This is a genomic window from Nocardia sp. NPDC019219 (genome assembly GCF_040632645.1).
Classification (GTDB): domain Bacteria; phylum Actinomycetota; class Actinomycetes; order Mycobacteriales; family Mycobacteriaceae; genus Nocardia; species Nocardia sputorum.
In genome coordinates this window covers 113,516-344,201 of the sequence record NZ_JBEYCG010000003.1, presented here as the reverse complement: position 1 = coordinate 344,201, position 230,686 = coordinate 113,516, and the positions used below count along the sequence as shown (strand labels likewise).

At 70.2% G+C, this 230,686-nt stretch carries 143 protein-coding genes (1 of these 143 only partly in view); 72 read left to right on the top strand and 71 right to left on the bottom strand.

All coding sequences use genetic code 11. The features are described from left to right. Positions 1 to 168: 168 nt before the first annotated feature. A complete protein-coding gene (locus tag ABZ552_RS08705; protein WP_281917245.1) occupies positions 169 to 363 on the top strand; it encodes a hypothetical protein in 195 nt (64 codons plus the stop codon). Positions 364 to 423: 60 nt separating this feature from the next. Here ABZ552_RS08705 and ABZ552_RS08700 read toward each other — a convergent pair whose 3' ends face one another. From ABZ552_RS08700 to pcrA, 4 genes are all read right to left on the bottom strand, one after another. After that, the gene (locus tag ABZ552_RS08700) at positions 424 to 1,650 is read right to left on the bottom strand and encodes a helix-turn-helix transcriptional regulator (RefSeq protein WP_357436249.1); all 1,227 of its coding nucleotides are present in this window, start codon (positions 1,648 to 1,650) and stop codon (positions 424 to 426) included. 570 nt (positions 1,651 to 2,220) lie between these two features. Beyond that, positions 2,221 to 2,592, bottom strand: coding sequence for a heme-binding protein (locus tag ABZ552_RS08695; RefSeq protein WP_357436361.1), 372 nt, complete (start codon positions 2,590 to 2,592; stop codon positions 2,221 to 2,223). A gap of 74 nt (positions 2,593 to 2,666) precedes the next feature. Beyond that, positions 2,667 to 3,092: a hypothetical protein gene (locus ABZ552_RS08690; protein WP_357436247.1), complete on the bottom strand. Its 426-nt coding sequence runs from the start codon at positions 3,090 to 3,092 to the stop codon at positions 2,667 to 2,669. Positions 3,093 to 3,149: 57 nt separating this feature from the next. Next, complete coding sequence (pcrA, locus tag ABZ552_RS08685) at positions 3,150 to 5,735, bottom strand: DNA helicase PcrA (protein WP_281877474.1); 2,586 nt, start codon at positions 5,733 to 5,735, stop codon at positions 3,150 to 3,152. A 383-nt stretch (positions 5,736 to 6,118) separates the two neighbouring features. Between pcrA and ABZ552_RS08680 the strand changes: the two genes are divergently transcribed. Further along, on the top strand, positions 6,119 to 6,412 hold the full coding sequence (locus ABZ552_RS08680) for a chorismate mutase (RefSeq protein ID WP_159843126.1): 294 nt from the start codon (positions 6,119 to 6,121) through the stop codon (positions 6,410 to 6,412). Between the two features lie 111 nt (positions 6,413 to 6,523). Here the strand turns inward: ABZ552_RS08680 and ABZ552_RS08675 are convergent, their stop codons facing one another. Then, positions 6,524 to 7,981, bottom strand: a complete 1,458-nt coding sequence (locus ABZ552_RS08675; RefSeq protein ID WP_281877473.1) for an NAD-dependent succinate-semialdehyde dehydrogenase — start codon at positions 7,979 to 7,981, stop codon at positions 6,524 to 6,526. 207 nt (positions 7,982 to 8,188) lie between these two features. Here ABZ552_RS08675 and pgi point away from each other — a divergent pair, with 207 nt between their 5' ends. Next, positions 8,189 to 9,826 (top strand): glucose-6-phosphate isomerase, encoded by a 1,638-nt coding sequence (pgi, locus tag ABZ552_RS08670; protein WP_281917240.1) that lies wholly within the window; start codon positions 8,189 to 8,191, stop codon positions 9,824 to 9,826. Positions 9,827 to 9,847: 21 nt separating this feature from the next. Here pgi and ABZ552_RS08665 read toward each other — a convergent pair whose 3' ends face one another. Next, positions 9,848 to 10,396, bottom strand: coding sequence for a potassium channel family protein (locus tag ABZ552_RS08665; protein ID WP_281877471.1), 549 nt, complete (start codon positions 10,394 to 10,396; stop codon positions 9,848 to 9,850). A gap of 172 nt (positions 10,397 to 10,568) precedes the next feature. Between ABZ552_RS08665 and ABZ552_RS08660 the strand changes: the two genes are divergently transcribed. Then, entirely contained in the window at positions 10,569 to 11,756 is a 1,188-nt protein-coding gene (locus ABZ552_RS08660; protein ID WP_357436244.1) for an FAD-dependent oxidoreductase, read from the top strand. 164 nt (positions 11,757 to 11,920) lie between these two features. Continuing rightward, positions 11,921 to 12,817 carry an RNA polymerase sigma-70 factor gene (locus ABZ552_RS08655; protein ID WP_281877467.1) on the top strand — a complete coding sequence of 299 codons (897 nt, stop codon included), beginning with the start codon at positions 11,921 to 11,923 and terminating at the stop codon, positions 12,815 to 12,817. Here ABZ552_RS08655 and ABZ552_RS08650 read toward each other — a convergent pair. Beyond that, positions 12,804 to 13,505: a nucleoside/nucleotide kinase family protein gene (locus tag ABZ552_RS08650; RefSeq protein WP_357436242.1), complete on the bottom strand. Its 702-nt coding sequence runs from the start codon at positions 13,503 to 13,505 to the stop codon at positions 12,804 to 12,806. The genes ABZ552_RS08655 and ABZ552_RS08650 overlap by 14 nt on opposite strands. A 92-nt stretch (positions 13,506 to 13,597) precedes the next feature. After that, on the bottom strand, positions 13,598 to 14,524 hold the full coding sequence (locus tag ABZ552_RS08645) for a LysR family transcriptional regulator (RefSeq protein WP_357436240.1): 927 nt from the start codon (positions 14,522 to 14,524) through the stop codon (positions 13,598 to 13,600). Positions 14,525 to 14,595: 71 nt separating this feature from the next. Here ABZ552_RS08645 and ABZ552_RS08640 point away from each other — a divergent pair, with 71 nt between their 5' ends. Further along, positions 14,596 to 14,997, top strand: coding sequence for a nuclear transport factor 2 family protein (locus tag ABZ552_RS08640; RefSeq protein ID WP_357436238.1), 402 nt, complete (start codon positions 14,596 to 14,598; stop codon positions 14,995 to 14,997). A gap of 94 nt (positions 14,998 to 15,091) precedes the next feature. Here ABZ552_RS08640 and ABZ552_RS08635 read toward each other — a convergent pair whose 3' ends face one another. After that, the gene (locus ABZ552_RS08635) at positions 15,092 to 16,711 is read right to left on the bottom strand and encodes an acyl-CoA dehydrogenase family protein (protein ID WP_281877461.1); all 1,620 of its coding nucleotides are present in this window, start codon (positions 16,709 to 16,711) and stop codon (positions 15,092 to 15,094) included. After that, positions 16,698 to 17,348 carry a TetR family transcriptional regulator gene (locus ABZ552_RS08630; RefSeq protein ID WP_281917235.1) on the bottom strand — a complete coding sequence of 217 codons (651 nt, stop codon included), beginning with the start codon at positions 17,346 to 17,348 and terminating at the stop codon, positions 16,698 to 16,700. Before ABZ552_RS08630 ends, ABZ552_RS08635 begins: the two co-directional genes overlap by 14 nt. 53 nt (positions 17,349 to 17,401) lie before the next feature. Here ABZ552_RS08630 and ABZ552_RS08625 point away from each other — a divergent pair, with 53 nt between their 5' ends. The 3 genes from ABZ552_RS08625 to ABZ552_RS08615 all read left to right on the top strand — a co-directional run bounded on the left by ABZ552_RS08625 (position 17,402) and on the right by ABZ552_RS08615 (position 20,582). Continuing rightward, entirely contained in the window at positions 17,402 to 18,175 is a 774-nt protein-coding gene (locus ABZ552_RS08625; RefSeq protein ID WP_281877458.1) for a crotonase/enoyl-CoA hydratase family protein, read from the top strand. A gap of 6 nt (positions 18,176 to 18,181) precedes the next feature. Next, positions 18,182 to 19,423: a hypothetical protein gene (locus ABZ552_RS08620; RefSeq protein WP_357436235.1), complete on the top strand. Its 1,242-nt coding sequence runs from the start codon at positions 18,182 to 18,184 to the stop codon at positions 19,421 to 19,423. 310 nt (positions 19,424 to 19,733) lie between these two features. Continuing rightward, complete coding sequence (locus ABZ552_RS08615; RefSeq protein ID WP_357436233.1) at positions 19,734 to 20,582, top strand: MspA family porin; 849 nt, start codon at positions 19,734 to 19,736, stop codon at positions 20,580 to 20,582. 231 nt (positions 20,583 to 20,813) lie between these two features. Here ABZ552_RS08615 and ABZ552_RS08610 read toward each other — a convergent pair whose 3' ends face one another. Then, complete coding sequence (locus tag ABZ552_RS08610; RefSeq protein ID WP_281877455.1) at positions 20,814 to 21,488, bottom strand: pyridoxamine 5'-phosphate oxidase family protein; 675 nt, start codon at positions 21,486 to 21,488, stop codon at positions 20,814 to 20,816. Positions 21,489 to 21,568: 80 nt separating this feature from the next. Here ABZ552_RS08610 and ABZ552_RS08605 point away from each other — a divergent pair, with 80 nt between their 5' ends. The 4 genes from ABZ552_RS08605 to ABZ552_RS08590 all read left to right on the top strand — a co-directional run bounded on the left by ABZ552_RS08605 (position 21,569) and on the right by ABZ552_RS08590 (position 26,235). Further along, positions 21,569 to 22,939 carry a PLP-dependent aminotransferase family protein gene (locus ABZ552_RS08605; protein ID WP_357436231.1) on the top strand — a complete coding sequence of 457 codons (1,371 nt, stop codon included), beginning with the start codon at positions 21,569 to 21,571 and terminating at the stop codon, positions 22,937 to 22,939. 83 nt (positions 22,940 to 23,022) lie between these two features. After that, a complete protein-coding gene (locus tag ABZ552_RS08600; protein ID WP_281877452.1) occupies positions 23,023 to 23,268 on the top strand; it encodes a DUF2630 family protein in 246 nt (81 codons plus the stop codon). A gap of 8 nt (positions 23,269 to 23,276) precedes the next feature. Continuing rightward, on the top strand, positions 23,277 to 24,713 hold the full coding sequence (locus tag ABZ552_RS08595) for an NAD(P)/FAD-dependent oxidoreductase (RefSeq protein WP_357436229.1): 1,437 nt from the start codon (positions 23,277 to 23,279) through the stop codon (positions 24,711 to 24,713). 13 nt (positions 24,714 to 24,726) lie between these two features. Continuing rightward, complete coding sequence (locus ABZ552_RS08590; protein ID WP_357436227.1) at positions 24,727 to 26,235, top strand: carboxylesterase/lipase family protein; 1,509 nt, start codon at positions 24,727 to 24,729, stop codon at positions 26,233 to 26,235. Between the two features lie 4 nt (positions 26,236 to 26,239). Here the strand turns inward: ABZ552_RS08590 and ABZ552_RS08585 are convergent, their stop codons facing one another. Together ABZ552_RS08585 and cobF are read right to left on the bottom strand one after the other, a co-directional pair. After that, complete coding sequence (locus tag ABZ552_RS08585) at positions 26,240 to 27,109, bottom strand: DNA-formamidopyrimidine glycosylase family protein (RefSeq protein WP_357436225.1); 870 nt, start codon at positions 27,107 to 27,109, stop codon at positions 26,240 to 26,242. A 57-nt stretch (positions 27,110 to 27,166) separates the two neighbouring features. Next, complete coding sequence (gene cobF / locus ABZ552_RS08580; protein ID WP_357436224.1) at positions 27,167 to 27,910, bottom strand: precorrin-6A synthase (deacetylating); 744 nt, start codon at positions 27,908 to 27,910, stop codon at positions 27,167 to 27,169. Between the two features lie 108 nt (positions 27,911 to 28,018). On the opposite strand from cobF, the gene ABZ552_RS08575 reads away from it, so the two are divergent. From ABZ552_RS08575 to ABZ552_RS08550, 6 genes are all read left to right on the top strand, one after another. Next, positions 28,019 to 28,846: a thymidylate synthase gene (locus ABZ552_RS08575; RefSeq protein ID WP_281877445.1), complete on the top strand. Its 828-nt coding sequence runs from the start codon at positions 28,019 to 28,021 to the stop codon at positions 28,844 to 28,846. Then, positions 28,843 to 29,349, top strand: coding sequence for a dihydrofolate reductase (locus ABZ552_RS08570; protein WP_281877444.1), 507 nt, complete (start codon positions 28,843 to 28,845; stop codon positions 29,347 to 29,349). The genes ABZ552_RS08575 and ABZ552_RS08570 overlap by 4 nt, the downstream gene beginning before the upstream one ends. Before the next feature lie 186 nt (positions 29,350 to 29,535). Next, on the top strand, positions 29,536 to 29,862 hold the full coding sequence (locus tag ABZ552_RS08565) for a cupin domain-containing protein (RefSeq protein ID WP_281877443.1): 327 nt from the start codon (positions 29,536 to 29,538) through the stop codon (positions 29,860 to 29,862). 57 nt (positions 29,863 to 29,919) lie between these two features. Continuing rightward, a complete protein-coding gene (locus tag ABZ552_RS08560; RefSeq protein ID WP_281877442.1) occupies positions 29,920 to 30,978 on the top strand; it encodes a Dyp-type peroxidase in 1,059 nt (352 codons plus the stop codon). Further along, on the top strand, positions 30,975 to 31,775 hold the full coding sequence (locus ABZ552_RS08555) for a family 1 encapsulin nanocompartment shell protein (protein WP_281877441.1): 801 nt from the start codon (positions 30,975 to 30,977) through the stop codon (positions 31,773 to 31,775). The genes ABZ552_RS08560 and ABZ552_RS08555 overlap by 4 nt, the downstream gene beginning before the upstream one ends. A 91-nt stretch (positions 31,776 to 31,866) precedes the next feature. Then, positions 31,867 to 32,397, top strand: a complete 531-nt coding sequence (locus ABZ552_RS08550) for a hypothetical protein (RefSeq protein WP_281877440.1) — start codon at positions 31,867 to 31,869, stop codon at positions 32,395 to 32,397. A 22-nt stretch (positions 32,398 to 32,419) separates the two neighbouring features. On the opposite strand, the gene ABZ552_RS08545 is transcribed toward ABZ552_RS08550, so the two are convergent. Then, entirely contained in the window at positions 32,420 to 32,992 is a 573-nt protein-coding gene (locus tag ABZ552_RS08545; protein ID WP_357436220.1) for a GNAT family N-acetyltransferase, read from the bottom strand. After that, the gene (locus ABZ552_RS08540) at positions 32,989 to 34,344 is read right to left on the bottom strand and encodes a hypothetical protein (RefSeq protein ID WP_281877438.1); all 1,356 of its coding nucleotides are present in this window, start codon (positions 34,342 to 34,344) and stop codon (positions 32,989 to 32,991) included. Before ABZ552_RS08540 ends, ABZ552_RS08545 begins: the two co-directional genes overlap by 4 nt. Before the next feature lie 956 nt (positions 34,345 to 35,300). Between ABZ552_RS08540 and ABZ552_RS08535 the strand changes: the two genes are divergently transcribed. Both ABZ552_RS08535 and ABZ552_RS08530 read left to right on the top strand, forming a co-directional pair. Then, entirely contained in the window at positions 35,301 to 35,840 is a 540-nt protein-coding gene (locus ABZ552_RS08535) for a hypothetical protein (protein WP_281877435.1), read from the top strand. 61 nt (positions 35,841 to 35,901) lie between these two features. Continuing rightward, positions 35,902 to 36,963 (top strand): hypothetical protein, encoded by a 1,062-nt coding sequence (locus ABZ552_RS08530; RefSeq protein WP_281917223.1) that lies wholly within the window; start codon positions 35,902 to 35,904, stop codon positions 36,961 to 36,963. A 16-nt stretch (positions 36,964 to 36,979) separates the two neighbouring features. On the opposite strand, the gene ABZ552_RS08525 is transcribed toward ABZ552_RS08530, so the two are convergent. Continuing rightward, the gene (locus ABZ552_RS08525) at positions 36,980 to 37,654 is read right to left on the bottom strand and encodes a TetR/AcrR family transcriptional regulator (RefSeq protein ID WP_281877433.1); all 675 of its coding nucleotides are present in this window, start codon (positions 37,652 to 37,654) and stop codon (positions 36,980 to 36,982) included. 220 nt (positions 37,655 to 37,874) lie between these two features. Between ABZ552_RS08525 and ABZ552_RS08520 the strand changes: the two genes are divergently transcribed. The 4 genes from ABZ552_RS08520 (at position 37,875) to ABZ552_RS08505 (ending at position 42,899) form a co-directional block, all read left to right on the top strand. Continuing rightward, a complete protein-coding gene (locus tag ABZ552_RS08520) occupies positions 37,875 to 39,410 on the top strand; it encodes an amino acid permease (RefSeq protein WP_357436217.1) in 1,536 nt (511 codons plus the stop codon). 71 nt (positions 39,411 to 39,481) lie between these two features. After that, positions 39,482 to 40,234 carry a DUF1989 domain-containing protein gene (locus tag ABZ552_RS08515; protein WP_357436215.1) on the top strand — a complete coding sequence of 251 codons (753 nt, stop codon included), beginning with the start codon at positions 39,482 to 39,484 and terminating at the stop codon, positions 40,232 to 40,234. Further along, entirely contained in the window at positions 40,231 to 40,845 is a 615-nt protein-coding gene (locus tag ABZ552_RS08510) for an urea amidolyase associated protein UAAP2 (protein ID WP_357436213.1), read from the top strand. The genes ABZ552_RS08515 and ABZ552_RS08510 overlap by 4 nt, the downstream gene beginning before the upstream one ends. After that, the gene (locus ABZ552_RS08505) at positions 40,842 to 42,899 is read left to right on the top strand and encodes a 5-oxoprolinase/urea amidolyase family protein (RefSeq protein ID WP_357436211.1); all 2,058 of its coding nucleotides are present in this window, start codon (positions 40,842 to 40,844) and stop codon (positions 42,897 to 42,899) included. The genes ABZ552_RS08510 and ABZ552_RS08505 overlap by 4 nt, the downstream gene beginning before the upstream one ends. Positions 42,900 to 43,092: 193 nt before the next feature. Here ABZ552_RS08505 and ABZ552_RS08500 read toward each other — a convergent pair whose 3' ends face one another. After that, positions 43,093 to 43,491: a RidA family protein gene (locus tag ABZ552_RS08500; RefSeq protein WP_281877428.1), complete on the bottom strand. Its 399-nt coding sequence runs from the start codon at positions 43,489 to 43,491 to the stop codon at positions 43,093 to 43,095. 30 nt (positions 43,492 to 43,521) lie between these two features. Here ABZ552_RS08500 and ABZ552_RS08495 point away from each other — a divergent pair, with 30 nt between their 5' ends. Together ABZ552_RS08495 and ABZ552_RS08490 are read left to right on the top strand one after the other, a co-directional pair. Beyond that, on the top strand, positions 43,522 to 44,085 hold the full coding sequence (locus ABZ552_RS08495; protein WP_281877427.1) for a CGNR zinc finger domain-containing protein: 564 nt from the start codon (positions 43,522 to 43,524) through the stop codon (positions 44,083 to 44,085). Between the two features lie 95 nt (positions 44,086 to 44,180). Next, positions 44,181 to 44,957 (top strand): NAD(P)H-binding protein, encoded by a 777-nt coding sequence (locus ABZ552_RS08490; protein WP_357436209.1) that lies wholly within the window; start codon positions 44,181 to 44,183, stop codon positions 44,955 to 44,957. A 43-nt stretch (positions 44,958 to 45,000) separates the two neighbouring features. On the opposite strand, the gene ABZ552_RS08485 is transcribed toward ABZ552_RS08490, so the two are convergent. After that, on the bottom strand, positions 45,001 to 45,474 hold the full coding sequence (locus tag ABZ552_RS08485; protein ID WP_281877425.1) for a MarR family transcriptional regulator: 474 nt from the start codon (positions 45,472 to 45,474) through the stop codon (positions 45,001 to 45,003). 108 nt (positions 45,475 to 45,582) lie between these two features. On the opposite strand from ABZ552_RS08485, the gene ABZ552_RS08480 reads away from it, so the two are divergent. Next, positions 45,583 to 46,755: a GDSL-type esterase/lipase family protein gene (locus tag ABZ552_RS08480; RefSeq protein WP_357436207.1), complete on the top strand. Its 1,173-nt coding sequence runs from the start codon at positions 45,583 to 45,585 to the stop codon at positions 46,753 to 46,755. On the opposite strand, the gene ABZ552_RS08475 is transcribed toward ABZ552_RS08480, so the two are convergent. Beyond that, complete coding sequence (locus ABZ552_RS08475; RefSeq protein WP_281877423.1) at positions 46,730 to 47,341, bottom strand: TetR/AcrR family transcriptional regulator C-terminal domain-containing protein; 612 nt, start codon at positions 47,339 to 47,341, stop codon at positions 46,730 to 46,732. The two genes, ABZ552_RS08480 and ABZ552_RS08475, sit on opposite strands and share 26 nt — an antisense overlap. 72 nt (positions 47,342 to 47,413) lie before the next feature. On the opposite strand from ABZ552_RS08475, the gene ABZ552_RS08470 reads away from it, so the two are divergent. The 3 genes from ABZ552_RS08470 to ABZ552_RS08460 are packed head-to-tail and all read left to right on the top strand — an operon-like array spanning position 47,414 to position 49,061. Next, complete coding sequence (locus tag ABZ552_RS08470) at positions 47,414 to 47,971, top strand: peroxiredoxin-like family protein (protein WP_357436204.1); 558 nt, start codon at positions 47,414 to 47,416, stop codon at positions 47,969 to 47,971. Beyond that, positions 47,968 to 48,450, top strand: coding sequence for a DUF1772 domain-containing protein (locus ABZ552_RS08465; RefSeq protein WP_357436202.1), 483 nt, complete (start codon positions 47,968 to 47,970; stop codon positions 48,448 to 48,450). Before ABZ552_RS08470 ends, ABZ552_RS08465 begins: the two co-directional genes overlap by 4 nt. Further along, positions 48,447 to 49,061 (top strand): ATPase, encoded by a 615-nt coding sequence (locus ABZ552_RS08460; protein WP_357436201.1) that lies wholly within the window; start codon positions 48,447 to 48,449, stop codon positions 49,059 to 49,061. Before ABZ552_RS08465 ends, ABZ552_RS08460 begins: the two co-directional genes overlap by 4 nt. Before the next feature lie 109 nt (positions 49,062 to 49,170). Here ABZ552_RS08460 and ABZ552_RS08455 read toward each other — a convergent pair whose 3' ends face one another. From ABZ552_RS08455 to ABZ552_RS08430, 6 genes are all read right to left on the bottom strand, one after another. Further along, the gene (locus ABZ552_RS08455) at positions 49,171 to 50,787 is read right to left on the bottom strand and encodes an MFS transporter (protein WP_357436199.1); all 1,617 of its coding nucleotides are present in this window, start codon (positions 50,785 to 50,787) and stop codon (positions 49,171 to 49,173) included. A 262-nt stretch (positions 50,788 to 51,049) separates the two neighbouring features. Beyond that, a complete protein-coding gene (locus tag ABZ552_RS08450) occupies positions 51,050 to 51,649 on the bottom strand; it encodes a Uma2 family endonuclease (protein WP_281877418.1) in 600 nt (199 codons plus the stop codon). Positions 51,650 to 51,670: 21 nt separating this feature from the next. Next, entirely contained in the window at positions 51,671 to 52,246 is a 576-nt protein-coding gene (locus ABZ552_RS08445; protein WP_281877416.1) for a Uma2 family endonuclease, read from the bottom strand. A 232-nt stretch (positions 52,247 to 52,478) separates the two neighbouring features. Further along, positions 52,479 to 96,146 carry a non-ribosomal peptide synthase/polyketide synthase gene (locus tag ABZ552_RS08440; protein ID WP_357436196.1) on the bottom strand — a complete coding sequence of 14,556 codons (43,668 nt, stop codon included), beginning with the start codon at positions 96,144 to 96,146 and terminating at the stop codon, positions 52,479 to 52,481. Between the two features lie 408 nt (positions 96,147 to 96,554). Next, positions 96,555 to 97,304, bottom strand: coding sequence for a precorrin-4 C(11)-methyltransferase (cobM, locus tag ABZ552_RS08435; protein WP_357436194.1), 750 nt, complete (start codon positions 97,302 to 97,304; stop codon positions 96,555 to 96,557). A gap of 211 nt (positions 97,305 to 97,515) precedes the next feature. Then, entirely contained in the window at positions 97,516 to 97,941 is a 426-nt protein-coding gene (locus ABZ552_RS08430) for a PPOX class F420-dependent oxidoreductase (protein ID WP_281877413.1), read from the bottom strand. Positions 97,942 to 98,075: 134 nt separating this feature from the next. Here ABZ552_RS08430 and ABZ552_RS08425 point away from each other — a divergent pair, with 134 nt between their 5' ends. Beyond that, a complete protein-coding gene (locus tag ABZ552_RS08425; protein WP_281877412.1) occupies positions 98,076 to 98,549 on the top strand; it encodes a hypothetical protein in 474 nt (157 codons plus the stop codon). Positions 98,550 to 98,557: 8 nt separating this feature from the next. Here ABZ552_RS08425 and ABZ552_RS08420 read toward each other — a convergent pair whose 3' ends face one another. From ABZ552_RS08420 to ABZ552_RS08405, 4 genes are all read right to left on the bottom strand, one after another. Then, positions 98,558 to 99,541 (bottom strand): hypothetical protein, encoded by a 984-nt coding sequence (locus ABZ552_RS08420; protein WP_281877410.1) that lies wholly within the window; start codon positions 99,539 to 99,541, stop codon positions 98,558 to 98,560. Beyond that, on the bottom strand, positions 99,538 to 99,804 hold the full coding sequence (locus ABZ552_RS08415; RefSeq protein WP_281917214.1) for a hypothetical protein: 267 nt from the start codon (positions 99,802 to 99,804) through the stop codon (positions 99,538 to 99,540). The genes ABZ552_RS08420 and ABZ552_RS08415 overlap by 4 nt, the downstream gene beginning before the upstream one ends. A gap of 295 nt (positions 99,805 to 100,099) precedes the next feature. Further along, complete coding sequence (locus ABZ552_RS08410) at positions 100,100 to 101,206, bottom strand: 4Fe-4S binding protein (RefSeq protein WP_357436191.1); 1,107 nt, start codon at positions 101,204 to 101,206, stop codon at positions 100,100 to 100,102. A 194-nt stretch (positions 101,207 to 101,400) separates the two neighbouring features. Then, entirely contained in the window at positions 101,401 to 101,769 is a 369-nt protein-coding gene (locus ABZ552_RS08405; protein WP_357436190.1) for a hypothetical protein, read from the bottom strand. Between the two features lie 261 nt (positions 101,770 to 102,030). Between ABZ552_RS08405 and ABZ552_RS08400 the strand changes: the two genes are divergently transcribed. The 3 genes from ABZ552_RS08400 to ABZ552_RS08390 all read left to right on the top strand — a co-directional run bounded on the left by ABZ552_RS08400 (position 102,031) and on the right by ABZ552_RS08390 (position 105,957). Further along, positions 102,031 to 103,347, top strand: a complete 1,317-nt coding sequence (locus ABZ552_RS08400; protein WP_357436188.1) for a helix-turn-helix transcriptional regulator — start codon at positions 102,031 to 102,033, stop codon at positions 103,345 to 103,347. 137 nt (positions 103,348 to 103,484) lie between these two features. After that, entirely contained in the window at positions 103,485 to 104,906 is a 1,422-nt protein-coding gene (locus ABZ552_RS08395) for a helix-turn-helix transcriptional regulator (RefSeq protein WP_357436186.1), read from the top strand. Positions 104,907 to 105,432: 526 nt separating this feature from the next. Further along, on the top strand, positions 105,433 to 105,957 hold the full coding sequence (locus tag ABZ552_RS08390; RefSeq protein ID WP_357436184.1) for a GNAT family N-acetyltransferase: 525 nt from the start codon (positions 105,433 to 105,435) through the stop codon (positions 105,955 to 105,957). Between the two features lie 12 nt (positions 105,958 to 105,969). Here the strand turns inward: ABZ552_RS08390 and ABZ552_RS08385 are convergent, their stop codons facing one another. The 5 genes from ABZ552_RS08385 to ABZ552_RS08365 all read right to left on the bottom strand — a co-directional run bounded on the left by ABZ552_RS08385 (position 105,970) and on the right by ABZ552_RS08365 (position 109,051). After that, a complete protein-coding gene (locus tag ABZ552_RS08385) occupies positions 105,970 to 106,866 on the bottom strand; it encodes a LysR family transcriptional regulator (RefSeq protein WP_357436182.1) in 897 nt (298 codons plus the stop codon). A gap of 48 nt (positions 106,867 to 106,914) precedes the next feature. After that, positions 106,915 to 107,049, bottom strand: coding sequence for a hypothetical protein (locus tag ABZ552_RS08380; protein WP_281917211.1), 135 nt, complete (start codon positions 107,047 to 107,049; stop codon positions 106,915 to 106,917). A gap of 102 nt (positions 107,050 to 107,151) precedes the next feature. Beyond that, positions 107,152 to 107,442, bottom strand: a complete 291-nt coding sequence (locus ABZ552_RS08375) for a hypothetical protein (RefSeq protein WP_281877399.1) — start codon at positions 107,440 to 107,442, stop codon at positions 107,152 to 107,154. Between the two features lie 104 nt (positions 107,443 to 107,546). Continuing rightward, positions 107,547 to 107,819, bottom strand: a complete 273-nt coding sequence (locus tag ABZ552_RS08370; protein ID WP_357436180.1) for a hypothetical protein — start codon at positions 107,817 to 107,819, stop codon at positions 107,547 to 107,549. Between the two features lie 314 nt (positions 107,820 to 108,133). Beyond that, positions 108,134 to 109,051: a LysR family transcriptional regulator gene (locus tag ABZ552_RS08365; RefSeq protein WP_357436178.1), complete on the bottom strand. Its 918-nt coding sequence runs from the start codon at positions 109,049 to 109,051 to the stop codon at positions 108,134 to 108,136. A gap of 140 nt (positions 109,052 to 109,191) precedes the next feature. Between ABZ552_RS08365 and ABZ552_RS08360 the strand changes: the two genes are divergently transcribed. Both ABZ552_RS08360 and ABZ552_RS08355 read left to right on the top strand, forming a co-directional pair. Continuing rightward, positions 109,192 to 110,577 (top strand): MFS transporter, encoded by a 1,386-nt coding sequence (locus ABZ552_RS08360; RefSeq protein ID WP_281877397.1) that lies wholly within the window; start codon positions 109,192 to 109,194, stop codon positions 110,575 to 110,577. Beyond that, positions 110,574 to 111,320 carry a 3-hydroxybutyrate dehydrogenase gene (locus tag ABZ552_RS08355; protein WP_281877395.1) on the top strand — a complete coding sequence of 249 codons (747 nt, stop codon included), beginning with the start codon at positions 110,574 to 110,576 and terminating at the stop codon, positions 111,318 to 111,320. Before ABZ552_RS08360 ends, ABZ552_RS08355 begins: the two co-directional genes overlap by 4 nt. Before the next feature lie 8 nt (positions 111,321 to 111,328). On the opposite strand, the gene ABZ552_RS08350 is transcribed toward ABZ552_RS08355, so the two are convergent. Continuing rightward, on the bottom strand, positions 111,329 to 111,922 hold the full coding sequence (locus tag ABZ552_RS08350; protein WP_159843465.1) for a TetR/AcrR family transcriptional regulator: 594 nt from the start codon (positions 111,920 to 111,922) through the stop codon (positions 111,329 to 111,331). A 93-nt stretch (positions 111,923 to 112,015) separates the two neighbouring features. Here ABZ552_RS08350 and ABZ552_RS08345 point away from each other — a divergent pair, with 93 nt between their 5' ends. The 6 genes from ABZ552_RS08345 to ABZ552_RS08320 all read left to right on the top strand — a co-directional run bounded on the left by ABZ552_RS08345 (position 112,016) and on the right by ABZ552_RS08320 (position 120,516). After that, positions 112,016 to 113,614, top strand: a complete 1,599-nt coding sequence (locus ABZ552_RS08345) for a carboxyl transferase domain-containing protein (RefSeq protein WP_281877393.1) — start codon at positions 112,016 to 112,018, stop codon at positions 113,612 to 113,614. A 5-nt stretch (positions 113,615 to 113,619) separates the two neighbouring features. Then, positions 113,620 to 115,665: a biotin carboxylase N-terminal domain-containing protein gene (locus ABZ552_RS08340; protein WP_281917209.1), complete on the top strand. Its 2,046-nt coding sequence runs from the start codon at positions 113,620 to 113,622 to the stop codon at positions 115,663 to 115,665. Continuing rightward, a complete protein-coding gene (locus tag ABZ552_RS08335; RefSeq protein WP_281877391.1) occupies positions 115,662 to 116,822 on the top strand; it encodes an acyl-CoA dehydrogenase family protein in 1,161 nt (386 codons plus the stop codon). Before ABZ552_RS08340 ends, ABZ552_RS08335 begins: the two co-directional genes overlap by 4 nt. Continuing rightward, positions 116,819 to 117,304 (top strand): MaoC family dehydratase, encoded by a 486-nt coding sequence (locus tag ABZ552_RS08330; protein WP_281877390.1) that lies wholly within the window; start codon positions 116,819 to 116,821, stop codon positions 117,302 to 117,304. The genes ABZ552_RS08335 and ABZ552_RS08330 overlap by 4 nt, the downstream gene beginning before the upstream one ends. 418 nt (positions 117,305 to 117,722) lie before the next feature. After that, on the top strand, positions 117,723 to 118,535 hold the full coding sequence (locus ABZ552_RS08325) for a CoA ester lyase (protein WP_281917208.1): 813 nt from the start codon (positions 117,723 to 117,725) through the stop codon (positions 118,533 to 118,535). Positions 118,536 to 118,566: 31 nt separating this feature from the next. Then, positions 118,567 to 120,516 carry an acetoacetate--CoA ligase gene (locus ABZ552_RS08320; protein WP_281877388.1) on the top strand — a complete coding sequence of 650 codons (1,950 nt, stop codon included), beginning with the start codon at positions 118,567 to 118,569 and terminating at the stop codon, positions 120,514 to 120,516. A gap of 133 nt (positions 120,517 to 120,649) precedes the next feature. On the opposite strand, the gene ABZ552_RS08315 is transcribed toward ABZ552_RS08320, so the two are convergent. After that, complete coding sequence (locus ABZ552_RS08315; RefSeq protein WP_281877386.1) at positions 120,650 to 120,832, bottom strand: hypothetical protein; 183 nt, start codon at positions 120,830 to 120,832, stop codon at positions 120,650 to 120,652. A gap of 337 nt (positions 120,833 to 121,169) precedes the next feature. Here ABZ552_RS08315 and ABZ552_RS08310 point away from each other — a divergent pair, with 337 nt between their 5' ends. From ABZ552_RS08310 to ABZ552_RS08295, 4 genes are all read left to right on the top strand, one after another. Further along, positions 121,170 to 121,397 carry a cytochrome P450 gene (locus tag ABZ552_RS08310; protein WP_281917207.1) on the top strand — a complete coding sequence of 76 codons (228 nt, stop codon included), beginning with the start codon at positions 121,170 to 121,172 and terminating at the stop codon, positions 121,395 to 121,397. A gap of 277 nt (positions 121,398 to 121,674) precedes the next feature. Beyond that, the gene (locus ABZ552_RS08305; protein WP_281877384.1) at positions 121,675 to 122,916 is read left to right on the top strand and encodes a TetR/AcrR family transcriptional regulator; all 1,242 of its coding nucleotides are present in this window, start codon (positions 121,675 to 121,677) and stop codon (positions 122,914 to 122,916) included. Between the two features lie 149 nt (positions 122,917 to 123,065). Further along, complete coding sequence (locus tag ABZ552_RS08300) at positions 123,066 to 124,310, top strand: TetR/AcrR family transcriptional regulator (protein ID WP_281917206.1); 1,245 nt, start codon at positions 123,066 to 123,068, stop codon at positions 124,308 to 124,310. A 288-nt stretch (positions 124,311 to 124,598) separates the two neighbouring features. Next, complete coding sequence (locus tag ABZ552_RS08295) at positions 124,599 to 125,486, top strand: aldo/keto reductase (RefSeq protein ID WP_281877381.1); 888 nt, start codon at positions 124,599 to 124,601, stop codon at positions 125,484 to 125,486. A gap of 119 nt (positions 125,487 to 125,605) precedes the next feature. Here ABZ552_RS08295 and ABZ552_RS08290 read toward each other — a convergent pair whose 3' ends face one another. Further along, positions 125,606 to 126,298 (bottom strand): hypothetical protein, encoded by a 693-nt coding sequence (locus tag ABZ552_RS08290; RefSeq protein WP_357436172.1) that lies wholly within the window; start codon positions 126,296 to 126,298, stop codon positions 125,606 to 125,608. A gap of 150 nt (positions 126,299 to 126,448) precedes the next feature. Then, positions 126,449 to 126,994 (bottom strand): hypothetical protein, encoded by a 546-nt coding sequence (locus ABZ552_RS08285; protein WP_281877379.1) that lies wholly within the window; start codon positions 126,992 to 126,994, stop codon positions 126,449 to 126,451. A gap of 583 nt (positions 126,995 to 127,577) precedes the next feature. On the opposite strand from ABZ552_RS08285, the gene ABZ552_RS08280 reads away from it, so the two are divergent. Further along, positions 127,578 to 128,906, top strand: a complete 1,329-nt coding sequence (locus ABZ552_RS08280; protein ID WP_281917203.1) for a cytochrome P450 — start codon at positions 127,578 to 127,580, stop codon at positions 128,904 to 128,906. A gap of 247 nt (positions 128,907 to 129,153) precedes the next feature. Here the strand turns inward: ABZ552_RS08280 and ABZ552_RS08275 are convergent, their stop codons facing one another. Both ABZ552_RS08275 and ABZ552_RS08270 read right to left on the bottom strand, forming a co-directional pair. Beyond that, positions 129,154 to 129,420 carry a hypothetical protein gene (locus ABZ552_RS08275; RefSeq protein WP_281877377.1) on the bottom strand — a complete coding sequence of 89 codons (267 nt, stop codon included), beginning with the start codon at positions 129,418 to 129,420 and terminating at the stop codon, positions 129,154 to 129,156. A gap of 6 nt (positions 129,421 to 129,426) precedes the next feature. Next, a complete protein-coding gene (locus tag ABZ552_RS08270) occupies positions 129,427 to 129,615 on the bottom strand; it encodes a hypothetical protein (RefSeq protein ID WP_281877376.1) in 189 nt (62 codons plus the stop codon). Positions 129,616 to 129,870: 255 nt separating this feature from the next. On the opposite strand from ABZ552_RS08270, the gene ABZ552_RS08265 reads away from it, so the two are divergent. Next, a complete protein-coding gene (locus ABZ552_RS08265) occupies positions 129,871 to 131,217 on the top strand; it encodes a helix-turn-helix transcriptional regulator (protein ID WP_281877375.1) in 1,347 nt (448 codons plus the stop codon). Positions 131,218 to 131,282: 65 nt separating this feature from the next. Here the strand turns inward: ABZ552_RS08265 and ABZ552_RS08260 are convergent, their stop codons facing one another. The 8 genes from ABZ552_RS08260 to mftA form a co-directional block, all read right to left on the bottom strand. Beyond that, positions 131,283 to 131,501: an MbtH family protein gene (locus tag ABZ552_RS08260; protein ID WP_281877373.1), complete on the bottom strand. Its 219-nt coding sequence runs from the start codon at positions 131,499 to 131,501 to the stop codon at positions 131,283 to 131,285. A 41-nt stretch (positions 131,502 to 131,542) separates the two neighbouring features. Further along, positions 131,543 to 156,814, bottom strand: a complete 25,272-nt coding sequence (locus ABZ552_RS08255; RefSeq protein ID WP_357436169.1) for a non-ribosomal peptide synthase/polyketide synthase — start codon at positions 156,812 to 156,814, stop codon at positions 131,543 to 131,545. Next, positions 156,814 to 174,612, bottom strand: a complete 17,799-nt coding sequence (locus tag ABZ552_RS08250) for a non-ribosomal peptide synthase/polyketide synthase (RefSeq protein WP_357436167.1) — start codon at positions 174,610 to 174,612, stop codon at positions 156,814 to 156,816. The genes ABZ552_RS08255 and ABZ552_RS08250 overlap by 1 nt, the downstream gene beginning before the upstream one ends. Positions 174,613 to 175,010: 398 nt before the next feature. Further along, a complete protein-coding gene (locus tag ABZ552_RS08245; protein WP_357436165.1) occupies positions 175,011 to 176,381 on the bottom strand; it encodes a GAF domain-containing protein in 1,371 nt (456 codons plus the stop codon). A 124-nt stretch (positions 176,382 to 176,505) separates the two neighbouring features. Continuing rightward, positions 176,506 to 177,957, bottom strand: coding sequence for a mycofactocin system GMC family oxidoreductase MftG (mftG, locus tag ABZ552_RS08240; RefSeq protein ID WP_357436163.1), 1,452 nt, complete (start codon positions 177,955 to 177,957; stop codon positions 176,506 to 176,508). Positions 177,958 to 178,057: 100 nt separating this feature from the next. After that, complete coding sequence (mftF, locus tag ABZ552_RS08235) at positions 178,058 to 179,458, bottom strand: mycofactocin biosynthesis glycosyltransferase MftF (protein ID WP_357436161.1); 1,401 nt, start codon at positions 179,456 to 179,458, stop codon at positions 178,058 to 178,060. Positions 179,459 to 179,689: 231 nt separating this feature from the next. Continuing rightward, on the bottom strand, positions 179,690 to 181,231 hold the full coding sequence (gene mftC, locus ABZ552_RS08230; protein WP_357436159.1) for a mycofactocin radical SAM maturase: 1,542 nt from the start codon (positions 181,229 to 181,231) through the stop codon (positions 179,690 to 179,692). Positions 181,232 to 181,244: 13 nt separating this feature from the next. Next, positions 181,245 to 181,343 carry a mycofactocin precursor MftA gene (gene mftA / locus ABZ552_RS08225; protein ID WP_357436359.1) on the bottom strand — a complete coding sequence of 33 codons (99 nt, stop codon included), beginning with the start codon at positions 181,341 to 181,343 and terminating at the stop codon, positions 181,245 to 181,247. Positions 181,344 to 181,818: 475 nt separating this feature from the next. On the opposite strand from mftA, the gene mftR2 reads away from it, so the two are divergent. Next, positions 181,819 to 182,457 (top strand): mycofactocin system transcriptional regulator MftR2, encoded by a 639-nt coding sequence (mftR2, locus tag ABZ552_RS08220; RefSeq protein ID WP_281877363.1) that lies wholly within the window; start codon positions 181,819 to 181,821, stop codon positions 182,455 to 182,457. Positions 182,458 to 182,518: 61 nt separating this feature from the next. After that, positions 182,519 to 183,574 (top strand): ferredoxin--NADP reductase, encoded by a 1,056-nt coding sequence (locus tag ABZ552_RS08215; RefSeq protein WP_357436157.1) that lies wholly within the window; start codon positions 182,519 to 182,521, stop codon positions 183,572 to 183,574. Positions 183,575 to 183,645: 71 nt separating this feature from the next. Here ABZ552_RS08215 and ABZ552_RS08210 read toward each other — a convergent pair whose 3' ends face one another. From ABZ552_RS08210 to ABZ552_RS08200, 3 genes are all read right to left on the bottom strand, one after another. Continuing rightward, the gene (locus ABZ552_RS08210; protein WP_281917196.1) at positions 183,646 to 184,383 is read right to left on the bottom strand and encodes a DNA alkylation repair protein; all 738 of its coding nucleotides are present in this window, start codon (positions 184,381 to 184,383) and stop codon (positions 183,646 to 183,648) included. A gap of 285 nt (positions 184,384 to 184,668) precedes the next feature. Continuing rightward, on the bottom strand, positions 184,669 to 185,430 hold the full coding sequence (locus tag ABZ552_RS08205) for an aspartate/glutamate racemase family protein (protein WP_357436155.1): 762 nt from the start codon (positions 185,428 to 185,430) through the stop codon (positions 184,669 to 184,671). Positions 185,431 to 185,767: 337 nt separating this feature from the next. Beyond that, positions 185,768 to 186,964 carry an FAD/NAD(P)-binding oxidoreductase gene (locus ABZ552_RS08200; RefSeq protein WP_281917194.1) on the bottom strand — a complete coding sequence of 399 codons (1,197 nt, stop codon included), beginning with the start codon at positions 186,962 to 186,964 and terminating at the stop codon, positions 185,768 to 185,770. 217 nt (positions 186,965 to 187,181) lie between these two features. On the opposite strand from ABZ552_RS08200, the gene ABZ552_RS08195 reads away from it, so the two are divergent. From ABZ552_RS08195 to ABZ552_RS08175, 5 genes are all read left to right on the top strand, one after another. Further along, positions 187,182 to 187,538, top strand: a complete 357-nt coding sequence (locus ABZ552_RS08195) for an SPW repeat protein (RefSeq protein ID WP_159843392.1) — start codon at positions 187,182 to 187,184, stop codon at positions 187,536 to 187,538. A gap of 5 nt (positions 187,539 to 187,543) precedes the next feature. Then, positions 187,544 to 188,167 carry a TetR/AcrR family transcriptional regulator gene (locus tag ABZ552_RS08190; protein WP_281877358.1) on the top strand — a complete coding sequence of 208 codons (624 nt, stop codon included), beginning with the start codon at positions 187,544 to 187,546 and terminating at the stop codon, positions 188,165 to 188,167. 87 nt (positions 188,168 to 188,254) lie between these two features. After that, the gene (locus ABZ552_RS08185; RefSeq protein WP_357436152.1) at positions 188,255 to 189,202 is read left to right on the top strand and encodes a type IV toxin-antitoxin system AbiEi family antitoxin domain-containing protein; all 948 of its coding nucleotides are present in this window, start codon (positions 188,255 to 188,257) and stop codon (positions 189,200 to 189,202) included. 196 nt (positions 189,203 to 189,398) lie between these two features. Further along, complete coding sequence (locus ABZ552_RS08180) at positions 189,399 to 190,409, top strand: adenylate/guanylate cyclase domain-containing protein (RefSeq protein WP_281877356.1); 1,011 nt, start codon at positions 189,399 to 189,401, stop codon at positions 190,407 to 190,409. A 38-nt stretch (positions 190,410 to 190,447) separates the two neighbouring features. After that, positions 190,448 to 191,215, top strand: coding sequence for an RNA pseudouridine synthase (locus tag ABZ552_RS08175; RefSeq protein WP_281877355.1), 768 nt, complete (start codon positions 190,448 to 190,450; stop codon positions 191,213 to 191,215). Between the two features lie 660 nt (positions 191,216 to 191,875). On the opposite strand, the gene ABZ552_RS08170 is transcribed toward ABZ552_RS08175, so the two are convergent. Then, positions 191,876 to 192,475: a TIGR03086 family metal-binding protein gene (locus tag ABZ552_RS08170; RefSeq protein ID WP_357436149.1), complete on the bottom strand. Its 600-nt coding sequence runs from the start codon at positions 192,473 to 192,475 to the stop codon at positions 191,876 to 191,878. 51 nt (positions 192,476 to 192,526) lie between these two features. On the opposite strand from ABZ552_RS08170, the gene ABZ552_RS08165 reads away from it, so the two are divergent. From ABZ552_RS08165 to ABZ552_RS08155, 3 genes are all read left to right on the top strand, one after another. Next, positions 192,527 to 192,964: a MarR family transcriptional regulator gene (locus tag ABZ552_RS08165; protein ID WP_281877353.1), complete on the top strand. Its 438-nt coding sequence runs from the start codon at positions 192,527 to 192,529 to the stop codon at positions 192,962 to 192,964. A gap of 169 nt (positions 192,965 to 193,133) precedes the next feature. Next, the gene (locus tag ABZ552_RS08160) at positions 193,134 to 193,919 is read left to right on the top strand and encodes a metallophosphoesterase (RefSeq protein ID WP_357436147.1); all 786 of its coding nucleotides are present in this window, start codon (positions 193,134 to 193,136) and stop codon (positions 193,917 to 193,919) included. A gap of 66 nt (positions 193,920 to 193,985) precedes the next feature. After that, positions 193,986 to 194,663, top strand: coding sequence for a phosphodiesterase (locus ABZ552_RS08155; RefSeq protein ID WP_281877349.1), 678 nt, complete (start codon positions 193,986 to 193,988; stop codon positions 194,661 to 194,663). Here the strand turns inward: ABZ552_RS08155 and ABZ552_RS08150 are convergent. Next, the gene (locus ABZ552_RS08150) at positions 194,660 to 195,721 is read right to left on the bottom strand and encodes an AraC family transcriptional regulator (protein ID WP_281877348.1); all 1,062 of its coding nucleotides are present in this window, start codon (positions 195,719 to 195,721) and stop codon (positions 194,660 to 194,662) included. The genes ABZ552_RS08155 and ABZ552_RS08150 overlap by 4 nt on opposite strands. Before the next feature lie 84 nt (positions 195,722 to 195,805). On the opposite strand from ABZ552_RS08150, the gene ABZ552_RS08145 reads away from it, so the two are divergent. The 4 genes from ABZ552_RS08145 (at position 195,806) to ABZ552_RS08130 (ending at position 201,528) form a co-directional block, all read left to right on the top strand. After that, positions 195,806 to 197,272, top strand: coding sequence for an NAD(P)/FAD-dependent oxidoreductase (locus ABZ552_RS08145; protein ID WP_357436144.1), 1,467 nt, complete (start codon positions 195,806 to 195,808; stop codon positions 197,270 to 197,272). A gap of 75 nt (positions 197,273 to 197,347) precedes the next feature. Then, complete coding sequence (locus tag ABZ552_RS08140) at positions 197,348 to 199,465, top strand: ATP-binding cassette domain-containing protein (RefSeq protein WP_357436142.1); 2,118 nt, start codon at positions 197,348 to 197,350, stop codon at positions 199,463 to 199,465. Next, positions 199,465 to 200,202, top strand: a complete 738-nt coding sequence (locus tag ABZ552_RS08135; protein ID WP_357436141.1) for an energy-coupling factor transporter transmembrane protein EcfT — start codon at positions 199,465 to 199,467, stop codon at positions 200,200 to 200,202. The genes ABZ552_RS08140 and ABZ552_RS08135 overlap by 1 nt, the downstream gene beginning before the upstream one ends. A 672-nt stretch (positions 200,203 to 200,874) precedes the next feature. Beyond that, entirely contained in the window at positions 200,875 to 201,528 is a 654-nt protein-coding gene (locus ABZ552_RS08130; protein WP_281877342.1) for an ammonium transporter, read from the top strand. Positions 201,529 to 201,884: 356 nt separating this feature from the next. Here ABZ552_RS08130 and ABZ552_RS08125 read toward each other — a convergent pair whose 3' ends face one another. Continuing rightward, positions 201,885 to 203,141: a lipase family protein gene (locus ABZ552_RS08125; RefSeq protein ID WP_281877341.1), complete on the bottom strand. Its 1,257-nt coding sequence runs from the start codon at positions 203,139 to 203,141 to the stop codon at positions 201,885 to 201,887. Positions 203,142 to 203,388: 247 nt separating this feature from the next. Here ABZ552_RS08125 and ABZ552_RS08120 point away from each other — a divergent pair, with 247 nt between their 5' ends. Next, positions 203,389 to 204,033, top strand: a complete 645-nt coding sequence (locus tag ABZ552_RS08120; protein ID WP_281877340.1) for an isochorismatase family cysteine hydrolase — start codon at positions 203,389 to 203,391, stop codon at positions 204,031 to 204,033. 39 nt (positions 204,034 to 204,072) lie between these two features. Here ABZ552_RS08120 and ABZ552_RS08115 read toward each other — a convergent pair whose 3' ends face one another. The 5 genes from ABZ552_RS08115 to ABZ552_RS08095 are packed head-to-tail and all read right to left on the bottom strand — an operon-like array spanning position 204,073 to position 208,753. Beyond that, the gene (locus ABZ552_RS08115; RefSeq protein WP_281917186.1) at positions 204,073 to 204,249 is read right to left on the bottom strand and encodes an antitoxin; all 177 of its coding nucleotides are present in this window, start codon (positions 204,247 to 204,249) and stop codon (positions 204,073 to 204,075) included. Positions 204,250 to 204,292: 43 nt separating this feature from the next. Next, positions 204,293 to 206,590 carry an ATP-dependent DNA ligase gene (locus tag ABZ552_RS08110; protein WP_281877338.1) on the bottom strand — a complete coding sequence of 766 codons (2,298 nt, stop codon included), beginning with the start codon at positions 206,588 to 206,590 and terminating at the stop codon, positions 204,293 to 204,295. 47 nt (positions 206,591 to 206,637) lie between these two features. Continuing rightward, entirely contained in the window at positions 206,638 to 206,844 is a 207-nt protein-coding gene (locus tag ABZ552_RS08105; RefSeq protein ID WP_063024726.1) for an antitoxin, read from the bottom strand. Between the two features lie 38 nt (positions 206,845 to 206,882). Continuing rightward, the gene (locus tag ABZ552_RS08100) at positions 206,883 to 208,028 is read right to left on the bottom strand and encodes an MBL fold metallo-hydrolase (RefSeq protein ID WP_281877337.1); all 1,146 of its coding nucleotides are present in this window, start codon (positions 208,026 to 208,028) and stop codon (positions 206,883 to 206,885) included. Continuing rightward, on the bottom strand, positions 208,025 to 208,753 hold the full coding sequence (locus tag ABZ552_RS08095) for an enoyl-CoA hydratase (RefSeq protein WP_281877336.1): 729 nt from the start codon (positions 208,751 to 208,753) through the stop codon (positions 208,025 to 208,027). The genes ABZ552_RS08100 and ABZ552_RS08095 overlap by 4 nt, the downstream gene beginning before the upstream one ends. A gap of 89 nt (positions 208,754 to 208,842) precedes the next feature. Here ABZ552_RS08095 and ABZ552_RS08090 point away from each other — a divergent pair, with 89 nt between their 5' ends. Next, the gene (locus tag ABZ552_RS08090; protein ID WP_281877334.1) at positions 208,843 to 209,946 is read left to right on the top strand and encodes an NAD(P)-binding domain-containing protein; all 1,104 of its coding nucleotides are present in this window, start codon (positions 208,843 to 208,845) and stop codon (positions 209,944 to 209,946) included. 20 nt (positions 209,947 to 209,966) lie between these two features. Here ABZ552_RS08090 and ABZ552_RS08085 read toward each other — a convergent pair whose 3' ends face one another. The 6 genes from ABZ552_RS08085 to ABZ552_RS08060 form a co-directional block, all read right to left on the bottom strand. Beyond that, positions 209,967 to 210,824: an aldo/keto reductase gene (locus ABZ552_RS08085; RefSeq protein ID WP_281877332.1), complete on the bottom strand. Its 858-nt coding sequence runs from the start codon at positions 210,822 to 210,824 to the stop codon at positions 209,967 to 209,969. A gap of 102 nt (positions 210,825 to 210,926) precedes the next feature. Continuing rightward, positions 210,927 to 212,510 carry a carboxyl transferase domain-containing protein gene (locus ABZ552_RS08080; RefSeq protein ID WP_357436135.1) on the bottom strand — a complete coding sequence of 528 codons (1,584 nt, stop codon included), beginning with the start codon at positions 212,508 to 212,510 and terminating at the stop codon, positions 210,927 to 210,929. Between the two features lie 51 nt (positions 212,511 to 212,561). Beyond that, a complete protein-coding gene (locus tag ABZ552_RS08075) occupies positions 212,562 to 213,164 on the bottom strand; it encodes an ATP/GTP-binding protein (protein WP_174186021.1) in 603 nt (200 codons plus the stop codon). Continuing rightward, positions 213,145 to 213,519: a DUF742 domain-containing protein gene (locus ABZ552_RS08070; RefSeq protein ID WP_014981573.1), complete on the bottom strand. Its 375-nt coding sequence runs from the start codon at positions 213,517 to 213,519 to the stop codon at positions 213,145 to 213,147. The genes ABZ552_RS08075 and ABZ552_RS08070 overlap by 20 nt, the downstream gene beginning before the upstream one ends. A 7-nt stretch (positions 213,520 to 213,526) precedes the next feature. Further along, positions 213,527 to 213,940: a roadblock/LC7 domain-containing protein gene (locus ABZ552_RS08065; protein ID WP_011207200.1), complete on the bottom strand. Its 414-nt coding sequence runs from the start codon at positions 213,938 to 213,940 to the stop codon at positions 213,527 to 213,529. Then, positions 213,937 to 217,839, bottom strand: a complete 3,903-nt coding sequence (locus ABZ552_RS08060; RefSeq protein ID WP_357436133.1) for an ATP-binding protein — start codon at positions 217,837 to 217,839, stop codon at positions 213,937 to 213,939. Before ABZ552_RS08060 ends, ABZ552_RS08065 begins: the two co-directional genes overlap by 4 nt. A gap of 320 nt (positions 217,840 to 218,159) precedes the next feature. Here ABZ552_RS08060 and ABZ552_RS08055 point away from each other — a divergent pair, with 320 nt between their 5' ends. From ABZ552_RS08055 to ABZ552_RS08035, 5 genes are all read left to right on the top strand, one after another. Further along, positions 218,160 to 220,223 (top strand): AMP-binding protein, encoded by a 2,064-nt coding sequence (locus tag ABZ552_RS08055; RefSeq protein WP_281877327.1) that lies wholly within the window; start codon positions 218,160 to 218,162, stop codon positions 220,221 to 220,223. Between the two features lie 121 nt (positions 220,224 to 220,344). Further along, a complete protein-coding gene (locus tag ABZ552_RS08050) occupies positions 220,345 to 220,731 on the top strand; it encodes a hemophore-related protein (protein WP_281917180.1) in 387 nt (128 codons plus the stop codon). Between the two features lie 127 nt (positions 220,732 to 220,858). Further along, the gene (locus tag ABZ552_RS08045; RefSeq protein ID WP_281877324.1) at positions 220,859 to 221,572 is read left to right on the top strand and encodes a response regulator transcription factor; all 714 of its coding nucleotides are present in this window, start codon (positions 220,859 to 220,861) and stop codon (positions 221,570 to 221,572) included. Beyond that, entirely contained in the window at positions 221,569 to 222,939 is a 1,371-nt protein-coding gene (locus ABZ552_RS08040; protein ID WP_281877323.1) for a HAMP domain-containing sensor histidine kinase, read from the top strand. Before ABZ552_RS08045 ends, ABZ552_RS08040 begins: the two co-directional genes overlap by 4 nt. A gap of 83 nt (positions 222,940 to 223,022) precedes the next feature. Further along, positions 223,023 to 224,192, top strand: a complete 1,170-nt coding sequence (locus ABZ552_RS08035; protein WP_281877322.1) for a hypothetical protein — start codon at positions 223,023 to 223,025, stop codon at positions 224,190 to 224,192. Positions 224,193 to 224,522: 330 nt separating this feature from the next. On the opposite strand, the gene ABZ552_RS08030 is transcribed toward ABZ552_RS08035, so the two are convergent. From ABZ552_RS08030 to pdxH, 4 genes are all read right to left on the bottom strand, one after another. Continuing rightward, complete coding sequence (locus ABZ552_RS08030) at positions 224,523 to 224,882, bottom strand: FKBP-type peptidyl-prolyl cis-trans isomerase (RefSeq protein WP_043719293.1); 360 nt, start codon at positions 224,880 to 224,882, stop codon at positions 224,523 to 224,525. Between the two features lie 37 nt (positions 224,883 to 224,919). Beyond that, entirely contained in the window at positions 224,920 to 226,233 is a 1,314-nt protein-coding gene (locus tag ABZ552_RS08025) for a citrate synthase (RefSeq protein WP_083880375.1), read from the bottom strand. Between the two features lie 191 nt (positions 226,234 to 226,424). Continuing rightward, positions 226,425 to 227,705 carry an MFS transporter gene (locus tag ABZ552_RS08020; protein ID WP_281877320.1) on the bottom strand — a complete coding sequence of 427 codons (1,281 nt, stop codon included), beginning with the start codon at positions 227,703 to 227,705 and terminating at the stop codon, positions 226,425 to 226,427. 68 nt (positions 227,706 to 227,773) lie between these two features. Next, a complete protein-coding gene (pdxH, locus tag ABZ552_RS08015) occupies positions 227,774 to 228,466 on the bottom strand; it encodes a pyridoxamine 5'-phosphate oxidase (RefSeq protein ID WP_281877319.1) in 693 nt (230 codons plus the stop codon). A gap of 121 nt (positions 228,467 to 228,587) precedes the next feature. Between pdxH and ABZ552_RS08010 the strand changes: the two genes are divergently transcribed. After that, positions 228,588 to 229,736, top strand: coding sequence for a citrate synthase 2 (locus ABZ552_RS08010; RefSeq protein ID WP_159843346.1), 1,149 nt, complete (start codon positions 228,588 to 228,590; stop codon positions 229,734 to 229,736). Positions 229,737 to 229,918: 182 nt separating this feature from the next. Here the strand turns inward: ABZ552_RS08010 and ABZ552_RS08005 are convergent, their stop codons facing one another. Next, the gene (locus ABZ552_RS08005; RefSeq protein WP_357436129.1) at positions 229,919 to 230,107 is read right to left on the bottom strand and encodes a hypothetical protein; all 189 of its coding nucleotides are present in this window, start codon (positions 230,105 to 230,107) and stop codon (positions 229,919 to 229,921) included. A 90-nt stretch (positions 230,108 to 230,197) separates the two neighbouring features. Between ABZ552_RS08005 and ABZ552_RS08000 the strand changes: the two genes are divergently transcribed. Beyond that, a complete protein-coding gene (locus ABZ552_RS08000) occupies positions 230,198 to 230,479 on the top strand; it encodes a hypothetical protein (protein ID WP_357436127.1) in 282 nt (93 codons plus the stop codon). On the opposite strand, the gene ABZ552_RS07995 is transcribed toward ABZ552_RS08000, so the two are convergent. Continuing rightward, positions 230,443 to 230,686: the 3' portion of a hypothetical protein gene (locus ABZ552_RS07995; protein ID WP_357436125.1), read on the bottom strand. Its footprint extends 197 nt past the window's final position; the window shows 244 of its 441 coding nt (coding positions 198-441); its start codon lies off the right edge, out of view — the gene reads right to left on this strand; it ends in the stop codon at positions 230,443 to 230,445. The two genes, ABZ552_RS08000 and ABZ552_RS07995, sit on opposite strands and share 37 nt — an antisense overlap.

The window sequence follows — 230,686 nt, the reverse complement described above, 5'->3', positions numbered from 1 at the left end:
ATACTCAGTTGGCCGTTCGCGTGGGGACTCGCGCTCGGTCTCAGTGCGGGCGTGCTCGTAACAGTCCTGGCGGCAGTCAGCCTATTCATGCATCACACTGACACGGTCCGCATATATCCGACATGGAGCGGCACGTATGCCGCCGCCGTAAAGCGGACACACAGCCGGATGGACATCGACGCGTACGAGGTATGGCTCGGACCGCTGTTCGAAAGCGGGGTGTCACGCGGTCACGTCATCACGATCCCGCTCGGCTGGAGTACCGAACCACGGATCGACTGGACCCCGGACATGGTTGTCCTGCGTTTCGACCCGGGTGGGGAGATCCGCGTTCCCATCGCGATGGTGCTGGACAACCGCTAGTTCGACGTATTCGTCAGTTGATGGGATCTGAACCCCACGGCAGCGTGGATGGCAGAACCGTCACGTGGCCGCGCCTGCGAACAGTTCCGGGGCGACCTTCCGCACCTTCCGCATAACCTTCGATGCGCGTTCCGAGGTCACGGTGGACAGAAGGGGCAGTGCGGGCCGCCACAGTTTTGCCGCGTCCTCATGCCGTCCCAGACGCCACCGGATCAGTCCCGTTTCCGCTGCGGAGAGCGCATGAATTCGAGTATGTGTTTCGGGATGCCACATCGAATGCGACAGGAAGAGATACCGCTCAGCTTCGACGTAATCACCCAAGGCGGCGAACGCTTTCGACGTCTGCCTGGCTACGCTCGCTTTGTTCGGACACCAGAGCGCTGCCCAGCGGGGTAACTCGGTGGTGATTTCCGTATCGATCCACGGCTCCGCCTCCCGCAGAGTATTCCGCGCTGCTCGATGCTGCCCCGTTTCGGCGTAGCAGCGCGCCAGACCAACCAGGAACAAGGACATGGTGTCCGGGCCTACTTTGTCGCGCGCCACTGCCACACCGCGTTCGGCAAGCTCGGCCGCGTGCTGCGGCTGTCGTACATCGGTGGCGTGTAACCCGAGCATGCGGAAGCAGAAGCCGTCCTGTCCCGGAACACCGGATTCCTCCGCCAGCCGCAACGCCGAAAGGAAGTACCGCTGGGCGATGCCGTCCTCCCCCGCGTCATGGGCTTTGAAACCCGCCAGGTAGGCCAGCTCTGCCGCAGAGCTGAACGCCGCGGAGCGGACCGTCGAATCGGCGAACCGCGACCGCAGCAGCGACGCGACATCCGTGCTCAGGAACTCGGCGACAGCGGTCCGCCCGATACCGCCACCCTTGACCTCGTCCAGGCCGAGGAACGCGTCCGTGATCCTCTGCACAGCACGCACTTCCGGCATGCCGACACGCGCGGATTCATCGACTCGGGCCAACCGGGCCATATCCGACTGCGGCACCAGCGCTGTCGCGGAAAGCGCCGCGCTGTAGACGGACGTGCGCAGGAACGAGCGGCGGTCGACATCGGCTCGGCCCAACATACTGACCAGTGTGACAGGATCGCAGGTCACTTCGCCGCATGCGCGCGCATAGGCCGCGACCACGTCGGGCGAGGCGGCGCGTGTCCCCGTCTCGACATGGCCCAAGTAGCTGCGTGAAAACGGGATGCGCGCCGCTAGCTCGGCGAGTGAGAGCCCCGCCGCCTGCCTGGCGGCTCGCAGACGTTCCCCGATGTCAGGAGGAAACCCCCCGTCCGTCCCCATGCGTGCATGGTAGGCGGATCAGTAGACGCGTTGTAGCCGTTTTCCCAGTCCAGAGCGGGGTTTTCCGCGCGACGCTTGCAGCCGCACCCACCCGGCGGGCGCGTCCCTGCCGACCGGAACGGACGCATCGCAAGCCGTGAGCGGCCTGCGGTGACTATCACCCCGCCGGGTGGCGTGCGCCGAAACGACAAGCGAGCACAGCAGGGGTGAAACGCGATGGGGTTCGACTGGTGGCGAGACGGCGAGCAAGACGACATGTCGGCGCAAGCGATCATCGATCGGGTGGCGGCCGAGTGGCGTGCCGCACGGGAACGCCAACGGCTTCGCGCCGAGCAACCCGACGCCGGAATGTGGCCTACCGGGTGGCCGCACGAAGCGCCCGACACTCCATTGAGCGTTACCGAAGCGCACCTGGCCATGCAACGACACAGGGCATGCCGAACCGATCAATGCCCACGCAAGGCGGCGGCCCGGCAGACGCTCATCGAAGCGGGGCGGATGAGGCCGGACACTTCGCGTGAGCCACGCTGAACAGCTGGGAGCGGTATCGGCAGGTGACCGGATGAGTACTCAGCCCGACCGGGCGGCCGCCGACGCGATCTTGTGATCGACGATCGGGGTTGTCGCGCCGGACACTCCGAGCGCACCGATCAGGACTCCGCCCGTTTCGATCAGGACACCGCCGCCGTGCGGCACGAACGGTTCGCCCGAGGACACCGCCCCGGGCAGCAGGTGACCCGGGTCGTTGAGCGGGGCCATCTGAATGGTGTCGAAGCCGAGTGCGATCGCGGCGGCAGCTTTGTGCTGGGCGGCGTCGATGGTGGGCAGCGACGCGCCGGGCATGCGTGCGAAGGCCATCAGATTGCCGTCGGCGTCGACCACCGCGATCGTGACCGTTTCCCCCGGTCGGTCGCGGCTCGGCGGGCGGCGGCGACCACGGATTCGGCTCGGTCGAGCGAGATCGTCATGGATCCAGAATGACGTACCACCGACGGAACCGGCCGCGGCGACCGCGCCTACGGCGCCGCGGCGATCGCGAGGCCGACCAACGCGACGACCTTGGCGACCTCCAGGCCGATGTACCAGTAGTGCGCGTGCGAGCGCGGCAGTTCCTCGCCCGCGAGTACGCGATCGGACCGGCGGGTCAGCGGCGGGCGAACCACCACGATCTGAACGGCCAGCACGACCGCGGCCACGCCCAACCACACCCAGGTCGCGGTGCCGGAGCCGACGATCAGTGCCGCGAGCACCAGTAGCGCGGCGAGCACGGCCTCGGCGATGTTCAGCGCGCGGAACACCAAGCGGCCGATGCCGAGCCCCAGCGCCAGCGTGACGCCGGGGGCCCGGAACTTCAGCGGCGCTTCCAGGAACGAGATGGCCAGCACCATGCCGAGCCAGAGCATGGGCAGGAACCACAGGATGTGCTGCGCGATCGTATCCACGTCGCGGACCCTACCGGCGCGAGCCGGACGCGGGCAGGGGCCGAAGGCCCGCGCGGGTCAAAGCTTGACCAAGGTCCGGCTGTACTGCGGAATCAACCGGATCTTGCCCGCGGTGCCGAAATCGATGGTCACCGTGGCCAGCGGCCCGAAGCCCTCCGCGGCGATCACACGGCCGAGACCGTACTTGTCGTCGCTGACCCGATCGCCCACCGCGAGCACCAGGTTCGTGTTGTTGCGGGTCGCGCCGCCGGGAGCGGGCCTGCGCGGCCCGCGATCCCGCAGGCCGGGCCGCGGCTCCGACCATCCGTCGCCGCGCGTCCAGTCCCGCTCCAACCCGTCGTCGTCCCCGCCACGCCGCCGGATGCCGCGCGTCCCGGGCGAGCCGGCGGGCTCCAGCCGCCGCCAATCGATGAGATGACCCGGAATTTCCTGCAAGAATCGCGATTCCGGGTTCGACACCGGCTGCCCCCAGCCGGACCGCACCACCGCACGCGTCAGATACAGGCGCCGCCGGGCCCTGGTGATGCCGACGTAGGCGAGGCGGCGTTCCTCGGCCAGCTCGGTCGGATCGCCGAGCGCCCGCATGTGCGGGAACTGCCCGTCCTCCCAGCCCGTCACGAACACCACGGGGAATTCCAGGCCCTTGGCGGTGTGCAGCGTCATCATCGTGACCACGCCGGAGCCCTCGTCCGGAATCTGATCGGTATCCGCCACCAGGGAGACCCGCTCGAGGAACGCGGCGAGCGAACCGGGATCCGGCTCCCCTTCGCCCACCTCGGGCAGCAGCCCCTCCTGGCGGGCCGCCTCCGCGTTGTTGTGCGCCTCGGAGCTGAACTCCCGCGCGACACTGACCAACTCGTTGAGGTTGTCCAGCCGGGCGCCGTCCTGCGGGTCGTCGGACGCTTCCAGTTCGGCGCGATAACCGGTCCGCTCGAGCACCGCCTCCACGACGTTACCCACGTCGGGGAAGTCCGAGTCGTCTCGCTCACCCGCCGCCCGGATGTCGTCGAGCAGATCGAGGAAGCCCGCGATGGCTCGCTGCGCACGCGTGTTCAGCAGCGCCACTTTGCCTTCGGCGGCGTCGCGCAGCGCGGCGGCGAAACCGATCCCGCGCTGCTCGGCATGGACCGCCACACAGGCTTCGGCCCGGTCGCCGATGCCGCGGCGCGGCGTGTTCAGGATGCGGCGCATGCTCACCGCGTCCTCCGGGTTCTCCAGCACCCGCAGGTAGGCGACGATGTCGCGCACCTCTTTGCGCTCGTAGAAGCGGACGCCGCCGACCACCTTGTAGGGCAGGCCCATCCGGATGAAGATCTCTTCCAGCGCGCGGGAGTTGTTGTTGGTGCGATAGAACACCGCGACGTCGCCGTAGTTGGCCTCGCCCTGGTCGACCAGCCGGTCGATCTCGCGGGCGACGAACGACGCCTCGTCGTGCTCGTTGTCGGCGACGTAACCGGTGATCAGATCGCCCTCGCCGGAATCGGTCCACAGCTTCTTGTCCCGCCGGTTCTCGTTGCGCGAGATCACCGCGTTGGCGGCGGAGAGGATGTGCTGGGTGGAGCGGTAGTTCTGCTCCAGCAGGATGGTTTCGGCGTCGGGGAAGTCGCGCTCGAACTCCTCGATATTGCGGATGGTCGCGCCGCGGAAGGCGTAGATGGACTGGTCGGCGTCGCCAACCACGCACAGTTCACTCGGCGGCACCCGGTCCTCGGCCCCGTCGTCCACGTGGTGGCCGACCAGTTCGCGGACCAGGACGTACTGCGCGTGGTTGGTGTCCTGGTACTCGTCCACGAGCACGTGCCGGAACCGGCGGCGGTAGTACTCGGCGACCTGCGGGTGGTTCTGCAGCAGCGCCACCGTCTCGCCGATGAGGTCGTCGAAGTCCAGCGCGTTCGCCGAGCGCAGCCTGCGCTGATACTCGGTGTAGACCTTGGCCACCAGGCCGGGCAGCTCCGTGTCGTCCGATTCCGCGTCCGCGGTGGCACGGGCGGGATCGATGAGTTCGTTCTTCAGATTCGAAATCGCGGTCGCGAGCAGGCGTGCCGAGTACTTCTTGGTGTCGATGTCCAGGTCGCGGCTGATCATGGTGAGCAGGCGCCGCGAATCGTCCGCGTCGTAGATCGAGAAGTTGGAGTTCAGCCCGGGCAGCAGCGCGGCCTGGGTGCGCAGGATACGCACGCAACTGGAGTGGAAGGTCGACACCCACATGCTGTTCGCGCGCGGACCGACCAGCCCGGTCACCCGCTCTCGCATCTCGGCGGCGGCTTTGTTGGTGAACGTGATGGCGAGCACCTGGCCCGGGGTGACGCCGCGGGCGGCCAGCAGATAGGCGATGCGGCGGGTGAGCACGGCCGTCTTGCCCGAGCCCGCGCCCGCCACGATGAGCAGCGGCGACCCGGTGTGCACGACCGCCGCGCGCTGCTGCGGATTCAGGCCGTCGAGCAGGCGTTCGGCCTCCTCGGCGCGACGCTGCTCGCGCTCGACGCGCTGCCGCTCGCGCTCGGCGTCCGTCGGCGGCGCCTCCGGAATGGCGGCAGGCTGCGACCCCTCCGCTGCGTTACCGCCGGCGAACTGCGGTTTCGATGTCGGATCCGGGTGCACGACCCGACCGGCCTGCGTCTTGGGAGCCACCGTGATGTCCATCGCCCATCCACGCTACCGGCGGCCACCGACAGAGATGAAGCCCCGGGTGACATCGGTATCGGTTCGGCGCCGGAGGACTGAACGGCGGATGAACTCCCCCTGGTGGGAAGCACCGGCGAAACGACCTGCGTTTCTCGCGCGATTCCCAAACGTATACGTTTTGCATACCCCCCAGCCCGTGGCACACTGGCGACATGCTCAGCGTTTTCGCAAGACATCCGATTCGGCTGCCAGCCGGACGCCGGGTTCGCGGAGCCTGTACCTGAGCGCACCTTCTGGGGGGACAATCAAGGCCCCACCAGGTCTGTTTCACGGTGAAAGAACTGGTCGGTAACGAGCCGCGAGCACGCGCCGATCGATGTTCTGACACGAGGAGATGAATGATGAGCACCCCTGCCACGACGACCGGATCCGAATCCGCGCTGCCGCAGACCGAGGCCGAGATCGACAAACTCCGCAAGGAGATCGACCGTCTCGACGCGGAGATCCTGGCCGCGATCAAGCGCCGGACGGAAGTCTCCCGGATCATCGGCCGGACGCGCATGGCGTCGGGCGGGCCGCGCCTGGTGCACAGCCGCGAGATGAAGGTGCTGGAGCGTTTCAGCGAGCTCGGCCAGGAAGGCCACACGCTCGCCATGCTGCTGCTTCGCCTCGGCCGCGGCCGGCTCGGCCACTGAACTGAGAGCCACGCGGCGCTCGCGAGACCGTCGCTTCCGAACAGGCCGCCCCGGGTGTGAAGGCCCCGGGGCGGTCGTTTCATGTCCACGGCCGGATGCGGCCGCCTTCGCTCACGTGAGCGCGATGTACTTGGTGGACAGGTACTCCTCGATCCCCTCCGTGCCGCCCTCGCGGCCGAAGCCGGACTCCTTGACGCCGCCGAAGGGGGCGGCGGGGTCGGAGATGACGCCGCGGTTGACGCCCACCATGCCGGATTCCAGGCCCTCGGCGATCCGCAGGGCGCGGTCGAGGTCGCGGGTGTAGACGTAGCTGACCAGTCCGAATTCCGTGTCGTTGGCGGCGGCGAGCCCCTGCTCCTCGGTGTCGAAGCCGACGATCGGGGCGACCGGGCCGAAGACCTCCTCGCGCAGGATCCTGGCCTGCGGCGGGACGTCGCTCAGGACCGTCGCCGGGTAGAACCAGCCGGGGCCGTCGGGCGCCTTGCCGCCGATCAGCACCCGCGCGCCCTTCGCCACGGCGTCGTCCACCAGCTCGCCGACCGTGCGCAGTTGCTCCTCGTTGATCAGCGGGCCCAGCGTGGTGTCCGGATCGGCGCCCGGCCCGAGCCGCACGCTGCTCTCCATCGCCTCGACCAGCTTGGTGGTGAACTCCTCGAGCACGCTGTTGTGCACGTGGAAACGGTTGGCGGCGGTGCACGCCTCCCCGCCGTTGCGCAGTTTGGCCAGCATCGCGCCCTGCACGGCGGCGTCGACGTCGGCGTCGCCGAACACGACGAACGGCGCGTTGCCGCCGAGTTCCATCGAGGTGCGCAGCAACCGGTTCGCGGATTTCTCCACCAGCTTCTTGCCCACCTCGGTGGAGCCGGTGAAGGTGAGCTTGCGCAGCCGGGAATCGTCGAGCAGCGGTTGGGTCACCGCGCCGGAGCGGCTGGAGGTGAGCACCGACAGCACGCCGTCGGGCAATCCCGCCTCGCTGCACAGCTGCGCCAGCAGCAGCATGGTCAGCGGCGTCGCCGAGGCGGGCTTGACGATCATCGTGCAGCCCGCGGCCAGAGCCGGGCCGATCTTGCGCGTGCCCATGGCGAGCGGGAAGTTCCACGGAGTGATGGCCAGGCAGGGGCCGACCGGCTGCTTGTGCACCATGATCCGGCCGGTGCCGGAAGGCGCGTGCAGGTAGCGCCCGTGCACCCGGGCGGCCTCCTCACTGAACCAGCGGAAGAATTCCGCGCCGTAACGCACCTCGTTGCGGCTCTCCGGCAGCGCTTTGCCCATCTCCAGGGTCATCAGCAGGGCGAACTCCTCCGCGCGGGCGGTGATCCGCTCGAACACCGCGCGCAGGATCTCCCCGCGCTCCCTGGCGGGCGTGGCCGCCCACGAGTCCTGCGCCGCGACGGCGGCGTCGAGTGCGCGCAGCGCGTCTTCCGGCGTCGCGTCCGCGACATTCGTCAGCACTTCGCCGGTCGCGGGATTGTGCACCGGGAAAGTACCCGCCCCGGTGGCGTCGACCGGCCGTCCACCGATCCACAACTGCGTCGGCACGGATTCGAGAAGTTCACGTTCGGACACCATGACGCCAGCCTATGCCTCCCCGGCGCCAGCGCAGCGGGAACGCGCGCCACCGCGACCCGGGGCAGACACGGCGTGTCGCGGGCGGCCGCCACCCGGCGAGTCCGGTGTGGCACAGAGGATTTTCACCTCGGCATCGGCGCAGGTCCGGCCGACTCTCCGCGTACGCGCCCGTGCGCGCGGCGATGCCTGCTTGTACTCTCGGCGAACGTGAGCAGCGACATCACCGCGACGGCGGCATGGCGGAAACTGCACGATCACCACGGCACCGTCGCGGGACGACACCTCAGGGAGTTCTTCGCCGACGATCCGGCCCGAGGCGGCGAGCTGACCGTCCAGGTGGCGGACCTGCACATCGACTACAGCAAGCACCGCGTGAACCGGGAAACCCTGCACCTGCTGGTCGAATTGGCCCGCGAGGCGGGCGTGGCCGAGCGGCGCGACGCGATGTTCCGGGGCGAGCACATCAACACCTCCGAGGACCGCGCGGTCGGCCACGTCGCGCTGCGACTGCCCGAAGGCTCGACCATGATCATCGACGGCGTCGACGCGGGCGCCGAGGTGCACCGGGTGCTGCGGCGGATGGGCGAGTTCACCGACGCGCTGCGCTCCGGGGCGTGGCGCGGGGCGACCGGCGAGCGCATCACGACGGTGGTCAACATCGGCATCGGCGGGTCGGACCTGGGTCCGGTCATGGTGCACCAGGCGCTGCGGCACTACGAGGACGCGGGCATCGGCGCGCGGTTCGTCTCCAACGTCGATCCCGCCGACCTGGTCGCGAAGCTGGACGGGCTGGATCCGGCCACCACGCTGTTCATCGTCGCGTCCAAGACCTTCTCCACCCTGGAGACGCTCACCAACGCGACCGCGGCCCGGCGCTGGCTGGTCGCCGCGCTCGGCGAGGACGCCGTGGCCAAGCACTTCGTCGCGGTGTCCACCAATGCCGAACGGGTCGCGAAGTTCGGGATCGACACCGACAACATGTTCGGGTTCTGGGATTGGGTCGGCGGCCGGTACTCGGTGGCCTCGGCGATCGGCCTGTCGGTGATGGCGACCATCGGCAAGGAGCGCTTCGCCGAGTTCCTCGCCGGCATGCACGCGGTGGACCGGCATTTCGCCGAGGCGCCGCTGGAGGCGAACGCCCCGGTGCTGCTCGGGCTGCTCGGCGTCTGGTATTCGAATTTCTTCGGCGCGGAATCGCACGCCGTGCTGCCGTATTCGAACGATCTCGCCCGTTTCCCCGCCTACCTGCAGCAGTTGACCATGGAGTCCAACGGGAAGTCGGTCCGGGCCGACGGCACTCCGGTCACCACCGCCACCGGCGAGATCTTCTGGGGCGAACCGGGCACCAACGGCCAGCACGCCTTCTACCAATTGCTGCACCAGGGCACCCGGCTCGTCCCGGCGGACTTCATCGGATTCGCGCAGCCCACCGACGATCTGGCGACCAGCGACGGCACCGGCAGCATGCACGACATCCTGATGAGCAACCTGTTCGCGCAGACCAAGGTGCTCGCGTTCGGCAAGACCGCCGAGGAGATCGCCGCGGAGGGCACCGATCCGGCGATCGTGCCGCACAAGGTGATGCCGGGCAACCGTCCCTCTACAACCATCCTCGCGCCGCGGCTCACCCCGTCCGTCGTGGGCCAGCTCATCGCGCTCTACGAGCACCAAGTCTTCGTGGAGGGCACCATCTGGGGCATCGACAGCTTCGACCAGTGGGGTGTCGAACTCGGCAAGCAGCAGGCGCTCGCCCTGGCCCCGCTGCTCACGGCGCCGGAAGACCCGCAGGCGCAGGACGATTCGTCGACCGACTCACTGATTCGCTGGTACCGCGCGCACCGCTGAGCCCGGCCCGCGTCCGCGGCGTCAGTCGGCGCCGCCGGCCGGGCGGTTGCGTTGAGCTTCGTCCAACTGCTGAATGATGTGCGAGGTCGAGATCGCGATCAGGATGCCGATGACGCCGAGGTCGAAAGCGACCTGCACCATGGTGGCCACTTTCGCGGCGGTACCGACCGCGTGCACGTCGCCGTAGCCGATCGTGCCCAGCGTGACCATCGTGTAGTAGAGCGCGTCGGTGCGCGTGTGCAGGCCCTCGAACTGACCGGGGGCGCGCAGTTCCAGCACGTAGTAGTAGAGGGCGAAGAACGTCACGACGACGCAGACCACCAGCAGCACGTCGTTGATCCGTCCGACGGTCGCGCGGGGATCCCTGACGTACCGCCGGATGCGCCACCGGGCCAGCCAGATCAGCCCGGCGACGCCGACGACGAACGCGAGCAACGCCGGCACGCCGGACAGTCGATCGAAAGACACCGCCTCCAGCGGCAAGAAGTAATAGAAGAGCAGAGCGCACACCACGGCCAGCAAATTGTGCAGGGCCCGCGAAAATCTGCCGACTGCGCGATTCTCCGTCATCCCCTCATCATCGGCCCAGGTAGAGCACCTGAGCCGGGGCACGCGCCGGAGGACGCGAGGTCGCCTTCGAATGTCGTGGATCCAACGCCCTCCAAGTGATCCCTATCACATGACGTCACGCCGATCGCGCACCCGGTGTCTTGTGCTCGAACCTCGAAGCGAAGGAGACACCATGACTGGCAACACCGAGGTGGTCGTGGTCGGCGGCGGATACGCCGGCGTCATGGCAGCCAATCGCCTGACGCGGCGGGACGACGTGACAGTCACCCTGGTCAACCCGCGGCCGCGTTTCGTCGAGCGGATTCGCCTGCACCAACTGGTGGGTGGGTCGCACGAGGCGATGGTCGACTACGGGGAGGTCTTGGCCGAACGCGTCCGGCTGGTGGTCGACACCGCGATCCGGATCGACGCGGCCGAGCGTCGCGTGTGGTTGGCGTCCGGCGGCCCGGTCGGCTACGACTTCCTGATCTACGCGGTGGGCAGTGGCAGCGCCGACCCGAGTGTGCCCGGAGCGGCCGAGTTCGCCTACCCGATCACCACCCTGGAGGAGGCCCAGCGGCTGCGGCCGGTGCTCGACGCCACGCCCGTGACCGCCTCGCTGACGGTCGTGGGAGCCGGTGCCACGGGCATGGAGACGGCCGCCGAGCTGGCGGAGCAAGGCCGCCGGGTGACGTTGCTGTGCGGCGGCGCGCTCGGTCCGTATCTGCATCCCAGGGGTCGGCGCTCGGTGTCCAAGCGGCTGGCGAAACTCGGTGTGACCGTGCTCGAAGGTCCCGAGTCGAGGGTGACGTCGGTGACCCGCGAGACCGTGCGGCTCAGCGGCGGCCACACACTGTCGAGCGCGGTGACCATCTGGACCGCCGGATTCGGCGTGCCGGATCTTGCCGCGCGCAGTGGACTGAGCACCGACGTCACGGGCCGCCTGCGCACCGACGAGACGTTGACGAGCGTGGACGACGAGCGCATCGTCGCCGCCGGGGATTCGGCGGCGCCGTCGGACCTGCCGTTGCGGATGAGCTGCCAGACCGCGCGCCCGCTCGGCGCACACGCTGCCGACACGGTGCTGGCCCGGATCGCGGGAGCCCGGCCCGCGGCCATCGACGTGGGTTACTTCGGCCAGTGCATCGGCCTGGGCCGGCGCGCCGCCACCGTACAGTTCGCCTCCCGGGACGACATCGCGAACCGGTTCTACCTCGGCGGCAGGCTCGCGGCGAAGATCAAGGAGTTCGCCTGCCGGAACGTCGTCAAGGAATTGGCGGACGAGGCGCGTGAACCGGGTTCTTTCACTTGGGGATTCGAGAACGACAAGCGCGGGCGGCTGCTGGAAGCCGAGCGCGGCGACGCGCTGGCCTCCACCTGAACGGGTCATGCACCACCGTCCTGCGCCGGGCGGTGTCCTACGCTCGACCGCGCCGATCCGGTGGATCGGATGGAATGACTCGCAACGAAAGGGACCTTGCCGGTGGATGCGACGCGTGCAGGCGGACGGCAACCGTGCCCGGCCGGCCCGGAGAGGGCCGGACGATGAGCGGCCATGCCACCGACCCGGCGACCGAGGCTTTCGTCGCGCACCGAAACCTGCTGTTCACCGTCGCCTACGAGATGCTGGGGTCCGCGGCCGACGCCGAGGACGTCCTGCAGGAGACCTGGCTGCGGTGGGTCGAGGTCGACTCCGACCAGGTGCGCGACGAGCGCGCGTATCTGGTCCGGATCACGACCAGGCAGTCGCTCAACCGGCTGCGCACGATGCGGCGGCGCAAGGAGGCGTACGTCGGCCCCTGGCTGCCCGAGCCGCTGCTCACCACGCCGGACGTGGCCGAGGATGTGGAACTGGCCGAGAGCATGTCGATGGCGCTGATGCTCGTGCTCGAGACGCTGTCGCCGACCGAGCGCGCCGTCTTCGTGCTGCGCGAGGCGTTCGGCATCGGCTACGAGGAGATCGCGGCCGCCGTGGACAAGACCCCGGCGGCCGTGCGCCAGATCGCCCACCGCGCCCGCAAACACGTGGACGCCCGTCGTCCGCGGTCGGTGGTCTCCGTGCAGGAGACCCGGGCGGTCCTGGAGTCGTTCCAGCGGGCGCTGGAGACCAGGGACCTGCAGGGCCTGCTGGACGTGCTCGCTCCCGATGTGGTCGTCGTCAGCGACGGCGGCGGAGTCAAGCAGGCGGCGCTGCGGCCGATCGTCGGCGCGAACCGGGTGGTTCGCTTCGTGACGGGCGGTCTGGGCAGGACCGCGGCTACGCTCACCATCGGTCCCAGCGTGGTCAACGGCAATCCCGCACTCCTGTTCAGCCTGGACGGTGAACTCGACGGCGTGATGGCGGCCCGTGTCGAGAACGGCCGCATCGCCGGTCTCTACTACGTCCGCAATCCGGAGAAGCTGACTCGCGTCGGATCCGAGACCGTTCTCACCCGGCGCTGAGTGGCGGCGGGGCAACCACCGTGTAGCTGCCCGCATGCTCGCGCAGCACGAGGTCGGCGCGCTCCTTGGTGGTGGCGACGAGATCGGCGTTCGGCAAGTCACTGCGGTACACCTTGTCGCGCGCCGCCGCGGGCGTACGCCCACCGCGAAGATGCCTGTCCAGCAGGCGATCCTCGATCGTCTCCCGCGCGGCGTCCAGGTACCAGCATTCGTCCAGGAGGGTGCGGACCACCGACCACCGCCGCGTTCCGAAGTCGTCGAGCAGCAGGTAGTTTCCCTCGGTGAGGACGATGGAATGCCGGTCGAAGACCACCCCGCCCGGCACCGGGGCATCGACGGACCGGTCGAACGTGGGCCACGGCACCGGCTCGCCCACCGGTGTGGTGCGCAGGCGGCGCAGCGCCGCGATGTAACCGTCGACGTCGAACGTGTCCGGCTCGCCCTTGCGCGCAAGGCTTTCCGTGGCCCGCAAGACCTCGTTGCTCAGGTGAAATCCGTCCATGGGAGCGATCTCGGCGATCACGTCGCCCGCCGCGGCGTTGATCGCGTCGCGTAACGCCACCGACAATGTCGACTTGCCCGCGCCCGGCGGCCCCGCGATGCCGAGCAGGAACCGTCCCCGCGCGGCCCCGTCCCGCAGCCGCCGGACCAGCCGGCTCAATGGTCTCTCGACGAACTCCCCTGCCACCGCCGCCACACTACCTGCGCCTTCCCGCCGGGCACCGACCCCGCGAAGATATCCACACTCGTCCACAGGGTGACCAGTCGGCGCGCGGGCTGTCACGTACCGGCCCGAAGGCGTTGGCGCACGTGGGCGGACAATTCTGCCGCCTGGTCGCGCAGCGCTTCGGCGAACTCGGCACGCGCTTCGGCGGTGCCGCGGTCGCCGCGATGGGCGATGACTGTTCGCCGGACCGCGGACGGGTGATCGATCCGTAGCAGTGCGATAGTGGGCGGCAGGACGGGGACGGCGATGCCGGGCACCACCGTGCTCCCCTGTCCGGCCGCGACCAGGCCGAGTTTGGCGAACCAGTCGCGTGCGACGAACGCGATGTCCGGCTCCCAGCCGGGGTCACGCCATGCGCCGAGCAGGGTCGCGGACGCGTCCTGGCTGCCCGCGATCCATCGTTCGTCGCGCAGTTGTCCGGGCGTCGCGCTGACCGCGCCCGCGAGCGGGTGTGTGGCGGCGACCGCGACGAGCAACGGGTCGTCGACCAGTGGCTCGAGTTCGACTCCGGCGGGCGGGGTGTCCGGGGCGGTCACTACGGCGAGGTCGAGGCGTCCCCGTGCGACGGCAGTGAGCAGCCTGGGGCTGAGTCCCTCCCGCAGCGAGACGCACACCTGCCGGTCGCGGGCGGCCGTCGCGGCGATGGCCCGGGGCACCAAGGCGGCCATGGCGGTGGAGAACGCGCCGACGCGCAAGCGGCCCGGCGGGCGCGCCGCGAGCTGATGGATGTCCTGCCGGGCCTGGTCCAGTTCGCCGAGGATCACCTCCGCATGGCGCAGCACGACGCGTCCCGCCTCGGTGGGCCGCACGCCGCGGGCGTGCCGCTCGAACAGAGCGCGACCCGCAGCCCGTTCCATGAGCGCGATCTGTCTGGACACCGCGGACTGGGTGTAGCCGAGGCGCTCCGCCGCGGTGGAGAACGAGCCGCAGGCGGCGGCCTCCCGTACCACGCGCAGACCGGCCACGGTGAATTCTTCCATGCGTATTGCTCATACCAGATATGCGAGATAGTCGCTTGTCGCATGCATTCGGTGACCCTAGCGTCGTCGTCATGACCGCGATGGAGAACAAGAAGCTGCTCACCGACATCTTCGAGCAGATGTCGCTCGGCAACACCCGCGCGCTGAGCGACGCCATGGCCGACGATTTCCGCTGGGTCTTCCCCGGCGACTGGTCCTGGAGCGGCACCTGGGAGCCGAAAGATGTTGTGCTGGAACAACTGTTGCAGCCGTTGATGCAGCAGTTCACCGAATACCGCAGCGCCGCGGACACGATCGTCGCCGCGGACGACCGCGTGATCGTGCAGGCCCGCGCGGAGGCCGTGACCACACGCGGGGAGACCTACGACCAGACCTACTGCTTCGTCTTCCGCGTCGCCGACGGGAAGTTGCGCGAAGTGGTCGAGTACTGCGATACGGCGTTGGTCGAACGCGTACTCACCCCGCCCGCCTGACACCGAATACGCGAGCGGGCGTTAGCCCCTGGACAGGAACGCCGGGAGTCTCGGCCCCTGTGCACCCGAACGGGTCCACAGGGGCGCAACGCACTCAGACGAACGCGCGCTCGATGATCGCTCCCGTGTCGACACCGGTGGGCAGCGTGCCGAACGCGATGCCCCAGTCGTCGCCGAGCCGTGTGGCGCAGAAGGCGTCGGCGACGGCGGGATGGCCGTGGCGAACCAGCTGCGCGCCTTGCAGCACGAGCGCCATCAGCTCGACGACCCGCCGTGCGCGGTATTCGATGTCGTTCAGATCGGACAATTCCTTGCCGACCCGTGCGATGGCGTCGTCCAGCCGCGGGTTCTCGCCCTTCGCGAGCGACACCTCGTTGAAGTACGCCTCGACCGTCTCCGGCTGACGACCCATGGCCCGCAACGCGTCCAGCGCGGCGACGTTGCCCGATCCCTCCCAGATCGACATCAGCGGCGCCTCCCGGTACAGCCGTGGCATCCCGGATTCCTCCGCGTATCCGTTGCCGCCCAGGCACTCCAGCGCCTCCGCCGCGTGCGCGGGCGCCCGCTTGCACACCCAGTACTTGGTGACCGCCAGGGCGATACGCCGCAGCGCGGCCTCGGCCGGATCCCGACCGGCCCGGTCGGTGGCCCCGGCCAGCCGCATCATCACGGTGGTCGCGGCGTCGGACTCGATCACCAGATCGGCGAGCACGTTGCGCATGGCGGGCTGGTCGACGAGCGTGGCGCCGAACGCTTTCCGGTGCCGCGCGTGGTGCACCGCGTAGACCGCACCCGCTCGGATGCCGGTGGCGGAGCCGATCACGCAGTCCAGCCTGGTCATGTTCACCATCTCGATGATGGTCTTGACGCCCGCGCCCTCCGCGCCGACCAGCCAGCCCGTCGCGTTCTCGTACTCGATCTCCGACGAGGCGTTGGACTTGTTGCCCAGCTTGTCCTTGAGCCGCTGGATGCGGATCGGGTTGCGGGCGCCGTCGGGCAGCACCCGGGGCAGCAGGAAGCAGGACAGGCCGCCGGGCGCCTGCGCCAGGGTGAGGAACATGTCCGACATCGGCGCGGAGGTGAACCACTTGTGCCCGACGATCCGGTACGACCCGTCCGGCTGCGGCGTAGCGGTGGTGGTGTTGGCGCGCACGTCCGAGCCGCCCTGCTTCTCGGTCATCGACATGCCCGCGATGAGCCCGGCCTTCGTGGACGGCTCCCGCAACCCGTAGTCGTAGACGCGGGAGCCGAGCAGCGGTTCGTATCTCGCCGCGAGTTCCTTGTTGTGCCGTAGCGCGGGGACCACCGCGTAGGTCATCGAGATGGGGCACATGTGGCCCGCGTCGGCGACGCCCCAGGTGTAGAACTTCGCCGCCCGCGCCACGTGCGCGCCGGGGCGGTCGTCCAGCCACGGCGCGCCGTGCAAGCCGTGCTCGACGGCGACGCGCATCAGATCGTGCCAGTGCGGGTGGAACTCGACCTCATCGATGCGGTGGCCGTAGCGGTCGTGCGTGCGCAGCACCGGCGGGTAGTCGTTGGCCAGCCGCCCCCACTCCTGCGCCTGCGCGCCGCCCGCGAGCGCGCCCAGCTCCCGCACCTCGGCTTCGGCCCAGCCCGCGCCCTCGCGATGCAGGCCGTCGAGCAGCGCCGGATTGCGCGAGACGTCGAAGGGCACGATATCGGGCACCTGGTTGAAGACTTCATGCGTCTGCATCTGACACTCCTGGTTCCAGCCGGGCGCCACCCGCGCCCGGGTCGCCGCGCACGCCCAGCGCGCGGATCGCGAAAGCGGTGATCTCGGGGACGACGGATTCGCCGTGTGGCGCGTCCGCGAGCGGGCCGACCAGCACCTCGCCGATCGCGCCGACCAGCGCGGCGGCGCTGATCCTCGGGTCCTGCGGCGGGAGTTCCCCCCGCGCGATGCCTTCGGCCACCGCCGATTCGAAGGTTTCGGCGAACGCCCGCCGGAAACGCAGGCGTTCGTTGTCCACGGCCGCGTCGACCGGTTCGGCGAGCAGCACGTAGGCCAGGTTCGGGTTCTTCAGCGCACGGCCCGCGAAGGTCTCCACCGCCGCGGTGACCCGTTCGACGGCCGTGCCGCGCGCGCCCGCCGCCGCCACGGCCGCGACCTCGCGGGCGACCACTTTCCGGAACACCGCGCGGACCAGAGCGGACTTGCCGTCGAAGCTCTTGTAGACGGTGCCGGTGGCCACGCCCGCCTCGGCCGCGACCGCCGCCATGGACAGCGCCGCGTACCCGCCACGGGACAGCACCTTGGTGGCGGCCTGCACGATCAGCCCCGCCTGGGCGTCCAGGCGGGCCTGCACGGCGGGGGTTCTGCGGTAGGCCACCCAAGAAGTGAAGCACGAATTCATTTCTTCACACAAGGGTGCTTTTACGGCGTATGGTCAAGCGCGTGACCGTACTGATCGAACGCAGCGGCCCCGTGACCACCGTGATCCTGCACCGGCCCGAAGCGCGCAACGCGGTGGACGGACCGACCGCCGCCGCGCTCGCCGACGCCTTCCGCGAGTTCGACGCCGACCCCGAGGCCGCGGTCGCGGTGCTGTGGGGCGACGGCGGCACGTTCTGCGCGGGCGCCGACCTCAAGGCGCTCGGCACCGAGCGCTCCAACCGAGCCGCCGAGGACGGCGACGGGCCGATGGGACCGACCCGGATGCGGCTGTCCAAGCCGGTGATCGCGGCGGTCTCCGGCTTCGCGGTGGCGGGCGGGCTCGAGCTCGCGCTGTGGTGCGATCTACGGGTCGCCGAGCAGGACAGCACCTTCGGCGTCTTCTGCCGCCGCTGGGGCGTGCCGCTGATCGACGGCGGCACCATCCGGCTGCCGCGGATCGTCGGCACCGGCCGCGCCATGGATCTGGTGCTCACCGGACGTGCGGTCGGCGCCGATGAGGCGTTGCAGATGGGTTTGGTCAATCGCGTGGTGCCCACCGGCGAAGCTCGCCGGGCCGCCGAGGCGCTGGCCGCGGAACTGGCCGCGCTGCCGCAGACCTGCCTGCGCTCGGACCGGATGTCGCTGCTGGAGCAGGAGGGGATGACCGAGGAGTCCGCGCTGCGCAACGAGTTCCGCCACGGGCTGACCGCGCTGGCCGACGGCGCGCTGGACGGCGCGCAGCGTTTCGCGGCGGGCGCGGGCCGGCACGGCGCGAACTCCTGAGCCCCGATGGGCCGCCTGAGCGTCGTCGACGAGATCTTTCTGCGCAGCCACCGCGGGCTCGGCACACCGATCGCGCTGCAAGGGCTGTGGCGCACGGCCGGTCAGGTGGACCACGCACTACTGGAACGGGTGCACGCCGCCTTACGCGCTGGACCATTGGGACGCAGGGTCGTTCGCGCGCGAGTGCCGGGGGCTCGCCGTGCCTGGCGGCCGAATGTCCGCGCGTATCCGATCGAGCGCACCGAGGACGTTCTTCCGGTCGCGGAGCTGCTCGACTGGGCCGACGCGCAAGGCGCCGGGCTCGATCCGGAATACGGCCCCGGGTGGCGGCTGTCGACCGCGACCCTGAACGACGGCGGTTCGGTCGTCTCGCTCACCTGCTCGCATGTGCTGGCCGACGGGCGGGCCCTCGTGCTCGCGGTGGACGACGCGCTGGGCGGCGCTCGGGTGTGCCCGCCGGATACGACGGCGCGCGACTCGGATTGGGCCGACGCCCGGCGCCAGTGGTCGATCGTCCTGCGCGGCACCGCGGCTGCGCTACGGCACGGGATACCGCGGCAACCCGCCGCGCCGCGCCGCGACGAGCAGCCGCGCGGGGCGGGCAACGCGACGCACAGCGCGATCCTGCAGTGCTCGGCCACCGAGTGGGACCGCGTGGCGGCGCGTGACGGCGGCACGGCGAACAGCTTGTTCATCCACCTCGTCGCGACCATGCTCTGGGACAGCGGATTTCCCGGCGACACGATCGAAGCCAGCCTGCCCGTCGACACCCGCGACGAACCCCGGGTCGACAACGACCTCGCCATGACGCGCATCGCGATCACCCGCGCCGACACCCCGGCGACGATCCGCGCACTGGCCCGTTCCGCCTACGAGCACCGCATGTCCGCACCGAGCGGCATGCCCGAAGAACTCCTCCAAGTGATTCCGGACCGCTGGGCCTACGCGCTGTCCGAGGGCGCGGGCGAACGGGACATCCTGTGCTCCAACATCGGAACGCTCCCCGCCTCGCTGCTCCGGCTCGGCCCACACCGCTGCACCGGCGTCGCGGCCCGCGCCATCCATCCCGGCCTGGCCACCGCGCGACTGCCCCGCACCCGTCTCTCGGGCTACCTCTGCCGCATCGGCGACGACTATGTGCTGAGCCTGGTCGGCCTGGACCCGGCGCGGATCGCGTCGGCCGGTGCGTTGCGCGAACTCGCGCTGCGCGCGGCGCACTGCGCGGGCTTGCACGCCGACGCGTGGTGATTCCCGCGGGCTGACGCGCGGAGCCGCGGTCGTCGGCACGGGCGCGCCCAACGAGCCGCGGGCATATCCACGGGCGCGCACCCTGGCTCACGGGTCTCCGCGCGGCGAATTCGACGACACGCGCAATATTTCGGCGAACCGCGGGGAGTTTCGGCGACCTGGTATGAAATCGGATGGTTTCGCTCGCCGGACACCGGCGTTCGCGCGAATGCCGACGACGACCGCGATCGGTCGGGTCGGCCGACTCGCCGTGTCGGCGTGATCACCGCCGTCGGCCGCACCGCCCGATAAAGTCTGCGGCGTAGGCCGAGTGGGGGCCGCGACGACCCATTTGCCGTGCCGCCCTTTCGCGCATGAAGTTCCGATTCCATCGATACTCGACTGGAGCATGATGAACCGAAAGCATTCGCGTACTCTCGCCGCGATCGTAGCGGTGGTTGTGGCCGCCACCGGCGCTTTCGCTGTTTCTGATTCCGTGGCGGGCGCCGCGCCAGGAGAGATCGACGCCGGCGGACTTCATCTGATCGCTTCGGTGAACGCCAACAATGTCGTGCCCGCCGGCGGTGACATCGCACCGGGAGTTCCATTCGTGCACGCGGTGAAGATGTCCGGCGACTTCTCGGTGAGTCTCGACGGCCCCACGGCGCTGCGCGGCGGAGAAATCGCCGTCGGATATCTGATCGGCTGCGCGGTCGACATCGCCAACGGCATCTCGATCGGTATCTCACCGAGTGTCGGTGCCGGCGTCGGGATCGCGCCCTCCTTCGGCCTGGAGGGCTCCCTCACCTTCGATGCGCCCTCCGTGGAGATGAACATGCCCGATCAGCACACGATGATGCCCTCTCTGCAACTGATGGCGCCGCCGAGCGTCAGCGTCGGCGCCGCCGTCGCCATCCAGCCCAGCTTCGAGGTCGAGGCGGGCCTCGCCGCCGAACTCGCGGTGAATCTGGCGCCCGGTTCGGTCACGGCGGCGGTGATCGGCGCGGCGGAAATCGACGGGGATTCCGAATTCCCTTACACCTTCGCGCACTCCAATACCCCGTTGAATATCAGCGGCTGCCTTTCACCGGCCTCCGCCATGCCGTTTGTCACCGTACGGGCCGATTCCAGAAGGGCCACAGCGCAAACGACGGGTTACGGCACAGCGTTCTGGTTCTGAGCCACCGCACCGCACCAATCCAGCAGCGCGCACAGACGCCGATCGAACTGTGCGTCCGAGATCCACCGCGCCGGCACGGCGGCACTCGCCCGGGCGCGGCCGACAGTCACCGTCGACGGTGTCGAACGCGCCCGCGCGCCCGGCGATCCGCTGGGGTCCCGGTGCCGGCGAGGGTTTCCCGCATCCGCTTATGCGAAAAGGCCGATGGCCGTGCGAGCTACGCGCGCCGGATCACCCGGCCGCGCGCTCCAGGACATCCGAGGGAACCCGAACGCCGGGGTCCAGGTCCGCGGAATCGATCGGGGCGTCCCAGGTCTGGCGCAGCGGGAGGACACCCGCCCACACGCCCCCGTTGTCGATGTCCGACGGGTCGTCCTTCGGGCCGCCGGTGCGGACCTTCACCGAGGCCTCGGTGAGGTCGAGGGCGAGCACTTTCGTGGCGGCGAGTTCCTTCTTGGTCGGGGGCCGCACGCGAGACCACGCGCCGGGCGCCGCGTGTTCGACGATCACGCGCAGCCCGTGCAGACGCTCGTCGTGATCGGTCACCTCGCGAGCCCGTCCGAGCACGACCGCGGAGCGGTAGTTCATCGAGAAATGCATGGCCGAACGCGCGTAGACCACGCCGTCGACCATGGTCACCGCCACGGAGATGTCGGCGGCGACGGCCGCGCGCATGTTCCCCGCGCCGGTGGAGCCGTGCAGGTAGAGCGTGTCGCCGTCGCGGCCGTAGGCGGTGGGCAGCACGACCGGCGTACCGCCGAGCAGCACCCCGAGGTGGCAGATCAGCCCGGCGTCGAGCACCGCGTCCAAGTCGGCGCGGTCGGTCCGGGCGCGGTCGGTCAGCCGGGTCGGCGTGCTGCGCGGCGTGGGCGAGAGCGGAGTGCGTGGGCGCGCGGTTTCGGTCATGCACCCAGCATCCGGCCGGGAGTGGCATTATCAAAGCGCCAATTCAGACTATTTCCAGCAGTCCACTTTGCGAGGAACCCATGCTCGAGGACCTTCCCCTCGACCTCGATCGCGAGCTGGCGCAACCGTTGTCGGTACAGATCGCCGACCAGCTGCGCCGCGCCGCGACCGGCGGGCCGCTGCGCGGCGGCGATCGGCTGCCGTCCACTCGCGCGCTGGCCGGGCGGCTCGGCGTGAGCCGCACCGTGGTCGCGGCCGCCTACGACCAGCTGCACGCGGAAGGCTGGATCAGCGGCAGACGCGGGTCCGGTACCTACTTGACGACCGCACCGGCCGCCACGCCCGAGCGCACCGACTCCGTGCCCGATACGGACGCCACACCGCGGCTGTTCGACCTGGCCCCGGGGGCGCCGTGCACCGACGCCATCGACCCGGCCGCGTGGCGCCGCGCCTGGCGCGCCGCGGCGGATCACTCCCCGCTCGTGCGCAAGGACCGCGCGGGCGAACCGGAGTTCCGCGCGGCGGTCACCGAACACCTGCTGCGCCACCGCGGGATCGGCGCGGGTAGCGACACCGTGCTGCTCGCCACCGCCGGAACCAGTTCCGCCGTGAGCGAGCTGGCCGCGGCGCTGCTGCGGCCGGGCGACGCCGTCGCTATGGAGGACCCGGGCTATCAGCGCGCCGCGGGCGCCTTCGCGGCGGCCGGCCTCGAGGTCGTTCCGGTGCCCGTGGACGCGCACGGCTTACGCGTCGATCTGCTGCCGTCCCGGATCAAAGCGGTGTATTGCACTCCGGCACACCAGTTCCCGCTCGGTGCGCGGATGCCCGCGGCGCGACGGGTCGAACTCGTCGAGCATGCGCGCCGGTCCGGGATCTTCGTCATCGAAGACGACTACGACGGTGAATTGCGCTACGACACCGCGCCGCTGCCGCTGCTGGCCACCATGGCTCCCGACGTGGTCGTCCACTTGGGCACGACGAGCAAGATCCTGTCCCCCAGCCTCGGCGTCGGCTGGCTGCTCGCCGCGCCGGAGATCGCCGCCGCGGTGCTCGCCCACCGGGAACGCACCGGCACCGGCCCGAGCCCGGCGGGTCAGCGCGTGCTGGTCGCCTTCGCCGCGCACGGTGATCTGGCCAGGCACCTGCGCAGGCTGCGCCGCGCGCTGCCGCCGCGCCGGGCGCTGGTGGTGACCGAATTGCGCCGCCGCGGACTCGGGGTGCTCGGCGACGACGCGGGTTCGCACGTCGTCGTGCCGGTGGCATCGGCCGAGGCCGAGCGGCGCGTGGTGGCGGCGGGAACCGCGCGGGGCGTGGCGCTCGACGGGCTGGCCAGGTACTACCTCGGAGCGCGCCGGGAGCACTTCGGCGTCGCGCTCGGCTACACGGCACTGCCCTGGCCGGAGCTCGCCGTGGCCGTACCGAGAGCCGCCGAGTGCCTCGCCCGGCCGTAGCATGGTCGATGTCAGAGGCCAGGCCGGGAAACGGCAGCGCAGCGTGACCATGCAAGGTCCGCTCACGCCGGAAAGGATGGAGCATGAGCGAACAGGACATCTTGGCGCGCATCAAGGAACTGGTCGACCAGGAGCACCAGCTGCGCTCGCAAGCCACCCACGGCGAGTTGGACCCGAAGACCGAGCGCCAGCGCCTCGCCGAACTCGAAGTCATGTTGGACCAGGCCTGGGACCTGCTCCGCCATCGGCGGGCGCGGATCGACCAGGGTGAGTCGCCGGACAACGTCCGGGCGAATACGGTTTCGCAGGTCGAGGGATACCTGCAGTAGGCGCGGCGATGTCGAGCACAGCAGCCGACTACGACGTCATCGTGATCGGTGGCGGCCCCGCGGGCGAGAACGCCGCCGCCTACGCCGTCGCGGGCAGCGACCGCACGGCCGCCATCGTCGAGCGTGAACTCGTCGGCGGCGAATGCTCCTATTGGGCGTGCATTCCGAGCAAAGCGCTGTTGCGGCCGGGCCACGTCCTGGCGGCCGCGCGGGCGATGCCGGGTATCGCGGCCACCGGTCTCGATGTCGAGGCGGTGCTGCGGCGGCGCGACGCCTTCGTGCACGACCACGACGATTCGTCGCAAGCCGACTGGGCGCGGAGCAACCGCATCGACGTGGTGCGCGGCAGCGGCCGCCTGACCGGTGTGCGCTCGGTCGAGGTCGGCGGGCGGCAGTTGCACGCCCGGCATGCCGTGGTGCTGGCCACCGGCACCACCGCGAACGTCCCGGACGTGCCCGGCCTGCGCGCCGCGCTGCCGTGGACCTCGCGCGACGCCACCAATCTGCACGAGGTGCCGCGCCGGGTCGCCGTCGTCGGCGGCGGCGTGGTGGCGAGCGAGGCCGCGACCTGGCTGGCCGCGCTCGGGGCCGAGGTCACCCTGCTGGTGCGCGGCTCGGCGCTGCTGGCCGCGGCCGAGCCGTTCGCGGGCGAGCGGGTGGCGGCGGCCTTGACCGAGGCGGGGGTGCGGGTGCGCTGCCGTACCGAGCCAACCGCCGTCGATCGTCCGGCCGCGAAGGACACCGGGGAAGGCTGGATCCACGGCGGTCCGGTGACGGTCCGGTTGCGCGGTCCCGAAGGCGAATCGGCGCTCGAGGTGGACGAGATCGTGGTGGCGGCCGGACGCGCACCCACCACCGACGGGCTCGGCCTCGACGCCGTCGGGTTGCCCGGCGGATACGTCGCGGTGGACGACCACCTCACCGCGCGCGATGTCGACGGCGAGTGGCTGTACGTGGTCGGCGACCTCAACCGGCGCGCCGCGCTCACGCACATGGGCAAGTACCAGGGCCGGGTGTGCGGCGACGTGATCGCCGCGCGGGCCGAGGGCAGGTCGCTGGACGACCCGCGTTTCGTCGCGAGCTCCGATCACGGCAAGGTGCCGCAGGTGGTGTTCACCGCGCCCGAGGTCGCCTCCGTGGGTCTGACCGAAGCCGCGGCCAGGGACGCGGGCCACACGGTGGAGACCGTCGAACTGGACATCGCGGTGGCCGGATCGGCGCTGTCACGCGACGACTACGCGGGTCACGCGAAATTGGTCGTCGACAGCGTCACCGACACGCTGCTCGGGGCCACGTTCGTCGGCCCGGAGGTGGGCGAGCAACTGCACGCGGCGACCATCGCGGTGGTCGGCCGGGTGCCGCTGTCCACCCTCTGGCACGCCGTGCCAGCCTTCCCTGCGGTCAGCGAGTTCTGGCTGCGCCTGTTGGAGGCGCGGCGCCCATAGCTACCATTTGAAAATGGTGGCAACAACGGATATCGCGACCGCAGACGGAGTCGTCCGCGGTCGCCGGGGCCGCCGCGTCCTGCGCTGGCGGTCCATTCCCTACGCGGCTCCTCCGATCGGGGACCTGCGATTTCGCGCTCCACAGCCGGTCCGGCCGTGGTCGGGCGTGCGGACCGCGACGGAATTCACCTCCGCGGCGATGCAGCACCGCTCCGGAGCGCGGATCGGACCGCGCGCCTATCAGCCGACCAGCGAGGACGCGCTGACACTGAATGTCACCACGCCCGCGACGGCGGCGGCGAACCCTCGTCCCGTGCTGGTCTTCATCCACGGCGGCGGTTACCTCATCGGCACCTCCGCACTCGGGTTGTATTCCGGCGCGCGGCTGGCGGTGCGCGGCGACGTGGTGGTGGTTTCGCTGAACTACCGGCTGGGCGCGTTCGGCTACGTCGACTTCAGCGAATTCGGCACCGCCGAGCACCCCTTCGACTCGAACCTCGGATTGCGGGATCAGCTCGCCGCGCTGGAATGGGTGCGCACCAATATCGCGGCCTTCGGCGGCGACCCGGACAACGTGACGATCTTCGGCGAGTCGGCAGGCGCACACGCCGTGCTCGGCCTGCTGGCCACCCCGGCGGCCAAAGGACTGTTCCACCGGGCCATTTCACAGAGCCCGCCAGCCGACTGGGCGATCAGCGCCGAGGAGGCCCGCGGTTTCGCGCGCCGCTGCGTCGCCGCGCTGGGCGCCACACCGGACACCGCGCACGACGCGCTGCGCACCGCGGGCGCCAACGACATCCGCCGCGCCGTCGATCGCACCATCGGGCAGGTGGTGCGCGAACAGCCGGGCGCCTTCCCGGTCTGTCCGGTCGTGGACGGCGATTTCCTGCCGCTCTCCCCGGTCGACGCGATCGCCCAGGGCTCCGCGCACCGGGTGCCGCTGATCATCGGCACGAACCGGGACGAGGGCACGCTGTTCGCCAGGTTCGCCGACGAACTGCCCACCACCGCCGACCGGCTGCGCTCGGCACTCGGGAACTCCACCGAGGCCGAGTCCCGGATCGCCGGGGCCTATCCCGGTTATCCCCAGCCGAAGGCCGCGGTGCGGGCGGGCGGCGACTACACGTTTTGGCGTCCTTCGGTCGCCGTCATGGAAGGGCACAGCAGGCACGCGCCGACCTACGCCTACCGCTACGACTTCGCCCCGCGCGCCCTGCAGCTGGCCGGGCTCGGCGCCACCCACGCGACCGACCTCATCCCGGTCTTCGGCATCGGCGACTCTCCGGTCGGGCGGGCCTTCACCGCGGCGGGCGGCAGGCGCGGACTGCGGGCGGTGACCGATCAGTTCCAGGACAACTGGCTGGCCTTCGCCCGCACCGGGGCTCCGCTGCCGTCCTGGCCCGCCTATACCGAGGCCCGCAGATCCACGCTGATCATCGACTACCCCACGCGCGTGGAACACGACCCGGACCGGGCGAAACGACTCGCGTGGCAGGGCGTGCGGGTGCCCACGCTGACCTGAGCCGCTATTTCAGCAAACGCGACATCCGCCGGTCCGCGAGGACCTTACCGCCGGTCTGACAGGTGGGGCAGTACTGGAAGGACCGCTCGGCGTAGGCCACCTCGCGGACCGTGTCGCCGCAGACCGGGCACGGTTGCCCGGTCCGGGCGTGCACCCGCATCCCGGAGCGCTTCTCGCCTTTGAGGCGGGCGGCGTCCTGGCCGACCGAGCGGCGCACCGCGTCGGTGAGCACCGTGCGCAGGGCGGTGTACAGCTCGGCCACCTTGTCGGCCGGCAGGGTCTTCGTGTTCGCGAACGGCGAGATCCGCGCGGTGTGCAGGATCTCGTCGGAGTAGGCGTTGCCGACGCCCGCCAGCAGCGCCTGGTCCACGAGCGCGGTCTTGATCCGCTGCGAGGTCCCCCGCAAGATGTCGGCGAACTGCGACTCGGTCAGCTCCAGCGCGTCGGGGCCGAGCCGGGCGATGCCGGGCACCGCCTTGGGGTCGGCCACGACGTACACCGCGAGCCGTTTCTTCGTGCCGGCCTCGGTCAGGTCGAACGCGGGCGTCGCCCCCTCGGGGGTGAAGAAATGCACGCGCAGCGCGAGCGGGCTCTTGCCGCCCGGTTTGGGCGGCGTCGGGCTCGGCTCGTCGATCCAGCGCAGCCATCCGCCGCGGGACAGATGCGTGACCAGCCACAAGCCGTCACATTCCATACCGAGGAATTTGCCCCAGCGCCCCGCGCCGGTGACGTCTCGACCAGACAGCGCGGTGACCGGCGGTTCGAACGTCTTGACGGCGCTCAGCGCGGCCACGTCGACGCGACCGACCACGGCGCCGACCGCATGCTCCCGGAGGAACTGAGCCAACGCCTCCACTTCCGGTAGCTCTGGCACGCGGTCCAGACTACCCAGCGCCCCCGACAACCGGCCGGTTCGCGCGCGGCGAACGGCTCACGCGCCGCGGCGCAGCAGGTAGATGTCCATGATCCAGCCCTTGCGGTCGCGCAGCTCGGCGCGGCGGCGGACGATCTCCTCCCGCACCGCGGGCAGCGGTCCCTCGATCAGCGTCTCGTCCGGCATGCCGAGGTAGGCGCCCCACCAGATGTGCACGTCCTCCTCCGGGATCGCGGTGAACGAGCAGTCGCCGTCCAGCATCACCAGCGTGCTCTCCGCGCCGAGGCCCTCCTCGCGCAGGCGGCGGCCGGTGGTGATGCGCACCGGCTCGCCGATGCCGTGCAATACCACGCGATGCCGCGCGGCCAGGGCCTGCGCGCTGGTGATACCGGGGACGACCTCGTACTCGAAACTCACCACGCCGCGCCCGAGCACCCGCTCGATCATCCGCAGCGTGCTGTCGTACAGCGCGGGATCACCCCAGACCAGGATGCCGCCGACGCCGTCGGCCGCGGCGAACGCCGATTCCAGCAGCGCCGAGCGGCGATCGTGCCAGTCGTCGACCACGTCCAGGTAGTCGGCGGGCGTCCGGTCCCGGGGCGGATCGGCGATCGGGACGATCCGGTACGGCCGGTCCAGATGCGCCTCCAGGATCGCCGTGCGCACGTCCACCAGCTCCCGTTTCGCCTCGCCCTTGCCGATGACGAAGAACGTCTCGACCTGACGCATGGCCTTCACCGCCTGCACGGTGACCTGGTCGGGATCACCGGCGCCGATGCCGATCACATAGAGCTTGCGCATGGGCTCGAGCTTGCCAGGCCCGCGCACGACCACAGCGGCCAGGCGGCGACCGGGACGCGCCCGATCGGCTCACCGAGCGCGGGTGAACGACGACTAGAGTTGCCAGACGTGGCTCATGACGCGCTCGATCCGGCATCGGCTCCCGATACGCAGTACGAGGACTTGCTCCGGCTGGTGCTGGCATCCGGCACGAAGAAAGCCGATCGCACCGGCACCGGGACGCGCAGCATCTTCGGCCACCAGTTGCGCTACGACCTGTCGGCCGGGTTTCCGCTGATCACCACGAAGAAAGTGCATCTGAAGTCGATCGTCTACGAGCTGCTGTGGTTCCTGCGCGGCGACTCCAACATCGGCTGGCTGCGCGAGCACGGCGTCTCCATCTGGGACGAGTGGGCCGACGCCGACGGCGAGCTCGGCCCGGTCTACGGCGTGCAGTGGCGGTCGTGGCCCACACCGGACGGCACCCACATCGATCAGATCTCCCAGGTGCTGCAAACCCTGCGCACCGACCCGGATTCCCGGCGCATCATCGTCTCCGCGTGGAACGTCGCCGAGCTGGACAAGATGGCACTGGCGCCCTGCCACGCGTTCTTCCAGTTCTACGTGGCCGACGGCAAACTGTCCTGCCAGCTCTACCAGCGCAGCGCGGACCTGTTCCTGGGCGTGCCGTTCAACATCGCCAGCTACGCCCTGCTGACGCACCTGGTCGCCCAGCAGACCGAGCTGCTGCCGGGTGACTTCATCTGGACCGGCGGCGACTGCCACATCTACGACAACCATCTCGATCAGGTCACCGAGCAACTCCGGCGCGATCCCTACCCGTTCCCCACGCTGCGGCTGCATCCCGCGCCGACGCTGTTCGACTACCGCTACGAGGACGTGGAAATAGTCGGCTACCGGCACCATCCGGCCATCAAGGCCCCGGTGGCGGTGTGAACGAAGGCCGCACGATCGGGCTGATCTGGGCGCAGACCCTCGACGGGGTGATCGGGTACCGCAACACCATCCCCTGGCGGCTGCCCGAGGACATGGCGCAGTTCAAGGATGTCACCTGGGGACATCCCGTGATCATGGGACGACGGACCTGGGATTCGCTGCCGCCGCGGTTCCGGCCGCTGGCCGGGCGGCGCAACATCGTGGTGACCAGGCAGCCCGACTGGTCGGCCGATGGCGCCGAGCGCGCGTCCTCGGTGCCGGAGGCGCTGGCCCGTTGCGCTCCGGACGCGGTCTGGGTCGCCGGGGGCGGCGAGATCTATCGCGCCGCGCTGGAGTTCGCGACCGACCTGCGCGTCACCGAGATCGATACCACGGTCGAGGGCGACGCCTTCGCGCCGTCGATCGGACCGGAGTGGCGGCCCGACGACCCGGAGCCCTGGCGCACCTCGGCCACCGGTCTGCGCTTCCGCGTCCGGCACTACACCCGGCAGCCGACTGCCTAGCGGAACGCCACGCCGCGCAGACGGCGGAACGCCGCCCCGACGCGCGGGCCGGTGAAACCCCGCCCGGACCGCAGCCGACTCGGGCATACTCCTCGATATGCGGCGGTCGGGCCCGCGTCCGGCCGAACGCCTCGAGCCGTTGCTACCAGCCCGGCATCGGCTGTGGTGATCTGCGAAAGGCGGTCCATGGAAAAGAAATCGCTGACTGCGGTAGCGCGCCAGCAACTGAAGCTGGCGACCCTCGCCACGAGCGGACGCAGTTCCCAGACAATCTATGGCGGCCACACGCATACGCTGCGGCAGACGGTGGTCGGCCTGCGGGCCGGGCACAGCCTCGCCGAGCACGACAACACCGGTGAGGCCACCTTGCAGGTGCTCAGCGGCACACTGGTCCTGCTCAGCGGCGCCAACGAATGGAAAGGCTCGGAAGGCGACCTGATCGTGGTACCCAAGGCGCGCCACAGCGTCAAGGCCATCGACGACGTCGCGTTCCTGCTGACCGTGGCGATGTAGCCGCCGCCGTGCGGGTCCGCGCCGCGGCCGGAGCGGCCGGGCATTAGGGTGTCGATCATGGGTGAGCCGCAGCCGATCCTCGAACCGCTCACGCCGTCGGCGATCTTCTTGGTCGCCACGATCGACGAGGGCGGCGAAGCGACGGTCCGCGACCTGCTCGCCGACATCACCGGCTTGCGCCGATCGGTGGGCTTCCGGCTGCCCGGCGCGAACCTGACCTGCGTCGCCTCGATCGGCTCCGACGCCTGGGACCGTCTCTTCGCGGGGCCGAAACCCGCTGAGCTGCATCCGTTCCCCGGGTACGTCGGCGCCCGCCACACCGCGCCCGCGACACCGGGCGACCTGCTGTTCCACATCAAGTCCGAAGTCCAGGACGCCTGCTTCGAACTGGCCATGGCCATCGCCGACCGGCTGGCGGGCGCGGGGACGATCGTGGACGAGACCGTCGGCTTCCGCTATTTCGAGCAGCGCGACCTGCTCGGTTTCGTGGACGGCACCGAGAACCCGGAGGGCCGCGCGGCCGCGGCGGCCGCGCTGGTGGGCGACGAGGATCCGGAGTTCACCGGCGGCAGCTACGTGATCGTGCAGAAGTACACCCATCCGCTGGCGGACTGGCGGGCGCTGTCGGTCGAGGAGCAGGAGCGCGTGATCGGCCGCACCAAACTGGACGACTTCGAGCTCCCCGACGAGGTCAAGCCCGCCGACTCGCACGTCGAGGTGAACACGCTGATCGATCCGGACGGCACCGAACGCCAGATCCTGCGCGGCAACATGCCCTTCGGCAGCGTGCGCGACGGCGTGTTCGGCACCTACTACATCGCCTACGCGGCCACGCCGACCGTCACCGAACGCATGCTCACCCGCATGTTCCTCGGCACCGGAGAGGCCGCCTACGACCGCATTCTGGACTTCTCCGTCGCACACACCGGCACGTCGTTCTTCGCACCCACCGTCGATTTCCTCGATGACCTGCCGCCCGCACCGTGGGAGACGGCGGACGTCGCGGTGTCCGTGGACACCGACGGCGCCGGTCCCGCAAGTCCGCCCGGCACCGCCGCGCCCTCCGGCGACGGCGCCCTCGGTATCGGCTCGTTGAAAAGGAGCATCCGGTCATGAACAACCTCCATCGCGAACTCGCGCCGATCACCGCCGAGGCGTGGGCGGCCATCGAGGAGGAGGCGACGCGCACGTTCAAGCGGCACATCGCGGGCCGTCGCGTCGTCGACCTGTCCGGGCCGCACGGCATCGACTACTCCGCCGTGGGCACGGGGCGCACCACACCGATCGACTCGCCCGACGCCGGAGTGTTCGCTCGTCAGCGGGTGGTCGCGCCGCTGGTCGAACTGCGTGTGCCGTTCACGCTCTCCCGCGAGGAACTCGACAACGTGGAGCGCGGCGCGCAGGACACCGACCTGGACCCGGTGAAGGACGCCGCGAAGAAGATCGCGTTCGCCGAGGACCGGGCGATCTTCGAGGGGTACCCGGCCGCGCACATCACCGGCATCCGGGCCGCCTCGTCCAACGAGCCGATCACGCTGCCCAGCGACACCCGGCTGGTGCCCGAGGCGATCGCGCAGGCGTTGAGCGCCCTGCGGCTGGCCGGCGTCGACGGACCGTACTCGGTGCTGCTCAGCGCCGACCTGTACACGGCGGTCAGCGAGACCTCCGACCACGGGCACATGATCCGCACGCACATCGAGCGCCTGATCCCGGAAGGGGAGATCATCTGGGCGCCCGCCATCGACGGCGCGATCGTGCTCACCACCCGCGGCGGGGATTTCGATCTGCGCATCGGCCAGGACCTGTCCATCGGCTACCTGTCGCACGACAGCACGTCGGTGCAGCTGTACTTCCAGCAGAGTCTGACATTCCTGGTGTACACCGCCGAGGCGGCGGTCCCGCTCACCCTGTGATCGCCGATCACATCTGGGAAACGGCCAGGTGCGCGGTGGTGCGTGGAGGCGGTAGCGTGAGCCGGAAATGCGGCACGGACAGGCAGGTGAGATGACAACGGTGCGGGCAGGTGTCGTCCCGACGCAGCGCGCAGCCCTCTACAGCGTGCTCGGCATCGTGGCGACCGTCGCCATCTGCGGCTCGTTCGTCGCCGCGTTCGGCGTGAATCGGGTGGTCACCGGCCTGCTGGCCGGCGCCGTCGTCGGCATCGCGGTGCTGGCCGCGCTGTTCACCAGGGACGCCGTCGTACTCACCGATCACGCCATCTACCGGCGCAAGCCGTGGACGGTGTCCAGCATTCCGTGGGACCGGGTGGTGGCCGGGCGGTTCACCCTCGACGAGCGCGCCCGCTGGTCGCTGGCGCTGGACCTGTCCGGCGGCGACGAACCGCACGGCGAGCTGGTCCTGTTGTCCATCCCGCCGGTGGTCCGTCCGGTCGCGGGCGCTTACGACCTGCGTAAACGCGATCAGGTGACGGAGATCCGGGCGATCTTGCGGCGCAAGCGGATTCCCGTGACCGTGCTGCCGCAGATCGCGGGGGCGTTGCAGGAGCACTGGCAGATCGCGCCGCCGACGCACTGAGCCGGATCTTTCGTCGTTGTGCTCAGCGCAACTCGCGGATCAGCACATCAAAACGCGGGGCGTCAGGCCAGGACGGGCGCAGCCATCCGACCCTTTCCCAGCCCCAACGCCGGTAACGCTGGTAGGCGCGCTCGTTATCCGCTTCGACGAGGAGCGTCGCGCGCTGTTCGGCTCTGGTACCGAGCAGTTCGTCATGCATTGCACGGGCTATACCGTGCCCGGCATATTCCGTGCACACCATGATCTCGCTGAGACCGAACGTGCGCCTACCGTCTTCGGCAGTGAACTCTTCGACGTCACCACTGTCGAGATGCAATCCCGTCCACCATCGCGCGTTCGGCGGTAACGGCCATCCCCAGATCTGCCCCGCCGGTTCACCGTCGACTCGGGCAAGCACATACGCGAATCCGCTGCCACGAGGACCGGTGTAGGAATCGAACCGGCGCATGAATTCCGAAGGCGAGTCGAACGGGTCTCCCGAGGCGATGGCATCGACGTATGAACGCCGGTAGACATTCTCGACAATCTCTCTTCGCGCACGTGCTTCGTCAGCGGTGTAGTGCTCGAATTTCAGGCCATCCGGCAAGCCGGTCATGCGGTCACCGCCTTCTGTGCCAGGGAGTCGTACAGGTCGCGGAACTCCGCCCCGGCGGGCACTCGATCGACTGCTGTTCGAACCGGCTCGAGGCGACGCAATGTGCGTGTCGATGCAATGGCAGACAGCTCTGACAACGCCGGGAACCCGTGCTCGAGCGCACCGGTGATATCGCCGAGACGAGCCCTGGTCGCGGCCGACCATGCGCGGACGATTGTGGCGTTACGCATTGCCGCGGGGTGATCGACCGCAGCCGAGTACAGTTCGACAGATCGGCGCAGGTCGCCGATGTCCGCATAGCCGCGAGCCTCGTGGTCGGCGACCTCCGAGTAGGTCACGAATCGCAGCCATTGCGGAACTTCTTCCAGCGGCTCGGACTGCATGGCCTGATCCAACTCTCGCCATGCGGTCGCGATAGCACGCCCGAAAGCAATTCTGTCACCGAGTATTCCGCACGCCTGCGCCTCACGAACAGCTATCAGAGCATGTATCCGGCCTGGTGGCCGACCGCGCATCAAGGTGCGGGCACGATCAGCGAGTTGCAGTGCCTTGTGGGGGCTTCCTCCTCGATTGGCGCGAGCAAGGGAGCTGGATTGATTCGCCGCAATCAGGCAAGTGTGTGCGATGAGGTTATCGTCGTTCGCCTCGGTGCCGAGAGCCATGGCATCAGCAAAGCACCGGCGCGCAAGCGGGTGCCGGTCCGCGTCATAGGCCAACCACCCGGCGAGTACGGCGAGTTCTCCGGTCGCCTTGGTGAAGGCGCTGCCAGTAGCGGAATCGAATACACCGGTTTGAAGCCGGTCCAGGGCGTGCGCCAGCTTGTCAACAGCGAAACCGACCAGTTGCGCACCGCCTGTGCGCTGGTCCTCCTGACCGAGCGCATCGACATCGGCCAACAGCCGTTCGGCATCACTCATGCCGATTCGGCCCGCGCTGTCCGGGATAAGCACCGCGACAGCGCCTACCGCGGCTAGCTTGTTGAACTCACGCCGCTTCACATCGTCCTCGACTTCCCGCACGTGCATACCGACCGCACCGTCACCAGCATTGGCCGGTTCGGGCTGGATGGTTTCTGCCCCGCCAAGAACAGGATGCCCTCCGGCTTGCGGTGATGCACCTGCCAACTGATGCCAGAACCGCTCCCGGTGCGCCGGTTCGAGGCCGTTGTAGATCGTGTCGAGCGCTTCGGCCGACCGCCCTCTGACCGGACGCTCGGCTGTGGTCCTCTGTTCCCACTTCTGCACAGTCGCAGTCTGAAATCCGACCTTCTCGGCGAACTCCTCTTGTGTCATGCGCAAAGCAACTTCGCGCAGCGCTCGGACTTCTTTTCGTGTCCATGTGCTGACGATCAATACCCACCCCTCGCCCGTGCCTCCAACGGTCCGTACGAGAAGCGTACGACGTCGAGGCGAGTTGTGTGCCTGGGGTCACATGCTCAGCGCGGACAAGCTGGAAGAGCCCCGCCGCCGGGTTGATGCGATGCCTTGATCGGCTCCCCGGCGGCGGGCGCACACCAAGGCCGAGCAACCTGACCAAGAGGTCTGACACCGATGGGACACATATCTTTCGGGGACACGCCCCGGTCTCGCTGCCACTTCTACCGGCGCGTGTGTGATCTGCCCGCTGTAATCGACCCGCCAGAGCTGGGGCGCATCATCATGCGCGCGTCGTACGTTGGAGCGTTGACCATGCCCGCTCCGTTAGGGCGAGCCGTCAGGCAAGTCATGCAGCGCCGCCGGGATGCGGTAGGGCCGATTGTGGCGCATCCTCGCTCGAACAGGTGGACCTATATTGTGCGGCCCGATCTTCCGGACGACACAAAGCTTTTCGCGGAGATGTTCCGGCTCGACGTGTCGATTGTCCGGGAGGGCGGCACGGTGGCACTGCCATCGCCCACAGCTGAGACCGGCGCTGTCAGGCATTGGATAGAGACACCTCGGGATAGGTACCGCCCGTCCGGAATGGTTGTGGTCGAGGCCATTCGGGCGTGTGCCGGGCCATGTAGTCGATGACCGGGGGCGAGACGCGATGACTTCTCCGCTGCCGAACGATCCGGATGTGCATCTGTCGGTGTTCCTGCACGGCATCCGGCTCAACTTCCCGCCTGCCTCACTTCCGCGTTGACGTTCATCGAAGAACACCGGAAACGCCACTACGTCGACGCGGTGCACATACTTCCCGACAATGCCGAGGGCTGGCCCAGGTTGCCGAACGAGAGGTTGTACTTGGAACGATGATGGTTCCTTGCCCGGTGACCGGTGCACGCGCGACACTGACCTGTTCGGACCATGACGAGAAGGAGCTGAGCGTGGGGAATGACGAGCAGTTGGCCATGGATCTCGGCATACCCGTCGAGCAGACCGAATGGGGTAAGTGGGTCGACCCTGCCCGCCGTAAGGCGCAGGCGCAGAAGTTCATGGACCATGCCGGTATAAGCCGCATCCCTTCGAAGCCGTGGCCGGAAGGATCGGCGGAGGTGAAGCGGCTGGACCCTATCGTCGCGGAGTTGTTCCCGGACATGGCTACCGCGATGGCTCCGGAGAATGCCGACATGGCCGACGCTTTCATCTGCTTTATCGGCGAGTGCTTCATCAGATTCGCGGGCGCGCGATGGTTCGATTGTGAATGGTTCGGGCGAGAGCATTCCTTTTACCCGGGCGTGAATCCCGCAGTGGAATGCGACACCTACGACGAAGACGAAATCGTGATGTGGCGACTGATGGACAGCATGATCGGCTACGACCCTGAAGATCATGACGGCATGTTCTCCTACATTGCTGCAGCGGTACGCGAATACGCGTCTTACCACGAAGAGAAACGCCAAGAGGAGTCCGCGAACCGCACGTGAGGGCCCACTTCTCTAACCCTTCTCACCAGGACATTACGCGCACCGGGGGGTGTGTCCAGCTATGTCGGATGGATACGATCGAGACCGCGACAAAGTCAGGAATCATGAGCGCGGCAGAATATTCGAAAACGGCACCGATCGGTTCTTTCGCGACCACGAGAACGGATACGTTCAGCAGTCGCGTTTATACCGCGTCGAAGGCGTGGGTAAAACCCGATTCGACAAAATCAAGGATGATCGGGGAAAAATCAGTTCCATTGAAGAGAAGTCCGGCAGAATCGAGGGAGATAAAGACGAAACGCAGCTCAAGGTCATACGCGCGCTGCTCGACAACCGCGAGGTGCATCAACATATATTGCGGTCCGTCGAGGGCGAGTTCATCTCGAGTAAGGCCCAAGAACTGATCAGAGGATTGATCCGGGATTTCGGGGATCGGTTCACGCATCAGGTCATCTCGCGAGCCGATGCACGCGAGATCTGGGCACGAGGGCTGGCATTGGAGCGAGGCCAGCAGCTGGAATTGCCCGGTGTCGGCGAGAAGGCACGGCAGCAGAAGGCGCAACAGCGCGAGCAAAGGTCGAAATTGGCTGAGCTGGCGAGCAAGGCGCGCGAGCGAGCCGAAAAGTTTCGGAATATGCTCCGGTTCCGGGAAGGCGCCGCTCGTGGGCGGGCGGAAGCCCCGCAGCTAGCCGAACACGCCAGACAAGGCCACGAGCAAGCCGAACGAGCCAAACAAGCACCCCAAACGCCGGAAACCGAGCACGCACGGGTTGAGCGTGAGGCCGCCGAACGGGTCGCGCGGGAATTCCCGGCGCCCGACCAGCACCAGGAACGAGCAGCCGCCGACACTGCGGAACGGGCGGCCCGAGAGGCGGCCGAGGCACGTGCGGCAGAACGCGACGCAGCGGAGAAGCAACGCGAGGCAGCGGAACTAGAGCGCGCCGAACATCTCGCGCGGCTGCAAGCGCGGGGAATGCCGCTGGAGGTGGCGAAGCTTCTCGAGGTCGGGCAGGCGCAACCACCGTCGGCGGCGGTGCGGGAGCCGCCGGGTCATGCTCCGCCGGTCGTGCGGGGCTATTCGCACAGCCAGGATCGGAGCCGGGGGACCGAGCGCAACCGGTAGTCGCACATGCTCCTGGTCATGGGGTGGGCAATGCCAGGCGGTCGAGCAGCACGACCGCTTCGGCCCGGATCGGGTCGAGATCTCCGGACCAGCCGAGCGCGCGCAGCACCGCCCCTGGGATCGTGCGCTCCGCGTACTTGGGCGCGGTCCCCTCGTCGGAGCGGATGCTGATCACCGTCTCCACCAACCGGAACGGCAGTAACTCGGTGCCGGGCACGCTCGCCGCGCTGCCCTCGGCCAGCACCTGAGCGGCCAAAGTCTCGTAGTGGCCGCGCAATTCGTCGCGGCGCAGGCGGAACGCGGCGAAGCGCTCGGTGCGCAGTTCCGGAAGCAGGTACAGCGCACCCAGATTCCAGCGCGACGCGCACAACTGCCGCACGTCGAACAGCGCCAGCGCGTACAGCCGGACCGTCGGCGGTTCGGACGCCGCACGCAGCCGCTGCGCCAATTCGATCGGGGCGGCGACGGTTTCGGCGAGCAGCGCGTCGAGGATGTCGTCCTTGGCCGCGAAGTGGTGATACAGCGAGGCCTGGCGGATGCCGACCGCGTCGGCGATCGCACGGGTGGAGGTGTTGGCGTAACCGTTGGTGGTGAACAGTTCGCCTGCGGCGTCGAGGATCTCCGCGCGCGGCGTCGATCCGCGCCTGCGTCGTTGTTCCACGCGCGGCCGTCCTGGCCCGAGGTTCGCCACGCGTACATTCTGGCAGGTCGGCACGGGCACGCTCCGGCGCGGTGGCCGTGCCCACAGTGCGGCGGCGACCAGCGGTGCGTTTTCTGTCACTTGATAGAAATCGCCGCAACACAGAAGTTACCGAAGGTCTCGAAAGCGATACACGCAGGTCACCGAAAGCGCGATCGCGACCGCAAAACTGTCGTCTGATAGTTATTGGTCGTACGCCGAAGGACCGCCCATGGCCACCACGCTCGCCCCGACACCGCCGCCCGATCTCACCGGCGACGGCGCCGACCTCGCCCGGTTCGGCTACCAGCCCGTTCTGCACCGCAAACTCGGCCGCTACGCCTCCTTCGCGGCCGGCTTCTCCTTCGTCTCCATCCTGACCACGATCTTCCAGTTCTTCGGCTTCGGCTATTCGTTCGGCGGAGCCGCCTTCTTCTGGACCTGGCCGATCGTGTTCGCCGGACAGTTCCTCGTCGCGCTCAACTTCGCCGAACTGGCCGCGCGTTACCCGATCTCGGGGTGCATCTACCAGTGGTCGCGACGGCTGGGCGGTGAACTCGTCGGCTGGTTCGCGGGCTGGATGATGATCATCGCGCAGATCGTGACGGCCGCCGCGGCGGCGATCGCGCTCCAGGTGGTGCTGCCCTCGATCTGGAGCGGATTCCAGCTCGTCGGCACGGACACCGCGCTCACCTCGCCGTCCGGCGCGACCAACGCCGTGCTGCTGGGCAGCATCCTGCTCGTGATCACCACGCTGATCAACGTCCTCGGCATCGACCTGATGGCGCGGATCAATTCGATCGGCGTCACCGTCGAGATCGTCGGCGTGCTCGCCATCATCGCGCTGTTCTTCACCACCGCCGAGCGCGGGCCCGGCGTGGTGCTGCGGACCGACCAGGCCGCGCCGGGTCCCTACTGGGCCGCGTTCCTGGTGTCCGGGCTCATGGCGGCTTACGTCATGGTCGGATTCGATTCCGCGGGCGAGCTTTCCGAGGAGACCAAGAACCCGCGCCGGGTCGCCCCGCGCACCATCCTCACCGCGCTGTCGGTCTCGGCGCTGGGCGGCGGGCTGATGCTGCTGGGCGCGCTGATGGCCGCGCCGAGCCTGTCCGACGGCGCGCTGGCCTCCGACGGCCTGGCCTACGTGCTCACCGCGAAGCTGGACAGCCCGGCGGGCAAGGTGCTGCTCGGCTGCGTGGCGGTCGCGATCACCGTGTGCACCCTGGCGATCCAGACCGCGGGCTCGCGGCTGATGTTCTCCATGGCGCGCGACGGGAAGCTGCCGTTCGCGGCCCGGCTCGCCGCGGTGCACCCGCGTTACGGCACGCCGGTGCTGCCCGCCGTCGTGATCGGCGCGCTCGGCATCGGCCTGCTGGTGCTCAACCTCGGCAACGCCGCGATCTTCGCGACGCTGGCGAGCGTCTGCATCGTAACGCTGTATCTGGCCTACCTGCTGGTGACGGTGCCGCTGCTGGTCCGCCGGATCACCGGTCTGCCCGACCCGGGCGCCGACGCGCGGCTGTTCGGCCTGGGGCGGTTCGGCATTCCGGTCAACGCGCTCGCCGTGGTCTGGGGCGTCGCGATGGTGGTGAACCTGGCGTGGCCACGGGCCGAGGTCTACGCCCCGGACGGTGGCGGCTGGTGGATGCTCTGGGCCGCACCGCTTTTCGTGTTGCTGGTGCTCGCCATCGGCGTCCTCGTGCACCGCTTCGTGGTCGGCTGGTCGCGCACCGTCGCGAGCGCCGAGCCCGCGCCGCAACCGGCCTGAACACCCGATGCGGCGGTGCGCTGCCCGCGCCGCCGCAGACGCCGACGAACCAGCATCCGAAAGGAAACACCGTGACAAGCACTGCGGACACCTCCGGCGCGCGAGCGCACGCACGGGCGCAGGCCGCGGCGGCGGCGATCGCGACGCCCGCGCTGCCCGCCGAGATCGACGCCGCGCGAATCACCTTCGCGCAGCGGATCCCAGCGGGCGGATACGCGAACATCGCGCTCGGGCGCGGCACCCGCGTCCGCCTGTCCGATCCCGACGGCGCGGCCTGCGCGCACCTGCTGCTGGTGCGCACCGACGCGCCCTGGGAGCGCCTGAACGTCGCCGATACGGTCAAGGTGCCGTGGCAGGCGTACCTGAGCGGCGGTCACCCGTTGCTGTCGGACCAGGGCCGTGTGCTGGCCACCGTGCTCGCCGACACCTCCGGCCACCACGACGCGCTCTGCGGGCCGACCGACCAGGCCCGTCACTCGCTGCGCCTCGCGGGCGCCAAGCACGGCCTGGAACCCCGGGACATCGGGCCGACGGTCTCGTTCTTCCGCGGTGTGCGCGTGGAGCGGGACGGCGCTCTCGTCTCGACCGGCAGCGCCGCCGCGGGCTCCTCCGTCGATCTGCTCGTGCACCTGCCGGTCACCGTGCTGGTCGCCAACTCCGCGCACCCGCTAGACGACCGGCCCGCGACGGACCTCGACTTCGTCGCATGGTCCGCGCCGGAAGACCTCGCCGCAGCCGGCAACGACGACCCGGAATACCAGCGGGCCATGCAGAACACCGAACAAGCCTGGGCGGCCGCCCTGACCCTGGAGGCAATCGCATGACCACGGCCCGCGCCATCGTGCTCGACGAGACCGTCCCCGCCCGCTCGCCGTGGTCGGCGGTGGTCCGGGCGGGCGAGTACCTGGAGATCATCGATCTGCACGGCAACCAGGCGGTCGACTGCCTGCTGTACTCGGCGGCCGACCACTCCGACCGCTACAGCGCGCAGGCCACGATCGTCGCGCAGCGCAACATCTTCCTCACCACCGGCAGCGTGCTGCGGACCGACGCGGGAACGGCGCTGATGACCGTGGTGGCCGACGAGGTGGGCAACCACGACACCATCGCGGGCGCCTGCTCGCAGGAGTCCAACACGCTGCGCTACGGCCACCACACCCGCCACCAGCACGCCTGCGTGGAGAACTTCCTCACCGAAGCCCTGCGGTGGGGGCTGGGTAAACGCGACCTGGTGTCGAACATCAACTGGTTCATGAACGTTCCGGTCGAGGCCGACGGCACGCTCGGCATCGTGGACGGATTGTCCGCGCCGGGCAAGCGGGTCACGCTGCGGGCCGAGATCGACACGCTGGTGCTGGTCTCGAACTGCCCGCAGATCAACAACCCGTGCAACGGCTTCGACCCGACGCCGGTGCGCATGGTGGTGTCGCGATGACCGTCGCCGCGCTACCGGTCGCCGGGACGGCGCAGGCCGAACCGTTGCGACCGGGCAGAGTCGAGGTCGTTCGCCCCGGCATGCTCACCACCGTGCAGGACTGGCCGGGCCGGGTCGGGTACTGGCACGTCGGTGTGCCGCCGTCGGGACCGATGGACGATCTGTCCTTCCGACTGGGCAACCGCGCACTCGGCAACGAGGAGGGCGCCGCCGGACTGGAATGCACCCTCGGCGGCCCCGCGCTGCGGTTCACCGCGCCCGCCTGGGTCTGCGTCACCGGAGCACCGGCGGAGGTGACCGTCGACGGTGTCGCGGTGGCGCAGTGGCGGACGGTGCGCGTGCCCGCGGGTGGGATGCTGGACGTCGGCGCGGTGCGCGGGCCGGGCATGCGTTGCTATGTGCTGATCGCGGGCGGCATCGACGTGCCCGAATACCTCGGCAGCGCCGCCGCTTTCACGCTCGGCCGTTTCGGCGGCGGCACCGGCGGCGCGCTGCGCACCGGTGCGTCGCTGGCGCTGGGCGCGCACCACGGCCGGGTCGCCACCGCCGTGCCGATGGACGAACAGCCCGTGCTCACCCGCCGCTGGGAACTCGCGGTCACCGAGGGTCCGCACGGCGCGCCGGAGTTCTTCACCCGCGCCGACTTCGAGACCGTCCTCGGCACCGACTACGAGGTGCACTTCAATTCCGACCGCACCGGCGTCCGGCTGATCGGGCCGAAGCCGGAATGGGCCCGCACCGACGGCGGCGAGGCGGGACTGCACCCGTCCAACATCCACGACACCCCGTATTCGGTCGGCGCGCTGGACTTCACCGGCGACACGCCCATCCTGCTGGGTCCGGACGGGCCGAGTCTCGGCGGCTTCGTCTGCCCGGTCACCGTCGTAGCGGCCGACCGCTGGAAGCTCGGTCAGCTGTCCCCGGGTGATCGCGTGCGGTTCGTGCCGGTGCGCGGTGACCGCGCCGCCTCGATCCGGGAGCTCGGCCCCGCGCGCCGCGCCGCGTGGCCGACGGTGCTTTCCACGGGCGGCGACGGCGACGACGGGGTGCTGCGCCGCTCGGAGGTCGACGACGAGACCGCGGTGACCTACCGGCGCGCGGGTGACGACGGCGTGCTCGTCGAGTACGGCGCCATGACTCTGGATCTCGGCCTGCGCGCCCGCGTGCACGCCCTGCACCAGCACCTGCTCGCCGCGGGGGTGCGCGGCGTGACCGAGCTGACCCCCGGCATCCGCTCGTTGCAGATCCGGGTCGACCCGCACGTGCTGTCCGTGCCCGTACTGCTCGACCTGCTCGCCGAGTCGGAGACGCAGCTGCCCGCCTCCGACCGGCTCGTGGTGCCCAGCCGGGTGGTCCATCTGCCGCTGTCCTGGGACGACCCCTCCACCCGCGAGGCGATCACCCGCTACATGCACGGCGTGCGCGCCGACGCGCCCTGGTGCCCATGGAACATCGAGTTCATCCGCCGCATGAACGGCTTGGCTTCGGTCTCCGACGTCTACGACACCGTGTTCGGGGCCGAGTACCTGGTTCTCGGCCTCGGCGACGTCTACCTCGGCGCGCCGGTCGCCACCCCCACCGATCCGCGGCACCGGTTGGTGACCACGAAGTACAACCCCGCCCGCACCTGGACGCCGGAGAACGCGGTCGGCATCGGCGGCGCGTACCTGTGTATCTACGGGATGGAGGGGCCGGGCGGTTATCAATTCGTCGGGCGCACCACCCAGGTGTGGAATCACCGGGCCGGCGCGGCGCCGGGGGTCTCCCCTGGGGCCGACCGCACCGCGTCAGGAGCCGAAACGCCATGGCTGTTGCGTTATTTCGACCGTATTCGCTGGTATCCCGTCGAGGCGGAGGAACTCCTCGACCTGCGCGCCGATTTCGCGGCGGGCGACGTACGGGTGCGGGCCGAGGACGGCGAATTCCGCCTGGCGGACTACCGGGCCTTTCTGGCCGAGAACGCCGCGTCCATCGAGGCATTCCGCGCGAAGCAGGCCGAAGCCTTCACCGCCGAACGCAATTCCTGGCGCTCGGCGGGCGAGTTGTCGGGATGATCTCCCAGCCCCGTCCTGACCCGGGCGCAGGCTCCCTCGGCCGACCGCTGGGTCATGACGGGCGTGGTTCCATCGCGGTGATCGCTCGGCACAGGTTTCGGAGGTGCGCCGCCGAGCACCAGGCGCGGCCCGGTTGGAAGTTCTCACCCACATCCGTGCACTCGGCACGCGCCCCGGCGGTCGTTCACCTGGTTCAGGCCGGAACGGCGGCGACGGCTTCGATCTCGCACACCGCGCCCGGCACCGCGAACCCCGCCACCTGCACGACGGTGATCGCCGGCGGGTTCGGACGGCCGCCCCACACCTCGCTGAACGCGGCGAATCCCTCCTGCATCGATTCGCCTTCGCGGACCAGAATGGTCCACTTCACCACGTGCTCGATCGACGCGCCCGCGGCGGCCAGGCAGGTCTGCAGATTGGCCAGGGCTTGGCGGGTCTGTTCGGCCACGCCGGGACCGACCACGCGACCGGTGGCGTCGACGCCGTTCTGTCCGCCCACGTAGATGGTGTCCGCCGCGGCCGACACCCGGACGACCTGGGTGAAAGCCGGGCTGCTGTGCAGGGTTTCGGGATTGATGTGCGTGATCGTCATGTGAGCACTGTAACCAGTTAAACTGGTGTCATGCAATCCCGCGCCAGCCTGCCACCCGATCTGCGCCGCCGCTTCCGGACCGGACGCGCCGCCCTCGACCTCGTGCACACCGGTGGTGAGGGCGAGTTCGCGGCGTGGGAGATCGTGCACACCGTCGCGGACCTGCGCCGCTTCCTGGCGGTGATCCTCGAACTGGACGAGCTGGACGCCGCCGAATCGGATCTGCCGACGATGCGGACCCTGCGGGCCGCGATCACCGGCGCGGCATACGGCCTCGCAGCCGGAACAGCGTTGCGCCCGGCGGACGTCGCGGCGATCAACGCCGTCGCCGCACAGCCCCCGCTGATCCCGGAACTGCGGCTCGACGGCAGCGTGGGGTATGCCCGACCGACGGCGGCCGCGGCCTTGTCCACGCTCGCCCGGGATGCCGTCGACCTGTTCACCGGCCCGCTGTCCGGCCGCATCCGCGTCTGCGCCGCCGACGATTGCGGCCTGCTGTTCGTCGACGCGTCGCGTCCCGGCCGCCGCCGCTGGTGCTCGATGGACCGCTGCGGCAACCTCAGCAAGGTCCGCCGCTACCGCGGCCAGGAGTGACCCGCGGCACGGGTGTCACAGTCCGTGCCCGCACGTCGTCGTCTCTGTGCAGCGATGGGAACGCCCCATCGGCACCGACGAGATCGGAGACAGTCATGACCGCGAAGGTTCTGGTCACCGGCGGCACCGGCACCCTGGGCCGCGAGGTGCTGCCCCTGCTGCGCGAAGCGGGCGCCGACGTGCGCGTGCTGAGCCGCGCCGAACGCCCCGCGCACGACGGCGTCGAGTTCGTCGCGGGAGACCTACTGCGCGACAAGGGCATCGATGCGGCGGTGGCGGGCGTCGGCACCATCGTGCACCTGGCGGGCGACGCGAAGGGCGACGACGTGGCCACCGCGAATCTGCTGCGGGCGGCATCGGCCGCCGGCGTCGGGCACATCGTCTACATCTCGGTGACCGCCGCCGAGCTGCTTCCGCTGACCTACTTCCGCGCGAAGTTCGCCGCCGAGCAGGCCGTGGCCGCGTCGGGCATTCCCTACACCACGCTGCGCGCGGCGCAGTTCCACGACTTCGTGCCGAAGCTGGTGGACACGATGCTGAAATCGCCGGTGCTGCCGATTCTGGGCGGGGTGCGCCTACAGCCGGTGCACGTGCGCGAGGTAGCCGCGCGACTGGCGGAGCTGACCGTGGGCGCGCCCGCCGGACGGGTGCCGGATCTGGTCGGACCCGAGATCCTCGGCATGCGCGAGCTGGTCCGGGACTACCTGGCGACGCTGGGCAAGAAGCGCGCGCTGCTCACCATGCCGCTGCCGGGCAAGGCGGGCCGGGTATACCGCGCGGGCGAGAACCTGATCACCGACGGAGCCGACATCGGCAAGCTGACCTGGGCCCACTACTTGACCGAACGCCGCGGAGCGGTCCTGGCCGGATGACCGGGCTGGCATGCCCCCTCGGCCACATGGCGGCCGAGGCGGCTCAGTCCATGCGGAAGGTGGCCTCCGGGTTGGACGTGTCCCGGATGATGCGCAGCGCTTCGGACAACGCCGCGAGCTGCTCGGGCGTGAGCAACCGGACGAACCAGCGGTCGACGGCGGCGAGATAGTCCGGCAGCACCTGCGCGAGCCGCACCCCACCCGCCTCGGTAAGCACCGCGTAGGCACCCCGCCGATCCCCCGGATCCAGCTCGCGCACCACCAGCTCGCCGCGCGCCAGGCGATCGACCAGCCGGGTGACGCCGCTGGTGGACAGCGCGGTCTGCACCGCCAGCTCCGACATGCGCAGCCGCCGCCCCGGCGAACGGCTCAGCCGCAGCAGCGCATTCACATCCAGTCCGGACAGACCGTGCGCCTTCCACACCGGCTCCAGCTTGGCGACCACGCCGGCGTACGCCTCGAAGAACAGGCCCATCGTCGTCAGGCGCGGATCGTCGAACAGCTCGTTGTCGTCCATGAGGCAAACCTACCGGGATTGTTGCCGTGCGGATAGTTGACACGAGGAAGATGTTGGCGTAGGAATATGCATACGCATTATTCCTCGCAGCAACTAATGGAGGCTCCCATGTCGTCGACCGCCTGGATCGCCGGATTCCGCACCGCCGTGATCCGCCCGGACGAGCAGATCAAGTTCGCCGAGTCGCGCGCCTTCCGCGATCAGACAGTGCGCCAGGTCCTGCACCTGGCGGGCGGCGGTTCGCACGTGCGAATCGGGCTGACCAACCGCTATGGCACGGCGCCGTTGACGGTCGGCGCGGCACGAGTCGCCTTGCGCAAAACGGGCAGTGAGATCGTCGCCGAGACCGACACCGCGCTCCGGTTCGGCGGCGCCGAGCAGGTCGTCGTCCCGGCAGGCGGTGAAGTGTTCAGCGACCCGGTGCAGCTGGCCGTCTCCGCCGGAACGGATCTGGCGTTGAGCCTGTACCTGCCCGGGCCCACCGAGGTGGCGACCTTCTCGCACCAGCCCGCCGAAACCGCGTACATAGCGGACGGCGACGTCACCTCCGAGGCCGCGCTCGCCACGGTCGAGGAGGTCCCCGTGCGGTTCTACGTGGCCGGCGTCGACGTGCTCGCGCCCGCGGGAACCCCGGTGGCCGTGGCGTTCGGTGACTCCTGGTTCGAAGGCGTCGGCACCACACTCGGCGCCAACCGGCGGTCGGTGGACGTCCTCAACGCGCGGCTGGACCGCGGCTGGGTGGTCAACCAGGGCATCGCGGGCAACCGGCTGCTGACCGACCAGGTGGGCGAGTCCGGCCTGGCGCGCTTCGACCGCGATGTGCTGGACGTTCCCGGCGTGACCAGCGTGCTGATCAACTTCGGCATCAACGATCTGAGCCTGGGCGGCATGCTCGGGCAGCCACCGGCGACCGCAGAGGAACTGATCGCGGGCTTCACGGCCCTCGCGCGGCGGGCCCACGCGGCAGGGCTCACCGTCCACGCAGCGACGATCGGCCCCTACGCCGGCGTCATCTACGACGGCCTGCACGTCGATGCCGCGCAGCCCGCCCGTCTGCGGGTGAACGAGTGGCTGCGCGGAACCGATGTCTTCGACTCGGTGTTCGACGTGGCGCGGGCGGTGGAGGACCCGCAGCGTCCCGGCTTCATCCGTCCCGAGTTCGACAGCGGCGACGGCATGCACCTCAACGACGCCGGGGCTCGGGCGATGGCCGAAACCATCGACGTGACAGCGCTTTCGGTGGACGACCGCGCCGCTAGGGCTGGAGCCCGCGCAGCATGATCTCGACGCCACCGCGGAATTCGTCGTCGGCCGACATGTTCTTGGCCTGACCCGCGGTCTGCGTCAGATGCGGGTACCGCTCCGGGGGCAAGTCGGCCAGCACGATCGTCCCCTGCCCGCGCAGCGGCGCGTAGTGCTTGTTCTGGAGGTAGCCGATCAGGAAGGCGACCAGCGTGCGCTGGGCGATGACGCGGGCGCGACCGGTGAAACCCCCCTCGGTGAGCACCGCGAGCATCGCTTCCATCACGCGCAGCGATTCGACCGACGACTGCCGGCGCCGCAGCACGATCGGCACGGCGGCCGGGTGGGCCGAGAACCCGTCCCGGATGTTCGTCATCAGTGCCGTCGCGCGCTCACGCCAGTCGCTTCCCTCCGGCAGCGCCGTGTCGATCGCGGCGAACACCTGGTCCGCCACCAGCACCTCCAGTTCGTCGCGGTCGCGGACGTAGCGGTACAGGGCCATGGTGGCCATGCCCAGTTCCTTGGCCACCGCGCGCATGGTCAGCGCGGGCAACCCTTCGCGATCGAGTACCGCGAGGGCCGCCGTGGCGAGATCGGCGGTGGTCAGCGAACGGGGGCGAGGCACGGATTGACAGCGTACGCGTTACGCGCATACTGATCGTAGGCGTACAAGGTACACCTACGAAAGGAACCCCTGATGTCGCTGCCGACCGCTGTCCCGGACCGGACGCTGGCCACCGTCTCCGGTGCGCGGATCCCGGTGCCGGACCCGGATCGCCTGATCCACCTGCAATTCCGGCGGTTCGCCGGATGCCCGGTGTGCAACCTGCACCTACGCTCGATCGTCACGCGTCACGCGGAGATCACCGCCGCGGGCGTCCGCGAAGTCGTCGTGTTCCACTCCAGCGCGGCGGAATTGCGCAAGTACACCGCAGAACTGCCGCTGGACGTGATCGCCGATCCGGAGCGGAACCTCTACCGCGAATTCGGCGTCGAGACCTCGCCCCGCGCGTTGCTCGACCCGCGCGGCTGGCCCGCCATCCTGCGCGGCGTGGCCCACGATGCCTACGCGACGCTGCGCCGCAGGCAGACCGCCCCGCCCACCGCACCCGAGGGCGGCAGTCTCGGATTGCCCGCCGATTTCCTGATCTCCCCCGACGGACGCGTGCTCGCCGCGAAGTACGGCACGCATGTGTACGACCAGTGGTCGGTCGACGAACTCCTCGCGCTCGTTCCGGCGGAGCGTCACGCATGAGGATTGCCGAAAGAACGCTTCTCGCACGGACATTCGCGCTGCTTCCCGCTGGATTGCTCGCCGGAGCGTTCGGCTATGGGGCAGTCAACGTGCTCTACGCGTTCCGCAGAGTCCCACTGGACGTGCGCTTCACCTTCCACACCGCGCTGATGAGCGTGAACGGTGTGGTCATGCAATCCCTGATGGGCCTGACCATTCTCAGCACGCTGGTGCTCGCCATCCGCTCCACCGGACGATCGCGCATGCTCGCCGCCACAGCGAGCGGGCTCGCCGTAGCGGCCTTCCTCATCACCCGCCTCGGCAACGTCCCGATCAACCAGAAGATCAAGGTATGGGCGATCAGCGGCCCCCCGTCCGACTACGCCGAAATCCTCGGCCGCTGGGAGGCATTCCACTTCGCGCGCACCGCGTGCGCGCTGGTCGCCTTCCTCCTCGTCGTGGCGACGACGCTGCTCCCCGGGAAAGAAGCCCGCCCATGATGACCGTGGAACTGTTCGTCTCCGACGACACTTCGACCGCCGACCGCAAACGCGCCCTCGCCGCACGCGTCCTGCGCGACTTGACCACCGAACCGGCCGCACCGGACTCGGTGCTGTCCAAAGCCCGCGAACTGACCCATGTGCTGGTGCGCGACGCCGAGGTGTGGGCGACCGGCGGCCCCGCCCTTGACGACGCGCCACGCTACCTGGTGCGCATCACGGTTCCCGGATCCTGGGCCAACAACAGCGAGTTCGGCGGCCACGTCATCCCGCTCGTGACCCACGCCATCGCCGAATGCGAGGCGGACCCCGGCCGCTTGACCCGCGCGCCGCACTGTGTGGTCCAGATCATCGGCCTGCGCGAGAACAACCTCGGTGCTCTCGGCCGCCCGCTCACCACGACCGAGATCACCAAACTGATGACGGAGGACTTCCGCGCCTCCGGCGACCGGCCCGAAGCCCCGGAAGGTTATGCCATCGACCCGGTCTGCGGCATGACCGTCGACCTCGCCACCGCCCGCTTCACTCTCACCCACGACGGCACCGACTACGCCTTCTGTGCCCCGGCCTGCCGCAAAGTCTTCGCCGAAGACCACGCCATCCCGCGCTGAGCAGGACAACCGCGAGTGGCACATGGTGGAGAGTTCTCTCGCACTCTGCCTCGACCATGTGCCATTCGCGTGTCCCGTTACGTCGGCGAAGCGGTGTGAGGCTGACAGGTCAGGCCCCTTCCGTGCGCCGCGCGGGCTCGGCCGGAGTTCTCCTGCCGCGCAGGTGGTCCACGGTGAAGGCGAGCGCGGAAGCGAGGACCGCGACGCCGCCGATCGCGGCTGCCAGGCCGATCATCGAGTTGAGCCCGTCGATCGACGCGGAGACCGCGAGGTGCGACAGGTCCGGCGCGATCGGCTGGAACTGCGCGGGCAGCCCGTCGGCCACCGAGCGACCGGCGCCGGAGCCCGCCGCCTCCAGGAACTGCTCACGCGGTCCCGGCGGGACGGCGCCGGGCAGAGCATCGAGCCCGTCGGCCGCGGAACCGCGGGCGGCGTGGTTGAACATCGCGCCCAGGCCGGCCACCCCGACCGCGAGACCGACCTGCCGGAGGGTGCCGAAGGTCGCGCTGGCCATGCCCGCGTTCTCGTCGGAGGCGAAGGTGAGCGAGGCCGCCTGGTTGACGGCCGTGATCGCGCCGAGGCCCAGACCGCCGATCACCAGTCCCGGCAGGAAATGCGTCCAGGAATCGCCGGAATCGAAATCGCCGATCAGCCATGTGCCCAGCGCCACGAAGGCCATCGTGACCGGCAGCGAAACCGCGAACGGAACCCGCTTCGCGAACACCATCGCCAGCGGCGCGCTGATCAGCGCGGCACCGCTCACCGGCAGCAACCGCAGGCCCATCTGCAACGGCGTGTACCCGAGCGTGTTGATCAGGAACACCGCCAGGTAGTTGCTCGCGGCCATCAGCGTCGCCATGTGGCCGATCGAGACGATGGCCGTGCCGGTGAAACCGCGCTTGCGCACCATGGCCACGTCGAGCAGCGGATGCTCAGCCTTGAACTGCCAGGCCACGAACCCGGCCAGCAGCACCGCCGCGGCGGCGCCGAGCCCGAGCACCGTGGCCGAGGTCCAGCCCAGCGAGTTGCCACGGGTCAGCGCGAATACGCCCGTCACCAGGCCGGCGGTGAGCAGCAGCGACCCCGGCCAGTCGGCTTTGCGCCCTTGCATCCGCGCCGACTCCGGCATCCGCAGCACGGCGAGCACGCCGATGAAGATGCCGATCGGGACGTTGATGATGAAGATCGAGCGCCACCCGAACTGGGTGACCAGCGCGCCGCCGAGCACCGGCCCCGCGACGGTCGCGCTCGCCATCACTGCGCCGTAGACGCCGATCGCCTTCGCGCGCTTGCCCGCCTCGGGGTAGGCCACCGCCAGCAGCGGCAACGCCGTCGCGAAGATCATCGCCGCGCCGACGCTCTGCACCGCGCGCAGGATGTTCAACTGAAGTATGGTGCCCGCCAGCGCCAATGCCAGCGACGATGCCGTGAAAACCGTCATGCCGGCGAGGAAAAGCCGCTTCCGGCCGAACCGGTCGCCGAGCGTGGCGAAGGTCAGCAGCAGTCCCGCCATCGGAATGGCATAGGCGTCGATGACCCATTGCAGTCCGTCGATGGACGTGTCCAGGTCGGTGCGGATATCGGCCAGCGCGGCGGACACCACGGTCAGGTCGAGCATCATCATGAAGATGGCCCCGCTGACCAGGAACAACACCAGCCGCGCGCGCAGCGGACGTGCGGAAGATCCGTCCGGCTTGCCGCCGGACGAGGTTGCGATCGTGGACATGTCTTCCTTGTGAAGTTCGCGCACCGCCCGCGAGATGCCCTGCGAGCGAGTCCATTGCGGGCGGAGAGAAACCGCGACCGAAGCCGCGTCCCTGACCCTATCGATGCCCACGACCGGCGTAAATGACATATCAAGCCAGACAATCGCGCGCAGCGGACAACTCGAGCGCGCTCGCTACCGTGGTAGCGCCCACCGGACGGAGGTTGCTTCCCGGTTCACCGGGTGAGGCGTGCTACGCCGACTATTCCGCGAGTGGCAATCGTCAGGGCTGTTCCAGTACATCGAATGGGATGGTCGCCTCGACCGGGTCGTCGAGCAGCAAGACACGTCGATGAACCGTATGGGCGCGGTAGCGTCGACCGGACCAGTCGAGACGGTACTCCTCGATCTCTTCGATGCGCTCTTCCTTCTGGTCCAGCCGGACGATCAGGTATCGAGGAATGCCCGCGGCCGCGTACTGGATTCGCTTGTCGGTGATGTCGGCATCGATGGTCGATTCGGAAGTGACCTCCACCACCAGCAGGATGTGCTCGCGCACAGTGTTGACGTCGTAGGGTTCGCAGTCCCGGATCCAGATATCGGGGTAACGGATGTTCAACCGTCGATCCGCCGCTGTGGATTCCGTATCGGCGAATCGCGCGGCGACATCGGAGTCCACGACCATACACGGCCCTCCATCGCGCCGAGCCGACTCCAGCATCCCGGCCAGCCGCCGGACCACCCGGCTGTGCACGGGGCTCTGGGCCAGCAGTCGCACCACGCGCCCGTCGACGATCTCGATGTCACCGAGTCCGGCAGTCGCCCCATCGGCGAACTGCTCGGCGGTCACACGCAGCACCTGTTGCTTTTCGGGAGCGCTCATATCGGACATCCTCGCGCGAGGTCAGGGGAGGAGAGTTGCCGGGTCGATCGTGAATTCGAAGGGACTGCGCAGGGTGACCGTGTTGCCAGCGGACACCCGGTGCGTCAGTTCGTAGGTGTGGTCGGCACCGAGTTCGTGGGCGAACAGGACGGGGAGAGACTCTCCCGGCAACTGCCCCTTGAAAGCGTTGGGCTCGAAACGCCAGTAGTTCGCTATGCCGGCTTCCGCATAGACCACCGGTTTGACCATGCGGTCTTGCAGCGTCGTGGATTTCGACACGACTTCTACAACCAGTTCTACCTGGTGCGCAGGAACACCTCTCGCGTCTACGTCGATCGAGTCGGTCACCACGACGAGGTCCGGGATCGGCTCGTCATCGCCTATCAGTACGCCGACGCCTTCCAGCACCAAACGGCCAGGAGGCAACACCGCGTCGAGGGCCCGCCCCAGCCACCTGATCAACAACTGGTGGCGAGGCTTGGGCGCGGCATTCACGACGAGCTGACCATTCAACACCTCGTAACGCAATCCGTCTTCGGGCATGTGGTCGAGGTCGGCAGCCGTCCAGCCGTCGCCATGCGGAACTGGCATCGCCATGAAACCACCTCCGGCCTCGTATGACAGTGGCGATGGTCGCCGCCGATCGACCTCGAGTGTAGTCAAACGAACCGAATCCGGACCGCTACTCGTCCGGCAACCGACTTCGAATACCCTCGGGCTTCAGTGGACCACGGACCCAGCTGAGGATCACCCGTGGCAGCGTCCGGACCGGGGTGCCATCACCCAGGAGAGCCCCCTCCCATGTCGGGAGGGGGCTCGTCCGGTGCGATCAGCTGACGATCGTGATGTCCTCGCCCGCCGCGTCGGTCGCTTCGCCCGGCGCCGCGAACCAGTGGGTGACCTCGCCCTCGGTGAGGTCGGTCTCGAGGTCGCCGGTCGGGAGGACGGACAGGGCTCCGGCGGTGGCGGAGACCAGGAACTCCAGGACGGCGGGGCGGCCCGAGGCCGCGGTGGCGTACGTGGCCGACTCGTAGTCGATCTCGTATTCCTCGCGCACCCGTTCGGCCTCGTCGAGCGCCTCGGACTGGGTCATCGAGACGACCCCGTCCGCCGTGACGACGACGAACGCCGGATGTTCCTCGCCGAGCGGGCGGACCCGGTCGGCGTAGGAGACCGGATGCGCGGCGGCCGCGGCGATGTCCTGCTGCACCTGGACGTCGTCGAGCGCCACCCAGCGCAGGTCGCTGTCGGCCACCGGTTGCCGGCTGATGCCGTATCCGGCGCCCGCCGCGGACAGCTCCTCGGCGGTGAGGTCGCCCGCGAACAGGCATGCCGCACCGGCCTTCTGCACCGCCCAGGCGGCGACCACCGCGTCCACCGAACGCGGCAGCGTCACCGCGACCACGTCGCCCGGTCCGGCGCCGCGGTCGATGAGCACGCGGGCCAGCTGCGAGGAACGCCGATCCAGCAGGTGGAAGGCGACCTCGTCCGCGCCGGCCAGCAGCGCGGACGCTTCCGGGTCCTCTTCGACGACCTCGGCGAGCACCTTGGCCACCGTGCGCGCCCCGACCCGGCCGACCGGCTCCGGCGCGGAAGCGGTTGCGGTGATACCGGATTCGGCCAGCAGCCGGGCCCGTTCGCCTTCATCGAGGATGTCGATGTCGCCGACCAGGCCGTCCGGATCGCCGAGCAGCGCCTCGAGCACCCGCACCAGCCGCTCGGCGAGGGTCTCGACCTCTTCGGCGGTGAACCGGCTGCCCAGGTACTTCAGGGTCAGCTCGATGGTGGCCTCCGACATGACCAGCAGCGTCATCGGGTAGTGCGTGGCGTCGTTGACGCCGACGCCGGTCACCGACATGCCGTCGATCGAGCTGGCGGCCGAGATCGCCTCCTTGTCCATCGGATAGGACTCGAACACCAGCAGCGTGTCGAACAGCGAGCCGGTGCCCGCCACCCGCTGGATGTCGGTGAGCCCCACGTAGTGGTGCTCGAGCAAGCCGGCCTGATCGCCCTGCAACCTGCCCAGCAGCTCGCCGATGGTCTGGCGGTCGTCGATGCGCAGCCGCACCGGCAGCGTGTTGATGAACAGACCCACCATCGACTCGACGCCGGGCAGCTCGGCCGGGCGGCCGGACACCGTCGCGCCGAACACCACGTCGCCGCGCCCGGTCAGACGCCCGAGCAGGATGCCCCACGCCGCCTGCACCAGCGTGTTCACCGTGACGCCGAGTTCGGCGGCGTGCTTGCTGATCCGGCGGGTGCGGTCGGCGTCGAGTTCGGTGACCACCTTGCCGATCTCGTAGTTCTCCGCGGCGCGCGGCTGGCCTGCGAGCTGGGTGGGTTCGTTGACGCCCTCCAGCGCCGCCGCCCAGGCGCGCAGCGAGGCGTCCCGGTCGCGACCGGCCAGCCAGCCGAGGAAGTTGCGGTAGGAGGCCACCCGCGGCAGCGCGGTCTGATCGCCGCGCACCGCGTACAGCACCAGCAGGTCCCGCATGAGCAGCGGCATCGACCAGCCGTCCAGCAGGATGTGGTGGGTGGTGATGGCCAGGTGCCATTGCGCCTCGTCACTGCGGAACAGCGTGAACCGGATCAGCGGCGGGGTGGCCATGTCGAAGTGCGTCGCCTGATCGGCCGCGACCTGCCTGCGCAGTTCCGCGGTCCGCTGGTCGGCGGGCAGCTCGGTGAGATCCACCTCGCGCCACGGCGCCTCGACCCGATCCAGCACCACCTGCACCGCCTGCCCGTCGGCGTCGGTGACGAACGCGGTGCGCAGGTTCGGGTACCGGTCGACGATGCCCTGGGCCGCCGCCCGCAGCCGCGCCACGTCCAGCGTGCCGCCCAGGTCCACCACGGCCTGCATGGTGTACACGTCCACGGTGGACTGGGTCATCATCGCGTGGAACAGCAGACCCGACTGCAGCGGCGACAGCGGCCACACCTCCGACAGCGCCGGGTAGGCCCGTTCCCACTGCTCGATGTCCTGCTGCCCCACCCGCACCAGCGGCATGTCCGACGGCGTGAAACCGCCCGCGTCCGGCCGCCGCGCGTGCGTGGCCAGCGCGGCGAGCGCCTCGACCCACAGCTCGGCGAACTCCTGCACCCGTTCCCGGGTCAGCAGGCCGGTCGGGAAGGCGAAGGACGCGCCGAGGCGCGGACCCTCGTCGGAGTCGGTGACGATCGCGTTGATGTCGATCGTCGCGTTCGCGGGCATGTCGAGGTCCATGTCGACATCCAGCTGACCGAGGTCGGCCACCGGCACCCAGCCGATCTCGGCGAGCTGCTCGGGGATCTCCCCGGCCGACATCCGGCCCAGGTAGTTGAAGCTGATCTGCGCTGCGTCAGATCCCGCCCTGCTCCCACCCGCGCCGCCGAGGGTCGGCGCGGTCTCCGGATTCAGCTGCCGCAGCAGGCCGTAGCCGAGACCCTTGTCGGGCACCGCGAGCAACTGCTCCTTGATCGACTTCACGATCTCGCCCAGCGCGGCGCCACCGGCGAACGCGTCGGTGAGGTCGGCGCCTGCCAGGTCCAGCCGGACCGGGTAGGCCGCGGTGAACCAGCCGACCGTGCGCGAGAGGTCCGCGCCCGGTACGACGTCCTCTTCACGACCGTGGCCTTCCAGCTTGATCAGTGCGGCGTCCGAGCCGTCGCCGCGCCAGCGGGCGACCGCCATGGCCAGCGCCGAGAGCAGGCCGTCGTTCACACCGCCCCGGTACAGGCCCGGGATCGCGGTGAGCACCGCGTCGGTGACCTCGGCGGGCACGGTGACCTCCACCCGCTCGACGGTGGCGAACGTGTCCACCGCCGGATCGAACGCGCGCTCGCCGAGCAGCGGGTCCGGCGTGGCCGAAACCTGCTGCCAGAACGGCAGTTCCGCGACGCGGTCCGGCGAGCTCGCCGCCTCGACCAGGCTGTGCGCCCAGCGCCGCATGGAGGTGCCGTTGGCGGGCAGCGCCACCGGCTGACCGGCGACCAGCTGCGACCAGGCGACCGCCAGATCCGGGATCAGGATGCGCCAGGACACGCCGTCGACCACGAAGTGGTGCGCGACGATCAAAAGCACGTCCCGCCGCTCGCCTTCGAACGCGAACCAGACGAACTGCGCCATCACCGCATTCGCCGGATCGAGCCCGCCCATCGCCCCGTCGAGCGCTTCGGTGGCGACCCGGGCCAGCTCCGCCTCGTCGGTGTCGGCGGCCAGGTCCACCCGCCGCACCAGGGCGTCGACGTCCACCGCGCCGTGCGGCAGCGCCTCGAAGGTCCAGTCCGTGCCGGTGCGGCGCAACCGCGACCGCAGCACGTCGTGGTGGTCGAACACCGCCGCGATGGTGGCGACCAGGGTCTCCCGGTCGATGCCGTCGGGCAGCCGCAGCGCCATCGTCTGCGAGAACCGCTGATAGGACGAGCCGCTCCCGAGGATCTGCCGCATGATCGGGGTCAGCGGGATCTCGCCGACACCGCCGCCCGGCAGTTCCTCCAACCGCGCCTGCTCGGCGCCGGTGCCGAGCGCGGCGATCTCGGCCAGCGAGGCCACGCTGCGCCGCTCGAACACGTCACGCGGAGTGAACAGCACGCCGCGCGCCTTGGCCCGCGAGACCAGCTGGATGGACAGGATGCTGTCGCCGCCGAGCGCGAAGAACGAGTCGTCCAAACCGATCTGCTCGACGCCGAGCACCTCGGCGAACACCTCGGCGATGACGGCCTCGACCTCGCTGGCCGGCGCGCGGAACTCGCGCGGGGCCAGCTCGGGCTCGGGCAGCGCCTTGCGGTCCAGCTTGCCGACCGGGGTCAGCGGGATCTCGTCGATCACCACGATCGCCGTCGGCACCATGTGCGGCGGCAGGCTGCGCGAGGCGTACTCGGTCAGCCGCGCGGTGTCGATCTCCCGGCCCGGCGCGGCCAGCACGTAGGACACCAGGATCGTCGCGCCCGCCTCGGTCTTGCGGCCGATCGTGATCGCGTACTCGACGTCCTCGTGGCTCGCCAGCACGGTGTCGATCTCGCCCAGCTCGATGCGGAAGCCGCGGATCTTCACCTGGAAGTCCGAGCGGCCCACGTAGTCCAGTTGCCAGGGCACCGACGGCAACGCGGCGTTGCCCGCGCGCTCGCCGGGTTCGGCGAACCAGCGCACCACGTCGCCGGTGCGGTACATCCGCGCGCCCTCGTCGCTCCACGGGTTGGCGATGAACCGTTCCGCCGTGAGGTCGGGGCGGTTGTGGTAGCCGCGCGCCAGCGCGCCACCGGCCAGGTACAGCTCGCCCGCGACGCCCGGCGGCACCGGGTTGAGCCGGTTGTCCAGCACCAGCGCGGACATGCCGCGCACCGGACGGCCGATGGTGATGTGCCTGCCCGGGGTGAGCTGGGCGTAGGAGGAGATGATCGTCGTCTCGGTCGGGCCGTAGGCGTTGAAGTACTTCCGGCCCGGCCACCACTTGGCCAGCAGCTCCGGCGTGGTGACGTCACCACCGACGGAGGCCACCTCGAGCGCCTCCATGCCTTCCGGATCGACCGTGCCCAGCACCGCGGGGGTGATGATCGTGTGGCTGACCCGCTCGGTGCGCAGCAGCTCCGCGAGGTCCGGTCCGCCGATGATGGTCGACGGCACGACCACCAGCGTCGCGCCGGTGTAGGCGGCGCACAGCCACTCCAGCACCGACGGGTCGAAGCTGGGCGAGCAGATGTGCAGGAACCGATGGTGCGATTCCAGCTGGTACAGATCCGCCGCGACGCCGACCAGGCCGCCCATGCCCGCGTGGGTCACGGTGACGCCCTTGGGCATACCGGTCGAGCCGGAGGTGTAGATGACGTACGCCGGGTGGCGCATCGCCAGCGTGGAGATCCGGTCGGCGTCGGTGACCTGCTCGGCGGACTGGCTCTCGACCAGTTCACCCAACTCCGGATCATCGATCCGCAGCCACTCCACGTCGCGCGGCAGCCGGTCGACGTACTCGCTCGCGGTGATGCCGATGACCGCGCCGGAGTCGTTGACCATGTGCCGCATGCGGTCTTCGGGGTAGGTCGGGTCGACCGGCACGTGCGCGCCGCCGGCCTTGGCCACCGCCCAGAACGCGGCGACCATCTCGTAGGACCGCGGGAACGACAGCGCCACGATGCGCTCCGGGCCCACGCCGCGCGAGATGAGCACCCGCGCCAGGCGCGAGGAGTACTCGTCCAGTTCGCGGTAGGTGATCGAGCGGCCCTGGTAGCGCACCGCGATCTGCTCGGGGTCCAGCCGCGCGCCGTGCTGCAGCAGGTCCGGCAGCAGGCCGGTGGCCATGACGTCCTCGCCCGCCACGTGCGTGAGCAGGTGGTACTCGGCCGCGTCCAGCAGCGGCAGGTCGCCGATCGGGGTTTCCCGGTCGGTGGCGATCGCGGTGAGCAGCCTGGTGAAGCGCTCGGCGAACACCCGCACCGTCTCGTCGTCGAACAGGTCGCGCGCGAAGGAGAACTCCGCGTACATGCCCGCGTCGTCGGGGTTCTCCCCGGCCTCGCGGATGGTCAGCGACAGGTCGAACTTGGCGGTGTCGACGTCGAAATCGACCGCGCCCACGTGCAAGCCGGGCAGTTCGAAGCTGCTCTCGGGCAGATTCTCGAACGACAGCGCCACCTGGAACAGCGGGTGCCGCGCGGTGGAGCGCTCCGGATTGAGCAGTTCCACCAGCCGCTCGAACGGCAGGTCCGCGTGTGCGAACGCCTGCAGGTCGGCGTCCTTGGTGCGGGCCAGGAACTGGCCGAAGGTCAAGTCGCCGTCGACGTGCGAGCGCAGCACCAGGGTGTTGACGAACATGCCGATCACGTCGTCGAGTTCCGCTTCGCCGCGGCCCGCGATGGGCGTGCCGACGGCGATGTCGTCGGTGCCGGACATGCGCGCCAGGAACAGCGCGAGCGCGGCGTGCACGACCATGAACAGCGTCGCGTTCTGCTCCCTGGCGATCTCGGTGAGCCTGCCGTGCAGCTCGCCGGAGATCGGGAACACCACGCGTCCACCGGCGAACGACTGCGTCGTCGGACGCGGCCGGTCGGCAGGCAGGTTGAGTTCGTCCGGCAGCCCGGCCAGCGCGGTGCGCCAGTACTGGGCCTGCTGCGAGATCAGACTCTCCGGGTCGTCCTCGGAGCCGAGCACGTCGCGCTGCCACAGGCTGAAGTCGGCGTACTGCACCGGCAGCGGCGCCCAGCCCGGTTCCACCCCGGCCGAACGGGCCGCGTAGGCGAGCATCACGTCACGCGTCAGCGGGCCCATCGACCAGCCGTCCGCGCTGATGTGGTGCGCGACGAACACGAGCACGTACGACGTGTCGGCTGCCCCGTCCGTCACCCGGAACAGCTTCGCCCGCAACGGAACCTCGGTGGTCACGTCGAATCCGGCCGAGATCACCTCGATGATCCGGTGGCGGATGTCCTCGGGCGCGACCGCTTCCGGCCGCAAGTCCGGCAGTGCCCGCTCGACGGGCACGATGACCTGGTGCGCCGCGCCACCCTGCTCCGGGTAGACGGTGCGCAGGGTCTCGTGCCTGGCTATGACGTCGCCGACCGCCGCTTGCAGCGCTTCGACATCCAGTTCGCCGGTGAGCCGCACGGCCACCGGGATGTTGTTCACGGCCGAGGCGGTGTCGAACTGGTTGAGGAACCACATGCGCTGCTGCGCCAGCGACAGCGGAATGTGGTCCGGACGCGGTCCGGCGACCAGCTCGCGACGGCCACCGGCGCCCGCGTGCTGCTCGACCTTCGCGGCCAATCCGGCCACGGTGGAGGCCTCGAACAGCACACGCACCGGCACACGGGCATCCAGCGCCGCGCCGATACGCGCGGCGACCTGCGTCGCCAGCAACGAGTTACCGCCCAGCGCGAAGAAGTCGTCGTCCGCGCCGACGCGTTCGACACCGAGCACCTCGGCGAACACGTTCGCCACGATCTCCTCGATCGGAGTCGAGGGAGCGCGGAACGCTTGAACCTCGAACTCGGGCTCGGGCAACGCCTTGCGGTCGAGCTTGCCGTTGACGTTCAACGGCAACGCATCCAGCACCACGAACGCCGCGGGCACCATGTACGACGGCAACCCAGCGGTGAGTTCCGACTTCACCTGCGCCACATCGACACCGGCATCGGCATCGCTCGGGACCAAGTAGGCCACCAACCGGTCACCGGTCTTCGGGTCGGACTTCGCGATCACCGCGGTCTGCGCGATCTCGGGCAGCGCCAGCAGCGCGGCCTCGATCTCACCCAACTCGATGCGGAAACCACGGATCTTCACCTGGAAGTCCGTACGACCCCGGTATTCGAGTTCACCGGCGCTGTTCCACGCGACCAAGTCACCCGTGCGATACATCCGCTCGCCGGGCTGGAACGGATTCGCCACGAACCGATCTGCCGTGAGGTCGGCACGACCGAAGTAACCACGCGCCAATTGCGCGCCGGCGAGGTACAACTCGCCGGAGACGCCGTCCGGCACCGGCCGCAGCCGGGAGTCGAGGACGTAGACCTGGCTGTTCCATTCCGGCGCGCCGATCGACACGGAGGTCTCGTCGGCGAGAGTGACCCGGTGGCTGGTGATCGACACCGCCGCCTCGGTCGGACCGTAGAGGTTGAACAGTTCCGTGCGCGGGTGTTCCCGCAGGAACCGCTGGGCGACCGAACCCGGCAGAGCCTCACCAATCGCCAACACCCGCCACAGCGAGTTCGGCATACCAGCCGTCAGCAACGCGTCCAGCATCGACGGCACCACATGCAGCGTGGTGACCCACTCGCGAGCCATCAACTCGTTGAGGTACGCCGGGTCGCGGTGACCGTCCGGCGAAGCGATGACCAGGCGACCGCCGCAGACAGCGGCCGACCAGAACTCCCATACCGACAAGTCGAACGTCGCCGCCGTCTTCAACAGGATCGCATCCGCCGCATCCAAGCCGAATTCGACGTTCTTCCACTGCAACTGGTTCGCGATCGCCCCATGCGGAACCGCCACACCCTTCGGACGACCCGTCGAACCAGACGTGAAGATCACATACGCCGTGTTCTCCGGACGCAGGGGTGCGACCCGATCGGCATCAGTAACCGGCTTGCCGTCCACACCCGACAAATCCAGCTCATCAATACGCACAACATCGGCGACATCGGTCTCGAACTCGGCATCGGCGTTGGTCAGCACACACACCGGTGCCGCCGTCTCGAGAATGTAGCTCGTCCGCTCGGCAGCCTGATCCGGATCCACCGGCACATACGCACCACCGGACTTCGCCACCGCATACATCGCCACGATCAGATCCACCGACCGGCGCAACGCCAGCGCCACCCGCGACTCCGGCCCCACACCCAACGAAATCAAATGCCGGGCAAGACGATTCACCCGCGCGTCGAGCGCACCATAGGTGATCGACTCGCCGTCCTCGGTGACGAGCGCGACTTCCTTCGGCCCGGCCGCGACCGTGGCGTCCAGCAGCGACACCAGCGTGGCGGAGGTGTCCACCGGCCGCGCGGTCGCGTTGCGCGCGGTGAGCAGCTGGGTCCGCTCGGCGGCCTCGAGCAGTTCGAGGTCGCCGACCGGGGTACGCGGCGCGGCGACGATCTCGCCGAGCAGGCGCGCGAACCGGTCCACGAAGCCCTGCACCGTGGCGCGATCGAACATGTCGGTCGCGTAGGTGAAGAACCCGGTGATGCCCTCGGGCACGCCGGCGTCGTCGTAGCGGTCGGTCGCGATCAGGTGCAGGTCGAACTGGGACAGCTCGGTGTCGATGTCCAGGCCGGACACGCTCAGGCCGGGCAGCTCCAGCGCGGACTGCGCCAGATTCTGGAACGACAGACCCACCTGGAACAGCGGGTGCCGCGCGGTCGAACGCACCGGGTTGAGCACCTCCACCAGGCGCTCGAACGGCACGTCGGCGTTGGCGAACGCCTGGATGTCGGTCTCGCGCTGGCGGGCGAGCAGATCGGTGAACGCCTCGCCCGCCTCCACCCGGGTGCGGAACACCAGGGTGTTGACGAACATGCCGATCAGGTCGTCGAGCGCGGCCTCGCCACGGCCCGCCATCGGCGTGCCGATCGCGATGTCGTCGGTGCCGGACAATCTGGACAACAGGACGGCGAGCGCGGTGTGCACGACCATGAACAGCGTCGCGCCCTCCGCGCGCGCCAGTTCGATCAGCGCCTGATGGGTCTGCGCGTCCACCCGCAGCTCGACCTTGCCGCCCGCGAACGACTGCACCGCCGGGCGCGGCCGGTCCGAGGGCAGGTCCAGCTGGTCGGGCAGTTCTGCCAGTGCCTGCTTCCAGTAGGCGACCTGCTTGGCGGCCAGCGATTCCGGATCGTTCTCGTCGCCGAGCAGTTCCCGCTGCCAGATGCTGTAGTCCGCGTACTGGACCTGCAGCGGCGCCCAGTTCGGCGCCTCGCCCGCCGACCGCGCGGCGTAGGCGATCATCAGGTCCCTGGTCAGCGGGCCGACCGAGGAGCCGTCACCGGAGATGTGGTGCACGACCATGGCCAGCACGTAGTCCACCGGCCCGTCGGCTCCGGTCTGCGCGCCCTCTCCGGCGAGCTGGAACAGCGCGACCTTCACCGGCACCTCGGTGGTGACGTCGAAGATCGTCGAGGTCAGCGCCACCACGGCGGACTCGATCTGCGACGGCGCGACCACCCGCACCTCCAGGCGCGGCACGGCCTGGGCGGGCGGCAGGATGACCTGCACCGGGCCCGCCTCGGTCTGCGGGTAGACCGTGCGCAGGATCTCGTGCCTGCTCACCAGGTCCGCGATGGCGGCGCGCAGCGCGGCCACGTCCAGCGCGCCCGACAGCCGCACCGCGATCGGCACGTTGTAGGCCGCCGACTGGGTGTCGAACCGGTTGAGGAACCACATGCGCTGCTGCGCCAGCGACAGCGGAATGTGCTCCGGCCGCGGACCCGCCGTCAGCGCGCGGCGGCCGCCCATGTCGGCGTGCTGCTCCACGCGCACCGCCAGCGCGGCCACGGTGGACGCCTCGAACAGCAGGCGCACCGGCACCCGGGTGTTGAGCGCCTCGCCCAGGCGGGCGGCGACCTGCGTCGCCAGCAGCGAGTTGCCGCCCCACGCGAAGAAGTCGTCGTCCAGGCCGAGTCGCTTGGCCTCGCCCCCTTCGCGATCGGAGAGCCGCAGCACCTCCGCGAACGTGTTCGCCACGATCTGCTCGATCGGCGTCACCGGCGCCCGGAAGACCGCCTTCTCGAAGGTGGGCTCCGGCAGCGCCTTGCGGTCCAGTTTGCCGTTGGCGTTGAGCGGCAACGTCTCCAGCTGGATCAGCATCGACGGCACCATGTACGACGGCAGCTCGGCCGACAGCGCGGACTGCAGCGCGCGCTTGTCCAGCGTGCCCGTGCGGGTCACCACGTAGGCGACCAGCCGGTCGCCGATGCTGGGATCGGTGTGCGCGACGACGGCCGCCGCGCTCACCATGTCCTGCCGCAACAGCGCCGCCTCGATCTCGCCGAGTTCGATGCGGAAGCCGCGGATCTTCACCTGGAAGTCGGTGCGGCCGCGGTAGTCCAGCTCGCCGGTGGCGCTCCAGGCCACCAGGTCGCCGGTGCGGTACATCCGGTCGCCCGGCGCACCGAACGGATCGGCGACGAACCGGTCGGCCGTCAGATCGGAACGCCCGAAGTAACCGCGCGCCAGCTGCGCACCGGCGAGGTACAGCTCGCCCGAGACGCCGACCGGCACCGGCCGCAGGCGGGAGTCGAGCACGTACACCCGGCTGTTCCACTCCGGCGCGCCGATCGACACCGACGCCTCGTCGGCATCGGTGACCAGGTGGCTGGTGATCGACACCGCCGCCTCGGTCGGACCGTACAGGTTGTGCAGTTCGGCGGCGTTGTGGCGGCGCAACCGCTGGGCGGTCGCCGCGGGCAGCGCCTCACCGATGGCCAGCACCCGGCGCAGCGAGTCCGACAGGCGGCCACCGGATTCGGTGAGCAGCGCGTCCAGCATGGACGGCACCACGTGCAGCGTGGTGACGCCGGTGGCGCGCATCAGCTCGTTCAGGTACGCCGGGTCGCGGTGCCCGTCGGCGGACGAGATCACCAGGCGGCCACCGGACACCGCGGCCGACCAGAACTCCCAGACCGAGAGGTCGAACGTCGCCGCCGTCTTCAGCAGCACCGCGTCGTCCGCGCCCAGCTCGAAGACGGTCGTCTCCCACTGCAACTGGTTGACGATCGCGCCGTGCGGGACGGCGACGCCCTTGGGCTGACCCGTCGAACCGGAGGTGAAGATCACGTAGGCGGTGTTCGCCGGGGTCAGCGCACCGGTGCGCTCGCCCGCGGTCACCGGAGCGGCCGCGTACTCGGCGAGGTCGAGCGCGTCGATCTGCACCACGTCGGCCGCCGCGGTGTGGAAACCGTCCCGGCCGGTGGTCAGCACGCACACCGGAGCGGCGGTGCCGAGGATGTAATCGGTCCGCTCGGCGGGCTGATCGGGATCGATCGGCACGTAGGCCGCACCGGCCTTGGCGACCGCGTACATCGCGACCACGAGATCGGTGGAGCGGCGAATCGCCAGCGCGACCCGGTCCTCCGGTCCGACGCCGCGGCCGATCAGGTACCGGGCCAGGCGGTTGACCCGCGCGTCCAGCGCGGCGTAGGTCAGCTCCCGGCGGCCGGTCGGCTCGTCGGCGACCAGCGCCACCGCGTCCGGGGTGGCGGCCACCGTGGCATCCAGCAGCGACACCAGCGTCGCGGTGTGCGTGGAGCCCGCGGAACGCGCCGCGAGCAGAGCATCGAGATCGTATGCGGTGTCGTTCCACGCGGTGAGGATGCGCTCGCTCTCCTCGGGCGCGAGCAGATCGATCTCACCCACCCGCACCGTGGCGTCGGTCAGCACGGCGTCGAGCACCCGCAGGAACCGGTCGGCGAAGCCCTGCACCGTGCTCTCGTCGAACAGATCGGTGGCGTAACCGAATTCGGTGATGATCTCGGCGGGCGTGCCGTCCTCGGCGTACCGGTCGTACAGCGTGACGTGCAGGTCGGTCTTGGCCAGCTGCGAGTCGAAGTTGACCGCGCTCACCGTCAGGCCGGGCAGCTCGAAGGTGGTCTCGGCCAGGTTCTGGAACGACAGGCCCACCTGGAACAGCGGGTTGCGCGCGGTCGAGCGCACCGGGTTGAGCACCTCGACCAGGCGCTCGAACGGCACGTCGGCGTTGGCGAACGCCTCCAGGTCGCGTTCCTTCACGTCGCCGAGCAGGTCGGCGAACGAGGCACCGGCGTTCACCGCGGTTCGGAACACCAGGGTGTTGACGAACATGCCGATCAGGTCGTCGAGTTCGCGTTCACCACGACCGGCGATCGGCGTGCCGACCGCGATGTCGTCGGTGCCGGACAGCCGCGACAGCAACACCGCCAGCGCCGCGTGCACCACCATGAACAGCGACGCGTTGTGCGCGCGCGCCAATTCGTGCAGGCGGGCGTGCCGCTGCGGGTCGATCTCGAAGCGGATCGCCTTGCCCTGGAACGACTGCGCGGGCGGGCGCGGCCGGTCGGCGGGCAGTTCCAGCTGATCGGGCAGGCCGGCCAGCGTGGCCGTCCAGTACGCCACCTGCTGCGCGGCCAGCGATTCCGGATCGTCCTCCGAACCGAGCACCGCGCGCTGCCACAGCGCGTAGTCGGCGTACTGCACCGGCAGCGGCTGCCACTGCGGCGCCTCGCCCTGCACTCGCGCCACGTAGGCGGCCATCACGTCGCGAGCCAGCGGGCCCATCGACGAGCCGTCGGCGGCCACATGGTGCACGGTGAACGCGAGCACGTGGTCGTTGTCGGCGATCCGGAACAGCGCCACGGCCAACGGCACCTCGACGGTGACGTCGAAGGTGGTCAACGCGAAACCGATGACGGCGCCGAGCAGATCCTCCTCGGTGACGTCGATCGGGCTGAGCGCCGCCGCCGACCGGTCCGCCGGACGGATCACCTGATGCGGGCCCTCCGCCGAACGCGGGTAGGTGGTGCGCAGCACCTCGTGGCGGGCGAACACGTCGCCGATGGCCTGTTCCAGCGCGGCCACGTCGAGCGTGCCGGACAGCCGGACGGCCAGCGGGATGTTGTCCACCGCCGAAGTGGCCGTGTCGAACTGGTTGAGGAACCAGTACCGCTGCTGCGCGGGCGAGAGCGGGATGCGCGCCGGGCGCTCCCCCGCCTCCAGGCGCGGCCGGTCCCGGCCGGAGCCGGCGTTGTGCTCCACCCGGGCGGCCAGCGCCACCACGGTGGACGCCTCGAACAGGTCGCGCACCGCGAGCCGGGTGTCCAGGGCGGCGCCCAGCCGCGCGGTCACCTGGGTGGCCAGCAGCGAGTTGCCGCCGAGTTCGAAGAAGTCGTCGTCCAGGCCCACGCGGGCGACGCCGAGCACGTCGGCGAAGGTGCCCGCCACGATCTCCTCGATCGGGGTGGACGGGGCGCGGAACACCTTGGCCTCGAACACCGGCGCGGGCAGCGCCTTGCGATCCAGCTTGCCGGACGCGTTCAGCGGGAACGCCTCCAGCACGACGAACGCCGACGGCACCATGTACGCGGGCAGCTCGCCGCCGAGTTCGGCGCGTACGCCCTCGATGTCCACCGCACGTCCGGCGGTCGCGATGACGTACGCGACCAGCTGGTCGCCCAATCGATCGTCCGAGCGCACCACGACCACCGCCTGGGCGATCGAGTCCAGCGCCGTGAGCGCCGACTCGATCTCGCCCAGCTCGATGCGCAGACCGCGCAGCTTCACCTGGAAGTCGGTGCGGCCCAGGTACTCCAGCTCGCCCTTGTCGGTCCAGGTGACCAGGTCGCCGGTGCGGTACATCCGCTCGCCCGGGGCGCCGTAGGGGTTGGCCACGAACCGGTCGGAGGTCAGATCCGGACGCGCGACGTAGCCGCGGGCCAGTTGCACGCCCGCGAGATACAGCTCACCCGCGACACCCACCGGCACCGGGTGCAGCCGCGAATCCAGCACGTACACCTGGGTGTTGAACACCGGGGCGCCGATCGGCACCGACACCGCGTCGGCCTCGGTCACCTCGTGGAAGGTGACGTCGACCGCGGCCTCGGTCGGGCCGTACAGGTTGTGCAAGCGAGCGCCGGTCAGCTCGACGAGCTTCTGCGCCGTCTGCGCGGGCAGCGCCTCACCCGAGGCGAAGACGTTGCGCAGGCTGGTGCACTCGTCGGCGCGTTCCTCGGCGACGAACACCGACAGCATCGACGGCACGAAGTGCGCCGTGGTGACCCGCTCGCCGGTGATGACCTGCACGAGGTAGGCCGGATCGCGATGACCGTCCGGCTTCGCCACCACCAGGCGCGCGCCGACCTGCAACGGCCAGAAGAACTCCCACACCGACACGTCGAACGTGGCCGGGGTCTTCTGCAACACCACGTCGGTGTGGTCCAAGCCGTACTCGTCCTGCATCCACACCAGGCGGTTGACGATCGCGGCGTGCGAGACCGCCACACCCTTCGGGCGGCCGGTCGAACCGGACGTGAAGATCACGTACGCGGTGTTCGACGCACGCAGCGGCGCACGGCGATCGGCGTCGGTGACCGGCTCGTCGGAGTAACCGGCCAGGGACACCACGTCGATCTCGATCGCCCGGGTCGCCCCCGCGTCGAACCCGTCGCGGGAGGTGGTGAGCACGCACACCGGCTGCGCGGTGTCGAGCACATACCGAGTGCGGTCGGCCGGGTGATCCGGGTCCAGCGGCACGTACGCGCCACCGGCGACGCTCACCGCGTACATGCCGACCACCAGGTCGATCGAGCGGCGCATACCCAGCGCGACCATCGAATCGGGGCCGACGCCCAGCGAGATCAGATGCCGGGCAAGGCGGTTCACCCTGGAAGCGAACTCGGCGTAGGACAGACTCGTCCCCTCGAACGTCACCGCGGGCGCGTCCGGGGTCCGCGCCAGCTGGGCGGCGAACATCGACACCAGGGTGGCGGCCGGGTCCACCGGGTGCGCGGTGTCGTTCCACCGTTCGAGCACCTCGGTGCGCTCGACGCTGTCGAGCAGTTCCACATCGCCGATCGCCACGGACGCGTCCGCGGCGATCGCGCTCAGCATCCGCACCAGCCGCGACGCGACGCCCGCGATGGTGTCGGGGTCGAACATGTCGGTGGCGTAGGCGAATTCGGCGGTCATGCCGTCGGCCGCGCCCGAGGCGTCGAACCGGTCGGCGAGGTTGAGATGCAGGTCGAACTTGGCGGTCACCACGTCCAGCGGCACCCCGGCCACTTCCAGGCCGGGCAGCTCGAAGGTGGCCTCACCGGTGTTCTGGAACGACAGCATCACCTGGAACAGCGGGTGCCGCGCCTGCGAACGCGCCGGGTTCAGGATTTCCACCAACCGCTCGAACGGCAGGTCCGCGTGCGCGAACGCCGCGAGATCGGTGTCCTTGGTGCGGGCGAGCAGTTCGGTGAACGGCATCGCGGGATCGACCGCGCTGCGCAGCACCAGCGTGTTGACGAACATGCCGATGGCGTCGTCGAGCACCGCCTCGCCGCGGCCCGCGACCGCGGTGCCGACGGCGATGTCGTCGCTGCCGGACAACCGCGCCAGCAGCGCGGCGAACGCCGCGTGCACCACCATGAACAAGCTGGCGCCGTTCGCGCGGGCCAGCGCGTTCAGCTCGCGCAGCAACCGCGCGTCGAGCGAGAACTCGTACACCCCACCGCGGTTGGACGCCACCGCCGGACGCGAGCGGTCCGAGGGCAGATCCAGCTGATCCGGCAGCCCGGCCAAGGTGTCGGACCAGAACGCGACCTGCTGGGCGATCAGCGAGGCGGGATCGGCCTCGGAGCCCAGCGTCTCGCGCTGCCACAGCGCGTAGTCGGCGTACTGCACCGGCAGCGGAGCCCAGGCGGGCGCCTCGCCGCGCGAACGCGCCGAGTAGGCCACCATCACGTCGCGCGCCAGCGGGCGCACCGACCAGCCGTCGCCGGAGATGTGGTGCACCACGAACACCAGCACGTGGGTGTCGGGCTGCGAGCCGTCCATCGAGCCCGCGATGCGGAACAGCTGCGCGCGCACCGGGACCTCGGCGGTGACGTCGAAACCGGTCAGCACCAGTTCGCTGATCCGCTCGGAGATCTCGGCCTCGGACACCTCGATCGGGGTGAGATCGACGGCGCTGTGCCCGGCGGGCAGCACGACCTGCACGCCCTGGCCGTCGGCGGTCTCCGGGTAGACGGTGCGCAGCACCTCGTGCCGGTCGACCACGTCGGCGACGGCCTGCCGCAGCGCCTCGGTGTCCAGGGTGCCGGTGAGCCGGACCGCGAGCGGGATGTTGTTCACCGCGGTCTGGTTGTCGAACCGGTTCAGGAACCACATCCGCTGCTGCGCCAGCGACAGCGGGATCTTCGGCGGACGCGGGCCCGCCACCAGCTCGCGGCGGCGTCCGGTGCCCTGGTGCGACTCGACTCGCGCAGCGAGCGCGGCCACGGTCGGCGCCTCGAACAGCGTGCGGACCGGGATCCGGGTGTCCAGCGCGGCGCCGAGACGCGCCACCACCTGGGTGGCGATCAGTGAGTTGCCGCCCAGCTCGAAGAAGTCGTCGTCGAGGCCGACCGCGCGTTCGGCCTGCGCCAGGCCGAGCACCTCGGCGAAGACGTCGGCGACGATCTCCTCCACCGGCGTCGACGGCGCGCGGAATTCCCGCGCCTCGAAGACGGGTTCGGGCAGCGCGCGCCGATCCAGCTTGCCGTTCGGGTTCAACGGCATCGCGTCGAGCACCACGATCGCGGCGGGCACCATGTACGACGGCAGCTGCGCGGCCAGGTGCGCGCGCAACGCCTCGACGTCCACCGTCGCGCCGCCGGCTGGCACGACGTAACCCACCAGCTGGTCGCCGGTGTGCGCGTCGGAACGCACCAGCGCGACCGACTGCGCGACCGATTCGTGCGCGGTCAGCGCGGTCTCGATCTCGCCGAGTTCGATGCGCAGACCGCGCAGCTTCACCTGGAAGTCGGTGCGGCCCAGGTACTCGATCGCGCCGGTGGCGTCCCGGCGCACCAAGTCACCGGTGCGGTACATCCGCGCGCCGGGCGCGCCGTAAGGGTTGGCCACGAACCGGTCGGCGGTCAGATCCGCACGGCCGAAGTAGCCGCGCGCCAGTTGTTCCCCCGCGAGGTACAGCTCACCCGCGACGTTCGCCGGCACCGGGTGCAGGCGCGAATCCAGGACGTACGCCTGCGCGTTCCACACCGGCAGACCGATCGGCACCGCCCCGTCCACCTGGTCGGCGACCGGGCCGTGCGTGGCGTGCACGGTGAACTCGGTGGGGCCGTACAGGTTGTACAGCGCGGCGTCGCTCACCCGGCGGATGGCCACGACCGCGTCGGCGGTGAACGCCTCACCGGCGACGAACAGCGTGCGCAGCGAGGCGAGCGCGTCCGCGCCGGCCGGGTCGATGGCGCCGGCGAAGACGGTCAGCATGGACGGCACGAACGAGGTCATGGTGACCCGCTCGGCCGCGATCACCTCGGCCAGGTACTGCGGGTCGCGGTGCCCGTCCGGGCTCGCCACCACGATCCGGCCGCCGGTGCTCAGCGGGCCGAACAGCTCCCACACCGACACGTCGAACGTGGCGGGGGTCTTGAACAGCACCACGTCGTCCGCGCCGATGCCGTATTCGCCCGTGATCCAGCGGATCTGGTTCACCACCGCCGAGTGCGGCACGGCGACGCCCTTGGGGCGTCCGGTCGAACCCGAGGTGAAGATCACGTACGCCGGGTGCTGCGGGCGCAGCGGCGCGATGCGTTCGGCGTCGGTGACGGGAGCGTCCGAGTAGCCGGACAGGTCCAGCTCGTCGATGCGCAACGTCGCGCGGCCCGCGCCGTCGAACGCGTCGCGCGCGGTGGTCAGCACGCAGACCGGATCGGCCGAGTCGAGCACGTAGTGCACGCGTTCGGCGGGCTGGTCCAGATCCAGCGGCACATAACCGCCGCCCGCCGCCTGCACCGCGTAGGCGGCCACGACCAGGTCCACCGACCGGCGCAGGCCCAGGGCGACCAGCGTCTCCGGACCGACGCCCGCCTCGACGAGGCGGCGCGCCAGCCGCCGCACGCGGGCGGCGAATTCGGCGTAGGTGAGGGACGTCCCGGTGGCCGGGTCGACCACGGCGACCGCGTCCGGGGTGGCCGCGGCCTGCGCGGCGAACTCCTCGACCAGCGTGGTCGCCGGGCCGAGATCGCGGGCGGTGTCGTTCCAGCCGCGCAGCGCCCGTGCGGTCTCCTGCTCGTCCAGCAGCGCGAGGTCGCCGATCGGCCGGTCCGGCTCGGCGGCGACGGCCCGCAGCAACCGGCCGAAGCGCCGCCCGAACTCGGCCATGGTGGCCGGGTCGAACAGGTCGGTGGCGTAGATCAGCTCGGCGGCGATGCCCGCGCCGGTCTCGGCGTCGCGTTCGGACAGCACCAATTGCAGGTCGAACTTGGCGACGTCGATGGGCAGCTCGACGCCGCTCACCGTCAGGCCGGGCAGCTCCAGGCTGTTCTGGCCGGTGTTCTGGAACGACAGCATCACCTGGAACAGCGGGTGCCGCGCCTGCGAACGCGCCGGGTTCAGGATCTCCACCAGCCGCTCGAACGGCAGGTCGGCGTGCCCGAACGCGGCGATGTCGGTGGCGCGCACCGCGCGCAGCAGCTCGGTGAACGTCGCGCCGCTCTCGATCGGGGTCCGCAGCACCAGGGTGTTGACGAACATGCCGATCAGGTCGTCGAGCGCGCGCTCGCCACGGCCGGCGACCGGCGTGCCGATCGCGATGTCGTCCTCGCCGGACAGCCGCGCCAGCAGCACGGCCAGCGCGGTGTGCGCGACCATGAACAGCGTCGCGCCCCGCGTGCGGGCCAGTTCGGTGAGCTGGGCGTGGGTCTCCGCGTCGATCTCGAAGACGTGCGTGGCGCCGCGCCCGGAGGCGACCGCGGGCCGCGGCCGATCCGAGGGCAGGTCCAGCTGCTCGGGCAGTCCGCGCAGCGTGTCCGACCAGAACGAGATCTGCTCGGAGATCACCGAGGCCGGGTCGTCCTCGGCGCCGAGCACCTGGCGCTGCCACAGCGCGAAGTCGGCGTACTGGACCTCCAGCGGACGCCAGGCGGGCTCGCCGCCGTCGACGCGGGCGCCGTAGGCGGTCATCACATCGCGGGTCAGCGGGCCCATGGAGAAGCCGTCGGCCGAGATGTGGTGCACCACCAGCGCGAGCACGTGCTCGGTGGGGCTGATCTCGAACAGCCGGGCGCGGAAGGGCACCTCGGCGGTGACGTCGAAGGCGGTGCCGATCAGCCGCGCGAGCTGTCCGGGCAGTTCGGCTTCGGTGACGTCGATCGGCGTGAGGTCGGGGATGACCTTGGCCGTGGCCACGATCCGCTGGTGCGCGGCGCCGTCCACCTCGGGGTAGTAGGTGCGCAGCGACTCGTGGCGGGCCAGCACGTCGGCGACGGCGATCTGCAGCGCCTGCCGGTCCAGCAGGCCGGACAGCCGCACCGCGGCCGGGATGTTGTCCACCGCCGAGTCGGGGTCGAAGCGGTTGAGGAACCACATGCGCTGCTGAGCCAGCGAGAGCGGCACCAGTTCCGGGCGCTGTTGCGGCGCCAGCGGGGCGCGACCGCCCGCGCCCGCCTTGGTCTCCGCGCGCGCGGCCAGCGCGACCACGGTGGACGCCTCGAACAGCTCGCGCACGCCGAGGTCGGTGTCCAGCGCGGCCGACAACCGGGCCGCCACCTGGGTGGCCGACAGCGAGTTGCCGCCGAGAGCGAAGAAGTCGTCGTCCAGGCCCACCCGCTCGAGGCCGAGCACGTCGGCGAAGGTGGCGGCGACGATCTCCTCGACCGGCGTGGTCGGGGCGCGGAACACCGCGGCCTCGAACACCGGCGCGGGCAGCGCCTTGCGGTCCAGCTTGCCGGAGGCGTTGAGCGGGAACTCCTCCAGCACCATCACGATCGACGGCACCATGTACGCGGGCAGCTGCCGTCCCAGGTCCTCGCGGACCAGGTCGGTGTCCAGCGCGGCGTCCGGCGCGGGGATGACGTACGCGACGAGCTGGTCGCCGGAGTGCGCATCGGAGCGCACCACCACGACCGCCTGCGCGACTTCGTCCAGCCCGGTCAGCGCCTGCTCGATCTCACCGAGTTCGATCCGCAGACCACGCAGCTTCACCTGGAAGTCGGTGCGGCCCAAGTACTCCAGCTCACCGTGCTCGGTCCACGCCACCAGGTCACCCGTGCGGTACATCCGCGAACCTGGCTCGCCGTACGGGTTGGCGACGAAACGGTCACTCGTCAGATCCGGGCGCGCGACGTAGCCCCGCGCGAGCTGGACGCCCGCCAGGTACAGCTCACCCGCGACACCAACCGGAACCGGGCGCAGGCGCGCATCCAGCACGAACACCTGCGTGTTGAACACCGGCGCACCGATCGGCACCGACTCGGTGTCGGCGTCGACGACCTCGTGGAACGTGACGTCGACCGCGGCTTCGGTCGGACCGTAGAGGTTGTGCAACGCGGCACCGGTCAGCTCGCGCAGGCGATGCGCGGGCTTGGGCGGCAACGCCTCACCCGAGGCGAACACCAATCGCAGCGAATCACACTGCGCCGCTGCCGTATCCGCCACGAACACCGCCAACATCGACGGCACGAAGTGGGTGACGGTCACCTTTTCGGTGCTGATGATCTCGGCCAGGTAGGCGGGGTCGCGATGCCCGTCCGGCTTGGCGACCACGAGGCGCGCGCCGATCTGCAACGGCCAGAAGAACTCCCACACCGACACATCGAAGGTGGCCGGGGTCTTCTGCAACACCACATCGGCGCCGGTCAGCTGGTAGGCAGTCTGCATCCAGACGAGCCGGTTGACGATCGCGGCGTGCGAGACCGCCACACCCTTCGGACGACCCGTCGATCCCGACGTGAAGATCACGTAGGCGGTGTTCGACGGACGCAGCGGCGCACGACGATCCGCGTCGGTAACCGGCGCCTCCGACAGGCCCTTCAGGTCGAGCAAGTCGATGCGCACCTGCGCGGTGTCGATGTCCAGATCACTGCCGGAGGTCAGCACGCACACCGGATCGGCGGTGCCGAGGATGTATTCGGTGCGCTCGGCCGGGTGATCCGGATCCAGCGGCACGTACGATCCACCGGCCACGGCGACGGCGTACATGCCGACCACCAGATCGATCGAGCGCCGCATGCCCAGCGCCACATACGATTCCGCGCCCACGCCGCGCGCGATCAGCCAGCGCGCCAGCTGGTTCACCCGCCAGGAGAACTCGGCGTAGGACAGACTTGTCCCCTCGAACGTGATCGCGGTCGCGTCCGGAGTGCGTTCGACCTGGTCGTAGAACATCGACACCAAAGTCGCGCCGGTGTCCACCGGATGCGCGGTGTCGTTCCAGCGGGACACCACGAGCTCGCGCTCGGCGGCATCCAGCAGCGCGATGTCACCGACCACCGCGTCGGGCTCCGCGGTGATCGCGGTGAGCACCCGGACCAAGCGGTCGGCGATGCGGCGCACCGTCTGCTCGTCGAACAGGTCGCGCAGGTAGCCCGCGCGCACCCGCAGCCGCGAATCCAGCTGCGCGATCAGGGTCAGCGGGTAGTGCGTGGCGTCGGCCGCGTCCAGGCCGACCACCGCCATGCCGTCGATGTCCGCGGCCTGCGCCTGCAAGCCCGCGGCGTCGACCGGGTAGGACTCGAACACCACCAGGGTGTCGAACAGACCGCCGATGCCCGCGACCGACTGGATGTCGGCCAGGCCCACGTAGTGGTGGTCGAGCAGATCGGCCTGCTCGCCCTGGGTGCGGACCAGCAGATCGCGCACCGGCTCGGACGGATCGAAACGCACCCGCACCGGCACGGTGTTGATGAACAGGCCGACCATCGCCTCCACGCCGGACAACTGCGCGGGACGCCCGGAGACGGTGGTGCCGAACAGCACGTCGTCGCGGCTGGTCATCCGGCCGACGAGGATGCCCCAGGCCGTCTGCAACACGGTGTTCGGGGTGACGCCGAGCGAGCCGGCCAGCGCGGTCAACCGCGCGGTGGTCGCCTCGTCCAGATCGAAGAAGTACTCGCCGGACAGCGAGGTGATCTCGCGACCGGCGTCCGGTCGCGCCAGCAGGGTCGGCTCGCCGACGCCGCGCAGCGCGTGCGCCCACGCCGCCAGCGACGCCGCGTGGTCCTGCTGCCGGGTCCAGTCCAGGAAGTGCCGGTAGGAGCGCACCGCGGGCAGCGCGGACGCATCCGCGTGGGCGGCGTAGAGCACCAGCAGATCCCGCATGAGCAGCGGCATGGACCAGCCGTCGAGCAGGATGTGGTGGTTGGCCACCACGAACTGCCAGCGGTCGGGCGCGATCTGGATCAGCGTGAAGCGGATCAGCGGCGGCGCGGCCAGGTCGAACCGGCGCATGCGGTCGGCCTCGATCAGGTCCTCGGCCGAACCGGATTCGATCCGGTCGTGCTCGGCCCACGCCACCCGGACGCTGTCCAGCACGATCTGCACCGGGTTGCCGTCGTGGTCGCTGACGAACGCGGTGCGCAGGTTCTCGTAGCGGTCCACCAGAGCCTGTGCCGCCGCGCGCAACCGGGCGGCGTCCACCCGGCCGGTGAGCGTGAGCACCGCCTGCGCGGTGTACACGTCCACCGAGGTCGCCGCGAGGCGGGCGTGGAACAGCAGACCGGCCTGCAGCGCCGACAGCGGCCAGACGTCGGCCAGCGCCGGGTAGCGCCGCTCCCAGGCGTCGATGTCGCGTTGCGTGCTGCGCACCAGCGCGAAGTCCGACGGGGTGTGCCCGCCCGCGCCGGCCGAATTGGCATGGCGCGCCACCGCTTCCAGCGCGGCGGTCCACAGCTCGCCGAACTCGCGCACGTCGGCGGCCGACAGCAGGGTCGACGGGTAGCCGATGTTCGCGGTCAGCTTGTCGCCGACCACGATCGCGTTCACGTCCAGCGGGGCCATCGCGGGCATGTCCGCGTCGTAGGCGCCGCCCAGCGCGCCGAGTTCCGGCGCGGGGATCCAGCCGAAGCCGCGCAGCGATTCCGGCACGTCGCCCTCGGAGACGCGCCCGAGGTAGTTGAAGCTCACCTGGCCGGGCAGTTCGCGCGGCAGCTCGGCGGCGGTCTCGGTGTTCAGGTAGCGCAGCAGGCCGTAGCCGATGCCCTTGTCCGGCACCGAGAGCAACTGCTCCTTGACCGCCTTGACGGCCGCGCCGAGCGCGGGCCCGCCGGTGAACGCGGCGTCGACGTCGACGCCGGACAGATCGAAGCGGACCGGGTAGATCGCGGTGAACCAGCCGACGGTGCGCGACAGATCCGCACCCGGCACCACGTCTTCCTCGCGGCCGTGACCCTCCAGGCGGATCAGCAGCGAATCGTCGCCGCGGGCGGCCACCCGCCGCGCCCGCCACTTCGCGGTGGCCAGCGCCAGCGCGGTGAGCAGGCCGTCGTTCACACCGCCGTGGAACAGCGCCGGAACCGTGGTGAGCAGGGCCTTGGTGACCTCGGCGGACACCTCGACCTGATGCTTCTCGATGACGCCCGAGGTGTCGACCTCGGGATCCATCGGACGCTCGGTCAGCAGCGGATCGGCCGCGCCGACCACCGAACGCCAGTAGTCCAGTTCGGCCACCCGCTCGGGGCTCGCCGCCTCGCGCTCCAGCGCGTGCGCCCAGGCCCGCATGGACGTGGCCGGGGCGACCAGCTCGGGCGTCTGCCCGGCGGTGCGCTGCCCCCACGCCGTCACGAAGTCCGGCACCAGGATGCGCCACGAGACGCCGTCCACCACCAGGTGGTGGGCGACGACGATCAGGCGTCCGGCGCGCTCGGCGGAATCGGGCTCGAGCCAGACGAACCGGATGACCACGCCCGCGGCCGGATCGAGCCGGTCCAGCGACTCGTCCAGTGCGGCCGAGGCGATCTCGACCAACTCCGCGTCGGTGGCGTCCGCGTCGAATCCGGTGCGGTCGATCAGCGCGTCCACCTCGACCGTGCCCGGCGCGGCGGTCTCGACGACCCAGTCGTCGCCGTCGCGGCGCAGGCTCGCGCGCAGCATGTCGTGGCGATCGATGACAGCGCTCACCGTCGCCACGATTCCTGATCGGTCGATGCCGACCGGCAGTTCCAGCGCCAGCGTCTGGTTGAACCGGCCGAACGAACCGCGCCGCTCGGCCATGAACCGCACCACCGGCGTCAGCGGCATCACGCCGACGCCGCCGCCCGGCGGCTCGGCCAGCGTCGTGGCCGACGCCTCGGCGGCTTCGGTGGTCTCGGCGACCGACGCCAGACCGGCCACCGTGCGCTGCTCGAAGACGTGCCTCGGGGTGAACACCACGCCGCGCGCCTTGGCCCGCGACACCAGCTGGATGGAGACGATGCTGTCGCCGCCGAGCGCGAAGAAGGAGTCGTCCACGCCGACCCGCTCCACGCCCAGCACCTCGGCGAACACCTCGGCGATGGTCTGCTCGACCGGGGTACGCGCCGCGCGGAACACGACCTCGGTCGCGAACACCGGCTCCGGCAGCGCCTTGCGGTCCAGCTTGCCCACCGGGGTGAGCGGCACGTGGTCGATCACCATGATCGACGAGGGCACCATGTAGGCGGGCAGGCGGTCCTCGACGTGCGCGGTCAGCGTCGCCACGTCGATCGAATGACCCTGGGCGGCAACGACATACGACACCAGCGACACCGCGCCGGCGGCGCTCTTGTGCCCGACGGTGACGGCGAAATCGACGGTCTCGTGCGAGGCCAGCGCGGCGTCGATCTCGCCGAGCTCGATGCGGAAGCCGCGGACCTTCACCTGGAAGTCGGAGCGGCCGACATACTCGACCTCGCCGGTGCGGGTCCAGCGGACCACGTCACCGGTGCGGTACATCCGCGCACCCGGCACATACGGGTTGGCGACGAAACGCTCCGCCGACAGCCCCGGGCGCGCGTGATAACCGCGCGCCAGCTGGACGCCCGACAGATACAGCTCACCTGCGACACCCACCGGAACGGGCCTGAGCTGGGCATCCAGGATCAGCGACTGCATGCCGCGGGTCGGGCCACCGATGGTGACCCGGTCGCCGGGCGCGAGCGCGTCGCTGATGTTGGTCATGATCGTGGTCTCGGTCGGGCCGTAACCGTTGTGGAAGCGGCGGCCGGAACCGTCCGGCGCGCCACCCCACTTGGTGACCAGATCGGCGGGCACGGCTTCACCGCCGGCCACGATCACCCGCATGCCCGCCAGCGCGGACGAATCCAGCGAGGCGAGCACCGACGGGGTGATGAACGCGTGCGTGACCCGCTCGGCGCGGATCAGCTCGGACAGTTCCTCGCCGCCGTACACGCCGGGCGGGCAGACCACCAGGGCGCCGCCGCGGCCGATCGCCAGCAGGAATTCCAGGATCGAGGCGTCGAAGCTGGGCGACGCGAAATGCAGTGCGCGCGTGTCGGAGTCGACGTCGTAGCGGGCGTTCTGCTCGTCCCGGAAGTTGGCCAGACCGGCGTGGGTGACCACGACGCCCTTGGGCACGCCGGTGGAACCGGAGGTGTAGATGACGTACGCGGGGTGCTCCGGCCGCACCGGGCGTACCCGGTCGGCGTCGGTGACCGCGGCGTCGTCGAACCCGTCGAGATCCAGCTCGTCGAGCACCAGCCACTCGACCGAATCGGGCAGCTCGGCGCGCACCGACGCCACGGTCAGACCGATCGGGGAGCCCGAGTCGGTGACCATGTGCGCGATGCGGTCGGCGGGGTAGGTCGGGTCGATCGGCACGAACGCGCCGCCGGACTTGGACACCGCCCACTCGGCGAAGTACGACTCGTCCGACCGCGGCACGGCGACCGCCACCAGGTCCTCGGCGCCGATGCCGCGCTGGATCAGCAGGCGGGCCAGGCGGTTCGACCGCGCGTCCAGCTCGCCGTAGGACACACTTCTGCCCTGGAACACCACGGCGGGCGCCTCGGGGTCGATGGCGGCGGCCTCGGCGATCAGGTCCGGCAGCGTCCGCGCGGGTGTGGCGGGCGCGCCGGTGCGCGCGATCAGGTCGGCCCGCTCGGCGGGGTCGAGCACGTCGATCGCGCCGACGGTGACCGACGCGTCGGCCGCCACGGCCGCGAGCACGCGTTCCCAGCGGTCCACGATGGCCGCCGCGGTCGCCTCGTCGAACAGCTCGGTGGCGTAGGTCAGCGCCAAAGCCATGGCCCCGGAAGCGGTTTCACCGCGCTCGGCGAGGGTGAACTGCAGGTCGAAGCGCGCGACGTTCTCTTCCAGGTCCAGCGCGGACACCGAAAGGCCCGGCAGTTCCAGGGTGGTGCGCTCCAGGTTCTGGAATGCCAGCATCACCTGGAACAGCGGGTTGCGGGCCTGCGAGCGCTCCGGCGCGAGCAGTTCCACCAGCCGCTCGAACGGCACGTCGGCGTTGCCGTAGGCGTCCAGGTCGGTGCGGCGCACCCGGTCGAGCAGGCCGGCGAACGACTCGCCCGGCTCGATTCCGGTTCGCAGCACCAGCGTGTTGACGAACATGCCGACCAGGTCGTCGAGCGCGGCCTCGCCGCGGCCCGCGACCGGGGTGCCGACCGCGACGTCGTCGCTACCGGACAGCCGCGCCAGCAGCACCGCCAGCGCGCCGTGCATGACCATGAACAGCGACGCGCCGCGCTGCCGCGCGACTTCCTCCAGCGCGGCGACCAGGTCACCGGACAGTTCGCGGTGCAGCGTCGCGCCGCGATGCGAGGCGACGGCCGGACGCGGGCGGTCGGTGGGCAGAGCGAGTTCGTCGGGGATGTCGTCGAGCGCGCGCCGCCAGTAGGCGACCTGCTTCGCCAGCAGCGAGTCGGGATCGTCCTCGGAGCCGAGGATCTCCCGCTGCCAGACCGCGAAGTCGGCGTACTGCACCGCCAGCGGGGCCCAGCCGGGAGCGCTGCCGGTGCTGCGCGCGGTGTAGGCGGCCATCACGTCGCGGGTCAACGGGCCCATCGAGAAGCCGTCGGCCGCGATGTGGTGCACCACCACGACGAGCACGTGCTCGTCCGGCCCGGCCGTGTACAGCCGGGTGCGCAGCGGAACCTGTTCGGCCACATCGAATCCGGTGGTGACGAACTCGGTCACCGTCTCGACCAGCCGCGCCGGGGCGACCGCAACGGGGTGCAGGTCCAGGGCGATGTCCTCGGCGGGCACGATCACCTGCACCGGGGTGCCGCCGTGCTCGGGGTAGCGGGTGCGCAGCGATTCGTGCCTGCGCACCACGTCGGCCACCGCCAAGCGGAGCGCCTCGACGTCCAGCGCGCCGGTGAGCCTGATGGCGATCGGCAGGTTGTAGGCCGCCGAGGCGGTGTCGTACTTGTTCAGGAACCACATGCGCTGCTGCGCGAACGACAGCGGCACCAGTTCGCCTGCCGCGCGCTCGCGCGCGACCAGCCGGGCGCGGGCCGCGCCGTCGGCGTGCGATTCCACGCGCGCGGCGAGCGCTTCCACCGTGGACGCCTCGAACAGGGTGCGCACCGCGACGGTCGTGCCCAGCGCGGCGCCGATGCGGGCGACCACCCTGGTCGCGATCAGCGAGTTGCCGCCGAGGTCGAAGAAGTCGTCGTCCACGCCGACCCGTTCCAGGCCCAGCACGTCGGCGAACACCGCCGCGACGGTCTCCTGCACCGGGGTGACCGGCGCGCGGAACGCGCGCGAGGTCGCCGTCGGCGCGGGCAGCGCGCGGCGGTCCAGCTTCCCGTTGACGGTCAGCGGGATCCACTCCAGCCGCACCACGGCCGAGGGCACCATGTAGGCGGGCAGCTGCGCGGCCGCGCCGTCGCGCACCGCGTCGAGCACCGGCTCCGCGCCCGGCTCGGACACGACGTACGCGACGATCCGCTGATCGCCGGGCTGGTCCTCGCGCACGATGACCGCGGCCTGCGCGATGCCGGGCTGGGCCAGGATCGCGGATTCGATCTCGCCGAGCTCGATGCGGAAGCCGCGCACCTTCACCTGATCGTCGGCGCGGCCCAGGTATTCCAGCTCGCCGAACCGGTTCCAGCGCGCCAGGTCGCCGGAGCGGTACAGCCGCCCGCCCGGCGCGTCGCCCAGCGGGTCGGCGACGAAGCGGGTCGCGGACAGGTCGGGGCGGCCGAGGTAGCCGCGCGCCAATTGCGGTCCGGCCACGTACATCTCGCCCGCGACGCCGACCGGCACCGGCCGCAGCCTGCTGTCGAGCACGTACACCCGCAGCCCGGCGATGGCGCGGCCGACCACGCTGCCGGAGGCGGCGGCGATGGTCGCGGCGTCCAGCGCGCGGTAGGACACGTGCACCGTGGTCTCGGTGATGCCGTACATGTTGACCAGCAGCGGCCCGGCGGACGCGCCGGTGCCGTCGCCGTGGCGCGCCACCCACTCCGAGAGCCTGCGCAGTTCCAGCGCCTCGCCGCCGAACACCACGTAGCGCAGCGCCAGCGGCGCGGCGTCGGGCGCGGCGTTCCGGTCGGCCTCGGCCAGCTGGTAGAACGCCGACGGCGTCTGGTTGAGCACCGTGACGCGTTCGGCGCGCAGCAGTTCCAGGAACTGCTCGGGCGAGCGCGAGGTGTAGTAGTCGACCACCACGAGGGTGCCGCCGAACAGCAGCGGACCCCACAGCTCCCACACCGAGAAGTCGAAGGCGTAGCTGTGGAACAAGGTCCACACGTCCTCGGGCCCGAAACCGAAGTCGCGGTCGGTGTTCGCGAACAGCCGCACCACGTTCCGGTGCGCGACCGCGACACCCTTCGGGCGTCCGGTCGAGCCGGAGGTGTAGATCACGTACGCGACGTTGTCCGGGGTGAGCGCGGCGTTGCGGTCGGCGTCGGTGATCGGCGCGTCGTCGGCGTCCTCCACGTTGCCGGTCTCCACCGCGAACCCGTCGAGCACGACCGACGGCAGCCCGGCGGGCACCTCGACCTGCACCGTGGAGTCGAGCACCACGCTGGTCGGGCGAGAGTCGGCGAGCACGTAGGCGATGCGCTCGGCCGGGTAGGTCGGGTCGACCGGCACGTATCCCGCGCCGGTCTTCACCACGGCCAGCAGCGCGACCACGAGGTCCAGCGACCGCGGCAGGATCACCGCGACCAGCGTCTCCGGTCCCGCGCCGTCGCTGATCAGCCTGCGCGCCAGCACGTTCGCGCGCCGGTCGAGTTCGGCGTAGGTCAGCGTCTCCACGCCGAAGCGGGCCGCGACGCGGTTCGGGTGCGCGGCCACGGCCGCGTCGAACAGTCCGACCAGGGTGATGTCCGGATCGGCGAACAGGCCCGCGACGCTCTCGGCGCCGGAGGACACCCAGCGCTGCGAGACGTCCAGCCGCTCGCCCTCGCCGAGCAGATCGATGTCGCCGATGGCGACCCGCGGATCCTCGGCGACACCGCGCAGGATGCGCACGAACCGATCGGCGAACGCGGCCACCGTCTCCGGGTCGAACAGTTCGGTGGCGTAGTTCCACGACAGCGTCAGCCCGCCGTCGGCGGCCTCGCCCACGGTCAGCTGCACGTCGAATTTCGCGGTGCCAGGGTCGAAGTCGACGGCGGCGACCTCCAAGCCGCCGGGCAGCGCGACGGCGCCGAGCGCGGCCGCCGAGGCGGCCTCGAAGGTCAGCGCGACCTGGAACAGCGGGTGGTGTGCCTGCGAGCGCACCGGGCTGAGCACGTCCACCAGACGCTCGAACGGCACGTCGGCGTTGGCGAACGCGGCCAGATCGGTGCGGCGCACCTGCTCGAGCAGCTCGGCGAACCCGGCGCCCGGATCGACCTCGCTGCGCAGCACCAGCGTGTTGACGAACATGCCGACGACGTCGTCGAGCGCGCGTTCACCGCGGCCCGCGATCGGCGTGCCGATCGCGACGTCGGTGCTGCCGGACAACCGGCCCGCCCACACCGCCAGCGCGGCGTGCACGACCATGAACAGCGTCACGCCGCGGGCGCGCGCCAGCTCGGCGAGCGCCTCGTGTACCTGCGCGTCGACCGAGAAGTCGTGCGTGCCACCGGCGTTGGAGGCGATCTCCGGCCGGGGCCGGTCGGCCGGCAGCTCGATCTGATCGGGCAGATCACGCAGTTGCTCGGTCCAGTAGGCGATCTGCCGGGCCGCCACGGAGTCCGGATCGGTTTCACTGCCGAGCACCGCGCGCTGCCACAGCGCGTAGTCGGCGTACTGCACCTCGAGCGGGGCCCAGGACGGCGCCTCGCCGCGGGCGCGCTCGGTGTAGGCGAGCACGACGTCGCGCAGCAGCGGCCGCAGCGAGAAACCGTCCGCGCTGATGTGGTGCATGACCAGCACCGCGACGTGGTCGGTCGCCGACAGCGCCAGCAGGCTCGCGCGGAACCCGATCTCGGCGGTCACGTCGAAACCGGCGCTCGCCAGCTCCACGATCCGCGCGGGCAGCTCCTCCGCCGCCACGGGTTCGGCGACCAGGTCGAAGGCGACCTCGCCCACCGGAAGGACTCGCTGGTAGCCGGTGCCCTCCACCTCCGGGTAGACGGTGCGCAGCGCCTCGTGCCGGGCGAGCACGTCGTTGACGGCCGCACCCAGCGCGGCGACGTCGAGCGCACCGGTCAGCCGCAGCGCCACCGGGATGTTGTTCACCGCGGTGCGGTTGTCGAACCGGTTGAGGAACCACATCCGCTGCTGGGCGAGCGACAGCGGCACCAGCTCTGGGCGCTCCTGCGCGACCAGCGGTGTCCGGCCGCCTTGCCCGGCGGCCGATTCCACCTTCGCCGCCAGCGCAACGACGGTGGACGCCTCGAACAGCACCCGCACCGGGACCTGGGTGTTCAGCGCCTCGCCCAGCCGCGCCGCCACCTGGGTGGCGACCAGCGAGTTGCCGCCCAGCTCGAAGAAGTCGTCGTCCAGACCGACCCGATCCACGCCGAGCACCTCGGCGAAGGTCTCGGCCACGATCTCCTGCACCGGCGTGGCGGGCGCGCGGAACACCTTGGCCTCGAACACCGGGGCCGGCAACGCCTTGCGATCCAGCTTGCCGGAAGCGTTCAGCGGGAACTCGTCGAGCACCACGTAGGCCGTGGGCACCATGTACCCCGGCAGTCGCGCCCCGAGTTCGGCCTTGACCGAGTCGACGTCCACCACCCGGTCCGGGTCCGTCACCAGGTACGCGACCAGCTGGTCACCGGTGCGCTCATCGGTGCGCACCACGACCACCGCCTGCGCCACCGAGTCCAGCGCCGTGAGCGCCGACTCGATCTCGCCCAGCTCGATGCGCAGACCACGCACCTTCACCTGGAAGTCGGTGCGGCCCAGGTACTCCAGCTCGCCGTCTTCGGTCCAGGCCACCAGGTCGCCGGTGCGGTACATGCGCTCGGCGTGGCCGAACGGGTTGGCCACGAAGCGCTCGGTGGTCAGGTCAGGGCGGCCCACGTAACCGTGCGCCAGCTGCGCGCCCGCGAGGTACAACTCGCCCGGCACGCCGACCGGAACCGGACGCAGCCGCGAGTCCAGCACGTACACCTGCGTGTTGAACACCGGAGCGCCGATCGGCACCGACACCGCGTCGGCCTCGGTCACCTCGTGGAAGGTGACGTCGACCGCGGCCTCGGTCGGACCGTACAGGTTGTGCAGCCGCGCGCCGGTCAGCTCGCGCAGCTTCTGCGCGGTCACCGCGGGCAGCGCCTCACCGGACGCGAAAACGTTACGCAGGCTGGTGCATTCGGCCGCACGCTCCTCGGCGACGAACACCGACAGCATCGACGGCACGAAGTGCACCGTGGTGACCTGCTCGTCGACGATCAGGCGCGCCAGGTACGCGGGATCGCGATGACCGTCCGGCTTCGCGACCACCAGGCGCGCGCCGACCTGCAACGGCCAGAAGAACTCCCACACCGACACGTCGAACGTCGCGGGCGTCTTCTGGAGCACCACGTCGTAAGCGGCCAGACCGTACTCGGCGTGCATCCACACCAGGCGGTTGACGATCGCGGCGTGCGAGACCGCCACACCCTTCGGGCGGCCGGTCGAACCGGACGTGAAGATCACGTACGCGGTGTTGGCCGGACGCAGCGGCTTGTGCCGGTCGGCGTCGGTCAGCGGCTCGCCGGAGAACTCCGACAGGTCGAGCTGATCGATGCGCACCTGCCGAGAGACCGTGGTCTCCAGGTCGGAGCCGGAGGTCAGCACGCACACCGGGCGCGCGGTCTCCAGGATGTAGTCGATGCGCTCGGCCGGGTGGTCCGGATCCAGCGGCACGTACGCACCGCCCGCGGCGTTCACCGCGTACATGCCGACCACCAAGTCGATGGAGCGGCGCATGCCGAGGGCCACATAGGATTCCGGCCCGACGCCGTTGACCTTCAGCCAGCGCGCCAACCGGTGCACCCGGTGAGCGAACTCGGCGTAGGACAGACTTGTCCCCTCGAACGTCACTGCCGGACTGTCCGGGGTGCGCGCGACCTGCGCTTCGAACAGCGAGACCAGCGTCGCCGCGGCGTCGCCGACCGGCGAGGTGAGCGCGGCGTCGACCGCGAACTCGGTGGCGTTCCACCGCTCGATCACCAAGGACCGCTCGGCGTCGTCCAGCAGCTCGATATCACCGACGGTGACCGACGGCTCGGCGGCGACACCGCGCAGCACGCGCACGAAGCGCTCGGCGAACGTCCCGGCGAACACGCCGTCGAACAGATCGGTGGCGTAGACGAGCTCGGCGTCCATCGCCGCCTCGCCGCCGGGGACCTCGCTGAGCGTGAGCTGCAGGTCGAACTTCGCCGTCGGCTGGTCGATGCCCAGCTCGGAGACGGTGAGGCCGGGCAGCTCCAGCGCGGTGCGGCCGAGGTTCTGGAACGACAGCATCACCTGGAACAGCGGGTGGCGCGCCTGCGAGCGGGCCGGGTTGAGCACCTCGACCAGCCGCTCGAACGGCACGTCGGCGTGCGCGAACGCCTGCAGGTCGCGCTCGCGGACCCGGGCGAGCAGATCGGCGAACGAGTCACCGGGGTCCACTTCGGCGCGCAGCACCAGGGTGTTGACGAACATGCCGACCAGGTCGTCGAGCGCCTGCTCGCCGCGTCCGGCCACCGGGATGCCGATGGCGATGTCGTCGGAGCCGCTCAACCGCGCCAGCAGGGCGGCGAACGCGCTGTGCACCACCATGAACAGCGTGCTGCCGTGCGTCTGCGCGACCCGGTTCAGGTCCTCGATCAGTTCGCCCGGCACGCGGAACCGGTAGGTGCCCGCGCCGTAGGAGGCGACGGCGGGCCGCGGGCGACCGGGCAGGCGCAGCTCGTCGGGCAGCCCGGCCAGCGTCTCGCGCCAGTAGTCCAGCTGCTCGGAGATCAGCGAGGTCGGGTCGTCCTCGGAGCCGAGCGTGTCGCGCTGCCACAGCGCGAAGTCCACGTACTGCACGGCCAGCGGCGGCCAGCCCGGCTGGGCCGCGGAGGTCCGCGCCACGTAGGCGGTCATCAGGTCGCGCACCAGCGGCCGCATGGAGAAGCCGTCGGCGGCGATGTGGTGCACCACGACGACCAGCACGTAGTCGTCGTGGCCGAGCCGGTAGGCGCGCAGGCGCACCGGCGGCCGGGTGGTCACGTCGAAGCCGCGCTCGACGAACTCGTAGAGGACGCCGAGCAGTTGCCCCTCGGCCACCTCGACCACGTCCAGATCCGGAATAGCCCTGGTCGCGTTCAGCACCCGCTGGTAGGCGACCCCGTCGCGGGACGGGTAGATGGTGCGCAGCGATTCGTGCCGCGCGACCACGTCGGCGATCGCGCCGCGCAGCGCGTCCAGATCCAGCGCGCCCTCCAGCCGCACCGCGGCCGGGATGTTGTTCGCGGCGGAATCGGCGTCGAAACGGTTGAGGAACCACATGCGCTGCTGTGCCAGCGACAGGGGCGGATGCTCGGGACGCACCTGTGCCGTGAGCGCCTGGCGCGCACCGCTGCCCGCGTGCGACTCGACCCGCGCGGCCAGCGCGGCCACGGTCGGAGCCTCGAACAGCACGCGCACGCCGACCTCGGTGTTCAGCGCCGCGCTGAGACGGGCGACCACCTGGGTGGCCACCAGCGAGTTGCCGCCGAGTTCGAAGAAGTCGTCGTCCACGCCGACGCGCGGCACGCCGAGCAGGTCGGCGAAGATCTCCGCGACGATTTCCTCGATCGGCGTCGAGGGAGCGCGGAAGACCCTGGCCTCGAACACCGGGGCGGGCAGGGCTTTACGATCCAGCTTGCCGGAGGCGTTCACCGGGAACGCGTCCAGCACGACCAGCGCGGCCGGGACCATGTAGCCCGGCAGCGCCGCCGAAAGCGCGGTCTTCACCTCGTCGATGTCGACGGCCACATACGGTTCGCAGACCAGGTAGCCCACCAGCTGATCGCCGGCGTGCGCGTCGGCGCGCAGCACGACCACCGCCTGCGCGATCCCAGGCTGCGCCAGCAGCGCCGACTCGATCTCGCCCAGCTCGATGCGCAGACCGCGCAACTTCACCTGGAAGTCGGTGCGGCCCAGGTACTCCAGTTCGCCAGCGGGGGTCCAGGCCACCAAGTCACCGGTGCGGTACATCCGGTCGCCCGGCGCGCCGTAGGGGTTGGCCACGAACCGGTCGGCGGTCAGATCCGAACGGCCCAGGTAACCGAGCGCCAGCTGCTCGCCCGCGAGATACAGCTCACCCGCGACACCAGGCGCGACCGGGTGCAGGCGGCTGTCGAGCACGAAGACGCGGGTGTTCCACACCGGACGTCCGATCGGCACCGACACCGTGTCGGCGTCGGTCGCCTCGTGATACGTCACGTCGACGGCGGCCTCGGTCGGGCCGTACAGGTTGTGCAGGCGCGCGCCGGTCAGCTCGCGCAAACGCTGCGCGGTCTGCGCGGGCAGCGCCTCACCGGAGGCGAAGACCTGCCGCAGCCGCGGCGCGGGCAGGCCGTCGCCGTTCTCGTTGCCCAGTGTGGAGACGAACACCGAGAGCATGGACGGCACGAAGTGCGCCGTGGTGATTTCCTTCTCGGCGATGATCCGGGACAGATACACCGGGTCGCGGTGCCCGTCCGGCTTCGCGACGACCAGCCTGGCGCCGGTCTGCAACGGCCAGAAGAACTCCCACACCGACACGTCGAACGTGGCGGGCGTCTTCTGCAGCACCGCGTCCTGCGCGCCGATCGGGTACGCGTGCTGCATCCACAGCAGCCGGTTGACGATCGCGGCATGGCTGACCGCCACGCCCTTCGGGCGACCGGTGGAACCGGAGGTGAAGATCACGTAGGCGGTGTTCTCCGGCCGCAGCGGGCGCGTGCGCTCGGCGTCGGTGATCGGCGCGCCGCTGGTCGCGGCGAAACCGGGCACGCCCTCGATGCCCTCCACCGACAGCGCGGTCACTTCCGGCTGCGGGTCGAGGCCGAAGCCGTCGGCCGACCGGTACAGGATCATCCGCGGCCGCGCGGTCTCGATGATGTAGTTGATCCGCTCGGCGGGCTGGTCCGGGTCCAGCGGCACGTAGGCCGCGCCGGTCTGCACCACCGCGTACATCGCGACGACCAATTCGGTGGAACGCCGCAGCGCCAGTGCCACCAGCGATTCCGGGCCGACGCCCGCGCCGATGAGCTGGCGGGCGATGCGGTTGGCCCGCTCCTGCAACTGGCGGTAGGTCAGCCGCTCGTCGTCGAAGTCGAGCGCGATCGCGTCGGGCGTGGCCGCCGCCTGCGCGTCGAACAGCGACACCAGCGTCGCGACCTGGTCCACCGGGTGCGTGGTGTCGTTCCAGTCGATCAGCACCCGCGCGCGTTCCTCGGACGCGAGCAACTCGATGTCGCCGATCGGGACGTCCGGGTCGGCGGTCACGGCCGCGAGGATGCGGTCGAGGCGGCGGGCGAACGCCGCGACGGTCGGCTCGTCGAAAAGATCCAGCGCGTAGGAGAACTCGGCCGACATGCCCGCCGAGTCGCCCTGCTCGTCCTGGGTCTCCGACAGGGTCAGCTGGAGGTCGAACTTGGCCAGCCGCGCGTCGTAGTCGATGCCGTTGACCGACAGACCGGGCAGCTCCAGGCTCGCCTGCCGGGTGTTCTGGAAGGTCAGCATCACTTGGAACAGCGGGTGGCGCGCCTGCGAACGCGCCGGGTTCAGCACCTCGACCAGCCGCTCGAACGGCACGTCGGCGTGCGCGAACGCGTGCAGGTCGGTCTCGCGGGCGCGGGCGAGCAGGTCGGCGAAGGTCATCGCGCCGTCCACCTCGGTGCGCAGCACCAGGGTGTTGACGAACATGCCGATCAGGTCGTCCAGCGCGGCCTCACCGCGGCCTGCGACCGGGGTGCCGATGGCGATGTCGCTGGTGCCGCTGGCGCGGGCCAGCAGCACGGCCAGCGCGCTGTGCAGCACCATGAACAGCGAGGCGTTGTGCCTGCGGCCCAGCTCGATCAGGGCGCGCTGGGTCTCGCCGGAGATCACGAACGGATAGGTGCCGCCGCGGTAGGACGCCACGGCGGGGCGCGGCCGATCCGACGGCAGCGTCAATTCGTCGGGCAGATCGGCCAGTTCGCGCGTCCAGTACCGGATCTGGTTGGAGATCAGCGAACTCGGGTCGTCCTCGGAACCGAGCACCTCGCGCTGCCACAGCGCGTAGTCCGCGTACTGCACCGGCAGCGCCGACCACGCCGGCGCCTCCCACGACGTGCGCGCGGCGTAGGCCACCATGACGTCGCGGGCCAGCGGTCCCATCGACCAGCCGTCGGCGGAGATGTGGTGCACCACCATGCCGAGCACGTACTCGGTCTCGCTGATCTCGAACAGCCGCGCGTGCAGCGGTACTTCGCTGGTCACGTCGAACGCCATCGAGGCCAGCTCGACCAGGTGATCGATGAGGTTGTGCTCGGTCACCGGCACCGGGGTCAGGTCCGGCACGATCTGCGCGGCGTCCAGCACCACCTGCACCGGGCCGGTCTTGGTCTCCGGGAACACCGTGCGCAGCGACTCGTGCCGGTCGATCACGTCGATGACCGCGACCTGCAACGCGGCGATGTCCAGGTCGCCGGACAGCCGGATCGCGACCGGGATGTTGTTCACCGCCGAGGAGGTGTCGAACCGGTTGAGGAACCACATGCGCTGCTGTGCCAGCGACAGCGGCACCTGCTCCGGACGATGGCGGGCGACCAGCGCCTTGCGCGCGCCGTCACCGGCGTGCGACTCCACCCGCGCGGCCAGCGCCGCCACCGTGGACGCCTCGAACAGCATGCGCACCGGCACCCTGGTGTCCAGCGCGATGCCGAGGCGGGAGGCCACCTGGGTGGCGATCAGCGAGTTGCCGCCCAGCTCGAAGAAGTCGTCGTCCACGCCGACGCGGGAGATGCCCAGCACCTCGCCGAAGATCTGCGCGACGATCTCCTCGATCGGTGTGGTCGGGGCGCGGAATTCGCGCACCTCGAACACCGGCGCGGGCAGCGCCTTGCGGTCCAGCTTGCCGGAGGCGTTCAGCGGGAACGCTTCCAGCACCACGATCGCCGAGGGCACCATGTACGCGGGCAGCGTGCGGTGCAGCGCGTTCTTGATGTTGTCGATGTCGACCGGGCCACCGGTGCTGACCACGTAGGCGACCAGCTGATCGCCGGCGACGGTGTCCATCACCAGCACGACGGCCTGGCTGACGGCCGGGTGGTCGAGCAGGGCGGTCTCGATCTCGCCGAGCTCGATGCGCTGACCGCGGAACTTCACCTGGAAGTCGGTGCGGCCGATGTACTCCAGCACGCCCGCGCTGCCCACTTCGGGATCGCGCGGCTGTAGCCAGCGCACCAGGTCGCCGGTGCGGTACAGGCGGGAGCCGGGCGGGCCGAACGGGTCGGCGACGAAGCGCTCGGCGGACAGGTCGGGGCGGCCGTGGTAGCCGCGGGCGGTCTGCACGCCGCCGAGGTACAGCTCGCCGGGGACACCGACCGGAACGGGCGCGAGGCCCTCGTCCAGCACGTAGGTCTGCGCGTTCCACACCGGGCGGCCGATCGGCACCGACGTGGGGGCGACCCCGTTGACGTGCCAGGCCGTGGCGTGCACGGTGAACTCGGTCGGGCCGTACAGGTTGTGCACCGCGGCCGTGGAGAACTGCCGGAACGCGGTGACGGTCGCGGGCGGCAGCGCCTCACCGGCGACGAGAACCACACGCAGCGAGGCGCATTCGGCGGTGTCCGCGGACCCGGCGAACACCGACAGCATGGACGGCACGAACGAGGTCATGGTGACCCGGTGCCGCCCGATGATCTCCGACAGGTAGATCGGATCGCGGTGGCCGTCGGGCGCGGCGATCAGCATGCGGGCGCCGACGGCCAGCGTGCCGAACAGCTCCCACACCGACACGTCGAAGGTGACCGGCGTCTTCTGCAGGATCACATCGGCCGGGCCGATCCGATATTCGGCGGTGATCCAGGCGATCTGGTTGACCACCGACGCGTGGCTGACCGCGACGCCCTTGGGGCGGCCGGTCGAGCCGGAGGTGTAGAGCACGTAGGCGGTGTTGGCGGCGCGCAGCGGAGCGCGACGCTCGGCGTCGGTGACCGGCTCGTCACCGAATTCGCTCAGGTCGAGGGTGTCCAGCGTCAGCACCGGGATGTCCGCGGCGGCGACGTTGTCGGCCGTGGTGGTGAGCAGGCACACCGGCGCGGAGCTGTCGAGCACGTACTCGGTGCGCTCGGCGGGATGGTCGGGGTCGATCGGCACGTAGCCGCCGCCCGCGGTGAGCGTGGCGTAGATCGCCACCAGCATGTCCACCGACCGGCGGATGCCGACCGCGACCAGCGTCTCCGGGCCGACGCCCGTCTCGATCAGCTTGCGCGCCAAGCGGTTCACCCGCGCGCCGAACTCGGCGTAGGTCAGCTCGACCGGCGCGCCGAACTCCTGCGCGCCGCGCGAGCCGCCGTCGAACACGACCGCGGGGTCGTCCGGCCTGCCCCGCACCTGTTCCTCGAACAGCTCCAGCACGGTGGCGGCGGGCACGTCGTGACCGGTGTGGTTCCACTCGGTGAGCACCCGGTCGCGCTCGGCCTCGTCGAGGATCTCGATATCGCGCACGGCCGCGTGCGGCGCGGCGACGGCGGCTTCCAGCACGCGCAGGTAGCGGCGGCCGAACTCGGCGACGGTCGGCGCGTCGAACAGGTCCGTTGCGAAGGAGACGACCGCGCCCATGCCCGCGGGCTCGCCGTTCGCGCCGCGCTCCTCGGTGACCGTCCACTGCAGGTCGAACTTGGCGATGTCGACCTCGAGCTCGTCGGCGGTGACCGAGAGCCCGGGCAGTTCCAGGGTCGCGTGCGACATCTCCTGGAACGACAGCATCACCTGGAACAGCGGGTGCCGCGCCTGCGAGCGGGTCGGGTTGAGCACCTCGACCAGCCGCTCGAACGGCACGTCGGCGAACGCGAACGCCGCGAGGTCGGTTTCCCTGGTGCGGCCGAGGAATTCGGCGAACGGCTCGCTGCCGTCCACCTCCGACCGCAGCACGAGCGTGTTGACGAACATGCCGATCAGGTCGTCGAGCGCCTGCTCACCGCGCCCGGCGACCGGGGTGCCGATCGCGATGTCGCTGGTGCCGGACAACCGGGCCAGCAGCACGGCCAGTGAGGCGTGCATGACCATGAACAGGCTCACGCCCTGCGCGCGGGCCAGCGCGACGAGCCCGCGGTGCAGCTCGGCGTCGATGTCGAAGCTCACCCGGCTGCCGTGGAAGCTCTGCACCGGCGGACGCGGACGGTCCGCGGGCAGGTCCAGCTGGTCGGGCAGGCCCGCCAGCGCCCTACGCCAGTAGGCGATCTCGCGCGCCGCCATCGAGGCGGGATCGGATTCCGCGCCCAGCAGCTCGCGCTGCCAGACGCTGAAGTCCTGGTACTGCACCGGCAGCGGCGCCCAGCTCGGCGCCTCGCCCGCGGTGCGGGACAGGTAGGCGGCGGCCACGTCGCGCGCCAGCGGGCCGAAGGAGAAGCCGTCGGCCGCGATGTGGTGCACGACGAACGCCACCGCGTAGTCGGCGACGCCGTTGCCGCGGCCGCCGGTGACCGCGAAGACCCGCACCCGGATCGGCAGTTCCCGCGAGACGTCGAAGCCGCGCGCGGCGAATTCGGCCAGCGCGCCGTGCAATTCGGCCTCGTCGATCGGCTGCACCTCGATGCCGAGTTCGACCTGGTCGACCGGGAGCACCTGCTGGTATCCGCCGTCGCCGGACTCGGGGAAGATCGTGCGCAGCGACTGCTGCCGCTCGACCACGTCCAGCAGCGCCGACTGCAACGCGTCCAGGTCCACCTGGCCGCGCAACCGCACCACGAACGGCAGGTTGTAGGTCGGCACGGTGGGGTCGAACTGGTTGATGAACCACATGCGCTGCTGCGCCAGCGACAGCGGCACCCGCTCCGGCAGCTGCTGGGCCACCAGCGGCGGACGCGATTCACCCACCGGCGCGGCGTTCTCCGCGCGCGCCGCGATACCGGCGACGGTCGGGGTCTCGAACAGCGCGCGCACCCCGATCTGGGTGCCGAACGCGGCGCCGATGCGCGCCACCACCTGGGTCGCGACCAGCGAGTTGCCGCCCAGGTCGAAGAAGTTGTCGTCGATGCCGATGCGCTCCTGGCTGAGCACGTCGGCGAAGATGCCCGCCACGATCTGCTCGGCCTGGGTGCGCGGCGCGCGGAAATCACCGGCGTCGGCGCTGAACACCGGCTCCGGCAGCGCCTTGCGGTCCAGCTTGCCGCTGGTGTTCAGCGGGAAGGCGTCCAGCACCATGATCGACGCGGGGACCATGTAGCTGGGCAGCTGCTCGGCGGCGAACCTGGTCAGCTCCACCGGCTCAACGGTGTGACCGGGAGCCGGGACGACGTAGGCCACCAGCTGCTGGCCGGTCGCGGTGTCCACCACCAGCACCACGGCCTGGCTGATCGCGGGATGCGCGAGCAGATCGGTCTCGATCTCCCCCAGCTCGATGCGCTGACCGCGGAACTTCACCTGGAAGTCGGTGCGGCCGATGTATTCCAGCGTGCCCGCTTCGTTCCAGCGCACCAGGTCGCCGGTGCGGTACATCCGCTCGCCCGTGCTCGACAGCGGGTTCGCGACGAAGCGATCGGAGGTGAGGTCGGGACGGCCACGGTAGCCGCGCGCGAGCTGACGCCCGCCGAGATACAGCTCGCCCGGCGCGCCGATCGCGGCCGGACGCAGCCGCGAATCCAGCACGTAGACCTGGACGTTCCACTCCGGGATGCCGATCGGCACGGTCACCGTGTCGGCGGCGGTCGCTTCCCAATAGGTCACCGACACCGCGGCCTCGGTCGGGCCGTACAGGTTGTGCAGCCCCGCGTCGGTGATCGCGCGGAAGCCGGCGGCGGTCTCCGGCGGCAACGCCTCGCCGATCACGAAAACCGCGCGCAGCGTGGCGCATTGGGCTCGCGTGGCGTGCGCGACGAACACCGTGAGCATGGACGGGACGAAGTCGGTCACGGTGACGCCGTGCCGCTCGATCATCTCCGCCACGTACAGCGGGTCGCGGTGCCCGTCCGGCGACGCGATGACCAACTTCGCGCCCACGAGCAGCGGCAGGAAGTAACCCCACAGCGACACGTCGAACGTGGTCGCGGTCTTCTGCAGATACACGTCCGCCGCGGTCAGCCGGTACTCGTCGAGCATCCACAGCTGCTGGTTGACGATCGCGTGGTGGGTGACCGCCACGCCCTTGGGGCGGCCGGTCGAACCCGAGGTGTAGATGACGTAGGCGGTGTTGTCCGGCCGCAGCGGCGCGAGGCGGTCGGCGTCGGTGACCGGATCGGCCGAGTATGCCGAGGTGTCCAGGGTGTCGATCTCCACCCGGCGCACCGATTCCGGCAGCTCCAGCTCGTCGGCCGACAGCGTCAGCACGCACACCGGCGCGGCGCTGTCGAGGATGTAGGCGGTGCGCTCGGCCGGATGATCCGGATCGATCGGCACGTACGCGCCACCGGCCTTCAGCACGGCGTGCATGCCGATCACCAGTTCCAGCGAGCGGCGCATGCCCAGCGCGACCAGCGATTCCGGGCCCACGCCGTCGGCGATCAGGAAACGGGCCAGCCGGTTGACCCGCGCGTCGAACTCCGCGTAGGTCAGCGTCGCGCCCTCGAAGTCGAGCGCGATGTTGTCCGGGGTCGACGACATCTGCGCGTCCAGCAGCGCGGCGAGTGTGGTCTCGGGAACCTCCTGCTCGGAGTCGTTCCACTCCAGCAGCGTCCGCTCGCGCTCGTCGTCGGTGGTGACCGGAAGTCCCCACACCGTGGCGTCCACCTCGGCGGCGAGGAAACGATCGAAGAACTCCAGGAAGCGGCCGTGGTGGCGGCGCGCCTCGTCCTCGGTGTAGAGGTTCGGGTTGGTCTCGAAGTCGATGTGCGAGCGGGTGCCCGCGACCGACTGGTAGAAGTTGACGCCCAAATCCTCGATGCTGCCGGTGGACAGCACGCTGAGCTGGCCGACCATCGGGCCCATCACCAGTTCGTCGTGGAACAGCATGATGTTGACCCACGGCCCGAAGAACTCCGTGGTCACCACGCCGTCACCGGCCGCGTCGCGGCGGATGTCCTCGTGCCGGTAGCGCTGGTGACGCAGCGCGCCGGAGACCTCGACCTGCACCTGCTTGAGCAGCTCCGACACCGTCGTGTCGTGGCCGACGTGCAGCCGCAGCGGCACGATGTTCGACGACACACCGCCCGAGCGGCGCATCGCGGCGGTGGTGCGCGCGGTCACCGGCAGGCTGAGGATGACGTCCTCGACGCCGTTCCACTGCGCCAGATACGCGGCGAAACCGGCCAGCAGCAGCCCGGCGGGCGAGGAATCGTGCCGCGCGACCGCGGCCTCCAGCAGGCTGTTCTGCTCGTCCGACAGCGCCGCGCTCACGATGCCGTTGATCGCGGCGGGCGGCGCGGAACGGCCGGTCAGGCTGGTGCCCTCTTCCAGCCCGTCCACCCGCTGCGCCCAGTACTCCTTGTCGGAGACGAAGCGGGAGCTCTCCCGATAGGCGATCTCCTGCTCGTACAGCGTGTGCAGATCGGTGGCCTTGGACGCGGCGGGTTCGGTGCCGGTGACGTAGGCGGTGTAGAGCTCGGCGATGCGGTTGAGGTTGGTCATCGCGCCGAAGCCGTCGAGCGCGATGTGGTGGGCGCGGGAGTACCAGTACCAGTGATCGTCGGCCAGTTGCAGCGCCGCGACCAGGATCAACCGGTCGTTCAGCAGGTCGAACGGGCGGCTGTACTCGGCGCGCATCCACGCCATCGCAGCGGCGGCCGGATCGGCCTCGCCGCGCAGATCGACGTAGACGACCTTGTCGTAATCGGCGATGGAGTGGTCGACGTACTGCAACGGCTCGCCGTCGCGTTCGATGATCCGGAGGAAACCGGAACCGAGTTCGTGCGAGGCGTCGATGCTGGCGCGCTCGAGCACATCGACATCCAGCTCACCGTGCAGGTCGACGTATTGCGCGATGGTGACCGGCACCTGCGGGTCGACGTGCTGCGCGTACCAGATGCCCAGCTGAGCGGGAGACAGCGGGAACGCGCCGGACAGCCCGGGTTCTGCCCCAGCACCAGCGTGTGCCCGTTCGCCACCAGTTTCGCCGTTTCCGCCGAAATCCAGCCGGTCCAACCGTAACCTCGCTTCCGGAACACCACGCAAGCGCTCCCCGACCACACCCGGAGGGGGCGCACACCTGTCCGAGCGTGGCGCCTGCGTCTCCGGGTTGAGTTCTCACATCAAATCAGGCAAAAAATGTTCAATTGAACTATCTGTCCAACGTGCCGGGCTTGTTACATGAGCTCGACCGTGCCCAGAACCCACCGACCGGCTCCGCCGGGACCTTCTTTGCGAATCACCGGATCAATCTACCGTCGCCCCCGGCGGGCAACCAACCATCGGTCATAGCGAGAGAACATCACCCCTGGCAGCGGCTTTGCAAATGTTTGCCAGCCGGATGTTGCGGTTCTCACATGAGTCACCGGCGCACCAATCCGGGCACTTTCGCGCCGAGCCGGCGGGCATCTCAGGCACCCGCCGTCAGGACCCGCGCACGCGCGCCGGGTCGTAGAGGTGCGATTCCGCGCACGACACCGCAGGCGTGAGCGCACGGCCAACCAGGATCACCGCGGCCTGCCGCAGTCCGGCGGCCTCCACTTGGTCGGCGATGTCGGCCAGCGTGCCGCGCAGGACGAGTTGCTCCGGCTGGCTGGCGCGGTAGACGACGGCGACCGGGCAGTCCGGGCCGTAGTCGACGGACAGTTCGGCGGCCAACGCGCGGACGCGGGTGATGGCCAGGTGCAGCGCGAGGGTGGCGCCGGTGGCGGCGAAGTTCGCCAGCGCTTCGGACTCGGGCATCGCGGTGGAGCGGGCCTGCGTGCGCGTCAGCACGACCGATTGCACCAGTTCGGGCACCGTGAGCTCCGCACCGAGCACCGCGGCAGCGGCGGCATAGGCGGGCACGCCCGGCGTGACATCCCACGCCACGCCCTGCGCGTCGAGCCTGCGGGTCTGCTCGGTCAACGCCGAATACAGCGACGGGTCGCCCGAGCACAGGCGAGCCACGTCCCGGCCCGCCCGATCCGCGCGCACCAGACGCTCGGTGATCTGGTCGAGGTCCAGATGCTGGGTATCGACCAGCTCGGCGTCCGGTGCGCAGTACGCCAGCACCCCCGGGTCCAGATAGGTCCCCGCGTACAGGCACACCGGCGACGCGCGCAGCAGCTCGACCGCGCGCACCGTCAGCAGATCGGCCGCCCCCGGCCCGGCCCCGATGAAATGCACGGTCATGCGCGCGAGTGTATTGACCGCCGGTCACCACGCTCGCGGCGACCGAGCGCCGGAGCCGACCGGTTCCTCGGCTCGCTGGTGTCGAACTCGCGCCGCTCCCCGATCGGGTCGCTTCGCAACCGAACACCGGCTTTCGCGGCCTCGCCCCGCCGGCAGTTGTGCCCGGCGGTCCGGGTGGCGACGCCACCGGGCACGCGCGAGGCGCGCCGGCTCAGGCGGTGGCGTCGAAGTGGGCGATCACCTTGTCGGGCCGGAGGCGGACGACGAGTTCGCCGGGGACGCCATTGCGCTTGCCGAACTCTTCGGCGCGGTCCGCGCCCATATAACGGCCGCCGATCTCGGTGGCGGTGCGCAACAATTCATCGGGGTCTTCCGAGAGCGTGACGGTGCCCCGCAACTGCACCGACGCGTAAGGCGGCTCCTCCAGGTCGACGCACACCGAGACGCGCCCGTCCCTGGCGAACGCCTTGCCCTTCGCGCTGGACTTGCCGGTGTTGAAGACCAGTGCGTCCCCCTCGAGGACGAACCACACCGGCGTCACCATCGGACTGCCGTCGGCGGCCACGAACGCCACCTTGCCGGTACGGGTGCCGTGGGAGAGGAACTCGCGCACTTCTGGATCGGAGAGAGAGGCCATCCGACCACCCTAGGTCGCGGCCCGCTCCGGAGCGCGCGACGAATCGCCGGGAGCGAAGCCGCGGCACACGGCGGCGCGCCGGTGCGCTCCCGCGAACCTTGGCAAAACGGTAAACATATGCATATCATCTGCGCATGCTTATCAATTCCTCGGAGCAGAGTTCCGACCGGCCCGATACCGCGGGCGAACAGCCGTTTTCCGAAGGCACCATGCTCCTGCCCTGGCAAGCCGGACCGCGACACGACACCCGCGGGCCGGTGTTCGTCAGCGTGACCGACTTCCTGGCCGCCTCCGACGAGGACGTTCAGGCGATCTACAAGACGGGAATGCGACTGGGCCGGAATTGGCCGGTGATGCACGGCGCGGTCGGCCTGTGGTTGTGGGCGCGGCCGTCGGAGGCGCGCGGCGGTTCGATCTCGGTGTGGGAGACCGAGCAGGACATGCGGCGGTTCGTGCGCTGGCCGGTGCACGCCGACATCATGCGGAAGTGGCGCGGCAGAGTCGGTCTCGCCACCGACTCGTGGCAGGCCGCCGGGTTCGAAGTCCAGGATGTGTTGACACGGGCGCGGAACACCATCGAACGGCGCCCGCATCCCCAGGCCGGGTGACCAGCGGATCAGGGTGGCAGAACCCTGGCGTCGGCCGGGATCATGCCGAGTTCCCGGATCTTCTCCAGCCGCGCCACCGCGCCGTCGATCGCGTTGTCGTGCAGACCGGCGTCGCCGAGCGCCGCGCGAAAGCGGCCGATGTCGACGCCTTCGACCGCGCGGAAGACCTCCGCTTCGAGGCGCTCGCCCTTCTGCGCCATTGCGAAATCGGAATCGATATCGATCTCGAGCGGCCGAGTCGACAGCGGGAATGATCGGCCGTGATCGATGGCGACGACTTCGAGCTGTCCGTCCCGTTCCACGGTGCGATAGTTGCGGGGATGGCGATCCATGGAGCCGATGATGTAATCGAGTACCGCGACTTGTTGCTGCTGGATTCTCGGATACTCCTCCACCGGCCTCGACGGCTTGGACTCGACGAACTGCTGGATCATGCCGGGCCCGGACGCTCTGCCATCCGGCCCGATGACGCCGTCCGTCCTGGCCGTCGGCGGCACCCTGCCGAAACCGAGTAGTTCATCGACCCGATAGGCCGCGATCTCCCGGCTCGTCAGCGCGCCGGGAGCGTGCACGAATGGCAGCCCCGCGTCGTATTGCTCACCGTGGATAGGTTTATAGATATTCAATTCCCCATCGTCGGAACGCATCTTCCGTACTGTGGTGGAACTTTTCGCCACCGCTATTCGCATGTCGCCTTCGAACTCGACATCGGTGGTCAGCCTGCGCGCACTCATGGCGGATTCGGCCGCACTGGGCTGGTAATCCCACACTCGCTGCCGAGCCGCCTGCTCCGGATGCGGCTGCACTCGGGTGCGCGCTTCTTCCAACAAATGCGAGGACCGCTCGTCCGCGTCCCGGAACGTGCGAGCACCGAGGTCCAGCGTGCCGCTGGTGCGCCGATAAGTGCCCGCGGCGGTCCGAGTCCCCAGATCGAGGGTTCTGGTCAGGCGCCGGGTGATGTTGCGAAGTAGCGGGGTGACAGCGTCCCTCACCGAGCGGGCGGCGTCGACGCGCCATTCGAACCCGATGCCGGATTCGCGGACCAAGGCGTGCGACCGCTCGGCCGTTGCCGCTCATCCGGGCTTTCATCGACAACGCGGTAGTAGCTCATCGCTTGCGAATCGAGCAACGCACGCAGGAAAGGCGGGCCCTCGTCCGGCAATATCCGCCTGGGCGGATCGAAAACTTTGATACCGCGCTCGTACAACCGTTCGGCGACGAGGCATCCGTCGGGATCGATCACCGTGAGCGTCACGCCACCGTCCGGATTCGACCCGAATTCGGCCACTCGGCGCGGTTGCGCGTGACCGACGTCGTAGATTGCGACCAGAGTCGGCGCGTACTCGGCCATGATCCCTCACCTTCACCTGCGACAACCGCCCGGCAGCGGTTCGATGTCCGGCCGGGGCGGAGGCCCCGGATGGACTGTCGACGTCTCAGGGAGGGAATTTACTACCGATCGGTCGGTTTCTCTGGACGAGGGCAGGCTCCGGACAACCGCACCGCGCTCCTGCCCGGGCCCCTTCAGCTGCGGAGAATTCGCTCCCCGATCAGTCCGAGGCGCCGCGCGGGCGGGGCCGGGGGCCGATCTGATCGAGCAGCGTGTTCACCTCGTCCGGGAAGCCGTTGGTGACCGGCTTCGGGGTCTTGGCTGGAAAACGGCGTGTGACGTGCTCCTCCGCGGCGGAGCCCGGCAGCACGTAGACAGGTTCCGGCTTGTTCTGCAACGGCCGCACCACCTCCGCCAAGTGCCCCTTCCGGTCGTCGAGGAAAGCTCCGATCACATCCTCACCGGCCGGGCACACGGCCATGCAGTAGCCGGCCTTGTAGTTCGGCTTGAACGACAGGCTCTGCCACATCGAGAACGACTCACCCGTGGTCACCCGTTCGCGATACTCGGCACGGTCGGCGCTGTCTGCGATGGTTTCGGCCCAATCGGTGAAGCCGCCCATGAACTCCCGGTAGTTGTGCGTGTAGCACGCCTGGAAATCGAACCCGCCGTCGTCGGTGATCGCGCCGACCGGGCAGGCGGACACGCACAACTTGCACTCGAGACACGGGTTGAAATCCAGCGCGGCACTCGGCTCGTCGACCACGGCATCGGTCACCACGGTGCCGAGCAGGATGAAGTTGCCGAACTTCGGATGAATGACGTTGCGGTGGATGCCCATCACGCCCAAGCCCGCCGCCTGCGCCACCACCTTGTGCGCGATCACCCAGACGCGCCCGGGAAACTGATCGACCTCCATCGGATATCCCGGCGCCGGATACACGGCGCGATAGCCGGCGTCCTGGAGCGCCCGCGTGATCCGGCGGGAGACCTCATTCGTTTCGTCGTCGGCGTGGTTGAACTCGGCGTTGGCCAGGCTGCGCTGGGGGCTGCGGAGATTATCGCGATTCATCCGCACACAGAAGGCGATGAATGTTCGTGCGCTGGGCAATATTCCGCGGGCGTGCTCGAGTTCTTCGGCCACGCGCGGGTCGTCGACCGGAACGAAGCCCACGTCGTCCGCGCCTGCGGCAAGACAGATCTCGCGCAGTTGAGCGGTGGACAGCACCGGGTCAGGCGTGGTCCGCGGCCGCTGCGCCATCCGCTGGACGGTCGGATGCTGCGCCAGCCGTCGCGGCCCGAATGATTCCTGGTTCGTTTCCGACATCGAGCCCTCCTATCCCTGCGAGACCGACACGGCCTCAAAGAGTTGGACGTGCCGGGACACCGAAACTCATCGCGGGACCACCGCAGGATTCTCCTGTCGGCTCCAGCCCTCCAGCGCTGCTGAGGTCCTGCGGCAGTCAGATTCGTGACGACATCAATGCGGTCGGCCGAGAAGCTCGGCGATCATGGCACGGGTCACGGTGACCGTTGCTTCCATCCGATTGCCGATGCGGGGCCCGAGGGGCCAGGAGGCGGCGGGGCGGGCGCCATCCCCCGCGGCGGACAGTGGCGGGATTCGAGCGTGATCAACGCGCACACCGCCATGATCTCGTCCGCCCGGAATTCCACGTGTTCCAGGGTGGGAGTCAGCACCGCGACCGCGCCGACGCGAACCACCACGGTGAGCAGCGCCGCGAGCGACGCGGGCGCGGTCGGCCCGGCGACCAGGGTGCGCGCCAGATCGAACCCCGACGCCTTCGCCAGCGCGCGGATTTCCATTTCGTGTCTGCGCGTGCGGCGTCCGGAGATGTCGCGGCGCAGATATCCGACAACTTTCGGCTTCATGATCACCTCTCGTTCGATGGGAGCGCCCGCCGCCGGGGGCTTTCGCCACCCTTCGCGGCTCACCGCGTCCGGAGTGCCGTGCCGGGCACGGCATCACCCCGGCGGCGCGCACTTCGAGCCTCGAGGAACGCAAGCCGTATCTCCACGCTGTCAAGCGCACGAGAGCAGGTGTGCGATATCTGCGGTTGCGCGCCACAACCCGGGCGAACTTGCTTAAGGTTCGCTCGACACAGTGGAATTCGGGGCAGGGGGCGAAGAATCATGGATCAGGGGATCGGCGGCGCGTGGAAGTCGCCACAATTCCGCACATTGCTCGCCGAGGGACAGCCCGGTCGAGCCCTCGCCCTCGTCCGTAGAGAAATGGGACTCTCGCAGGCCGACTTCGGCGCACTCCTGCACTGGGACCGCACCCACGCGGGACGCGTCGAACGCGGAGAAGTGGGGACCATATTCGATGTGCGGGAACTCGTCCGCGCCGCCGATGCCCTCGGCATCCCCCGCTCCGCGCTGCTCCCTCTCTTGCTCGCGACACCTGAGACGGGGACCATCGACAACGGGGCTGGCGAAGGAGTCGATGACGTGGACCGCAGACAATTCGGCCTGGCAGCGACGATGACGGCAGTGGCGGGTGTCGCCATACCGCCGAGCAGGGCGGCGGAACCGATACGAGTCGGCACCGGTCATGTCACGTACATCCGTGCGCTCTCACAACGGCTTTGGGAGCACGACAACCATCACGGAGGCGGCGGAGTATTCCACTACGCGGCACGGCAATACGCCTCCGTGCGACGGCTACTGGACTCGAGGTCGTACGGCCGGCGCATAGGCGACGAGTTGGTCAGCGCCACGGGATGGTTGTCGAATACCGTCGCGTGGCTGGCCCGCGACAATAATCACCCTGGCACGGCTCGACGCCGACTGACGGAATCGGTTCTGCTCGCCGAACAGTGCGGCGACAATACTTTATTGGCCGCCGCCCTCGGAGACCTCGCGAACCTCGCCGCGTCGTCACCGGCCTCGTTCGCCGAGCCCGTGCGCTTGGCTCGGCGGTCGACCGAACTGGTCAGGGGCATTCCTTCGGCCCGCATGAACGCATTGAAGGCCGCCGAAGAGGCGACGGCGTATGCGGCCGTCGGCGACGAGCGGGAATTCGATCGCGCGATGACGCGAGTCTGGCGCGAAGCCGATCGCGGTCTCGACAGCCCGGACGATCCGGCCTGGTTGGATCACGTCACCGAGGCCGAGTTGCGCGCCCATGAGGCACGAGGACTCCGCATGCTCGGCCACCACAGCCGTGCGGTGGATCTGTGGCGCGAGAGCATCGCCCACGCCGACTTCTTCCCCCGGGACGAAGCCTCCTACCGCGCCTACTACTCCGCCGCCCTGGCGGGCCTCGGCGACACCACCTCGGCCATCACCGAAGCCCACGCCACCCTGAACCTGCTGGAAACCCAGGTGAACTCCCCGCGCCTCCTCGCCGAACTACGCCCGGTCCGCGTCGCCGCCACCCGCACACGAGGCGACGACGCCGAACACTTCCGCCACCGCTTCGACACCCGCACCGCCCGCACGGCATGACTCGGGGCTGCCGCGCATCCCGCCGCCAGGCGGTTGGCTCCATACGTCGCAGGTAGCAACCGTCATATTCGTGTAAAACACAGTCAGCCATCGCCCAGTCGTTCAGCCGACCCAATTCGGCGAGTATTGCGCCCTCGATGCTGTCAAGCGCGCGAGACGAGATGTGCGATATCTGCGGTAGCCACCGCGCAGCTTTCGAACAGTACTTAAAGTGCGCAGTTCACAATAGATTTCGGGACGGGGGGCCGATGGTGATCGATAACGAGATGGAAGAGGAGTGGAAGTCGCCACAATTCCGGAAGTTGCTCGCTGAAGGGCGGCCCGGTCAGGCTCTCGCCCTCGTCCGCAGAAAGATGGGACTCTCGCAGGCCGACTTCGGCGCACTCCTGCACTGGGACCGCACCCACGCGGGACGCGTCGAACGCGGAGAAGTGGGGACCATATTCGATGTGCGGGAACTGGTCCGCGCCGCCGATGCGTTAGGGGTGCCGCGCACGGCGTTGCTTCCAATCTTGCTGGGAGCGGGGGATCCGAGGACCATCGGAGATGGGGGGAGAGGAGCCGACGACATGGACCGCAGACAATTCGGCCTGGCAGCGACGATCACCACGTTGGCCGCGAGCACTACGGCATCCACCGTGCCAACGCGGGTCGGGTCCAGTCACGTCGACTACTTGCAGACACTCACGCAGCGCATATGGCAGCACGACAACCACTTCGGCGGCGGGGATATCGCCGAATTCGCACTCCGGCAATACGCGTTGGCTCGCCGACTGCTCGACCACGGCGTCTATGGCAGTCACACCGGTGTGCGGCTGTTGACCGAGACCAGCCGCCTCGCTCGCTGCGCAGGTTGGCTCTCTCTGGATGCCGGGCGCTCCGGTGTCGCGCGGCGCTGCTACGTAGAAGCGGTGCTGCTGGCCGAGCAGGCCGACAATGACGAATTGCTCGCCAATGCACTCGCCAGCTTGACGTTCTTGACCACCGACCGACCGGCCAGCCGCGAACCGGTGCGGCTGGCACAGCGCGCCAGCCATCTCGCTCGCCGGATCCCATCGGCCCGGCTGAATGCGGTTCGCTCCGCGCGGGAGGCCGTGGCGCACGCGGCGATCGGGGAACGACAGGACTTCGAACAAGCGATGACGCGCGCCTGGCGTGAAGTCGATCGAGGGCTCGACGACGCCGACGAGCCGGTGTGGCTGCACCATGTCACGCCGTTCGAGATTCGGTCCATCGAGGCGCGCGGCCGCGTCTACCTGGGCCAGCACGACCGCGCGGTCGGCATCTACCGGGAAACGATCGGCGACCGCGGCACCCAGAGTCCGCGGGACGAAGCCTCCTACCGCGCCTACTACTCCGCCGCCCTGGCGGGCCTCGGCGACACCACCTCGGCCATCACCGAAGCCCACGCCACCCTGAACCTGCTGGAAACCCAGGTGAACTCCCCGCGCCTCCTCGCCGAACTACGCCCGGTCCGCGTCGCCGCCACCCGCACACGAGGCGACGACGCCGAACACTTCCGCCACCGCTTCGACACCCGCACCGCCCGCACGGCATGACAAAAGGGTCTCGGCCAGACCTGTGACTTCGCAGCGGCTGGGCCGGTGCTGCACGGCGCGGTCGGCCTGTGATTGTGGGCGGGTGCGTCGCGACCGATAAGTATGAGTGATCGTCTACGCCCGGATTCGGCGTTGTTCCGCGCTGGTGGTCATCGCACGCTTGGGATACACATCCGATCTTGTCTCCTGGAGCGTTGTTGTCCGAGATCCGGCCCATGCGGCAGATTCGCCGGCCCTTCCGAGTCGTGGGGGGAGAACTTTCGGACGATCTGTGGTGGTTGCGCTGAAAGACTTACCTTCCTTGTTGGCCCGGATCGCAGCCCGCTTGACGAAGACAACGAAGGCAGCCGGTGCCGGAGCGGGGACCGGATACCGCACGATCGCTCACGGACTTCGGAAACACAGTGAAGTGCCGGGGGCGACCGATGCCTCGGCAACGCGACAGGTCCTGTCGTCATCGCACAAATCAAGTCATGCAGATGGGAGGCGACGCGAGATCCCGCGATCGGCCATCCAACACGCGACTGTGGCGGATGTGCCGGGTCTCGTCAACGCACTACTGCGCGGATGCGAGAAGGCCTATGAGAATCTGCCCGGAGCCGAAACCGGCGGAGTACAGCGGCTCATCGCCGACATGGCATCGCGAAAACATCGAGAGCTCACGACATCGCTTACCGAGTACGGACGAACCTTCTTCGTGCATCGCGCCCCCGACGGGCAGATCACCGGGTTCGTCGAGGCCGCACGGCGCCCGAACGGCGATGGGCAGCTCTACGCGTGGCACATTCTGCCGGAGTATCACGCCATGGGCATAGGGCGCGCCTTGATGCGCGAAGCGCTGCAATTCTTCGGTGATGTCGATGTCCACTGCAACACGACGATCCGCACCGAAGCCTATGCCGCGCATCTGAAGCTGGGGTTCTCGCCCGTCGGTCCCCCGACCGCGACGCCACCTCCGATGCAAGCGGCTGGACTCGTGGCGGAACAACAGCAACTGGTGCTGCCTCGCAGCGCTCGCGCAGAACTGCTGAAGCGCTGGGATCGAGCGTGACAGGCAGCTTCGTCACCCTCGTTCGAGTGCACCCAGGTCGCGGACTACTCGCGCGAGAGCGCGAATCTGCTGGGTCTCCGACTCCGTGCGCCAGACCAACGCCCAGCGAACCAGCCGGGAATCGCTGATCGGCGTATAGGTGATGCCCGGGCGCGGATAGTACCGAGCGATATGACTCATGCAGCTGGTGAAGACTTCGCTTGTGCTGGCGCTGACCAGGATGTCTTCCAACGTCGAGATGGGCGCGACGCGGTGGATCGGACGTCCGGAAGGAGTGTGGAAAGGACTGACCGCATCCTCCCAGTACTCGGGCATGGGGTCGGCCGGCGCGAGTACGCCGCGATCGCCGAATGTTTCCAGTGAAATCCATTTTTCGCCCGCCAGTTCATGATTGTCCGGCATCAACGCCACCATGCGCTCGGTGAAGATGGTTGGCCCTACGGTCAGGCCCGGTTCTTCGACGGGGAGCCAGGCGATGACGATGTCGGCTTCGTCGCGGCGCAGCGGGCCGAACTGGTCGCCGAATTCGCTACTGCGGATACGCAGTTCCCACCCGGGATGGTTACGACGAAATGCATCCCAGAACGGCTGATAGTCGTACGGGTTGTAGCCGATCATGGCGACCCGCAACACATCGGAGATCCCACGCGCGCTCTGGCGGGCGTGTTCGATGGCTCGGACCACGCCGCGATAGTTCGGCAGCAGTTCGGCGAACAGGCGGTTCCCGATCGGAGTCAGCTGAATATCGCGTGGATTGGAGCGATCGACGAGACGGGCGCCGATGCGGCGTTCCTGATTCTTGATGGACTGGCTGATCCGCGCCTGGGACAAGTGCAGCCGCATTGCGGTGCGACCGAAGTGCAGTTCCTCGGCCAATGTCAAGAAGATCTCGATGTCCCTGAGCTCCACCGGGGGCCCTCCTGGTCGATTTCGTTTCCTTCGCCGCTTTCGGATCGCTCAGGTCCGCCCCAAGCGCAGGAGCGCTCCGCACCCGCGGACCCGCGCCGGGTCGTAGAGGTGGGATTGCGCGCACGACACCGCGGGCGTGAGCGCGCGACCCACCCGCCCGGCCCCGATGAAATGCACGGTCATGCGCGCGAGTGTATTGACCGCCGGACGCCGCTCTCCGGGCCTCCGCTCGAGCGGTGGCGTCGAAGTGGGCGATCGGCGGCCCGGAGACGGCCGGCCGATTCATCAGGGGCGGCGCATGAACGCCATCACGCAGCACTCCCTGCGGTCCGAGCTGTCGACGCTCCGTTCGATCACGCTGACCAGCTCCCAACCCTGGGATTCGAGCAGTTCGATGCCATTGAGCAGGTGGACAACCGGCTCGAAGATCGTTGTTCTGTTGTCCCCCAGGGCGCGGAACTCTATCCGCGGCGGCGAGCTCAGGACCAGGTTCCGGCGCGGATAGGAGTGCAGGTCCACCACGCCGTTCAGCACGGCGATCACGTCGAAGACAGGTCCGGGTGCAGGAGTACTCACGTCCCCATAGTCCTGCACTCTCGACCCACCGGCGAAACAACGAAAGCCATGCCCCCACCGCTGGTGTGCGGATCAGGGTGCATGCCGTCGAACTCCGCTATGGATCAGCGCTGCCAGGGCAGGCAGCCCGCGGCGCGCAGGCGGGTGGCCAGCCCGGAACCGATGGTGGTGCTGGAACCGTTGCCCGCGGTGAGCGCCAGCAGGAGGTCGAGGCCGAGTCCGGCGCCGAGGGAGCAGCCCAGCAGATCGACGTCCACCGTGATGATCTCGTCCTTCGGCGCGCCGGGCAGGGTCTCATCGGCATGCGCCGAACTCGTCCCCGCCACGGTGGCGGCAACGAGCGTCACGGCGATGAGACCGGCTCGGATGGATCGCACTTGTCCTCCTTCTGCGCCCTGGCCGGGCGCGATCCTCGTGCCGGGCAATGGATTCGATCGTCATCGGCGTCCGCGCCCCCGACCGGCGGTCCGCCGCATGGTTTGTTGACCGATCGAGAGCGCGGGAAACCCCATTTCTGCCCGGAGCCGGTGACGGGTCACACACCGTTTATGGCAGTCGATCTCGCCCCGGGCTCGTCTGGGGCGGCGGGGTTGTGCGCGAGCAGTTTCCGGCCGAGGATGTTCGTGGTTGCGACAGCGTCCTGGATGGCCGGATTGCGAATTCGCAGAGGGCGACCGATGCGCTTGCGGTCTCAGCGACGGCGGCCCAGGAGGGTGTCACGCTGATCGGCGACCATGGCGCGGATCGCGGTGACGACGGCGGCCACTTCCGGGCGGCGGAGGGTTTCGGTGCGGGCGACGAGCCAGTAGCCGAGGGTTACCGTCACCGAATCGGCCAGGATACGAACGAGATCTGTGTGGCGGTCGGCCATGAAGCAGGGCAGCAGGCCCAGACCGGCCGAGGCGCGCGTGGCTTCCACGTGCACGAAAACATTGGTCGAAGTGACAGATTCGCGCATCGTGGGTACGAAGCTGGAAGCCAGGTCGAGATCATCGACTTGCAGCATGGAATCGATGAAGTAGACGAGCGGATATCGGGCCAGGTCATCGATCGTCGCGGGCGCGCCGTGTTCGCGCAGGTACCCGCGGGAGCCGTAGAGGCCGAGGCAGTAGTCGGCCAGGTGCGTGGCGGTGGCGCGGTGCACCTGCGGCTCCCCCACGACTATCTCGAGGTCCAGGCCGGACCGCTGTTGCGAAGCGCGGCGTGTGGTCGCCACGATCTCGACCGAGATCTTCGGATGCCGCCGCTGCACCTCGGCGGCGGCGGGCGCGGCGATGTAGGCGCTGAAACCGTCGGTCGCCGAGATTCGGACCACGCCCTCCAGCACCCGGTTCCCGCTTTCGTCCGCGGCCAGTGATTTCACCGCCGACTCCACCGCCTCCGCGGCGGCCAGCGCCTCCCGGCCGAGATCGGTCAGTTCCCACCCACCGGCCACCCGGGTGAGCACCCGGCCGCCGAGGGTCTGCTCCAGCGCGGCGATACGCCGGGAGATGGTGGTGTGGTTGATGCCGAGTTCCTCGGCCGCGGTGACGAATCGGCCCGAGCGCCCGACGGCCAGGAGGACGAGAAGGTCGTCCGCGCTGGGACGACCAGCAGAGGCCGGGCGCATATCTGCATCTTTGCAGAGAAGAACTGCATTAATGGTCATTGCGGCGCAAATCGTCTGCACTAATACTCGGTGCAGCCGAGCAATGTGGGGGCGGTCACATCGGGATCGAAGTGTGGCCCCCGGCACGAAGGAGAAGTGCGATGAGGGAGCACAGCGCCGCGACGACAGCGGCGGCGGATTCCGGCGGGACGACCAGCGGCCTGCGCCGCGTGGTGGCCGCGTCGATGGCGGGCACCGTCGTGGAGTGGTACGAGTTCTTCCTCTACGGCACCGCAGCCACGCTGGTGTTCAGCAAGGTGTTCTTCGCCAAGGGCACCAGTGACCTGGACGCCATCCTCGCCGCGTTCATCACCTACGCGGTCGGGTTCGCGGCGCGCCCGCTCGGCGGCGTGGTCTTCGGGCACTTCGGTGACAAGTACGGCCGCAAGAAACTGCTGCAGTTCAGCCTGGTGCTGGTGGGTAGCGCGACCTTCCTGATGGGCTGCCTGCCCACCTTCGGACAGATCGGCTACTGGGCGCCCGCACTGCTGGTGGCGCTGCGCTTCATCCAGGGTTTCGCGGTCGGCGGGGAGTGGGGCGGCGCGGTGCTGCTGGTCGCCGAGCACAGCCCGAGCCGCAGCCGCGGCTTCTGGGCGAGCTGGCCGCAGGCGGGCGTGCCCGCGGGCAACCTGCTGGCGACGGTAGTGCTGCTGGTGCTCACCTCCACGCTGTCGGACGAGGCGTTCCTCGGCTGGGGCTGGCGGGTCGCGTTCTGGCTGTCGGCGGTCGTGGTGCTGATCGGCTACTACATCCGCACCAAGATCACCGACGCGCCCATCTTCGTCGCGGCGCAGCGGGAAGCCGAGCAGATCAAGGCGACCTCGCTGAGCGTGGTCGAGGTGCTGCGCCGCTACCCCCGCGGGGTGCTGACCGCGATGGGGCTGCGTTTCGGCGAGAACGTCATGTACTACCTGGTGGTCACGTTCACCATCACCTACCTGAAGACGCAGGTGCACGCCGACACCGCGGTGATCCTGTGGTGGCTGCTCGCCGCGCACGCGGTGCACTTCGTGACCATCCCGCTGGTGGGCAGCCTGTCCGACCGCTTCGGCAGGCGGCCGGTCTACCTGGTCGGCGCGCTCACCGCGGGCACCTGGGGCTTCTTCGCCTTCCCGATGATGGACAGCGGGCACAACGTGGTCATCATGTCCGCCATCGTCATCGGCTTGATCTTCCACGCCTTCATGTACGCCGGACAGCCCGCGATCATGGCCGAGATGTTCCCCACCCGGATGCGCTACTCCGGTGTGTCGCTGGGCTATCAGGTGACCTCGATCGTGGCCGGTTCGCTCGCGCCGATCATCGCCGTCCGGCTGCTGAACACCTACCACTCCGCGGTGCCGATCGCCTGGTACCTGGCGGGCGCCGCGGCGGTGAGCGCGATCGCCGTGCTCGTCGCACGAGAGACGAAGGGGCTGACCTTGGAAAGCATCGATCACGCCGACGCCGCGACGCTCGGCGCGCGGGCCGAAGTGACCGTGCGATGAGTGCTCTGGCGGGGCGCAGCGCCCTGGTCACCGGCGGCGCGAGCGGCATCGGCGCGGCGTGCGCCCGTGCCCTCGCGGCGCGCGGCGCCACGGTCACGGTCGCGGACGTCGACGAGGCCGGCGCGAAGACCGTGGCCGGGGAACTGGGCGGCAAGGCGTGGGCGGTGGACCTGCTCGACGTCGCGGCGCTGGAGGACCTGGCGCTCGACGTCGACATCCTGGTGAACAACGCCGGGGTGCAACACGTCAGCCCGATCCAGGAGTTCGCGCCGCAGCGCTTCCGCGACCTGCTCACGCTGATGGTCGAGGCGCCGTTCCTGCTGGTGCGCGCGGCGCTGCCGCACATGTACCGGCAGGGCTGGGGACGGATCGTCAACATCTCGTCGGTGCACGGCCTGCGCGCCTCCGAATACAAGGTCGCCTACGTGACGGCCAAACACGGGTTGGAAGGGCTGTCGAAGGTCACCGCCTTGGAGGGCGGCCCGCACGGGGTGACGAGCAATTGCGTCAACCCGGGCTATGTGCGGACAGCGCTGGTGGACAAGCAGATCGCCGACCAGGCCAAGGCGCACGGCGTGCCCGAACAGGAAGTGGTGGAGAAGATCCTGCTCACCGAGAGCGCGATCAAGCGCCTCGTGGAGCCGGAGGAGGTCGCGTCGCTGGTGAGCTGGCTCGTGTCGCCGGAGGCGGGCATGGTCACCGGCGCGGCCTACACGATGGACGGCGGGTGGAGCGCTCGATGAGGGGGCGCTCAACCCAGCGCGGTCAGCGCCATCCCGCGCAGCACCGGCCGGGCCCGTGCGGCGGTCGCCTCGCTCGCGCTGTGCGGGGTGGAGTTGATCAGCCCGAAGACGGCGTGGGCCTGCACCCGCGCCGTCTCCTCGGGTAGCTCCGGATGCAACTCGCGCAGCACGCCCACCCAGATCTCCACGTACCGGCGCTGGGTGCGGCGGATCTCCCGGCGGGCGGCGGCGGGCACGTTGTCCAGGTCGCGGTCCTGGATGCGGATCAGCTCCGGTTCGCCCAGCGCGAAGTCCAAGTGGTGATCGACCAGCCCGGCGAGCGCCTGTTCGGCGGAGTTCGCGCCCGCGACCACCGCCTTGCCGCCGTCGAGCAGGCGCTGGCTCACGCCGACCAGCAGCTCGACCAGCAACGCCTCTTTGTTCGGGAAGTGCCGGTAGACCGCGGGGCCGCTGATCCCGACGGCGGCGCCCAGGTCGTCCAGGCGCATGCCGAGGAAGCCGCGGTCGGCGATCAACCGCGCTCCGGCCTCCAGCAGTTGTGTCCTGCGCTGCGCCTTCAGTTGCTCACGACGAGTGGGCGCGACGGATTCGGCACTGGTCACACGCGTTCCTTTCCGCCGACCTGGACAGTTCGGTTAATCAAGACTAACCTGAATTCCAGTTATCGTCGACTAACTGGACGACAGGATGGCGTGATGACCGTTACCGAAGAGGCCGTCGGAAACCGCGCCGCGCACGCGGCGCTGGTCGACGACCTGCGCGCCCGGCTGGCTGCCGCGGCGCTGGGCGGCCCGGCGAAGGCGCGCGACCGCCACGTCGCGCGCGGCAAGCTGCTCCCCCGGCAGCGCGTGGACCAACTGCTGGACCCGGGAAGCCCGTTCCTCGAGCTCTCCCCGCTGGCCGCGACCGGGATGTACGGCGACGAGTCTCCCGGCGCCGGGATCATCACCGGGATCGGCCGGGTGTCCGGCCGGGAGTGCGTGATCGTGGCCAACGACGCGACGGTCAAGGGCGGCACCTACTACCCCATGACGGTGAAGAAGCATCTGCGCGCGCAGGAGATCGCGTTGCAGAACCAGCTGCCGTGCGTGTACCTGGTCGACTCGGGCGGCGCGTACCTGCCGCGCCAGGACGAGGTGTTCCCCGACCGGGAGCACTTCGGGCGCATCTTCTACAACCAGGCCACCATGAGCGCCAAGGGGATCCCGCAGATCGCCGCGGTGCTCGGCTCGTGCACCGCCGGTGGCGCCTACGTGCCCGCGATGAGCGACGAGGCAGTGATCGTGCGCAACCAGGGCACCATCTTCCTCGGCGGCCCGCCGCTGGTGAAGGCCGCGACCGGTGAGGTGGTCACGGCCGAGGAACTCGGCGGCGGCGAGTTGCATTCGCGCACCTCCGGTGTCACCGACCACTTGGCCGAGGACGACCAGGACGCGCTGCGCATCGTGCGCCGCATCGTGGCCACCCTCGGACCGCGCACGCCGGTCCCGTGGGACGTCCGTCCGGTCATCGCGCCCGCCGCGCCGGAATCCGAGCTCTACGACGTGGTGCCGGTGGATCTGCGCACCCCCTACGACGTGCGCGAAGTGATTCACCGGCTGGTCGACGGCACACCCGAGGGCGAGAGCGGCTTCCACGAGTTCAAGGCCGAATACGGCAAGACCTTGGTCACCGGATTCGCGCACATCCATGGACATCCGGTGGGCATCGTCGCCAACAACGGCGTGCTGTTCAGCGAATCCGCCATGAAAGGCGCGCATTTCATCGAGCTGTGCGACAAGCGCAGCATCCCGTTGTTGTTCCTGCAGAACATCACCGGCTTCATGGTCGGCCGCGATTACGAGGCGGGCGGCATCGCCAAGCACGGCGCGAAGATGGTGACCGCGGTGGCCTGCGCGCGCGTGCCGAAGCTCACCGTCGTCATCGGCGGCTCCTACGGCGCGGGCAACTACTCGATGTGCGGGCGCGCGTATTCGCCGCGCTTCCTGTGGATGTGGCCGAACGCACGCATCTCGGTGATGGGCGGCGAGCAGGCGGCGTCGGTGCTGGCGACGGTGCGCGGCGACCAGCTCGACAGCAACGGGCAGCCCTGGTCGGCCGAGGACGAAGAGGCGTTCAAGGCCCCGATCCGGGAACAGTACGAGAGCCAGGGCAACCCCTACTACTCGACGGCCAGGTTGTGGGACGACGGCGTGATCGATCCCGCCGACACCAGAACCGTGCTCGGGCTGGCTCTCTCGGTGTGCGCGCAAGCCCCGCTCGAACCCGTTTCCTACGGCGTATTCCGGATGTGATGACGATGCTGAACAGATCCGTTCCCGTCGGATTCGACACCGTGCTCGTCGCCAACCGCGGCGAGATCGCGGTGCGGGTGATCCGTACGCTGCGCGCCTTGGGAATTCGCTCGGTGGCCGTCTACAGCGACGCCGACGCGGACGCCCGCCACGTCCACGAATCCGACACGGCGGTGCGCCTCGGCCCGGCTCCGGCCCGGGAGAGCTATCTCGCCATCGACCGGGTGGTGGCCGCCGCCGTGCGCGCAGGCGCGCAAGCGGTGCACCCCGGCTACGGGTTCCTTTCGGAGAACGCCGCGTTCGCCGCCGCGCTGGCCGAGGCGGGCATCGTCTTCCTGGGCCCGCCGGCCCGCGCCATCGAGGTGATGGGCGACAAGATCACCGCGAAGAACACCGTGGCCGCGTTCGGCGTCCCGGTGGTGCCCGGCATCGCCACGCCCGGCCTGACCGATGACGATCTGATCGCCGCGGCAGCGGAAGTCGGCTATCCGGTGCTGGTCAAGCCGTCCGCGGGCGGCGGAGGCAAGGGCATGCGCCGGGTGGACGATCCGGCCCGGCTGCCGGAGGCGCTGCGCAGCGCCCGGCGCGAGGCCGCCGCCGCGTTCGGTGACGACACGCTGTTCCTGGAACGCTTCGTCACCCGGCCGCGGCACATCGAGGTGCAGGTGCTTGCCGACCAGTTCGGCAACGTGCTGCACCTGGGCGAACGCGAATGCAGCTTGCAGCGCCGCCATCAGAAGGTGATCGAGGAGGCGCCCTCGCCGCTGCTGGACGCGGCCACCAGGGCCAGGATCGGCGCCGCCGCCTGCAACACCGCGCGCAGCGTGGACTACGTGGGCGCGGGGACCGTGGAGTTCATCGTCTCCGCCGACCGCCCCGACGAGTTCTTCTTCATGGAGATGAACACCCGGCTGCAGGTGGAGCATCCGGTCACCGAGCTGGTCACCGGCGTCGACCTGGTGGAATGCCAGGTCCGGGTGGCGGCCGGGCAGAAGCTGGCGGTGGCGCAGGACGACATCCGCATGGTCGGGCACGCGATCGAGGCCAGGGTGTACGCGGAGGATCCCGGGCGCGGGTTCCTGCCCACCGGCGGCACCGTGCTCGACCTCGACGAGCCGGAGGGTCCCGGCGTGCGGGTCGATTCGGGCCTGCGGATCGGCACGCGCGTCGGCAGCGACTACGACCCGATGCTGTCGAAGGTCATCGCCCATGCCGCCGACCGCACGGCCGCGCTGGCGAAACTGGATCGCGCGCTGGCCGACACCGTCCTGCTCGGCGTCACCAGCAATATCGAATTCCTGCGTTTCCTGCTCGACGACCCGGACGTGGCCGAAGGGCGGCTGGACACGGACCTGCTGGACCGGCGAGTCGCCGATTTCCGGCCCGCTTCCGTCGGCGACGACGAGTTCGTCGCGGCGGCGGCCTGGCACTGGTTGCGCCGCTGGCCCGCCGCGCCGCGTGATCCCTGGGAGGTGCCGTCCGGCTGGCGGATCGGGACCGACGCGCCCACTCCCATCCGGCTCGCGGGCGGCGAGCGCGTCGAACACGTCTATCTCTCCGGCACGCCCGCCAACGGGACCGTATGGGTCGACGAGGGCGAAAGCCGTTCACTGAGGGCGTCTTTCACCGCGTCCACGCCATCCGCGGGCGTGCTCACGCTCACCCTGGACGGCTTGCGCCGCACCTACCGGGTCGCCGAACAGGACGGCCTGCTGTGGGTGGCGGGACCCTCCGGCATCGCGGCGCTGCGCGAAGTGGCCGAGGCCAACGTGCGCGGCGGCGACGAGCACGTGGGCGACGCCGAGATCCGCTCCCCCATGCCGGGTTCGGTGATCGCGGCGCCGGTCGCTTCCGGCGCCCTCGTCGCCGCCGGAGATCCGGTGGTCGTCGTGGAGGCGATGAAGATGGAGCACGCGCTCACCGCGCCGGTCGCCGGAACCGTCGAACTACTGGTCGAGCCGGGCGCCCAGGTGCGCCTGGACCAGGTGCTGGCGCGCGTCGTCGCGCACGCCGAAACGAATCACGCCGAACGAGAAGGAATCCCCGCATGACCGACTTCCTGTCCACCGGCACGCTGCCGGAGGAGTACCGCGACCTCGCGCTGACCGTGCGCGACTTCGCGCGGTCGGTGGTCGCTCCGGTGGCGGCCGAGCACGACGCGAACCACACCTTCCCCTACGAGGTGGTGGCGGGGATGGCCGAGATGGGCCTGTTCGGCCTGCCGTTCCCCGAGGAGTACGGCGGCATGGGCGGCGACTATTTCGCGCTCTGCCTGGCGCTCGAGGAACTGGGCAAGGTCGACCAGAGCGTGGCGATCACGCTGGAGGCCGGGGTGTCGCTGGGCGCGATGCCGATCTACCGCTTCGGCAACGACAAGCAGAAGCAGGAATGGCTGCCGCAGCTGACCAGCGGCCGCAACCTCGCCGCGTTCGGGCTCACCGAGCCGGGCGCGGGCAGCGACGCGGGCGGCACCAGGACCACCGCGGTCGCCGACGGCGGCGAATGGATCATCAACGGCAGCAAGCAGTTCATCACCAACTCCGGCACCGACATCACCAAGCTCGTCACGGTGACCGCGGTGACCGGGACCACCGGCGGCAAGAAGGAGATCTCCACCATCCTGGTGCCGACCGACACGCCCGGTTTCGTCGCCGAGCCCGCGTACAACAAGGTCGGCTGGAACGCCTCCGACACCCATCCGCTCAGCTTCACCGACGTGCGGGTGCCCGAGGAGAACCTGCTCGGCGAGCGCGGGCGCGGCTACGCGAACTTCCTGCGCATCCTCGACGAGGGGCGCATCGCCATCGCCGCGCTCGCGGTCGGGGCCGCGCAGGGCTGTGTGGAGGAGAGCGTGCGCTACGCGACGGAGCGTGAAGCGTTCGGCCAGGTCATCGGCCGCAATCAAGCCATCGCCTTCAAGATCGCCCGGATGGAGGCGCGGGCGCACGCCGCGCGCACCGCCTACTACGACGCGGCGGCGCTGATGCTGGCGGGCAAGCCGTTCAAGAAGCAGGCGTCCATCGCGAAGCTGGTGGCCAGCGAGGCCGCCATGGACAACGCCCGCGACGCGACACAGATCTTCGGCGGCTACGGGTTCATGAACGAATACGCCGTCGCGCGGCACTATCGCGACAGCAAGATCCTGGAGATAGGCGAAGGGACGACGGAGGTGCAGCTGATGCTGATCGGACGGGAGCTGGGCCTGTGACCCGTCGAACGGTCGTGCAGCGCGGCCTGTGGTTCGAGGAGTTCGACACCGAGGTGGTCTACGAGCACCGGCCCGGGCGCACCATCACCGAGGCGGACAACGTCCTGTTCACCACGCTGACCATGAACACGCAGGCGCTGCACCTGGACGCGGCGTTCAGCGAGCAGCTGCCGCCGTTCAACCAGCGGCTGGTGAACTCGATGTTCACCCTGTCCACCTTGATCGGGCTGTCGGTGGCGCAGCTGACCCAGGGCACCATCGTGGCGAACCTCGGCTTCTCGGAGGTCGCGTTCCCCAAGCCGGTGTTCCACGGCGACACCTTGTACGCCGAGACCGTGGTCACCGACAAGCGGGAGTCGAAGAGCCGTCCGGGCGAGGGCATCGTCACCTTCGCGCACACCGGGCGCAACCAGCACGGCGACGTCATCGCGACCGCTGTGCGCAAGACGCTGGTGCGCAAAGCTCCGGAGGACGCGGCATGAACGGTCCGTTCCGGAGCGGACAGCGCAGCGCCGACACGAATAGCGCCGCGGATGTCCACAACCGACACACCACGAGCAGCGCCGCGCGGAGTCTGCAGCGCAGCACCACCACACACACGCCCGCGAATACCGGCATCCGACACAGCATGAACGGCCCGGCCCGAAGTCGGCAGCGCAGCGGCACCACGCGCACGCCCGCGCGTACCGGCAACCGACACACCACCAGCGGCCCGGCCCGAAGTCGGCAGCGCAGCGGCACCACGTGCACGCCCGCGCGTACCGGCAACCGACACACCACCAGCGGCCCGGCCCGAAGTCGGCAGCGCAGCGACATCATGCGGGACGCCGCACATGTCCACAACATGCGCGGTCAGGTCTGGAGATGGCGGGTCCGCGCTCATGCCGGAGGTGCTGCCGCGTGAGCTGGCAGATGGCGGGCCCGGCCTGGTTGTTCTGCCCGGCCGATCGCCCGGAACGTTTCGCTAAAGCGGCGGCCGCGGCCGATGTGGTGATCCTCGACCTCGAGGACGGCGTCGCCGCGCCTGACAAGGCGGCGGCGCGCGAGGCGCTGCTCGCTACCCCGCTGGACCCCGAGACCACGGTGGTGCGGGTCAACGCGGCGGGCACGCAAAATCACGCGCTCGATCTGACGGCGCTCGCCGACACCACCTACCGGCGGCTCATGCTGCCGAAATGCGAGTCCGCCGAACAGGTGACGGCGCTGGCCGAGTACGAGGTGATCGCGCTGATCGAGTCGCCGCTCGGCGCGCTCAGGGTCGGTGAGGCGATGACGGCGAATAACGCGATCGGCGTCATGTGGGGCGCGGAGGATCTGATCGCCGGGCTCGGCGGCACCGCGAGCAGGCGCGCCGACGGCAGCTACCGCGACGTGGCCCGGCACGTGCGCTCCACCACGCTGCTGTCCGCCAAGGCGTACGGCAAGTTCGCGCTCGATTCGGTGTATCTGAACATTTGCGATCTGGACGGATTGCGCGCGGAGGCGGAGGACGCGGTCGCGATCGGCTTCGACGCCAAGGTCGCGATCCACCCCAGCCAGGTGCCGGTGCTGCGGGCCGCCTACGCGCCTTCGGAGGAGGAGCTCACCTGGGCCAGGCGGGTGCTGGAAGAAGCGCCGAAGCACCGCGGCGTCTTCGCCTTCGAGGGCAGGATGGTCGATGGCCCCGTGTTCCGGCACGCCGAGCAGATCGTGCGGCGCGCCGACCGCGCCTGAGCACCGAGTTTCCACAGTCAGGAGGACCGCGATGCAACCGCAATGGGTGCCGACCGAACAAGACGTCGCCGAGGCGAGGATCACCGACTTCGCACGTTTCGTCGCCGACCGCACCGGCGTGCGCGCGGCCGACTATCACGAGCTGTGGCAGTGGTCGGTGCGGGATCTCGCCGGGTTCTGGCACGCGCTGTGGGACTACTTCCAGCTCGGCGAGATCGCGGGCGAGGTGCTGGCGAACGCCGAGATGCCGGGGGCGCAGTGGTTCCCCGGTACCCGGCTGAACTACGTGGACCAGGTGATCCGGCAGCTGCGCACGGACCGGCCCGCGATCAAGGCGGTCAGCGAGGACGCGCCGGTTCGCGAGGTCTCCTGGGCCGAATTGATCGACCACACCGCCGCTTTCGCGCAAACGCTGCGTTCGCTGGGTGTGCGGCCCGGTGACCGGGTGGCCGGATACCTGCCCAACATCCCGGAGGCGGTGGTCGCGTTCCTGGCCACCGCGAGCATCGGCGCGGTCTGGAGCGCCTGCGGGCAGGACTACTCGCCGAAGGCGGCGCTGGACCGGCTCGGGCAGCTCGAACCCACCGTGCTGGTCACCGCGGACGGCTACCGCTTCGGTGGCAAGGCGCACGACAAGCGCGACGACATCGCCGCCCTGCGCGCTGGTCTGGACACGCTGAAGGGCACGGTCGTGGTCTCCCGGCTCGGGCTGGAGACGCCGGACGCGACCTCGTGGGAGGACGCGGTGACCAGCACCGAGTCGCTGCCGCCCGTGATCACCACCGAATCGGTGAGTTTCGACCACCCGCTGTGGATCGTGTTCTCCTCCGGCACCACCGGCCTGCCGAAGGGCATCGTGCACGGCCACGGCGGCGTGCTGCTCGAACACCTCAAAGCCGTTGCCCTGCAATCTGATATCGGTCCCGAGGATACGTTCTTCTGGTACACCAGCCCGAGCTGGATGATGTGGAATTTCCAGGTCGCGGGCCTGCTGGCCGGAGCGACCATCGTCACCTACGACGGCAGCCCGACCGCGCCGGCTCCCGACGCGCTGTGGCGGATCGCCGCCGACGTGGGCGCCACCGTGCTGGGCGCCAGCCCCGGCTACGTGCTGGCGTGCAGCAAAGCGGGCGCGGTGCCGCGCACCGATCACGATCTGTCGGCGCTGCGCACCGTCGGCATCACCGGCTCCTCGCTGCCCACCTCCTCGGCGCTGTGGCTGGGCGAGAACGTCGGCGAGCACGTCCAGGTGTCCTCGATCAGCGGGGGTACCGACGTGGTGTCCGCGTTCATCGGCGGCGTGCGCACCGTGCCGGTGTGGCCGGGCGAGCTGTCGGCGCCCTACCTCGGGGTCGCGCTGGACGCCTACGACCCGGCGGGGCAGCCGGTGCGCGGTGAGGTGGGCGAACTCGTCGTCACTGCGCCGATGCCGTCCATGCCGGTCGCCTTCTGGCGCGACGAGGACGGAAAGCGTTATCACGACGCCTATTTCGACGTGTACCCCGGCGTGTGGCGGCACGGCGACTGGATCACCATCACCGATCACCACAGCGTGATCGTGCACGGCCGCTCGGACTCCACGCTCAACCGGCACGGCATCCGGATGGGCAGCGCCGACATCTACCAGTCCGTCGAACGACTCCCGGAGATCGCCGAGGCGCTGGTGATCGGCGCCGAACAGCCCGACGGCGGCTACTGGATGCCGCTGTTCGTGACGCTGGCCCCCGGCGCGGAACTCACCGACGAGCTGAAGACCCGCATCAACAGCACCATCCGCACCGAGGTCTCCCCCCGCCACGTCCCCGACGAGATCATCCTCGCCCCCGGCATCCCACACACCCGCACCGGCAAGAAACTCGAGGTCCCGATCAAGAAGCTGTTCCAAGGGGCAGACCCGAGCCGCGTCGTCGAACGCAGCGCGGTCGACAACCCGGACCTGCTCGACTGGTACGGCACGATCCGGCCCGGCGGGCAGGGCTGAGCACGCTCCCGAGCGCGCCGGGACGCGGGAGTTCGCACTCCTTCCCGCGCCACCATGCGTCGACGCGCTCACGAGGCCGAGGGGATCTCGTGGCCGACCTAGGCCGTCACCAGTTCGACTGTCACGCAGTCGGTCATCTCCGATAGGCGCGTCCGCCGATGGACGCGGTGAAGACCGCCGCCCGCGCGCCACGGGCGGCGTCCAAGTTGCGCTTCTCCTGCGGGGTGAGCCGATAGCGCGCCGTGATCCGCCGTATCGCGGCGATCACGGCGCCCAGCACCGGAATGGGGTCTACCGGCCGCAAAGCCAATGCCATGACGAACTCCTTACCAGGAATACGCACTGGTACAGGCGGATTCGATCGCAAAGGTCCACGAAGGTCGGCGATGCCGGCCAACGCGCGGACCGCCGGTTGCGCAGCGAGGTCAGTCGCAATCGACGCCCGGACATGTCCGGGATTCGGCGGCGAGTGCGCAGTGCTGCACCAACGCCCGCACTACCCGATGCATGCCGGGCGCGGTGATTCCGTTGCGGGTCACGCACCTGCCTGCGGCCATCGGGCATGGAACGGTGCCAGCGTTTCTCCTCGCGTTGCGGCGACATGCCTATCCCGACGTCGCCATGTTCCGCCCCGCCGCTTTCTGGACGGCGAGGTGGCCCCGGACACCTGGCTGCCGTTCGGCGGCGGCGTGCGACGGTGCATCGGCGCGGGATTCTCGCTGCTGGAGGGCGCCGTCGTGCTGCGGGGAATCCTCGTCCGGCACACCCTTTCGCTCCCGGCCGGCGGCAAGCCCGAGCGCGGCAAGATCCGCAACATCGCCACGGTGCCGCGCGGCCGGGCCCGGGTGGTGGCCGCCCGGCGCGGCAGAGCTTGTATGTGAACAACGATTCTTTCTCCAGTCTGCTGTTGTACTGGACATACATTCGTGTAAGTTTGTCTCTGTTCGACAATCATTCTCGGCCTGGCGTTCCTGGTGCCCCCCGCTCGGCCGAGTTCGGTTGTCGACTTCCGGACGCGGCGGCACGCACGTACCGCCTTCTGGCCTGCCGGCGCGCACCGGAGAACAGGTACAGCTCCCGGGGGCCGCTCATCCCCGGGAGCCGTATCCCGTGACGCGGCGAGCCCGGCCATACGGCCAGGTCGTTACGATGTTCGTCATGAGTGTCGACAATCGCCGTACGGCGCGGAAGGCGAGCAGCGGCGACTCGGCACCTCGCGAGATCCGGCGCAGGCCGAAGAACCGCCGTGCCCAGATCGCCGCGGCGTCGGCGGCCGCGTTCGGCGCGCTCGGCTACCACGGCGTGAGCATGGACGACATCGCTTCGGGCCTCGGCATCAGCTCCGCGGCGCTGTACCGCCACTATCCGAGCAAATACGCGCTGTTCCGGGAGGAACTGCTGCGCGTCGGTCAGGCGATGACCGAATCGGTCGAGCTGCCCGAGGAAGCGGCCGACTGGTCCGCCGAGCAGCGACTCCGGCACGTGCTCGACGCGCTGATCGCGGTCACCATCGACAACCGCCCTACCGTCACGCTCGTGCGCTGGGAGGTCAGGTACCTCGAGCCCGACGACCAGATCACGCTCAACGAGCAGCAGGCCACAGTGCTCGGCGCGCTGGGCGGCCAGCTGACCGCACTGCGCCCCGAACTCGCCGAGGACGACGTGCGCATCCTGCGCGCCGCCCTGCTCAGCACGATCACCAGCATCGCCGACCATCACGCCGCACTGCCTGCCAAACCCCTTGCCCTCCTGCTGCATTCGGCCTGCTGGGCGATCGCCTACGCGAAACTGCCCGCCACCCGCGCGGTCGAGCCGGTCGCGGTGGTGGAGATCCCGGACTCGTTCAAACACGAACTGCTGCTGCGCAAAGCGGTCGAACTGTTCCACGAGCGGGGCTATCCGAACGTCAGCGTGGAGGACATCGCCACCGCCGCAGGGCTTTCGGCCGCCTCGGCGGTGTACCGGTTCTACCGCGGCAAGAGCGACATCCTGGCCGCCGCGTTCCGCCGGGCCGCCGAACGGGTTTCCGGCGCGATCGGCCCGGCCGTGGCGGCGGCCACCGATTCCGAGGACGCGCTCACCGCGTTGATCACGCAGTACGTGGCGGGATCGTTCGCCGAACGCGCCCTCACCTTCGTGTATTACACGGAATTCCAGCACGTTCCCGCCGATGAGCGCACGGTGCTGCGCAACATCCAGCGGCTCAGTGTCGAGGAGTGGGCCCGGCTGCTGCGCGAGGTGCGCCCGGAACTGGCTCCGGCGGAGGCGCGCATGCTCGTCCACGCGGCCTTCGCGGTGGTCGTCGACCTGGGCCGCGCGTTCGGCAACGAGCCGCTGGCCGCCCAGGACCGGGTGCGCCTGCTGATGCAGCTGGTGCTCTTCAACCGGCCCGCGCGATAGCCGCATATGTTATCGAACATTCTCAACCCGGCCGATTCATAATGCGACATCGAAGCATGATCGCGAGTTATTTGTGATCTAGCATTCAGTTATTCCCCAGACAGGGCCGCCTGGGTGTACCAAACGTTAGGTTGGGCTACCATCGCGGCATGGGTGCCCAGGATCGCCACGCTGCGGAGAAGGCGGCCGACGGGACACCGGCACGGGTGATCCGGCGCCGACCGCGCGACCGGCGCGCCCAGATCGCCGCCGCGTCGGCCGAGGCGTTCGGCGCGCTGGGCTACCACGGCGTCAGCATGGACGACATCGCCTCCCGGCTCGACATCAGCTCCGCGGCGCTGTACCGCCACTACCCGAGCAAATACGCGCTGTTCCGTGAAGAAGTGCTGCGGTTGGGCACGGTCAGTCAGGAAGCGGCCCGGCTCCCCGAGGCCGGCAGCCTGCCCGCCGAGCAACGACTCGCGCGCGTGCTCGGCGCCCTGATCGAGGCCGCGATCGCCAACCGGCGCAGCGCGGCGCTGCTGCGCTGGCAGCGGCGCTACCTGGAGGACGAGGACGCGGCCACCCTGGCCGACCAGCTCGCGGGCGTGAACGCGACGCTCACCTCGCTGCTCGGCGCGACCCGGCCCGCGCTGTCCAAGGCCGACCGCGCCGTGCTCGCCGCGGCGGAGCTGAGCGTGCTCAGCAGCATCGGCGACCACCACGTGTCGATTCCGGTGCGGGCGCTCACCGCGCGGCTGACCGCGGCCTGCCACGCGCTCGCCGCGTGTGAGCTGCCACCGCCGGGCAGCGCCGAGACCGAGAGCTTCGCCGCGACCGAGATCCCGCTGACCTTCAAGCACGAATTGCTGCTGATGCGCGCGGTCGAGCTGTTCCACCAGCACGGATACCCGAACGTCAGCGTGGAGGACATCGCCACCGCCGCCGGCCTGCCCGCCTCCTCGGCGGTGTACCGGTTCTACCGCGGCAAGGGCGACATCCTGACGGCCGCGTTCCGCCGGGCCGCAGACCGGGTGTCGGCCGCCATCGGGCCCGCCGTCACCGCCGCCGAGACGCCCGAACAAGCTCTCGACACCCTGATCGAGCTGTACGTGGCGGGTTCGTTCGCCGAGCGCGAGCTGACCTTCGTCTACTACGCCGAGATCAGCAACGTGCCGCCGGAGGAGCGCACCGTGCTGCGCAACATCCAGCGCCTCAACGTCGAGGAATGGGCCAAACTGCTGATCGGCGTGCGACCCGAGCTGTCCGCCGCCGAGGCGCGCCTGCTCGTGCACGCCGCGTTCGCGCTGGTCGTCGACCTGGGCGAGCGTTTCGGCTCCACCGACCCGGCGTGCTCGCCCCGGCGCGTGATCCGCCTGATGCAAACAATCCTGTTCGACCGGCCTGCGGGGTAGCGCCGACAGGTCGTCGCATTCGAGTGCCGGTTCGCTCGCGATGGCACAGGTCCGGATCCGGGTACCGTGGGGTCCGTGCCGTCTGCCGAGGCGCACCGATGCGCCGGAGGTCAGGCGCGGTCTCGGCTCGGTCGCCAGATCTCGCGGGCGGGTTTACGCCATCGGCGAACACCGCGGCGGGAATCGACCTCGCGACAGCGCTGTTGCGGCAGAGAAGAGCGCGTGCCCGGACGGGTGCGGCCCTCAGGGAGTATTCGCGCAGTTTCCGGCTTCGGAAGGACGATCCTCATGAGCACAGATCTCGACGCGCAGCCCGCGGCGGCGTCCGGAACCTTCGCCCTCGGCGGCGATCTTCCGGTGCATCGGCTCGGGTACGGCGCGATGCAGCTGACCGGCCCCGGCGTGTGGGGCGACCCCAAGGACCCGGATGAGGCGGTGCGGGTGCTGCGCCGCGCCGTCGAACTCGGCGTGAACTTCATCGACACCGCCGACTCCTACGGTCCGTTCGTCAGCGAGCAGCTGATCCGCAAGGCCCTGCATCCCTACCCCGAAGGCCTGGTGATCGCCACGAAGGCCGGGCTGACCCGGCAGGGCCCCAACGAGTGGCGTCCGGTCGCCCGGCCCGAATACCTGCGCCAGCAAGCCGAACTCAGCTTGCGCCACCTCGGCGTCGACCGGATCGACCTGTACCAGCTGCACCGCATCGACCCCCAGGTGCCGCTGGCCGACCAGCTCGGCGAACTCGTGGCGCTCCAGCAGGAAGGCAAGATCCGGCACATCGGCGTGTCGCAGGTGACCGTCGAGCAGCTGCGCGAGGCGCGCGAGCTCGCCACCATCGTCTCGGTACAGAACCTGTACAACTTGGCCAACCGTGCCGACGAGGACGTGCTGAACTACGCCGAGCAGGAGAACATCGGCTTCATCCCGTGGTTCCCGATCGCCACGGGCGAACTCGCCGCCCCCGGTGGCCCCCTGGCGGCCATCTCCGCCGAACACGGCGCGACCCCCGCCCAGCTCGCCTTGGCCTGGCTGCTGCGCCGCTCCCCCGTGCTGCTGCCGATCCCTGGCACCTCCAGCGTCGCGCACGTCGAGGAGAACATCGCCGCCGCGCGAATCGAGCTGAGCGACAACGAGTTCGAGGCACTGTCGGCCGCTACGGGGTCTGCCGGGAACTGACCCGGTCCGGCTGTCGGACATCATTTGCGTGGGTAGTGGCGAAGATGGCGAATGTCGGTAGTCACCGGCATTCGCCGACTCGCCATTCGTCGCAGCCATGCGCCACTCACGGCACGTGTCTAGTCGCGAGGAGGCAACGTTTCGTTGCTCATCCATTCCCATGGGGTGGATGGTTCCGGGGATTCTTCCTCAGCTGTTCCGGGGTCCCGGGGGACAGTCCCTGCCGGGCCCAGCCACGTGCCCAAGTCGACCACGGCGGTGCAATAGTCATCGGTGTCATCGAGAACTCGCCGTGTGGCGAGGTCACCATTGCGCACCAGCGGCGCGAGTTCTTGCGGAAGGTTGGAAAATCCCGGCATGGGGCGGCCATCGGTGCCGACTAGCGGCAGATCGACACCGTAGGTGAGGCCCGTGGCGGTCATCCGTAGATAGATTCGGCACACCCGGGGGTCGGTGAACATGAATCCGGCGAAGGTGTACAGGTCCTCGAACCACGGAATCCCGCCGCCGTGGACGAGCAGGCTGAACAGACTGAACAGCCGCTGGTCGGAACTGATCGGGACGGCTGAACTGCCGAAACCGGTCTCGGATGCCGCGACCACGACGTTACCGTGGCTGTCTCGTGGAGAGTGTTCATGAACGAGCCTGAGATCGGCAACAGCCGGAGCGACGGTGAAACGCAGGTGATCCACGGCTGCGCCGACATCCAAGCCACCTCCCTCAGCGACGAGATCGAAATCCAACGCGACCGCGGTGGAGATGTCCTCGGCGACCGACAGCGCTATGCGAGCGTGCGGGCTGTCGGGGCGCACGACACCACGCAGTCGCGCTCCAGTAGGAGGCCACGGGCCAAGCGGAGCGAGCACCAAGGGAACTGTGCTGCACAGCAGGAAATCGAACGTCGCGTCGGCGGTGCCGGTCGTCATCGGCTTCTTTCCATGTCTTCGGCTCGATACGCAGGGTCAGGCCTTGTTAACCCAGTCCGGACACCGATCGTAACCCTCGCAGTACGCGGTGATGACGCCGATGTTCTTGCCGTCGCTGGTAGCGTACCGGCGGTCGTCGGTGCGCGTCGCGGCCTGCACGATGACGCGGATGGTGATGTGGATCCGCCCTTTCGGATCCACCGCGTAGGAGATGTACTCCTGGCGGGCACCCAAGTCTTTGTCGGGCTTGTGGGTCTGAAATGCAGCATGGATCGGCGTACGAGACGTCAGGTTGTGTCGGCCGGCGTAGTGCTCCCATCCGAGGTCAGCCTCGTTGCCGATGCGCACCGGAGTGCTCACACCGCGCAGGTCACTCTCATCCCAGAGAATCGCCGACCAGTCGCTCTGCTTCTCTCGCACCGGCCATGCAACCTCAACCGTTCCGGCGGAGCGCGGCGCGATGCCGACCCCTGCAGGTGTGCCCCACCTCGTCAGATACTCTGCTCGCGACAGGAAAACCAGGCCCATGCCGGGCACCTCGGCGATGGCGACACCCGCCGAGATCGGAACCGTCAGAGCCATGATCACGAAAAGACTTCGCAAAAGATTGCGCGTCGCCGAGGTCAGGTGCTCGTACCGACTACTCCACCGTTGTGGAGGCACCGGCAGTGGGGTCGGCTTTGATTCTCGACGAATCACTCTTGTAGTAAGTGACATACCGATGCAGTGCATCGTCATTCCCCCCTCATGGGTTGTGACTTGCTGCCGATCGTCTGATCATCAGCTCCGTGCCGCTGAACGTGCCTATCCAGCGATGGCCTTGCCGGGACAGGGCCGAGCGGCGCGCTTAGTTCTGTCCCGTCATGGATTCAGACGTCGGCCGACCCAGATCGGTTCCACCTGATTCGAAGATCAGGCCGAGGGCGACTCCGCGAACGCCGTAGGCACTGGTCTCGACCTTCTCCGCCGAGGTGTCCGCGGGGCAGAGGTAGGCAGACGGACCGAGCACGCTTCCCGCCGAATGTGATAGGTGGCAATGGCACGGATGACGGTTGCCGAGGATTGTTGAGGGCCAGTGGCGTTCGTTGGTCATGCGCGGCGGGTTCGACCGCCGGGCGTGACGGCGCGGCCGAGACGAGTCCGGTAGATCCACAGGAGCGGCAGTATGGCGTCGAGTTCGGTGAACACCCCGATTTCCCTGCGTGAGCTGCCGCGGCTGCGCACTCGGCACATCGCGCGGATCGGGGGTCTGCTGCGGCCGGGCACGCAGCGTTCGCCGTTGCTGTCGCTCGGCGAGCGGTTCGTCATGTCGCCGCCCGGATTTCCGACCATGCTGGTCACGCACAACATGGACGACGTGCGAGAACTGCTCTCGCACGACGACTTTTCACTGGGGCAGCTGCTGCGCCGGTACTCCACGCACGACGCGCTGTTCGGCACGCAGACGCTGATCTTCCTCGACGGCGAGGACCATCGCCGGGAACGCAAGGTGCTGGCCCCGCCCTTCCAGAGCAAGGCCTTGCAGACATACGAAGATCTCATGGCGGACGTGGTCCGGCGGGAGATCCCGACCTGGCCGGTCGGCGAGCCGTTTCCCTTCGTGGACGTGGGATACCGGCTCGCTCTGGGTGTGCTGCTGGGAGTCGTGTTCGGTGACATGCCGCCGGAGCGGATGACGCGGCTGAAGGAGGCGCTGGGCCGGTGGTTCGGGGCGATCGAGAGTCCCGGATTCCTCGCCGTCACGGCGATCACCCTGCTCGCGGGCGGCTACACGCCGCCCTATCGGCCGCTCCTGCGAGGACAGGCCGAAGTCGACGCGATCATCGCCGAAGAGATCGCCGAACGCCGGGCGGAGCCGGGCGACCGGCGCGACGTCCTGTCCCGGTACGTCGGCACCGAACTGGACCCGCACGACGACGCCACGCTCGTCCGGAATATGCGCGGCATGCTGCTGGCCGGGTACGAGACCACCGCGATCACCCTCGGCTGGATCGCCGCCATGCTGACCACCCATCCTCGGGCGATGGCGGAACTGGACGCCGCCGTCGACGCGGGCGACGACGCGCGGCTCGACGCCTACCTCGACGCCGTGGTCGCCGAAACGATGCGGATGCGGCCCGTCAGCCCGTTCACCGGGCGGCGGGCGATGCGCGACACCCTGCTCAACGGCGTCCACATCCCCAAAGGCGCCGTGGTGATGGTCCCGATCCTGCTCATCCACGAGTCCCCCGAGCACTATCCGGATCCGGAACGATTCCGCCCCGAACGCTTCCTCGGCGAACGCGTCGACGGACGCACCTGGCTCACCTTCGGCGGCGGCAGGCACCGCTGCCTGGGAGCGCATTTCGCCCTCCTCGAAGCACGCATCCTCTTCCGCACAGTCCTGCACCACTACCGCTTCGACCACAGCCCCGGCCCCGTCGAACCGCCCCGCCGCTACCACCCCGGCATCAGCCCCGCCCACAACGCGCTGGTCACCCTGCGCCCACGGTGACGCGAGTGGCACACCAGCGAAAGGTCTACTCGCGATTCGCCGCAGCCGTGTGCCACTCGCGTGTTCGGGTAGATGTTCCCCTCCGACATCGACCGGCGGGAGGGAGGGGGCCTCGTATCTCCGGGGGTGGGGAGATACGAGGGCCTGGTCTGTCGGGGCTCCCTCGCCGTAGTCCCGAGCAGGGGGTGAACTTCGCTGTCGTGCGGATCGCGCGTAATGACAGCGAGTTCGGCGCGCTGACGCTCGGTCAGCGCGAGTATCCGTCGGCCCGGCTGTCGGGAACGACCCGGCCGGAGGCGACGAGAGTGCGGAAGGCCGCCTGCTTGCGGGGGCAGGCATCGGCGCGGCAGGGGCGGTGACCCTGCATCACCCGATGCGCCTGCTCGATGGTGAACGGCTGCTCGGGTGGCCGGTGGGCGTCCTCGGCGCCCCCGTGCGGCAGGCAGGACCCGACGCCGACGATCGCGGCCACCAGCAGCGTGCACGCGCCGAGCATGCCCAGCAGCGGTTCCACGGCGGATCACCGATCGGCGGCCTGCCGGAAACAGAACGCCGAGGCGGCTAGGTACTGACGGCACTGCGCGCCGTGCCCGCCGTGCACGGCGCAGAGGAACCGTGCGCGCTCGTAGGTCAGTCCGAACGGCTCCTGGGTGCAGTCGCGGCTCTGGATCAGCCACAATTCCCGGACATCCGCGGGCAACACATCCATCTTCCACCTCCATCAGCGCAGTGCACCCGGCACCGAGAAGGCGCCGCCGGACCGCGCTCGACACGGATGGATCGGGCCGTGTCGGGACCGTGCGCCGGGTTCCGGGCAATGGGCGCCCTCGACAGGGTTTGGGCGGACCCCCGGTGCCGGGTGCGATTCAACAGTGCGCGTTGCGATTCGGTAGATAACAGACCCGAATGCGGTAATTGCGAGTACTTTCCGTTTGTAGCGGCCTGGAGCGAGGAAGAGAGACCTATGGTGGAGGTCGACTGGACGGGTGAAGCTGTACTTGCGCTTCGCACGGCGATGAAGCGAAGCCGTTACGAATTCGCGCGTCTGGTGGGCGTCACACCGCGCACCGTGGTCCTGTGGGAGAACGGCCGGACAACCCGGATGCACGCCGCTAGCCAGCGTCTCCTCGACAGGGTCCTGTCGGAGGTCGATTCCGTCGTCGCCGAACGATTCGAGCGTGCGATCGTCACGGGCCGGGAGACCGCCCCCGACTACGAAAGCGCCGATTCGGCGCCCGAAAGGCACACCAAGCTCGGTAGGGAAATCGGGCTCGACAAGGAAGTCGAGGAAGACGACGTGAGAAGGCGAGAACTGCTGGCCTGCATCGGCGCCGGCCTGGCAGGCCAGGCGGCGGACCTGGTGGCGAGCGAACCGGAACGGATGCTGGCAACTCTCGACGCGGGGTCGATCAGCGAACGCAGACTGGCGTTCCTGGAGCAGTCGGCCGAGGTCCTCGGCACGCGGGTGGTCCAAGTGCCGCCGCACGAGCTGCTGCAGACCGGGCTCGAGCAATTCCGGATGGTCCGTGGCTGCCTCGGCGAACGGCAGCCGACCCACCATCAGGTCCGGCTGGTGCGCACGGCGGGCCGGTTGGCGAACGTGGTGGGCGAGATCCTGTTCAACGAGGGGCATTTCGGTCAGGCGCGCATGTGGTACGCCACCGCGATCCATGCGGCGCAGGACATCGGCGACCGCTATTCGGAGGACATCGCGCTGGCCGGGCTCGCGTATTTGCCGACCTATAGCGATAAGCCGAAGGAAGTTTTGCAGTTACTCGACGGCCGTTTGCAAGAAAATCCGTCGTACGGCGCGGCCGCCGCGTGGTTGTGGGGAATGGCGGCGCGTGCCCACGCCAGTCTCGGGCACGCCGACGAATTCGCGCGCTGCATCGCGCGATCGGCATCGGCTTTGGAAGACGTCGGACCAGAAGACCTTTCGGTCGGTATTTTTTCTTTCCGGCCGGAGAAACTCGCTTTTTATCAGGCGATCGGATATTCCCGTCTCGGCCGCGCCGACGAGACCGCCGTGGCGGCCGCCCGCGCGATGGCGCTGTACGACCCGTCCGAGACCATGGAACCGGCCTTGGTGCGCTTCGAGCACGCCACGGCGCTATTGGCCTCGGGCGAGATCGACGAAGCCTGCGCGGTGGCGACCAGCGCGATCACGAACGCGCACACCTACGTCGGTCTCACGGTCACCAAGCGCGCCAAACAGTTCGACTCGGCGCTCGGCGGCCTGCGCACCAAGGCGGTCAGCGAATGGCGGCAGCACGCGCACGCGGTGATCGACTCCGCGCACACGAAGGCCTGAGACGGGGCGGGGCGCGCCGGTCGGCAGGGGGGATGTGGACCGGCGCGCCCCGCGCATTCAGGTGGTCACTTCGTTTCGCCGGACATGGCTTCGATGAGCGACTTGGGGCGCATGTCCACCCAGTGGGTCTCCACGTACTCCAGGCAGGACTTGCGGTTGGCGGCCCCGTAGGCGATGGTCCAGCCGCCGGGGACGGCGGCGAAGACCGGCCATAAGGAGTGCTCGCCCTCCTGGTTGATCAAGACGTAGAACTTGGCGTCGTCGTTGTCGAACGGGTTGGTCATCTCGGTTTCCTTCTTCCTGGTCGGGTCAGGTGTTGGGGGATCTAGGGGCGGTCGGTGTCGGCCAGTGCCGCGGTGAGGACATGGCCGATTCGTGCCAGCGCGGATTCGGAGGTCATCCGCCAGTGCGTGGCGTGCACCGCGTGGTTGTGCACGGTGCCGTCCACGGCGTCCGCCCAACTCGCGGCACCCGTGGCGCCGGTCGGATCGTCCAGCGCGGCGGTGAAGTACACGAGATTGCCCTTGTACGGGCGGGGGCGGTAGCGCCGGATCAGCTCCAGCGACCCGGCGCCCGCGCCGAGCGCGCGCTCGAGGCGGTCGGCGCCGAAGGAGGCGAACGGTTCGGGCAACTCCGCGATCCGGCGCGCGAGTCCGGGCAGGTCCAGTCCGGCGTCGTCGGCGTCGGCCGCTTCACCGAGCAACCCGCCGAGCAGATCGGCGACCGGGAGCGTCGCGGTGACGTCCGCGGCGACCCGCCGCGAGCTGTCCATCATGGCCAGGACCGCGACCCGCTGGCCCTGTTCCTGCAGTTGCACCGCGACCGCGTGCGCGAGTACGCCGCCGAGCGACCAGCCGAGCAGGTGATACGGGCCCTCGGGCTGCACGGCGCGGATCTCGCGCACGTAGCGGCTCGCCCAGTCGTCGATGGATTCCGGCGGCGCCGCCGTGGAGTTCAGCACCGGCGACTGGATGCCGTACACGTCCCGCTCCGGATCCAGATGCGCCGCGAGTCCCGCGAACGACCATGCGACGCCCCCGGCCGGATGGAGGCAGAACAGCGGCTCCCTCGCGCCACCGGTGCGCAGCGGTAGGACGACGTCGAACGCGGCGGCCGCGTCGACCCGGCCGCGACCGGAACGGTGCTGCTCGAGCCGGTCGATCAGACGGGCGGGCGTCGGCGCGGCGAACAGCCACAGCACCGGGATCTGCTCGCCGAGCGCCGCGCTCAGGCGGGCGGCCAAGCGGGTGGCCAGCAGCGAGTTGCCGCCGCGTTCGAAGAAGTTGTCGTCCAGGCCGACCCGCTCGGCGGCGAGCACTGCGGCGAAGTCCGCGCACACGGAACGTTCCAAGTCGGTGCCGGGGGCGCGGAATTCCCGGGCGCGCGGCTCCGGCCGCGGCAGCGCCGCGCGATCGACCTTGCCGTTCGCGGTGAGCGGCACCGTCTCCAATTGCCGCAGCACCGCGGGCACCATGTAGCTCGGCAGCACGTCGGCCAGCGCGGCGCGCAACGCTCCCGGGTCGACCGGCTCGGTGGCGGTGAAGTACCCGGCCAGCACGGCGTTCGCGCCGTCGGTGTCATAGGCGAGGACGACCGCGTCGCCGACCTCCGGCCGCGAGCGCAAGGCGTGCTCGATCTCGGCGAGTTCGATGCGGTAACCGCGGATCTTCACCTGGAAGTCGCGCCGCTCGACGTATTCCAAGTGACCTTCGGCGGCCCAGCGCACCATGTCGCCGGTGCGGTACAGGCGGGCCCCCGCGGGGCCGAACGGGTCGGCCACGAAGCGCTCGGCGGTGAGGTCGGCCCGGCCGTGGTAGCCGCGGGCGAGTTGCGCGCCGCCGATGTACAGCTCACCGGTCACCCCGGCGGGCACGGGGTGCAGCCGGTCGTCGAGCACGTAGACCCGGTTGCCGGATTCGGGTGTGCCGATGGGCGCCAGCGCCTGCCTGGCGCCAGCGGCGGTGCGGAACCGGGTGACCGACACCGCGGTCTCGGTGGGCCCGTACAGGTTGTCGATCCTGGCCGTGGTGAGCGTCTCGACGCGCCGCACCGTCGCGGCGGGCAACGCCTCGCCGATGACCAGCAACCGGCGCAGCGAACGCGGCAGGCGGTGTTCGCCGGACGCTTCGGCCAGCATCGCCAGCAGCGAGGGCACCAGCGCCAGCGTCGTCACCGACGCGCGCCGCACCAGGTCGAGCAGGCCGTACGGATCGCGGTGCGCGTCGCGCGGCGCGAGCACCAGCCGGGCTCCGGTGCGCGGCGCCCACCAGTACTCCCACACCGACAGGTCGAAGGCGGCCGAGGTCAGCACCAGCGCGGCGTCGTCCGGGCCGAGCGCGTACTCCGACTGCATCCAGTCCAGCTGGTGCGCGACCGCCGCGTGCGGCACCGCGACACCTTTCGGCACGCCGGTGGACCCGGAAGTGAAGATGACGTACGCGGTGTTCGCCGGCGACAGCGCGGCGATCCGCTCGTCGTCGCGCACCGGTTCGTCGGCCACGGTGTCGGCGACGGTCGAGATATCCAGCACCACACTGTGTTCCGACGCCGCCGCGGGCAGCATCGGCTCCCGCGCCGAGGTGAGCACCAGATGCGGTTCGGCGGCGGCGAGCACGCTCGCGGTGCGTTCCAGCGGATGCGCCGGATCCAGCGGCACGTACGCGCCACCGGCGGTCACCACCGCGTACATCGCGACGAGAAGGTCGACGCTGCGCGGAATGGCCAGCGCCGCCAGCTTTTCCGGGCCGATGCCGCGGGCGATGAGCACCCGGGCCAGGCGGTTGACCCGCGCGCCGAACTCCTGGTAGGTGACCGTCGCGGCGTCGTCGACGATCGCGATCGCCTGCGGCGTCCGGTCCACCTGCGCCTCGAACGCGGCCACGAGTGTGTCCGGGGCGAAGGCGTGCTCGGATCGGTTCCAGGCGACCAGCACACGCTCGGTCTCGGCCGGGTCCAGCAGGACCAGATCGCCGACCGGCGACCGCGGGTCCGCGCACACCGCGGTCAGCAGCCGTTGCAGGCGGGTGGCGAACCCGGCCACCGTGGACTCGTCGAACAAGGCGGTGGCGTAGGTGATCGAGGCAGCCATGCCCGCGGGAGTCCCGTCGGCGCCGTAGCGGTCGGTGACGATCAAGTGCAGGTCGAACTGGGCGACCTCGGAGTCGAAATCCGCGGCGGTGGCGGTCAATCCGTCCAGCGAGAAGTCGGCTTCGGCCTGGTTGTGGAAGGAGAAGCCGACCTGGAACAGCGGGTGGCGGGCAGTGGAGCGCTCCGGGTTGAGGACCTCGACCAGACGCTCGAACGGCACGTCGGCGTGCGCGAAGGCCGCGACATCGGCGGCGCGGACGCGGGCGAGCAGGTCGGCGAAACCCTCGCCCGCATCGACCTGGGCGCGCAACACCAGCGTGTTGACGAACATGCCGACGACCTCGTCGAGCTCGGCGGCTCCGCGCCCGGCCACCGGGGTGCCCACCGCGATGTCCGACGTCCCCGACAGGCGGGCGAGCAGCACCGCGAACGCCGCGTGCAGCACCATGAACAGCGTCGCTCCGGATGCCCGGCCGAGTTCGGCCAGCCGCGCGTGCACGTCCGGGGCGATCGCGAAATCGACATGCCTGCCCCGGGTGGCGACGACGGCGGGACGCGGGCGATCGGCGGGCAGGCTCAGCTGCGCGGGCAGCTCGGCCAGCGTGTCGGTCCAGAACCGGATCTGGCGCGCCAGCAGCGACGCGGGGTCGTCCTCGGAGCCCAGCAGCTCCCGCTGCCACACGCTGAAATCGGTGTACTGCACCGGAAGCGGCGGCCAGTCCGGCGCGATGCCGTGTTTGCGGGCGGCGTAGGCGGCCATGACGTCACGCGCCAGCGGCGCCAGCGACGAACCGTCCGCCGCGATGTGGTGCACGACCACCACGAGCACGTGTTCGATCCCCGGCGCCGCCGCGTCGCCGTCGACGGGAGCGAACAGCCGGGCGCGCACCGGGACGGTCTCGGAGACGTCGAAACCGCCGCCGACGAAGTCGGCCACCGCCGCGCCGAGATCGTCGGCCGGGACGGCGACGGGCGCGAGCACGGGGGTGCTGTCCGCGACCGGCAACACCACCTGCACCGGCCCGGACTCGTGCAGCGGATAGACGGTGCGCAGCACGTCGTGGCGGGCGACGACGTCCGCGATCGCCGCGTTCAGCGCCGTCACGTCCAGTTCGCCCGTCAGCCGCACGGCCAGCGGGATGTTGTAGGCGGTGGACTGCCGATCGAGGCGATTGAGGAACCACATGCGCTGCTGCGCGAGCGAGAGCGGAACGGGACCTGTCGGTGTACGCCGGGTGAGCGCGGGACGCGGCGCGGCACCAGAGGCCTCGCCCAGTGCGCGGGCCAGCGCGGCGACCGTCGAATGCTCGAACACCGCCCGGACGCCGACCGCGATCGACAGCCGGTCGGCGAGCCGCGCGGCCAGCTGGGTCGCGGTCAGCGAGTTGCCACCGCGCGCGAAGAAGTCGTCGTCCGAGCCGACGTCGCCGTCGAGTCCGAGCACGTCCCCGATCGTCTGTGCCACCGCCCGCTCGAGCTCGGTGCGGGGCGCGCGGAACGGGGCGGCGCGAAGCTCGGGCCGGGGCATGGCATTACGGTCCAGCTTGCCGACCGGAGTCAACGGCAGCTCATCGAGCACCAGCACGCTACTCGGCACCATGTACGCGGGAAGGGAGCGTGCGGCGTGCGCCCGTAGGGCTGCGGTGTCGATCGTGTGGCCGGGCGCCGCGACCACGTAGGCGACCAGCGACACCGCGCCCGAGGCGTCGGTGTGACCGAGGGTGACGGCCGTGCGCACCGTCTCGTGGGCGGCGAGCACGGCGTCGATCTCGCCGAGTTCGATGCGCAGGCCACGGACCTTGACCTGATGGTCGGAGCGCCCCACATAGCGCAGCGCTCCGGATCTCGTCCACCGCACCAGGTCACCGGTCCGGTACAGCCGTCCGACTGCGGGGCCGTAGGGGTCGGCGACGAACCGGGACGCCGAAAGACCCGGCCGCGCGTGATATCCCCGGGCCAGACCGGGGCCGCGCAGATACAGTTCGCCGGTGACGCCGACCGGCACCGGCCGCAGCCTGCCGTCCAGCACCACCGCGGACATGCCGTGGATCGGCGTGCCCAGGTCGAGCGGATCACCGGGCCGCAGCGCCGCGCTGATGGTCGCGATGACGGTGGTCTCGGTCGGGCCGTAGGTGTTGTGGAACGACCGGCCGGACGCCCAGCGCCGCACCGTGTCCTGTCCATAGGACTCGCCGCCGACGGTGAGCTGCCGCAGACAGCTCAACTCGGCCGGGTCGAGCGTGGGCAGGACGGCGGGGGTGAGGAACGCGTGCGTCACCCGCTGGTCGCGGATGAGGGCGGTGAGCTCCGCGCCGCCGTAGACGCCAGGGGGCGCGATCACCAGCGCCGCTCCGGCGGACAGGGCCAGCAGCAGTTCGAGCATGGACGCGTCGAAGCTGGGCGAGGCCACGTGCAGGATCCGCGCGTCGGCGGTGACCTCGTACCGGTCCCGCTGCGCCAGCGCCACGCCGGCCAGACCACCGTGCGTGGCGACCACGCCCTTGGGTGTGCCGGTGGAGCCGGAGGTGTAGATCATCCAGGCCGGGTTCTCCACCCGCACCGGGCGGATCAGCTCGGCCGCGTCGATCGGGGCTCCGCTGTTGCGTCGCATCCGCGCGGCCGTGGACGGCGCGTCCAGCACCAGCCAGTCGACGTCGCCGGGCAGCGCGGCACGGCATGTGGCGATCGTCAAGCCCAGCGCCGCACCGGAATCGGTCAGCATGTGCGCGATCCGCTCGGCGGGATAGGTCGGGTCGACCGGGACGAACGCGGCGCCGGTCTTGGTCACCGCCCACACCGCTAGCACGGAGCTGACCGAGCGCGGCACCGCCACGGCCACCACGTCCTCGGCGCCGAGACCGTGCCCGATGAGCATGCGCGCCAGCCGCGACGACTGCTCGTCCAGCATCCGGTAGGTCAGCCGCCGTTCGCTCGCGACCAGCGCGACCGCGTCGGGATCGGACGCGACCGCGGCGGCGGCCAGTTCGGTCAGCGTGCGCGGCGGCACCGGAGCGTCACCGTGGCGGCCGAGCAGGTCGGCGCGTTCGGCAGGCGAGAGGAGATCGACCGTGGCGATCGGCGCGTCCGGTCGCGCGGTGAGCGCGCCGAGCAGCATGCCGAAGCGGCGCAGCAGGGCTCGTGCGGTGGCACTGTCGAACAGGTCCGTGGCGTAGTCCAGTTCGACCGCGAGATGACCGGCGGCGTCCGGCTCGGCGGACACGGTGAACTGCAGGTCGAATCGGGCCACCGGCTCGTCGAACTCGACGGCGGTGAGCTCGAGGCCCGGCACGGCGAAGGCGTCGGCGGCGGCGTCGAGGTAGCTCAGCGCCACGGTGAACAGCGGATGCCGAGCCTGGGAACGCGGGACGCCGACTTCGTCGACCACCCGGTCGAACGGCACGCTGGAATGCCCGAACGCCGCGAGATCGACAGCCTTGGTCTGCGCGAGCAGGTCGGCGAAGGAACCGTCCTGATCCGGGCGGGTGCGCAGTACCACGGTGTTGACGAACATGCCCACCAGGTCGTCCAGGGCGGCCGCGCCGCGTCCGGCCACCGGCGTGCCGATCGGGATGTCATCGGAGCCCGACAGCCGGGCCAGCAGGACCGCGAGGGCGGCGTGCACCACCATGAACGGCGTCACGTCGTGCCGCAGCGCCACCGCCCGGATCCGCGCCGCTACCTCGCCGCCGATCCTGGCCCGCACGTGCGCGCCGCGCTCGCTCGCGACGGCGGGACGCAGGCGGTCGGTAGGCAGCTCGAGTTCGCCGGGCAGTTCGCGCAGCGTCTCGGACCAGTACGAGAGCTGTTGCGCGGCAGTCGTCTCCAGCTCGGCGTCTTGCCAGAGGGCGTAGTCGGCGTACTGGGCGGCGAGGGCAGGCCACACCGGCTCCGTGCCTAGGACGCGGGAGAGGTAGGCCGTCAGCAGGTCGCGCAGCAGCGGGCCCATCGAGTACCCGTCGGCCGCGATGTGGTGCACGACCACGACCAGCACGTGGCTGGTGGCGTGCTCGCGCAGCAGCGCCGCGCGCACGGGGACCTCCGCGGTGACATCGAAACCGGCGCCGAGGAGTTCGGCGATCCGGTCGTCGGCGGCGCGGCCGTCGAGCGCTTCGACCGTCAGGGCCACGGCACGGTCCGCGGGCAGGATCACCTGGTGGCCCGCGCCGGTCTCGTCGGCCGGATACACCGTGCGCAAGCTCTCGTGCCGCGCGACGACATCGGCGAACGCGGCGGCCAAGGCGTCGGCGTCCAGCCTGCCCTCGACGCGTAGGGCGACCGGGATGTTGTGGGCGGGCGACGCCGGATCGAGCCGGTTGAGGAACCACATGCCCCGCTGGACCGGCGCGAGCGGAATTCGGTCCGGGCGTGGTCCGGCCACCAGCGGCACCGCCTGCTCGGTCGCGGCGGCGTCCGCGGCGAGCAGCTCGGCGAGGCCCCGCACCGTCGGCGCCTCGAACAGCAGCCGCACCGGCACCCGGCGGCCGAGCCGCTCGCCGATCCGGGCCAGTACCCGGGTGGCGCTGAGCGAGTCGCCGCCCAGCGCGAAGAAGTGGTCGTCGAGGCCGATCGGCGCGGCGCCCAGCACCGCAGCGACGGCGTCGGCCACCAGACGTTCGGCGGGCGTGACCGGTGCGCGGTAGGCGACGCGGTCGAAAACCGGTTCCGGCAACGCTTCGCGGTCCAGCTTTCCGGAGACGTTGAGCGGGAAGACGTCCAGTGTGACCAGCGCCGAAGGAAGCATGTACGACGGCAGCGCGGCCGCGGCGGCGCGCAGCACCTCGGTGTCCGAGAGCACCGCGCCAGGCTCCGCGGTGACGTAGCCGACCAGGTGGTCGTCGCCGGTGACGGTGGTGACCACCTGGGCCGCCGCCTGGGCCACCCCGGGCGCGGCCGCGAGCGCGGCCTCGATCTCGCCGAGTTCGACGCGCTGGCCGCGGAACTTGACCTGGAAGTCGGTGCGGCCCAGGTAGACCAGCTCGGCCGCGCCGCCGCCGGTGTCCCAGCGCACCAGGTCGCCCGTGCGGTACATCCGCTGCCCCGGCGCGCCGAACGGGTTGGCCACGAAGCGATCCGCGGTGCGGTCGGGCCTGCCGTGGTAGCCGCGCGCGAGCTGCGCACCCGCGAGATACAGTTCGCCCGCGACGCCCGGCAGGGTCGGGCGCAACCGCGAATCCAGCACGTAGACCCGGCTGTTCCAGGCCGGGTTGCCGATCGGCAGGACGGCGCGGTCGCGCTCGCCGGTGACATCGCGGTGGGTGATGCTCACCGCCGCTTCGGTAGGTCCGTACAGGTTGTGCACCCGTGCGGCGCTCACCGCGCCGAATGCCCGCACGGTCTCCGGAGGCAGCGCCTCCCCGATGACGAACACCGTGTGCAGCGAGTCGAGCGCCGCGCCGCGCCCCGCGGCCGCGACGTCCCCGGCGAAGACCCTCAACATCGACGGCACGAAATCGGTGACCGTGACCCGCCGTTCGGCGATCACCTGGCTGAGGTAGCCCGGATCGCGGTGCCCATCCGGCGCGGCCAGCACGAGCGTGGCGCCGACGCGCAGCGGCAGGAAGTAGCCCCACAGCGACACGTCGAACGTGGTGGCGGTCTTCTGCAGGTACACGTCCTCGGCGGCGAGGCCGTAGCGCGACTGCATCCAGGTCATCTGGTTGACGATCGCGGCGTGCGACACGCTGACGCCCTTGGGTTTTCCGGTGGATCCGCTGGTGAAGATCACGTAGGCCGGGCTGCCCGGGTGGATCGGCGCGCGACGCTCGTCGACCGCGATCGGGTCGTCGGAGTAGGCGTCCAGCGCGACGGCGTCCACCAGGACGGCGGGCACGGAATCGCCCGTGCCGATCCGATCGGCGGAGGTGGTGAGCACAGCCACGGGCCGCGCGGTGCCGAGGATGTGCGCGATACGCTGTGCGGGGTGGTCCGGGTCGATCGGCACGTACGCGCCGCCCGCCTTCAGCACCGCGTACATCGCGATCACCAGCTCCGGCGAGCGCCGGATCGCCAGCGCCACCAGTGCTTCCGGACCCACGCCCGCCGCGATCAGGTGGCGGGCCAGCCGGTTGGCGCGCCGGTCCAGATCGCCGTAGGTCACGGTGACCGGGGGCGTCGCGTCGTCGGGCACGAACACCAGCGCCGGCTCGTCGGGCGTCGCGGCGGCCTGCGCCTCGAATTCGTCCAGCAGCAGTTCGTCGGCCAGTGCGGTGTGCGCGGAATCGTTCCACTCGGTGACCACGCGATGCAGTTCACCCGCACCGAACAGATCGATGTCGCCGACCACCTGTTCCGGATCGGCGGTGACCGCGGCGAGCAGGCGGGCGAAGCGGTCGCCGAAAGTTTCGACGGTGGCGGCGTCGAACAGGTCGGTGGCGTAGGTCCAGCGCAGCCCGTCGCCGGTGACGGTGAGCTGCAGGTCGAACGGCGTGGTCTCGTAGTCGAGCTCGTGCTCCGCCACGGTGACACCGGCCATGTCCAGGGTGACCGGCGCGAGATTCTGGAGGAACAGCGCGATCTGGAACAGCGGGTGGCGGGCCTGGGAGCGCGGCGGGTCCAGCGCCTCGACGAGGCGCTCGAACGGCACGTCGGCGTGGGCGAAGGCGTCCAGGTCGTGCTCGCGCACCCGGCGCAGCACGGCGGCGAAGGTGTCCGAACCGGGGACCCGCGCACGCAGCACCAGGGTGTTGACGAACATGCCGACCAGGTCGTCCAGCGCCGCGTCGCCGCGGCCCGCGACGGGCGCGCCGATCGCGATGTCGGCCGTGCCGGACAGCCTGGCCAGCAGGGTGGCCAGCGCGGCGTGCACCACCATGAACGGTGTGGCCTCGTAACGCGCGGCCACGGCGGCGATGCCGTCGCCGATCCCTTCCGGCAGCGTCATGGTGGTGCTCGCCGCGGCGTGCGAGGCGATCGCGGGGCGCGGCCGGTCGGTGGGCAGGTCGAGCTGGGCGGGCAGCGCGCGCAGCGTCTCCCGCCAGTACGCCAGCTGGCGCGCGGCGACCGACTCCGGGTCGTCCTCGGCGCCGAGCACCTCGCGCTGCCAGAGCGTGTAGTCGGCGTACTGCACGTCGAGCTCGGTCCAGACCGGGGCGGTGCGTGTCGCGCGGGCCGCGTAGGCGGCGGCGAGGTCGCGGGCCAGCGGACCCATGGAGAAGCCGTCGGCCGCGATGTGGTGCACCACCAAGGCCAGCAGGTGATCGCGATCGGACCGGGTCACCAGGCCGATGCGCAGCGGCACCTCTGCGGTCAGGTCGAACGGGGCCGCGACGAATTCCCGCAGCGCGCCCGCGGGTTCCAGCACCTCGACCTCCGGAATCAGCCCGATGTCGAGCACGTGCTGGTAGCCGATGCCCTCGTGGTCGGGGTACACGGTGCGCAGGGTCTCGTGCCTGCCGACTACATCGCCGATGGCGACGGCGAGGGTGTCCGGGTCCAAGTAGCCGGTGAGGCGGACCACGACCGCGATGTTGTGCACGGTCGCGGTGGGATCGAAGCGGTGCAGGAACCACATGCGCTGCTGGGCGGGCGAGAGCGGGATGCGCTCCGGGCGCGGCCGCGGCGCGAGCGCGGGTTTGCCGCCGGTGCCCGCGAGCCGCTCGGCCCGGGCGGCCAGCGCGGTCACGGTCGGCGCCTCGAACAGCAGCCGCACCGGGATCTCGGCGTCCAGTTCGGCGCCGAGCCGGGCCGCGACCTGGGTCGCGAGCAGCGAGTTGCCGCCGAGGGCGAAGAAGTCGTCGTCCGCCCCGACGCGCTCGACGCCGAGCAGCGCCGCGACGATCCGCGCGACCCTCGCCTCGGTGCGGGTGGCGGGAGCCCGGTAGCCGACGGCCGCGAATTCCGGCGCGGGCAGCGCGGCGCGATCCAGTTTCCCCGAGGCGTTGACCGGGAACCGCTCGAGCGGGACGAACGCGGTCGGCACCATATAGGCGGGCAATTCGGCGCTCAGCGCGGCGCGCACGTCCTCGAGGGCGATGTCGTGGCGGCTCGCCGGGATCAGGTAGGCGACGAGCTGATCGCCCAACCGCTCGTCCGAGCGGACCAGCACCACCGCCTGCGCGACCGCGTCCAGCGCCAGCAGCGCCGACTCGATCTCGGCGGGCTCGATGCGCAGACCGCGCAGCTTCACCTGGAAGTCCGTGCGACCCAGATACCGCAACTCACCATCGGGCCGCCAGGCCACGAGGTCGCCCGTGCGGTACATGCGCGCCCCGGCGGGCCCGAACGGGCTGGCGACGAACCGGTCCGCGGTCAGCTCCGGGCGCGCGACATACCCCTGGGCCAGCTGCGCGCCGGCCAGGTACAGCTCGCCCGGCACTCCGACGGGCACCGGCCGCATCCGCGCGTCCAGCACCAGCAGGCGGGTGTTGGCCACCGGCCTTCCGATCGGCACGGACACCAGGTCCGCCTCGGTCACCTCGTGATAGGTGACGTCGACGGCGGCCTCGGTAGGGCCGTACAGGTTGTGCACCCGCGCTCCGATCACCTCTCGCGCCCGCTGCGCGGTAACCGCGGGCAATGCCTCGCCCGATGCGAAGACGTTGCGCAGCGTAATGCACTCGCCTCGGTGCGCCTCGGCCAAGAAAACGCCCAGCATGGCGGGCACGAAGTGCACCGTCGTGACGCGTTGCCCCGCGATCAGCCGGGCCAGGTAGCGCGGGTCGCGATGTCCATCTGGACGTGCGACCACCAGGCGCGCGCCGAATGCCAACGGCCAGAAAAACTCCCAGACGGAAACGTCGAACGTGGCCGGGGTCTTCTGCAGCACCACGTCGTCCGTGGCCAGCGGATACGCCGACTGCATCCAGGTGAGCCGATTCACAATCGCCGCGTGGGTGACGGCGACTCCCTTCGGACGGCCGGTCGATCCCGAGGTGAAGATCACATACGCGGTGTGGCCGGGGGCGGGCGAACCGAGCCGGTCCAGGGCAGTCAGCGGAGTGGCGGCGTAGCCGGCCAGGTCGAGCCGGTCGACGCGGACCTGCCGCGCCGCGCCCGCGTCCAGATCCGCACCCGAGGTGAGCACGCACACCGGCCGGGCCGTCGACAAGACGTACTCCAGCCGCTCGGCCGGATGGTCGGGGTCGAGTGGGACGTACGCGCCACCCGCGAGGGTGATCGCGTAGATGCCGACCACCAGGTCCAGCGACCGCCGCATGCCGAGCGCGACCGGCGCGTCCGGGCCGACGCCCTGCCCGCACAGCCAGCGTGCCAGCCGCCGCGCCCGCCCGGCGAACTCGGCATAGGACAAAGTGCGTCCCTCGACGGTGATCGCGGGCGCGTCCGGGGTCCTGGCCACCTGCGCCTCGAACAGCGAGATCAGCGTGGCCGCCGGGTCGATGGGGACGGCGGTGTCGTTCCACCGGTCGAGCACCAGCGCTCGCTCCGCGTCGTCCAGGAGCTCGAGGTCGCCGACCCGCGCCGACGGATCGGCCACCACGGCCCGCAGCACGCGCACGAACCGAGCGCCGAACGTCTCGACGGTGGCCCGGTCGAACAGGTCGGTGGCGTAGCGCAGCACGCCGCGCAGCGCGTAATCGGACTCCGCGCGATACTCGGTCAGCTCCACGGCCAGGTCGAACTGGGCGACGCGGTTGTCCAGCGGGTAGGCCGACACGGTGAGGCCGGGGAGGCTCAGCACCGTGTCGTCGTGCTGCTCGAAGGTGAGCAGCGTCTGCACGATCGGCGAATGCGCCTGCGAGCGGACGGGATTCAGCTCCTCGACCAAACGCTCGAACGGCAGGTCGGCGTGGGAGAAGGCGCGCACGTCGACCTCGCGCACGCGGTCGAGCAGTTCGGCGAAGGACGCTTCGGGCGCGATCGGCGTGCGCAGCACGAGGGTGTTGACGAACATGCCGACCACGTCGTCCAGCGCTTGCTCGCCGCGGCCAGCCACCGGGGTGCCGATGGCGACATCGTCCACTCCGGTGAGCCGGGCCAGCAGCGCGGCGTAGGCGGCGTGCAACACCATGAACGTCGAGACGCCGCGCCGCCGAGCGAGATCCGCGATGGCGCCGGTGAGGTCGGCGGGAACCGCGAACTCGACGGTCGCTCCGCGTCCGGAGGCCACCGCGGGGCGGGGACGGTCGGCGGGCAGCTCCAGCACCGGCGCGAGTCCGTCGAGTTCGGCCCGCCAGTAGGCGATCTGGCGCGACAGCGACGAGTCCGGATCGTCCGCGGAGCCCAGCGTCGCGCGCTGCCAGAGGGTGAAGTCCGCGTATTGCACGGGCAGCGGCCGCCACGACGGCGCCTGCCCGGCGGCGCGCGCGGTGTAGGCCGTCATCAGGTCGCGGGCCAGCGGCGCGGTGGAGACGCCGTCGGCGGCGATGTGGTGGACCACCACGGCGAGCACGTGGTCCTCCGGCGCGACGCGGAACAGGCTCGCCCGCACCGGAATGCGAGTGCGCAGGTCGAAACTCTCGGCGGCGACCGCCAGCACGGCGGCGCGCAACTCCGGCTCGGACACCTCGATGGGAGGCAGGGGCAGCTCGAGCACATCGGTCTCGGCCAGCACCACCTGGGTGGGGCCTTCGGCATCCGCCGGGAAGACGGTGCGCAGCGATTCGTGCCGATCGATCACGTCGCGCACGGCCGCCCGCAACGCCGCCGCGTCCAGTGCGCCGGCGAGGCGGATGGTGATCGGGATGTGGTACACCGCCGAGTCCGGATCGAGCCGGTGCAGCAGCCACATCCGGGTCTGCGCCAGCGACAACGGGATTCGCGCCGGACGCGGCGCCGGGGCGAGCGCGGGCCGCGCGGCGTCGGACGGTTGCGCCCCCGCGACGCGCAGGGCGAGCCCGGCCACGGTCGGCGCCTCGAACACCTCACGCACGGTCAGCGCGCAGCCGAAGGCGGCATCGACCCGGGCGACCAGCCGCATGGCCAGCAGCGAATTGCCGCCGCGGGCGAAGAAGTCGTCGTCCGCGCCGATCCGCGCCGCGCCGGTCAGGTCGGCGACCAGCGTGGCGAGCACCGCCTCGGTCCCTTCCCGCGGCGCGCGGTACTCCGCGGCCGCGCCGGTGAGCGCGACGGCGGGCAGCGCCGCGCGGTCGAGCTTGCCCACGGTGGTCAGCGGCATCTCGTCGAGCACGACGACGTGGGCGGGCACCATGTAGGCGGGCAGCTGGGCACGCGCCGCGTCGAGCACTGCCGCAGGCGTCAGGCCCGCCCCGGTGACGTACCCGACCAGGCATTCTCCTCCCGCGTGGTCGCGGGCCACGAGCACGGCGGCGTTGGTCACGCCGGTCGCGGCGGCGAGCACGGCCTCGATCTCGCCCAGCTCGATCCGCTGGCCACGCAGTTTGACCTGGAAATCGTTGCGGCCCAGATACACCAGATCGCCGTCGCGGTTCCAGCGCACCAGGTCGCCGGTCCGGTACATGGAACGGCCGGGCACACCGAACGGGTCGGCGACGAACCGCTCGGCGGTCAGCCCGGGCCGGGCGTGATAGCCGCGCGCCAGCTGATCACCCGCGAGATACAGCTCCCCCGTGACGCCGATCGGCACCGGGCGCAGCCGGGCGTCCAGCACATAGGCCCTGGTGTTCCAGCACGGGCGGCCGATGGCCACGTCCCGCCCGGATTCCGCGTCGGCGTCGGTGAATTCGTGATAGATCGCCGAGATCGCCGCCTCGGTCGGGCCGTAGGCGTTGTGCACCGCCCCGTCGAAGCTGCCGCGTAGCGCGGCGAGCAGATCGGGCGTGAGCGCCTCGCCGCCGCAGTGCAGGTGCCGGAACGAGCGCAGCGCGTCGCCCATGCCCTCGCCGATCAGCGCGGCCAGCACCGAGGGCACGTACTCGGCGATGGTGATCCGGTGCTCGCGCAGCAGATCCGCGAAGTAGGCCAGGTCCAGATGACCGCCGGGACGGGCGATCACCAGCGGCGCGCCGACGGCGATCGGCAGGAAACACTCCCACACCGACACGTCGAAGGTCAGCGGCGCGCGTTGCAGGATGCGGTCGGACGCGGTGACCTCGTAGCGGAACTCCAGCCAGCGCAACTGGTTCATGATCGCGCGGTGGCTGACGGCCACGCCCTTCGGCCGTCCGGTGGAGCCGGAGGTGAACAGCACGTAGGCGGTGTTGTCCGGCCGCAGCGCGGCGCGGCGCTCGGCATCGGTGACCGGTCCGTCGGCGATGCCGTCGAGATCCAGCTCGGCGAGGTCGAGCACCGGTACCTCCGGCGGGACGGGCGGTGTCGCGCCGCCCACGGTCAGCACCAGCCGTGGCGCGGCATAGGCGACGACCTGGGCCAGGCGTTCGGCCGGGTGCGCCGGATCGATCGGCAGATACGCCGCGCCCGCACGCACGATCGCGTACATCGCCACGAGCATGTCGATCGAGCGTGCCGCGGCCAGTCCGACGATGTCCTCCGGGCCCGCACCCGCGTCGATCAGCCTGCGCGCCAGCCGGTTCACCCGCGAAGCGAACTCGGCGTAGGTCACCGCCGTGTCCTCGTAGCGCACGCCGACGCGGTCCGGGCTTTCCGCGACGCGGACGGTGAGCAGGTCGTCCAGCGTCTCGCCGGGCAACGCGTGCGCGGTGGCGTTGCGGTCCGACAGCAGCAGGCCGCGTTCGGTCACCGACATCAGCTCGACCGTGCCCACCTGGGTGCGGGCGTCGCGCACCATGGCGCGCAGCACGCGTTCGAAGGCGGCGAGGAACCCGGCCACGGTCGGCTCGTCGAACAGATCGAGGGCGTAGTGCAGGTGCACGTCGATGCCGTCCGGCGCGCCGTCGGCGGTGTAGCGGTCGGTCAGCGTCCAGTCCAGGTCGAGCTGGATCGGCGCCGCGCCGACCTCGAGCGCGGCGATGGCCAGCCGATGCAGCCGGAATTCCGGTGCGGCCTGATTCTGCAGGGTCAGCGCGACCTGGTACAGCGGGGCGTGCGCCTGCGAGCGGACCGGGTTCAGCACCTCGACCAATTGCTCGAACGGCACCGCGGCGTGATCGAAGGCGGCCAGGTCCGCGGCGCGCACGGACGCCAGCAGCTCGGCCAGGGTCGCGTCCGGGCGAACCTCGGTGCGCAGCACCAACGTGTTGACGAACATGCCGACCAATTCGTCGAGCGCTTCCTCGCCGCGCCCGGCGACCGGCGCGCCGAGCACCACGTCCCGGCCCGCGCCGTAGCGGCTCAGGAGCACGGCGAGTGCGGTGTGCAGCACCATGAACGGCGTCGCCCGGTGCGCGGCGGCGAGGTCCCGGATCTGCTCGTGCAGGTCGGCGTCCAACCGGCCGGTCAGCGCGGCGCCGCGGTGGGTGGCGACCGCGGGGCGGGGCCGGTCGGACGGGAGCGTCAGCACCTCGGGCAGCCCGGCCAGCCGATCGGTCCAGTAGGCCAGCTGACGCGACAGCACCGAGGCCGGGTCATCGGCGGAGCCGAGCGCGGCGCGCTGCCAGATGGCGAAGTCGGCGTACTGCACCGGCAGCGACCCCGGCGCGGGCGCCATGCCCGCGCACCGCGCGACGTACGCGTTGGCCAGATCCCGGGTCAGCGGTGCGAAGGACCAGCCGTCGGCGGCGATGTGGTGCACGACGAACAACAGGATGTGTTCCTGCGGCCCGCCCGGCCGGTCGTCGTCCTCGACGCGCAGCAAGCGGACGCGCAGCGGCACCTCGGCGGTCACATCGAAGCCGGCGCGCGCCGCGGCGGCGACCAGTTCGGGCACTTGGGTCGCGGGCACCGGCCGTGCCACGAGCTCGACCAGTTTCGTCCCGGCGGGCAGCACCAGCTGGGTGGCTTCGCCGTCGTGCTCGGGATAGATCGTGCGCAGCGTTTCGTGCCGGGCGATCACGTCGGCGATCGCCGCCTCCAGGGCGGGCACGTTCAGCGCGCCGGTGAGGCGCAGCGCGAACGGGATGTTGTACGCGCCGCTGGTGGTGTCGAACCGGTTCAGGAACCACATGCGCTGCTGGGCGATCGACAGCGGGATCGGCTCGCCGCGCTCCTGCGGCGTGAGCGGCGGCAACGCGACGGGTCCGGTCTCGGCCGGGCCGTCGACGGTGAGCCGCAGCGCCAGTGCGCGCACCGTAGGCGCGTCGAAGATCGTGCGCACCGCCACCTCGGCGCCGGTGGCTTTACCCAGCCGCGCGGCGAGCTGGGTGGCGCTGAGCGAGTTGCCGCCGAGGGCGAAGAAGTCGTCCTCGGCGCCGACCTCGGTCACCGCGAGCAAGGCCGTGAACGTCTCGGCGACCAGCTTCTCCGCCTCCCCTCGGGGAGCCTCGAACACCGCCGGAGCGATCGCGGGCGCGGGCAGCGCCGATCGGTCCAGCTTCCCGGACGCGTTCACCGGGAACCGGTCCAGCACCACGAACGCCTGCGGCACCATGTAGCCGGGCAGCCGCTCGGCCACCGCGTCGCGTACCGCCGCGATCTCCACCGGCGCGTCAGCCACCAGGTAGGCGACCAGGTGCTCCCCCGCGCCGCGATCGTCGCGGACCACGACGGCGGCCTGGGTGACCGCGGGCGTCGCGAGCAGCACCGACTCGATCTCGCCGAGTTCGATGCGCAACCCGCGGAGTTTGACCTGGAAGTCGGTGCGGCCCAGGAATTCCAGCTCGCCCGTGCGGGTCCACCGCACCAGGTCGCCGGTGCGGTACATCCGTTCGCCGGGCGGGCCGAACGGGTCGGCGACGAACCGGTCTCCGGTGAGGTCGGGGCGGCCCAGATAGCCGCGCGCCAGTTGCGCGCCCGCGAGATACAACTCGCCAGGCACACCCTCCGGCACCGGCCGCAGCCGCGCGTCGAGCACGTAGGTCCGGGTGTTCCAGATCGGCTTGCCCATGGGCACTGTCTCGAAGTCGGTGTCGCACACCGTATGGAAGGTCACTTCCACGGCGGCCTCGGTGGGCCCGTAGCCGTTGTGCACGCGCGCACCGGTGAGTTCGCGCATCCGCTGGGCGACGCCGACGGGCAGCGCCTCACCGGAGCAGAAGACTTCCCGCAGCGAGGGCACGTCGTACTCGCCCGCGAGAAAGACGGCCAGCATGGACGGTACGAAGTGCGCCGCGGTGACGCCCTCGGCGCGGATCAGGCGGGCCAGGTACGCCGGGTCCCGATGACCGTCCGGCCGCGCCAGCACCATGCGCGCGCCGACCTGCAACGGCCAGAAGAACTCCGGCACCGACACGTCGAAGGTGGCGGGCGTCTTCTGCAACAGGACATCCCCCGGCCCGAGCGCGACGTGTGCGGACTGCATCCAGCGCAGCCGGTTGACAATGCCGCGGTGGCTCATCGCCACACCTTTGGGCGCGCCGGTGGAGCCGGAGGTGAACAGCACATAGGCGGTGTTGGCCGGGCGCAGCGGCGCGCGCCGGTCGGCGTCGGTGAGCGGGGTGTCCGGGTAGCCGGACAGGTCCAGCCGATCGATCCGCGTCTCGGGCAGACCGCAGTGCAGGTCCGCGCCCGCGGTCAGCACGCACACCGGCGCTGCCGTGGCGAGGATGTGGGCGGTGCGCTCGGCCGGATGGTCCGGGTCGATCGGGACGTAACCGCCGCCCGCGGCGACGACCGCGTACATGCCGACCACCAGATCGACGGACCGGCGCATGCCCAGCGCCACCAGCGTTTCCGGACCGACGCCACGACTGACGAGCCACCGCGCCAGCCGGTTGACCCGGCCGGCGAACTCGGCATAGCTCAGCGTCGCGGAGGGATCGCCGGACGACGGTTGAGCCGGGGGCGCGCCGTGGCTCGCCGCAGGGTCGTCGGACACCATATGCGCCGGTCTCGTCGGCTCGAAGGTGACCGCGGGCGCGTCCGGCGTGCGTTCGACTTGCGCGGCGAACAACGAAGCGAGCGTGTCCGATTCGGGGACCGGCTGCGCGGTGGCGTTCCAGTCCCGCAGCATTCGCCCGCGTTCGGCGTCGGACAGCAGCTCGATGTCACCGATCCGCGTCCCGGGATCCACCGCCGCGGCGACGAGCATCCGCCGGAAGCGGTCGGCATACGACTCGGCCGTCGCGGGGTCGAACAGATCGGTGGCGTAGCGCAAGGTGGCCGACAGTCCCGCCGATCCCGGCCGCTCCGCCACCACCAGGTGCAGGTCGAATTTCGCACCGGCATCGGGGATCTCGACCGGACGCACCGACAGCCACGGCACCTCCATGGCCTTCTCGGTGAAGGCTGGCGGCGTGGTCTCGAAACTGAACATCACCTGGAACAGCGGGTGCGCACCGGCGGAACGATCCACCGCCATGGCGTCCACCAGCCGCTCGAACGGCAGGTCGGCGTTGGCGAACGCGGCCAGGTCGGCGTCGCGCACCTCGCTCAGCAGCGTGGCGAACGAGGCGTCCGCGGCGACGCGCGTGCGCAGCGCGAGCGTGTTGACGAACATGCCGACGAGGGCGTCGAGCGCCCGTTCGCCGCGTCCGCCGACCGGCGAGCCGATCACGATGTCGGCGCTGCCGCTCATCCTGGCCAAGGTGGCGGCGAAGGCCGCGTGCAGCGTCATGAACAGCGTCGCGCCGTTGCGCCGGGCGAGCGCGCGCAGGCCGGCCGCCACCTCGGGCTCGATCACGAAGTCGACGGCCGCTCCTTCGTGCGACGCGACGGCGGGGCGCGGCCGATCGGCCGGGAGCGGCAGTTGCGCGGGCGCGCCGTCCAGCACGGCGCGCCAGAAACGCAGTTGCTGGTAGGCGAGGTCGCCTGGGAGGTCCTCCGCGCCGAGCAGGTCCCGGTGCCACAGGCTGTAGTCGGCGTATTGCACCGGCAGCGGTTCCCAGTCCGGCCGCAGGCCGGTCAGGTGGGCGAGGTAGGCGCGGACCAGATCGGTGACCAGCGGCGCCATCGACAGAGCGTCGGCGGCGATGTGGTGCACGACGAACACCAGCACGTATTCGTCGCCGGTGACGCCGCGCGCCTCGTCCACCCGGTCGACCGCCAGCAGCGCGACCCGGCACGGCAGCTCGTCGGTCACGTCGAACCCGGCGCGGACGATTCCGGCCACGGCGTCCCGCACCGCGCGTCGGTCGATCGGTACCGGATGCAGGCTCAGCCCGATGTCGGCGGCGGCGAGCACGGATTGGCAGGGGCCGCTCTCGGTTTCGGGATAGGTGGTGCGCAGTGTCTCGTGCCGGGCCAGCACATCGAGTACGGCGCGCTCCAGGGCGGTCACGTCGAGGCGGCCGGTCAGCCGCAGCACGATCGGCAGGTTGTAGACGCTGTCGGCGCCGTCCTGGGTCTCGACGCGGTTGAGGAACCACAGCCGCTGTTGCGCGGGCGAGAGGGGCACCCGCGCGGGCCGCTCCCGGCGGACCAGCGGGAGCCGCTCGGCCCCGGCCGCGCCGAGCTCCTCGACGGCGGCGGCGAAGCCCTCCACCGTGGGCGCGTCGAACAGCGCGCGCACCGGGACCCGTACTCCCGCGGCCTCGCCCGTGCGGGCGATGACCTGGGTGGCGTCGAGAGAGCTGCCGCCGAGGGCGAAGAAGTCGTCGTCCAGCCCGACCCGCTCGGTCCGCAGCACCTCCGCGAAGACCGCGGCGACCAGCCGTTGCGCGGCGCGCACGGGCGGACGGAAGCGCTCGGCCGTGAGTTCGGGGACCGGCAGGGCCGTGCGGTCCAGCTTGCCGCTGGTGTTGCGGGGGAATTCGGACAGCGCGACCACCGCAGTGGGCACCATGTAGGCGGGCAGGCGCCGCGCCACGGATGTTCGCACCGCGTCGGGATCGACAGTCGAGCCGGGCGCGGCGATCACGTAGCCCGCCAGGAACTCACCCGCCGGTCCGGAGACCAGCCGCGCCGCGGCCTGGCGCACCTCGGGCGCCGTCAGCAGCGCCGCCTCGATCTCGGCGAGCTCGATGCGCTGACCGCGGAACTTCACCTGGAAATCGGTGCGGCCCAGGTAGACCAGTTCGCCGTCGCGGCTCCAGCGCACCAGATCGCCGGTGCGGTACATGCGGGTGCCCGGCGCGCCGAACGGGTTGGCGACGAATCGGTCGGCGGTCAGGTCGACGCGGCCGTGATAGCCGCGCGCCAGCTGCGCGCCCGCCAGATACAGTTCTCCCGGCACGCCGATCGGCGCGGGCCGCAACCGGCCGTCCAGCACGTAGACCCGCGAATTCCACTCCGGCTCGCCGATCGGCACGTACGGTGCGTCCACCTCGGTGACCGCGCGGTTGGTGATGGATACGGCCGCCTCCGTCGGGCCGTAGAGGTTGTGCAGGCCCGCGTCGCCCACCCGCCGGAACGCGGCGACCGTTTCCGGCGGCAGCGCCTCGCCGATGACGAAGACCGCGCGTAGCGAGTCGAGTTCGCCCGGCTGCGCGTGCGCGGCGAACGCCGCGAGCATCGACGGCACGAAGTCGGTGAGCGTCACGCCCTCGCGGGCGATGGTTTCGGCGAGGTAGCGCGGATCGCGGTGCCCGTCGGGCGCCGCCAGCACCAGGGTGGCGCCCGCCCGCAGCGGCAGGAAGTAGCCCCACAGCGAGACGTCGAAGGTGCTCGCGGTCTTCTGCAAGTAGATGTCGCCGGTGCGCGGACGGTACTCCGCGTGCATCCAGGCCAGCTGGTTGGCGATGGCCTGGTGGCTCACCGCCACGCCTTTCGGCTTGCCGGTGGACCCGGAGGTGAAGATCACGTAGGCCGGATGCAGTGGATGCAGCGCGCCGTGGCGCTCGCGGTCGCCGATCGCGCCGGAGGGGTACGCGGACAGATCGAGTTCGTCCAGGTGATAGACCGGCGCGGAGGCGTTGCCCGCCTCGAATCCGGCCGCCCTGCTGGTCAGGATCGCGTGCGGTCGCGCGGTGTCGAGGATGTGACCGATGCGTTCGGCCGGATGCGCCGGATCCACCGGGACGTACGCGCCGCCCGCCCGCGCCACCGCGTACATGGCCACGACCAGCTCGGCCGAGCGCGGCAAGGCCAGCACGACCAGCGCTTCCGGGCCGACGCCGATTCCGATGAGCATCCTGGCCAGCCGGTCGGCCCGGTCGGACAGCTCGGCGTAGCTCCACCGCTCGGTGCCGGTGACCAGCGCGACGACATCCGGGGTGCGGCGCACCTGCGCGTCGAATCCCTCGTGCAGGAAGCGGTCCGGCACTCGGTGCCCGCTGGCGTTCCAGCTCGCGGTGACGTAGTCCAGTTCCCCCGCGTCGAGCAGCGGGAGGTCCCCGACCGGCACGTCGGGGGCGTCCACCGCCGCACGCAGCAGCCGGACGAACTTCGCCGCGAACTCGCGCACGGTCGATGCGTCGAAAAGGTCGGTGGCGTAGGTGAATTCGGCGCGATAGCCGTCGGCGGCGTCGGACAGCGTGAGCTGGAGATCGAACTTCGCGAAGCAGGGGTCGAAGTCGACCGGCTCGGTGTCCAGACCTGGCATGGCCAGCGCGATCGGCCCGATGTTCTGCATGAACAGCGCGACCTGGAACAGCGGATGCCGAGCGGCCGACCGCGCCGGGTTCAGCGCCTCCACCAGTTGCTCGAACGGGATATCGGCGTGCGCGAACGCGCGCAGGTCGCGGTCGGCGGCATGCGCGACCAGATCGGCGAAGCCGCGCGCGGCGTCCACTTCGGTGCGCAGCACGAGCGTGTTGACGAACATGCCGACCAGATCGTCCAGCTCGGCCGCGCCCCGGCCCGCGACCGGCGTGCCGATCGCGATGTCGGCGGTCCCCGACAACCGCGCCAGCAAGGCCGCCAAGGCCGCGTGCAGCACCATGAACGGTGTGGCGCGAACGCGCGCCGCGAGCGCCTCCACGTCGGCGCGCAGGGCGGGGTCGAGGGCGAACTCATAGGTGGCACCCTGGTACGAGGCCGCGGCCGGACGGGGCCGATCGGCGGGCAGATCCAGTTGCGCGGGCAATCCGGCCAATTCGGTTCGCCAGAAGGCGAGTTGGCGCGCCGCCAGGGAGTCGGCGTCGGTCTCCGCGCCGAGTACCCGCTGCTGCCACAGCGCGTAGTCCGCGTATTGCACCGGCAGCGCGGCCCATTCCGGCGCCCGGCCCTGGCGCCGTGCGGCGTAGGCGGTGGCCAAGTCGCGCATCAGCGGACCGAGCGAGAAACCGTCGGCCGCGATGTGGTGGACGACGAGCACCAGCGTGTGGTCCTCGGGCCCGCAGCGCAGCAGGCGCACCCGCACCGGGATCTCCTCGGCGACGTCGAAGCCCTGCCCCGCCGCCCGCCGGATCGCCGCGACCAGCCGGTCTTCCGGCACTTCGGCGGGCGTCAGGTCGAACACCGCGTGCACCCGCCGCACCGATTGCGCGGGCCCGGCGGCCGTCTGCGGGTACACGGTGCGCAGCACTTCGTGCCTGGCCACCAGATCGGTGATCGCCGCCGACAGCGCGGCCACCTCCAGCGGGCCGCGCAGGCGCAGCGCCACCGGAATGTTGTCCACGGCGGCCGCGCCGAGGTCGCGGGCCTGCTCGGTGTCGGCGTCGAACCGGTTGAGGAACCACATGCGCCGCTGCGCGGGGGAGAGCGGCACGTGGTCCGGGCGCGGACCGGCCACCAGCGGCGGGCGCGGCGCGACCGGGTGCGCCAGCGCGGCCACCGCGGCCACGGTCGGGCGGTCGAAGAAGTCGCGCACGTCCACGGTCGCGCCGAGGGCGGCGGCTATCCGGGCGAGAGCGCGGGTGGCCAGCAGCGAATTGCCGCCGAGCGCGAAGAAATCGTCATCGGCGCCCACCCGCGCCACGCCGAGCAGTTCGGCGAAAACAGCGGCCACCGCCGTTTCCGCCTCGGTCTCCGGAGCGCGGTACGCCGGTGCGCCGGAGCCGAATTCGGGTTCCGGCAGCGCCCGGCGGTCCAGCTTGCCGTTGGCGTTCAGCGGCAGCGCGTCCAGTGGGAGGAGCAGCGCGGGCACCATGTACTCGGGCAGCTCCCGCCGGACGCGGTCGAGCACCTCGGCGGCATCGATCGAGTCGCCGACGACGTAGCCGACCAGGTGGTCGCCGCTCGTGCGCCGGTGCAGCACCACCGCCGCCTGGGTCACCCTCGGGTGCCGCAGCAGCGCCGCCTCGACCTCGCCGAGTTCGATCCGCAGGCCCCGCAGCTTCACCTGGAAGTCGGTGCGGCCCAGATATTCCAGTTCCTCCGGCCCGCCCTCCGTCCCGGGAGCCCAGCGCACCAGGTCACCGGTGCGATACATCCGTTCCCCCGCCGGGCCCTCCGGGTTGGCCACGAACCGCTCGGCGGTCAGGCCGGGACGGGCGACATAGCCGCGGGCCAGCTGCACGCCCGCCAGGTACAACTCGCCGACCACCCCGCGCGCCACCGGGCGCAGGCTGTCGTCCAGCACCAGCAGCTCGGTGTCGTCGGCGGCCACGCCGATCGGGACCGCGGCCACGTCCGCGCCGGTCACCTCGTGCGCGGTCACGTCGACCGCGGCCTCGGTGGGCCCGTACAGGTTGTGCAGCGTCGCGCCGCAGATGTCGCGGAAGGCCGCGGCGGTGGCGGCGGGCAGCGCCTCGCCCGAGGCGAAGACCAGCCGCAGCGAGTCCACCGCGGCCGCCCGTGGCTCGGCGACGAAGACGGCGAGCATGGACGGCACGAAATGCGCCACCGTGACGCCGCGCTCCCCGATCAGCCGCGCCAAGTACGCCGGATCCCGATGACCGTCCGGCTCCGCGACGACCAGGCGCGCGCCGACCTGCAACGGCCAGAAGAACTCCCACACCGACACGTCGAAGGTGAACGGCGTCTTCTGCACCACCGCGTCGTCGGCGCGCAGCCGGTACATCCGCTGCCGCCAGCGCAGATTCGCCACGATCGCGCGATGCGGCACGGCGACGCCCTTCGGCCGGCCGGTGGATCCGGAGGTGAAGATCACGTAGGCGGTGTGGTCAGCCGACCGGGCGACCGCGGGCGCGTCCGGGCAGGGCGGACCCGTGAATTCGTCGATTCGCAGCGTGGCGACCGCGGGCCCGAAGCCGGGGTCGTCGGACGTGGTGGTCAACACGACCACCGGTTCCGCGACCGCGAGCACATAGGCGATGCGGTCGGCCGGGTGGTCCGGGTCGATCGGCAGGTACGCGCCGCCCGCCTTCAGGATCGCGTACATGCCGACCACCAAATCGATCGAGCGGCGGACGGCCAGACCCACGAGCGTGTCCGGCCGGACGCCGAGTCCGACCAGGTGGTGGGCCAGCGCGTTGACCCGGCCGTCGAATTCGGCGTAGGTCAGGGTGACCCCCGCGTAGTCGAGCGCGATCGCGTCCGGGGTGCGCCGCACCTGCTCCTCGAACACGCTCACCAGCGTCTCGACCGGCGCGGTGGCGGCCGGGACGTCCGGCGCGGCCGCGATCGCGTCGTCGAGCAGCGCGTCCAGCACCGCGCCGAGCGCGCCGTCGGAGTCCAGCAGCGCGGGCAGCCGACCGGACACCACCACCGGCACCAGCGCGTCCGCGCCCATGACCTCGGACAGAGCCGCGATGTCCGCGGCCAGTTCCGCGTAGGTGACGGTCTCCTCCCCGTGGCGCAGCGCCACCCGCCGCGGCTCCCGTCCGGCGACGGTCGCGATGAGGCCGGGCAGGTCGTCGATGCCGTAGGCGCGGCGCACGGCGTCTGCGTGGGTCATCAGCGGTTTCCTTCCGAATCGAGGGCCGACGCCGGGTCGGCGAGCACCGCCTCCGCGGCGGCGGGCAAGGTCTGCAGCAAGGCCGCGAGGCCGCTGCCGCCGAGGGCGGCGAGCAGGCCGGGCACCAGCCCGGCGAGCGAGACATGGAATACGGCTTCGGGTTTGGCGGCCGGTCCCATCGCCCTGGCGACGGCCGCGAGCTTCGCGTCGAGTTCACCGAAGCGGACCTGCCGATCACCGTGGTCGAACGCGGGCGCGCCGGGGGCGGCCTGCGCCGCGCGAGCGATCAGCGCGGGCAGGTCGGCCACCGACGGGGCGGACCGGGGCCGCCGTTCGTCCGCGGAACGGATGTCTATCGCGCGCACGTCCACCGCCGGATCCCCGGCGACCGTCTCCAGCACCCGCAGCAACCGGTCACCGAACGCCTGCGCGGTCGCCTCGTCGAAGATGTCCGTCGCGTAGCCGAAGCGCAGCTCGAGACCGGTGCGCGCGCCGTCGGCGGTGAACTGCTCCAGCACGGTGACCTGCAGGTCGAATTTCGCCTGCGCCAGTGGGAGATCGACCGCCTCGACCGCGAGCCCGGGCAGTTCCACCTGCGCCCGCGGCATGTTCTGGAAGGTGAGCAGCACTTGGCACAGCGGCGCGTACGACGCGGAACGGATGACGCCCAGCGCCTCGACCACCTGATCAAACGGCACGTCCGCGTGCGAGAGCGCGGCCAGGTCGCGCCGGGTGGCCTGGCGCAGCAGCTCGGCGAAGCTCGCGCGCGGGTCGACCTCGGTGCGCAACGCCACGGTGTTGACGAACATGCCGACCAGCTCGTCCAGCTCGCGGACACCGCGCCCGCCGACCGGGACGCCGACCGTGATGTCCCCCGAGCCGGACAGTTTCGCCAGCAGCACCGCGAGCGCGCTGTGCACCAGGGTGAACAGCGTGCCGCCGTGTTCGCGGGCCAGCCGCTCCAGCCGGACGGTGCGCTCGGCGTCGATCGCGCGGAGAACGCTTGCCCCGTGCATGCTTCGGCGTGCCGGGCGCGGACGGTCGGTGGGCAGGGCCAGGACTTCCGGCGCGGCGGCCAATTCGGCTCGCCAGAAGGCGAGTTGGCGTGCCGCCAGGCTGTCCGGATCGGCGGCGTCGCCGAGCGTCTCGTGCTGCCAGGCGCTGTAGTCGCGGTATCGGATCACCGGTTCGGCCCACTCCGGGGCATGTCCGGCGGATCTGGCCGCGTACGCGCGCACCAGGTCGGCGGTCAGCGGCGCGATGGAATACCCGTCGGCCGCGATGTGGTGCAGCACGACCACCAGGACGTGGTCGCCGGCGGCGGGGCCGAACAGGGCGGCGCGCACGGGCGGTGCGGTGGCGAGGTCGAAGCGGAGCGACACGAACTCCGCGATCCGCGTCTCGAGTTCCGCTGGCGGCACCGGGATCGGCGTCAGGCCGACCGGCGACGCGGGCACGACCTCTTGGACCGGCCCCGCCTCGGTATCGGGATACCTTGTGCGCAGCGTCTCGTGCCGGTCGAGCACGTCGCCGACAGCCGCCGCCAGCGCCGCCACGTCCAGTTCGCCGCGCAACCGCAGCGCCGCCGGAATGTGGTAGGCCGATGAATCCGGCGCGAGCCGGTGGACCACCCACATGCGCTGCTGCGCGGGCGCGAGCGGCGCGGGCCCGGCGCCGGCGCGGCGGACCAGTGCGGGCCGGGCCGCGCCGCGCCCGGTGACCGCGAGCCGCTCGGCGAGCGCCGCCGGTGTCGGAGCTTCGAACACCGCGGCCACCGGGACGTGCCCGCCCAGTGCCGCGCCGAGCCGGGCCGCGAGCCGGGTGGCCATCAGGGAATTGCCGCCCCTGGCGAAGAAGTCGTCGTCCACGCTCACCGCGTCCACACCGATGACCTCGGCGAACGCTTCCGCGACCAGCCGCTCCAGCGCACCGGCCGGTGCGCGGAAGGCCGCCTCGGCGAACACCGGCTCGGGCAGCGCGGCGCGATCGATCTTGCCGTTGGCCGTCAGCGGCAGCGCCGCCAGCACGACGACGGCCGCGGGCGTCATGTAGCCGGGCAACAGCGCGGCCACCGCCGTGCGCAGCGACGCGGCGAGTTCGGCGTACGTGCCCGGATCCGCTTCCGGCAGTGCGGCATACGCGATGAGCCGGGTTCCGGCGCGCTCGTCGGCTCGCGCCACCGCGACCGCCGCGCTCACCCCAGGCTGCCGCAGCAGAGCGGCTTCCACCTCGCCGAGTTCGATGCGGAAGCCGCCGATCTGCACCTGGAAGTCGGCGCGCTCCAGGTACTCCAGGGTGCCGTCGGGACGCCAGCGCACGATGTCGCCGGTGCGGTACATCCGCTCGCCCGCCGCACCCGGTTCCGCCGCGAACGGGTCGGCCACGAAGCGGTCGGCGGTGAGCGCCGGACGACGCCGGTAGCCGCGCGCCAGCTGCGCACCCGCGAGATACAACTCGCCCGGCACCCCGATCGGCGCGGGCCGCAGGCGCTGGTCCAGCACGTAGACCCGGCTGTTCCAGGCGGGCGAACCGATCGGGACGGTGTGCTCCGGCGGTGTGCGTACCGGGAACGCGGTGATCGACACCGCCGCCTCGGTGGGACCATAGAGGTTGTCCAGCGTGGTTGCGGCGCGGTGGCGGCGCAGGAAGTCCGCGGCCGTCGCGGCCGGCAGCGCCTCGCCGATGGCGAGCACGTGGCGCAGCGTCTCCGGCAGCGTGGCCCCCGGCTCGGCCGCCAGCAGCATGCCGATCAGGGCGGGCACCGCGTGCAGCACGGTCACGCCGTGCCGGCGCAGCAGCGCGCGCAACAGGTCCGGATCGCGTTCGGCCCCGGGCGCGGTGACGATCAGGCGCCCTCCGGTGACCAGCGGAGACCACAACTCCCACACCGATAGGTCGAAGGTCGCGGGCGTCTTCAGCAGCACGCGATCGTCCGCGCCGAGGCCGAATCGCTCGGCCAGCCAAGCGAGCTGGTTCACGATCGCGGCGTGCGGGATCGTGACACCCTTCGGCAGACCCGTGGATCCGGAGGTGAAGACGACATACGCCGGATGCTCCGGACGCAGCGGCCGCACCCGCTCCGCGTCCGTGATCGGCGTCGCGGCGAACCCGTCGAGCTCGAGCCGATCGACTTCCAGTGCGGCGCAGCGTGTTCCGGTAGGCACGCCGTCGGCCGACGTCGTGAGGACGACCGCGGGCGCGGCGACGGACATGATGTGGGCGATCCGTTCGGCCGGATGGTCGGGATCGATGGGCACATAGGCCGCTCCCGCGCTCACCACGGCGTACATCGCGACGACCAGGTCCGGTGAGCGGCGCATCGCCAGCACGACCGTCGATTCCGGGCCGATTCCGGCCGCGATGAGCCTGCGCGCCAGACGATTCACCCGGTCACCGAACTCGGCATAACTCAGTTCGGCTCCGGTCGTCGCGTCCACCAGCGCGACCGCCCCCGGGCTGTGCGCCGTCTGCGCGTCGATCAGATCCGCGAGCGTGGCCCGCGCGACCGGCTGCCTGGTCCGGTTCCATTCGGCGAGCACCAGCGATCGATCGGTGCCGAGCAGATCGATGTCCCCGACCGGGAGGTCCGGCCGGGCCGCGACCGTTTCCAGCATCCGGCGCAGCTGGGCGGCGAATCGGAACGCGGTCGGCCGCTCGAACAGATCGGTGGCGTAGCGCAACGCCAGGTCGACGCCGTCGGGCAGGCCGTCGGCGTCGTAGGCGTCCACCGCGAACAGATGCAGGTCGAATTGCGCCACGCCCTGGTCGAAGTCGAGTTCGCGGACCTCCAGTCCGGGCAGGCGCAGGTGCCCGCGCTCGTGGTTCTGGAACGAGTAGCCGACCTGGAACAGCGGATGGCGAGCGGTCGAGCGCACCGGATTGAGCACTTCCACCAGGCGTTCGAACGGCACGGTCGCGTGTTCGAGCGCCGCCAGGTCGGCGGCGCGGGCACGCGCGAGGAGCCCGGCGAACGACTCGCCGCCGTCGACGCCGACGCGCAGCACGAGGGTGTTGACGAACATCCCGACCACGTCGTCGAGTTCGGCGGCGCCGCGTCCGGCCACCGGCGTGCCGATCGCGATGTCACCGGTGCCGGACCAGCGCGCGAGCAGCACCGCGAACGCGGTGTGCAGCACCATGAACAGCGTCGCGCCGTGCCGCCTGCCGAGGGCGGCGAGATCCGCGTGCAACCGCGCGCCGATCGTCGACGGCACCTGGTCGCCGCGCAGGCTCTGCTTCGCCGGACGCGGGCGGTCGGTCGGCAGCGCCAGCTGGTCGGGAAGCCCGGCGAGTGTTTCGGTCCAGAACTCGATCTCGCGGGCCGCCACCGATCCGGCGTCGTCCTCGGCGCCGAGCAGATCCCGTTGCCACAAGGCGTAATCGGCGTACTGCACGGCGAGCGGCGCCCACTCCGGTGCGGCGCCGTCGCGACGCGCGGTATAGGCGACCATCAGGTCCCGCACGAACGGCGCGATGGACGAGCCGTCGGCGGAGATGTGGTGCAGCACCGCGGCGAGCACGAATTCGCCGTACCCGTCCTCGGGACGCTCGCTCGCTCGGGTCACCCGGAACAGTCGTATCCGCACCGGAATCTCGACGGTGACGTCGAAGGTCGTCTCCGCCAATTCCCGGACACGCTGCGGTACTTCGCATTCCGGAATGTCGACCGGCCGCAGTGCCGGGGCGGCGTCGGCGGCTGCGACGACGAGCTGCACCGGTTCGCCGTCGACCTGCGGATAACGGGTGCGCAGCGCCTCGTGCCGGGCGATCACGTCGGCGAGCGCGGCTTGCAACGCGGCCACATCCAGCCGGCCGGACAGCCGCAGGGCCACCGGGATGTTGTACGCGGTGGACGACTGGTCGAACCGGTTCAGGAACCACATCCGCTGCTGCGCGGGCGAAAGCGGTATCCGCGCCGGACGCGGCCCCGCCACCAGCGGGGGCCGCGCCCCGCCCATGGCCACCGCACTCGCCACGGCCGCGAGGTCCGCGACCCGGGGAGCTTCGAACAGCGCCCGCACCCCGACCGTCCGGCCCAGCGCCGCGCCCATCCGGGCGACCGCCTTCGCCGCCAGCAGAGAACTGCCGCCGAGCGCGAAGAAGTCGTCGTCGGCGCCCACCGCGCGGGCCGATCCGAGCACCTCGGCGAACACCTCGGCCACGACGCGTTCGCTCGAAGTGGACGGCGCCCGGTAGGCGGTCGACTCGAACCGCGGCGCGGGCAGCGCCGCACGATCGAGTTTCCCGTTGACCGTCAACGGGATGCCTGGCACCGGCACGATCGCGGCGGGCACCATGTGCTCGGGCAGGCGGTACATCAGCGCTTGCCGTAGCGCGGCGGTATCGATCGGCTCGTCGGCGGCCACCACGTACGCGACGATGCGCGGTTCGTCCACCAGGTCGGTGCGCACCACCACGGCGACCTCGCGCACCGCGTCGGACGCGTCGAGCAACGCGGCCTCGATCTCGCCCAGCTCGATGCGGAAGCCGCGAAGATTCACCTGCTGATCGGCGCGCCCGAGGTACTCCAGGTCGCCGTCGGGGGTCCAGCGGGCCAGATCGCCGCTGCGGTAGGCGAGCGATCCGTCACCGGCGTACGGGTCCGCGACGAAGCGGCCCGCGGTCAAGGCGGGGCGGTGCAGGTAGCCGCGCGCCAACTGGCCGCCCGACACGTAGATCTCGCCGGGCACCCCCACCGGCACGGGCCGCAGCCGGTCGTCGAGCAGGCGCACGGTCAACCCGGGCAGCGCGCCGCCGATCACGCTCGCGGAGCCGGTGCGCCCGTCGATCTCGCGATAGGACACGTGCACCGTGGTCTCGGTGATGCCGTACATGTTCACCAGGCGGGGTCCGTCCGAGTAGCGGGCGAACCAGCCCGCCAGGCGCTGCGGCTCCAGCGCCTCACCGCCGAAGACGACAGTGCGCAGCGCGAACGGCGCGGGTTCCGGCTCGGCGAGATCGGCGGCGACCAGCTGATAGAACGCCGACGGGGTCTGGTTGAGCACGGTGACCCGTTCGGCGATCAGCAGTTCCCGGAACTGCTGCGGTGAGCGCGAGGTGTAGTAGTCGACCACCACCACCGTCGCACCGGACAGCAGCGGACCCCACAGTTCCCACACCGAGAAGTCGAAGGCGTACGAATGGAACAGAGTCCACACGTCCGCCGGACCGAAGCCGAACCGCCGCCGCGTGTTGTCCAGCAGTCGCAGCACGTTGCGATGCGGCACCACGACGCCTTTGGGCCTGCCGGTGGAACCGGAGGTGTAGATGACGTAGGCGACGTGCGCGGAGCACAACGGGCTGCGCCGATCGGCGTCGGTGATCGGCGCGCCATCGAACTCCGCGAGGTTCGGCGCGTCGACGTCGATCACCGGTCCGCCGAACCAGCCGCGCGGCAACTCGGTGGCGGCGCCCGCGATCGCGCAGATCGGGCGGGCGTCGTCGAGGACGTACTCGATCCGGTCGTCCGGGTAGGCCGGATCGATCGGCAGGTATCCGCCTCCCGCTTCGAGCACGGCCAGCAGTGCGACCACCAGCTCCGCCGAGCGGGGCAGCGCGACGGCGACCAGCGTCTCCGGCCCGACACCCGCGGCGACCAGCCGCCGCGCCAATCGGTTGGACCAGTCGTCGAGTTCGGCGTAGGTCAGCGACCGCGCGCCGTCCCGAACCGCGACGGCGTCCGGGTCCAGCGCGGCGGCGCGGGCGAAACGCTCGGCCACACTGCCGGTGACGTCGGCGACGTCGTCCCCGCCGACCGGCCATTCGTACAGCGCGCGGTGCTGTTCCTCGGCGCTGAGCAGCTGGATGTCGCCCACGACCACGGTCGGGTCGGCGGCGACGGCGGCGAGCACCTGGGTGAACCGCCTGCCCAGCACCTCGATCGACGGGGCGTCGAAAAGGTCGGTGGCATAGCGGATCTCGACCCGCATGCCGTCGGCGCGGCCGTCCCGGTCGTTCGACTCCAGCACGGTGAACTGGAGGTCGAATTCGGCCACGGGCGCGTCGAACTCCTGCGCGCGCACCCGCAGGCCCGGCAGTTCGAGGTCGGGCAGGGCGAAGTTCTGGAAGGTCAACGCCACTTGGAACAGCGGATGACGGTTGCGCGAGCGGGTGGGCGCGAGCGCCTCGACGAGTCGTTCGAACGGCACGTCGGCGTGCGAGAGGGCGTCCAGGTCCTGGTCGCGCACCGCGTCCAGCACGGTCTCGAACCGGGCCCTGGAGTCGACGGCGGTGCGCAATACCAGCGTGTTGACGAACATGCCGACGAGCCGGTCCAGCGCCGCGTCGCCGCGTCCGGCGACCGGGGTGCCGATCGCGATGTCCGAGCCGCCGGACAGGCGGGCCACCAGCACCGCCAGCGCGGCGTGCACGGTGCTGAACAGCGTGGTCTCCCGTTTGCGCGCCAGCTCGCCCAGTTCGCTGTGCAGATCGGAGTCGATGCGCAGGCGGTGGGTCGCGCCGCGGTGCGACGAGACGGCCGGACGCGGGCGATCGGCGGGCAGTTCGAGCTGCTCCGGCAGGCCGTCCAGGACGCGCCGCCAGTAGTCCAGTTGCCGCTCGAGGTCGGCGGATTCGGCTTGCCAGAGCGCGTAGTCGGCGTACTGCACCGGCAGGGCGTCCCAGGCCGGCGCGGCGGCGGCGCGACGCGCCGAGTAGGCGGTCATCAGGTCCTCGGCCAGCGGACCGAGGGAGAAGCCGTCCGCGGCGATGTGGTGCAGCACCAGGGCGAGCACGGACTCCGTCTGCGGCGCGTCGACGATCGCGAACAAGGTCGCGCGCAATGGGGTCTCGGTGGTCGGATCGAAGGGGATTGCCGCCAGCTCCCCGAGCCGTTGTGCCAGCGCGGTTTCGGTCACCCGCACGACCGGTAGGTCAGGGTCGGCCGAAGGCAGGATCAGTTGTTCCGGGCCTTCCGGGCCGTCGGGGTAGACGGTGCGCAAGGTCTCGTGCCTGGCCACCACATCGGCCAGGGCCGTGGTCATCGCCGCGAGGTCGACCTCACCCGCGAGCCGCAGCGCGACCGGAATGTTGGCGATCGCGTCGGCCGGACCGGCTTGCTCGTCGGCGTGGAAACGGTTGACGAACCAGATGCGCTGCTGGGCCGGGGACAGCGGAATCCGGTCCGGCCGTGGGCGGGGGCGCAGTGGTGCGCGTCCGCCATCGCCGCGATGCGCCTCGGCGCGAGCGGCCAGCGCGGCGACGGTCGGCGCGTCGAACAGCATGCGCACCGGCAGCTGGGTGTCGAGCGCCGCGCCCAGCCGGGCCGCCGCCCGGGCGGCGGTGAGCGAGTTGCCGCCGAGGGCGAAGAAGTCGTCGTCCAGGCCCACCCGGTCGACGCCGAGCAGGTCACCGAACGTGACGGCGACGAGTTCCTGGACCGGTGTGGCGGGCGCACGGAACCGCGCGGACTCGACCACGGGCGCCGGTAGCGCGCGGCGGTCCAGCTTGCCGGAGGCGTTGACCGGGAACTCGGTCAGCACGACGTAGGCCGAGGGGACCATGTACGCAGGTAGTCGCCGGGTGAGCGCCGCTTCGACCGCGCTCAGGTCGAGGCTCGTCCCGGATGTCTCGATCAGGTAGGCGACGAGGCGTTCACCGGTACCGGCGTCGTTCCGCACCACCACGACGGCTTGGGCGATCTCGTCCAGGCCGGTCAGCGCCTGCTCGATCTCACCGAGTTCGATCCGCAGACCACGCAACTTCACCTGGAAGTCGGTACGCGCCAGATACTCCAGCTCACCGTGCTCGGTCCACGCCACCAAGTCACCCGTGCGATACATCCGCGCACCCGGCACCCCATACGGATTGGCCACGAACCGATCGGAAGTCAGATCCGGACGCGCGACATAACCCCGCGCGAGCTGCACACCCGCCAGATACAACTCACCCGCCACACCCACCGGCACCGGACGCAACCGAGCGTCCAACACGAACACCTGTGTGTTGAACACCGGCGCACCGATCGGCACCGACTCGGTGTCGGCGTCCACGACCTCGTGGAACGTGACGTCGACCGCGGCTTCGGTCGGACCGTAGAGGTTGTGCAACGCGGCACCGGTCAACTCCCGCAGCCGATGCGCGGGCTTGGGCGGCAACGCCTCACCCGAAGCGAACACCAATCGCAGCGAACCACACTGCGCCGCTGCCGTATCCGCCACGAACACCGCCAACATCGACGGCACGAAGTGGGTAACCGTCACCTTCTCCGCGCTGATGACCTCCGCGAGATAAGCCGGATCACGATGCCCGTCCGGCTTCGCCACAACCAACCGCGCACCGATCTGCGACGGCCAGAAGAACTCCCACACCGAGACATCGAACGTCGCGGGCGTCTTCTGCAACACCACATCGGCAGGAGTCAGCTGATAGGCAGTCTGCATCCACACCAAGCGGTTCACGATCGCCGCATGCGAGACCGCCACACCCTTCGGACGACCCGTCGAACCCGACGTGAAGATCACATACGCCGTATTCGACGGCGTGAGCGTCCCGAGCCGGTCCGCATCGGTGAGCGGTTCGCCGGAATAGTCCTCGGTGTCGAACAGGTCGACATCCAGCACGGCCCACAGCCCGCTGCCCTCGGCCGAAGAGGGCAGTTCGAGCCCGTCCTCGGAACGGGTCAGCACGCACACCGGGCGCACGGTCCGCAGCACGTCGGCAACCCGCTCGGCCGGATGTCCCGGATCGATCGGCACAAAGGCGCCGCCCGCCGCGAGCACCGCGTAGAGGGCCACCACGAGATCGACCGACCGCTGCATGCCCACCGCCACGGGCTTGTCCGGCCGCACGCCGACGGACACCAGCAGCCTGGCCAGCCGGTGCACCCGGCGCGCGAACTCGGCGTAGGTCAGAGATTCGCCCTCGAAGGTGAGCGCGATCGCGTCGGGCGTGCGCGCCGCCTGCGCCTCGAACAGCGACACCAGCGTCGCTTCCGGATCCACCGGGTAGCCGGTGGCGTTCCAAGCGTGCAGGACGAGGGCGCGTTCTCCCGAGCCGAGCACGTCGATCGCCTCCAGCGACACCTGCGGGTCGGCGACCACCGCCTCCAGCACCCGGCGCAAGCGCAGCGCGAACGACGCGACGGTGGCCGGGTCGAAGAGGTCGGTCGCGTATTCGAAACTCGCGGTGAGGGCGCCATCCGGCGCTTCCGCCACGGAAAGATGCAGGTCGAATTTCGCTGTCCGGGTGTCGATATCGAGCCGCGATACGGTCAGGCCGGGCAGCTCGAGTTCGGTCCGCGCGGTGTTCTGCCAGTCGAGCATCACCTGGAACAAGGGATGCCTGGCCGCCGACCGCTCCGGCGCCAGTACCTCGACCAGGCGCTCGAACGGCGCGTCGGCGTGGGCGAAGGCGGCCAGATCGCGCTCGCGGATCGCCGCGACGAACCCGGTGAACGTCAGCTCGGGCCGGACGTCGGCGCGCAGCACGACGGTGTTGACGAACATGCCGACCAGCTCGTCCAGCGCACGGTCGCCGCGACCGGCCACCGGGGTGCCGAGCACGATGTCCCGCTGTCCCGAGAGCGTGGCCAGCAGTGCGGCGAACGCCGCGTGCAGCACCATGAACAGCGAGGCGTTCGCCGCGTCGGCGATCTCCCGCAACCGGCGCCGCGTCGCGGCATCGATGGTGAACGCGTGGCGCGCGCCGCGACCCGACGCGACGGCGGGACGCGGCCGATCCGCGGGCAGCGCCGACACGTCCGGAAGACCGGCCAGCTCGCCGCGCCAGAACCGGATCTGCCCGGCGAGAATCGAATCCGGATCGTCCTCGGACCCGAGGGTTTCGCGCTGCCACAACGCGTAATCGGCGTAGTGGACGCCCAGGGGCGTCCAGTCGGGTGCGGCGCCCGCGCGACGAGCGCTGTAGGCGCGCATGAGATCACGGGTGAGCGGTGCGAGCGACCAACCGTCGGCGCTGATGTGGTGCAGTGCGACGACGAGCACGTGATGGTTGTCGCCGAGACGCAGCAGAGCCAGGCGCACCGGCGGCTCGCGATCCACCCGGAAGGGGATTCCGACCAGTTCGCGGATCCGCTCCGGCAACAGCCGCTCGTCGAGCGTTTCCACGACCAGTTCGATGCGCGCCTCGTCGACCGGCAACACCAATTGATACGGAATGCCCTCCGCCGCCGGGAAAATCGTGCGCAGTGACTCGTGCCTGGCCAGCACGTCGGCGGCCGCGTCGGCCAGCGCCGCCCGGTCGAGCGCCCCGCGCAACCGGATGGCGGCGACCAGATTGTCGGCCACCGACGCGGTGTCGAACTGGTTGAGGAACCACATGCGCTGCTGCGCGTACGACAGCGGGACGCGCGGGGGACGCGGCCCGGCGACCAGCCGCGCCCGGTTGCGCGCCCGGCCGCCGCCGGACAGGTGCGCGGCCAGCGCCGCCACGGTCGGGTACTCGAACAGCGCCCGCACCGGCACCTCGGTGTCCATGGCGTCCGCCAGACGGGCCGCGATCTGCGTCGCGACCAGCGAATTCCCGCCCAGAGCGAAGAAGTCGTCGTCCGCGCCGACCAGGTCGACGCCCAAGGCCTGCCCGAACACCGCGGCGACGGTCCGCTCCCCCGGCGTGCCGGGCGCGCGGAAGGTCTTGGTGACCGGTTGCGGGTCGGGCAGTGCCGTGCGGTCCAGCTTGCCGGAGGAAGTGAGCGGCATAGCGGTCAGCGCGACGTACGCGGTGGGCACCATGTACGAGGGCAGCACCCGGCGCAGCCGCTGCTCCAGCTCGGCGGCCAGGCGGTCGGGCGCGACGGCGCAGACCACGTAGGCGGCCAGCGTCGCGCCGGAGGGCTGGGCGACGACCCGCACCGCCGCCGCGCGCACGTCGTCCATGGCGAGCAGAGCGGCCTCGATCTCACCGAGCTCGATCCGCTGCCCACGCAGTTTCACCTGGAAATCGCTGCGGCCCAGATACTCCAGCGCGCCGTCCCGGCGGCGGCGCACCAGGTCCCCGGTCCGGTACATCCGGCTGCCCGCCGGTCCGTGCGGGTCGGCGACGAAACGCTCCGCGCTCAGGCCGGCGCGGCCGTGATAGCCGCGCGCCAGCTGCACGCCGGACAGGTACAGCTCGCCGACCACGGCGTCCGGAACCAGCCGCAACCGCGCGTCGAGGACCACGGCCCGGCTACCCGGTACCGGACGCCCGATCGGCGCCGGGCCGCCCACGGCCGGGTCGACGGGAGCGTGCGTGGCGTGCACGGTGAATTCGGTGGGACCGTACAGGTTGTGCAGCCGCGCGCGGCTCACCGCGGCGAACGCGGCGGCGGCCTCGCCGGTCATCGCCTCGCCCGCCACCAGCACGGTGCGCAGCGAAGAGATAGCCTCCGGCACGGCGGCGGCGAACACCGTGAGCATGGACGGGACGAACGAGGTCATCGTGACCTGGTGCGCGGCGATGGCCTTCGCGAGGTAGCGCGGGTCGCGATGTCCGTCGTGGTCGGCGACGACGATCCGCGCGCCGCGGGTGAGCGGCGCGAACAGCTCCCACACCGAGACGTCGAAGGTGGCCGGGGTCTTGAACAGCACGACGTCGTTCGCGTCGATCCGGTATTCGTCCGCGAGCCATCGGATCTGGTTGACCGCCGAGTCGTGCTGCACCGCGACGCCTTTGGGGCGGCCGGTCGATCCGGAGGTGAAGATGACGTACGCGATACCGGATGCGCGCAAGGGCGAGGTGCGGTGGGCGTCGATGACCGGCGTGTCGGAGTACTCCTCGACGTCCGGTCCATCGACGGCGATGACCGGAAGCACTGGTTGCTCCGCGAACTCCTCCGCCCGGCCGTCCCGGGTTCGGGTCAGCACGCACACCGGGCGCGCCGCGGCGATCACCTGCGCGATCCGGGCCGCGGGCTGGTCCGGATCCACCGGCACGTACCCGCCGCCCGCGGTCAGCACCGCGTACGCCGCCACCACGAAATCGATCGAGCGCCGCAGGCCCAGCACGACCGTCCGCTCCGGGCCGACGCCCGCGGCGATCAGCCGCCGCGCCAGCCGGTTGACCGCGCCAGCGAACTCCGCATAGCTCAGCTGCCGCTCGTCGTCGAGCACCGCGACCGCGCCCGGCGTGCGCCGCACCTGTGTCTCGAAGGCGGTGAGCAACGTCTCCGCCGGGTCCTGGACGCCGGCGGGGGCCTGCCCCGCCGCGAGGGCGCGCGCTCGCCCGTCGTGGTCGAGCAGGGGCAGATCGCGCACCGCGATCCCGGGATCGGCGGTGATGGCGTCCAGGAAGCCGATCAGCGCACGGGCGTAGCCCGCGATGGTGGCCGAGTCGAACAGATCCGTGGCGTAGGTGAATTCGGCGGGAACCCCCGCCGGTGCCGAACCTTCCCCGAGTCCGGCGCCGGCGGAGTTCTCGGTGACCGTGAGCTGGAGATCCAGCTTGGTCACTCCGGTCTCCAGGGTACTGGTGGCGACCGACAGTTCGGGCAGTTCGACGGCGATTGCCTCGGCGTTGTCGAAGGCGAGCAGCACTTGGAACAGCGGATGGCGCGCCTGCGAGCGCGGCGGATCCAGCGCCGCGACCACCTGCTCGAACGGCAGCTCGGCGTGGCCGAAGGCGGCGAGATCCCGCTCGCGCACGTGGGCGAGCAGTTCGGTGAACGGCGCGGCGGCGTCGACCCGGGTGCGCAGGGCCAGGGTGTTGACGAACATGCCGATCAGGTCGTCGAGCGCGCGGTCGCCCCGGCCCGCGACCGGGGTGCCGATCACGATGTCCGCGCTGCCGGACAGGCGCGACAACAGCGCGGCCAGTGCGGCGTGCGTCAGCATGAAGGTCGACACGCCCCGCGCGCGAGCGAATTCGTCCATTCGCGAGATCACTTCGCCGGGCAGCTCGAAGCCGAATGTCGCGCCCCGGCCGGAGGCGACCGCCGGGCGGGGCCGGGCGGCGGGCAGGTCGAGCTGGTCGGGCGCGCCTGCCAGCGCTCCGGTCCAGAACGACAGCTGCGCGGCGGCGAACGGACCGCCCGCGGAGCCGAGCAGTTCGAGCTGCCAGAGGCTGTAGTCGGCGTACTGGACCGGCAGCGGGGCCCACGCGGGCGCGACACCGCCGCGACGCGCCCCGTAGGCGGTCATCACGTCGCGAGCGAGCACCCGCAGCGACAGCCCGTCGGCGGCGATGTGGTGCAGGACGAGCGCCAGGGCGTGACTGCCGTCGTCCACCGCGAAGATCCGGGCCCGGATCGGGATCTCGCGCTCCAGGTCGAAACCGCGCGCGGCGAACGCGCGCAGACACGCGCCGAGCTCGTCGGCGGCGATCGCCTCCGGTGCGCCCGCCACCTCGGCCACCGACAGCACGACCTGCTGTGCGGCCGGGCCGCCACCGTCGCCGGCCGGCAGCGCGGGAAAGATCGTGCGCAGCACCTCGTGCCGGATGACCACGTCCGCGAGCGCCTGACGCAGCGCCGTGGCGTCCACCGCGCCGTGCAGCCGCACCACGAACGGCATGTTGTAGCTCGCGCCGGACCGCTCGAACCGGTTGAGGAACCAGATGCGCTGCTGCGCCGGGGAAAGCGGAACCAGCGGCGGCCGTGGCCGTGCCCGCAGCTGCGCGACCAAGGACGCGCCGCCGGATCCACCGGCCCGCTCGACCAGTCCGGCGAGTTCGGCCACCGTGCAGGCGGCGAACACGTCACGGACTCCGAGCGGGCAGTTCAGGTCGGCGGACAGCCGGGCGGCCACCTGCGTGGCCACCAGACTGTTTCCGCCGAGTGCGAAGAAGTCGTCGTCGCGACCGACCAGCTTGTTACCGAGCACCTCGCCGAACACCCGCGCGACCGCCCGCTCCACCGAGGTGACGGGCGCGACGTAGCCGGACGACGCCCCGCCGGGAGCGGGTAGCGCGCGGCGATCCAACTTCCCCGAGGCGTTCACCGGCAGTGTGTCGAGCACCACGTAGGCCGCGGGCACCATATATCCGGGCAATGCCCGCGCCGCCGCCGCCCGCAGCAGTTCTGGCCGCACCGCGTCCGGGTCCGCCGCCACCACGTACGCCACCAACTGCGCGCCGGCGCCCGCGTCGTCGCGCACCACGACCACCGCGCGCGCCACCGCGTCCACCCGGGCCAGCACGGCCTCGATCTCGCCGAGTTCGATCCGCAGGCCGCGCAGCTTGACCTGGAAGTCGGTGCGTCCGAGGTACTCCAGCTCACCGTGCGTGGTCCAACGCACCAGGTCACCGGTGCGATACATGCGGTCCCCCGCCCGTGCGGGCCCATTCGGTCCGCCGAACGGGTCGGCCACGAAACGCGCCGCGGTCAGCTCCGGGCGCGCGACATAGCCCCGGGCGAGCTGTACCCCCGACAGATACAGCTCACCCGGCGCCCCGACCGGTACCGGCCGCAGCCGCGAATCGAGGACGTAGAGCCTGGTGTTGAACACCGGCGCGCCGATCGGCACCGAGAGGGTATCGGTGTCGGTGACTTCGTGAAAGGTGACGTCGACCGCTGCCTCCGTCGGACCATACAGATTGTGCAGGCGAACGCCGGTCAGGGCGCGCAGCCGCTGGGCGAGCGCGGCGGGCAGCGCCTCCCCGGAGGCGAAGACCGTGCGCAGCGGCGTGCGGAACACGGTGTCCTGATCGGCGAGGAACGCCTCGAGCATCGACGGCACGAAATGCGCTGTGGTGACGTGGTATTCGTCGATGACGCGGCGCAGATAAGCGGGATCGCGGTGCCCGTCCGGCTGGGCGAGCACCAGCGTCGCGCCGATCTGCAGCGGCCAGAAGAATTCCCACACCGACACGTCGAACGTAGCCGGAGTCTTCTGCAGCACAACGTCTTCCGGGGATAGTCGATAGGTCTGCTGCATCCACACCAGCCGGTTCACGATGGCGCGGTGGGAGATGGCGACGCCCTTGGGCAGACCGGTCGATCCGGAGGTGAAGATCACATACGCCGGATGCTCCGGCCGCAGCGCCGCGACGCGTTCCCGGTCCCATATCGGCCCCGCTCCGACCGTCTCGTCGGCCTGGTCCACCCGCACCGCGGGTAGGCCCGAGAGCTCCGGCGGCTGGTCGGGCCCGGCCGTCAGCACGCAGGCCGGGCGGGCCGTGGCCAGGATGTGCGCGGTGCGCTCCGGCGGATGGTCCGGATCCAGCGGCAGGTAGGCGCCGCCCGCCGCGAGCACCGCGTACATCGCGATCACCAGCTCCGGCGAACGCGGCAGGCGCAGCGCCACCAGTGTCTCGGGTCCGACGCCCAGCGCGATCAGCCGCCGGGCGAGCCGGTTGCTGCGCACGGCGAGTTCGCGGTAGGTCAGGTCCGGCGCACCGGCGGCCCGCAGCGCCACCGCGCTCGGCGTGCGGGCCGCCTGCGCCTCGAACATCGACACCAGCGTCGCCACGGGAGCGAAGCCCGCGGAGCGACCCGGCAGCTGCGCTTCCACGTCGAAACCCGTCTCGTTCCAGATCCGGGTGCTGACCTCGAGTTCCAGCTCGGTCGCGACGTCGACGGCGGCGAGGGCGGTGTCCGGCTCCGTGGCGGCCAAGCGCTCCAGATAGCGGAGGAACCGGGCGTGCTGCCGTGCGACGTCGTCGGCGGTGTACAGGTGCGGGTTGGCCTCGAAGTCGACGTGCACCCGGTCCCGGTCGCCGTAGTAGACAGTGAGGCCGAGGTCCTCGATCGGACCGGTGGACAGCACGTGATAGCGGCCCACGGTCGCGCCGAGGGTGAGATCGCTGCGGAACAGCATGATGTTGGCCAGCGGCCCGAACAGCCCGCGATGCGCGAGACCGGCGGCGCGCTCGGCGTCGCGCTGGATGTCCTCGTGCCGGTAGCGCTGGTGCCGCAGCGCGCCCGCCACCTCGACGCGGGTGGCGCGCAGCAGTTCGCCCCAGGTTCCGTCGACCGGCACCCGCAGCGGCACGATGTTCGACAGCATGCCCGCCGAGCGCCGCAGCGCCGCGGTGGTGCGCCCGGTCACCGGCAGGCTCAGCACCGCCTCGTCCCGGTCGGTCAGCCGGCCCAGGTAAGCGGCGAACGCCGCGAGCAGTACCACCGCGAGCGTCGAATCCTGTTCGGCGGCAAGCGCGTTCATCCGGTCGACCAGTTCCGGCGCGAGCGCTCGCCCCGCGGCGACATTGGCCGCCCGCCGCGGCGCGGCGCGACCGCCGAGGCCGGCCGCGCCGTCCAGCCCGGCCACCCGCGCGGCCCAGTACGCGCGGTCGGACTCGAATCGGGGGCTGTCGCGGTAGGCGAGTTCGGCTCTGGTCAGCGCGGCGAGCGGTTCGGGCCGCACGACCGAGGGTTCGGCGCCGACTATCCGGGCGGTGTACCGCTCGGCCACCCGCACGGTGTTGGTGAGCGCGCCGTAGCCGTCCAGCACGATGTGATGGGCCCGCAGGTACCAGAAGTACCGGCGCTCGGCGACGCGCAGCACGGCGCCCGCGAACAGCCGGTCGGCGAGCAGGTCGACCGGCGCGCTCGCGTCGGCGCGCATCCAGGCGTGCGCGGCCGCCACCGGGTCCTCCTGGTCGCGCAGGTCGACCAGCGGGATGTCGACGGAGAGCCCGGAGTCGACGCACTGGTACGGGACGCCGCCGGATTCCCCGAGGCGCACCAGCACCGACTCGTACTCGCGGGCCGCCTCGATCGAGACCTCCTGCAGCAGCGCGGCGTTCAGCTCACCGCGCACGTCCACGTACTGTGCGACGTTGATCGGCACGTCCGGCTGGAGCAGCTGCGCGTACCAGACGCCGAGTTGCGCGGGTGCCAGGGCGAACGGCTCGGGTGCGTCCGGGGAGGGCTGCGCGGAACGCTGCGGCAACGTGCCGAACCCACCCAACTCCGTATCGTGCACCAGAGCCTCCTACCCGGCGGAACAACGTCTGTCCGAACCCTTTTGGGCAGCACGAAGCAGCCGCCGCACCCGGCTGCCCAAGCCGGGCGCATGGCGTCGACCACCACGTGCGATTCGATGAGAGCGCGAGCGGTGCGAGGCGCACTCGCGCGAAAGCCGCCAATCCTCCAACGTCATCGCCGTGGAGCGGGCGCCACGGCTATGTCAGCTACGTCACACGGTCCTCATCCGTGCAGTGCGAACATTAGGCGCTTCGCTAATAAAAAGGAACTATTTGCACTAAAAACTTCTGGACGGACGTCCAACGCGGCTACCAGGGCCGGAAGTCGGGGGCACACCGCTCTGCGCGAGCGGCGCGCGACCGCGGCGACGCGCTGCCACGCCGATGGCTGTGCAGATTATGAGCCGAAACGTTGCATTCGCGTTGCATCGGCGCCGAGACGGCGATCCAGCACCCGGATCTTGGCCTCGATCTGCGCATACAGCGGCGAGTCCCGATCCACCGTGGCTCGATAGGCCGCCCACGCGGCGGCGTCGTCGCGCCCCTCCGGACCCGCCGTCCACCGGCGCAGCACCGCGGTATCGCCCGACCCCAGCACAGCGGTGCGCAATCGCACTCGCAGCTCGTCGCGGATGTCGATGATTCCCGGCGCGGTCGAGCGCGGCAGCACCGGCCCGGCGTAAAGGCGCAATGCGGAATCGACATCACCGGAATCGAGCGCGGCGCGCAACGCCTCCACATCGGTTGCGACCGGAACGCACAGACGGTAGGGCCGCGAGCCGAAGACACTCGGGCCCACCACCGCCCGCAACCGGGACACGGCCGCGCGGATGGTGCCGTTGTCCAGATCGGTGTCGTCGAGCAGCAGCGCGAGATGATCGGCGCCGAGCCCTTCCGGATGTTCGGCCAGCAGCAGCAGGATCTCGGCGTGCCGCTGGGACAACGGCACCCGATCGTCCGCGACGCTCAACTGCGGCTGCCCGAGCCCCAGCACGTCGAGCCCGAGCCGGCCCGCCGGATGCGACGGGGCGGCGTCGCGCCGCCCGCGACCGTCGGTTCCGCGCTCCCCCGCGCGCATGGCGGTGAGCAGCAAGTCCATTTCCGCGGCCGTGGCGGTCGCTTTGACCAGGGCGAGGATCTCCGGCTTCGCCACACGGACACCGCCCGCGATCATCAGCACCCCGACCAGCCTGCCGTCCGGATCGTGCACCGGCGCCGCGGCGCCGGTGAGCTGGTGCATCCGGTGCAGGAAATGCTCCGGGCCGTGAATCCACGCGGCGCGCCCGGTGCGCACCACCAGGCCGACCGCGTTCGTGCCGATGCGCCGTTCGCTGAGGTCGTCGCCGGCGCGCAGGCCGATCTCCGCGGCGGCCGCGACCTGCTCGGCCCCGCCGTGCACCGAGAGCACCCGGCCGAACTGATCGGCGATCACGACGATCAAACCCGTTCTGGCCGTGTCCTGGACGAGCAATTTGTCGATCAGCGGCATCAGCGCGGCGATCGGATGGGCTTGCAGATAACGCTGCAGATCGGCGCCGCGCAGACCGCGGCCGTCGACGGCGTCCATCGGGTCTACGCCGCCGCGCACGCTGCGCAGCCAGGACTCCAGTACGGCCGGGCGCAGCAAACCGGCGAGCCGGGCAAGGTGATCGCCGCCCGCGCTGAGATGTCCGTGCGCCTGCGCGGCGTAGGCTTCGAGCGCACCGAGTTGGGCGCCCGGCTCGACGCCCGGCCGTGGGGGTCGCCCACCTGCGATGTTGCTGACCATTTGCCTTTCTTTCCGCCCCAAACTGTACCGGCGTCGATAGGGCGGTAACGGCCGATGTTCGGCTTTGTCCGCCAGGTCACACCCGGTGCGCATCCGGAAAATTGTGACCGAACCGTCCTTCACTTCACTCGGCGAGGTGTGCGGCCGCCTTTTCCGCGATCATCATGGTCGTGGCCTGCGGTCCGCGGCTCAGTGGCACGGGCACGATGGACAGATCCACCACCGACAACCCGGTGACGCCGTGCACCCGGCACAACTCGTCCACCACGGCCGCCGGATCGTTCGCCCGGCCCATCCGGCAGGTTCCCGACAAATGTTGCGAGGTGGCGAGATTCGCGCGTAACCACGCGTCGAGTTCCCCGGGCTGCGGTATCGGATCCACCGGCCGCGCATTCATTGCTCGCAGCAGGCCGCCCGCGGTCGCCACCGTGTCGCGCAGCCGCGCGCGATCCGGCTCGGCGGCGAGGTAGCGGTAATCGATCAGCGGCGCCACGTCCGGTTCGGCCGATCGCAATCGGAGCACTCCGGCCGACCACGGGCGCATCAGCGTGACGCCGAGCCGGTGCACGCCAGGGGTGAACGACACGGCGTACGGACGGATTTCGACGTCGTCGAGCTCGAGCACGGTCTCCAGCGGGACGGCGGGCGGTTCGGCCAGCTCGAGCAGGTAGGCGATCCCCACTTCCGGATGGTCGCTGACCCAGGCGCCGACCGGGGCGGCGTGCACCACCGGGACGCCCAGCGGGCGAAGCTGTCCCGGGTCGCCGATGCCGGAGCGCAGCAGCAGCGCGGCCGACTCGATCGCCCCGGCGCACAGCACGATGCGATCGGCCCACTCGACGCCGCTCTCGCCGTCGCGCACGCACTCCACGCCGACCGCCCGGGTGCCGTCGAAGCGAATGCGCGTGACGAACGTGTCGCCGGCGACGGTCAGATTCGGACGGTTCAGCGCGGGCAGCAGATAGCCGATCGACGGGCCGATCCGTCTCCCTCCGTCGCAATTGCACGGCACGAGGCCGACACCCTCCCCGCTGTCCGGGGCGTTGAGATCGGGCACCTCGGCGAACCCGGCGGCGCGGCAGGCGTCCATGAACGCCGCGCTGACCGGGGCGGGAGCCGACGTGCGCGCGACGGGAATCGGGCCGTGCGCACCGTGCCAGGGCCGATCGCCGAAGTCCAGGTCACGCTCGACCCGGCAGTAGTACGGGAGCACCGACTCGAACGACCAGCTGTCCGAGCCGCCGAGCACCCGCCCCCAGGCGTCGAAATCCGCCGCCGGGGCGCGGACGAAGTAGCCGCCGTTGACCGCTCCCGAGCCGCCGATCAACTTGCCGCGCACGATCGTTCCCGGCACCGGCGGATCCTCGGCGAGAACGACCTCGTAGCGCCACAGCCACCCCGCCTCCGGGCCGATCGGCAGCGCCGCCGCGTCCAGCAACTCGGCGGGCATCGCGTCGAGGCCGGTCCACAGCGGACCCGCCTCGAGCAACCGCACCGTCTGTGCCGGATCGGCGCTCAGCCGCTCCGCCAGAACGCACCCGGCGGTACCGCCCCCGACGATGAGCGTGTCGGCCATTCGGACTCCCGTTCAGTGTCCCGGCCCGGTCCGCGGCGCGGGGCGGCGGCTGGGCGAGGGTGCGGGCAAGATCCAGGTCATCGCGGGTGGTCCAGGTCGATCAGCGCGACGGTGTGGTGGGTTTCAGCGCTTCCACGCTGCGCGCTCGGTACGCGCCCAGCCACAGACCGGTGCCGTAGGCGATGTCGTCGAGGCGCTTGTAGACCACGTAGCGCACGGGATCCAGACCGCCCGCGTCGCGGTGGGTGAACCAATCGGCCAAGCCGTCCGCGACGGCCATGGTGATCGCGATGCGCCGGACGCGCCGCGAGCAGACCATCGCCAGCAGTGTGATCGGCCAGTAGTGCCTGCACATCGCCGAGGCCAGGCGCCAGAGCCCGGCGAAGAAACCACGGGCCAGGTAGATCGCGGCGATCCGGGTGGAGTTGTCGAGTCCGGCGAAGACGCGGCGCAACCGGGCCAACGCGGTGATCAGGGTGACGATGCCGCCGAACAGTCCCCACTTGGTGAGCGTGGCGAACAGGAACGCGGCCAGCAGCGTCCAGGACGGCACCGACAGGGGTGACACGGTGCCCGCGTGCCGTTCGCCAAGCGGCGCGGCCCCGGTGCCGTAGAACAGCTTCCGGCCGAACCAGGCGCGGAAGCACACCCGGTGGTCGTGCGCCACGTGCGCCGCGGGCTCGTAGCGCAGCCGCCACCCCGCCCGCTCCAGCCGCCAGCACAGGTCGACGTCCTCGGCGACGTGCATCGTCTCGTCGAAGCCGCCTTGTTCCAACAGCGCCCTGCGTCGCGCCAGCAGCGCCGCGCTCGGCACGTAGGACACCAGTCCGCGCGAGTGCACGGCGGCCTCCCGCCTGCCCAGATCGAGCGAGGAGCGGGTGTGCTCGTAGCGCGCCAGCGCGGTGGACTCCGGGTCCAGCGCGACGATGCGCGGGGCGACCAGGGCCACCCCCGGATCGCTGAAGTGACCGAGCATCACTTCCAGCCATCCGCTGCGCGGCACCACATCGGAGTCCAGGAAGGCGACGAAGTCGGTTGTCGCCGCTCGTAAACCGGCGTTGCGGGCGGCGGCGGGGCCCTGTTTGCGGTCGTGCCGCAGCACGGTCACTCGGCACCGGGTGCCGCGGTTGCGGGGGATCCGCACCGGCTGGTCGGATCCGTCGTCGACCACGATGACGTTGTGCCCGCGCAGCGCGGCCAGCAGCCGCGCCAGCCCCTCGGCGTTGTTGTGCAGCGGCACGATGACGGTGACGTCCTCCGGCGACGGCAGCAGCCGCGGTCGGGGATTGGCCACTCCGGAGTCGAGCAGCCGTCTGGCAACGACGGCGGACTTCGGGCCGGTCACCTCGAGGTACCCGTCGCCGATCATTTCGGCGGCCTCCGGGGCAAGTCGCAGCAACCTGGCCGGCGAACCGCCGATCAGGACCCGCCCGCCGGAGTATGCGCGTACCCGAGGATCGATCCGCACCCCGAATCCGTCGGGCAGGCGATCATGGCGCATTCCTGGCATGCTAGGCGGACTTTCGCGGGTAGACATCAACAGTCCGGAAAAAACGGCGGATTTCCGGGCGAAACCGGCCCTGCACCGGAACCGACTCGCGCCGCACCGGATGCCGAGAGTTCGCCCGGCACCATTCCCCAGCATCCGGCAACGCAACGGCTACCGCCCGGTCGACGAGCGGACAGTGGCCACTTCCGCACTATCAGCACACTTTTGGCAAACTGGAGGGTGTCATGCCAGCGGACTCTCGTCGCAGGCCCGCGCAGGGCGGCGCTCCGGCGCGAATCCGGCCGGGCGCGTCGCGCTCAAGGTCAACGGCACCGGCCCGCTCCCGCGCCCGCCCGCCCGCGGCGTGACCCGGCGGGAATGGTCGACCGACGAACGCGGGATCATCCGCCCGGCGTCGGCCAGCGCCGCCTCGCCGTAGCCCTGCACACACTCCGGGTCCGGTCCGTCGGCGGGCAGCCCGGTGAAGAACTTCGCCGCCATGCAGCCGCCCCGGCAGGCGTCGTAGTGGCTGCACGACGCGCACGCGCCGCCGCCGCTCGGCTCGCGCAGCTCCCCGAACAACTCCGAGGAGCGCCAGACGCTTTCGAAACCGCCGTCGGTCACCACGTTTCCGGCACGGAACCGGTCGTGGATGGCGAACGGGCAGGCGTAGATATCGCCCACCGGGTCGACCAGGCAGACCACCCGGCCCGCGCCGCACATGTTCAGGCCGGGCAGCGCCTGGCCGAAAGCCGACAGGTGGAAGAACGAGTCGCCGGTGAGCACGCCCTCGCCGTTACGCAGCAGCCAGTCGTAGAGCACACGCTGCTGGTCGGGCGTCGGATGCAACTCGTCCCACACGTCCGCGCCCCGCCCCGAGGGCCGCAGCCTGGTCAACCGCAAGGTGGCGCCGTACCTGTCGGCGATGGCGCGGAATTGGTCGAGCTGTCCGATGTTGTGCCTGGTCGCCACCACCGACAGTTTCGCGTCCCGGAAACCCGCCGCGGCGAGGTTCTCCAGCGCTCGGATGGCCATGGCGTAGGAGCCGGGGCCGCGCACGGCGTCGTTGACCGCGGCGTCGGCGCCGTCCAGCGATACCTGGACGTCGACGTAGTCACTGGCCGCCAGCCGGGCCGCGACCTCGGGCGTGATGCGGACCCCGTTGGTGGAGAACTTCACGCCCACGTGGTGGGCGGTCGCGTAGTCGACCAGCTCCCAGAAGTCCGGGCGCACCGTGGGCTCGCCGCCGCCGATGTTCACGTAGAACACCTGCATGCGCTCGAACTCGTCGATCAGCGCCTTGCACTGCTCGGTGCTCAGCTCGCGCGGATCCCGGCGGCCCGAGGAGGACAGGCAGTGCACGCAGGACAGGTTGCAGGCGTAGGTGAGCTCCCAGGTCAGGCAGATCGGCGCGGCGAGGCCGGACTCGAAGCGATCCACCAGGCGCACCGCCGTGTCCGACGGAGCCACCGCTCCCGCCCAAGGCTCGCGCGTCCCGGCAGCCGATGCCGGCGCACCGGCGGGCGCGCCGACGATCATGTCCGATTCGGCGAGCTGGGTCAGCGCCTTCAGGTACACGCCGGTGCTCGCCTCCGGTACACCCGCCGCGCGCAGGGCGGTGCGGGCCGACGCGTGCTCCGGCAGCGACCGGATGATCTCGACGATCCGCGGATTCTTCAGGAAGGACAGCTTGCGCGTGCCGAAGTGGTAGAGCAGCGCGCCGAACGGCTCCGGACGCAGCGCCACGCGCGGGTGCAGCTGCCAGCGGGTATCGAGATCCAGCATCGTCGTCCGCCCGTCAGTAGACGCCGCACATGCCGTCGATGGACACCTCTTCGATCAGGCTCTCCTCGATCAGCGGCGCCTCTTCGGCCAACCGCGCGGCGGCGGTCTCCATCCGTCCGGTGTTGTCGGTTTCCGCGTGTCCGATGGACCCGTATTCCGGCATGACTACCTCCGCGAGGACGATCCGTATGCGGACTGCACGGCGCGGTCCGCCCTCACACAATAACGTCATCAACTGACAAAAGAACAGGTTTCAGTCATCGAATCCGCGGGGCCGAGACTCCGGCCGCCGCACCACACGCTCGACCGGGGCGTTCGGCAGCGAGCCGAGTGCAACAGGCGGCGACGGGGCCGATACCCGGCGCTCTAGACTGCGCATTGCAAGCAGCTGAACAGAATGTGACGGGCGGCACACGCCCGCAGTGGTCGAGGTGGCATGGGAGTCGGACGAATGCAGGCGAACGGGGGCGGCAGCGCACGCGGTGCGAGCGCCAGGCCCGGAGGCGGAAGCTTGCGTAACCACGGAGGGCCCGGGAGCGCCGCACGTCGAACACAGGGGTGCGAGCGCCAGGCCCGGAGGCGGAAGCTTGCGTAACCACGGAGGGCCCGCGAGCGCCACGAGTCGAACCCTGTCGGAGTCCGAGATCGTCGAGGCCGCACTGCGGGTGGTACGCGAGGACGGCGTGGAGAAATTGTCGATGCGGCGACTGTCCCGCGAACTCGGCGTCTCCCCGATGGCGCCCTATTACTACGTCGCCGACAAACGGGAGCTGCTCGACCTCGTCGCCAGCGCCGCGCTGACCGGGGTGCGCACTCCACCAGCGGAATCCGGGCCGTGGCAACACCGGCTGCGCGACCTCGTCGACCAGATCGACGAGAAGCTGCGCAAGCATCCCGGCCTCGGCGACATCCTCATCGAGCAGATGCTCGGCAAACAGCTCGACCTGATCGCCGCGATCATGGACATCCTCGACGAGGCGGGCTTCGGCGACCGCAACATACTGGCCGCCTACGCGACCATCCACACCTATTTGTTCGGCCGCAGCCGGGTGAACCCGCGCGACCGCTCGGCGCCGGCCGACGTGACGCTGCCGCCCGTGGTCGAGCGGGCCACCCGGTACATCGGCGACCTGCGCGGACGGTACTCCTACGACTTCGGCATGGAGGTGCTGATCGCCGGTCTGGAAGCCCAGCTTGTCCGCCAGGCGACGCCCGACGTACGATGAAACTGAAACACGTTCTAGTTTTTGCGTCGCGGCTCGCCCGTGCCAGGTTCGAGAGGACGACATGACCACTGTCGAGGTTCCCCACGGCTCGCGCTCGGTCGTGCTGCGGGTGTCCGCGGTCATCACCGAGACGGCCGATACCCGCTCGCTGGTCTTCGACGTTCCCGACGAGCTGGCCGAGAAGTTCCGCTACCAGCCGGGACAGTTCCTCACCCTGCGTATCCCCAGCGAGCGGACCGGCTCGGTGGCGCGCTGCTACTCGCTGGCCAGCTCGCCCCACACCGACGACCGCCCGAAGGTGACCGTCAAGCGGACCGAGGGCGGCTACGGGTCGAACTGGGTGTGCGACAACGTCAAAGCGGGCGACCAGATCGAGGTGCTGCCGCCCTCGGGCGTCTTCACCCCGAAGGACCTGGACGAGGACCTGCTGCTGTTCGGCGCGGGCAGCGGCATCACGCCGGTCATGTCCATCCTCAAATCGGCGCTGGCCCGTGGCACCGGCCGCATCGTGCTGGTCTACGCCAACCGCGACCACGAGTCGGTGATCTTCGCCGGTGAGCTGCGCGAGCTGGCCGACAAGCACCCGCAGCGCCTCACCGTGATCCACTGGCTGGAGTACCTGCAGGGATTGCCGACGGCCGACGCGCTGGCCACCCTCGTCGCCCCGTATCGCGGCTACGACGCGTTCATGTGCGGGCCGAAGCCGTTCATGGACCGGGTGCACGACGCGCTCGCGCAGTTGGGCGTGCCCCGGTCGCGCACGCACGCCGAGGTGTTCAACTCCCTGGCCGGGGATCCGTTCGCCGACCAGGCGCCGGTGGAGGTCTCCGACGAGGAGGCGGCCGACGCGGCGACCGTCGAGGTCGAACTCGACGGCGAGGTGCACGAGCTGAACTGGCCGCGCAAGCAGACGCTGGTGGACATCATGCTGGCCAAAGGCTTGGATGTGCCCTATTCCTGCCAGGAAGGCGAATGCGGCTCGTGCGCCTGCACGGTGCTCGAGGGCAAGGTCGAAATGGACAACGCCGAAATTCTCGACCCGGAGGATATCGAGAACGGTTACATCCTCGGCTGCCAGGCGCATCCGGTGACCGACCACCTGAAGATCCAGTTCTGAACGCACGCGGATTTCGAACGCAATTGTGCGTTCGCACGAATTCGCGCCATTAGCCGATCGATTGCGGTGACTTATCGCGCGCGGTAGTCGGCGCGGATCTCCGGCGGCAGATGCTCGGTCGCGTAGCTCAACGCGGTCCGTCCCATCGCCGGAGCGTGCCGGTCGAGGAACTCGGTCAGCAGGCTCCGGTCGACGCGCTTGCCGACTTCGCGCAGCATCCAGCCCACCGCTTTCTGGATCAGATCGCGGCGGTCGCCGAGCAGCAGTTCGCTCAGCGCGAAGGTGGCCGAGGCGTCGCCCGCCTTGATGAACGCGAAGGTGGACAGCAGCGCGACCCGCCGCTCCCAGAGCGACTCGGCCCGCGCCAGCTGGAACAGCAGGTCACGCGGTTTGTCCAGCAGCCAGGGGCCGACGACGTTCTCCGCGGACACGTCCACGAGATCCCAGTTGTTCACCCGGCCGCGGCGCACGGCCGCCAGATACAACTCCACCATGGCCGCGCGGGCGGCGTCGTCGAAGAAGCGTGGCCGGGACGCCGCGGCGAAGCGCGCGTTCAAGATCACCAGCGCGACGAAGCGGTCCTCGTGCACGTCGCTGTCGAGCAGCCGGTCTATCTCGCCGAGCGGAAGCGCCGCAAAGCGTTTCGCGACACCGCGGCTCGCCGGGACCCGGACCCCGAGGAACACGTCCCCCTCGGCGTACTCGCCCGGTCCGGTCTTGAAGAACCGCTGCAGGTTCGTCGCGTCGACCGGATTCGCCAGCTCCCGCAGCGCCGCCCGCACATCGGCAGCGGTCATCGAATCACTCATCGAACCACGCTCCTGTTCCGGACTGCGCTGTGCGCAAGGGGGATGCTGCCACCGGGGCTGCCGCCGCCCCGGGGCCCGGTCGCGACGGATACCTCTGTCCTAGCGGTTACGACGGACGGTACCGGCGGGCTACGACATCTCGGCGCGACCGTGCGATCGGTCATAACACGGTGCGCAGCTTGATTCCCGTGGCGCGGCTCGACTCCGCCGGGTCAGCGCGGCGCGCACGGGGCATGCCTCGCGGCGCCGGTTGTCAGCGGGGCGGACGCGGTGCCGCGCCGGGCATCACCCCTGCGCGCCCAGGACGCGTCCCGACTCGAAGGCGGCCGCGCTGGCGGGCAGCGCACCGGGGCGTCCGCTGTTGAGCACCCGGACCGCACCGTTGCCGGTACTCGGGCGGCCCAGCGCCTCGATGCGCCGAACGGTCTGCGCGGCAACGGCTTGCGCGCTGTCGAACAGTCGGACGCCGTTCGGCAGCGCGGCCACGATCGCGTCGGTCACCAGCGGGTAGTGCGTGCAGCCGAGCACCACGCCTTCCACGTCCGGCGGCGTCCGCTCCGCGGCGGCGGCGATCGCTTCGTGGGCGGCGGCCAGATCACCGCGGTCGATCGCGTCCGCCAACCCGTGGCAAGCCACCCCCACCACGTCGGCGTCCCCGCCGAATTTCGCGATCAGGTCGGCCTGATACCGGCTCGCCGTTGTGGCCGCGGTGGCCCAGACGGCCACGGACCGGCACACGGCCGCCGCGGGCTTGATGGCGGGCACGGTGCCGATCACCGGCACGTCGGGCCCGACGTCGGCGCGCACATGCTCCAGCGCCGTGACGCTGGCGGTGTTGCACGGCAGAACGATCACCTCGGCGCCCGACCGGAGCGAGGTCCGCGCGGCGTTCACCACCCGCTCGACCACCCAGTCCTCCGGCTTCGGCCCCCACGGCGCGCCCTCCGGGTCCAGTTGCAGCAGCAGATCCACATCGGGCCGCAACTTGCGCAACCAGGCGGCGGTGGGCAGCAACCCCAGACCCGAGTCGATGAGCGCGACGATCACCGCACCACCGTATTACAGCCTCATGACACCTCCCGCATGCCGTGGGCGCCCCTGCGCATGCTCCGCAACCACCGCGGGTACGCCCGCCGCGCGCCTCGGGCGCGGGAGACCGCAGCACCGCAGCACCGCAGCACCGCAGCACCGCAGCACCGCAGCACCGCAGCACCGCAGCACCGCAGCACCGCAGCACCGCAGCACCGCGACGGGAGGCTAGTGCCCCCTGAACCCGCGATCGTCCATGTCCAACCCGGCGGCTTCGGCGTTCGATCGCAGATCCATCTGCTTCTCGGCGCCCGACCGCACCGGTACGAGTCTCCGCGCCGGCCCCGGCACGCGGTCAGCTGGGCGCGAGCAATTCGGTCACCGGAGCGCCGGCCGCGATCTTCGCGCGCGCCTTCATCACCTGGGCGGTCATGCCCGCCCCGACGACGCCGGTGAGGTTGCCGCCCTGGGAGTAGTAGGCGAGGAACTTGCGACCGTCGTCGGAGGCGATGTGCACCTCGTCGGTCGCGCCCGGGGTACCGAGGGCCTGGATCTTGACGTCGTACTGGTCGCTCCAGAAGTACGGGACGCGAGCGGCCGTCGGCGGTTGGGCCCCCAGCAGCGCGCAGGCGACCAACTTGGCCTGCTCCCCCGCGTTGGTCCAATGCTCGACACGCTTGCGCAAACCGGTTTCGTGCAACCAGGCCGCCACGTCGCCGACCGCCCACACGCCTTCGGCGGAGGTCCGTCCCACCTCATCGGCGAGCACGCCGCCACCGGCCGACGGTTCGGCCAGCGCGATTCCGGATTCGCTCAGCCATTCGGTCACCGGCCGCGAGCCGACCCCGATCACGACGAGATCGGCGGCCACCTCCGCGCCGTCGGACAGGCGTGCCCCGCGCACCCGCCCCGCATCGTCGCCGAGGAGGGTGTCCGCGCCGACGCCGCAGCGCAGATCGACCCCTTCCGTCCGGTGCATCCGCGCGACCAGCTCGCCCACTTCCGCGCCGAGCACCGAGGCCAGCGGTGTCGCCTGCGGTTCGACCAGCACCACGTCCACTCCCCGCGCCCGGAAACTCGCGGCGAGCTCGCACCCGATGAATCCCGCGCCGACGACGAGCGCCGTCCGGGCGCCGGTCAGATCGGCGCGCAGGGCGACTGCGTCGGAATGGCCGCGCAGCACGTGCACACCGCTCAACTCGGGCAGGCCGGGCAGGAGGCGCGGGCGCAGGCCGGTGGCGATGATCAGCTGGTCGTAGTCCAGCGTCGTGCCGTCGGCGAGGCGGAGGCGGCGGGCGGCGGTGTCCACCCCGACGGCTTCGGTGCTCAATCGCAGATCGATCTGCTTCTCGGCGAAGAACTCGCTCGGCCGCAGCGTGGTGTCGTCGGTTTCGCCGCGCACGAATTGCTTGGACAGCGGCGGCCGGTCGTACGGCAACCGCGACTCGTCACCGAGGAGCACGAGTTCACCGGCATAGCCCGCACGGCGCAATTCCTCCGCGGTGCGCAGGCCGGCGAGGCCTGCTCCGACGATCACGATCGGCGCGGTCATCCGGCCATCCCTTCTGTGGAACCCAGCGGCCGATTCGCGGAATCGGCGGCGCGACGAAAGCCCACCCTAACCTCTGCTTGGTCCATTCCTCTGTGACAGCCATCACGCCGGAATCGGACAGCAACAGCCGCGCAATCGTATTCGTTTCGATATTGATCGGGCGGTCAATCAGGGTTATACCGAGGACAGCAACACTCACAGCCCTGAGGAGGTACCCATGTTCACCGAGAGCCGCGCGCAGGATTTCCTCGCTGTCGTGCTCGGAGCCTTCGCCGCGCTGTCCCCCCTCTGGGTGGACACCAACGACAACGCCATGTGGTCGCTGATCGTGCTCGGCGTGCTCATCGCCCTCACCGGTCTGGCCCAGATGGCCCGCCCCGACATGGCGGCGGCGGACTACGCGATGGGCCTGTTCGGCGTCCTGCTGTTCCTTTCCCCGTGGGTCATGGACTTCACGGAGTACCGCAGCGCATCCTGGACCGCATGGGTAGTCGGGGTGGTGACGGCGGTGGTCGCGGTGGCGGCGCTGCCGACCGTGTCGGGACGTCTGCACGACATGGCTCCGCACCACTGATGCAGATGCCGAAAACCCGGCGTGCCGGGCGTCGCCGCAGCGCGAAAGCCGACGGCGACGCCCGGCAGCTCATCCTCGACGCCGCGGAGCAGCTCTTCGCGGCACAGGGATACGACGCCACCGCGACGGCGGCCATCGCCGCCGCGGCCCGCGTCCCCAAAGGACTGGTCTTCTACTACTTCCCCACCAAGGACGCGATCCTGTCCGCCTTGATGTCCGAGCGGATTCCCGCGCAGCCGATCGACGACATCGGCACGGTGGTGGCGCCGGGAGACCCGGCGACGAGCCTGGTCAACCTCGATGCCGCGTTGAACCTGCGCGACCACCACTCCTCGGTGCTGCGGGTGATCCTGTGGCGGGAGGCCGATACCCATCCCGACGTGCGACGACAGCTGCGCCGCCTGCGCGACCAAATGCTGGAGGTCACCGCCAAGGTGCTCCAGGCCAGCGCTCCGGCCCCGGTCCGGCCCGGAACCCTGCGCGCGTGCGCGGCGGCCTGGGTCTCGGCGATGTTCGCCATCGCCAGCACCGACCGGCTGCACGCGCTCGACGGCGTGCCGCTGCCCACCGCCGACGAGGTGCTGAACGTGGCCCAGGTGGTCGCGGCCGGGATGACCCAGCTGGGCTGACCCCTGGAGTTGTCCACAGCCCGCGGGTTGTGCACATTCGCCGCCCGGCCGGGTGTTTCACGGGCGCCGGTCGATCACGATCGTCATATGGAAGCACCGCAACTGATCTCGCGCCGGCAAGCGCTGGCCTCCGGACTGTCCGACAAGGCATTGCGCAGGCTGTGCAGCTCCGGGCAATGGCAGCGGCTGCGTGCCGGGCACTATCTGAACGCGCCCGGCTCCGCGCTCGGCGCCACCGGCCGGCATCTGCTGATGACGCTGGCGACCGCGGAATCCACGTCCGACTCCGCCATCACGAGCCACTGTTCGGCGGCGGTGCTGCACGGGATGACGACCTGGGGCATTGCGCTCGACCGCGTCCATCTCACCAGGAATCGGATCAACGGCGGGCGGCTGAGCAGACGGGTCGTGGTCCATTCGGCCCAGGTGGAACCGGACGAGGTCACCCTGGTCGATGACATTCGAGTGACCACTCCGGCGCGAACGGTGCTCGACATCGCCCGTTCGGAAGGGTTCGACCAATCGGTCGCCCTCGGTGACTCCGCCCTGCGCCAGGGTCTGACCACCACGGCGGAATTGCGGGAACACCTCCGCCGGGCCCGGCATCGGCCCGGATGCCGACGAGCCGCCCTGGTCCTCGATTTCCTGGACGGCCGCAGTACGAGCGCCGGCGCATCGCGCAGCCGGATCCTGCTGCACCGAGCCGGTTTTCCCGCGCCGCAGGTACAAGCACGCGTCTTCTCCGATGACGAGATCTGCGTCGGCCGCGTCGATTTCCTGTTCCCCGAGCTCGGCGTGATCGGCGAGTTCGGCGCCGAGAGCGACCGTCGAACCGGTTCGCGCGCCGCCGAAAGGGTGGCCGTGGCGGAGAAGGAGCGCGAAGACCGTCTTCGCGCCCTCGGCTGGGCGGTCGTCCGCTGGACCGGCGACGACCTCGCCGCTCCCGCCCACCTGGTCGCCCGCTTGCACACGGCCATCCGCGCCGCCGCCGACAATCACCGCTCCGGCTACTGGACCCCCACGCCCAAACCATGACCCGGCGCACCGATCCAGTGAATTCGAACAACCGCTTCCGAGGCCGAACGATGACTTCCCGGGCGCTGAACAACTCGACGCGATCGACGCGGGCCGCGCACCTGCGCGGTACCGGAACCGACGTGGCGCGGGCGAAGGTATGTGAACCCTCCCAATGGAAGCCGAGCGGCCGGATCCGACCCGTAAGGTACCGATCATGGTGCCCACCGACAGGTCCGAATTGGTGCGCTCGGTCGTCGAGTCCTATCTGCTCGCCGGAGCGCGGCGATACAACCGCACCGAGGTCGCCGAGCAGTCGGGGACGACGACGGCGCTCACGCGGCGATTGTGGACGGCGCTCGGTTTTCCGTCGAGCATCGGTGACGACGCGGTCGACTATGCCGATGCCGACGTCACGGCGGTGCGCAACTTCGAGCAGTTGACCGTGTTGGCCTCGGCCGACACCCGGCAGCAGTCGGCGACCGCGCGCACGCTCGGCCAGGGCATGGCGCGCCTGGCGGAATGGCAGGTCGACCTGGTGCTGGCGGAGATCGAGGAGCGCATCGCGCGGGCCGACCCGGGAGCCGACCCCGAGGAGACGGTGCGCGCCGCCACCGAAGGCGCCATCGCCACCCTGGAGGAGCTGAACAACTATGCGTGGCGGCGCCATCTCGCCGCGGCGTTGTCACGCTCGCTCGACCCGGAGACCAGTGCGGGTGAGTCCGTGCGCGAACTGGCTGTAGGTTTCGCCGACATGGTCGGCTACACCAGGCTGACCCGGCATCTGCATCCGGACGAGCTGTCCATTCTGTTGGAGGCGTTCGAGTCCACCACCACCGCCGCCATCACCGAGAACGGCGGTTGGGTGATCAAGAACGTGGGCGACGAGGTCATGTTCGCGACGGAGACGGCCACCGAGGCCGCACGCATCGCGCTGGCCATCCAGGAGTCCACCATGATGGTCGGTGGCACCCCGGACCTGCGCGTCGCCCTCGCCTACGGCCCGGTATTGCAACGCTTCGGGGACTTGTACGGCTCGGTCGTGAACATCGCCTCCCGGCTAACCGGCGTCGCGCGGCCGGGCACCGTCCTGATCGATGACGGAGCCGCGGCCGCGCTGGAGGGCGATCCGGCATTCACCATCAAGCACCTGCGCAGCGTCCGCGTGCGCGGCTTCAACCGCCTGCGGCCGCATCTCCTGCGCCGCAACGGCAAGAACGGCAGGTAGCCGACAGCGCCTGCCGTCCGCCGCCCTAGGCTCGTCCGGTGGACAAGGACTGGTCACAGTTGCGCGCGCGTTGCCTGATCGAGGAGGACGCGGCGATTCTGGCCCTACGCAAACCTGCCGGGATCTCCGTCACCGGTGAGCGCCACGACACCGATCTCGTCGAACTGGCGGCCGCCGCGGGGGAAACGCTGTATCCGGTGCACCGGATCGACAAGGTGACCTCCGGCTTGATCCTGTTCGCGAAGGAGCTGCGCGCCCACGGCGAGCTGACCAGGCAGTTCAACAAGCAGACGGCGGACAAGGCGTACCTTGCCGTCGTCGCCGCGACCGGTCTGCCCGATACCGGCGTATTCGACCTGCCGCTCAGCGTGGGACGCAAGAACCGGGTGCGGATCGCGGCGCCGCGAGAGAGCATCCGGCACGAGGGCGGCCGCTGGTTCGTCGACGACGCCGACCTGCTGCCCGCCAAGAACTACCCCTCGCTCACCCGGTTCGTCACGGTGCTGCGCGGCCCCGCGCACACCGTGCTCGCACTGCGCCCGGTCACCGGTCGTCGCCACCAGATTCGCGTCCACCTCGCCTGGACCGGGCATCCGATCGTCGGCGATCCCCTGTTCGACCGCTCCGGCGCGCAACCGCGCACCTACCTGCACTCCTGGCGGCTGGGCCTGGCCGCCTCGTGGCGCACCCCGCCCGAACTCACGCTGACCGCCGAGCCGGACGCCGCCTTCTGGCGCCCCCTGGACGCATCCGCCGCCCCGGACGCCCTCGAACGCGCCGCCGACGCGCTGCGGACCCTCGACTAGCGCGTTTCCCACCGCGCCGAGGACGGGGTCGTTATCGCGAACGGCCGCATCCGGGGGACCGGCGGCGTGCCAGACTCGTCGAAGCCCGCGGGCCCGCCCATCAATTAAGGGTGTGCCGAGAGCGCCCACCGCCTCCGGGTGGTCTCGGCTGTGGACAACGCACAGGACGCGGTTCGACGGCCGCCGTGCTCGAGTTCGCGTGCCAGACCGAGTAGGCGCCGGACGCGCGCCTTGCCGCGAAGCCGCGCGACCTTCTCCGCGTCGGGCACCCCTGGCGGGCGACCACGCCGAGGAAACGTCCGGCGCGGCGCTTTCGAAATCGCGCCGGCCTGGCCGGCGGCAGCGCCGACGCTGCCGGTCACGATCTCGACGTTTCCCGCTCTCCAGGATGTGACAGGCCACCGCGGCACCGTCGACCTGCTGCTGGGCGTCTACCTGACCGCGCCGCTGCCGGTGTGCGTAGCGCCTGGCCCGGCCGGAGAGCGGCCAGGTCACGACGCACGGAGGTCGCGGCACCCACCGCTTCGCACGGCTGTCGCCCTGCACAGCAGGAGAAACCGGAACGGGTGAGCCTCCGCTCGCGATTCATCCACAGTCGTCCCCAGGCAGATCATCCGAGTGCGCACGACCGGAGTGGCAGCCGTGCGCAGGGAACCACAGTCAGTTCGGCCAGTTCGGGGAGCGACCCAGAAGCAACAGGATCCGGTCGAGGGTCGGCGCTTGTTCCGGGACGGACAGCGCCGGGGCGAAGGCCGCACCAGGGGCCGTGCGTTCAGGGCCGTCGGGAACGGCGAGGGAGATCTCCAGCGCCGCTGCGGCCACGTCGGGGTCGACGGTGATGGTCTCTCCGATCGATCGGGCGACGTCCCAGGCGTGCACGACGCTGTCCACGAGGTGGAAGCCGATGACGCGGGTGGCGGGAATCCGCTGATCGGTCACTTCCGGCAGCAGGAGCGCGCGCTCGAAGACGTCCTCGGCGGCGAAGGCGGCGAGCACGTCGTCGGCCGAAGCGCGATAGTCGGCGACCGGATCCGCGGACGCGCGGACGCTCCAGACCTCGGTGTCCTCGCTGCCCCGCGCGGCGGCGGCGAAACCGTGGTTCTGCGCGATCATGTGTTCCAGCAGGTCACGAAGGCGCCAACCAGCGCAGGGGGTTTCGGCGTCCAGCCGATCGGGGCGCACGCGGGAGACGGCGTCCACACTCAGCCGAACCGAACGGGCATGCCGGTCGCGCAGATCTTTCCGGGAATCAGTAAGCATGAGCGTATCGTATGCGCAAGCTTACGATTTGCCAACCAGTATCGTCGTCCCATGCCGAACGCCCGCCCCGATCTCGCCGCGATGATCGCGCCGCTCGGGCGGGCGCTCATCGCCGCCGAACTGCCCATCCTGGAACGCCACGAATTGTCGATGTGGGGCTACTCCGTGCTGCTCGGCCTGGGCGGCGAACCCGTCTACACCCAGGCGGCGCTGGCCAAGGCGATCGGCGCCGACAAGACCCGCATCATCGGCGTGCTCGACGAACTCCAGCGCCGCGGCCTGATCACCCGTGAACCGGATCCGGCGGACCGGCGGGTCAACCTGGTCTCGCTCACCGACGCGGGCCGCGACCTACGCGACCGAGCCCAGCGCGACATCCAGGCCGGCGAGGAGCGGCTACTGCAACGGCTCCCCGAGGCGGACCGCCGCGTATTCCTGCGCGCCTTGCGCACGCTCTCCGACTCGGTGGCCGAACGCTCCGAGTTCTGACCCGCCAGCCGACCGCATTGTGATGTCGGGCACAAGTCTATGAGGATCCTCCGCGCGGTGGCGAGCGTCATGGCGACGCGTTATGCGCAGGTCAACTAGCCTGATGACGTGCTGTGGACGCGACCCGCGCACCCTCTGACGCAATGCAGCGAACCCCTAGCGAAAGCGAATGCCGATGATCCTGGTGGCTCAGGTCAGCGACACCCATTTCGATCTCGGCGCCCGCAACGCCCAGCGTGTGCGGCGGGTGATGGACTTCTTCGCCGGGTTGCGCCGCAGGCCCGACGCCATCCTGGTGACCGGTGACATCACCGATTCCGGCAAACCCGAGCAGTACGCGGAGGCCAAGCTCGCGTTCGACACCGACATCCCGGTGTACGCCCTCCCCGGCAACCACGACGACCGCGCGGGCTTCCGTACCGCCCTGCTCGGCGAGCCCTCCTCCGGCGCCCCCATCAACCAAGTGCGCCGCATCGGCGATCTCACCGTCGCACTGCTGGATTCGAGCGTCCCCGGCGAGCCGGGTGGACGACTGTCCGACGAGACCTACCACTGGCTGCGCGAGGTGCTCGTCGCGGCGCCCGCGGGCAAGCCGATCCTGCTCGCGCTGCACCACCCGCCCGCCCACCTGTTCAGCCCGATCGTCGACGGGATCTCCCTCGCCGATCCGCAGCCGCTCGCCGACCTGGTGGCAGGCGACGGCCGGATCGCCGCCGTGCTCACCGGGCACGCGCATTCCGCCGCGACCACCACGTTCGGCGGCCGCCCGCTACTGGTGGCTCCCAGCACCGCGTCGGTCCTGAGCGGGGAATGGGAACTCGACCTGCCCGATCACGTCATGGACTACGCGCCGGACCCGGCGGTCGCGCTGCACGTCTTCGGTGACGACCACCGTCTGACCACCCATTTCCGGACGGTTCCCATGGGCGGCCGGATCGGCGTGCAACCAGCCTGAGCGCGGTTTACCCGGTGCGAGCCGGGGCAATCGGGAGGCACACGACGCCTACCCGGGAGGACCACCATGGTCGACCTACCAGCCGCAGTGGTGAAGAGCGCGTTCGCGACCGGTGCGCGGATCCGGCATGCGCGGGTTTTCCACCCGGCGGGCCTGCACCTGGCCGGTCGTCTGCATGCCGAGCCCGAGTTCGAGCCGCTGTTCGGCGGCGGTGATCGCGCGGTCATCGCGCGGGTGTCCAAAGGCATCGGACTGCCGGACGGGCTGCCCGACGTGCTCGGCTTGGCGTTCCGCGTGCTCGACCGGGACGATCAGCCTTGGGATTTCGCGCTGGCCACCACCGGCCGGGGACCGCTGGGCCGCTTGGTGATCACCCCGGCGCGCGGCTGGGCCAGCGCACGATACGGCTGCCTGATGCCCTACCGGATCAGCAATTCCGCGCCGACCTGGTTCTTCGCCGAGCCGGACAGCGTTCAGCCCACGTCCGCGTCGCTCGAGGCGATGCAAGCTCACCTGGACGAGGACTTGGTCAGTTTCACACTCACGGCGGGCCGTCTCGGCGGGCCCACCTGGCGGGTCGCCGAACTCACGCTGCGTCTCGCCGAAAGCGCCGAGTACCGTACCGATTACTTCGATCCGATGCTCAACCATCCGGCCGAGGTGGAATTGTTCCCCAAGGCCATCGGCAAGATCCGCGAGCTGGCCTACACCGGCAGCAGGAGCGGCCGGGGCGAAGAGACCTAACGCCGGACGGCGCGTTCGCGCCGGTAGGCCGCCGGGGTATTACCGGTCCACCGCTTGAACGCGAAGATGAAGGTCGAGGCTTCGGCATAGCCGAGACGGATCGCGACGTCGCTCACCGATAGCGGTGTCGCGGTGAGCATTTCCTCCGCCAAAGCGCGCCGCACTTCGTCCAGCAACGCGCGATAGCTGGTCCCCGCGGCATCGAGGTGCCGCCTTAGCGTGCGAGTGCTCATGTTGAGATCGTTCGCCACAGCGTCGATGCCGGGCGGGGCGGCGAATCCGTCCGCGCCGCCCCGCGGCACCAGACGTTCGCGCACCTCCGCCGCGATGCCGGTGCGGGCCCTGCGGCGGTGCACCAGCTCCCGGCACTGCGCCAGGCACATCGCCCAGGTGTGCTCGTTGGCCTGCGGCAGCGGTTTCTCCAACAGCATGGGCTCGATGGCGAACAGGTTGCGCGGCCTGCCGAAATCCGGCGGCACGAGAGTGACCTCCGCGATCCGATCGGCGTAAGCGGGTTCTGGGAAACGGAATTCGGCCCTGGTCAAGGGCAGGCGCGTGCCGAGCAGATCGCTCATCACCCGGTGCATCGCGGTGACGTCGCGTTCGACCAGGAACTGGCGCACATCCGTCGGCACCGACTCGTCGTGCACCACCGCGACGAACTCGCTCTCGCCCCATTCGGCCACCGGGATGCAGAAAGTGAAGCTGAGATCGAGGTAGCGCAGCGCGAAACTGATCGCCTCCCCGAGCGTCGGACTACTGACGCAGGCGAAGCCGAAGATGCCGAAGGTGGTGATCCGGTAGCGGCGGCCGACCTCGACGCCCAGCGCGGGCCGGTCGCCGAGTTCGCGGACGAGGTTGCGGATGACCGCCAGTTCGGTGTGCGCGTCGATCTGCGCGTCCGGATCGCGCAATTGCTGCTCGCCGAGCACGGTGCCGTGCAGCATCCGCGCCGCGGGCACGCCGTGTTCGGCCGCGTAGCCGACCATCAGCGCCACGCTGGCCACGCCGCGCGGAAAGTTCCAATCGCGGATATCCGGATCCTGCACCCGTTCCACGCGGACATTATGGCCGAATTTCTCTATGCGACGACACGGCGGCTCTACAGTGGACTCATCTACGGTCGGAGTGAGGAGTCTCACATGACAGGGCGCGATCGGCCGTCGATCCTCGTCATCGGCGCGGGCTTCGGCGGTATCGGCATGGCGATCGAGCTGCGGCGCAACGGCTTCGACGACATCACCATCCTGGAGCGGGCCGCCGACCTCGGCGGGGTGTGGCGGGAGAACACCTACCCCGGCGCGGCCTGCGACGTCCCGTCCCCGCTGTACTCGTATTCGTTCGAACCCAAGCCGGACTGGCCGCAGCGGTACTCGGGCCGCGCCGCCATCCACGCCTATCTGCGCGGCGTCGCCGACCGCCACGGCGTGCTGCCGGCGATCCGTTTCGGTACCAGCGTCACGGACGCGGAATTCGACGACGCCACCGGCCGGTGGACCGTCCACACCGCCGACGGGGACAGCCGGATCGCGGACGTGCTGATCTCGGCGGTGGGGCAGCTGTCGCGTCCGTCCCTGCCCGCCATACCCGGCATCGGCACCTTCGCGGGCCCGTCGTTCCATTCCGCCGAGTGGGACCACGACGTCGACCTGCGCGGCAAACGCGTCGCCTGCGTCGGCACGGGGGCCAGCGCCGTCCAGTACATCCCGGAGATCCAGCCCGAGGTCGCACACCTCACCCTGTTCCAGCGCACACCGGCCTGGGTGATCCCCAAGTTCGACACGGACTACTCGCCGATCCAGCACAACCTGTTCGCGCGGGTGCCGGGCGCGCTGCTGGCCGAACGGTTCGGGTGGTGGTCGATCGCGGAATTCGTCTCACTCGGGCTGGTCGAGGTCCCCGCCATCGCCCGCTGGGTGGCCCGCATCGCCTCCCGGCACCTGGCCGAGCAGGTCGAGGACCCGCAGCTGCGCGCGAAACTGACCCCGGATTATCCGATCGGGTGCAAGCGCGCGCTGTTCTCCAACGACTACTACCCCGCGCTCACCCAACCGAACGTGCGGGTGGAGACGGCCGCGATCAGCGAGATCACCCCGCAGGGGATACGCACCGCCGACGGCGCGACCCACGAGGCGGACGTGATCATCTACGGCACCGGTTTCAAGGGCACCGAGTTCCTGTGGCCGATGGAGATCTGGGGCCGCGGCGGCCGCAGGCTGGCCGACGCCTGGGCCGACGGCGCGCACGCGTATTACGGCATCACGGTGCCGGACTTCCCGAACCTTTTCCTCGTGTACGGACCGAACACCAATCTCGGCGTCGGCTCGATCATCTACATGATCGAGTCGCAGACCCGCTACATCCGTCAGGCCGTGCAGTGGCTGGCCGACCACCCACGCCACTATGTCGAGGTCCGCGCGGAGCTGGAGGAGGACTACAACACCGCGCTGCAGCGCCGCTTGGCCCGCACCCCGTGGAATTTCTGCTCGAGCTGGTACCGCAATGCCGCCGGTCGTATCACCAACAACTGGCCGGGCTCGCAGACCAGCTACCGTCGCCGCACCCGGCGCTTCGATCCGCGCCACTACGCCCTCACCCCCGTCTCGTGACCGATCGCGCGGCTTCCGGCCCCGCTCGGATTCGCCTCCGCCCGCCACCAGCCGCCGGGCTGGCAGACTTGTGCTGTGAATGAACTGGCCCGTCCGGGCGCATCGGCCGAACGCGGGCCGCTGCGTCCCCTCGAGTTGGCCACCGGCGCCGTGCTGGGAGGAGCCACCGTCGGGCTGGTGACCATCGGTTCGGTGGTCCCGTTCGCCGGCGCGCTGCAGTTGGTCGCCGCGGTGCCGATCGGGCTGATCGCGCACCGTTTCCGGGCGCGGGCGCTGGTCACCGCGACCATCGCCGCCACGCTGGTCACTTTCGTGGCGGCCGGTCTGGCTTCGGCGACGGTGTTGGTGGCCTCGGCCACCATGGGCGCCATCATCGGGACCGTGAAGCGGCGCGGCGGCGGCCTCGTCGCGGTGCTCTGCCTCTCGCTACTGGCCGGGCTGGTCTGGGCCGCGCTGGCCGTCGGGGCGCTGCTCGCGATGTCGAGTGCGCGCGAGTTGGTGTTCGACAACATCCGCAACGGCTCGCGCGGCTTGCAGGATCTCGCGGGCCGCGTGGGCCTGGCTCCGCTGGGGCAAGTCGTGGCGGACCTCGCCGATGCCGTGCTGCGCTCGTGGTGGGTCTGGGTGGGCGGCGGCATCGCGCTGGGCATGCTGGCCACCGGCGTGTGCTCCTGGTATGTCCTGGGCTCGGTGCTCGACCGGCTGGACTGGCTGCCCGGCCAGGACCGGCTCGCCGCGCCGCCCGACGACCGGCCCATCGCGCCGCTGCCGGTCACGCTGAGTGCTGCCGGATTCCGGTACCCCGGCGCGGCGCGCGACGCGCTCAGCGGCGTCGATCTGACCGTCGAGGTCGGGGAATTCGTCGCCGTGGTGGGCCACAACGGTTCGGGCAAGTCGACGCTGACCCGGGTGCTGGCGGGTCTGCCGCCCACCTCGGGATCGGTGCGGCGCCCCGGCTCGGCCGGATTGGGGCAGCTCGGTGGCACTGCGCTGGTATTGCAGCGACCGGAGAGCCAGACCCTCGGCGTGCTCGTCGCCGACGACGTCGTGTGGGGGCTGCCCGCGCGACTCGCCGCCGAGGTGGACGTCGAGGGCTTGCTGGGTGAGGTCGGTCTGGCCGGGATGGGCGGCAAGGAGACCGCCACGCTCTCCGGCGGTCAGCAGCAGCGGCTGGCGGTCGCGGCCGCGCTGGCCCGCAGGCCCGCACTGCTGATCGCCGACGAGGCGACCTCGATGATCGATCCGGACGGACGCCGGGAACTGGTGGAACTGCTCGCGGGCCTGCCGAAGCGGCACCCCATGGCCGTGGTCCTGGTAACCCATCACGAAGCCGACGCCGCGGCCGCGAACCGGGTCGTGCACCTGGCCGGGGGACGCTCGGTCGCGCACCTGCCCGCGTGGCCCCGCCCGGCGCGCGCCGCGCGGCGCAGGCCGATGGGCGAGCCGATCCTCGAACTGCGCGATGTCCGGCACACCTACAACCGCGCGACGCCGTGGGAAGCCCCCGCACTGCACGGCGTGGACCTGTCCGTCCGCCAGGGCGAAGCGCTGCTCGTCGTCGGCGGGAACGGGTCGGGCAAGTCCACCCTGGCCTGGATCATGGCGGGCTTGGTCGAACCGACTTCCGGCCGGTGCGAACTGCGCGGTAAGCCGGTCGGCAAGCAGATCGGCGCGGTCGGGCTGGCGTTCCAGCATTCCCGCCTGCAATTGCAGAAGCAGACCGTCGGCGCGGAGATCGGGGACTGGGGCGGGCGCGCCACGGGCTCCGGCGCGGTCGGGCGCGCGCTGGACGCGGTCGGGCTGGACCGGTCGCTGGCCGCCCGCTCGATCGAGGAACTCAGTGGCGGCCAGGCCAAACGGGTGGTGCTCGCCGCGATCGTGGCCAGTCACCCCCAAGTGGTCGTGCTCGACGAACCGCTGGCCGGTCTCGACCCCGAGGGCCGGGCCGACATCGTGGAATTGCTGGCGCGGCTCCGGGACGCCGGCTTGACGCTGATCGTCATCTCGCACGACGTGGCGGACATGGCGGCGGTGTGCGACCGCACGGTGCACCTGCGATCGGGCCGCATCCTGAGCGCGGAGTCCGCGTGGGCGGCCACGCCGGCGCCGAGCAAGGCCGCCGCGCGAGCCGATTCCGGAGCGCTGCGCGCGCCCGGTGAAGCGGCCTGGCGCTTCGATCACGGAGGTCGATGATGAGCACAGTCCTGCTGCGCCAGGTACCGGTCGCCAGTCCGGTGCATCGCCTGTGGGCGGGCACCAAGATGATCGGGGTGTTCCTGATCAGCCTGGTGCTGATGTTCCTGCCGTCCTGGCCCGTGCTCGGTGTGATGACGGTGTTTCTGGTGTTCGTGGGCGTCCTCGCACGGCTGCCGCTGGGCACGCTACCGCGGCTGCCCTGGTGGTTCTGGGCGCTGTTCGTACTCGGCGGCCTGCTCACGGCGCCCGTCGGCGGTGCGGCGGTGCTGCGCTACGCGCAGATCGCGACGTTTACGCTGATCCTGGTGGCGGCCTCCTTCCTCATCGCGTGGACCACGCCGATGGGCGACATCGCGCCCGCCCTCGCCAAACTCGGCGCGCCGTTGCGCAGACTCCGGATGCCGGTGGACGAATGGGCGGTCGTCGTCGCGCTCACCCTCCGCGGTCTGCCGCTGCTCATGGAGGAGATCCGGGTGCTGCGCGCCGCTCGGCGCCTGCGCCCCAAGGACGGCATGATCGCCCGCGCCGCCGGCAACCCGCTCATCGACATCCTGACCGCGGCCATGGCGGTCGCCACCCGGCGTGCGGGCGAACTGGGCGAGGCGATCACCGCACGCGGTGGCACCGGGCAACTCACCGCCCATCCCAGCGCACCCGGCCTGCGCGACGCTCTGGCGCTCTTGCTGGTCGTCGGCGTCTGCCTCGGCTGTATCGCTCTGCACCTGCTGCTCTGAGCACAGGCCCACGAAGTAGACCGGATGGAAAATGGGGATCGGAACCGGATTACGGTCGGTTGGGGCCCTAGTGGTCTCCGGCCACATTCCGGCAAGAGAATTCGCTGACTATTTGCAGACCGACGGGCATCAGGTGAGACAACCGCCGGCCCAAGAGCCGGGCGCGCCGCGCACGACCGCCTACGCGTCGGACGGTAGCCGCCGATCCCGATCGCGGAGCCGGGCCGCGGTACATCCCCTCGCTCGAGTTTCCCGGTCGACGTGACACACGTGCCAGGCGAACGCGCCCTCCACCGGCCCCGCCCCAATACTCCCAAAGCCATTGCCGAACTGCGGGTTACGCCGTCCGAGCACCGACATCCGAGTACTTCGCGATCAATGCTTCGATTCGGGGGTTGCACTCCCTCGCCCCCGCGAAGGCCGATCGACTCGCCCCGAAGGCCCGCAAGACCCCATTGAAAATAGCCGTCGGCTATAAACAATCGGACGGCAAAAGGCGGAAGATTACCCTCCGAATTCGTGTCCCAAACCTCTTCCGTCACAGTACAGTTATCACTCGGAAGTAGCTGTTTTTTGGATCACATCCCGGATGAACACGCCGGCGGGGGAAGGAAATTCGGCGTGCGCCGCGTTCTCTATTGCTCGAAGCCTGATGAAGATTGGAAACCGAGAATGATTCTGCGGAAAGTCACTGCCGCTGTCGTGCCACTGGTCGCCGCGCTCACGGTGGGGTCCGGCGTCTCGCACGCCGAACCGGACGCGACAACGGTCCCGGATATCGGCTATCGAGCCGAATTGATCGGGAACAAGGTCGTCACGACGCTCACCGAGGGCACGTTCGAGCTGCGCGGTGACGCGGTCGACATCAAGGACGCGGCGGGCGACGTCGCGGTCACCCTGCCCCTCGCTTTCCGGCAGGACGGGCTCGAATACCCGATGGCCCACCTCGTGCGCGACGCGGGCCGAGTGCTGGAGCTGACCGTCGTCAAGGACGCGGCGCAGGCACGCCCGGCGGCCACGCCGGTCGCCTCGCCGTTCGAGAACCAGCGGGCGATGGATGCCTTCCTGTCGCAGTTCGGCATCGCCACCGCGGTCGGCGGGTTCATCGGCACGGTCATCGGAGCGCTTGTCGGCCTGACGGGCCTCATCGGAGGACCCGTCGGTATCGCCACCGTGCTCGCGGGCGCGGGTATCGGCGGCATCATCGGCACCATCGTCGTCGGTGGACCGGCCTTGATCATCGCGGGTATCGATCTGATCAGCACGCTGGCCGCCCCGCCCGGCACCACCAAGTGGATGGACACCACCGGGCGTTCGCAGAACTGACCGGCGCCTCCGGGGACAACGCGCACCGAATCGCCCGCGGTTCGGTGCGCTTTCGTCTGTGCGGACAGCCGGCGGTCCGCTGGTGCGTGAGCACCACGCGCCCACGCACCTGCACCCGTCGACGACTCCGGTGCCGCACCGTCGATGACTCGCCGAAGCGGGACACCGCCCTCGAGCACCCGTCGACGGCTCCGGTGCCGCACCGTCGATGACTCACCGAAGCGGGACACCGCCCTCGAGCACCCGTCGACGGCTCCGGTGCCGCACCGTCGATGACTCACGAGGCGGACACCGCGCTCAATCACCGTGGACGGCTCCGGTGTTCCGACCGTCACCGACGACAGGCGATCGTCCACTTACCGCTCACGGCACCCGGGGAACACCGGCAGACCCGCGAACCGATCGGCGAGGAAGTTCATCGCGCCCGGCGCCTCACCGATCGCCGCCGGGTTGTGCGTGGGCAGCATCGAGTGCACCGAGGTGATCAACGCTCCCTGCGCGCAGTACCGGCCGATCAGGTCGGTGAAGCCCGCGACGGGGATCACGTCATCGGTCAGGCTGTGGTACAGGTACATCGGCGTCTCCGGCGCGCTGCCGCCGAGTTCCTGGGCGTCGGTCGCGGCGCGGAAAATCGGATGTCGCAGCAGGTCCGGCACGACGGCGAAGTCGTCGACCCGCGCGCCGACGTACTTCGGCACCAGGTCGGACCCGCACATCGTCGCATTCTCGGCCAGCGCCGCACGCCCCCGATCGTTGAGCAACTCCAGCAGCCCGTTGCCGGGATCGTTTCGGGCGAGCGCGAACAGGATCAGCAGCGCCAGCCCGGACTGCACGGTGCCGTCCGCCTCGCGAGCTATGGCCGGCCAGTCCGCCGGAACGCCACCCGAGGTGATTCCCGCGAACCGCACGTCCGGGGCGTACTCCGGCTGCAACTGCGCGGCCCACAACGTGGCGAACGCGCCGCCGGAATAGCCCCAGGCGCCGATCGGCGTCGCGGGTCCGAGTCCGGCCTGTGGGAGATCGCGCGCTGCCCGGATGCCGTCCAGCACACCGCGTCCGGAGTTCACCCCGTCGAGGAACCGGGATCGCGGCCCCTCGTAGTCACTGGCCACCACCGCCCACCCACGGCGCAGCGCCTCCGCCATGAACGGCGTATCGATCACCGTGTTCACCGCGCCGGTGTCCCAGCCGCCGCGCAGGGCGAACGACGGTGCGCACCGCGTGCCGAGACTGTCCTCGGGCACCTGATACGACAGCAGGGGCCGCGCGCCCCGGCCGAACCACGGCAGCATCGGCACCAGCACGGTCGCCACGTCGGCCACGGGATCGTCGCTCGCGTCGGTGGTGCGATACTTCACCTGCCACGCCGAAATCGGCAGAGGCAGTCCGAACAACGCGATGGGGCGGGAATCCAGCACGGCGCCGTTGCCATAGCGCGCGAGGTCGGCGGGTGCCGCGTAGAACGGGTCCCGGTCCGGTGGTGGTAGCTCGGCGTGTGCCCCTGGAGCGGCGGCCAGAATGATCACCGTGGACAAGATGATCCCCAGGATCACCGCGCACACGGGACGGTTGCTCGCCTGCGCGACGACAGGCGCTGCGTGCACATCCTTCATCAGGGCCTCCCCAGTCCCGGCGAGGCGGCGGGTGTCCCGCTGTGGCCGGGGCTCACCTGACCTCGAGACCTCCACGGTACTGCCGGGCCGATCGGCCCGGCAACGGTCGATCGCAGGTCACACCCACCGCCGCTGCTGTCCGCCGGGCTGGTTACAGTGTTGGCCAAAACGCCCCCAGCGCAATCGAATAGCTGTCCAGGGCCACCCCCCCTCGCAGCGCGAGCGCAACGAACAGGAGTAGCCGAGCATGCGGCATGGCAACGGACTGGACATCCCCGAGGGACTCGCCGACGTGTGCGCCCCGGACCGAATGGCGGTGATCGTCTACGACATGCAGGTCGGCGTGCTCAGCCAGTTGCCGGACGGGCCGGAGATCATCGAGCGCGTGGTCGGGGTGGTCGACGCGGCGCGCTCGGGCGGCTACCCCGTGGTCTTCCTGCGCCATTTCTTCCTGCCCGAGCGCCTGAGCGGAACTTTCGCGCTGCGCATGGCCATGAGCTGGCAGCAAGTGGATTCGGTGGACAAGGTGCGCTTCATCCTGCAGCGCGACACCCCGGCCTTCGAGCTGGTTCCCGAGCTGCGGCCGCGCGCGGACGAGGTGGTGTTCGACAAGACGTCGATGTCGGCCTTCGAAGGGACTCCGCTGGCCTCGATGCTGCGCGACCTGCGCATCGACGCCTACGCCATCGCGGGCGTCGCGCTGGAGATCGGCATCGCGCCCACGGTCACGCATTCCACCGATCTCGGCTTCGTGCCGGTGGTGATCAGCGACGCGGTGGGCGGACGGGACAAGGAGGCCATGGCGCGGGCGTACGACGACTTCGAGTTCCAGGGCCACGCGCTGGTGACCGATATCGCGACCATCACACCGCTGCTCGCGGGCGCCAACTGACCCGACGGGACCCGGCCACGGCCGGGTCCCGTTCCACGCTCACTGCTCCCGCAGGGCTTTCTTGGCCGCGTCCTGGGCGGCGTCGACCTGGCTCGCGAACTTCTCGCCCGTCTTCTCGTCGACGAGATCGCCCGCCTTGTCGATCACCGCGTCCAGCTTGTCCGCGTTCTTCTGGGCCAGGTCCATCGCCTTGCCCGCCAGGTTCTTGAAGTCCACCCTGCACTCCTCGTCTCGTGCTGAGAACCACCGCGAGACAACCCTACCCAGCGCCGAGCCACGCCGGGTGCCACAACCGGCCCGTCTCGGTCCAGTTCATGAACCGCACGGTGCCACCGAGTTTCGGCGTCACCCACACCGCTTCCTTGCGTTCCTCGGCGGTCAGGTCGTTGTCGAACGGCGAAGTCTTGCGTTCCAGCGGGCGCAGCCGCGCGGCCAGCTCCCGCAAGTTCGAGTCGTCGAACCCGGTGCCGACCCGTCCGACATAGACCAGCCGCCCGTCGTGTGGAATGCCGACCAGCAGGGACTTGAATTCCCGTGCCGAGCTGCGCCGCCAGCCGCCGATCAGCACCCGCTGCGTGCGCCAGTTGCGCTGCTTCACCCAGGCGTGCCCGCGCTTGCCGGGTAGATACACCGAGTCCTTGCGCTTGGCGACCACGCCCTCGAGCCCGTGCTCCTGGCTGTAGCGCAAGGCGTCGGCGCCCGAGCCGTCCAGGCGCGGCGGCACGACCAGCGACGGCGCGTTGGCGGCGAGCGCCTCCAGCACCCTGCGGCGGTCGGCGTAGCGCTTGCGCAACAGCGAGGTGCCGTCCAGGTACAGCACGTCGAAGGCGACGAACACCGCCCGCGCCGCATCGGCTTGCAGCAGACCCAGATTCGCGACGCCGTGATCGTCGAACACGACGGCCTCGCCGTCCAGCACCACCTGATGTCCGGACAACTCCCGCCGCAACGCCGCGATGCCGGGATAGCGGTCGGTCACGACGTGGCCCGCCCGGCTGCGCAGCGTGATCGCGCCGGACTCGATCTCGGCGATCAGCCGGAAGCCGTCCCACTTCGTCTCGAAGCACCACTCGGCGGCGCCGAGTTCGGCGACGTCACCGTGCGTCGCGAGCATCGGCGACAGACCGCGCGGCAGCGGCGCGGGCCCGCCGGACGGACGGATGATCCGGCCCTGCGGTTCGTCCGGCTCCTCCTCCTGCGGTTCGGCGCCGTTCTGCGCACGCATCAGATGCATCAGCCACTGATTGCCGTTGGTCTGGATCAGCGCGTACCGGCCGGTGAGCCGCCTGCCGTGGAATCGAACGATGACCTCGTCGTCGCGCCACTTCTCGGTCTCGTAGGTGCCGGAGTCCCAGATCGTCATCTCGCCCGCGCCGTACTCACCCTTCGGGATGGCGCCGTGGAAGTCGAGATACTCCATCGGGTGGTCCTCGGTGTGCACGGCGAGGCGGTTCTGCTCGGGCGAGGTCGGCGGACCCTTCGGCACCGCCCAGGACACCAGCACCCCGTCGCGCTCCAGCCGCACATCCCAGTGCAGGCGCCGCGCGTGATGCTCCTGCACGACGTAGCGATTGTTCTCCCCCGGCGCGGGCGCCTGCGCGGGAACCGGCTCTGGGGTGCGGGACGGGTCACGCATCGAGCGGTACTTCGTCAACGCGTCGGGAGCCGTCCCGGACGAATCATCCCCCGCCGGCGCGGCATCCAGTTCGGCGAGCAGATCGCCGTCGGCGCGGTACCTGGCCAGCACCTCGTCGAACCGCAACTGCCGCAGCTTCTTGCGATTCTCGATCTCCTTCCACGTGCGTGGCGCGGCGGCATTCGGCTCCGGCCGCCCCCGCATCGAGTAGGGCGCGATGGTGGTCTTGGCGGCGTTGTTCTGGCTCCAGTCCAGGAAGACCTTGCCGCCGCGCGCCGCCTTCGCCATCGTCGCCGTGACCAGGTCCGGACGCAGCCGTTGCAGATTCGTGGCCACCTGTTTCGCCACGGTGGACGCGCCGTCGGAGCTCAGATCGCGATCCAACGGCACATAGAGGTGTATGCCCTTGCTGCCACTGGTCACCGGGAAGGCGCGCAGACCGATGCCCTCCACCATCTCGCGCACCGCGAGCGCCACCTCGGCGCATTCGGCGAGCCCGACCCCCTCGCCGGGATCCAGATCGAAGACCAGCCTGGTCGCCGGACCCATGTCATCGTCGTCGAAACGCCACTGCGGCACATGGACTTCCAACGCGGCCTGCTGCGCGAGCCAAGCCAGTCCGGCTTCGGAATCGATCAGCGGGTAGACGACCTTGCGATCGGAATGCCGCAGGGCGCGCCGCTCGATCCAGGACGGAGCATGCGCCGGGAGGTTCTTCTCGAAGAAAGACGGTTCGTCGACGCCGTTCGGCCAGCGCTTGCGGGTCACCGCCCGCCCGGCGATGTGCGGCAGCATGGCCGGCGCGATCGCCGAATAGTAGGCGATCACTTCGCCTTTCGTCGTTCCGGTGGCCGGGTACAGCACCTTGTCGAGGTTGCTCAGGTCAACCTCGATACCACCGAACTCGCGGCGGGCCGCCATATCCGAAGTGTAGCGGCGGAGACCCGGCGAAGGTCTCCGCCGCGGGCTCAGGCGTGCGGCCCGGACTGATCGGGCGGAACCACCTTCTTGGCGGCCTCCTTGCCCTTGGCGATCTTGTCCGTGTACTTGCCGTGCGTCTTCTGATCGATGAAGTCACCGGCCTTGTCGACCGCGTGATTGATCTTGTCGGCGTTCTTGGCCGCCGCGTCCTTTCCCTTGTCGACCAGGCCCTTGACCGTATCCGCGAAACTCATCGCCGTGATCCTTCCTGTCGCCAACTATCCGGAGTGCTTCACCCGATATTCTCCCACCAAGAATCCGCAGGTGGGGCGCTCGACGGGTCCACACGCTCGCCGGGCATCGGCACCGCGACACTCGTGCCCGCCGCTCGCGCCGCGGCCACCATCCGCGCGACCGGCTCCGACCAGCCGTGGAAGGCGAGATTGAAGGTGGCCCAGTGAATCGGCACCAACAGTCCGTGACCGGGATTCCCACCGCACAGGTCGGCGTGTGCCCGGACCGCCTCCTCGGGGTTCATATGCACATCCGGCCAGCGCTCGTCGTAGGCGCCGATCGGCAGCAGCGTCAGATCGAACGGGCCGAGCGCCGCGCCGGCCTCGGCGAACGCCTTCGTGAAGCCGGTGTCGCCGCCGAAGTACACCCGCCGGGTCGGCCCGACGATCGACCACGAGGCCCACAGCGTGGTGTTGCGCAGCAAGCCGCGTCCGGAGAAGTGCCGAGCCTCCGTGCAGGTGAGCACCAGATCGGCGCCGTCGCGGCCCCGGCCGAGGTCGCTGAGCGACACCGAACCGCCCCAGTCCAATTCGATGATGCGTTCGTCCGGGACACCCCAGTGCCGCAAGTGGGCGCCGATGCCGATCGGAACGAGGAACGGCGCGTCCTGGCGTGCCACCAATTCCCGGACGGTCTCCTTGTCCAGGTGGTCGTAATGGTCGTGCGAGATGATCACCGCGTCGATCGGAGGCAGATCGGCCAGCGGCTGCGGCACCGGATGCATGCGCGCGGGTCCGACCAGCGGCGACGGCGAAACCCGCTCGCTCCACACTGGATCGGTGAGAATCCGGTACCCGTCGACCTCGACCAGTGCCGTGGCGTGGCCGTACCAGGTGACGGCCAGCGCGGCCGCCTCGGCCGGCTGCCGCGGGGTCCGCAGTGGGACGGGGCCGCGCGGTCTGCCCGCGTTGCGCCGGGTCAGCGCCGAGACCAGCAGCGAGGGAGTCGAACCCGCCACCACCTGGCTACTGGGCTCGGTATTGTGGAACTGGCGGTCGCGATAGGTGGCCGCGCCCACCGCGTACGGCTGGATGGCCGAGATCGAGGCGCCCATCGCCGACGGGATGTCCCACACCGCCCGAGCCAGCCAGGTGAGGCCGAGCGCGCCCGCCGCGGCGCCCGCGACGCGTCTGATGTCCATCATCGCCCCACAAACTTCGCCGGGCGCTTTTCCTGTCTGGCCAAACGACCCTCCTTGGCATCCTCGCTCGTCCACGCTGCCTCCAGTGCGGCGCGCTGCTGCGCGGTCTCCGGATCGCGCGTTCCGTCATCATTGAGCACCAGCTTCATGTACCGCAGGGACAACGGGGCCAATGCCGCGATCTGCTTGGCCCAGGCCTGCGCGTCGGCCACCGTGCCGATCCGGTTGGCGAACCCGAAGGTGTAGGCGTCCTCGGCCGGGATCTGCTCGGCGCCCAGCAACACCGTGCGCGCCGGGCCGCCGCCGATCAGGGCGGCCAGCCTGCGCACGGTCCAGCGATCCACGGTGATGCCCAGTTTCGCCGCCGGCACCGCGATGTACGCCTCCGGTGCGATCACCCGCAGATCCGAAGCGAGCGCCAGCTGCACGCCCGCCCCGATCGCGGCGCCGTTGATCGCCGAAATCACCGGGATCGGCGCCGATTCGATCGTGTGCAGCGTTTCCAGCAATCCGGACAGGAAATCGTCGGAGTACACCCCGGACAGATCGGCGCCCGCACTGAACACCGTGCCGTGCCCGGTCAAGACGATGACGCGCGCCTGGTCGGCGACAGCGGCGAGCACGGCCTCGCGCAGCAGTGTCACGAGTTCGTGGTTGAGCGCGTTGCGGCGCTCTTCCCGCTGAAGTTCGATGGTGACCACGTCACCGTCCCGGCTGACACCGAGCATACGACCTCCCCGACTGAACGGTCCGTCTGATCTTTTCACTCTGCCACAGTGGACTACCCGCTCCACGCCGGGCGATACGATCAGCGGCTGTGCCGACCGACTTCGACATCCTGGTGATCGGCGCTGGTCAGGCGGGACTGTCGGCCGGTTATCACCTCCAACGCCTCGGGTTGCGCCCGGAGCGGCACTTCCTGCTGGTCGACCGGTCGCCCGGTCCCGGCGGCGCGTGGCAGTTCCGCTGGCCCTCCCTCACCCTCGACACGGTCAACCGAGTGCACGATCTGCCCGGTATGTCGTTCGCGGAGACATTGCCGCCGGGTTCGTCGTCCGCGCCGGCGGCCTCGGCTGTGCCGCACTACTACGAGCTGTACGAGAAGCGGTTCGACCTGCGGGTCCGCCGACAGGTCTCGGTCACCGTGGTCTGTGACCGCTCCGAGGACGGCGCTCCGGCCGCACGCGGCGCGGTGCTCAACGCGGAGACCGACGTGGCGGGCCCGATCCGAGTACGCGGCCTGATCAACTGCACCGGTACCTGGGAGCATCCGTTCGTTCCGCACTATCCCGGAGCGCAGACCTTCGCGGGCCGCCAGTTGCACACTCGCGACTACCGCAGTGCCGAGGAGTTCGCGGGCGAGCACGTCGTGGTGGTCGGCGGCGGCATCTCGGCGGTCCAGCTACTCGACGAGATTTCCCAGGTCACCACCACAACCTGGGTCACCCGGACGCCGCCGCGCTTCCGCGAAGGCGCCTTCACCGAGGAGGACGGGCGAGTCGCGGTCGCGATGGTCGAGGACCGGGTGCGGCGCGGGTTGCCGCCGGGATCGGTGGTCTCGGTCACCGGTCTTCCGCTCGACGACCGGTTACGCGCGGCGCGAGCCCGCGGCGTGCTGACCCGTCTGCCGATGTTCGAGCGCATCGAGCCCGGCGGCGTTCGCTGGGCCGACGGGACCTTCCAGCGGGCGGACGTGATCCTGTGGGCCACGGGGTTCCGCAGCGCATTGGACCACCTGGCGCCACTGCGATTGCGCGGGCCCGGCGGCGGCGTCACCATGTCGGGACGACTGGCCACCCAGGTGGCCGCCGATCCGCGCATCCATCTGATCGGCTACGGGCCGTCGGCCAGCACGGTCGGCGCCAATCGCGCGGGACGCGCCGCGGCGCTCGAGCTCACCGAACATCTCGGACTGCGCTGACCGACCGCCGACCGGAATCGTCAGTCGATCAGGCCCATGGTGAACGTGTCCGGATCACCGCCGGTGCGCGAACCGGTGTCCAGCGCGGTGATCGCGTCCATCTGCGCCGCGGTCAGCTCGAAACCGAACACGTCGAAGTTCTCCGCGATCCGCGACGGCGTGACCGACTTCGGGATGACCACGTTGCCCAGTTGCAGGTGCCAGCGAATGATCACCTGCGCCGGAGTGCGACCGACCTCGGCGGCCACCGCGGTGACGGCGCTTTCGTCGAGCAGCGTGCCCTGCCCGAGCGGACTCCACGCCTCGGTGGCGATCGCGTTGGCGGCGTGGAATTCGCGCAGCTCGCGTTGCGCCAGCCTCGGGTGCAGCTCGATCTGGTTCACCGCCGGGATCTCGCCGGTCTCGGCGATGAGCCGCTGGAGATGCGCGACTGTGAAGTTCGAGACCCCGATCGAGCGCACCCGGCCCTGCGACTTCAGCGCCTGGAAAGCGCGGAAGGTGTCCACGAAGCGGTCGGCCGCGGCCACCGGCCAGTGGATGAGGTAGAGGTCGAGGTAGTCCAGGCCGAGCCGCTGCATGCTGGCGTCGAACGCGCGCAGCGTGGAGTCGTAGCCCTGATCGGAGTTCCACAGCTTGGTGGTGACGTAGATCTCGTCACGGGGCAGGCCGGATTCCCGGATCGCGCGGCCGGTGCCCTCTTCGTTTCCGTAGATCGCCGCGGTGTCGATGCTGCGGTAGCCAACCTCGAGCGCGGTGGTGACGACCGGGAAGACGTCCTCGGCGGGTACCTGGAAAACGCCGAAGCCGAGCTGCGGGATCACGTTCCCGTCGTTCAGCACGATCGAGGGAACGGTGCTGGTCTCGCTTTTGAAGGTCACATTCCGACGGTAGAAGTGCGGCGGCGAACCGTCAATCACGCCCTCGGGTGTGTTGGCTTGCAATTTGCTGGGAAACGGATGGTGAACGGCGTTCGCCGCCGGTCAGCCGGGCAAGCCGAGCCGCCGGTAGCGCGCCTGTCGCGCCGCGCGCAACTCCGCGTCCGGCCGGGCGCGCAATGCCGCCAGTTCGTGCGCGATCGCGGCGACCATGCGGCGGGCGAAGTCCACCGGCTCCTCCGCCGCGTCGGGCAACTCCGGCACGATCCGGTCGACGACACCGTCGGCCAGCAGGTCGGCGGCGCTGATCCTTTGTGCCGCAGCGAGTTCCGCCGCATGGTCGGTGTCGCGGAAGACGATGGCGCTCGCGCCCTCCGGCGGCAGCGGGGCCAGCCACGCGTGCGTGGCGGCGAGCACCCGGTCGGCGGGCAGCAGCGCCAGCGCGCCACCGCCGGTGCCCTGGCCGAGCAGCACGGAGACGGTCGGGGTGTCCAGCGTCACCAGGTCCGCGATGCAGCGGGCGATCTCGGGCGCCAGCCCGCGCTCCTCGGCTTCCTTCGACAGCGCAGCGCCCACCGTGTCGATGACCAACACCAGCGGCAGCCGCAACTCCTGAGCAAGCGCCATACTGCGCCGCGCCTCCCGCAGCGCGGCCGGGCCCATGGTGTTCTCGCCCTGTTGGCCACGCCGGTCGTGCCCGAACACCACGCACGGCTGCCCACGGAAACGGCCGAGGGCGAGCACGGCAGTGCGATCGGACTCACCCTGGCCGGTGCCACTGAGCGGAACCCGTTGTGTCACATGACGTAACAGTTCTCGGATGCCGGGACGCTGCGGGCGGCGCGAGATCAGAACCGACTGCCACACCCGACTGCCTTGGTCGGCGATCCGCGCGTCGTCGAGCTGGTTTCCTTCTGCTCCAGCGACATTCGCGTCCAGGGCGTGATCCACAACCGTCGACTTTCGCGGCACCGCGATCCGCTCGTAATTCCGCTGTACCGCAACATTGTCGGGAGATTCGACGCCGCTGAACACACTCAACGCGCGATGGGCGATTCGGCGGAAGACCGGGATCGTGAGAACACCGTCGATAACGCCACGCCGATACAGGTTTTCCGCCGTCTGCACACCTTCTGGGAAAGGCCTGCCGTACAGGGCCTGATAGACCCGTGGGCCGAGAAATCCGATGAGCGCCCCGGGTTCGGCGAAAGTGATGTGGCCCAATGACCCCCACGACGCGAAGACTCCGCCCATCGTGGGGTTGCGGAGGTAGACGACGTAGGGATGCCCCGCCGACTTGTGCGCCGCCACCGCGCCCGCGATCTTCACCATCTGCACGAAGGCGACGGTGCCCTCCTGCATCCTGGTCCCGCCGGAGGTCGGCGAGGCGACCAGAGGCAGCCCGAGCTCGGTGGCGCGCTCCACCGCCGAGACGATCCGTTCCGCCGCCGCCACGCCGACCGAGCCGGCCAGAAAACCGAATTCACAGGCGATCACGGCCACGCGCCGACCACGCAGCAACCCTTCGCCGGTCAGGACCGATTCGTCGGTGCCTGCCGCGACCGCCGCCTTCCGCAGCGCATCGCGGTACTGCGGGGAGGCGGCCACCGTCACCGGTGGCCGGTCCCAGCTGACGAACGAGTCCGTGTCGAGCAGTTGCTCGAGCAACTCACGCGCCGAAGTACGCACCGGGCGAGCCTATCCCGCCCTACCCGGCGCTCCGGCGAACCACACGAGCACTCAGTAGCCCTGCATCACCTTGCGCAGCGCGTACTCGGTGAGCGCGACCAGCGCCTGCTTGGCCGGCTCACGACGACGAGCATCGATGGACAGGATCGGCACATCGGCGGGCACGGCGAGTGCCTGCCGGATGTCCTCGATCGGGTACCGCGGCGCGTCATCGAATTCGTTGAGCGCCACCAGGAACGGCAGGCCGCGCGCTTCGAAGTAGTCGACGGCCGCGAAGCTGTCCTCCAGCCTGCGGGTGTCGACCAGGACGACGGCACCGATGGCGCCACGGATCAGGTCGTCCCACATGAACCAGAACCGATACTGGCCAGGCGTGCCGAACAGATACAACACCAGATCGTCGGCGAGACTGATCCGGCCGAAGTCCATCGCCACGGTGGTGGTCGACTTCATCGGAATGCCGGTCAGGTTGTCGATCCCGGCGCTGGCATTGGTCACCAATGCCTCGGTGCGCAGCGGAACGATCTCCGAGACAGCACCGACCAACGTGGTCTTCCCGACGCCGAAGCCACCGGCGACCACGATCTTCGCCGATGTTGGCTTGCTGGTACGAGTGTCGACCTGCGCCGTCGAATCAAATACGCCGGAGTCCACTGAGAACCCTTTCGATCAGCTCGCGACGTTCATCGTCGCTGGAATCGTCTTTCAAAGTCGCCGATACGCGCACGTGCCCGGCCTCGATCAAATCGGCCACGAGCACACGGGCCACCCCGATCGGGATACCCAATCGAGCTGCTACCTCGGCAACGGACGGCGATTCTCTGCACAACTCCACGATTGACGTCTCGATGTTGGTCAGTTCGAACTGCCGCTCCAGGGCGACCGGATGCGATGCGACGAGAGCCTCCAACGCCAACTCGACCGCGGGCCTGGTGCGGCCTGCGGTCAGCGAGTATGGGCGAACGAGGCTCGGCTCGGCGCTCCCCACGCGGTGATCTTCTATGTCCATCCCACCATCAGGAACCCATCGTGACGCGTGGTGTGGCCTGAACAGTCTGGCCAACCCGCTCGACCAACAGAGCCATCTCGTAACCGACCTGACCGATATCACACGAAGTGTTGGTCAGCACCGCGAGATAGGAACCGTCGCCGACAGCCATGAGTAGCAGGTAACCGTGCTCCATCTCGACGACGGACTGCAGCACGGTGCCACCCTCGAACAGGTTCGAGACGCCGACTGACAGGCTCGCCAGACCGGCCGTGACGGCCGAGAGCTGCTCGGCGCGGTCGACGGGCAGCTGGGCACTCGCGGCCATGAGTAGGCCGTCCGCCGAGACCAGGACGGCATGGGCTACGCCAGGAACCTCGTTGGCAAAGTTCGAAACCAGCCAATCCAGCTGACGATTCGTACCACCTAGATCGGGGTTCATCGGTCTCCTTTATCTCCGGTTAGGTTCATTGCTCTCATTGCGCGGCCATCCCGGACGCCCTGCTGGTGACGACTCAAGCTGGACCTGATCGTTTCTGGGTCACGGCGCGGCGCCCGATCCGCCGCACCGCTGACGCCGCCGGGGACAAGCCTTCCGCCCGGATTGCGTTGCGGCAAGCCGGCCGCCGTTTTCGTCTCGGGCTGGGCCTCGCTGGCGCGGCGAGCCGCTTGCCAACCTTCGTCACCCGGCGATTCGAAGGAAGCGGCCACCTGTGACCTATCCGCGTTGGGATCCGACAGCCACGCCGACATCATCTCGGCGAAGATCGGCGTTCCGCCCATCGACGCACCCGGCTCCTCCGCCGGCTGCAGCCTGGTCTGGAAGAACGAGGCCGTTTTGGCCGGGTTGGACCGGAAGCTGTGCTTACCGGGATCTCGGCCCGGCGACGTGGCGGGCTGCTCTTCGCTCGCGGCATGCTGGCCGCCGCGATCACGCTGCGGCAGCGCGATGCCCGGTGGCACCGGCTGGCGCTGCGGTGCTTGGGCGCCCGGCTGCCGCTGCGGCAGACCGGTCAGACCGCTCTCGCGCTGCGGTGTACTCGACGGTGCGGGCGGACGCTGCGGCAGACCGTTCACCGCGCCTGGCTCGCGCTGCGGCAAGCCACCCGCCGACTCACGCTGCGGCAGGCCGCTCGCGGCCGAGTCCCGCTGCGGCAGGCCGTTGACGGCGGGCAGCGCGCCGGAGCCCGCGTCACGCTGCGGCAAGCCGTTCGCGGACTCACGCTGCGGAAGATGGTGCGCGCCGGAATCCCGCTGCGGGAAACCGCTACCCGGTTCACGCTGCGGCAGACCACCTGGTGCGGCGTCGCGTTGCGGGAGGTTCGGCGCCGGCTGCCGCGGCGGCAAACCGGTCGAGCCCGGCTCACGCTGCGGCAAACCACCCAACGCGGACTCACGCTGCGGCAGACCGGTGGAACCCGGCTCACGCGACGGCAAACCAGTCGAGCCCGGCTCACGCTGCGGCAAACCACCCAACGCGGACTCACGCTGCGGCAGACCGGTGGAACCCGGCTCACGCTGCGGCAAACCACCCAACGCCGACTCACGTTGCGGCAGACCAGTGGAACCCGGCTCACGCGACGGCAAACCACTCGAACCCGGCTCACGCGACGGCAGACCACCCAACGCCGACTCGCGCGACGGGAGTCCACCCGAGGTGGGCTCCCGTGACGGCAGACCACCCGAGGTCGGCTCACGTTGCGGCAGACCGCCTGCCGCCGACTCACGCTGCGGCACACCGTTCGCACCCGGCTGCCGCTGGGGTAGGCCGGTGGGACCCGGATCACGCGACGGCAGGCCCCCAGAGGCGGACTCGCGCTGCGGAAGACCACCCAAACCGGACTCACGCTGCGGCAGACCGCTCGCCGACTCCCGCTGCGGCAGGCCGTTCGACGCGTCCCGCGACGGCGCTCCATTGGTGCCGGGCTGGCGCTGCGGAAGGCCGGTGCTCGGCTGCGGCACACCGTTGGCGCCCGGCTGACGCACGGGCAGTTCGCCGGAGCTCGGATCCCGCGGCGGCAGTCCGGTACCGGACTGCTCGGTGGGACCACCGGGCTGGCGCGGCGGCGGACCGCCGGGGCTGAGGGTGCGCTTGGGCAGGTTGGCCGCGGCGAGCTTGCCCCGCTGCGGACCGCTCGGCGCAGGCTGACCCGACGCGGGCCGCAGGCTCGTCGCCGACTGCTGCGCCTCGGAGCGCATACCGGACGACGACATCGCCGAACCCGGCTGCCGCTGCGGCAGTCCGCCGGGGCCGGTGGGGATCGGCCCGCTGGGCGAGCCGGTGGGCTTGGCGCTCGCGGCCGGGATGGGACCGCTCACCCCGGGATCGACAGTGACCATGACATTGCCCCCAGGAGTCCGCTGGACGGCCCGCATCTGCATAGACGACGGCGCCGACGGACGCTGTGGAGCGGCGGCCTGCGGCGAAGGCTGCGGGGTGACGGGCTGCCCCGCGCTCGGCTTGCCCGCGACGATCAGTCCGACCGGCACGTGCACGGTCACCGTCACGCCGGGATCGCGCGCGGTGTCGAAGGTCGGGCGCAACCGCACGGTGAGACCGTGCCGCTCGGCCAGCCTGCCGACCACGAACAGACCCATGTGGCGGGCCGTGTCCGGGCCCGGCTCGGCGGTCTGCTCCAAGCGGCGGTTGATGTCGGCCATCTCGGCGGGCGGCATACCGATGCCGCGGTCGGCCACCTCGATGAGCAGGCCCTGATCGTGCGCCTGGGCGAAAGTGAACTTGACGTCGGTCTCCGGCGGCGAGGCGCGCAGTGCGTTGTCCAGCAGCTCGGCGAACAGGTGCGCGAGGTCGGAGGCGGCGGGTTCCTTGAGCGAGCCGCGCGGCGTGGCGCCGAGCTTCACGCGCTCGTAGTCCTCGACCTCGGAGATCGCGGCGCGCAGCACGTCGGCGATCTCGACGGGGGCGGACTTGGCGCGCCGCTGCCGGGTACCGGCGAGAATCAGCAGGTTGTCGCCGTTACGACGCATGCGGGCGGCGAGATGGTCCAGCCGGAACAGGTTCTCCAGCAGGCGTGGGTCCTTCTCGTCGTACTCCATCGCCTCGATGAGGGTGAGCTGATGGTCGACGAGCGACTTCGACCGCCGCGCCAGGGTCTCGAACATGTCGTTGACCTGCGAACGCATCTTCGCCTGGTCACTCGCCAGACGCAGCGCCTGGCCGTGGATGTCGTCGACGGCGCGGGCCAGCTGACCGATCTCCTCGGTGCTGCGCACCGGCATCGGCTCCAGCGGCACCTCTTCCGGCGACGCGCCGTTGCGGAGCTGGGCGACCTCGTGCGGCAGGTCGCTCTCGGCCACGCGCAACGCGGCCAACCGCAGCCGGTGCAGCGGCACGATCATCGAGCGGGCCACGAAGACCGCGAGCAGCAGCGCGGCGAGGATGGTCGCGATGACGACCGCAGTGTAGGTCCACGCGTCGCGCTGGGCGGTGCTCACCAGCGAGTGCATCGCGGAGTCGATGTCCTTGGTCGCCTTGCCGACGACGTGCTCGTAGACCGCGAGGCTGTCGGTCAGCGACTTCTTCAGGTCGCCGACGGGGAGCTGGCCCGCCTGCGACTGCGGGCTGGTGAGCAGCGCGATCCTGGTGTCGATGCCCGCGCGCAGGTCGGCGATCGAGGTGTCGCCGTCGGAGAAGCGGTGCGCGAGCACGTTGAGCAGCGCGCGCTCGGTGTTCGAGGCGATGAGGAAGTTCTGGACGCCGGACTGCTGGGAGCGCAGCACCTCGGGGAAGGCGGCGAGCTCGCTGACCAGGGTGGCGCGGGTGTTGAGCGAGTCGACCAGCCGCAGCTTGGCCGCGTCGACGGCGGTGTCGCTGACCTGGCCGACCGTGGTCTCGACGATCCGGACGCTGTCGTTGCGGACGCGGTCGATCAGCGCGAGGGTGTCCGCCGGCGGGCCGGTCGAGACCGATTTGCCCTGGGCGCGCACACCCTTGGCCTGGGTGAGCATGCTGTCGATGGCCTCGCGCGCGCCGGGCACGCCGTCGAGCTTGGCGACCGCCTTCTCGGCGTTGGCGATCGCCTTGTCCAGATCCGCGAGGTTCTGGTCGGTCACCACGGACTGGTTGGTACCCAGCGAGATCATCTGCGAGCCCGCGGTGGTGGCGGTCTGCGCGCTGAGCGCGGTGACCGATGGAATGGCGGCGACGTTCTCCGAGATGTCGGCGAGCCGGTTCGACTCCGCGAACTCCGACGAGATCCTGGACACGCCGAGCCCGACCGCGACCGCCAGAGGCACGGCGAGCACCGCCGTCACCTTCCAGCGCAGGTCCCAGTTGCCCAGAGCCCAGCGGCTGCTGCCGGACCTAGCGGCGTCACGCATCTCCCACTCACTTTCCAAACTGGCCTCTACCACGCGCCATCAACCGAACCTCCACATTCGCGTGCTTGGCTCGACAGGTGGAGCTGGCCGAGAGCTGCGGCTGGCCGAGAAATTGCGTCTACGACGGCCCAAATAAGTGACATCAGATTCTAACGGATCAATAACTTCTTGGGTGACTGGGCGTGATGTCGCGATCATTGACCTGCCGGTTCCAGGCAAAACCAAAGGTAGCGGCACCCACCCGGGCGTCGCGTGAAGTCTGCCACAATCAACCAGATCTATCGAGGCGGGCATCGAGGCGAGGCTAGGGAGTCACGGGGTTGAACGTGCGGCAGGAGTACCGACCGGCCTACCAGACCAGCTTGGTGGATCCCGCCGAGTTCTGGGCCGGCGCGGCCGAAGCGATCGACTGGGACGTGCCGCCGGACCAGATCGTCGACACCGGCGCCCGCCCGGTGGCCAGATGGTTCTCCGGCGCTCGCCTCAACACCTCCTTCAATGCCCTGGACCGGCACGTCCACCCCACTACTCCAGGCGCCCCCAGCCGCGCCGACCAGCCCGCCCTGATCTACGACTCGGCGATGACCGACACCGCCGTCGTCTACACCTACGCCGAACTGCTCGACGAGGTGTCACGGTTCGCCGGGGCGATGGTCCGGCTGGGCGTCTCCGCGGGCGATCGCGTGGTGATCTACCTGCCGATGATCCCCGAAGCGGTGATCGCGATGCTCGCCTGCGCCCGCATCGGCGCGGTCCACTCGGTGGTGTTCGGCGGTTTCGCGGCCCCGGAGCTGGCCGCGCGCATCGATGACGCGGAGCCGGTGCTGATCATCACAGCCTCCGGCGGCCTGGAGCCGGGCAAGAAGATCGAATACCCGCCCATCGTGCTGCGGGCGCTGGATCTGGCTCGGACCACCGCCCCGCGCACGGTGATCGTCAAGCAGCGGCCGCAGTTCGACACCATCCATTTCCCCGCCCCGCAGCCGGCCACCGAGTACCTGCCGAGTTCGACGCAGACCGTGGCCGCGCAGTGGCTGGACTGGGACGACGCGGTGCGTGACGCGGCACCGGCCGATCCGGTGTCGGTCGCGGCCACCGATCCGCTCTACATCCTCTACACCTCCGGCACCACCGGGAAGCCGAAGGGCGTGGTCCGGGACAACGGCGGCCACGCGGTGGCCCTGGCCTGGTCGATGCGCAATATCTACGACGTGGACGCGGGCCAGGTGATGTGGGCCGCCTCCGACGTGGGCTGGGTGGTCGGGCACTCCTACATCGTCTACGCGCCGCTGCTGGTCGGAGCGACCACGCTGCTGTACGAGGGCAAGCCGATCGGCACGCCGGACGCGGGCGCGTACTGGCGGGTGGTCGCCGAACACAAGGTCGACGTGCTGTTCACCGCTCCGACCGCGCTGCGCGCCATCCGCAAGGCGGACCCGGAGGCGGAACTGGCCCACCGCCACGACCTCTCTTCGCTGCGCGCCCTGTTCTGCGCGGGCGAGCGCCTGGACCCGGCCACCTACGCCTGGGCCGAGGAGACCCTGCTCGCCGGCCGCTCGGACTGCCCGGTCGTCGATCACTGGTGGCAGACCGAGACCGGGTGGCCGATCTGCGCGAACCCGCTCGGCCTGCAGCGACTGCCGATCAAACCGGGTTCGGCCTCGGTGCCGGTGCCGGGCTATCGACTACGCGTGCTCGACTCCTCCGGCAACGCGGTGGCGCCGAACACCGAGGGCAACATCGTCATCGGCCTGCCCTTGCCGCCCGGCACGCTGATCGGGCTCTGGCGCGACGACGCCCGGTACGAGCGCTCCTATCTGTCCGCCTACCCCGGCCACTACCTCACCGGCGACTCCGGCTACTTCGACGAGGACGGCTACCTGTACGTCCTCGGCCGCAGCGACGACGTGATCAACATGGCCGGGCACCGGCTCTCCGCGGGCAGCATCGAGGCGGCCATCGCGGGGCACGAGGCGGTCGCCGAATGCGCCGTCATCGGGCTGCCCGACGAACTCAAGGGGCACCGGCCGCTGGCGTACGTGGTGCTCAAGTCCGGCGTCGAGATCGATCCCGATCGGCTGCGCGACGAGCTGATCGAACGGGTGCGCACCCAGGTCGGCGCGATCGCCACGCTCCACGACGCCATCGTCGTGACGGCGCTGCCCAAGACCAGGTCCGGCAAGATCCTGCGCAAGACGATCCGGCAGATCACCTCCGGCGAGACGTTCGAAGTGCCGTCCACCATCGAGGATCCCGCGGTGCTCGCGGCGCTGGAGCAGCAGATCCGCACGGCCCGTCCCGAGTGGCGGGACCCGGCGAACGACGACAACGAGAACACCGACCACGTGGTCGCGCCGGACGCGGATCCGGTTGTGCCGTCCTGAGTTCCGCGTCGCCCGGACACGTCCTCAGAGTTTCCTCAGAGGATGTTCACGCGGGTGCCAGCAGTTCGAAATAGCCTCGAGACCGCCCCGAAACCCTTCGATGATCTGGAGGCAATACATCATGAAACGTTCCGTAGGCCGCCCCGCCGTCGCCGCTCTCGCAACAGGCGGAATCGCCACGGTCACGTTGTTCCTGAGCCCCGCCATCGCCACCGCGGGCCCGATGGAATACGCCGAGCCGCTCCTGACCTCGGACTGCTCGTTCGCTCAGGTCGACGCGGCGCTGCACGACAAGGCCCCGCAGCTGGCCGCGGTGCTCGACGCGAACCCGAGCCAGAAGGCCGAATTGCAGCGCCGGTTCGACCAGCCGGTCGAGCAGCGCCGGGCCGAGCTGCGCCGCGCCATCGACGAGAACCCGGATGCGGTACGCCAGGCGGAGAACGACCCGCGGACCGCGCAGTTGCGCGACACCATCCGCGTCGTGGCCGAGACCTGCCACAACTACTGATTCCACGGGGACGTGGGCGACTCGCCGGGTATGTCCGATACCCGGCGGGTCACCACCGAGAGACCGAATGCGCATGCCGCGTGCCCCATTCGTACGGTCCGCAGATTCACCAGAGGCGGGGAGCAGAATGGATGACGTGACCTCGACCTCGAATCCGACGGTCCTCGTCGTCGACGACGACGAGGATGTGCTCGCCTCGGTCGAGCGCGGCCTGCGGTTGTCCGGCTTCCAGGTGCTCGTGGCCAGGGACGGCGCGCAAGCGCTGCGCAGCGTGAACGAGCACGCGCCCGACGCCATCGTGCTGGACATGAACATGCCCGTGCTCGACGGCGCGGGCGTGGTGACCGCGTTGCGCGCGATGGGCAACGAGGTGCCGATCTGTGTGCTCAGTGCCCGCGCGTCGGTGGACGACCGCATCTCCGGCCTGGAGTCCGGCGCCGACGACTATCTGGTCAAACCGTTCGTGCTGAAGGAGCTGGTGGCCCGGATCCGGGCGCTGCTGCGCCGCCGGTCCGACACGCAGGCGCCCGCGACCCCGGGCGCGGTCACCGTCGGTCCGCTCGTAGTGGACGTCGCGGGATACCGCGCGCTGCTCAACGGCCGCGAGATCGAGCTCACCAAGCGGGAATTCGAGTTGCTGTCGACGCTGGCCAGGAACGTCGGCGTGGTGCTGAGCCGGGAACGCCTGCTGGAACTGGTGTGGGGCTACGACTTCGCCGCCGACACCAACGTGGTGGACGTCTTCGTCGGCTACCTGCGCCGCAAACTCGAGGTGGACGGCGCGCCACGGCTGCTGCACACGATCCGCGGCGTCGGGTTCGTGCTCCGAGCGCCGAAATGACCGTGCCCGCCACCGCGTCGCCGAGAAGCCGTCGGCGCCGGTCGTTCTCGCTGCGCACCCGCGTCGCGGGCGCGGCGGCCGCGGGCGCGATCATCATCGTGACGCTGATCAGCTTGATCAGTATCCGCGCGATCGAGCGCAACAACCTCCAGCAGGCCGACCAGCAGCTCGCCGTCGCGGCGCGGATCGTCCTGCTCGAACCGCAGATCGCGGTGCGGATCATCAGCCTGACCGGGCTGAACAACGACATGGCGGTGACCGTCCGGGACAATGGTGGTGTCGTGGCCAGCACACCCACCGAAGTACCCGCGCTGCCGACCGGTTCCCGCACCGTCACGGTGGGCGGCACCCCCTACCGGATCCTGACCACCACCGAGAATCAACCCGCGGGCCGCACGGTCTCGCTCGGCATCCCCGCCGCCGGAGCGGCGCAGGCCACCGCCGAGCAGCAACGGTGGGTGCTCGGCGGCGCACTGCTGTCCATCGCCGCGGCCGCGGCGCTCGGCTGGTTGCTCGCCGGCGCGGCGGTGCGCCCGATCGTGCGGCTGACCAGCCAGGTGGGCGCACGCAGCGCCTATCCCGATCCGAACAATCCGCAAGCCCCGGTGGAGGGCGCGGGCGTGCACGAGGCGGAACAGCTGGCCGTCGCGGTGAACACCATGTTGCAGCGGGTGGATCAGGCGCAGGCCCAGACGGCCGCCGCCCTGGAGACCGCGCGCGACTTCGCCGCCGTGTCCGCCCACGAGCTGCGCACCCCGCTGACCGCGATGCGCACCGACCTGGAGGTGCTGCGCACGCTCGACCTCGACGAGGCGCAGCGGGCCGAGATCCTCGACGACCTGCAGCGCAGCCAGGGCCGGGTGGAGAGCACGCTCGCGGCGCTGGAGCGGCTGGCCACCGGCGATCTGACCAACGAGCGCGACCACGTCGCCACCGATGTCGGCGACCTGTGCGACCAGGCCGCGCACGACGCCATGCGACATTTCCCCGGCCTCACCGTACGCATCGATTCCGATGCCGAACTGGTCACCCGGGGCCTGCCCGCGGGGCTGCGGCTGGCGGTGGACAACGCGCTGGCCAACTCGGTCAAACACGGCGGAGCCACCGAGGCCCTGGTCTGCGCGCACCGCGGGCCGGGCGGCCGCATCGTCATCTCGATCGATGACAACGGCCGCGGTATCCCGCCGGAGGAACGCGACGCCGTCTTCGACCGCTTCTTCCGCGGCAGCCAGGCGAGCAAGGGCGGCTCCGGCCTCGGCCTGGCGCTGGTCGCCCAGCAGGCCCAGCTACACGGCGGCCGAGCGTATTTCGACGCGGGCACGCTCGGCGGCATCCGTCTGGTCCTCGATCTGCCCGGGGCGGTGTGATTCGCGACGCACCCGCGGCTCCTTACTCAACTCTCAGAGAAACGCCAAGGGCCACGCCATAACCCGCGTTTAGGGTCTGCGGCGTGATCGGAAAACGCGCCCGCTGGGGCCTTCTCGTCGTCGCCCTCATTTCAGCTGGTGCGCTCGGCGCCGGAATCACCGCCTGTACCGGAACCGATCGCGGGCCGACGGGCGTCGCGCTGGTCAATGCCGATGCGGGGCCGACCGGCGCGCGGGTGGTGAAGGCGCTGCAGGACGCGGGCGGTTACGAATGGACCGCCGCCGCGCCCGGCGAGGCGAGCACCGACGACTACGCCGTCGTCATCACGTTGCCCGCCGACCTCACCGCGTCGATGGGCACCCTGGCCGGGCCCGAGCCGAAGCGGGCCGAGGTCACCGTGCAGTCCCACGAAAACGCCGACGCCGAGCTGGTGCACGGCGTCGTGACCGAGGTGACGCATCGGATCGGCGCGGCCGGGGTGGACGCCGCGCTCACCGCCGTCGCGCAGGCCCGCTCCCAGATGTCGCAGGTGCAGTTCACCGCACAGTTGCTCAACGCGGGCGTCGAGGCGGCCGCCGCGGGAGCCGACCAGTTCAGCTCCGGCGCCGACCAGCTGCTCGGCTTCCTGGAGTTCGCCAAATCCGGTTCGGCGCAGCTGACCTCGGCCATCGCGCTGCTGAACTCCACCGTCGACGGCGCCGCCGCGCAGGCCGGTCAGCTCGCCGCGGCGCTCGATTCCACCGGCATCACCATCGCGCAGGTGGAACAGACGGCCAACACGGTGAGCGGCGGCCTCGACCAAGTGCTGCCGCTGCTGCGCGCGCTGCCGTTCGCGAACGATCCGGCGCTCGCCGACATCATCGGAAAACTGGAGGCGTTGCGCGGCGTGTCCGCGCAGGCGGGCTCCCAGCTGACCGGCCTCGGCTCGCTCGTCGGCGGCGCGGTCGACCCCGACACCGATCTCGGCACGCTGCTGCGCACCGTCGTCGACCGCCTGACCGGCGCGAGCGCGCAGTTGAACGAAGGCGCGAAGCTCGCCGAGGGCCTCCCCCAGCTCGCCGAACAGGGCGGCGCCCAGCTGATCGGCGCGATCAGCCAGCTCACCGGCGGCGTGAACCAGCTGCAGAACATCGTCCACAATCTGAGCACCCAAACCGACAAGGCCGTAGCCGCCCTGCCCCAGCGCAGCGGCACCCAGCAAGCAGCCCTGGCAGCGGCGCTCACCGACCCGGTCGAGATCGTCCGAAAGTAGCCGGACACGACGATGGCCCGTGTTCCGCTGTAGAACACGGGCCATACATCTCCAGTCGCACGGCGGGTGGGCGAACGGTGACTTACGGGATACCGGTCGCTCGACCGCTGACTCTCTGGAATCGCGTGCACTTCATCCGCAGCTGACCTGCCGACGTGCCCAGCTCACCCCAACCACGTCTTTCGAGCGAAGCGAGACCGAGCATCCGCCGTTCGCGGCCCGGCTCGCGTCCGAGCGGCCGCTGCGCAAGCGACGAAGTCGCAAGCAGTGGTCGCTCGGACGCGAGCCATAAAGGGGCCGCGAACACGCGGCGCCGAAGGCGCCGCCAGATTAATTAGCGTTCAGCAGATCGATCACGAAGACCAGCGTCTTGCCCGAAAGCCGATGACCGGCGCCGGCCGGGCCGTAGGCCAGCTCCGGCGGGATGGTCAGCTGACGGCGACCGCCGACCTTCATCCCGGGGATGCCGTCCTGCCAGCCCTGGATCAGGCCGCGCAGCGGGAAGGTGATGGACTCGCCGCGGTTCCAGGACGAGTCGAACTCTTCGCCGGATTCGAATTCGACGCCCACGTAGTGCACTTCCACGGTGCCGCCGGGCACCGCTTCCTTGCCCGAGCCTTCGATGATGTCCTTGATCACCAGCTCGGTGGGCGCGGGCCCTGCCTGGAACTCGATCTCCGGTTTGGTCATGCGGCTATCCCCTTCGATAGGTGATGGATGGATTTCGTCAACGGTTGTTGATCTCGCGGTAGTCGCGAGCGCCGTAGCCGGTGTAGATCTGCCGGGGACGGCCGATCTTCAGCGGTTCGCTGTGCATCTCGCGCCAGTGCGCGATCCAGCCGGGGAGCCGGCCCATCGCGAACAGCACGGTGAACATGCGGGTCGGGAAGCCCATCGCCTTGTAGATGACGCCGGTGTAGAAGTCGACGTTCGGGTACAGGCGGCGCTCGATGAAGTAGTCGTCGGTGAGCGCGGCCTCTTCCAGGGCCTGGGCGATGTCGAACAGCTCGTCGTGGCCGCCGAGCTTGCTGAGGATGGCGTCGGCGTGCTTCTTGGCGATCGAGGCGCGCGGGTCGTAGTTGCGGTAGACGCGGTGGCCGAAGCCCATGAGCTTCACCCCGTCTTCCTTGTTCTTGACCTTGCGGATGAACTCCTTGACGTCGCTGCCGCTGGCCTTGATGCCGTCGAGCATCTCCAGCACGGCCTGGTTGGCGCCGCCGTGCAGCGGGCCCCACAGCGCGTTGATGCCGCCGGACACCGAGGTGAACAGGTTGGCGTCGGACGAGCCGACCAAGCGCACGGTCGAGGTGGAGCAGTTCTGCTCGTGGTCTGCGTGCAGGATCAGCAGCATGTCCAGCGCGGCGGCGACCTCGGGGTCCACCTCGTAGGGCTCGGCGGGGAAGCCGAAGGTCATCCGCAGGAAGTTCTCCACCAGGCTCAGCGAGTTGTCCGGGTAGAGGAACGGCTGGCCGACCGACTTCTTGTACGAGTAGGCCGCGATGGTGGGCAGCTTGGCCAGCAGCCGGATGGTGGACAGCTCGACCTGTTCGGGATCGCGCGGGTCCAGCGAGTCCTGGTAGTAGGCCGACAGCGCGTTCACCGCCGAGGACAGCACCGGCATGGGGTGCGCGTTGCGCGGGAAGCCGTCGAAGAACCGCTTCAGATCCTCATGCAGCAGGGTGTGCCTGCGGATGCGGTCGGTGAAGTCCTCGAGCTGGGCCTGGGTCGGCAGCTCGCCGTAGATCAGCAGGTAGCTGACCTCGATGAAGGTCGAGGCCGCCGCCAGCTGGTCGATCGGGTAACCGCGGTAGCGCAGGATGCCCGCCTCACCGTCGATGTAGGTGATCGCCGACTTGGTCGGGGCGGTGTTCATGAAGCCCGGGTCGTATGTCACGTACCCGGTGCTGGCCAGCAGCTTTCCCAGCTCGATCCCGTCGTTGCCCTCGGCGGCCCTGGTGACCGTCATCGGGAACTCGCCGCCGGGGTAGGAAAGAACCGGCTTGGCGTCGTCGTCGACGTTGATGATGTTCTCAGCGGGCACGGAAGGATCCCTCTCAGGCTAGAACCACAGGCACCGGCGCGGTGGCGCACGATGCGCTTGCCTCAACGCTAGCCGTTGGCCGACGCGGACAATACCGGAGGGTAGTCCTGCGGCGGCTCACAAACACGTCCCGGCGCGGTGAGGTCCCACAGCCACGGCGGAACGTGATCGCCAGGTGTTCGCGCTGCACGTCACGCGGCGATTTCGGCATGAGCGCGAGCGACACGGTAACGCGTGAAGGCCGGAAACGCGACCGCCGCGAGCACCACGCCCGCCACCACGAGCGCGCCACCGCCCGCCGCGGCTACAGCGGTACCCAGGCTCGCCGCCGCGAAACCGTGGGCAACATCACCGATGCGCGGGCCACCCGCGACCACCACGGTGAATACCCCTTGCAGCCGTCCGCGCAGATCGTCGGTGGCCACCGTCTGCAGCATCGTCACCCGGAGCGCGGCCGAGACCATGTCCACCGCGCCGCCGAAAGCCGAGCACACCAAGGCGATCCAGAGCCCGGCGCCGACGCCGAGACCGTGGCCGGTGAAGCCGACGGCGAGGCCGAAGCCGACCATGGCCAGCCCCCACAGCGCGATGCAGACCAGCACGGCGAGGCCCTGCCTGCGGATGCGCGGAATCCAGCCGGAGAACACCCCGCCGAGCACCGCGCCCGCCGACATCGAGGCGAACAGCAAGCCCAGCGCGACGCCGCCGGTGGCCGGGTCGCCGAAGGTCTCGTGCGCGATCTGCGGGAACAGCGCGCGCGGCATGCCGAACACCATGGCGATCACGTCCACCGCGAACGACGCGAGCAGCACCCGCTGCGTGGCCAGGTACCCGAAACCGTCCAGCACCGTGCGGAATCCGGCCCGGCGCACAGTCCCGGTGGGCGGCAGCGCGGGCAGCCGCCACACCGCCCACAGGGTGGCCAGCAGCGCGACGGCGTCGATCAGATAGAGCGTGGCGAGCCCGACGACGGGGATCAGCGCACCGGCCAGCACCGGCCCCGCGATGGCGCCGAACTGCATCACCGTCATGTTCAGCGAATTGGCCGCGGCGAGTTGGCCTTCCGGGAGCAGCCGCGGGATGGTGGCGCTGCGGGTGGGCTGGTTCACCGCGAAGAACGCCTGCTGCACGGCGAACAGGCCGAGCACGATCCACACGTTGTCCACACCGGCCGCCGCTTGCAGCCAGAAGGCCAGCGCCGTGAGCCCGGTGCCCGAATTGGTGATCAGCAGGAGCTTGCGCCGGTCCAGAACGTCGGCGAGCGCGCCGCCCCACAAGCCGAACACGATCAGCGGCACCAGGCCGAACAGCCCGGCCAGCCCCACGTAGCCGGAGCTGCCGGTGATCTGGAAGATCTGCTGCGGCACCGCGACGACGGACAGTTGCGCGCCGATCATGGTGACGATGCCCGAACTCCACAGGCGTCGATAGTCCGGATTGCGCAGCGGAGTGGTGTCGGCGAGCAGTTTCACTGCCGCAGCGTAATCACTCCCCCGCCCCGGCCCGGCGCGAGAATTCTCACGCCGGTGCGGGGAATACCTCAGGGCTGCAGGCGCTCCACCGTGGTCGTCCCACCCTCGATCCGCACCCGGATGCGGTTGTGCAGCCGCCCTCGCCTGCCCTGCCAGAATTCGACCTCGTCGGGACGGACCAGGAATCCGCCCCAGTGCGGCGGGACCGGGATCTCGTCGACATCGGCGAACCGCGCGGTCGCCTCGGCCAGCGTGCGGTCCAATTCGGCCCGCGACGCGATCGGCTGGGACTGGCGCGAGGCCCAGGCGCCCAGTTGCGAGTCCCGCGGCCGGGACCGCCAGTACGCCGCCGTGGTCTCGGCGGGGACCCGCTCGACCGCGCCGCGCAGGTGCACCTGCCTGCCCAGCGCGGGCCAGACGAAGGTGACCGCGGCGTACGGGACGGCGGTCAGCTGCGCGCCTTTGGCCGAGTCGTAGTTCGTGTAGAAGATCACGCCCTCGGGGGAGAGCCCTTTACACAGCACGGTCCGCGCGACCGGCCGCGGCGTGCCGTCGGCCAGCGACACCGTGGCCAGCACCATGGCGTTGGGTTCGGCGATGCCCACCGCGGTGGCCTGTTCGATCCAATGCCGCAGCAGCGGCTCCCAGCCCCCGGCGAGCCAGGTCTCGTCCAAGTCGACGTCGTCGTTGCCGCCGTGCGGAAGGCCGCCGTAGTCGACCCGCATAGCCGCCAGATCCGATGAATTGTCCAGGTCACGCATGGGCCAGACGTTACTCCGCGGTAGCAGGGAGCTAAGGTTTTGATGATCGGCATGTGCTCGTCAAATCCGACATCTTCCCATCGGCGAGAACGTGCGACCCAAGTGCAAGGAGAGTCGTGACATGACTACCAGCCCCGCGGTTTCCGGTGGGCAGGCCACCGTTCCCAGCGATTTCGTCAGCGGCCTCGAGGGCGTGGTGGCCTTCACCACCGACATCGCCGAACCCGACAAGGACGGCGGCGCGCTGCGCTATCGCGGTGTCGACATCGAGCACCTGGTCGAGGGCCGGGTGACCTTCGGCGACGTGTGGGCCCTGCTGGTCGACGGATCGTTCGGGCGCGGCCTGCCGCCCGCCGAGCCGTTCCCGCTGCCCGTGCACACCGGTGACGTGCGCGTCGACGTGCAGGCCGGGCTGGCCATGCTCGCACCGATCTGGGGCTACCAGCCGCTGCTGGACATCGATGACGAGACCGCGCGCGAGAACCTCGCCCGCGCCTCGGTGATGGCGCTGTCCTATGTCGCGCAGTCGGCGCGCGGCATCTACCAGCCCGCCGTCCCGCAGAAGAAGATCGACGAGTGCACCACGGTCACCGAGCGCTTCATGACGCGCTGGAAGGGGGACCCGGACCCGCGCCACACCGAGGCCATCGACGCCTACTGGGTCTCCGCCGCCGAGCACGGCATGAACGCCTCCACCTTCACCGCCCGGGTGATCGCCTCGACCGGAGCCGACGTCGCGGCCGCGCTGTCCGGCGCGATCGGCGCCATGTCGGGTCCGCTGCACGGCGGCGCGCCCGCACGCGTGCTGCCGATGATCGAAGAGGTCGAGCGAACCGGCGACGCACGGGCCCTGGTCAAGGGCATCCTGGACCGCAAGGAGAAGCTGATGGGCTTCGGCCACCGGGTCTACCGGGCCGAGGACCCGCGCGCCCGCGTCCTGCGCGCCACCGCCAAGCGACTGGCCGCGCCCCGCTACGAGGTCGCCGCCGCGCTGGAGCAGGCCGCCCTGGCGGAACTGCGCGAACGCCGCCCGGATCGCGCCATCGAGACCAACGTGGAGTTCTGGGCCGCGGTGATCCTCGACTTCGCCGAAGTGCCCGCGCACATGATGCCCGCCATGTTCACCTGCGGCCGCACCGCCGGCTGGTGCGCACACATCCTCGAGCAGAAACAACTGGGCAAGCTGGTCCGCCCCGCAGCCATCTACACCGGACCCGGTCCGCGCAAGCCCGAAGAGGTCGAGGGCTGGGCCACGATCGCGCACACGTAACACCGAACCGACAGCGCACGACCCAGTCACCGTTGCGGGTGTCGATTTCGGCGCGCTGGCCCCGGGCGGTCGGGCGACCCGGGCGCAAATCCCGGTGAGGTCGGACACTGCAGAGCCCACGGAGGGGATTTCCCCAGCTACCGCAGAGCCCTACCCGGTAGGGGACCAACTGGGGCTCCAAGTCAGGCCGCGAGCGGCCCGGCCGTGATCACCCGCCCATCGCGGGTGGTCACAGTGACCTGAGGTGTTTCGCTGCCGTACGCGCGGACGACGGCGAACGCGAGACCGTTCGCGCCGATCGGCACGACAGACTTTTCGAGCGTGGAGGTAACCGACAGGGTGACCGCGTCGTGAGCGGCACGGCCGATCACAGCGAACCAGCCAGGGCCGGACCTTTCTGCGGTCTCGGATCGGAACCGGATTCCCCTCCGTTGCAGCGGTTCCCAGGGCGGGGTGTGCTCGTGCCGAGGCCCGGCCGGTCGTGGTGCACCGATCGTCGTGCCCCGAGTAGTCCATTGGTCGCCTTCGGGGTGGACGAACACGATGTAGCGGCCATGGTCGCCGTCGATGACGACAGCGACCAGGTCATCGCGCACGACGGCGCTGACCGGGACGAGGTCCCGGTCAGCTGCCACGAGGGCATCGAGCGCTACGGCGACCGCTGGATGGCCCAGTGTGTCCATTGGCTGTGCCCTTCCGGTCGTGGTCAGCAGATCGCGGAGATGGTGGCGCTGTCGTCGTAGCCGTCGTCCCAGGTCCCGTGGATCGCGGTCAGGTGCACCTGCGTGTGGAATCCGTAGAGGACGCCTGCCGACGAGCACGACGCCGAGTACAGCACTTCAACGTCGGGGGTGGTGGAGGTGTCGATGCGTTCGGCATGCTTGTACCACTTTCCGTCGGCAGCATCGTAACGCCAGAGTTTCGTGGTGACGCTGCGCATCTCCGGCCGA

Bases quoted from the DNA above. Each gene is read 5' to 3' on its own strand.
- ABZ552_RS08255 (WP_357436169.1), bottom strand. From the start codon at position 156,814: ATGACCCACGCAGACGCCGTGCGCCGCGCCTACGGCATCGACGACCTG.
- ABZ552_RS08655 (WP_281877467.1), top strand. From the start codon at position 11,921: ATGAGCGGCCATGCCACCGACCCGGCGACCGAGGCTTTCGTCGCGCAC.
- ABZ552_RS08050 (WP_281917180.1), top strand. From the start codon at position 220,345: ATGAAACGTTCCGTAGGCCGCCCCGCCGTCGCCGCTCTCGCAACAGGC.
- ABZ552_RS08295 (WP_281877381.1), top strand. From the start codon at position 124,599: ATGAGCACAGATCTCGACGCGCAGCCCGCGGCGGCGTCCGGAACCTTC.
- ABZ552_RS08590 (WP_357436227.1), top strand. From the start codon at position 24,727: ATGGTGGCAACAACGGATATCGCGACCGCAGACGGAGTCGTCCGCGGT.
- ABZ552_RS08190 (WP_281877358.1), top strand. From the start codon at position 187,544: ATGCCGAAAACCCGGCGTGCCGGGCGTCGCCGCAGCGCGAAAGCCGAC.
- cobM (WP_357436194.1), bottom strand. From the start codon at position 97,304: ATGACCGTGCATTTCATCGGGGCCGGGCCGGGGGCGGCCGATCTGCTG.
- ABZ552_RS08355 (WP_281877395.1), top strand. From the start codon at position 110,574: ATGAGTGCTCTGGCGGGGCGCAGCGCCCTGGTCACCGGCGGCGCGAGC.
- ABZ552_RS08210 (WP_281917196.1), bottom strand. From the start codon at position 184,383: ATGAGTGATTCGATGACCGCTGCCGATGTGCGGGCGGCGCTGCGGGAG.
- ABZ552_RS08600 (WP_281877452.1), top strand. From the start codon at position 23,023: ATGAGCGAACAGGACATCTTGGCGCGCATCAAGGAACTGGTCGACCAG.
- mftG (WP_357436163.1), bottom strand. From the start codon at position 177,957: ATGGCCGACACGCTCATCGTCGGGGGCGGTACCGCCGGGTGCGTTCTG.
- ABZ552_RS08605 (WP_357436231.1), top strand. From the start codon at position 21,569: ATGCTCGAGGACCTTCCCCTCGACCTCGATCGCGAGCTGGCGCAACCG.
- pdxH (WP_281877319.1), bottom strand. From the start codon at position 228,466: ATGCGTGACCTGGACAATTCATCGGATCTGGCGGCTATGCGGGTCGAC.
- ABZ552_RS08425 (WP_281877412.1), top strand. From the start codon at position 98,076: ATGCTTATCAATTCCTCGGAGCAGAGTTCCGACCGGCCCGATACCGCG.
- ABZ552_RS08165 (WP_281877353.1), top strand. From the start codon at position 192,527: ATGCCGAACGCCCGCCCCGATCTCGCCGCGATGATCGCGCCGCTCGGG.
- ABZ552_RS08665 (WP_281877471.1), bottom strand. From the start codon at position 10,396: ATGACGGAGAATCGCGCAGTCGGCAGATTTTCGCGGGCCCTGCACAAT.
- cobF (WP_357436224.1), bottom strand. From the start codon at position 27,910: ATGCGCAAGCTCTATGTGATCGGCATCGGCGCCGGTGATCCCGACCAG.
- ABZ552_RS08365 (WP_357436178.1), bottom strand. From the start codon at position 109,051: ATGCGCCCGGCCTCTGCTGGTCGTCCCAGCGCGGACGACCTTCTCGTC.
- ABZ552_RS08170 (WP_357436149.1), bottom strand. From the start codon at position 192,475: ATGCTTACTGATTCCCGGAAAGATCTGCGCGACCGGCATGCCCGTTCG.
- ABZ552_RS08215 (WP_357436157.1), top strand. From the start codon at position 182,519: ATGACCACTGTCGAGGTTCCCCACGGCTCGCGCTCGGTCGTGCTGCGG.
- ABZ552_RS08500 (WP_281877428.1), bottom strand. From the start codon at position 43,491: ATGACGATCACGCACATCAATCCCGAAACCCTGCACAGCAGCCCGGCT.
- ABZ552_RS08400 (WP_357436188.1), top strand. From the start codon at position 102,031: ATGGATCAGGGGATCGGCGGCGCGTGGAAGTCGCCACAATTCCGCACA.
- ABZ552_RS08430 (WP_281877413.1), bottom strand. From the start codon at position 97,941: ATGGCCTCTCTCTCCGATCCAGAAGTGCGCGAGTTCCTCTCCCACGGC.
- ABZ552_RS08410 (WP_357436191.1), bottom strand. From the start codon at position 101,206: ATGTCGGAAACGAACCAGGAATCATTCGGGCCGCGACGGCTGGCGCAG.
- ABZ552_RS08065 (WP_011207200.1), bottom strand. From the start codon at position 213,940: ATGAACCCCGATCTAGGTGGTACGAATCGTCAGCTGGATTGGCTGGTT.
- ABZ552_RS08195 (WP_159843392.1), top strand. From the start codon at position 187,182: ATGTTCACCGAGAGCCGCGCGCAGGATTTCCTCGCTGTCGTGCTCGGA.
- ABZ552_RS08645 (WP_357436240.1), bottom strand. From the start codon at position 14,524: ATGGAAGAATTCACCGTGGCCGGTCTGCGCGTGGTACGGGAGGCCGCC.
- mftA (WP_357436359.1), bottom strand. From the start codon at position 181,343: ATGGAGACCGCCGCCGCGCGGTTGGCCGAAGAGGCGCCGCTGATCGAG.
- ABZ552_RS08445 (WP_281877416.1), bottom strand. From the start codon at position 52,246: ATGGCGATGCCAGTTCCGCATGGCGACGGCTGGACGGCTGCCGACCTC.
- ABZ552_RS08640 (WP_357436238.1), top strand. From the start codon at position 14,596: ATGACCGCGATGGAGAACAAGAAGCTGCTCACCGACATCTTCGAGCAG.
- ABZ552_RS08070 (WP_014981573.1), bottom strand. From the start codon at position 213,519: ATGGACATAGAAGATCACCGCGTGGGGAGCGCCGAGCCGAGCCTCGTT.
- ABZ552_RS08180 (WP_281877356.1), top strand. From the start codon at position 189,399: ATGGTGCCCACCGACAGGTCCGAATTGGTGCGCTCGGTCGTCGAGTCC.
- ABZ552_RS08560 (WP_281877442.1), top strand. From the start codon at position 29,920: ATGGGTGAGCCGCAGCCGATCCTCGAACCGCTCACGCCGTCGGCGATC.
- ABZ552_RS08265 (WP_281877375.1), top strand. From the start codon at position 129,871: ATGGTGGAGGTCGACTGGACGGGTGAAGCTGTACTTGCGCTTCGCACG.
- ABZ552_RS08155 (WP_281877349.1), top strand. From the start codon at position 193,986: ATGGTCGACCTACCAGCCGCAGTGGTGAAGAGCGCGTTCGCGACCGGT.
- ABZ552_RS08675 (WP_281877473.1), bottom strand. From the start codon at position 7,981: ATGGTGTCCGAACGTGAACTTCTCGAATCCGTGCCGACGCAGTTGTGG.
- ABZ552_RS08125 (WP_281877341.1), bottom strand. From the start codon at position 203,141: ATGAAGGATGTGCACGCAGCGCCTGTCGTCGCGCAGGCGAGCAACCGT.
- ABZ552_RS08555 (WP_281877441.1), top strand. From the start codon at position 30,975: ATGAACAACCTCCATCGCGAACTCGCGCCGATCACCGCCGAGGCGTGG.
- ABZ552_RS08245 (WP_357436165.1), bottom strand. From the start codon at position 176,381: ATGGTCAGCAACATCGCAGGTGGGCGACCCCCACGGCCGGGCGTCGAG.
- ABZ552_RS08320 (WP_281877388.1), top strand. From the start codon at position 118,567: ATGCAACCGCAATGGGTGCCGACCGAACAAGACGTCGCCGAGGCGAGG.
- mftF (WP_357436161.1), bottom strand. From the start codon at position 179,458: ATGCGCCATGATCGCCTGCCCGACGGATTCGGGGTGCGGATCGATCCT.
- ABZ552_RS08200 (WP_281917194.1), bottom strand. From the start codon at position 186,964: ATGACCGCGCCGATCGTGATCGTCGGAGCAGGCCTCGCCGGCCTGCGC.
- ABZ552_RS08610 (WP_281877455.1), bottom strand. From the start codon at position 21,488: ATGACCGAAACCGCGCGCCCACGCACTCCGCTCTCGCCCACGCCGCGC.
- ABZ552_RS08300 (WP_281917206.1), top strand. From the start codon at position 123,066: ATGGGTGCCCAGGATCGCCACGCTGCGGAGAAGGCGGCCGACGGGACA.
- ABZ552_RS08460 (WP_357436201.1), top strand. From the start codon at position 48,447: ATGATGACCGTGGAACTGTTCGTCTCCGACGACACTTCGACCGCCGAC.
- ABZ552_RS08510 (WP_357436213.1), top strand. From the start codon at position 40,231: ATGACCACGGCCCGCGCCATCGTGCTCGACGAGACCGTCCCCGCCCGC.
- ABZ552_RS08660 (WP_357436244.1), top strand. From the start codon at position 10,569: ATGACTGGCAACACCGAGGTGGTCGTGGTCGGCGGCGGATACGCCGGC.
- ABZ552_RS08470 (WP_357436204.1), top strand. From the start codon at position 47,414: ATGTCGCTGCCGACCGCTGTCCCGGACCGGACGCTGGCCACCGTCTCC.
- ABZ552_RS08480 (WP_357436207.1), top strand. From the start codon at position 45,583: ATGTCGTCGACCGCCTGGATCGCCGGATTCCGCACCGCCGTGATCCGC.
- ABZ552_RS08160 (WP_357436147.1), top strand. From the start codon at position 193,134: ATGCCGATGATCCTGGTGGCTCAGGTCAGCGACACCCATTTCGATCTC.
- ABZ552_RS08595 (WP_357436229.1), top strand. From the start codon at position 23,277: ATGTCGAGCACAGCAGCCGACTACGACGTCATCGTGATCGGTGGCGGC.
- ABZ552_RS08550 (WP_281877440.1), top strand. From the start codon at position 31,867: ATGACAACGGTGCGGGCAGGTGTCGTCCCGACGCAGCGCGCAGCCCTC.
- ABZ552_RS08450 (WP_281877418.1), bottom strand. From the start codon at position 51,649: ATGAGCGCTCCCGAAAAGCAACAGGTGCTGCGTGTGACCGCCGAGCAG.
- ABZ552_RS08565 (WP_281877443.1), top strand. From the start codon at position 29,536: ATGGAAAAGAAATCGCTGACTGCGGTAGCGCGCCAGCAACTGAAGCTG.
- ABZ552_RS08340 (WP_281917209.1), top strand. From the start codon at position 113,620: ATGCTGAACAGATCCGTTCCCGTCGGATTCGACACCGTGCTCGTCGCC.
- ABZ552_RS08530 (WP_281917223.1), top strand. From the start codon at position 35,902: ATGTCGGATGGATACGATCGAGACCGCGACAAAGTCAGGAATCATGAG.
- ABZ552_RS08030 (WP_043719293.1), bottom strand. From the start codon at position 224,882: ATGACCAAACCGGAGATCGAGTTCCAGGCAGGGCCCGCGCCCACCGAG.
- ABZ552_RS08315 (WP_281877386.1), bottom strand. From the start codon at position 120,832: ATGGCATTGGCTTTGCGGCCGGTAGACCCCATTCCGGTGCTGGGCGCC.
- ABZ552_RS08280 (WP_281917203.1), top strand. From the start codon at position 127,578: ATGGCGTCGAGTTCGGTGAACACCCCGATTTCCCTGCGTGAGCTGCCG.
- ABZ552_RS08505 (WP_357436211.1), top strand. From the start codon at position 40,842: ATGACCGTCGCCGCGCTACCGGTCGCCGGGACGGCGCAGGCCGAACCG.
- ABZ552_RS08185 (WP_357436152.1), top strand. From the start codon at position 188,255: ATGGAAGCACCGCAACTGATCTCGCGCCGGCAAGCGCTGGCCTCCGGA.
- ABZ552_RS08490 (WP_357436209.1), top strand. From the start codon at position 44,181: ATGACCGCGAAGGTTCTGGTCACCGGCGGCACCGGCACCCTGGGCCGC.
- ABZ552_RS08380 (WP_281917211.1), bottom strand. From the start codon at position 107,049: ATGACCGTGCATTTCATCGGGGCCGGGCGGGTGGGTCGCGCGCTCACG.
- ABZ552_RS08345 (WP_281877393.1), top strand. From the start codon at position 112,016: ATGACCGTTACCGAAGAGGCCGTCGGAAACCGCGCCGCGCACGCGGCG.
- ABZ552_RS08465 (WP_357436202.1), top strand. From the start codon at position 47,968: ATGAGGATTGCCGAAAGAACGCTTCTCGCACGGACATTCGCGCTGCTT.
- ABZ552_RS08625 (WP_281877458.1), top strand. From the start codon at position 17,402: ATGGTCAAGCGCGTGACCGTACTGATCGAACGCAGCGGCCCCGTGACC.
- ABZ552_RS08145 (WP_357436144.1), top strand. From the start codon at position 195,806: ATGACAGGGCGCGATCGGCCGTCGATCCTCGTCATCGGCGCGGGCTTC.
- pcrA (WP_281877474.1), bottom strand. From the start codon at position 5,735: ATGGACATCACGGTGGCTCCCAAGACGCAGGCCGGTCGGGTCGTGCAC.
- ABZ552_RS08335 (WP_281877391.1), top strand. From the start codon at position 115,662: ATGACCGACTTCCTGTCCACCGGCACGCTGCCGGAGGAGTACCGCGAC.
- ABZ552_RS08680 (WP_159843126.1), top strand. From the start codon at position 6,119: ATGAGCACCCCTGCCACGACGACCGGATCCGAATCCGCGCTGCCGCAG.
- ABZ552_RS08305 (WP_281877384.1), top strand. From the start codon at position 121,675: ATGAGTGTCGACAATCGCCGTACGGCGCGGAAGGCGAGCAGCGGCGAC.
- ABZ552_RS08105 (WP_063024726.1), bottom strand. From the start codon at position 206,844: ATGAGTTTCGCGGATACGGTCAAGGGCCTGGTCGACAAGGGAAAGGAC.
- ABZ552_RS08040 (WP_281877323.1), top strand. From the start codon at position 221,569: ATGACCGTGCCCGCCACCGCGTCGCCGAGAAGCCGTCGGCGCCGGTCG.
- ABZ552_RS08395 (WP_357436186.1), top strand. From the start codon at position 103,485: ATGCTGTCAAGCGCGCGAGACGAGATGTGCGATATCTGCGGTAGCCAC.
- ABZ552_RS08060 (WP_357436133.1), bottom strand. From the start codon at position 217,839: ATGCGTGACGCCGCTAGGTCCGGCAGCAGCCGCTGGGCTCTGGGCAAC.
- ABZ552_RS08495 (WP_281877427.1), top strand. From the start codon at position 43,522: ATGCAATCCCGCGCCAGCCTGCCACCCGATCTGCGCCGCCGCTTCCGG.
- ABZ552_RS08620 (WP_357436235.1), top strand. From the start codon at position 18,182: ATGGGCCGCCTGAGCGTCGTCGACGAGATCTTTCTGCGCAGCCACCGC.
- ABZ552_RS08130 (WP_281877342.1), top strand. From the start codon at position 200,875: ATGATTCTGCGGAAAGTCACTGCCGCTGTCGTGCCACTGGTCGCCGCG.
- mftC (WP_357436159.1), bottom strand. From the start codon at position 181,231: ATGCTGGATCTCGATACCCGCTGGCAGCTGCACCCGCGCGTGGCGCTG.
- ABZ552_RS08360 (WP_281877397.1), top strand. From the start codon at position 109,192: ATGAGGGAGCACAGCGCCGCGACGACAGCGGCGGCGGATTCCGGCGGG.
- ABZ552_RS08095 (WP_281877336.1), bottom strand. From the start codon at position 208,753: ATGCTCGGTGTCAGCCGGGACGGTGACGTGGTCACCATCGAACTTCAG.
- ABZ552_RS08520 (WP_357436217.1), top strand. From the start codon at position 37,875: ATGGCCACCACGCTCGCCCCGACACCGCCGCCCGATCTCACCGGCGAC.
- ABZ552_RS08285 (WP_281877379.1), bottom strand. From the start codon at position 126,994: ATGGCTCTGACGGTTCCGATCTCGGCGGGTGTCGCCATCGCCGAGGTG.
- ABZ552_RS08700 (WP_357436249.1), bottom strand. From the start codon at position 1,650: ATGGGGACGGACGGGGGGTTTCCTCCTGACATCGGGGAACGTCTGCGA.
- ABZ552_RS08545 (WP_357436220.1), bottom strand. From the start codon at position 32,992: ATGACCGGCTTGCCGGATGGCCTGAAATTCGAGCACTACACCGCTGAC.
- ABZ552_RS08100 (WP_281877337.1), bottom strand. From the start codon at position 208,028: ATGATGGACATCAGACGCGTCGCGGGCGCCGCGGCGGGCGCGCTCGGC.
- ABZ552_RS08405 (WP_357436190.1), bottom strand. From the start codon at position 101,769: ATGAAGCCGAAAGTTGTCGGATATCTGCGCCGCGACATCTCCGGACGC.
- ABZ552_RS08635 (WP_281877461.1), bottom strand. From the start codon at position 16,711: ATGCAGACGCATGAAGTCTTCAACCAGGTGCCCGATATCGTGCCCTTC.
- ABZ552_RS08455 (WP_357436199.1), bottom strand. From the start codon at position 50,787: ATGTCCACGATCGCAACCTCGTCCGGCGGCAAGCCGGACGGATCTTCC.
- ABZ552_RS08110 (WP_281877338.1), bottom strand. From the start codon at position 206,590: ATGGCGGCCCGCCGCGAGTTCGGTGGTATCGAGGTTGACCTGAGCAAC.
- ABZ552_RS08120 (WP_281877340.1), top strand. From the start codon at position 203,389: ATGCGGCATGGCAACGGACTGGACATCCCCGAGGGACTCGCCGACGTG.
- ABZ552_RS08010 (WP_159843346.1), top strand. From the start codon at position 228,588: ATGACTACCAGCCCCGCGGTTTCCGGTGGGCAGGCCACCGTTCCCAGC.
- ABZ552_RS08270 (WP_281877376.1), bottom strand. From the start codon at position 129,615: ATGGATGTGTTGCCCGCGGATGTCCGGGAATTGTGGCTGATCCAGAGC.
- ABZ552_RS08135 (WP_357436141.1), top strand. From the start codon at position 199,465: ATGAGCACAGTCCTGCTGCGCCAGGTACCGGTCGCCAGTCCGGTGCAT.
- ABZ552_RS08260 (WP_281877373.1), bottom strand. From the start codon at position 131,501: ATGACCAACCCGTTCGACAACGACGACGCCAAGTTCTACGTCTTGATC.
- ABZ552_RS08485 (WP_281877425.1), bottom strand. From the start codon at position 45,474: ATGGACGACAACGAGCTGTTCGACGATCCGCGCCTGACGACGATGGGC.
- ABZ552_RS08045 (WP_281877324.1), top strand. From the start codon at position 220,859: ATGGATGACGTGACCTCGACCTCGAATCCGACGGTCCTCGTCGTCGAC.
- ABZ552_RS08705 (WP_281917245.1), top strand. From the start codon at position 169: ATGGACATCGACGCGTACGAGGTATGGCTCGGACCGCTGTTCGAAAGC.